Origin of the sequence: Halospina denitrificans, from assembly GCF_004364635.1 — a bacterium.
GTDB classification, from domain to species: Bacteria; Pseudomonadota; Gammaproteobacteria; order Pseudomonadales; family Oleiphilaceae; genus Halospina; species Halospina denitrificans.
The window spans coordinates 338,866-561,269 of sequence record NZ_SOAX01000001.1 but is presented as its reverse complement, the minus strand read 5'-3'; the positions used below and the strand labels follow the sequence as shown (position 1 = coordinate 561,269).

Genomic DNA, 222,404 nt, shown 5'->3' with positions numbered 1-222,404 from the left:
GGTCGAAGGCGACCGTGGCCTCGGGGCGCGGGAACTGGATGCCGGGGAGGTGGACGATGTCCGTCCAGATCAGGATCCGGTCCTCGCCGGAGACGATGCGGTAGCCGGAATGGTCCGGCGTGTGGCCCGGTAGCGGCACGCGGGTGATGCCCGGCAGGACCTCGGGCGCGCCCTCCGGGATGTCGCCGCGCCAGTAGTCGAGCTCGCCGGACGGAACCAGCACCCTCGCCTTCGGGAAGACCGGCTGATCGCCGGCATCGACCAACCCGCCGACATGATCGGGATGCATGTGGGTGATGAGGACCGTGTCGATGGCGTTGGCGACGAGGCCAATGGCATTCAAGTTATCTCTCTGGCCGACACGAAATGGACCAAATTCCTAGATGTTTCCTGGGCTCCAGAGAGAAAAAGCTGTTCAGCCTTTCCTGTTGGTGCCGGCCCGATAATGCGCCCAAATCAGCCGATAGTGTTCAACGCCTGCACGGTACGACCTCGAGTTGTACAAGTACCGCGCCAAACCTACAAAGAGGATCCCCACCAAGCCAATTGAAACGAGTCCATATTTACCTTGCAGGAAGAAAAAGCCGACGCCGACCATGAAAGCAAACAGATACAGGGCATTCAGCCAAAGTAGGAATGTGTGACACCTAGCCCAACCACGGGACAGTAGAAAGGTGGGAGTGGAAAGGATCAGAGCCATAACCACAGCCCCTCCAAAGCTCAGGATAGCAAGCGTCTCAATCTCCACCAAGGGAGCCACTATCCTAGAGAACAGAATAACTATGCCGCCCGCGCTGAAGACCATGAGCATAACTGCTCCCAGCATGTGCCACATACCCTCGGGGAACATCTCGTACTCTGGCATCTCTTGTTCTGGCGGGTTTTCCGGCTTGTTTCCTTTCATTTTTCTTCCCTTGAAACAGCGATTGCCACCTTACTGATTACTCCTCCCAAAGCGCTGCCACCAACCGACATACCCGCACCAAGTGCATCCTTCATTTGCCGGATTGTTGTAGTTCGGATTGCCTCATTCGAATAACGCTTCTGAATTTTTCCCACACGCTCCATGAATTTCAAGGTTCCATTTGAAATTCCAGCTGCGTTGGAGCGAGCAATTTCCCTGGAGAGTCGCCTGCGTTGTTGTCTGTTCAGACCATTTAGCGTCTGCCTCAAAGTGACTCCGCTCGAGTTTAAAAGCTTGATGCCCCGCATGGTGATTAGACCAGTCGCCGTTGCACCACCGAGAGAAATAGCATCAAGGGCCAAGGTTGCGTGCTGATACCATTCTTCACTATCCAGCTTGTCATTTACTTCCGGTGCGTACACCTCGCTCGCTGTCCGGCCCATACCGTTCATACATTGAACGGAGCTGGCTGTCGCCGCGCTATAGGCCATAACGGTAAAAATTGAGGATCCGCCGCCACTGAACGGAATCGCGGCACCAGAGGTCCAGACAACGACCCAGCCCAATACGGCAGCGCCACAGGAGAGTGTCATACCCGCCGCTTCAGCAACCAAGTTGCTCTCAGTCGATTTTGTCTTAACTTCTGAGACATAGTCCAACCCAGACATTTCTCGTGGCGGCTCGCGCAGAATGACACGCACGGGTCTGGTAAAACACAAGGGCTCGAATTCCCGGAGAGTCACAGCAACCCCACGGTTATCGATAAACACCACTCCAGCCCCAATTAGGGCAGGATCACTATCAATCGCTTTGAAGAGCTTGTCTTTGTTTAGAGCAAATTCCAGCCGCTCTTTCAGCCGTTTCTTAGTCGTGGGATTCGATTCAGACAGGAAGGTAAGTTGGGAAAGCTGCATATTAACGTCCTTGATTCGGTTACTTCATCCATGGGCCTCACTGAAAAGGCGTGGTGATTTTAGCCGAAGAGATTAGCAAACGACAACGCCGACTATCACGGATGCGGCAAAAACCGAAACCCATCCCCATCCTCAGCCACATACCCGATCCCCGGAAAATCCAGATGATGCCCGGCGACCAGTTCCCGGGATTCGGCCAGTTCGGTCATGATGCGGCGGCGGGTGGTGGCGGCCTGGGGCGGGTCGACGTCGAAGGCGACCGTGGCCTCGGGGCGCGGGAACTGGATGCCGGGGAGGTGGACGATGTCCGTCCAGATCAGGATCCGGTCCTCGCCGGAGACGATGCGGTAGCCGGAGTGGTCCGGCGTGTGGCCCGGTAGCGGCACGCGGGTGATGCCCGGCAGGACCTCGGTGCCCTCCAGGCGCTGCATGCGCGACCCGACGGCGGCGATGACGCGGTGCGCGGCCTGGAATTGTTTTGTCAGGACCTCGGGCGCGCCCTCCGGGATGTCGCCGCGCCAGTAGTCGAGTTCGCCGGACGGTACCAGCACCCTCGCCTTCGGGAAGACCGGCTGATCGTCGGCATCGATCAACCCGCCGACATGGTCGGGATGCATGTGGGTGATGAGGACCGTGTCGATGGCGCTGGCGTCGAGGCCGATGGCGTTGAGGTTGGCCATCAGACCGGCACCGCCCTCGCCGGCGAAGGCGCCGATGCCAGTGTCGATCAGGATCCGGTGATCGCCGGTATCCAGCAGAAAGGCGTTAAGGGTGATGCGCGGCGGTGTGGGCCGGCGGTTTTCGGCGTGCAGACGCCTGGCCTCTTCTTCTGGGATCGATTGGACCAGGCCGAAGCTGGCTTCCATCTGGGCATCGAGCAGGGTTGCGAATAGAAGGTCTGTGAATTACAGAGGTGGCGGGGGCCCGCTAATGGAAATCATGCATCGCCGTAGAAAGAGCAATGAGCAGATTTGTACCTATAGGTACATACATCGTTCAGGGCAGCTCACATCGGACAAAAATATGTACGATAGCTCACAGACAGTTGGTAAACGATGGGAAATACAATGAACGGGGAAAACGCACTCACAGCGGGAGTTCAGCTCACCCGGCAATGCATCGGGTTGGTTTTGATTGGAGCATTCGTTCAAACCGCATGGATTAGTGTGCTGGGTGGGGTCCTGGTTGCAATATGTGTGGGAACGGTTGCCCGGAGTATCACTCGGACAGTAGGCAAACCTCACAAAGGGCGGAAATCATGATAAAGCGGTCTGATCTGCATCGCCAATAGTGGACACACGGTTAAGCACTGGTTTTGAGCTCGTAGGGCGGCCTCTGGTCTAAAAAGCACAGTTTACAGAAGCCCTTTGAGACGTTCAGGTCCTAGCTTAACTGCTTCCAGAACGATGTCTTCCTTAATCCCTGTCAGCTCTCCCCAGGAGCAGATTCTTGACCGCCTTAGCTCTGGCGGCATGAAAACCAGTCCATCAGAATGGTAAATCGCTAGAGACAATAGGAAGAGGATTGATGCAACCTCTTCCTTCTCTGAGCTTGTGTTCAGGAAGGCAGACCCAACATCGCAACTTCCTGAATCACCCGGATAATTCTTCTCTGAAAGGCCTGCAACCCTTTGCAAAACACGCTTGAGGCCTTCTCTTTGATCAACACTCATTGTTTGACTGAGTTTTTCAGCGCGCTCATACCCATCGGGGGATTGCCAGACCTCATCAATCAGAGCTTTCAGGTTGTCACTCATCAAAACTCTCCTTTCCAAAACGGCGTCCCGCGAGAGCATATATGGTCGCTATCCTTTCTTGGTTAATGACTTAATTCACCCAGTACTTGCCATATCAGTCCGTGGAGTTTATCGATACTTTTTCGTATGCCCCACTCATCCTCGATCGCAATCTTTTTACGGTTCACCGCCTCCGGTAACTCCCTGAAATAGCTGTTAACTTTTAGCTGTAGACTCGAAGATCCTTCATGGATATCTGCAGCGCCGGAGATATAATCCCTTTTCGGATCATCTGTACGCAACAGATGACTCCCTTCTTGATAATACGCGTCGGTCGCTGTCAGCACAATTTCGAGATCCGGCCTGGGTAAGGCGAACTCTCCATACTCGAGCCAAATAAGGAGATTCTCCAACTCCTTGCCACGCTCAAAATCGTCAAGTTTGGCAGTCTGAAACGCTATGTTCGACAGAACGTAACGGTCGCAGACAACGATCGCGCCTTTTTCCAAATCATCCTTGATATGCTTGCGTTGAGAGAATCGATCTGTAGCGAAAGCTAATGCCAAAAATTCAGGTGACGTGTCTCCAAATTTCCCCATTAAGAAATCACCAATCAATCTCCCAATTGGAGTTCCTGATTTTGAAGGGAAATCATATTCTTTGACTATCTTCCCTTCCGACTCCAACCTGTCTTTGAGGGCGCGAGCTTGGGTGGACTTCCCTAGGCCATCGCCTCCCTCAATAACTATAAGACGACCAATCTCATTCGAAGAGGAGAAATTCATTGAGTAATACTCCCGATAGACTCGCTCATGCTAACGCGAGGTACGTTTTCTTCCGTTCACGCGGCACCCTAGTCACAGTTTTCTCCCTGATTCTCATCATGGGCATCGTTGCCATAAATTCCAACAGCCAAGTCTGGATCTCTCTGGGAACGTCCTTGGTTGCAGGCGCAACCATTGCGCTATTAACTCTCTGGATAGATCAGCTTCGTAACGCCGAGCAGGTCAGGATGGCTGAACTGATTGATTCGGGCCTGCACTCTGCCTTTGAACGCAGGAATCTAGCAGAGTATGAATCTCTTGTGCCAGAGGCAGATGCCATCGACGTTGCAGGCTACACCCTCAAGTCCTTTACTGAACAGAACGAGACCCACCTTCGAACCAGAGCCGAAAGAGGAAAGCCTATCACCGTTAGGGTGCTTCTGGTTGACCCTTCAACTGAAGCAGCGAAAGTTATGGAGAGCTCTGAGGGCATGCAGCCCAAAACCTATGAAAGTCTGTGTAAGTCTGTAGTCACACGGCTTGGTGATATAGAAGGAGTAGAGATCAGATTTTTAGCCCGTCCCCTTTCAATGATGATCTATCGAATTGACAAATTTGTGTATACAGGACCCTTCCCGGCATCCGGGAAGAGCAGTACCGCCTTTACGCTTAAACTAGAGGAACCCGGGTGGTTATATGAGCACCAACTCAAAGAATTCAACGAACTATGGGATGAAGCATATACCAAAGCATAAAGAACTACTCATCAACCTCATACGCACCTTCAAAGGCTAGGTGGGAGACAGACGCCTCTCGATAAACCTTTGCTATAGTTTCTCCAGAAGAGACCCTAGAACGGTGTGGAGCTACAATTTCTAATCCGCCTTTCACGATAGAGCCCGGATTACCGGACTGCGCGTTTTCCTGACCTTGTGGGCTATTCACCCTTTTGTTCACAATATCTGCAGTCAGAACTGGATTCCAATTAATTGTCCCGCTTGAATCTGCTTTGATCTCTCTGCAACATAAACCTCCAAGAAAAGCCTCTCTTATATCGTGCTCTACGCGCGACAGGAATTCTGGGTTGGCTCCGTGGAAACGCCATATCTCAAGCATCGAACGGAAAGCATCACCACTATCAATAGCTGTCTCTACGAGGTCGGCTAGTTTGCTTGCATCCAAGCCAAGCTCCTTTGCAAATTGGAAGATGAACCGTTTGGCAGTGGCAAGCTCTTTTGAATTCCCACCAGACCTTAGAAGTTCGGCAGCCTCTACAACCTCGGTGCTGGAGCCAACTGAATGACCCAAAAAAGTATCTGCATTGCGAAACATCGGAGTTACATTAAGACCTGCTGAAACACCGATCGTAGCGCATAGCTTACCAAACTTATCAGCATCCTCTAGAGTGCCCAAAAACGCAGTTTGGCCGTACAAAATGTCGATAATTACGGAATCTGCAGGCAGGGCTGCCTGCTTTGCCATGATACTCGAAGCCATGAGCCCCATTTCGGCAACTGTCCCGGTTTCTCCGCGGATGCGATACATTTCAGCATCTCGTAAGCAAAACCCTGAACCGGCAGAAAAATAGCTAACTGGAAAGCGCCTACAATCCCAAGAATCATACGCAGTGATATCAGTAACCGAAAATCCAGGGACAACTGCTAATTTATCCCGTGTACCCCCGGTATGGGCAAGCTTTCGAGCAACAAGAAATGGTGAACACCAATCAGTTTCCTTTGCCAAACTCATCAGTAGCGGAGGTAATATCAATGCCTGTTTTTCTGATATCCCTCCTGTCGGATACCTCCTGACTGCCTTAGCCCTTGCTTTCTTCTTCTGAGTGCTTCCAGAGCGCAAAAAGTCAGTCAGCTCTGCAACCTCATCCGGATCTAGGCCCCGATGAAAAACAGATGCCAACCAATACCCGGCAGCGACTTCGGTCGCAGCACTAGATTTGAAGGGGTCAAACCAAGTGCCTGCCACCTGCTCAAGAGCTTCTCGCGTTATAGGTCTTGCAATAACCCGGTCAATTTCATTGTAATGAGTAACCATTCGCTTTGACTGCTCTACTGCATATGCAGCTTCCCCGAAAAGCTCAATTCCGCCACGTTTGTGCAGCCAAAGGGCAGTGCCAGATTGAGCCGGGGTTAAGCCTTGATCCAAATCAGTAGAGGTCGCGGTCGCCTTGAATTGCTTATTAGCTTCTGCGAGCGCAAGTGCTGCTGATTTACTCATGCAAACTCCTCTAACCGATCCCGAACCCGCAGTGCAGTGTCTTCTGGAGAACCAGAGCGCTGTTCAATTACTAGGAGCTTCGTATGGTGTTCTGTAGCTGCGCGCCTGGATGCCTGTAGCATCAACTCCTGCATCTCGAAGTGGGATTCTAATTGGGCAGACCGATCAAAATCCCTATCACGCTTTTTCATAAAGTCCATCCACGTGTCTTCGTCTAAATAAAGGAAGACCAAAACGTCTGCCTTTGGTAGTCGATTCCAGTCCTCCCGAACCATCGCTGAAGCTGCATCGAAGTAAGGATCATTAGTGGGCATGAGCCAGTTAAAAGCGGGTTTACCTAGATAGTCCCCTATAAGGACATCATAATAACTATCCACTATAACTGAGCCACCCTGCGTGCGTTTATCTTCTGCCCTGAATAGTTTCGGAACACGCACTGTTCGGAACCAGGTTAAAGCCGTAAATGCCCCCATGACCGCCCTCTCCTGAACTAGCAAAGGCCAATCAGACTCCTCTGGCTCCAAAAGAGTTTCGGCTTCCATAATTCGTCCAAGGGCCCGAGCGGTTGAAGATTTTCCGGAACTAGGCAAGCCTGCGAAAGCTATAAACATTAATCCTCCAACTCCCTAAGAGCACAATTTCCCAAAGGCAGGGGCTTGGACCTCAACAAATGAAGTTTGGTTGCGAATTAGGATCATAAGTTATATGACTCTAGCCCCAGTGAATTCAGATATGACACCAGAGCTCAGACCCTCTCCCTGTGACGCTTTTGATCCTTAAAACATCAGCCTAGCCGATGGTCAGGGCGCGGTCTACGTACTCGTTTGAATGCCCGTTTTCGGGCAACCATGAATGATGGGGTCGAATTCGAATGCCAAACGGTATTGGGTCAGTCCCGAGAAAGTAGAACCACAGTAATGTTATCCGTCAAGGTATCAGCCAGCCGGTCCAGCTCAGTCAATCTGTGTTGCTGATAATCAGCTGTTTTTTGGTCGTTTTGTAGGCCGGCCCATATCAGCAGGGTTTGGCAGGCCTCTGCGTCATCAAACACCCCATGGATGTAGCAACCCGCCACGGCCTGATCCTGGCTAACTGCCCCATCCAACCGCGCATCCAGTGAAACCAACGGCCGCTCCAACGCACTCCCCGTCGTCACCCCGTTATGAATCTCATACCCACTCATCGGCGTCCCGCTTTCCGCGAACACCCCGGTCACCCGCCGCAGCGGTTTCCCTTCCACCAGCCGCGCCTCAAGATCCAGCAGGTTCAGCCCTTTGGTTTCGCCGGGCTCGCCTTCGATGGCGTCCGGATCGGCGATGGTTCTGCCCAGCATCTGGAATCCACCAGAGATCCCGAGCACCTTGCCGCCGTAGCGCAGGTGGCGCTGGATGTGCTCGCCCCAGCCCTGGGCCTTGAGTCATTCGCGGTCGGCTCGGGCGCTCTTGCTGCCGGGGTGGATGATGAGGTCGGTGCCGGGTTTGTGTTCTTCGGGGCCGATAAACGCTGCCAACACGGGCAGCTTTGGAGTGGAGGCGAAGCCGCAACGGAAAAGCTGTCCGCGTGCTTGGCCTAGTTAGCGATCACAGTAAGCCTGAAAGCGCTGGTATAAAAGGCCCAATTACAGCCATGTGATTGGCTGAGGCTGCCACAAATTTTTTGTAAGCGTCAGAAAAGCCCGATGAACCTCGTGCTTCTTGCATTTCAACAACGGTCTCTTTTAATGCTTCTTTTTCCTCAATATCTGCCTCATCAATAGCCGCTATTAGATCTGCAAAGATTGCATCTGTACCCTCAATATTCTGGTTAACATTCTCCGAGCCAACAGATATATTACTGCCACTAACGTTATTAATAGTAACGCTAGACTTTTCTTTATTAACAGGCATACCATTTTCCAACTTATAAAGATCTGTTTCCATTAATAGATTGAGAGTGCTTTTAACTATTTTAGCCAGTTTCTGCTGATCACGGAAAGTTGACACCATTTGCTGGAAAGCCCAACAATTAAGGCCGAACTCGTCATAAACTTGGGTAGCTTCATCAACTACATGGTTAAGATCTGAATCAATCCACGTTCCTTCAAATCTTTCAATAATACTTGAAAGCGTAGGGTAGGTTGTTATGTCGTAATTAATAGAAAGCAGAGCATCTGACATAAACAACGCCATATCTCGGCCATCAGAATAAATTTGTTCTAAAGTTGCACGCTTCCTGCCATACTCGATTTTATATACGTTGCGCTCCCAATCCTCCTTATTTCTATAGTGAGACCAATCCCTATCCTTATTTTGGAACTCATGGCCGATGGACAGCAGTCGTCCAATTAGTCCTTCGACTTGCTTTAGATCAGCTCGAACATCCGTCGTCATTCGTACTCCTAGTTTGGGTCAAACAACCGCTAACACTGTCAACACGGGCAGCTTTTGAGTGAAGGCGAAGCCGCAACCGAAAAGCTGTCCTTGTGCTTGGCACTTGTTAAGTGTTGCTCCTCACGCGCCCTTTTGGAAGCTCATGAAGAATAATAAGCTGATTGATGAAAGTTCTTGCCCTTCTATGGCTTGTGCTGTTGAGGCCATCAAACCATTCAAACCCCATACTAATAGAGGCTGCGATCATCAAAAACATATACCAAAGAACAAGATAGCCAAGCATTAAAAACAAAGAAATGACTGCCACGATAATGGCCATAGATCCAATCGATTCCCCCTCAACAAAAGAGAAAACATCCTCTAATGAGGCTCCCGCTGATATAGAAAGACCGATAATAGCAGCACACACACCCATAAACATCGCCAAAATCCTGTTTCTGGATTCCGGAGCAAAAATATAACCGGCAAGTTTTTTTCCATCCAAAGAAAGGGGAGACCTATTCCTTTCCTTTAAATCCAACATTTGATCTATCTCTATTGCCAGATCAAAAAACTCGCGACTAGTCACTCCCAGTGTTTCTTCAAGCCATAACTTTTTCAGACTTGAAATATCTTCTTCATCTGTGCTCAACAGCTCCTTAGCGCTCTCCACTACCAGCTTATCCCGTTTACTTTGGAGCTTAAACCAGAAGAAGAGCACAAGGATTTCAAGCCCCATTACGAAGAAAATTCTAACATTGTGGTCGATCGTTGATTTTGGCCACAACTGGTTGTTGAAAAGCCAAAATAATGAATAGACGAACGCCACTACCGATAGCATCGAGAGCCAGAAAGTAAGAGATTCAAGTGTAACCACTCTCTTATAGGACTCGAACTGGTCATGATACCTGTTGATGGTTCTAAATGTATGATTCATATACTTAACAGAGATTACACCGCGTTCTGTATGATTGAATATACAAACTTTCTGAATAACACCATAGTTGCGAGTCTCGCCCTCTGACGCTTTTGATCTACAAAACAATAGCCTAGCCGATGGCTGGGATTCGGTCTATGTAATCGTTTGAATTCCCGTTTTCGGGTAGGCAACGGTAGGGTCGAACTCGAGATGCCAGCGGTATGGAGTCAGTCCTGTTAAAGCAGGTCCACGCTGATATGCTCCGTCACGGCATCAGCCAACCGGTCCAGCTCTGCCAACCTGTGTTGCTGATAATCAGTGATGGCCTGGCCGTTTTGTAGACCGGCCCATACCAGCAGGATGTCGCAGGCCTCTGCGTCATCAAACACCCCATGGATGTAGCAGCCAGCCACGGCCTGATCCTGGCTGATCGCCCCATCCGGTCGCCCATCCAATGAAACCAACGGCCGCTCCAACGCCCTCCCAGTCGTCACCCCGTTATGAATCTCATACCCACTCATCGGCGTCCCGCTTTCCGCAAACACCCCGGTCACCCTTCGCAGCTGCTTCCCTTCCACCAGCCGCGTCTCCAGATCCAGCAGGTTCAACCCTTCGGTTCCGCCGGGCTCGCCTTCGATACCGTCCGGGTCGGCGATGGTTTTGCCCAGCATCTGGAATCCGCCACAGATCCCGAGCACCTTGCCGCCGTAGCGCAGGTGGCGCTGGATATGGTCGTCCCAGCCCTGGGCCTTGAGCCATTCGCGGTCGGCTCGGGTGCTCTTGCTGCCGGGGAGGAGGATGAGGTCGGCGCCGGGTTTGGGTTGGTCGGGGCCGATGAACTGGAGGTCCACTTTGGGGTGGAGGCGCAGCGGGTCGAAGTCGTTGTGGTTGCTCATTCTGGGGAGCGCGGGGACGACGACTTTGAGGGCGTCTTCGTCGGCCTCGGTGCCGGTGAGGCCGACGCTGTCTTCGGCGTCCAGGATGAGGCCCTGGAGGTAGGGGAAGACGCCGACGACGGGTTTGCCGGTGTAGTCTTCGAGCCACTTGAGGCCGTCTTCGAGCAGGGCCGGGTCGCCCCGGAAGCGGTTGATGAGCAGGCCGGTGATGCGGTCGCGTTCGGACTGGGACAGGAGCTGGAGGGTGCCGACGAGCTGGGCGAAGACGCCGCCGCGGTCGATGTCGCCAACGAGCAGTACGGGGAGGTCGGCGGCTTCGGCGAAGCCCATGTTGGCGATGTCGTTTTCGCGCAGGTTGATTTCGGCGGGGCTGCCGGCGCCTTCGACGATGATCACATCATAGCGAGCCTTGAGCGCTTCCCAGGCGGCCATGACGCTCTTGCGGGCTTCTTTTTTGAAGCCGTGGTAGTCGACGGCGTCCATGTTGCCGTAGACCTGCCCTCTCAGGATGACCTGGGCGCCGCGGTCGGTCTGGGGCTTGAGAAGCACGGGGTTCATGTCGCTGTGCGGCTCAATGCCGCAGGCCAGGGCCTGGAGGGCGGTGGAGCGGCCGATCTCGCCGCCGTCTTCGGTGACGGCGCTGTTCAGGGCCATGTTCTGGGGCTTGAACGGGGCCACGGAGACGCCCTGGCGGTGGAGCCAGCGGCAGAGGGCGGCGACGATGGTGCTCTTGCCGGAGTCCGAGGTGGTGCCCATGACCATCAGCGATTGCATGTTACAGCTCCACTCCTTTCTGGGCGCGGACGCCGAGGTCTTTGAAGGCGTGCTTGACGATCTGCATGTCGGTGACGGTGTCGGCCAGGTCGATGAGTTCTTTGGGGGCGTTGCGGCCGGTGATGACGACGTGTTGCATGTCGGGGCGGTTCTGGAGGTCGTCGAGGACCTGGTCGAGGTCTAGGTATTCGTAGCGCAGGGCGATGTTGAGTTCGTCGAGTAGAACGAGGCCGTAGCTGTCGTCCTGGAGCATGCGTTGGACTTCTTTCCAGGCGTTTTCGGCGGCTTCGACGTCTTTTTCTCGGTCCTGGGTGTCCCAGGTGTAGCCCTGACCCATGACGTGGTAGTCGACGTTGGGTTGGTCGCGGAAGAAGCGTTCTTCGCCGGTTTGCATTTTGCCTTTGATGAATTGGACGATGCCGACTTTCATGCCGTGGCCTAGGGCTCTTGCGGCCATGCCGAAGCCGGAGGAGCTTTTGCCTTTGCCGTTGCCGGTGGTTACTAGTAGGACGCCCTGGTCTTTTTGGGCTTTGGCCATGCGGTCTTCCATGACCTGTTTCTTTCTGGCCATTCGTTTGGCGTGACGTTCCGGATCTTTTGCATTCTCTCTCATTGTAGATCTCCTGGTTTGGTGCCTGGGGGGTATGGCCGGGGCGTCGTCTCCGGGAACCGCCAACAAGTACGTCCGTGTAGGCTGCCCTCCGCCATCCATGGCTCCGGAGCTTCCCGGAGACGACGCCCCGGCCATACCCCCTTCTGATATCGAGTTAGGTTAGGGTTTGAAAAGGTTCGCTACCAGTTTTGGGGCTGTTGGGAAGTAGCCGTGGAAGTAGCTTGCGGTTAGGGAGCCTTGTTTGAAGACTCGTTCGCCTTCGCTGCCGTTCTTTTTCGTGGTTCGCATCCAGGGTTCCAGTTCCGTTTCGAGTTCGGAGTGGTGGAAGGTGTGGCCTCTGAGTTCGCCGTTTTCGGTGTTGAGGGATTGGATGCCCAGGGCTTTGAGTTTGGGGGCCATGGATACTTTGCCGGGCATTAGGGCGTAGAGGCTGTGTTCGGTGCCGTCTTCGGGGTCGGTCATGGTTTCGGTGCAGGCCATTAGGCCGCCGCATTCGGCGTAAATCGGCTTTCCGGCCTGGTGGTGGGCCTGGATGGCGGCTTTCATTGCTTCGTTGTCGGCGATGGCCTGGCCGTGGAGTTCGGGGTAGCCGCCGGGGAGCCAGAGGGCGTCGGCTTCGGGGAGTTCTTTGTCCGCTAGGGGGGAGAAGAACTTTAGGTTGGCGCCCATGGCTTCTAGGAGCTCTGTGTTGGCTCGGTAGATGAAGGCGAAGGCGGGGTCTTTGGCTATGGCGATGGTGGTGCCTTCTAGGAGTTTTGGGGGTTGTTCCGGGATTGTGGCTTCCAGGGGGACCTGGGCTGGGAGTTGGTCGAGGCCGGCTTCTTTGAGCACTTCCGCTGCCGCGTCGAGCTGGGTATCCAGGTCGGTGATTTCATCGGCTTGGACGATTCCCAGGTGGCGGTCGGGGATGTCGAAAGCTTCGTTTCTTGGGATGGCGCCGAGGAGGCTGATGTCGTCTGGCAAGCTCTCTTTGCACAGGTGGGCGTGGTAGCCGCTGCCGGTGCGGTTGGCGATGACTTCCTTTACCTCCAGATCGTCGCGGTATCTTGCGAGGCCGAGGGCGATGGCGCCGAAGGTTTGGCCCATGGCGTTGGCGCCGATGACGGGGAGTGCGGGGATGCCGCAGGCTACGGCCATGTCGGCGGTGCTGGGGTCGCCGTCGAAGAGGCCCATGGAGCCTTCGACCAGTATTAGGTCGGCGGTTTGGGCGGCTTCGGCCAGGCGCCAGCGGACTTCTTCCAGGCCGGTCATCCAGCCGTGGATCTGGTAGACGGGGTTGCCGGAGGCTTTTTCGAGGACCATGGGGTCGAGGTAGTCGGGGCCGTGTTTGAAGACTCTTACGGTGCGGCCTTCGTTTTTGTGGAGGCGTGCCAGGGCGGCGGTGACCATGGATTTGCCGTGGCCGCTTCCTGGGGCTGTGATCATGGCGGCGGCTGTTGTGCCTTTTATCGTCTGATCTGAATTGGTCATCTTTCAAGACTCCGTGCGTTGTGAGGGAGCGGGGACCTGCTTCCGGAAATCGCCACAAGTACGTCCATGTAGGCTGCCCTCCGCCATCCATGGCTCCGGAGCTTCCCGGAAGCAGGTCCCCGCTCCCTCACGCTTTGAATTTGGTGCTGGCTGCTGGTTGTTTGCATGGTCTGGCTCCGCTTCTCTTCCACGCTTCCACCGCTACTTGTAGGACGGGACGAAGACGGGGGCGCCGTCGACTTCGGCTTTCGCCAGGGGCTGGCCGTATAGGTTTTCGAGGGCGCCGGGTTGGAGCATGCTTTCGGATTCGCCCCAGCAGGCTTCGCCGTTGGGGTACAGGAGCAGGAGGTGGTCGCACCATCTGGCGGCGAGGTTGAGGTCGTGGAGGCACATGACGACGGTGCTGCCTGCCTTGGCCTGCTCGGAGAGGAGTTCCATGACGGCGACCTGGTGGCGAAGGTCGAGGTGGTTTGTGGGTTCGTCGGCGAGCCAGATGTTGGGGTTCTGGGTTAGTGCTGTGGCCAGGGCGACTCGTTGGCGTTCGCCGCCGGATAGGGTGCTTACTGGGCGGTTTTCGAGGGCTCTGAGTTCGAGGCGGTCGAGGGCTTTTTCGGCCATGGCGAGGTCGTCGCCGCCTTCGAGTTGCCATGGCGAGAGGAACGGGTGGCGGCCAATTAGGGCGGTTTCGAGGACGGTGGCGGGGAAGCCGTCCTGGCGTTCCTGGAAGACGTAGCCGAGTTGTTGGGCGATGGTGCTGCGGCGGAGTTTCTGGATGGAGGTGCCGTCGATGTGCACTTCGCCGGATCTGGGTTGGTTGAGGCCGCCCAGGGTGTGCAGGAGTGTGCTTTTGCCGGCGCCGTTGGGGCCGAGGATGCCCCAGGTCTGGCCGGGTTCCATGCGGAAGCTGAGCGGGCGGCCGTCGGCTCGTTCGGGGATGTCGATGATGAGTTCGCGGGTCTCGAGGACGGTCATCAGCGGCTCCGGTACAGCAGTACGAGGAATGTGGGCACGCCGAGCAGTGCGGTGATGACGCCGACCGGCAGCTGTTCCGGGGCGATGACGATGCGGGCGAGTGTGTCCGCGAGTGTAAGCAGCGCGCCGCCGCCGAGGGCGCAGGCCGGCAGGATCAGGCGTTGGTCGTTGCCGAGGACGAGGCGGAGCATGTGGGGGACAACGAGGCCCACGAAGCCGATGCTTCCGGCGGTGGTGACGGCCAGTGCGGTGAGCAGGCTGGCGAGGATGTAGATGGTCCATTCCAGGGGGCGCACGGCGACGCCCAGGGCGGCGGCCTGCAATGGGCCGCGGGCGAGGACGTTGAGGCTGCGGCCCAGTGGGATGACGAGCAGACAGACGAGCACGAGCAGTACCAGTGCCGGCCAGGGGGTCTGGGCGTAGGTGAGGTCGCCCATGAGCCAGTAGAGCATGCCGGGGAGTTTGTCCTTGGGGCCGACGGCGAGCATCAGGGTGATGACGGCGCCCCAGCCGGAGGCGACGACCACGCCGGTGAGCAGCAGCCTTGCGGGGGTCCAGCTTCCGGTGCCGTGGGCGAGGCCGAAGACCAGGAAGGTGGACAGGAGCGCGCCGGCGAAGGCGGAGCCCGACAGGAGAAAGGCGCCGGTGCCGGCGAGCATGGCGGCGAGTGCGCCCACGGCGGCGCCGCCGGAGACGCCGAGGACGTAGGGGTCGGCCAGCGGGTTGCGCAGCAGGATCTGCATGAGTGCGCCGGCCATGGCAAGCAGGCCGCCGGTGGCGAAGCCGGCGAGTGCGCGTGGGGCGCGGAGTTCCCAGACCAGGGTATTGTGGAGGCTGCTGCCCTCCCCCGTGATCACGGCCCAGAGCTCGGCCGGGGGAATGGCGACACTGCCCACGGCCACGGCCAGCAGGAGTGCTAACACGCCGAAGAGCGCCAGCCAGACCAGGGGCAGGAAGGGACGCCAGGGTGAAACGGCCACGGACACCGGCCGTTTCTGGGCCAGGGTTTCAGCGCCGGTCACGGGCCTGCTCCAGTTTTTTGCACATGGTTTTGCCGCCTTCGAGCAGGCGCGGCGTTGGGCGCTGGATGGTGGACGGGGGCACGAAGAAGAGGTTGTCGCGGCTGGTGGCGGTCAGGCTTTCGTACTCTTCCCAGGCGGTCAGCCAGTCGCGGTTTTCCTCGCCCATGCCGCCGGCGATGATGGCTTCCGGGTCGGCGGCGAGGACGGATTCGCGGTCGATGCGCGGGACGAGGCGGTCCAGGTCCGCAAAGACGTTCTCGCCGCCGCAGAGTTCCACCACTTCATGGATGAAGTGCTCGCCGTTGATGGTCATCAGCGGTTCATCCCAGACCTGGTAGAACACCGGTACCGGGGGTGCGTCGCTGTAGCGTTCGCGCAGTTCGTCAACGCCCGCGCGGAACGTCTGGGCCCGCTCGTTGCCGGCTTTTTCGGTTCCAGCGAGTGTGGCCAGGCGCTCGATGTTGGAGGCGATGGTGTCGAAGTCGCGGGGTTCGGTGAAATAGAGAGTCTGGCCCAGTTCCTGGAGCCGGTCGGTCTGCTCTTTGGGGTTGCCGGTGGCCCAGGCGATGACCAGGTCCGGTTTCAGGGACAGGAGTTTTTCCATGTCCACCCGGGTATGGCTGCCGACGCTGGTAACGGACTTGGCTTCTTCCGGGTAGTCGCTGTAGCTGACCACCCCGACGACGGCATCACCGGCGCCGGCGGCCCAGATGAGCTCCGTAGCGCCCGGCGAGAGCGCGACGATGCGCTCGGCGGACTGGTCGAGGCAGACCTCGCGATCCCTGTCGTCGGTCACGCATACCTCTGCCGTGGCGCTCAGGCTGAACGCGGCCAGGAGGACGGCACTGATGGGGGCCCGCAGCGTCGGTATCATCGGGTTACTGTCCCTTGCCTTTGTCGATCATGATCATGCGGCCCGTTTCCGGGTCTCGGTAGACCTGGCCCATGGGCTGGTAGCCCTCGCCGGTTTCGCCGGCGCCTTCGGGCAGTTCGGGCATTTCGCGGCCGGCTTCCACGTCCACGCCGCTTTCCATGGGGTTGTCGGCCCTTTCGGAGGCGGCGAGTGCGACCATCAGGCCGACGGCGAAGACGAGCATGATGTCGGCCATGTTGGCGAGTGGGCCCATGGGGTCTTCGTCGGTGATGTCGAAGCGGCTGCGGCGGTAGCTGGGGATGCTCATGGCTGGGCTTCCTCCAGTTCGGCCATGGCGCCATCATACCAGCGCCGGCGTGCGCGTCCGAGCATGAAGCCGATGATGCCGGCGAGCAGGCCGAGGACGGTGGTGTTGAAGGCGACGGTGACGGCTTCGGCGAGGATGTCGAGGTCGCCGCGTCCCAGGGCGGCGAGGCCGGGGCCCAGCGGGATCAGGGTGCCCATCAGGCCCATCATGGGGCCGATTCGGGCGATGAGGTCGGCGCGGTCGATGCGGCGTTGGGCTCTTGCGGCGATGGCGTTGGTGTTGCCGGTCTGGATCATGCGGCGGAGGCCGCCGGTGCGTTCGCCGATGGCGAGGCCGGTTTCCCAGAGGGCCAGTGCGATCAGGGCCAGGAGGGCGATGATGACGGGCTCCAGGAGGTAGCTGACCATGGTGTCCATGATGTCTAGCGTTGCTGATGTGAACATTGTTGCCTCTTTCGATCCTGAATCATCTTGGTGTCTGAAACTTCTGGTCCCAGATTTCTGGATTGGGACGGAGGGTGTGGGGATGTTCTCCGGGAATCGCCACGAGTACATCCATGTAGGCTGCGCTTTGGCCATCCATGGCCAAAGAGCTTCCCTCCGAACATCCCCACACCCTCCTTGCCTTATTCGTATTTAACGGGCACGTCTTCCTTGTGCTATGCCGCCTCCGAGAAGGATTAATGCGCCGGCGCCGATTAGCCAGGGGAGAAGAACTTCGCCGCCTTCGGCGGAGGCTTGTTCTTCCTTGGCTTGGTCGGACTTTTTGTCCTGCTTCTTCTTTTGGGTCTGTTGTTTGGCTTTTTCAGCGGCTTCCTGCTGCTGTGGTTTCTGTTTCATGCTGACTTCGCGCATGCTCACCGGCTGCTGGGCCTTGGATTTCGGGGCTTCCATGCGGGCGGCATCCAGGACGGCTTTGAAGTCTTCTTTGAGTTCGGCGTCATCCAGTTGGTCGGCCACCCACTTCATTGTGGGGTGGTCGGGTCTGGTGTGGCCGCTGCCGGGGAGGCCGTTTTCGACGACGAGTTGGGCGAAGTCGTTGCGCAGTTTATCGAGGGTTTCCTCGTCCGGCTTCCAGAATTCGCGCTGGGCGGCGACGAGGGCGATGGCCTGCATGTGGGTTTTGACGTGGACGTTGTGGTCTTTTTCGAGGAACTCGTCCACACCGAGGTTGTGGCGGTCTTCGAAGTAGACGTCGTTGATGTCGTCCCACACGGAGGAGTTGACCACGTCAGGGCTTGTGACCTGCCAGCCCCAGAGGTTGTCCATGAAGTCGGCGGACATGGTGCGCGCGCCGGCGTAGCCCTGTTCCATCAGTGGCTTGATCCACTGCGGGTTGAGGTTCTGGCCGCGGAGTTCGCTCATCAGGGCCTGTTGCAGGGACTCGACCCTGGGGTTGTCCGGGTCGGCGTGCATGAGGACGCGGTTGTCCGGGGTGTCGCCGGTTTCGTGTTCCACGGCCATGGAGAGGCCGCCCTGGAAGTCGAAGCCGTCGTCGTTGTCGAGCAGGCCGTAGACGTGGCTGGCGCGGCCCAGATAAGTGCGGCCGACGTTGGCCAGGCGGTCCTTAAACGCGTCGTGCGCGGGGCGGCCGCCCTGTTTGTCGCCGCCGAAGGCGTAGCCCATGCGGCGGGTGTAGGCGTCGGCGACCTTGCCGCGGTCGTCCCAGGCGCCGGAGCGGTCGGCGAGGCGGTTGACGCCGGCACCGTAGGAGCCGGGGGCGGTGCCGAAGACGCGCAGGGCGGCGTCGGTGCCGGCTTTCTCGGCGTCGGTGCCGTTGGCCATCATGGCCTTGGTGTCGGCGACCCAGCGGGCGGCGACGTCGTTCTCGGACAGGCTTTCATTGCCCGGATCGCGCATGTCTTCGGGCAGCGGTTCCATGGCCGCTTCAAGGGCGCGGTCCAGCTGGGGGTGCTTTTCCATGATGGTCTTGTAGGCGCCATCCAGCGCCAGGCGCGAGGCCTGGTCGAGCAGCACGAGCTGGTCCTCGTAGAGGTCCCGGAACAGGCCGGATGTGGTGAAGAGGGCGTCGCGGCGACGGGCCCGGTCTTCCAGGGGCATGCGTTCAAGGCCTTCGACGATGCCACGGGAGTTCCACTTGGGCTTGATGCCGAGCATGTCCAGGCCGAAGGCAATCATCACGCCCTCATCGCGGACGGTGTCCGAGGCCCAGAGCACAATCGCTTCGCTGCCCTCGGCCTTGGGGTCGCCCTTGTTACGGGCGTCCTTGGCCATGTCGGCGCCGAGGGACCAGGCGACGCGGGTGGGCACGAGGTCGCTGGAGAGCGCGTGGAAGTTGCGGCCGGTGGGCAGCACTTCCGGGGTGCGCACGGGGTCGTTGCCCTGGCCCGGTGGTACGAACTGGCCATCCAGTCCGGCAAGCAGGTTGTTCATTTCCTCGCCGGGGGAGGCCTTGAGTTTCTCGCGCCAGTCGGGCTTGGGCTCTTCGTCGTCGCCGGCCATGGAGCTGAGCATGGTGTCGATGCCTTCCTGGTCCCAATCGCGTCCGAAGACGTGCAGGCCCAGGGGCATGAAGCTTTCCTGCATGGTGGTCAGGTAGTGGCCCACTTCGTGCACCAGGAGTTCGTCGTCCACGTCTTCCAGGTGGACGGTTTCCTCGTCGTGGTGGTGCTCGTGGCCGTGTTCATCACCATCGTCGTGAGCGTGTTCATGCGCGTGCTCGCCGCCCTCTTCCGGGGCTTCGGCATCCTCATGCTCGTGATGGTGCTCGGATTCGGCGTGTTCTTCGCCTTCCTCGTGTTCGCCCTCTTCTTCTCCTTCTTCCTCCTTGTGCTCTTCCTCACCATGGTGGTGTTCGGCCGCGAGCTCCTTCTCAATGTCCTGGACCATGTCCAGTTCCTGGAGACGCTTGCGCAACTCCTTGACGGCACGATCACGAGCTGAGGAGTCCGGATCGTTGGAGGATTCCCAGGTTTCGACGAGCTGGCGCAGTTCCAGCAGGTTGTCGTAAAGCTTGGTGGTTTCCAGCGGCGGCGTGAGGTGGCTGATCATCACGCCCATGGCGCGGCGCTTGGCCTGGATGCCCTCGCCTACCCCGTCGACGATGTAGGGGTAGATCACGGGCAGGTCCTTGGCCAGAAGCTCGGGGTAGTCGTCCTCGGCCAAGCCGGCGCGGCGCCGGGGTAGGAACTCGCGCGTTGAGTGGCGACCGAGGTAGACCAGCGCGTCCGCGTTGAAGTCCTTGCGCAGCCACTGGTAGAAGCCGACGTACTGGTGCGTGGGCGGGAAGGTGGTGTTGGCGTGCAGCAGCTCCTCGCTCACTTCCCAGCCACGCGGGGGCTGCGGGCCGACGAAGACGTTGCCGAAGTGGATGCCGGGGAACAGCATCTCTCCCTCGTGGACCATGGAGCGGCCCGGTGCCTCGCCCCAGCCGGAGAGGCCGGGAATGCCGGTGCGGATCAGGGCATCGCGGATGCCGGTGACCTTGTCGGTGGACTCGGCTTCGTCGCGAAGCACCGCCTGCCAGCCGGCCTGGTACTGATCGAGCAGATCCAGGGCACGCTGGGTGGCGTCGTGCTCGTAGTTGCGCAGCATGTGGCGCAGGTCCTTCACGCCATTCTTCAGCAGGTCGTCACCGAGCTTGGTGTGGCCGTTTTTGGCGGCGTTTTTCAGCTGGGCGTGCAGGTAGCCCACGGGACCGTTCTCCATCTCGGCCTGGACGGCGCTCGGCAGTTCCTTGAACCGTTCCAGGTAGGTTTCCTTGCTGATGGAAGGCACCTTGCCCGCCAGTTCTTTCAGGCCGGATTCCTGGTCGGGCAGGTTCACGCCGCGCTCCTGGATCTGGTCCAGCAGGGCGTCCGCCGATTCGGGCAGCTCGCCGGTGTCATAGCCGGCGGCCTTGAGCTGCTGCAGGATCTCGAACAGGGACTCGGGGACGTTGAGCTTGTCCGCGCCGATGTTCTGCCGGCCCGGGGGGTGGTTGTAGTAGACCAGGGCCACGCGTTTGTCCGAGTTGTCCTTCGTTTGCAGTGTTACCCAGCGATCCATGCGGTTCGCAAGGGCGTTGACGCGCTCTTCCACCGGCGTGGTGAGTGTGAGCTCCACCCCGGTCAGTTCGTCAATGCGCGGCGGTTCGGCCACGGCCAGCACCATGGGCTGGCTGATGCCCTGGAGTTCCGGCATGGCGAGCTGGTAGTGGACGGAGTCCCAGGGCAGGCCTTCGTCGGAGAGCAGCCATTCCGGCTGGGTCATTTTCGAAAGGCGCATACCCTTGATGACGGGCACGTCCAGGTCCTTGAAGGCTTTCGTTACGGCGCGGCGGCCATCACCGCCGCCGACGGTGAAATACTGGAGGCTGACAATGCCGGACAGGGTCGCCGGCTGAATGCGTTCCTCCAATGTCTCCACTGCCTCGACACTGGCTCCACCCCAGCGGGCCAGTATGGTGAAACACTGGATATCGCGTTCTTCCATCTGCTCACAGGCGGCATCGAGCAGGTCCCGGTCGCCGGGGCGGTCGCCGGAGTCCAGGTCCAGCAGGGCCACGGCCGGGCCTTCATCCAGGTTCAGCGAATCCGGATCGGCGCTCGCCTCACCATCGCGGTAATAGCGGATGGGTTCCCGGGGCTTCGGCTCCGGCACGTCGATGTCCTGCCCGGCCTGGGCGAGCAGCCAGCGGAAGAGGCCGTCCATGTGCTCGGGGCTGCGGCCCTGATAGAAGGCGCGACCCTTGAGCCACTCGGACTGCTCGGGCCAGGCCTCCCGCTGTTCGGCCAGATGCACGGATGGGTCTTCCCCGGGCTCGGGGTTGGACACCATCTCGTTGATTTCCTTGTCCGAGAGCGGGTCCATGACCCTTTCACCGTCTAGCCGCGCCAGGCGTGTAATGCCCCGCTTGCTGTTCATGGCCATGATGGGCACGTCGGCGCCCGGCCCCTGGTCGCGCACCAGCCGGCGGATGCGGCCGGACTCCTCGCCAAAAACAGCTGCCAGCACCATGGCGTCCGCCTCCTTCCAGAGGCGGGTGACCTGCTCGTCGGAAAGATCCTTCAGCTGCTTGGGCGTCCGGAGCACGATCTCATGCTCGGGGAAGGCCTCCAGGTGTTCCTCCGCCCCCGCCGCCATCTCGGCGGAGGAGCGGTCGGAGACGATGCCGACGATGGTGGCGGCATTGGCCACCGACGCCATCAGCATCAAGGCGAGCAGACACAATCCCTGTCGCATTACGGGGCTCCGTAGCGGATGCTGGCGAACACGGCCCGGCCGGCAGCGAGGTCATCCTGGGCGGTCTCGTACTGACGGTCGAAGACGTTGTCGATGGTGAAGCGCGCAAGCAGCTTCTCGGTCAGCGACACACCCACCCGCAGGTCAGCCGTGGCGAAGCCGGGGAGCTTGTCGTTGTTTTCCGCATCGTCGTAGCGATCACCCTCAACAATGCCGGTTACGCCAAAGCTCACCGGGCCTTCGGAATAATCCACATCAACACGGGCACTCTGGATGGTACGACGGCGCAGGCGATTATCACGAACAGCCGGGTCATCGGAGCGGTTTCGCGGATCCTGCAGTGTCAGTGCCGACTGCAGCTCCCAGTTGCCACGCATCATGCCGCCGGTCAGTTCCGCGCCACGGATGCGTGCTTCGTCCACGTTGACGGGCCGGGTGACGCCGCTGCCGTCCGCCTGGTTCTGGATGAGGTCCTCAACATTGGTCTCGTAGAGGGCCAGGTCCCAGTAGTAGTTCTGGTACTGGCCACGAACACCCAGTTCAACGGTGTCGGAGGTTTCCGGATCCAGGTCTTCGTTGCCTTCAAACTGGAAGCCGAACCCGAAATCCGTGAAGGGAAAGTAGAGGTCGTTGAAGGTCGGCGCCCGGAAGGCGGTGCCGTAACTGGCCCGAACCCGGTGGCTGGCATCCAGGCGATAGCCCGCGGCGACACTGCCGGTCACTTCCTCTCCAAAGCCCTCGTTGTCATCCCACCGGACACTGAGCTGTGTGTCGAAGCGGTCGTACTGGCTGAGAAGCTGGGTAAACAGGGAGGTGTTGTCGCGGCTGTCTTCGGTGAAGTTCGCCGTGGTATCCACGTCATCCACGTAGTATTCGGCGCCAGCGATCCATTCATGGCGCCCCAGATCCAGGGTGTTTTCCCAGCGTGCCGTGCGGGTTCGGGTATCGAAGATGCTGCCCGAGGCAAATTCCTGCTCGTCGCGGGATTCGCTCATCTGGACACTGGTTGTCCAGTCCTCGGTTACCGGCGTCTCGCCCTTCACGCCAAGGGTCTGTACCACGAACTCGTTGCTGCCGCCGTCGAATTCAGTTTTGCCCTGGCTGCGCAGGCCAAGTACGCCGAGTGTCGCGCCATTATCAAATTCGTGCTCCACGCTGGCGGAGCCGGCGGCGTTGCGGAAGCCCCGATCCTCCCCGCCTTCGCTGATGCGCGTGCCTTCGGTATCCACATGATTGCCCTGGATGCTGTAGCGGGTATTGCCTTCCTTACCGCTGGCACCAGCACCGGCTTCGCGGGTTGAAAAGCTGCCGCCGCCGACTTCAGCCCACTGCCTGTCCTGGTCACCCTCTGGAATCGTAAAGCCCTGCACGACGCCACCAACCGCGTCCGCACCATAGAGCGAGCCCCGGGGCCCACGCACGACTTCCATGCGGTTCACGAGCTGGGGCGGTATGAACTGCCAGGGCGCGCCGCCACTGGTGGCGGAACGGATGCGGATGCCATCCAGAAGGAAGAGGGTTGATTCTGAGCCCGTGCCCCGGGTGTAGACACTGGTGGTCTTGCCATAACTGCCATTGGAGACCAGGTTGATCCCGGGCTGGGCCTGGAGCACATCGGCGATCTCCCGGGGGTTCTGGCGTTCCATCATTTCCGGATCGATCACGGTTACCGATGACAGGCTTTCGTTAACCGTTTCTGAACCCAGGGTGGACGTTACGACGATGGGGTCCAGATCAAAGTCTCCCTCGGTATTCGATTCCTGGGCATTCGTGGCGGTTGCCGCCAGAGAAAGACTGATGGCGAGTGCGAGTGGTGTTTTCAGGTTTGTGTGCATAATCCAGTTCCCTGTTTCTGCCGTACTTCCCCGCACGGCATGAAAAGATGCGCTGCGGAAAACAGGGCTCAGGGACAGGCGGCGGATGGAGAACTGCATTTGCGGGTTATCCGCAGGGGAAGATCCGACCGGCCTGCCGCTGCCCTCCGCAACGTTCGGCGATCCTTCCAGGCCGGTCTACGGGCTGATGAGCGAACCTTTCCGGGTTCTGGACGACCGCCTTCCCATGCTTCTCTGGCACAGTGGCGCGATGGTCGTCTTTGACTCAATCACCGTTGCGGGGGCAGCGCCGGACTCGCCACTTCGGACTCTCAGGAACAATGGCTCACCGGCTTCCCGTTTCATCCCGGCTTATGATTACAGCCGGGAAACCTGAAGGGATGCGAACAGTACCAAGGCGGCGAGCTTCGGTCAATTGGGCCCAATGGCGTCCAGTGCCCTTTCCAGGTGCTGCCACTCCGCCTCGGTGCCCGGCAGGCCGAAGCGCAGCGCGGGAGGGCCATCAAAGACGCGGACCAGAACCGCCTGTTTCGCCAGAGCATCGGCGACTGATTGGGGATTATTGTGGGGACAGTAGACGAACAGTGGCGTGCTTCCCTTCGGAGTCAGCCCAGCTTTGCTGAGCGTCCGGAAGAGGCGTTCAGTGTCCGCGTTCAGGCGGGTGGCCGTGGCGATCTGCCAGTCACTGTCCGTAAACGCCTGCTGCATCACGTAGCGCGCAGGGTGGCTGACGGACCAGGGGCCCAGCATCGCCCCGAGCTGATCGCAGAGAGTAGCAGGCCCGAACACCAGCCCGGCCCTCAGGCCCGCCAGCCCGAAGAACTTGCCCAGTGAACGGTACACCACCAGGCCAGGACGTCCGGTCTCCGGAGCCAAAGTCTGTTCCGGCTCCGCATCCATAAAGGCTTCGTCCACCACAAGCCAGCCGCCCTGCTCTGCCAGGCGCTCGTGGCATTCCATTAGGCGGGCTCTTGTGACCTGCTCGCCGGTGGGATTATTGGGGTTGATCCAGACCAGGGAATCCAGGCCAGTAAGATCCTCGTCCGAAGGCAGATCCGCGAAGGGAATGACCTCATGCCCGGCAGCCCGCCACCATTCGGCGTGCTCGGCGTAGGCAGGAGAGGGTACGCCAATTCGCCCGGGGGTTCTTAAACGGGGCAGTGCCTGTATGGCCGCCTGGGTTCCCGCCACCGGAAGGCATCCAGCCTTCTCCGGCGCACCGGCCCACTGCCGTGCCGTGGCCGCCAGTCCGTCATCATCCTCGGGCAGGCGTTGCCACACCTTAGTCGGGATGGCGGGCACCGGCCACGGCCGGGGATTGATGCCCGTGGACAGATCGAGCCATTCCTCCAGCGGTATGCCCCACTCCCGCGCCGCCTCATTGAGACGACCGCCGTGCTGTACCGACATTTACAGGATCCCCCAGCCCAGTGATTCAACCACCACCATGATAACCACGGCAGCCGCCAACCACAGCAGCAGGCTGCGACGGATCAGCGCTACGGCCTCCGGAATCGTTTCCGCAGTGGCCGACTTGCCGCTGCCCAGAACCGGCCGCTCCCGCCAGCCCTCGTGATAGGGCGCCCCACCACCAAGCTGGACACCCAGCGCACCCGCCCCTGCGGCCATCACCGGGCCCGCATTGGGGCTCTCCCATTCCGGCGCCTGGGTCTTCCAGCACCTGAGTGCCAGGCGTGTACGGCCAGCCAGAGCATACCCCAGCGCGGTAAGCCGGGCTGGAATCCAGTTGAGCGCATCATCCAGCCGGGCCGCCACGCGCCCGAAACGATTGAACCGTTGCGAGCGGTAACCCCACATGGCATCCAGGGTGTTCGCCACCCGATGCAGTATCAGCCCCGGCAACCCTGCCACCAGGAACCAAAACAGGCTTGCGAAGACGGCATCGGCACCGTTCTCCAGCAGGGATTCCGTGGTGGCGGTGGCAATGCCAGTTTCATCCAGTGCCCGGGGATCCCGGCTGACCATCATACCCACCCGTTCACGCGCGCCGGTCAGATCACCCGAGACCAATGGCCGATACACCGCCATGCCGTGCTCCGCCAGGCTGCGGTGGCCGATGCAGAGCCAGAGCACCACCGTGCTGACAATCACCCAGGGGATGGCGGGAAGCAACGAAAGTAAAAATGACACGCCCAGGAACGGGAGCAGCAGGATCACCACGGCCAGCGCCCCGGCCGTAATACCGCCCTTCCCGTTCCGATTGAACCGCGTCTCCAGCTGATCCACGCACCAGCCCAGGCCGACCAGCGGGTGGCACCGGCGCGGCTCACCGACCAGGCGGTCCAGAACAAGGGCTGCAAGGCAGACTATGACAAAAAGAATCATGAACCTGATTCCGACATGACGATACGAGGCCCGCGAGTGTACTTTAATCGGCCCAAAACGTCCCGCTGGCTCCTTCGGCGATTACTGAGCATTGACACCCCAATCGGTAACAACATGGACATAAAACTTCGCACCAAGATAAAATCCATTTATAGGCAGGTCAGGACGGCCAACCAAGAAACTCAAGGAGAGAGAAATGCCAGAAATAGCCTTTTCCCAGTGCCATCAAACACCGCACAGCCTGATCGGAGACGATCCCTATCAGCTTGAGCGTTTTCGCACCATTAATGGTCTTGGGACATACGACAAGATGCGTCCCGGTCGAGTCTATACTTTGGACCTGGATCACCCGCAAGCCAGCAACATAGTCGCCCATCTGAACGCGCTGCCTCTCGAAAAACGCAAGAGCCTTGCGCAGGTCACCAAAGAGGCTGGTGAAGAAACCCATGCGCTTGCCGCTTCATCCAGAATAATCTTGATCGTGAATCCCTTGCTTTGATCAACACAGCTGTCGCTGCTGGCACTCAGGCGGGACGCGAACGACTCAATGGCTTCCAAAAAGCGGTCGCAGATTACCAGAAAGCCCTGCTGGATCTAAGGGACCGGATGAAGACGGATACTGGCCCGGGCCGAGGGGCACGCCTTGCCAAGCTGCGCCAGAATGCCCGCGTGGCTTTTCAGAACCTTAATGAGCAATACGCCACCGAACTAGATCGCTACGCTCCAGAGGCGTTTAGGGCAAAGAACCGGGGAACAGCACTGAGTAACGCCAAACGGGGCATTACTCTTGCAGAAAGAAGCGCAGGGTCTGCAAAAGTGGATCCGCACCTTCAGGTTACCGATATGATTCAGGCTAGCCGTATACGATATCTCGCCGGGGCGCTGAACGTACTCGGTCGCATAGCACCTGTCGCCGATGCCGGATTACGTACCCACAAGGTAACTTCAGTCCGGGAAGAAGGAGGCGAGTGGTTGCGTGAAAGTGTGGCCCAGATGACAGGTTTCGGTTTTGCGGGAGCCCTCGGCGGTATAGCAGGAAAAGCAACCTATGTTGGTGGCACCGCAATCGCTGCTAAAGCAGGCCTGCTACTTGTTGGGCCTGTAGGGTGGGCGGCAGTCGGCACTATTTTATTGGTAACGGCCGTTACAGGTTTTACCGCCGCATACTACTCTGACCAGATCGGTCAATACATCGCTGAAACGCTATGGGATTGGAGCGACTAATGGGGCCTTCTGCAGATATCGGGGTTATTTTTTCGTTTCTCGGGGCCGGCCTGTTCATCATCCTCGCCGTTTCATGGATTGCCTTTGCCAGGCTTTCCATGACAGGCATCGAACGACGGTTGAAGGATTCGGGTATTGCTCGACCTTGCCCTTGGGATGGAATTGGCTATCGCGCCCTCTGGTACGCCTGGGCGATATCCGTGCCCATTGGAATATTCAATCCCCGCAATGATCCCTCTATTGATGTGCCCGTTGTTAGGGAGTTTTCAACCTCATTTGACCGCACGCTTGCGCGAATCTTCATTATATCCGCTGTGGTAGCCACCATTTTCATTCTTGGAGGCGGGTTGCTGCTCGATATCCAGTAGATACGCCCTGACCAGGGATTTAGAAACTGAAAACGCGGACGAACCTGAAGAAACGCCCAAAGCCAATCAGATAAACTGGCGTACCACAGCCGCCGCAACGAACCCCGCCCCAATGGCCGGCAGCGACCGCCCGGTTGCAATCATAATAACAGCCGTCGTGAGAAGCGCCGCTTTTGCACCCAGATCGCCAGCAAAGGCCATGGGCACCACAATGGCAATCAGCACGGAACTGGCCATGGCGCTGATGAAGCTCTCCACCCGGCGGTTCAGCGGGACATGCTCCATCAGGAAGGCGCCGCCGAAGCGGGTTCCGAGAGTCACCAGGGCCATTACCGCGATGATGGCCAGGATCCCGAGCGTGGTTGTCTCAATGCTCATAGCGCGGTTTCTCCAGCCAGAAGAGGCCGACGACGCCGCCCGCCAGGGCCCCGACTACCACGTGCATATGCGGAGGCAACCATAGCCACGCCAGCACGGCAGAGATTCCGGCCACGGTCCAGGCCAGCAGGATGCGGCGGGATTTCGGGCCTCCCAGCGCCATGGCCAGCAGGAAACACCCCAGAACCATGTCCAGGCCGAAAGCCTCCGGATTCTGCAGTAATCCCCCGAAATAGGTGCCGAAGACAGTGCCGGCCACCCAGGCCATCCAGAGTGCCAGCCCGCCGCCCAGAACCGCTTCCAGATTCTGGGTCCCGGCCTGGTACTGCTGGAAGGAACGGGCCCAGTTGGCGTCAGTCAGCACCAGAAGGATGCCATAGCGACGGCCTGGCGGAAGACGGCGCAGCATCGGGAACAGGGCTGCGCCCATCAGGATGTGTCGGGAGTTGATGGCCAGGACAATGGCAATGAGCGGAATCAGCGAGACCTCCTGGCCCCACAACCCCAGAACCGCAAACTGGGCAGCCCCGGCAAACACCGTTGCGCTCATCAGCCCCGCCTGCCAGGACGCAAGTCCGGCCTGTACGGCGGCCAGTCCGAAGGCGACGCCAAAGATGGCCACGAAAACCGCAATGGGCAGCAGCTGGACAAACTCGGCTCTCACCCGCTGAGCCTGAAAAAGATATCGCTCGGTTTCGTTCTCTGCAGCCACGATTCCCGTCAGCCCTGAAGCAGTTGAGGAGGAATCGAGTCTAGGAGGCCGGCTTCATCGCGTAAAGCAATAGCGGCTCCGCCCGATCGCCCTGAAACAATTTGAACCCTATCTAGTATGAACTACCTAGAATCGCTCCCTATCCTTTCTGTGACTTGCTTCACAATCCGAACAGCAATGCGCAACCAAGGGAGTGTCTTATCATGGAATGCAAACACCGCCACGCCTGGCTTCTCGCACTGACGGCCTTTGTCCTCACCGCCTGTGTCGCCACGGTCGAACCCGAATGGGTCGCCACCTACCTGCACAAGCCCAACACCGGCACTGACCAGATCACCTGGTTGAACGATATGACCGTGGACAGCCACGGCAACGTCCTGGCTGCCGGTACCGGCATCAATGTGGATACCAGCGACGGTCTTGATCGCAGCGAGGATGCCCTGCTGGTCACCATCGGCCCGGAGGGCAATGTGCTGCGGGCCACGGATCTTGATCTTGCCGGCGGCGCCCACCGCAGCGACGACAAGGCCCGGCTCATGGCCCTGGACCCGCAGGACAATGTCTACATGGTGGTCCACCAGTATGCGGTGATCGATGACCAGGGCCAGAGCACCTCCTGGCTGGTCAGCTTCGATCGCAACGGCACGCTGCGCTGGAAGGAACAGATCAGTGACGACAGCGACGTGCGAGGCCTGGCTTGGCATCAGGGCCGGATCTACACCACCGGCGACCAGACCCTGGCACACGACGCCAGCGGCAACGAAACCCTGCGCATTCCTCATGAAAGCGCTCGGCGCGCGAGCATCGATTTTGCGGACAACGGCGATATTGTCGTCGCCGGCAGTGGCACCGTGAGCCGCCACGCCCCCAACGGCGATGCCCGCTGGAGCTACACCTCAGACCGCGACCTGATCAACAACGGCACCGTCCTGGTCAGCCAGTCCGGTAACGTGGTCTACGCCGAAGGCACCGAGAACGAACGCGGCGGCGCGGCCGTGATCCAGCTGGATACCCAGGGCAATAAAGTCTGGTCCAGCACCTTCGCCCCTGCCCGCTCGTCCTATGGCGCCGCCGGTCCGGCACTGCTGCAGGAGGATTTCCGGGGCGACCTGTACCTGGTGGCTTCCAACTCCGACGGGCGCCGCATGGCCAAGCTGGATTCCGCCGGCGGAACCTACTGGAACAAAACCAGCGGCGAGGGCATTGTCCAGGACGCGGGCCTGACCGATGGTGGCCTCTTCCTGGTCGGTAACGGCTATGACGAGAAGCGCGATGCGTCCGACGGCAGCCAGATTGCCGAGGCAAAGCTTGGTCGCACCGTCCAGAATACACAGGGTAGCCTGGCCCTGGATGGCAACCGCATCTACAGCGGCTATGCGGCCGTGGACGACGAGAACCGCTTCGAGATGCATGTTCGCCGCTTCGCGGACCAGTAACAGCCCCCTGGCTCCATCCCTGACCAACGCGCTAGAGTAAGCCCTTTACTTGAACCGGAGAGTCAGCGATGGAGTACCTGAACTGTGTGGAGAAAGCCACCGGCGACAACCCTGATGCCAGTGTCATCTGGCTGCACGGCCTGGGTGCCAGTGGGCATGATTTTGAGCCCATCATCCCGCACCTGGGCCTCCCCCAGGACGCCGCCGTACGCTTTGTCTTCCCGCACGCCCCGGAGATTCCGGTAACCCTCAACGGCGGCATGGTCATGCCCGCCTGGTACGATATCCGTTCCCTGGACCGCCAGGGCGATGTGGACGAGGAGGGCATCCTCGCTTCCGTTGGGCGCACCCGGGACCTGATCCACCGCGAGATGGAGCGTGGCGTGCGCAGCGACCGTATCGTAGTTGCCGGCTTCTCCCAGGGCGGTGCCATCGCCTACCACACCGCCCTGACCTTCGAGCAGCCGCTCGCCGGCCTGCTGGCGCTGTCCAGCTACTTCGCCACAGCCCGGATCACCACGCCTTCCGAAGCCAACAGGAAGCTTTCCATCTTCGTGGCCCATGGCACCAATGACCCGATGCTGCCGGAGTTCCTGGGGCGCGAGTCCGTGGACCACCTGAAGAAGCTGGGCTATGACCCGGACTACCGGACCTATCCCATGGAGCACGAGGTGTGCCTGGAAGAGATCCAGGCAATCGGGGAATGGCTAAGATCGGCGCTCTTCCGATAGGGATTACCTATCGGTCTGGTGCGAAAATGCAACTTAAGCACTTGCGCGGTAATTGGTATAGATTGGTGGGATACGACAGGCAGTAACACCCACGCAGCAATCATTGGAGAGCAACATGGGAGCAAATGGATCCGCAGGCAAGTGCCCGGTCATGCACGGTGCCAACACGGAAGCCGGCCAGTCGGTCATGGAGTGGTGGCCGAACAGCCTGAACCTGGACATCCTGCACCAGCACGACCGCAAGACCAACCCGATGGGCGAGGACTTCAACTACCGCGAAGAAGTCCGCAAGCTCGACTTCGACGCCCTCAAACAGGACGTCAAGGACCTGCTGACCAACAGCCAGGACTGGTGGCCCGCCGACTATGGTCATTACGGCGGCCTGATGATACGCATGACCTGGCACGCCGCCGGCAGCTACCGGGTATTTGATGGCCGTGGCGGCGCTGGCACTGGCAACCAGCGCTTCGCCCCGATCAACAGCTGGCCGGACAACGGCAACCTGGACAAGGCGCGTCGCCTGCTCTGGCCGATCAAGAAGAAGTACGGCAACAAACTGAGCTGGGCCGACCTCCTCGCGCTGGCCGGCAACGTTGCCTATGAATCCATGGGCTTCAAGACCTTCGGCTTTTCCTTTGGCCGCGAGGACATCTGGCACCCCGAGAAGGAAGCCTACTGGGGTAGCGAGAAGGAATGGCTCGCCACCAGTGACAACGAAAACAGCCGCTACGACAAGAGCCGCGACCCGGAATCCCTGGAGGATCCCCTTGCGGCGGTCATGATGGGCCTGATCTACGTGAACCCGGAAGGCCCTGACGGCAACCCCGATCCGCTGGAAACCGCCAAGGACCTGCGCGTCACCTTTGGCCGTATGGCGATGGACGATGAAGAGACCGCAGCGCTGACGATTGGCGGCCACACCGTGGGCAAGTGCCACGGTAACGGCAATCCCGACAATGTCGGCCCGGCACCCGAAGGGGCGGACGTTGAAGAGCAGGGTCTTGGTTTCAACAACAAGGTCACCCGTGGCGTTGGTCGCGATGCGGTCACCAGTGGCCTGGAAGGGGCCTGGACCACCAACCCGACCCAGTGGGACCACGGCTACCTCGAGATGCTGTTCAACCACGAGTGGGAGAACGTCAAGAGCCCGGCCGGCGCCAACCAGTGGCAACCGGTGGACATCAAAGAGGAAGACAAGCCGGTCGATCCGGAAGATCCCTCGGTCCGCGTTATGCCCATGATGACCGACGCCGACATGGCGATGAAGGTGGATCCGGGCTTCCGCGAGATTTCCGAGAAGTTCCGCAAGAATCCGGAACTGCTGGATGACGCGTTCGCGCGCGCCTGGTTCAAGCTGATCCACCGTGATCTGGGCCCGAAAGATCGCTACATCGGCCCGGAAGCACCGACCGAGGACCTGATCTGGCAGGATCCGGTTCCCGCCGGCAGCACGGACTACAACGTGGAAGCGGTTAAGGAAAAGATCGCGGACAGCGGCCTCAGCATCGGCGACATGGTCGCCACCGCCTGGGACAGCGCCCGCACCTTCCGCCATTCCGACATGCGCGGCGGCGCCAATGGCGCACGCATCCGCCTGGCACCCCAGAAGGACTGGGTGGCTAACGAGCCGGATCGCCTGACCCGCGTCCTGAAGGTACTGGAACCGATCGCCTCCGAAAGCGGCGCCAGCATTGCGGACGTGATCGTGCTCGCCGGTAATGTGGGCATCGAGAAAGCGGCGAAGGCCGCCGGTCACGACATTGTCGTACCCTTCACGCCGGGTCGCGGTGATGCTTCCGAGGAAATGACCGATGCGGATTCGTTCAAGTGGCTGGAGCCGCTGTCGGATGCGTACCGCAACTTCCTGAAGAAGGACTACGACGTGAAGCCGGAAGAGCTGATGCTCGACCGCACCGAGCTGATGGGGCTCACCGGTCCGGAAATGACCGCGCTGGTCGGCGGCATGCGCGTGCTCGGCACCAACCATGGCGGCACCAAGCATGGCGTGTTCACGGATCGCGAAGGTCAGCTGACCAACGATTTCTTCGTGAACCTGACCGACATGAGCTACAGCTGGGTACCGACCGGCGAGAACCTCTACGAAATCCGCGATCGCAAGACGGACAAGACCAGGTGGACCGCAACGCGCGTCGACCTGGTGTTCGGCTCGAACTCGATCCTGCGGTCCTACGCAGAGGTTTACGCGCAGGACGACAACCAGGAGAAGTTCGTTAAGGACTTCGTCAAGGCGTGGACCAAGATGATGGACGCGGATCGCTTCGACGCAGCGTAAGCCGCGCATAGCGCCTCTCGGGCGCAGCCGTTCGGCTGCGCCCGAACCCCTCTCCTCTCAAGCAGACTGGAACAACCCCTTCCATCGGAGTATCGTGCGCGGATTCGGTAGCACGGGATTCACGATGTCTGAACGATTCTGGCAACAACCTTTACCCACTCCATCCGACACCCATTACCAGAGAGCCCTGGCGCGCCAGAGCACACTGACCAAACCTCCGGGATCGCTTGGGCGACTCGAGACTCTTGCCTGTTCGCTCTCTGCCCAGCAGCACCGGGACCAACCGGCTGTTGACCGGGTTCATATTGCGGTTTTCGCCGGCGACCATGGCATTGCCGCCGATGGCGTCTCGGCGTTTCCCCAGGAAGTGACCGCCCAGATGGTTGCGAACTTTGCCGCCGGGGGCGCTGCCATCAGTGTTCTGGCAAGGCAGCTGGGAGCGACGTTGGAAGTCCTCAACATGGGCGTGGCGCATCCATTGCCGGATTCCAGCGGCGTGACCGATGAATGGATTGCGCCGGGGACCGCCAACATCGCCAACAAACCGGCCATGAGCACGGAACAGCTGGAAAAGGCGCTCCACGCCGGGGACCGATCCGCAGCGCGCGCGGCGGAAGCCGGTGCTGAGCTGTTCGTTGGCGGCGACATGGGCATTGGCAACACCACCAGCGCCGCCGCCCTGGCCACCCTGCTCCTGGACGCCAGCGTTACGGATCTGGTGGGACCGGGAACCGGGCTGGACGCCGACGGCGTCTCACGCAAGGCGCGGTTCATTACCCGCTCCCTTGAGCGCCATGGGTCCAGCCGTGAGCCCTTTGAGGCGCTCGCCTCGCTGGGTGGCTTTGAGGTCGCGGCACTCGCCGGCGCCATGGTCGGCGCGGCACGACGTGGCATTCCCGTTCTGGTCGATGGCTTCATCGTCACGTCCGCCGCCCTGGCTGCCGTGCGATTGCGCCCTGACCTGGCGCCCTGGCTGCACTTCTCCCACCAGTCCCGTGAACCCGGCCACCGTTACCTGCTGGAGGCCTTGCAGGCCACGCCGGTGCTGGACCTGGATATGCGCCTGGGCGAAGGCAGCGGTGCCGCAGTGGCGGTTCCCGTATTACGCTCAGCCTGTGCCCTGCACAACGGCATGGCCACCTTTGATGAAGCAGGAGTCAGTGATGGGGGCGCTTGAAGGCACCCGGTTCGACCTGATCCGCCACGGCGAACCCGAGGGCGGCAAACGCTACCGGGGCACGCTGGACGACCCGCTCAGCGCCACGGGCTGGCAGCAGATGCGGGCGGCGGTGAGCGAGCAGGACCAGTGGGATGCGGTCCTCACCTCTCCCATGGCCCGGTGTCGACCCTTTGCGGAGCTCGTAGCCGAAGAGCGCGGCCTACCCCTGCACGTGGAGCCGGGTCTTCGGGAGATCAATTTCGGCGACTGGGAGGGTTTTACGGCGGCTGAGATCCGTGAAAGAACGCCCGGTGTGCTGGAAGCCTTCTGGAGTAACCCGGTGGCCCATGCGCCGCCCGGTGGCGAGGCGCTTCCGGATTTCCATCAGCGCGTCAGCAGCGCCATTCACCAGTGGCGTGAGTCACTGGAGGGGCAACGGGTACTGGTGGTCTGCCATGGCGGCGTTATCCGCATGGTCATGGCCGATGTGATGGGAACCCCGCTTGAGAAGGCCATGGGAGCGCTGATGGTGCCCTATGCCTGCCGCACCCGACTGCGCATGGACCGGCTCGGCGAGCAGTGGCTGAACTGCCTGGTATCCCACGGGCTCAGCTCGTAACAGCCTCGCCCTTCAACACGGTGGGCAGACCCGCCACGGACAGGATGACGTTGTCGCAGTGGCGGGCCAGGGCCTGGTTGAGCCAGCCCAGTTCGTCGCAGAACTGGCGGGTCATGGCGTCCATGCCGATTATTCCCAGCCCCACCTCGTTACTGACGATAACCACGGATCCCGGATAGCGCGCCAGCGCTTCAAGGAAGGCCTCCCGCTCCCGCGTCAGTGTTTCCTGCCCGGCCCCGAGCAGGTTGCCCAGCCAGAGGCTCATACAATCAATCAACAGGCAGGGCGCCTCGGCGTGATGGCGATCCAGGACACTGGCCAGCGCCAGGGGCTCCTCTTCCAGGCCCCAGTCATCCGGGCGGCGCTGCTGGTGCCGGGCAATGCGTTCCGCCATTTCGCCGTCACCGGCCGTGGCCGTGGCAACATAGAGCACGGGGCCATCGAGCCGACTGACTGTCGATTCCGCGAGGGCACTCTTGCCGGAGCGGATACCGCCCAGCACCAGGGTGTGGCTCATCGGGCACTCCGTTTGCTGTGACCCAGCGGCACCCAGAATGGGGTCTCATCGGAGCCGACCGATTTCAGGGGAACCCCGTAAAGCCGCTCCAGCCGGTCCTCGGTGAGCAGCGACTCAGACGGGCCCGCTTCCCACTCCCCGTCCGGGTACAGAAGCAGCAGACGGTCCGCGTACTGGCTTGCCAGGTTCACGTCATGCAGGGATACCATCACCAGCCTGCCATCCTCCGAGTAGTCATGGAAACGTTCCATCAGCGCCACCTCGTGGCGCACATCCAGGTGGTTCACCGGTTCGTCCAGCAGCAGCGTGTCCGGATCCTGGGCCAGGAGCGTGGCAATGGCAATACGGCGCTGCTCGCCCCCGGAGAGCTGATCGGCACGATGATCCGCCATGGTATCAAGGCCCGTCCAGGCCATGACCTGCTCGACCTTTTTCCGGTCCCGGCGGCGCAGGGAACGCCAGGGCGGGCGGTGGGCATAGCGGCCCGCGCTCACGGTTTCGCGCACCGAGTAGGGAAAGCCCACATCCACCTTCTGGAGCAGGAGCCCGATCCGCCGGGCAAGGACCTTTCGGGGGATGCGCTGCAGGTTCACCCCATCCAGAAAGACCTGCCCCTGGAGTGGCGGCAGCAGGCCGACCAGCGTCGCCATCAGGGTACTCTTGCCGGAACCGTTCTCCCCCAGGATTGCCCAGAACTCGCCGGAGCGGGCTTCCAGGCTCAGGGGCCGGCTCAGCATGCGATTGTTGTGGCCGAAACCGAGATTATCCAGTTGCAGGGATGCCATCAGCCCGAGGCCCTTGGTTGTCGAAGCAGGTACAGAAAGACGGGGACGCCAATGATGGCGGATAATACACCAACCGGCACCGTCCCCTGAAACAGGGGCAGGGCTGTAATGGCATTGAGTCCGATCATGTAGACACCCCCGGCAACAATGGAGGCCGGAATCAGGATGCGGTGTCGCGCGCCCACCACCATCCGCACCATGTGTGGAACCACCAGCCCCACGAAACCGATCGGGCCTGCCAGGGTCACGGCCAGGGCGGTAAGCACGGCGGCCATGATGTAGCACAGCAGCCGGACGCGGTGCACTTCCACGCCCAGCACCGCCGCCTGCTCGTCGCCGCGTACCAGCAGGTCCAGGGCCGGCGCCATGACCCAGCCGCCGCCCAGTGCCAGGACCAGTGCAAGCACACCCCACCAGGCCGAAACGGATCGCTCAAGGTCACCCATGAGCCAGAAGAGCATTTCCCGGACCGAGGAGGTCGGTTCCAGGGCAAGCAGGAAGGTTGTCAATGTACTCCAGCCAGCCGCCAGCACCACCCCCGTGAGCAGCAGGCGCTCCCGGGGAATGTGGTCGCCGCCCCCGACATAGAAAACAATGGCCAGCGACAGCAGGCACAGCAACAACGCCGACCCGGATATCCACCAGCCGCCCAGGCCCAGGAGCATGCAGACCAGTCCCGCCACGGCAGCACCGCCGGAGACGCCCAGCACATAGGGCTCCGCCAGCGGCGTGCGCAGCAGCACCTGCATCAGGACACCGGCCATGGCCAGCATGCCGCCCACGGCAAAACCGGCAAGGCCGTGGCTCAGCAGGGGCTCAGCTATCATCATCCTGGATGGAAAGGCTGTCCACGGAGCTGGAGAGTTCCTCGGCCGAGGACGCGTCGGCCCCGAGCTTGATCATCAGGCGCAGGTCGTTGGCGGAGTCCGCGTGGGCCAGCGCATCCTTGTAGGTGATCTTGCCATCCTCATAGAGGTGGTAGAGCGCCTGGTCGAAGGTCTGCATACCCAGCTCACCCGATTTGGTCATCAGCTCCTTGAGCTTGTCCACCTCGCCCTTGCGGACCATGTCCTGGGCCAGCGGGGTATTGATGAACACCTCGACGGCGGCCGCCCGCCCCTTGCCATCCGGCGTGGGAATCAGCTGCTGGGCAACAAGGGCCTTGAGGTTGAGCGAGAGGTCCATCCAGATCTGGTTGTGCACTTCCGGGTTATAGAAGTTGATGATCCGGTCCAGTGCCTGGTTGGCGTTGTTGGCGTGCAGCGTGGCCAGGCACAGGTGGCCGGTTTCCGCGAAGCTCACGGCGTAGCCCATGGTCTGGGCTGTTCGCACCTCGCCGATGAGGATGACGTCCGGAGCCTGGCGCAGGGTATTCTTCAGGGCGGTCTCGAAGGAGTCCGTGTCCACCCCCACCTCGCGCTGCGTGACGATGCAGCCCTGGTGCTGGTGGATGAATTCGATGGGATCCTCCACCGAGATGATGTGCCCCCGGCTGTTGCGGTTGCGGTGGCCGATCATTGCCGCCAGGGATGTGGACTTACCCGTGCCGGTGCCGCCCACGAAGATGATCAGGCCACGCTTGGTCATGGCCAGCTCACTGATAATATCCGGCAGGTCCAGATCCTCCAGTTTCGGGATCTCCGTCTCGATCCGGCGCAGCACCATGCCGCAGAGGTTGCGCTGGAAAAAGGCGCTGACACGGAAACGCCCGATTCCCCGGGCACTGAGTGCGTAGTTGCACTCGTGGTTCTCGTCGAATTCCCGGGCCTGCTTCTCCGTCATGGAGCCATAGACGAATTCCCGGGCCTGTTCCGGCGTCAGCGCGTTCTTGGTGATCGGGACGATGCGACCGTTGATCTTCACACTGGGCGGCACGCCCGTGGTAATGAACAGATCCGAGCCGTTCTTGTCGACGACAACCTTAAGCAGTTTTTCAAGTTCCATGATGGTTCTCCCACCCTGTCAGAATTTATCCGGCATCTTGGCCTTGGCCTGGGCTTCCTCGCGGCTGATTGAGCCCTTCTGGAGCAGGGTCTTCAGATGCTGGTCCAGGGTCTGCATGCCCAGCTGGCCGCCGGTCTGGATGGCCGAGTACATCTGCGCGACCTTGTCCTCGCGGATCAGGTTCCGGATGGCCGAGTTGCCGATCATGATTTCGTGCGCCGCCACCCGGCCGCCGCCGCTCTTTTTCAACAGCGCCTGAGAGATTACCGCCTGCAGCGACTCCGACAGCATCGAGCGCACCATGGACTTTTCATCCGCGGGGAAGACGTCCACAACCCGGTCGATGGTCTTGGCGGCAGAGGTGGTGTGCAGTGTGCCGAATACCAGGTGGCCGGTCTCGGCGGCGGTCAGGGCAAGGCGGATGGTTTCCAGGTCCCGCAGCTCGCCGACCAGGATGATGTCCGGGTCCTCACGCAGGGCGGAACGCAGGGATTCGTTGAAGCCCAGGGTGTCGCGGTGGATCTCCCGCTGGTTCACCAGGCACTTCTTGGAGTCGTGCACGAATTCGATGGGATCCTCGATGGTGAGGATGTGCTCGTAGCGCGTTTCGTTGATGTAGTCGATCATCGCCGCCAGGGTCGTGGACTTACCGGAACCGGTTGGGCCGGTAACCAGGACCAGGCCGCGCGGGTTGGAGGAGATGTCCTTGAACACCTGCCCCATGCCCAGGTCGTCCATGGTCAGGACCTTGGAGGGGATGGTCCGGAAGACGGCGCCGGAGCCGCGGTTCTGGTTGAAGACGTTGACACGGAAGCGGGCAACGCCGGGGACTTCGAAGGAGAAGTCGGTTTCCAGGAATTCTTCGTAATCCTTGCGCTGCTTGTCATTCATGATGTCATAAATGAGCCCGTGGACTTCCTTGTGCTCCATGGGCGGGAGGTTGATCCGGCGGACGTCGCCGTCGACGCGGATCATGGGGGGGAGGCCGGCCGACAGGTGGAGGTCGGAGGCTCCCTGTTTGGCGGAGAATGCAAGCAGTTCGGTTATATCCATGGCGTCCTCGGGGGTTCTTCTGACTCACAAGATTGTTGCTTTCGTGCGGGGAGGGGTCTGGGTGTTCTATCCGGGAAACGCTATAAACACTTTTCAGCTACGCTATCCTGCTTCGCTGAAAAGTCCAGGGTTTACATCCTTGTAAACCCGTTTGCGCTCCATCGCGCAAACCCATGTGCGCTGCGCTTCGGCCATCCAGGGCCTCAGAGCTTCCCGGATAGAACACCCAGACCCCTCCCTCGGGCTACGAGTTACCTCTACCGGGTTCGGGCTCGTAGGTGTCTATACCTTGGTTTTTGCCGGGGCAGGCGTTACTTTTGTAGGCCGTTTACATCCCCGGTAGGACCAATGATCAGCATAGCAGAGAACCTCGAAAAGACAGCCCGGCGGATTCGGGAAGCGGCGAAAGAAGCCGAGCGGGATCCGGATGGTGTCCAGTTGTTGGCGGTTTCCAAGAAGAAGCCGGCCAGTGCCATTCGTGAGGCGGCCGAGTGTGGGCAGTTGGCGTTTGGGGAGAATTACGTTCAGGAAGCGCTGGAGAAGATGGAGGCGCTTAAGGATCTGCCGGATCTTGAGTGGCATTACATCGGGCCTATCCAGTCGAACAAGACGCGGGTTATTGCGGAGCACTTTGACTGGGTGCACAGCGTGGACCGGCTGAAGGTGGCGCAGCGGTTGAGTGAGCAGCGGCCGGAGGAAATGGGGCCGCTGAATCTGTGTCTGCAGGTGAATATTGACGAGGCACCGACCAAATCCGGGGTTGCGCCCGAGTCGACACTGGAACTGGCCCGGGCGGTAGCAGCACTGCCCCGATGCCGCCTGCGCGGGCTCATGGCCATACCCGATCCGAGCAATGATCCGGAGGTGCAGCGCCGGCGTTTCCGCGAACTGGCTTCCCTGCTGGCGGAGCTGCGCCGGGGAATGGATAATGGGGGGCTCGACACGCTTTCAATGGGGATGTCCGGCGATCTGGAAGCCGCCATCGCCGAAGGTGCGACCATTGTCCGCCTTGGCACCGCCCTCTTCGGGGCACGGGATTAGGAGCTCAGCACCATGCAGAACGACCAGGACCAGCCCGCGATTTGCTTCATCGGCGCCGGCAACATGGCGCGCGCCATACTCGGCGGCCTTGTCGCCAACGGCTACAATCCCGAGAAAATCTGGGCCAGCGCCCCTGAAGACAGCCACCTCCAGGGCCTGCGCGACGATTTCGGCATCTACACCACCACCGACAACCGCCACTGCGCCAGCCAGGCGGATATCCTGGTCCTGGCCGTCAAACCCCAGATCATGGCCGAGGCCTGCAAGGACATCATCAGCGTCGTCCAGAACACCCGCCCGCTCGCTGTCTCCATCGCCGCCGGCCTCGACACCGCCACCATCGCCGAATGGCTCGGCGGCGGAGTCCCCGTGGTGCGCTGCATGCCCAACACCCCGTCCCTCGTCGGCCAGGGCGCCGCCGCCCTCTACGCAACCGATGAAGTAAATGACACCCAGCGCACCGCCGTCACCAACATCTTCGAAAGCATCGGCCTCGCCGTCTGGCTCGAGGACGAAAACCAGATGCACGCCGTAACCGCCCTGTCCGGCAGCGGCCCGGCCTACTGCTTCATGCTCCTGGAATCCCTCGAAAACGCCGCAGTCGAAGCCGGCCTCCCAGCCGAAACCGCCCGCCAACTGGCCATCCAGACCATGGGCGGCGCCGCAAAAATGGCCGCCGACAGCGACGACGACCCGGCCCAACTCCGCCGCAACGTGATGTCCCCCGGCGGCACCACCGAACAGGCCATCGAAACCTTCGAATCCGGCGGCCTGCGCGAACTGGTGAGCAAGGCGTACAATGCGGCGAAAAAGCGCTCGGCGGAACTCTCGGAACAACTGAAAAAGGCGCTATAATTGCGCAGGTTAGACGCAGCACGAAACCAGAGGGGAAGCGGGTAATGCTATACGGGAAGCTCCGGAGCCATGGATGGCGGAGGGCAGCGTACATGGATGTATTCATAGCGGTTCCCGTATAGCATTACCCGCTTCCCCTCGTCCTGGTTGCACCAACACAGACAACTTAAAGCCCCTTTGAGGAGAACCCCGAATTATGGGTACCGAAATCCTGGTCTCCACCCTGCAGATGCTCTCAGCGTTCTACCTCACCATCGTAGTCCTGCGCTTCCTGTTCCAACTCTGCCAGGTGGATTACTTCAACCCCATCAGCCAGTTCATCGCCAAAGCCACCAACCCCGTCACCCAGCCGATCCGAACCGTCGTTCCCCCGGTCCGCCGCTTCGACTTCGCATCGCTGATCTTCGCCGTCCTCTTCCAGGCCCTGATGTACGTCATCATCCTGTCCATCGCCGGCTACGGCTTCACCCCCGCCGTGCTGCTCTGGGGCGTGCTCAAGGTCGCGAGCCTGATCATCAACATCTACTTCTTCGCCATCATCGCCATGATCGTCATCAGCTGGATCGCCCCCGGCAACAGCCACCCCGGCATCCAGCTCATCCACCAGATCACCGAACCTGTCATGGCACCGTTCCGCGGCCTGCTGCCGCCCATGGGCGGCCTCGACCTGTCGCCCATCCTCGTCTTTCTGGTACTGAACATGGTCATGGTGGTCATGCGGCATCTGGAAACTGCCGCCGGGATGCCGTTCTAGCATCAACCCGGTTAAAAACGGATACATAACTGCGCAGGGATGTAACAAGCCCTGCGGCCGCGTGCGGTCTATACTCCCGTAAAATTCCGTCAAACCGTGCCGAGACAGCGCGCCAGGGCACCCGGATACTTGCCATGCCAGATGCAATAACCCTGACCGGACAGGTCGAGGCCTACCACCGCTGGAAGAAGGAACTGGTCCGGAACATTACCCAGTACCGGCGCTGGCTTGAAGTCAACGAACTACTCTCGGACGATGTGGCGCAGCACCTGCAGCGCAGTATCCGGCTGCTGGTCGAGGACGAGCTCACTATTGCCTTCGTGGGTGAGTACTCACGGGGCAAGACGGAATTGATCAACTCGCTGTTCTTTGCCAGCCATGGCCAGCGCCTGCTGCCCTCGGAGGCGGGCCGAACGACCATGTGCCCAACCGAACTCTTCTTTGATCGCCATACCCGCTCCAACTACCTGCGTCTTCTTCCCATTGAAACCCGGGCCGAAAACGCCTCCCTGCAACAGCTGCGTCACCGGCCCGAAGCCTGGGAGGTGGTTGAGCTGAACCCGGAAGACACCGAAAGCACGGCCGCCACGCTGGCCCGGGTCGCGGAAGTAACCAGTGTGACCCGCGAACACGCGTCGGACCTCGGGTTCAACGAGCAGATGCTGGACCCGGACCCCGAGTCCCCGGACCGGGTACTGGTCCCGGCCTGGCGACACGCCATGATCAGCGTGCAGCACCCGACACTTGAACGCGGACTTCGCATCCTGGATACGCCCGGCCTCAACGCCCTGGGGTCCGAGCCGGAACTGACCGTATCCATGCTGCCCTCCTCCCAGGCCGTGCTGTTTCTGCTGAGTGCCGATGCCGGGGTGACTGCCAGCGATATGACCATCTGGAACGAGTACATTGATACCCGTGACGCGGACCATCGCGCGGGCCGATTTGCAGTGCTGAACAAGATCGATGTGCTCTGGGATGACCTCAACGGCGAAGACCATACGGATGCCGCCATCGAACGCATCCGCCAGACCACGGCGCGTCAGCTGTCAATCGCACCCGAGGACGTGATGCCGGTGTCCGCCAAGCAAGGGCTGATGGCGCGCGTGCGCGACGACGAGGAGCTGAGACGGCGCAGCGGCCTGTCCGAACTCGAGGCACTGATCAGTGACCGCATCCTCACCCGCAAGGAGCAGCTGATCAGTGGCGACCTGGTTGCCGACCTCACGCACATGCTCAGGGATAACCAGTCCGCCCTGGAAAACCAGAAGGCATCCCTGGCCGAGGAGATGGACGCGCTCGAAGCTCACAGAACCGACCGCACCGCGCTGGCCGAGCTGGCGGAGCGCACGCGCAGGGACTACGACTACTACACGCGCAAGCTCATCACCCTGCGTTCCAGCCGCCGGCTGATGGAATCCCAGGGGGAGGTGCTCGAGGAGATCATCAACCTTGAGCGGTTCGACGAGCACTGCGCCACCACCCGTGAAAAGCTTGAATCGAGCTGGACCACGGCGGGACTGAACAACACCATGAACGGCTTCTTCCGGGTGCTGGAGAACGATTTCAACAACCTGATGACCGAGGGGCGACGGGCCGAAAAGATGGTCAACTCCATCTACCGGCGTTATAACGAGGAAACCACCGGCCATAATCTGGAGCCGGTCCCCCTGAGGCTGGGCAGGCACCTGATTGCCCTGCGGGACCTGCGCTCGCGCGCCGACCGCTTCCGTCGCAACCCGAGGACGCTGCTCCTGGAACAGCGCCGGCTGATTCACCAGTTTTTCACCACCATCGTGAGCGAAGCGCGCCACATCATGGAAAAGACCCTGGAAGACATTCTCCGCTGGCCCCGTGAGGCCCTGCTGCCAGTACTTCAGCACACCCAGCAGCAGAAACAGCGACTCGAACGACAGTTCAGCCGCCTGCGCGAGATGACAGACGATGAGAAGCAGGTCCGTGAACAGCGTAAACAGCTTCGCCAGGCCCTGGAAACCATGGAGCAACAGCTGCGGATCGCCCACAAGCTGGAACGGCGCATCGGTGAGCCCACTTCCGACCTGCTCAAGGCGGAACAGGCGGCCCGGTGATAGCCGGTTGCAAGTTGCCTTAGGCCGTTCCCCTCGATACACTGCCCTGCCTGACCGGGCCTGCAACGCAACAGGCAGGGCCTCTTGGAAGACTGACACGCAACACCACCCAGGACGTTATTCGCATCAATGGCTGCTGATTATCAAGCCGCCGACTCGGTTGGCATCGTTGAACCCCGGACGCTTCATTTCCAGGAGCCGGTACGCCTTGAAGGCGGCCACACGCTTCCCGAATTTGATCTCGTCGTTGAGACCTATGGGGAACTGAACGCCGAGGCGGACAATGCCGTACTGGTCTGTCACGCCCTGAGCGGCCACCATCATGCGGCCGGCTTCCACTCTGCGGAGGATCGCAAGCCGGGCTGGTGGGATGCCTGCATCGGCCCCGGCAAGCCCATTGATACCAACCGCTTCTTTGTGGTCAGCCTCAACAACATCGGTGGCTGCCACGGCAGCACAGGCCCAGCGTCAACAAACCCCGATACCGGACGCCCCTACGGCCCCGACTTTCCGGTGGTGACCGTGCGCGACTGGGTCAAGACCCAGGCCAGACTGGCGGACCGGCTGGGCATTGAGCAGTGGGCCGCCGTCATCGGTGGCTCTCTCGGGGGGATGCAGGCGCTCGACTGGGCCATCCACTACCCGGAGCGACTGCGCCATGCCGTCGTCATTGCGGCAACGCCGCGCCTCACGGCCCAGAACATCGCGTTCAACGAAGTCTCCCGCAAGGCCATCACCTCGGATCCGGCGTTCCATGACGGCCGTTACCTTGAACACGACACCAGCCCCCAGCGTGGCCTGATGCTGGCCCGGATGGTAGGACACATCACCTATCTGTCGGATGTGTCCATGGGCGAAAAGTTCGGGCGCGAACTGCGGGATCACGCCTACCACTATGGCTTTGATGCGGAGTTCCAGGTGGAGAGCTACCTCCAGTATCAGGGGGAGCGGTTCTCGGAAAACTTCGACGCCAATACCTATCTGCTGATGACCCGGTCGCTGGATTACTTCGACCCGGCCCGCGAGTTCGGCAACGACCTGAGCCGAGCCATGGCCGAGGCCCGGTGCCGCTTCCTGGTACTGTCCTTCAGTTCCGACTGGCGCTTTGCCCCCGAGCATTCGGAAAAAATCGTCAACGCCCTGGTGGATGCCCGACGCGACGTAAGCTACGCGGAGATCCATTCCAACTGGGGCCACGACGCCTTCCTGGTGCCCAACGAGCGCTATCTGCGCCTGTTCCGGGCCTATATGAACCGTGTGGCGGAGGAGCCTCGTCATGCGCGCTGACCTGAAACTGATTGAACCCTGGATTGCCAACGGATCGCGTGTCCTTGACCTGGGCTGTGGTGACGGCACCCTGCTGGACTACCTCCAGCGCGAGAAGGGCGTGACCGGCTATGGCCTGGAGATCAACCCGGAATACATCGAGGAATGTGTGCGCCGGGGCGTGAACGTGGTCGAGCAGGACCTGGACGAGGACCGCCTGGGCAACTTCCGGGACCAGACCTTTGACACCGTGGTCATGACCCAGGCCCTGCAGGCGGTACGCCGCCCCGACCGGGCGCTGACGGAAATGCTGCGCCTGGGCCGCGAAGGCATCGTCACCTTTCCCAACTTCGGCTACTGGCGGCTGCGCCTCTACCAGATGTGGTCCGGACGCATGCCCATGTCCAGTACCCTGCCGCACACGTGGTACAATACGCCCAATATTCACCTGTGTACGGTGCGCGATTTCGAAGCGCTCTGCCAGGAACATCGGATCCGTATCCAGAGCCGTACCGTAGTGGATAATGCACACCGCTCGCGCTGGTACAACCGGCTCTGGCCCAACCTGCTCGGTCAGATAGCCGTATACCGCGTGACCCGTTAACGACCGGAGGTCCCCATGGCGGCCAGACAACAGCTCCAGAAACTGCTGTTCGCATTCCTTTCCCTGCTGGTGGCAACCGGAGCCAGCGCCGAGGGCAAGACGGAATTCGACGACTTCATCGTCTACCACTCCGCAATTCCGTCGACCTTCATCAGCGCCGAGATGGCCGAGGAGTACGACCTGGTGCGCAGCCGCTCCATGGGGCTGCTGAATGTGTCCGTCCACAGGCGGAACGCCAACGGGAAGGCTCAGCCGGACGCGGTTGGCGCCCGCATCGAAGGCCAGATGACCAACAGCGTCCAGCAGACCGAATCACTGTCCTTCCAGCGCGTGCGTGAAGGCGATGCCATCTACTACCTGGCGCAGTTCCAGTACCGGGAGGGCAAGAACCTGGTTTTCGAGATCGACGCCACCCCCCAGGGCAGCGGCGATCCCCTGTCAGTGCGCTTCTCCAGGGAGCTCTACAATGAGTGAGGCGCGCAACTGGGTGCTTGCCAGCAACAACAAGGGCAAGATCGCCGAGTTCAACCGCATGCTCGCCCCCTGGAACATCACTGTCAGCGCCCAGGGTGATCTGGGCGTCGATTCTCCGGAAGAAACCGCCTGCACCTTCGTGGAGAACGCCCTCATCAAGGCGCGTCATGCCAGCCGGATCACCGGGCTGCCGGCGCTGGCGGATGATTCCGGCCTTGCGGTGGACGCGCTCAACGGCGCCCCGGGAGTCTGGTCCGCGCGTTACGCTGGCGTGGACGGGGATGACGAAGCCAACAACCGCAAGCTGCTGGAGGCTCTCGCCGGGATTGCCGACGAGCAGCGAACGGCGCGCTTCCACTGCCTTCTCGTTCTTATGCGCCATCCCCAGGACCCGATCCCGATGATCTGTGACGGCCAGTGGGAAGGACGGATTGCCGCCGCACCCAGCGGTACCCAGGGATTCGGCTACGACCCGCTGTTCTTCGTGCCGTCCGAGAACGCCACTGCGGCTGAGCTGCCGGCGGATCGCAAGGCCGAGCTCAGCCACCGGGGCCGCGCCCTGGCCCAGCTCAAGGCCCGCCTCAGTGACGCACGCCTCTGAAGGCCTTCAGGCGCCACCGCTGGGCCTCTACCTGCACACGCCCTGGTGCGTGCGAAAGTGCCCCTATTGCGACTTCAATTCGCACACCGCCCCGACCACTATTCCAGAGAACGATTATCTCAGTGCGCTGATCGAGGACCTGGATGCGGACCGGGACGAGCTGGATGGCCGCCCCCTCCAGAGCCTTTTTATTGGCGGCGGCACACCTTCCCTGATGAGTGCCTCCTTCTACGAGCGTTTCCTGGATGCCCTGTCCCGGCGGGTGGACCTGAGCCAGCTTGACGAGATCACGCTGGAAGCCAACCCGGGAACCGTTGAAGAGGCCCGCTTCCGGGATTTCCGGCGGGTCGGCATCAATCGCCTGTCGCTGGGGGTGCAGAGTTTTGACCCCGGCCACCTGACCCGCTTGGGGCGCATACACGATGACTCGGACGCCCGGCGCGGCGTGACCACGGCCATGGATGCCGGCTTCGACCGCATCAACCTGGACCTGATGCACGGACTCCCGGGCCAGACCCCGGAGCAGGCCGTCAGCGACCTTGAAACCGCCCTGGCCTTCAACACCGGCCATGTGTCCTGGTACCAGCTGACCATTGAACCCAATACCGCCTTCTATTCAGACCCGCCGCCCCTGCCGGATGACGACACCCTGGCCTCTATCCAGGAACAGGGCGAGGCGGTGCTTTACGGCGCCGGGCTTCAACGGTATGAGATCTCGGCCTGGGGCCGACCGGGCGAAGAGTGCCGGCACAATCTCAATTACTGGCGTTTCGGGGATTACCTGGCCCTCGGTGCCGGGGCTCACGGCAAGGTAACGCGGAGCGGGTCAGGCAGGGTCCGCCGCTACTGGAAAACCCGCCAGCCCGGGGATTACATCAACCGGATCGGGTCGCGCACGGCCGGGCGGAGTGAACTCGAAGCCCAGGACCTGGTGCTGGAATTCATGCTGAATGCCCTTCGCCTGAGCGAGGGGGTGCCCGCCTCTTTCTTCCAGGCACGAACGGGCTTACCCTTGTCACGGATTGAGGATCAACTGCGGCAACTCCGGGCTCACGGCCTGCTTGCGGATACCCCGGACCAACTGGTCGCGACGGAGCGTGGCCGCTGCTACCTGAACGAGGTTCTGGAGGCCTTTGTCCCATGAAACTCTTTGGTGTTGAACACCGGCCCTGGTCACCGGAACTGCGCTGGCTGGCGTTTCTCACCGGCGCGGCGCTGGTTCTGGTCATGCTTATCAACCAGTACCTGGCGATACCGGAAGCCCCCCAGATCATCACCAGTTATGAAATCGCCGATGACCCGGAGGTCGCCGAAGCCATCCACCAGGAATGGGAGCGCCAGGCCGGCATCTGGCCCCAGGTGAGTCTCTGGGTGGACTTCGCATTCATCGGACTCTATGCGCTCTTTCTGGTGAAGCTGGCCAACCATTTCCTGTATGACCGGCCCGGGGTGCGGGAACAGAAAGCGGGGAAGGTGGCGAAGGTACTCCTGGTTATTGGCGCGGCCGGGGACGCGGCTGAAAATGCCTGCCTGCTGATGGCCATTCACCAGCCGGAATCCGAATTCTGGCCGCCCGCTACCGCCATCGCCACTCTGGTCAAGTTCACGGGGCTTCTGCTCGGCGGCGCGTCGCTACTGGTGGTTCGTGCCGCCCGGCGCCATCCGCTTCATCCCCGCGAGGGACATCACTGACGCTCGAAGAGCATATCGGCAACCCGGTGCCCGCGTAGTTCACCGCGCTTTTCAAACTTCGTCAGCGGGCGATCTGACGGGCGCTCCATGGCGCCGCCATCAGGTGCCAGGTTACGGAAGCCCTCGGCCTCTCCCATCACTTCCTGGATGTGCTCCGCATAGGGTTCCCAGTCCGTGGCGATATGCAGTATTCCCCCGGGTCGCAGGTACCCATGCAGTTTGCGGATAAAGTCCGGTTGGATAAGCCGCCGTTTGTGATGCTTCTTCTTGGGCCATGGGTCGGGGAAGAGGATCAGGATGCGGTCCAGGCTACCGGCGGAAATGGCCGTCTCAAGCACGTCGATCGCATCCGCCCGGTAGATGCGGATGTTGTCCAGACCGCGCGCCTCCATCTCCATCAGAAGCGCACCACAACCGGGTTGATGGACCTCGACGCCGATAAAATCCTGATCCGGCGCCTGCTCCGCCATTTCCGCCAGGGATTGGCCCATTCCGAAACCAATCTCAAGGTTCAGGGGCGCGCGACGACCGAAGACCGCCTCCTGGTCCAGCTGTCCCTGATCCAGTGAAAGCCCGAACTGCGGCCAGAGACGATCCCAGGCCCGCTCCTGCCCACGCGTCATGCGCCCGGCACGCAGCACGAAACTGCGTATCGGCCGCTCCTTGCTGCGCGCCAGATCATTGTTGGAATCGCTCATCGGGTCTCCACCGCTGGGTTGCTGGTGGCCGAATTATCCGGATTCAGCGCGCGACTGCAATCGGTAACCCAGCGCCTCCACCAGGTGCGGCTTCTCGACAGAAGCCGCACCGGCCAGATCGGCAATGGTACGCCCTACCCTCAGAACCCGATGGAGGGCCCGTGCGGAGAGGCCCAGTCGGGACATGGCCTGTTCCAGAACCTGCTCCCCGGCTTCATCAATGGCGCAGGCACTGTGCAGCGCTTCCCCGGCCAGGTGTGCATTCAAGGCGCCGCGCTCTGACTGACGCTCACGGATGCGTTGTACCCGCTCGCGCACCGTCTCACTATCCACCTCCCCCCTTTCCGGGCGCAACAGTGCCTTCCCCTCCTGGACAGGCACGCCCACGTGCATGTCGAAACGATCCAGCAGTGGACCCGAGAGCCGGCTCTGATACTTCAGGATCTGGTTGGGCGCGCACTGGCAGGGAATGCTCGGATGCCCCTGGTAGCCGCAGGGGCACGGGTTCATGGCGCCGATGACCTGGAATTGTGCCGGGTAGGTGACACGCCGGGTCGCTCGCGAGATGACAATCTCGCCGGATTCCATGGGCTCGCGCAGCACTTCCAGTACACGGCGGTCGAACTCGGGCAGTTCATCCAGGAACAGGACGCCGTGATGGGCCAGCGAGATCTCGCCCGGTTTGGGGCTGCTGCCCCCACCCACAAGCGCCACCGCCGAGGCCGTATGATGGGGCGCCCGATAGGGTGGCCGGCGCCAGCCATTGGTGGCGCGGAACTGCCCGGCCACGGAATGGACCGAAGCGACCTCAAGGGCGGTCCCGTCCGTCAGCGGAGGCAGTATCCCCGGGAGCCGGCTGGCAAGCATGCTCTTGCCGGTTCCCGGAGGTCCGTGAAAGAGCAGATTGTGGCCCCCGGAGGCGGCAATCTCGAGTGCCCGCTTCGGGATATGCTGCCCCTGGACATCGGCCAGGTCCGGACCAGTTGCCCCGTCCTGATCGCCGGTAGAGGTTGGCGGTACCGGAGCAAGGCGTTGCTCGCCCCGTAAATGGGCACAGACCGCGAGAAGGTGATCCGCCGCAAAGGTATCATCCCGGCTGGCAAGGCCGGCCTCCTCGGCATTCGCCGAAGGCACCAGAATGGTGCGCCCTTCCGAACGCGCTGCCATTACAGCGGGCAGAACCCCCTGAAGCGCCCGCAAACCACCGTCCAGAGCAAGCTCGCCGAGGAATTCCATGGTCGTTACCGTCTCCGCCTCAAGTTGCCCGGACGCGACGAGGATCCCCATGGCAATGGGCAGATCGAAACGACTGCCCTCCTTGGGAAGATCGGCCGGAGCGAGGTTGATGATGATGCGGCGTGCCGGGAACTCAAAGCCACTGTTCAGCAGCGCGCTGCGGACACGGTCCTTGCTTTCACGCACGGCTGTTTCCGGCATGCCGACAATGGACAGCGAAGGCAGGCCTCCGGAGAGGTGGGTCTCCACGGTGACGGATGGGGCTTCAATGCCCACGCGCGCCCGCGTGTGGATAATCGCGAAACTCATGATAACAATCCCTGTTGGCGTAACGTCCTGACTGGCGGCGGATTACTGGTTCAGGCGATTCTCCAGTTCCGTCACCCGCGTCTCAAGGGCCTCCACTTTTTCCCGGGTTTTTGCCAGCACTGCGGCCTGGGTATCGAACTCATCCCGGGTGACCAGGTCCAGTCGGTCCAGCACCGAGGCCACGGCCATGCGTGCATGCTGTTCCAGATCGTCCCGCGCCACCTTTGCCATATCGGGCATGAACTGATCGAACTGGCCGCGCAGCTCCGAGAAAAGATCCTGGGGTTTCTTTGGCATAATCCCGCTCCTTAATGATTCCGGATAAATGCTACCACAGCTGCGGAATCCTCGTATCCCGAGCTAGAGCCCAACACGAATGCCCTTTAATGGATCACTCAGGATCTGAATGCGCTACAATGGGGCAACATAAGCGGCCGCACACTGCTTATTCTTTACTAAGTGACTGTTTTTAAGTGCATTTTTGCGTTGGCACAGGGCGTGCAAAGGCCTGACCAGTGTCCGCACAACCTGGTGCGGGCCAATTATGCACCCCGATCAAGGTCGCCACTCCCAGTACCGCTGGGCCGGCAACGAAAGGAGAAACCCATGAAACTTGTGACAGCGATTATTAAGCCGTTCAAGCTTGATGACGTGCGCGAAGCCCTGTCTGAAATCGGTGTACAGGGTGTCACCGTCACGGAAGTCAAAGGCTTCGGCCGGCAGAAAGGACACACCGAGCTCTACCGCGGTGCGGAATACGTGGTGGATTTCCTGCCCAAGGTGAAGATCGAAATCGCCATCAGCGAAAAGCTGCTGGATCAGGTCATCGAATCCATTTCGAAGGCCGCCAACACCGGCAAGATCGGTGACGGCAAGATTTTCGTGACCGAGCTTGAACAGGCAGTCCGGATTCGGACCGGTGAAACCGGCGAAGAGGCGGTGTAACACTCTCGCCGATGCACTGAACGGTCAACGTAACTCTATTCACTTTACAACAGCCTTGTGCGGAGGGCTGATTTATGGAAAACACAGTTGTTGAACTCCAGTTTGCGCTGGATACGTTTTACTTCCTGATCTGCGGCGCGTTCGTCATGTGGATGGCGGCCGGCTTCACGATGCTGGAGTCCGGTCTCGTACGCGCCAAAAACACCGTTGAAATCCTGACCAAGAACGTTGGTCTGTACTCCATCGCCTGCATCATGTACCTGGTCTGCGGTTACGCGATCATGTACGACGGCGGCATCTTCCTCTCCGGAATCACGGATTCAGGCTTCAAGGAAGGCATGGCCGAGGGCAGCTCCACCTACGCCCCGTCAGCTGACTTCTTCTTCCAGGTCGTGTTCGTGGCCACAGCGATGTCCATCGTCTCCGGTGCCGTTGCTGAGCGCATGAAGCTCTGGTCGTTCTTCGCCTTTGCTGTCGTGCTGACCGGCTTCATCTACCCGCTTGAGGGTTCCTGGACCTGGAACGGCGCCTCTGTATTCGGCATGTACACGCTGGGCGACCTCGGCTTCTCTGACTTTGCCGGTTCCGGCATCGTGCACATGGCAGGCGCAGCAGCGGCTCTCGCCGGTGTCATCCTGCTCGGCCCGCGTAAGGGCAAGTACGGTGCGAATGGCGAAATCCGGGCGATCCCGGGTGCCAATCTGCCGCTGGCCACACTGGGTACCTTCATCCTCTGGATGGGCTGGTTCGGCTTCAACGGTGGTTCGGTTCTCGCCACAGCCACCGTCGATTCGGCAAACTCCGTGGCCATCGTGTTCCTGAACACCAACACGGCCGCTGCCGGTGGTGCCATTGCAGCACTGATCCTCTCACGGATCATGTTCGGCAAGGCCGACCTGACCATGCTTCTGAACGGCGCGCTGGCCGGCCTGGTGGCGATCACAGCCGAGCCTTCCACGCCGACCCCACTGGAGGCAACCATCTTCGGCGCGCTTGGTGGTCTGCTGGTTGTGTTCTCGATCGTTGCCCTGGATAAGCTGCGCATCGACGACCCGGTTGGCGCCATCTCGGTCCACGGTACCGTTGGCCTGCTCGGCCTGCTGCTGGTGCCGATCACCAACGGCGACGTCAGCTTCAGCGGCCAGATCATCGGCGCACTGACCATCTTCGTCTGGGTCTTCGTGGCGAGCCTGGTCGTCTGGGGCATCCTCAAGGCCACTGTCGGCATTCGCGTCAGCGAAGAGCTGGAGTACGAGGGAATGGACCTGGCCGAGTGCGGCATGGAAGCGTATCCCGAGTTCGAAGGCAACGGCTGATTCAAACGGGATTAAAGGAAGAGGCGCCTGCGGGCGCCTCTTTTTTTGCTACCCGATCGCCCCTTCAACAATCCTGACCAGGGTTTGCCTGCGGCTGCGTGGAACCGGGAGCAGCTCATAGTAGTCCGCCGGGTCATGTACCCGGGTTCCGCTGAAACCGAGCCGGCCAAAACAGCTCCGGATTTCCTCGTCGTTGCGGAAATGGAAACTCACCGTGCTGTCACTCAGCCTGCCAAGCAGCAACGCCAGACGTTGGACGGTGGCGCTGAAAACGCCGGATTCGGGAAGGTAGTAGGTTTCCATCAGGTAGCGACTACCGGGAAATCGATCGCCCAGTGCCGCCAGACGCTGCCAGAAGGGTTCCATGTCGGCGAGCGTGAAGTAGCTGGTCAGCCCCTCGGTGATGATTACCAGTGGCTCGCCCTCCCGGAAGTTGTTGGACACGACCGTCTCCAGTGCCCGCTCCCCATCGCTGTGAAAGACATCCAGGGGGAGAACCCGGTGACGATCGCCCAGACAGCCCGCCGCCTCCAGTTCCCTGCGCTTACGCTGCGCCATGCCCGGGATATCGGTCTCCACATAGGTGACTTGCGGGAAACGCTTCCGGAACCGGTAACCCCGGGGCGACATACCACTGGCAATCTCGAGCACCTGGCTGACACCGGCCTCACGAATCAGCTGCTCCAGAAGATGATCCATCAGCAGGTGTCGCTGGACCAGAACCACGCGCAGGTTGTTCCCGCCCAGCCACCGGCTGGCCGATTCGAAGGGCGTCATGGCGTGATAGAGGCCGGCTCCCGAGCGGGTGGACAGGAACCTCGGGGAGAGTCCGTTGCGATACCAGACCTCCCCGGTATAGAGGCCCGTGAAGCTGATGGAGGCGGTGTCCCTGGAATCCGTCAAGCTGGTGCTCCCGGTGATCAGTTCGGGTCAGATATAGCAGCCATTACTCCCTGAAAACAACCTGGCGCCGTAAGGAGGCGGGCAGCTAACCTCTGAGTCGCTGTCGTGCAGAATCTTCCATGATGGGTCTGTTCTCCTCGGGTGGGTCGGCTATCATTACCCCGAGAAACCTCAATATTCCAAGGAACTGATTTGAATGGCACGCATCCACTGGCCCCTGTTGCTGCTTTTGCTGGCGGCCGTCTCAGCCTCTGCGGACATCTATAAGTCGGTCGACGAAGACGGCAACGTCAGCTTTTCCGATTCCGCCACGGATCATTCGAATCCGGAAAAGGTGGAAATGTCAGGGCTTAACAGCATCCAGAGCCCGGAAACCCGCACTGGCGATGAGCTCATCGAGCACCTCTCCCCGGATGACGGGTCCGTGGTCATGTACAGCGCCTCCTGGTGTGGGGTCTGTGATAAAGCCAGGGACTATTTCGTGAACAACGACATCCCGTTCAGGGAATACGATGTTGAGGAAAGGGGGCGGGGGAAGCACGATTACCGCAAGCTGGACGCGGACGGCGTCCCGGTCATCCTCCATGACGACCAGCGGCTGGATGGCTTCTCCGCGGGCTCCTTCGAGGCCATGTACCGGGACTGACGCTCAGCCCTCTCCCCCAAGCGGATGGTCCTCGCCGATCATTTCCTGCAGAAAAGGCGGGAGCGCCATGGCGGCGGCATGCACATCGGCGGTGTAGTAGCGCGTGGGGAACGGCTTTTCCTGGGCATCCGCCTCGCGGAAATATTCCGGGGGCGTGGTCTTGCCCGCCAGGGTGCAGCTCCACCAGCCCGTGGGATAGACCGGCTGGGGAAAGAGCAGCGTCTTGGTGTGCTCATAGCCGGCGCCGCGCATGTCCTCATGGGCCTTGCGGATGATGGATTTCGACTCGTCCATCAGCGGTGACTCGGTCTGCTGCACCAGAAGGCCGCTCTCGCCCAGGGCCATGAAGCAGTCCCGGTAGAAATCCCGGGTAAAGAGACCTTCCGCGGGGCCCACCGGATCAGTGCTGTCCACGATGATGATATCGAAATAACCGGGGTCCGTATCCTGGACCCACTTGATGCCATCCCCGAAGAAGAAGTTCGCGCGCGGATCCGTATTGGCGGTGCAGAGTTCCGGGAACCAGGTTTCGGAAAGGCGCGTGACCCGCTCGTCGATCTCCGCCTGCCAGACCTCCTCGATGTCCGGATGCCGCAGCACCTCCTGCAGTGTTCCACAGTCGCCACCGCCTATGATGGCCACGCGTTTCGGATTGCGGTGCGTAAACAGCACCGGATGTGCCATCATCTCGTGGTAGAGAAAGTTGTCCCGTCCCGAGAGCATCACACAGCCGTCAATGGCCATCAGGTTGCCGAAGGTCTCGGTCTCGTAGATGCTGATGGTCTGGTAGGGCGTGGTCTCCTCATGGAGTTTATTGCGAATCCGCAGGGAAAAGGCGATGGATTCCTCCGCGTAGATCTCGGTAAACCAGTTATCGTCAAGGCCGGTCATCGTGCGCTCCTGGCTGATGGGCAGTGGCCGTATTGTAGGATGAACGGGCATCACACAGAAGGCTGTTCCACATTCTTTCCGGGCCTTACAATTGCCCCGGGAGCCATACCATCGGAGTCATCACATGACGGACCATCCTCGCAGCCGCGCCATGCACACCTGGAACATTCCCCACTGGAGTGATGGCTATGTGGATATCAGCGACGACGGTCACCTGCTGATCCGCCCCCGCGGAGAAGCGGGCGAAACCACCCTGAAGCTTTCCTGGCTGGTCGAGAAGCTGCGTTCCGAGGGCGCCCGGCTGCCGGTCCTGATCCGTTTCAGCGACATCCTTCATGACCGTGTAAACAGCCTTTGTGCCGCCTTCCAGAAACACATTGACGATCACCAGTACCAGGGACACTACACAGCCGTGTATCCCGTGAAGGTCAATCAGCAGCGGCGCGTGGTGGAAGAGATCATCCAGGCCGAACCCGCCGCGGGCAACGGGCAGATCGGGCTGGAGGCCGGCAGTAAGCCGGAACTCTTCGCGGTTCTGGCCATGTCGCGTAAGCCGGGCTCGGTCATTGTCTGTAATGGCTACAAGGACCGGGAATACATCCGTCTGGCGCTACTGGGCCGCGAGCTGGGGCACCGGGTCTTTATCGTGGTGGAGAAACAGTCGGAACTGCCACTGATTCTGGAGGAGGCACGCGAACTCGGTGTCTCGCCGCTTATCGGCGTACGCGCCCGGCTTGCCTCCATCGGTCACGGCAACTGGCAGAACACCGGTGGTGAGAAGTCCAAGTTCGGGCTTTCGGCCAGCCAGATCCTCGAGATGATCGAACACCTTCGCGAAGCGGATGCGCTGGCCAGCCTTCAGCTGCTGCATTTCCACCTGGGCTCCCAGATCGCCAATATCCGCGATATCCAGACCGGACTCCGGGAATGCGCGCGTTTCTATCGGGCACTCCATGAAGCCGGGGCACCAGTGGCCACCATTGATATTGGCGGCGGTCTGGGCGTGGACTACGAGGGCACCCGTTCACGCAGCGCCTGCTCCATGAACTACAGCATGGACGAATACGCCCGGCACGTCGTCCAGACCTTCAGCGAAATCTGCGCGGAGGCGGACCTGCCCCATCCGGATCTGATCAGCGAGTCCGGACGGGCGCTGACGGCGCATCATGCGGTCCTGGTAACCAACATTGTGGACCAGGAGGACCCGGGGACCCGTATTCCGGAGGCACTCCCCGACGATGCCCCCGTTGCGCTGCGGAACCTGTGGAACGACCACGGGATGCTGCAGGAAGCCGACAGCAGTCGCTCTCCCGTCGAGATCTACCACGACGCCGCGCAGGCGCTGGCCGACATCCAGACCGAATTCGCCCATGGCCTGGTCTCGCTCACGGAACGGGCCCAGGCGGAAGAGGTGCACAACAGCATCGGCCTGCTTCTGCAACAGCGCCTGAATCCAGGCAACCGGGTTCATCGCGCCCTGCTGGATGAGCTCAATGAAAAGCTGGCCCGCAAGCTGTTCGTCAACTTTTCCATGTTCCAGTCCCTGCCCGACGTCTGGGGCATTGACCAGATCTTCCCCATACTGCCCCTGGAGGGACTCCTCCGGCCGCCTACCCGGAGAGCGCTGGTGCGGGACATGACCTGCGACTCCGACGGGCGCATCGACCACTACGTGGACGGCGACGGCATTGAGGCCACCCTCCCCCTTCCCGAAGGCGAGGACACAAAACTTCTGGCGTTCTTCCTTACCGGTGCCTACCAGGAAATCCTGGGGGACATGCACAACCTCTTTGGTGATACCGACGCCGTGGACATCCGGATCGATGGTCGGGGCACCCCCCGTGTGACCCACATGGCCCGGGGGCAGACCCTTGCCAACGTCCTGGAGCAGGTCAACTACCGCCCCCAGCGCCTGCTCGAGCAGCTTTCGGCCCAGCTCGATGAGGCCGGCCTGCCCCCGTCAGAGGGCTACCAGCTCCTGGAACGGGTTCGGAAAGGACTGGAAAGCTATACCTATCTCGCCGCGGACTGATCCATTCCGGATGCCCACCCGTAAACCTGAACAATGATCGATTTCAAAAACGATTACGGGCACCTACAATGGAACTCAGGCAGATGAACAAGTCGGTCACCGGCAAGGGTCATAACGTGACACCATTACAGGACAGCAGCCGGCGCAGCGAGCGCAGCAAGGACCAGTGGAGCCAGCTTCTGGAGCAGGTCGGGGCGAGCCAGGACCGGGGCGCCTTCCACCAGCTGTTCGAGCATTTCGGTCCCCAGATCAAGTATTACGCCATCTCCAACGGCATCGCCAATCAGGCCGAAGAACTGGTGCAGGAGGTGATGATCTCGATCTGGCGCCGCGCCTCCACCTACGACTGGCGCAAGGCGGCCGCCTCCACCTGGATCTTCACCATAGCCCGTAACCAGCGTATCGACATGCTGCGCAAGATCCAGCGCGGCAGCGCGGAAATGGCGATCGAGACGGAGGATCTCTGGCAGATCCCGGGCGACGACGAGAAGGATCCAGTGCCCTCCCTTCACCGTATTATTGCCGAACGTCGCATCCGCGACTCCTTCCAGCATCTGCCGGAAGAGCAGGTTGCGGTTCTTGCCAAGGTCTACCTGGAACACAAGTCCCATCAGGAAGTAGCGCAGGAAATGGACATCCCCCTTGGAACCGTTAAGAGCCGTGTGCGTCTGGCACTGGGTAAACTCAAGGTTATTCTTCAGGATCAGGATCTATGAGCGTTCACCACCCTGATGAAATGCTGTTGACCGAATACAGTGCAGGCACCCTCACCGAACCCATGGCTCTGTGCATTCGGATGCACCTCGAACGCTGCGCCCACTGCCGCAGCCAGCTGGACATGCTGAACAGCCTTGGCGCCATCATGCTTGACCACAGCCATCACGCGAGCAAGGTATCCGACGACCTCTTTGACAGCATCCTGACGCGGCTGGACGATCCCGAACAGCCACCGGACAACGAACAACAGGCCACGGAAACAGATAACCGCTCGCCCCTGGAGAAGATGCTTGGCACGGACCTTCAGTCCCTGCCCTGGAAGCGGCAACTGGCGGATGTCAGCGTCTGCGACCTGAGCGACTATTTCCCGGGGGACGAACGCGTCACCCTGCAGAAGCTCTGCGCCGGCGGCCGGGCGCCCTCGCATACCCATGGCGGCAAGGAGGCAACCCTGGTACTCACGGGGGCCTTTGCGGATGGCAACGGGGTGTTCAGCAAGGGAGACTTTGTGATCCTGGATGAACATCACGACCATCAGCCAGTGGCCCTTCATGGCGAGGACTGCATTACGCTGTCGGTCCTGGATGCCCCGGTCAGGCTGACCGGGCGGCTGACGCGCCTGCTCAACCCCTTTATCCGCTGACGCGGTAAACCCGGATGACAACCCTGATCGCGGGTATCAGCGGCGGCATCGGCCTGGCCATGGCTGAGCACGAGCTCATCCGGGCCCCCGAGGCCCGTATCATTGGCCTGAGCCGTCATGCCTCGCACTCAGAAGGGGCATTGGGACTACAGTCTTCCTATCCAGACCGGGCCACATTGATCGACGCGGATGTTGGCGATCCGGATCATCTCAGAACAGCGTTCGAGAGATCTATCCCTGCCGAAACGCGCATCCAGCAGGTAATATTTGCAATCGGTGTACTCCACGGCCCGGAACTCTTCCCAGAGAAACGCCTGGAGGACATCCAGCCCCAGGCCATGATGCACAGCTATGAAACCAACACCCTGGGCTTCCTCCTTCTGGTCCAGGCCCTGATTCCCTGGCTGAGACACAGGGACCCCAAGCTTATCGCCGCCATCTCCGCCAAAGTGGGGTCCATTGGCGATAACGAGTTCGGTGGCTGGTACGCCTACCGGTGCAGCAAGGCCGCCCTGAACATGGCCGTGCGCACCCTCGCCATAGAGACACGCAGGCGCCTCAAGCCCGCCACAGTGGTGGCTCTGCATCCCGGCACCACTGAAACCAACCTGACCGCCCCCTTCCAGCAATCACTCGCCAGGCTCCGGGTTCACAGCCCCGCCGATACCGCCAACAACCTGTGGCAGGTACTCGATGGCCTGACACCTGAGGATTCCGGCTCCTTTCTCAACTGGGACGGGTCGACGCTGCCCTGGTGAGGTTGCGCTTATGCTCCCCGTTGTGGTTCGATCACGCGACCATTGCCGAACCGAAAACGGGGAGCCTGATGAGAGAACGATCCCGCGCCTTTTTTGCGACGGTCAATCCGACCGTTTTCACCACCTCCGCCATTGTTATTGTGCTCTTTGTCCTTTTTGGCGTGGTCTTTTCGGATACCGCGAACACGGTCTTCGGTATCATCCACTCGGGCATTACCCATTATTTCGGTTGGTTCTACATCCTGGCCGTCACCATTTTCCTGGGCTTTCTGATCTGGCTGAGCCTGTCGCGTTACGGCACGATCCGCCTTGGCCAACCCTATGAGAAACCTGAGTTCTCCTTTATCGGCTGGTTCTCCATGCTCTTCAGCGCAGGCATGGGAATTGGACTCGTGTACTGGAGTGTCGCCGAGCCCATACTGCATTACGAGAACCCGCCGGAGGGCGCCGGTACGACTACCGACGCGGCCCGACAGGCCATGGTTTACTCCTTTTTCCACTGGGGACTCCACGCCTGGGCCATCTACGTGGTTCTGGGGATGTCGGTGGCCTATTTCAGCTTCCGCAAACAGTTGCCGTTGACCATTCGATCCATTTTCTACCCCATGCTCGGGGATCGCATCTACGGCAACATCGGCCACCTGATCGATATCCTGGCCGTGTTCGGCACCCTCTTCGGGCTGGCAACCTCGCTCGGTTTCGGGGCCATGCAGCTCAATACCGGCCTGCATATCCTCACGGGTATACCGGTCTCCCAATGGGTTCAGGTGGGCATCATTGCGAGCATTACGGGCGTCGCCGTCATGTCAGTCATCTCCGGGCTCGACCGGGGCCTGAAATGGCTGAGCCTGTTCAACCTGGGGCTCGCGATGCTTCTGATGGTGTTCGTCCTGATCGTCGGCCCCACCCTGTTCAATATCCGCTTTTTCCTTGAGTCCATCGGCAGTTATTTCAACCAGCTCACACAGATCAGCCTGTCCACGGATGCGTTTGGCAACTCGGAATGGCAGAAGGAGTGGACCATCTTCTACTGGGCCTGGTGGATCGCCTGGTCGCCCTTCGTGGGCATCTTCATTGCCCGCATATCCCGTGGCCGGACCATCCGCGAATTCATTGCCGGAGTCCTGCTCCTGCCCAGTCTTTTCGTCTTTGCCTGGCTGACCACCTTTGGCGGCACGGCGCTGCACCTTGAGATGTTCGGTGAGGGCACCGCCATTGGCGCGGCTGTTGCCGAGGACACCACCGTTGCCCTCTACACCACACTCTCGATGCTGCCGTTTCCGACCCTGGCCTCCGGCATCGCGACGCTGCTGATCGCAACCTACTTCGTAACCTCATCCGACTCGGGAACACATGTGGTGGATGCCCTCATCTCCCGCGGCAGCACCCGGTCACCGAAGCGCCAGCGCGTGATCTGGGGCGTCACGGAAGGTGCCATTGCGGCCACGCTTCTGATTGTTGGCGGGGAACAGGCACTCAACAGCCTGCAGACGGGCTCATTGATCGCCGGACTACCCGTTGCCGTCATCCTGCTCGTCGCCTGCGTCAGCCTTTTCAGGGCTCTCAAGCAGGAGGAGCCATTACTTCATAGTGGCAAAGACTGACCCCCTACCCCAAAGGTGGTACTCCCTTCAACAAAAGGGAGTACCTTTCGTAACTATCTGGCTTAAAAGGGGTATTACCCCATCCACCTGATGGGGTAACCGCCATTTCTATTGATAAAGCTCAACGATTGTAGCGACGACAGCATGCGTTAATCGACTCACCATAGATTCAATTCGGGAGTGTCTCATGCTGAGCGAAAAAGATTACGACCCACCCAAGGCCCACAAGGCACTGGCCTTTTCCACCCTGGCCTTCACCGTGTGCTTCGCGGTGTGGACCATCTTCTCTGTTATCGGGGTCAAGATTAAGCAGGACCTGGGGCTCTCGGATACCGAGTTCGGGCTCCTGGTCGCGACACCGGTGCTGACCGGCTCCATCAGCCGGATTTTTCTTGGTATGTGGACGGAACGCTTCGGGGGCCGGCTGGTCTTCACGATCCTGATGCTTGCCACATCCGTAGCGGTATTCCTGCTCTCAACGGTCACCACCTATGGCCTCTTCCTGGTCGCGGCCCTGGGCATCGGGCTTGCCGGCGGCTCCTTCATCGTCGGGATCGCCTACACCTCGGAATGGTATGACAAGAAGCACCAGGGCACGGCACTGGGCATCTTCGGCGCCGGTAACGTGGGCGCCGCTGTCACCAACTTCGGGGCGCCATTCCTGGTGGTCGCCCTTGGCTGGGAAATGACCGCCCAGGTCTACGCTGTTGTTCTGGCTGCCATGGCCGTGATTTTCTGGTTCATGACCGAAAACGATCCACGTCTCCAGCGCCGCGCTTCAGAAGGCAGTGAACCGATGCCGGTCAAAGAGCAGCTGGCTCCCCTGAAGAACCTTCAGGTCTGGCGTTTTTCGCTGTATTACTTCTTCGTTTTCGGCGCTTTCGTGGCACTCGCCTCCTGGCTGCCCAACTACTACGTCAGCGTTTACGACCTCAGCCTTGAGCAGGCAGGCATGCTGGCGGCCATGTATGCCCTTCCGGCCTCAGTATTCAGGGCCCTGGGCGGCTGGATGTCCGACAGGATGGGCGCCCGGGCGGTCATGTACTGGACCTACGGGGTTTCTCTCCTCTGCCTTTTCGTTCTGAGCTATCCGCAGACCCGGTACATCATCGAGGGGATTGAAGGGCCCATTGAGTTCTCCTTCGGGGTGCCCCTGACTCTCTTTGTGGTGCTGACCATCCTCCTCGGGTTCGTGATGTCCCTGGGCAAAGCGGCTGTCTACAAGCACATTCCAGTCTACTACCCCGACCATGTCGGTTCCGTGGGCGGCCTTGTCGGCATGATCGGCGGCCTGGGCGGCTTCTTCCTTCCGATCATGTTTGGTGGCCTCAACGATCTGCTCGGCGTCTGGACAAGCTGCTTCATGCTGCTCTTCCTGCTGGTGCTGGTCTCGATGCTTTGGATGCACGGTGCCATCGTGCGCATGGAACGGCGCCGCTATCCCGAGCGTGGCGAAGAGCAGAGCGCCCGGGACCTCCCTGAAATCCAGCTTGATTACGGGAATGAAGGCAGTACCGCTAAAACCTGATAGAAAGCGGGGAGGCGCCGCCTCCCCCTCAACCCGATTCATTCACATTAATCCGGAGCCTTATTATGGGTGAAATCAATAAGTGGGATGTCGAAGACCCCGACTTCTGGGAGTCGACAGGAAAGAAGGTCGCCAACCGCAACCTGTGGATCTCGATCCCAAGCCTGCTGTGCGGCTTTGCGGTCTGGCTCTATTGGGGCATCATCACGGTCCAGATGCTCAACCTGGGTTTCCCGATTCCCAAGGGAGAGCTGTTCACGCTGACGGCGATCGCCGGCCTGACCGGCGCCACGCTGCGAATTCCCAGCAGTTTCTTCATCCGCATTGCGGGTGGCCGTAACACCATCTTCTTTACCACGGCGCTGCTCATGATTCCGGCCATCGGAACCGGCCTCGCCCTGCAGAGCAAGGAAACACCGCTCTGGGTCTTCCAGATCCTGGCCTTCCTCTCTGGTATTGGGGGCGGTAACTTCGCCTCTTCCATGTCGAACATCAGCTTCTTCTTCCCCAAGAAAAAGCAGGGGCTGGCCCTGGGGCTGAATGCCGGGCTGGGTAACGCCGGTGTTACGACCATGCAGATCCTCGTACCGTTGTTCATGACCATCGGCGTTTTCGGTGGTGCCCCCATGATCCTGGAAAATGGCTCGGGCACCCTGATCGGCAAGATCCCCGCCGGCAGTGAGACCTATATCCACAACGCGGGCTACCTCTGGTTGCTGTTCCTGATTCCGCTGGCCTTTGCCGGCTGGTTCGGCATGGACAATATCCGCACCGAGGCGGTATCGCCGAATATCGGCAGCCCGCTCAGCGCGTTCGGTAAGATCACGGGCATGCTGCTGATCGGCTTCTTCACGGCGGCGATCGGACTCTACATCATCCTTCCCGAGCCGGTTGGACTTGGCACGGCGGACTGGGTGAAGTGGCCTGTCATTGCGGGCATCCTGTTCAGTACCGTGATGCTTCTGAAGCTCATCCCCGGTGAAATCAAGCCGAACCTGCAGCGCCAGTTCAAGATCTTCTCCAATAAGCACACTTGGGTGATGAGCCTGATCTACACCATGACCTTCGGCAGCTTCATCGGGTTCTCCGCGGGCTTTGCGCTGGCGATCAAGGTTATCTTCGGGTATCAGCACATCATGGTTGATGGTGTGATGACCCATGACACCGCCAATCCGGATGGCCCCTCCGCCCTGATGTGGGCCTGGATGGGCCCCTTCATCGGCGCCCTGATCCGCCCTGTTGGCGGCTGGATTGCGGATAAGGTGGGCGGTGCGCTGGTAACAGGTGTTGTCGCGGTGGTCATGATTGGCAGCTCACTGGGTGTTGCCTACTACATGCAGTTGGCTTATGCCTCCCAGACGCCGCAGGAATTCTTCTTCCCCTTCCTGCTGCTCTTCCTGCTGCTTTTCGCCGCCACCGGCATTGGTAACGGTTCCACTTTCCGGACCATTGCCCAGGTGTTCAACAGTGAGCAGGCCGGGCCGGTGCTGGGGTGGACCTCAGCCGTTGCCGCCTACGGCGCCTTCATCATCCCGAAGGTCTTCGGTGAGCAGATCAAGGCGACCACACCGGAGAACGCGCTTTATGCCTTCGCGGTGTTCTACGCAGTCTGCCTGGTGGTGAACTGGTGGTACTACCTTGGCCCGAAGGCCGAATTCAAAAACCCCTGACTGGGATCGCCCCCTACAGGACTCGACCAAACTGATTCAGAAAGCCCCCGACTCCGGGGGCTTTCTGCGTTGAAAGAGAAGGTACGGGCTATCTGGCGTAGATCAACAATTCACGGTTCCGGCATTTGCAACTACACTTGCTGAAACGCCGGAAGATGTCTATGAGCCACAAATACCGATTGCTCGCAATGCTGTGGCTTTGCCTCGCTGTACTGCCGGCATTTGGGGCTGAGCCTGCACACTGGAGAGGAACAGAAGGCAGCCTTGAGCTTGAGGGCTACACCTATTCCTGGGTCGACAGGGGCGGAGATGCCAGCCTCGACGAGGTTATGGGATTGGCCGATGATCAGTGGCGTGCCGAATCCCCACCCGCGATCAGCCACGGATATGTGGATCACCCCTACTGGTTCCGCATCGCCCTGAAGAACCCGACCGAGCAGCGCCTGAGGCCCTACTTCGAAATCGGCTACCCGGTCCTGCGCCATATTGAGTTCTACCGTATCCACGACCACGCGCCGATGGAAAAGCTCCTGCTTGGCAACGAGCGTCCATTCGAAGAGCGCCCACTGGAGCACCGCAACTTCATTGTCCCTCTGGAGCTGGCGCCGGGCGAAACCCTTACCATCTACATGCGGGTCACCACCGGCAGCTCGATGCAGCTGCCATTGACCCTCTGGGCCCCCGAAGCCTTCCAGGTCTACGAGCAGTCCGACCTGCTGTTCCAGGGCATCTACTACGGCATCGCCGTGGCCATGATTCTCTACCACTGTTTCGTATTCATTGCCCTGAGGGAACGCGCCTTCCTCTACTACCTGGGCTATATCACCGCCATGCCACTGTTCCTGGCGACCCTTGGCGGGCTTTCCTACCAGTACCTGTGGCCACAGGCCACCTGGTGGAACAACCAGTTGCTGATGATCTTCCTGCATGCCGTGGTCATCTTCGGATCCTTCTTCACCGTGCGTTTCCTGTCCATAGGGCGGCACAGTCACCCCATCATTCATGGGACCATTCTCACGGTAGCGGGCGTGGCTGCACTCATTGTCCTGGCGGCACTGGTCATTCCCTTTGCCCATATCGTTCTGCCCAGCATTCTGTTGGCCTTCATCGCCTGTTCCCTGATGCTGACTGTGGGTGTGGTCCGGCTTCTGGAGGGGGATTTTGCAGCGCGTTACTACACCCTGGCCTGGTGCTTCATGCTGTTCGGCGGCATTGTACTGGCACTGAACAAGCTCGCCCTCGTCCCCAACAACGTCTTTACCCAGAACGCTGTACAGGTGGGCTCCGCACTGGGCGTTATACTGCTTTCCATCGCCATTGCCGACCGCCTGAACAAGGAAAAACAGACGGCCCTGGAAGCCCAGCAGATGGCGCTGCGCGAGGAAAAGAACGCCCGTCTCGCCCAGGCGGAAACGCTCAAGATACAGGAGGAAGCCAATACAAAGCTGGAAGAGCGGGTTCGCGAGCGCACGGAAGAACTGGAAACCGCCAACGCGAAGCTCAGGGAATTCAGCACAACCGACTCCCTGACCGGACTCAAAACCCGCGGCTACTTCGAGGAGGCCTTCATGACCTACTGCGTGGAAGCCTTCCGCTACCAGCAGTCCCTGTCACTGCTGGTCATGGATATCGACCATTTCAAGTCATTCAATGACACCTACGGACACCTTGTGGGTGACCAGTGCCTCAGGGTGGTAGCCGAGACCATGGCCAGCGTCGTGACCCGCTCGCCGGACCTTCTTGCCCGCTACGGCGGCGAAGAATTTGTGGCCGTGCTCCCGGATACGACAGCGGAGGGTGCGCGGTGCGTTGCCGAACGGATCCGGAAAAAGATGGCCAGCGCCCCCTTCCAGGTTTCCGATGAACGCATCACTGTGACTCTCAGCATCGGAGTAACCAGTCGGATACCGGGAAACGCCGACATGAGCCAGCAACTGTTCGAGGAAGCCGACAGAGCGCTCTATCAGGCAAAAAGAGCAGACCGGAACCAGGTTGTGGTCTTTGACCCCGAGGGCTCCGAGCCCGCCTGACTCAGGCCTTTCCGGAGAGCCTGGCATCCAGCCCCGGAAGCATCTTCTCTGCGAGCGCCCCCATGAACTGGCGCCGCAGGAAGCGCTCCGTCTCCTGCTGGATAGCGCGCTGCTGGCCTTCGCTCTCGATGTAATCCATCCCCCGGAACAGCATGTAACGCACCACGGTCCGGGCTATATCCAGAACGGTCGTACGGTCGACATCCGGGACCAGCGCCCTTTCCGTTACATCGTCCGCCATTTCAATGGCGGCCTGTTCCAGCTGCTCGGAAATCGCCCGACGCAGCACGGAAGAAGGCCCGTGGAGTTCGCGCACTGCCACCATCACCACGGCCGGGTTGGCGCGGAAATACTCATAGACAAAATGCACGGAATCATGGGCCGCCTGGTCGGAGGACGAGGCCGCCTTGCGCAGAAGACGCACCTGGCGTTTGACCTCATCGGCGATGCAGGCAAACACGAAGAGGCCGAAATCGTCCAGATCGGAGAAATGGCGGTAGAAGGTGTTCGGGTTCAGGCCAGCCTCGCGCGCCAGCTCCCGGATCCCGAGCGAGCTCAGGCTACGACTGCTCGTGACCAGGCGCAGGGACGCCTGGAGCAGTTTCATCTTGCCTTCCGGGACGGAAGCGGTGGTGCCGATCATGCTTTTGTCGCCTTGCGTCTGGCCGTAGAATAGTCGATTAATCCGCCCACCCGAGCACACAACGAATCATGCCATCCAGTTACGACGTCATCATTATCGGTGCCGGGGCCGCCGGACTCATGTGCGCCATGACCGCCGGCTACCGGGGTCGGCGTGTGCTGGTGATCGAGCATGCCCGCAGGCCCGGCCGCAAGATCCTGATGTCCGGTGGCGGGCGGTGCAATTTTACCAACCTCAACAGTACCCCGGCGAATTTCATTTCCGACAATCCAGGCTTCTGCATTTCCGCGCTTAAACGCTATACGCCGGAGAACTTCCTGGATCTGGTGGAGCGCCATGGCATTGAGCATGAGGAAAAGGCCGCCGGCCAGCTTTTCTGCCGGGACAGCGCCAAGGATATTGTCGAGCTGCTGCTCACGGAATGTGACTGGGCCGGGGTGGAGCTGATGCTCAGAACCCAGGTTGACGCCGTGGCCCAGAGCAGCGGCGGCTACCAGGTTTCCACCAGTGAAGGCACCTTCCGCAGTGAGTCACTGGTCGTCGCCTGTGGCGGCCTGTCCATTCCCACCATGGGCGCAACGGGATTTGGCTACGAGATTGCCCGCCAGTTCGGGATTCCGGTGCTGCCTACCCGCGCCGCGCTGGTTCCCTTTACGCTGGAACCGACGCTCAAGGAGCAGCTGTCTCCACTGGCCGGCATCAGCTGCCCCGTTGAGGTGCACTGTAACGGTGAGTCCTTTCGCGAACCCATGCTGGTCACCCATCGCGGGCTCAGCGGCCCCGCCATGCTCCAGATCTCCAGTTTCTGGGAACCGGGGGACGAGCTGGTGATTGACCTGTTGCCTTCGGATAACCCTCAGAACAGCCTCAGGCTGCGGCGCCAGGAGCGTCCGAGCACAACACTGACCCAGTACCTGAACGAGCAACTGCCCAAGCGCTTTGCCCGGGCTTTCAGCACGCTCCAGAATTGGGACCAACCGCTGCAGCACTACAGCAACCGTGATATTGATACCATTGCGGACACCCTCAAGCAGTGGACCATCCGCCCCGCCGGCACCGAAGGGTACCGCACGGCAGAAGTCACATTGGGCGGGGTGGATACCCGTGCGCTTTCCTCACAGACCATGGAAGTCAGGGATCAGCCGGGGCTCTTTTTCATCGGGGAGGTGGTGGATGTGACCGGCCACCTTGGCGGCCACAACTTCCAGTGGGCCTGGGCTTCCGGCGTCGCTGCCGGTCAGGCCTGCTGACGCTCTCCGATAAAGACGTAGTAGGCCAACGGCACCACGATCACGGTCAGGATTGTGGAGACCAGCAGGCCAAAGATCAGTGAAATCGCCAACCCATTGAAGATGGGATCAAACAGGATGAAGAAGGCGCCAAGCATGGCGGAGACGGCCGTCAGGAAGATCGGCTTGATCCGCACTGAACTGGCGAGCACGACAGCCTCCTCCAGGGGCCGGCCCTCGCGAAGCAGATCCTGTATGAAAACCACCAGCAGTATGGAATTACGCACGATGATGCCCGCCAGGGCAATCATGCCGATCATGCTGGTTGCCGTGAACTCCCTGCCCAGCAGGGCATGGCCCGGCATGATGCCGATCAGGGTCAGCGGAATCGGCGCCATCACGATCAGCGGGATACCGTAGGAGCCGAACTGGGCCACCAGCAGCAGGAAGATGGCCACGATGCCCACCGCGTAGGCGATCCCCATGTCACGAAAGGTCTCGTAGGTGATCTGCCACTCCCCGTCCCACTTGATCGCGGCGCTGTCCGGCCACTCCGGCTGGCTGATGTAATGCTGGGGCGGCGCATCCTCTTCGTCGCCCAGCTGACCCACCAGGTCAAACATGCCATACAGCGGCGAATCCACTTCGCCTGCCATGTCAGCGGTTACATAGCTCACCGGCATCAGGTCCTTGTGATGGATAACCCCCGGCCACTGACTGGGTTCAATGCTCGCCACCTGACCCAGCCGGATGAGTTCCCCCTGGCGATTCCGCACGGATAATGACAGCAGGGCGGATTTCTGGGCCCGGTCGCCTTCCTCCAGGATCACCCGGATGGGGACGGCATACTTCGCATTCGGATCCCGCAGGTAGGTCACGTTCCGGTTACCCAGGGTGGTCTCGAGTGTCTGGACCACCTGGGCCTGGGAAACACCGAGCGTCGCGGCGCGCTTGCGGTCCACCACCACGCGCCATTCCTCGGTTGGCGCCTCCACGCTGGTATCGATATCCACAAGCCCCTCGACACCCCCCATGCGATCGGCCAACTGTTTCGCCTGCTCAGCACGGCTTTCGGGCGTTGGGCCATAGACCTCCGCGACCAGGGGCGACAGTACCGGCGGCCCCGGCGGCACTTCCACGATCTTGACGGAAGCGTCATAGCGCTCCCCAATCTCCGTGAGAGGCTCGCGCATTGAAAGCGCGATGTCGTGGGACTGGCGCTCCCGGCCCTCGTCACGGAGATTGACCTGGAGATCGCCCTGGTAGGGCTCGCTGCGCAGGTAATACTGGCGCACCAGGCCATTGAAATTGATGGGCGATGCGGTGCCGGCGTAAGCCTGCCAGTTGGTGACCTCCTCCTGCTGTTCCAGGTATTCGCCCATTTCCGTCAGCACACGCTGGGTTTCCTCCATGGGGGTGTTTTCCGGCATGTCGACAACCACCTGCAGCTCGGACTTGTCGTCGAACGGCAGCATCTTGAGAACCACCAACATGAACACCGGCAGCGCAGCGGCGCCCAGGGTCAGCAGGATAAGCCCCGATGCCAGGCTGTGGCGGCGCCAGGAATGATCACCCAGAAAGGGATTCATAATGCGGTGGAAGAAACCGTGCAGCTTGGGATTCACGCCTTCGACAACGCTCTCGCTGTCGATCTCGCCCTGCCCCCGATCCGTCGGCTTGACCAGTCTCAGGGCCAGCCAGGGCGTCAGCACAAAGGCCACGATCTGGGAGAGCACCATGCCCGCCGAGGCATTGATGGGGATGGGACTCATGTAGGGGCCCATGAGGCCGGTCACGAATGCCATGGGAAGCAGCGCCGCCATGATGGTGAGGCTGGCCATGATGGTGGGCGTCCCCACCTCGTCCACCGCCCTGGGAATGACCCGTATGGCCGGATCACTGGAATTCTGGATACGTCGGTTCACGTTCTCCACGATGACGATGGCATCGTCGACCAGGATGCCGATGGCGAAGATGAGCGCGAACAGCGACACCCGGTTCAGGGTGAAGCCCCAGGCCCAGGAGAACACCAGGGTCAGCAGCAGGGTGAGCAGCACGGAAAGCCCCACCACCGCGGCCTGTCGCCACCCCATGGCGGCCAGCACCAGCAGCATGACCGAGATGGTGGCCATGACCAGGTCCGAGATCAGCTTCTGTGCCTTGTCCGAGGCCGTCTCACCGTAGTTGCGGGTGGTGAGTATGCGAGTATTGTCCGGAACCACCCGCCCTTTCAGAAGCTCAAGCCGGTCCTCCACCGCACGTGTCACGTCGATGGCGTTTTCCCCGGACTTCTTGGCGACGGCCATGGTAACGGCCGGATAGATGCGCCCCGGCTCGCCGTCTCCTGCCGGGCCGAAGCCAAGCTGCACACTCTCATCCGGGACTGTGCCGCCGCGCTTGACCGTGGCGACGTCGTTGAGGTGCACGGCCGCGCCCTGGTGATGGCCTACAACCAGGGTTTCCATCGTCTCCACATCAGACAGCAGCGTTCCCGCCTGCAACGGCACGGACAGCCGGTTACGCGTGATGCGCGTCTCCTGTCCACCGGCGTTGGCGGCGTTCAGGGCCTTATGGAGGTCATCCACGGACAGGTTGTAGCCCGTGAGTTTGGCCGGATCCACATGCACATCCACCCGGTCCGGGATTCCCCCCACGGTGTAGATATCACGGGTTCCCGGAACGCGCTTGAGTTCCGCCTCAAGGGTGTGCGCCAGGCGAGTCAGCTCCTCACCGGACTGTTTGCCCTCCGGATCGTAGAGCGTCAGCGTCATCACGGGCACATCGTCTATACCCCGGGGCTTGACGACGGGTTCACCGGCGCCCAGATCCCGCGGGAACCAGTCCTTGTTGGAATGAACCTTGTTGTAGAGCCGGACCAACGCCTCCTGGCGTGGAACGCCCACCTCGAACTGGACGGTGATCACCGCCGCGCCCTGGCGGGACATGGAATAGATGTGATCCACCCCCTGAACCTCGTCCAGGATCTGCTCACCGGGCGTGGCAATCAGGCTCTCCACTTCCCGGGCACTGGCCCCGGGAAAAGGGACCGTGATGTCCGCCATGGTCACATCGATCTGGGGCTCTTCCTCCTTGGGCGTCAGGATCACGACGACGATGCCCGCAAGCACGCCGATCAACGCGAGCAGCGGTGTCAGCCGGGAGTTCTGGAAGGCTCTGGCAATATGGCCGGAAGGGCCGAGGCGGGACGGTTCCGTCATCGGTCTGCGGCCTCCCGCAGTACCTGTTCATCCCCGGAAAGGCCGGAGAGAATCTCCAGCCGGCCATCACGGGAGACGCCCACGCGCACCTGGCGCAGTCGTGGTTCGCCCTCTTCGCCCTTGACGAACACGGCCCTCAGCTCACCCCGTCGGTACAGACTGCTCTGCGGCACCCACAGGGCCTCCCTTGTGTCCAGGGGAATGCCGACACGCACCAGCATCCCCGGGAAAAGCTGACCCTGGGGTTCGTTCAGGCGCAAGCGCAGACGGAAGCTGTGAGTTGCCTCATCAGCGTAGGGATAGAAGGTCATTTCCCCAGTCTCGAGTCGGCGTCCATCATCCAGCGTAACCGTGGCGTTCCGCTCCCGCCGGACCCGGTTCGCATACTGCTGGGGCAGCGAGACCACCACGCGGAGCTGCTCCAGTGACAGTCCCCGCATCAGCGGCTGGCCCATCATCACCGATTCACCCAGCTCCACCATCCGTTCCGTCACGATGCCACTGTAGGGCGCCTTAACCCGCGTGTAGTCAAGCTGCTGCTGGGCCTCGGCCACTTCCGCCTCGGTCCGGTTCACCCGGGCTTCGGCACCGTTCAGCCGGTTCCGCGCCTGATCCAGATCGGACTGGGTGGCCACATCACGTTCATAAAGAGACTGCACACGCTCAAAGTTCTGGCGCGCATCCTCGAGACCGGCTTCTGCCTCCTCCAGCGCCGATTCCGCCTGATTGAGGCGGGAGCGTTGCTCACTGTCCTCCAGCTGGATGATCAGGTCACCGGCATCAACCCGGTCATCCACGTCATAAGGCAGCTTTGTGACGGTGCCCGTGGTCTGTGCCGAAACGGTACTTTCGCGCACCGCCTCTATGACGCCATCAAGGCGCAATGTTTCAGACAGGGCCTCTTTTCTGACCTCTACCCAGTCATCGGCATGGAGCAGGCCTGAAACCAGACAGAGGGCCATCAGGGCGAGTAATTGGCGCATTGTGATTCCCGATACAGGTTTAGATTATTCTAATATTAAGTCTAGCAGCCGAACCTGATGACTGAAAGACAACACGTCCACCACGGGTGCCACGTGCTGCCTCCATAAAGGGGCGTCCATTATCCCTTGACCGCGCTGACGCCCCGATGATCGACGTCATCAATATCCCGTACCGGGAACTGCCTACTGGGCAGACCCATTATCCGACTTGAGCCGGATCGAGAGCTCCTCGAACAACCGGTAGAAAAGCGGCACAAAGAACAGCGCCAGGGTGCTGGCCGCGATCATGCCGCCAACCACCACGGTACCGATCTCTTGGCGGCTTGCCGCGCCGGCGCCGGTGGCGATCACCAGGGGCACGGAGCCGATGATGAAGGTCAGGGCCGTCATCATGATCGCCCGGAAGCGCTGGCGAGCAGCGGCGACCGCGGCCTCCTTGGGCGACATGCCCTCGCTGCGGTTCTGGGCGGCGAACTCCACGATCAGGATGGCGTTCTTGGCCGCCAGCCCGATCAGCACCAGCAGCCCCACCTGGAAGTAGATGTCGTTGGGGAAACCACGCAGCAACGAGGACAGCGCCGCGCCAAAGACCCCGAACGGAATGGCCGTAGCCACCGCCAGAGGTAACGTCAGACGCTCATACTGGGCCGCCAGGATCAGGAAGACCATGAGCAGGCCCAGGCCAAACGCAATTCCACCCGCCGAGCCGGCTACTTCCAGCTGGAAGGCCTCGCCGATCCAGCCGATGGGGTTGTTGGGCCCGAGGTTGGCATCGGCCACGGCCTTCATGGCGTTCATGGCGTCACCCGTGGTGTAGCCCGGCGCCGGGTCCGCCGTGATATTCGCGGAGGGATAGACGTTGAAGCGGTCCACGATATCGGCGCCCGTTTCCCGCGTCAGGTCCACCAATGAGCTGACGGGCAGCATCACGCCCTTGTCCGAACGCACGAACACGCGCCGCAGATCCTCCGGCTTGCTGCGGAACTCTCCTTCCGCCTGCATATTCACCTGCCAGTTCCGGCCCATCATGGTGAAGTCATTCACGTAGAAGCTGCCGAAGGTGCTCTGCAGGGCGGCAAAGACCTCGCTGACGGGCACGCCGAGCGCGCGTGATTTCTCACGGTCCACTTCCGCCTTGTAGCGTGGCGTTCCAACGGTGAGCTTGGTACGCGCGTTGGTCAGTTCGGGACGCTCATTGGCGGCGGCCACCACCTGCTGGGCCGTGTCATGGAGCTCCTCAATACTCATGTCCCCCTGGGACTGGATGTAACCCTCCACGCCGCCGGTAAGGGAAAGCCCCTGTATGGGCGGCGGTGAGAAGGACATGACATTGGCTTCCTGAAGGCCCTGCCCAAGGCCCATGATCTTACCGGCAACCGCTTGGGCGTTTTCCCCCTGCCCCTCGCGTTCGCTCCAGTCCTCAAGGATGACAAAGCCCGCAGCGGCATTGGGGCGACGGGCGCTGGCAAGCAGGTCATATCCGGCAAAGGCGACAACCTCCTCCACCTGCTCGATATCCATAACCTGGTCCACCAGCTTGTCGCGCATCGCCTCGGTGCGACCCATGGCCGATGCCGGCGGCAGGGAAGGCGCCATGATCACGAAGCCCTGATCCTCCTGGGGCACGAGCCCGGATGGCATCTTGTTCATCATCCACAGGGAAGTCCCGATGAAGGCCAGAAAGAGAATCACACCGATAACGGCATGATTGAGCAGCCAGCTGACACCGGCCACGAATCCGTTGGTAATCCGGTCAAAGGCGGCGTTGAACCACTGGAAGGGCTTGGATACATCCGCCGGTTCGCCTTCCAGCAGGCGGGCACACATGGCCGGGGTCAGGGTCAGCGCCACTACCCCGGAGATCACGATGGACACGGCGATGGTGACCGCGAACTGGCGGTAGAGTTCCCCGGTCAGCCCGCCCATGAAGGAGACAGGCGCAAACACCGCCACCAGCACCAGGGTGGAGGAGACAACCGCACCGGAGACCTGCTTCATGGTCTCAATCGAGGCGTCGCGGGCGGACATGCCTTCCTCGTGCATGAGCCGCTCCACGTTTTCCATAACGATAATGGCATTATCCACCACGATCCCGATGGCGAGAATGAGTCCGAACAGGGTCAGCAGGTTCACGGAAAACCCGAACAGCGTCATGCCCGCGAAGGTGCCCACCAGCGCCACGGGAATGGCCGCCAGTGGGATCAGGGTCGCGCGCAGGTGCTGCAGGAACACGAAGGTAACGATGGACACCAGCAACAGGGCAATCGCCAGCGTGATCAGCACCTCCTTGATGGACACCTCGATGAACTCGGTGGTGTCGTAGGGAATGTTGTACTCAAGGTCTTCCGGGAACCGCTCCTCCAGGTCCGCCAGGGCCTCACGCACGTTTGAGGCGGTTTCCAGGGCGTTGGCATCCGGCTGCTGGTAAACACCCACCGGTACCGTGGGCTGGCCGTTATAGGTGGCCGAGAAATCATAGTTCTGGGCACCCAGCTCCACGCTGGCCACATCCCCCAGCCTCAGCGACGCACCGTCCGAGGTGGTGCGGAGCATGATCTGCTCGAATTCCGAGGGATCGGTCATCTGGGAGGGCGTCGAAACGGTGTACGAGAATGCCTGGTCCTCGGGCGCCGGCTCACCGCCGAGGCGCCCGGCGGCAAACTGCGCATTCTGCTCGCGCAGGGCGTTGGCAATGTCCATGGGCGCAATGTTGTATTCCGCCATCTTGTCCGGCTGCAGCCAGATGCGCATGGAATAGTCCTGCGCACCGAACAGCGAGGCATTGCCCACGCCCGGCGTGCGCACCAGTTCGTCGATGACGTTCATCAGCGCATAGTTGCTGATATCGAGGGTGCCCATGTCACCGCTTTTCGAGGACAGGGCCACGACCTGCAGGATGGAGGTGGAACGGGCTTCAACATTCACGCCCTGGTTCCGGACCGCCTGCGGCAGGCTGGACATGGCACTCTGGACGCGGTTGTTCACGTTGATGGTCGCCTGGTCCGGGTCCGTGCCCTGCTGAAAGGAGACGGTGATCTGGACGGTGCCGGCATCCGTGCTGCTGGACTCCATGTAGATCATGTCGTCCACGCCGTTGATTTCCTGCTCCAGCGGGGCCGCCACGGAGTCGGCAAGCACCTCGGCGTTGGCGCCGGGGTAGGCGGCCTCGACCACGACTTCCGGCGGGACAACGTTCGGATACTGTTCCACCGGCATGGTCATCAGGGAAGCGCCGCCGGCAATCAGTATGATGATGGAGATGACCGACGCAAAAATGGGCCGGTCGATGAAAAAGCGCAGCATCAGCCAGCCTCCCCGTCAGTGTTGCCGTCGTCGTTCTGCACCTTCACTTTCGTGCCGGGCTGACGGATGCCGGCCATACCGTTGATAACGACCCGGTCGCCGGCTTCGAGGCCCTCCATGATTATGCGCTTCTCGCCGATGGTGCGCCCGGCCTCCACTGGACGTGCCTGGGCCTTGCCGTCACTGTCCACCACAAATACCTGAAGCCCCTCCTGGCCGTCCGAAACCGCCTTCGCCGGGATGGTGACAACATCCTCAAGCGTCTCCAGTTTCACGCGCACACGGGCAAACTGGCCGGGCACAACCTGGTGGTCATCATTGGGAAAGACCGCGCGGGCGGTAACAGTACCCGTTTCCGGATCAATGGTGCTGGCGGTGAAGTCAATCCGGCCGGTCTGTGCATACTCACTCCCGTCGGGCAGGATCAGGGCCGCCTCCCGGCTGTGCCCCTCCTTACCACCCTTCTGCATGGCTTCCCGGGCCTGGCGCCGGGCCATCGCATCGTCTTCCGGGAGGGAAAAACGAACATGCACCGGATTGAGCTGGGTAATGCGGGTCAGTTCCGCACCGCGGTCAATCAGGTTGCCCTCGGACTGCGTCTCCAGGCCGGTGATTCCGGTCACGGGTGCCTCCACCCTGGTGTAACCAAGCTCCAGTTCGGCCCGTTCCACCTCGGCCTCGGCAACCGCAACTGCGGCTCGAGCGGATTCAAACGCGGATTGCGCCCTGTCCCGCTCCCGCTCACTCACGGCATCCTGTTCGTAAAGACTCGCAATCCGGTTCCATTCCCGTTCCGCCTGGTTGAGTTCCGCGCGGGCCGTTTCCCGTTCCGCGCGCGCCGCCTGGAGCGCCACCTCAAAGGGCCTTGGGTCAATACGGAACAGGTTGTCGCCCTGGTCCACCAGGCTGCCCTCCTCGTAAAGCCGCTCCTCGAGCACTCCCTCAACCCGGGCGCGCACAACCACCTCCCGGGCGCCCCGAACACGGCCGGCATAATCTTCCTCAATGGTCACATCCGTGGTCTCGAGCTCAGTGACCGTTACCGGAGGGGGCGGCGTATCCTGCCCCTGCTGACCCTGCTGTTCACCACCACCGCAGGCGGCGAGCCCGAGGAGCGCGAGAACCACGATAAGGGCGTTCTGATGTTTCATTGCAGTTTCTCCAGTAACGGATTGGTCCGGCCATGAATGCGGCCGGACGGAATCAGGATTCGGTTGTCTCAGGTGCAAGGATGCCGTGGAAAAGAATGTCCACAATCTGGTCAGTCTGGTCGGAGCGGGAAGGACGATCGCCCGAAAGCCGCTGCGAGAAAACGGCGCCGTAGAGGAAATCACTGAACAGCTCCTGCGCCAGCTCCGGCGATATATCACGCATGCGCCCCTGACGTACAAGCGCCCGGAAGCGTTCCCGCCAGGCTTCGCCATGGATGTCCTGGTACACGAAATACATGGGCTTGGACTCGCGACGGAACTCGGAGCGCTCCTGGATGAACAGTTCCACGGTGCCCGGATTACGCTCGAAAAACGCCAGGTACCGGGAAATCCCCAGTCGAAGCTGCTCCAGCGGGTCCTCCAATGGATCCACGGCGCTGTTCACGTACTCGCTCAGGTCATCAACCGCCTTCTCCACGGTCGCCATGAACAGGGTTTCCTTGTTCGTAAAAAAGCGATAGACCGTGCCCTTGCCCACCCCGGCCTGCTCCGCGATCCGGTCCATATCCGTGCAGCGGTAACCAAGATCCGCAAAGACCACCGCCGCGGCGGCCAGGATCTCGCGGCGGCGTTCTTCGGGGGCTTTATGGCATCGCGTTGCCTGTTGGGTGTGATCAGTCACCCTGTGTACTCCCATCAAAATCAAAATGGACTGACGAGTCCGTCCGGATTCTAAAGGTGCCCCGGCCCCATTACAAGCTATCAATCAACCCTCGGACCATCACCGCTCTGGTAGAATCCGCCAACACGTAACCACTACCGGACTTCCAGGACGCCTCGGGCCCATGACCACCGACACCTTTTCTCAGCGCTTCAGCGGTATCGAACGCCTATACGGGGAATCGACAGCCCGCTCGATGGCGAACCAGCATGTGGCCGTTGCCGGTCTCGGCGGCGTTGGTTCCTGGGCGGCCGAGGCACTGGCGCGCAGCGGCATTGGTGCCCTGACCCTGATCGACCTGGACGAGGTCTGCATCTCCAACACCAACCGCCAGCTGCATGCCCTGGACGGCACCTTCGGGCAGCCCAAGATCGAGGTCATGGCCGAACGGCTGCGCGCCATCAATCCCGACTGCCGGGTAGAGACCCGGATGCAGTTCGTGACCGCCACCAATGTGGAATCCGTCATTGGCAAGCAGTTCGACGCCGTAGTGGACGCCATCGACAGCGTGAAACACAAGGCGGCACTGCTGGCCCACTGCCGCCGCCACAAGGTTTGGGTTATCTGCGCCGGAGGTGCTGGCGGCCAGACCGACCCGACGCAGATCCGGGTGGCGGACCTCAGTCGCACCACCCAGGACCCGCTGCTGGCCAAAGTCCGTAACCTACTCCGGCGTGAATACGGTTTCTCCCGAAATCCCAAGCGGCGTTTCGACATTCCGGCCATCTATTCGCTGGAGCAGCTCACCTACCCCGCTGCGGAAGGCGGAATCAGCCACGAGAAGCCCGGAGACGGTCCGGCCCGTCTGGACTGCAGCACCGGCTTCGGCGCGGCCAGCTTCGTGACCGGCACCTTCGGGTTTGTCGCCGCCTCAAAAGTTATGGAACGATTGGCCAAGCGCCACATTGCGGAGACCCGGGAGGACTGAATGGAACCGTTGATTGCACGCCTGGATGAACAGCTCCCCGCCCCCATCAGGGAGCGACGCCCCGTGGGTGGCGGCAGCATCAACGATGCCTGGCGGCTTGAACTGGAGGACGGCCAGCGCCTGTTCCTCAAGACCCATGGAAGACCGCCTGCCGGCTTCTTCGAGGCCGAAGCCGCTGGACTCCGGGCAATGGCCGATACCGGCTCAATACGGGTACCGGAAGTGATCGCCGTGGATGACGAATTCCTGGTCCTGGAGTGGCTGGAAGGGTCCCCGGGCGCGGACTACTGGACAACCTTCGGTGAACAGCTTGCCGCCCTCCACAGCCATACCAACAACCGCTTCGGGTTCGAGCGCGACAACTTCTGCGGGCTGACCCCGCAACCCAATCCCTGGACGGAAGACGGCTTCCGTTTCTTCGCCGAGTCCCGCCTCATCCACCAGGGCCGCCTGGCCCGGGATTCCGGACGCCTTGAGCCGGCGGATCTCCGCCGGCTTGAAACACTGGCCGCCCGACTGGACCGCTGGATTCCCGAACAACCGGCCAGCCTGATCCATGGGGATCTCTGGGGCGGCAACGCCCATACCGGCCCCAACGGCGAACCCGTGCTCATCGACCCGGCCACCCATTACGGCTGGCCCGAAGCCGACCTCGCCATGACCACCATGTTCGGCCGCTTCCACCGGGATTTCTACGAGGCCTACCTGGCCAACAGCTCCGTAGAGCGTGGCTGGGAAGAGCGTATCCCTCTGTACAACCTCTATCACGAACTGAACCACCTGAACCTCTTCGGTGGCCCCTATGTTCAGGCGGTAAGGCGGACGCTTGAGCGATATGTGTGAGGCGTCCTTGACGCCGGAATCGGGCTTCGAGTAGATTTACGCCGGTTTCGGCGTATCACGACAGACAGGATGTCACGGTCGCTCCCGCTGCCCTGAAACAAGGAAGACTCAAATGACCAGACCACACTCCTATATTGCCCACCCGCTCGTGAGCTCCAGCTGGCCTACGCTGCCATGATGATCACCCCGAAACTGCGCAAGCCAGCCCTGGCAATGGTTTTCACTGCGCTGGCGCTAACACTGATCCCACTAACATCCAGTCAGGTAATGGCCGATATGTTTGGATTCTTTAAACGCTATGACGTGCATTTATCCCCGGAAGTTCATGGACGAATAACGCTTAACGGGACCCCCCTGGAGGAAGTCCAAGTGAGTCGAGAACTTACCTACGGAAAAGAATACCTGGATAGAACGACGACAGACGTCAACGGACGTTTTTACTTCGCGGAAAAGAATATCCGCTCCGGGATCCCGGGAAAACTATTTAATGAGACTCGAAACAGACAAGTCATCGTTGCGGATTATGAAGGCGAGAAATATCTTCTGTGGCACACGGTTACTGACAGTATCGAGCCTCATGAAACGCTAACCCAGTTGCTGAAAAGCATGGATTGCGAGCTCTCCAATCCGGAAAAGCTTCAACACTTTGAAAGACACGAAAACCCCTCATTCACTCACAACATCCACAGCATCTGTCGCTGGAGCGAAGACGAACACTGAAATCCCAATACGTGTAAAAGGAGTTGCACATGGCAGCGCTACCACCCACTCTTGCCGCTGAACTGGCAGAGTCCGTTTACGGCATCATGACCCCCGGTTCAACTGGAACATACCGATTCGATCGATCACCGGCACTGGACAAGCGTTTTCAATTTGATCTCTCAAGCGGTCCGATAAAAGCCGAAACCGGCGGTTTTCTGGGTTTTTACCAGAAAACAACAGGTTTCGCCCTGATAGGACATGGTAAAGATCGCCATAAAGGGGAGCATGTAGTTGCCGTTCGAGGCACCAAGCTTGGACAGGACTGGCTCACCAACGGCAACGTCGGCCTTGCCACAAGCCACAACAACTCACCGGTGCATTCAGGATTCAATCAGACATTCAGCAGCATGAAACCGACCCTGGAAAAACGCCTGGGACGACAGGTCACGGGTGGCGGAACGGTCCACTGTGTGGGGCACAGCCTTGGTGGCGCCATGGCCTCGTTGATTGCGGACTGGGTTAAGGCGCGTTTCAACTGCACCGTTAACCTCTATACGTTCGGGGCGCCCAGAGTTGGACTTGATGGTTACGCGACTAAATCAACCTTTGCCATCGATGCCCACTACCGTTGTACGCACGGTGCTGATCCGGTGCCGATGGTTCCACTCTGGCCGTTTATTCACGCGCCCAATCAGGGAGGCGGTGAGTACCGTCTGGATGGCGGTCAGGGGATCAGCGTGGGCGCGCACATGATGGGTGTGGATGCTGCTCCGGGCTATCGCAATACAGCGCAGGGCGATGACTGGGGCGCTTTGAAGCGTCGCTCCACCAATTTCCTCAACCAGCCCGTTCGCCTCAAGTACGAACAGCGGCATCAGGCATCATTCACCACCTATTGGGCAGAAAAAATCAATGCGGCGCTGATTACCCTGCTTAAGGATGCAGGCTATTACAATGCTGTGGTCGCTCAGGCAGCGATTGGAACGACACTGACCTTTTATGACATGCTTTCCCGTGCCCTTGAGAAGGTAGCCAAGGCCTCTGAACAGTTTGCCAGCCAGACCGCTGGATTACTCGGTCATATGCTGGTGTTTGCAGGCCATGCCGCCAAGGCCGTTGTCGATCTCAGTTACCAGTTTATTCGCTGGGTATTTGACAAGGTATTATCCGCCCTTTACCGCAAGGTAAGACAGGCCATCGAAGTCATCTGACCTCTCAGGGCTGCAGAATCAGCTTCCCGCGAACATGCCCCTCTTCCTGACGCCTATGGGCGGCGGCGGCATCGGCCAGGGGGTAGGCGGCGGAGACATGGAGGTTGACGTCGCCACGGCCGAGCAGCGCCAGGATTTCCTCGAGCTGTTCCGTGTCCGGCTCAACCACATAGCCCGCCGCCTGCAGGCCGCGCTCGTCGGCGGCTTTCCTGATGGCATCGGCGGTGACAGTGGGTGCGGTAACCAGCTTGCCGTGGTCGCCCAGGGTGCTCAGCGCGGCCTTACCCGCTTCGCCGCCCACCAGATCCAGAACCGCGTCCAGACCATAGCAGACATCATGGACGTCCTCGGCTTCGTAGTTGATGACGTCGTCGGCACCGAGCTGGTGGAGGAAATCCTCGTTGGCGCCAGAGCCGGTGGTCATCACATGGGCGCCGTGCTGGGCTGCGAACTGGACGGCGAAATGGCCGACGCCACCGGCGCCGCCCAGGATCAGCACCTTCTGGTCCGGCTGCAGGGCCAGGTGGGTGAACAGGCCCTGCCATGCGGTCAGAGCAGCCAGGGGAACTCCGCCAACCTCCTCCAAAGCCAGCCCGTCGGGCACGCGGCAGAGCTCGTCGGCCCGGACCAGTGCCTTGTCGGCATATCCCCCGCCAGCGCGGGGGAAACCGATCATGCCAACAACCGGGTCGCCCACTTGCCAGCCGTTCACCCCGTCGCCGAGTGCTTCTATGGTCCCCGCCACTTCGAAACCCGGCACCCAGGGCAGGCGATCCCCAATCACGCTGGCAACGAATCCCTGCCCGGAACGGGTCTTGTAGTCGATGGGATTAACGCCGGCACTGTGCACCGTCACAAGGACCTCCCCTGCCCCCGGTTGGGGGGCGGGAGCTTCCACCAGTTCCAGAACACTGGGATCTCCAAACTCGGTGATGACGACCTGGCGCATGGCATTTCCCTCGTTTATTGGTCGTGACTGGCCCGCTTGAGAAGGTCAGCCATGGGTTCGGGTATGCGTGATGGCCTATGGGTGGCCGTATCGATGCATACATGGCGCGATTCAGCTTCAATCAGGGTACGTCCGTCCCTCGGTCGAACCAACTGAAAACGCCGCCGGGAATGCAGGCGGCCATCGAATTCCACCAGCCAGGTGCCCAGCACCAGCTCATCACCGGCGAAAGCCGCGGCCTTGTAATCAATCTCAGTGTGCACAATGGCCATGGCCTTGCCCAGATCTTCCTGCAGGGTCCAGGTGAGCCCTACGGAATCGATGTGCTGCCAGCTGATCTCCTCCATCCACTGGAGGTAGATGACGTTGTTCGCATGCCCAAGCCGATCCACGCTCTCCGCGGAGACATGAATATCCATGGTGAAAGGATCCGGCATCTGCCATTGCCAGTCGGTCACGGTACCTCTCCTTCCAGCGCCTCAAGTGCTCGTTCACGATCCAGCTTCCCAATGCGGTCATTGTAGAGGGAGCCGAAATAAAGCGCACCCTGGCGCGGCTTCACGGAGGTTACCATTTGCAACCTGTCGCCATCGGTATCATGGAGGCTGCCGAGCAGCTCGCCTTCACCATCAAAGGCAAGAACAAGACCGTAGGGTTCCGGGTTGGGCTGGACCCACTTGGGCAGTTTGGCCACCTGGTTCTTGAGCCAGGGATGGGGGTGCAGCCCATCCATCTGGGCGTTGCGTCGCGTCGGCAGCGCCACCCAGAAAATACCCTCTTCGTCCCGGGCCAGGTTGTCCGGGAATCCCGGCAGGTTCTCGGCAAAGACCTCGGAGGTGCCCGCTTTATCACCTTCCAGCCAGTAGCGCTGGATGCGGTAGCGGCCGGTCTCATTGACCAGCAGGGAGGCCTCGTCTTCGGCCAGGGCAACCCCGTTGGCGAAGTGGAGGCCGTCCATCAGGGTCTCGGTTTCATCGGTCTCCGGGTCGTAACGGATCAGGCGGCCATAGCCTCTGGCGGACATCAGGTCCAGCCGGTAATCCGGCTGGTTGAAGCGGTGGGAGGCGTCGGAAAAGTAGATGCTGCCATCGTCCGCAATATCCAGGTCGTCCGTGAAGGCAAAGGGCACGCCGTTGGATTCGCGGGTCAGCACCTCGACATTGCCCTCCGGATCAACTGAGAGCAGCCCCTTCCAGGCATCCGCCACGATCAGGTTGCCATCGGCATCGAACTCCATCCCCAGGGGGCGTCCGCCCGTATCGGCGAAGGTCTCAACCTGTCCATCCGATCCAATCCTGACAATGGTGCCATCATCCAGCCCGCCGTAGACCCGGCCCTGATCGTCAACTTCCGTATCCTCGGGTCCCACGACCTGACCCTTTGCAAGCAGCTCGGCCTCATCCAGCACCTCATTGGGGGCAAGGCGGCCATCCAGAGCCGGCGGTTCAGGCGGTTCCCAGGCCACCGAATCCAGCGGTGACGGCCAGAGAAGGAACACGCCCACCCCTGCGATAAGAATGACGGCAAGAGTTATCAGTCCCTTTTTCATTGTTTTAATCCCAGTTTCCGGGGTAATTGTGATCGTGGTATTCCGGCTATTCCGAAGCAAGGAAGCGCTGGCAGATCCGCGCGAACAGTTCAGGCTTCTCCGCGTGCAGCCAGTGCCCCACCTCCGGGATGACCTTGAGTTCCGCATTCGGAAAATAGCCGCTAACCGCGTCGCGGTGTTCTGGCTGAATATAATCAGACTCGCCACCACGAATAAAGAGGGTGGGCCCCTCGTAGACACCACTATTGTGAGGTCCGGCCATGATCTGGTCATAACAGGCCAGAATGCCGGGCACGTTCATGCGCCAACGGAAGCCGCCATTGGACGGGACCAGGTTGGTCAACAGGAACTGGCGCACGCCCCGCTCCTCGATCGACTCCGCCAGCACCGAGTCCGCTTCCCGCCGCGAACGGACCTTGCTTGGATCCAGGCTGCGCAGGGCTTTCTCAATGTTGTCGTGGTGGGGTTCATAGGCCACCGGCGCGATGTCCGCGACAATCAAGCGTTCAACCCGCTCCGGTGCCATCAGGGCCATTTCCATGGCCACCTTCCCGCCCATGGAATGCCCCAGAAGATTCGCTGTCTCCAGCCCTGCACGGTCCATGTACGCCAAGACGTCCATAGCCATTTCCGGGTAGCTCATGGTGTCGGTGTGGGGTGAATCACCGTGGTTCCTGAGGTCCAGACTGTGGACCTGGTACTCCGAATCCATGCGCCGGCGAATGCCTCCCAGGGTGTCGCCCGCCCCGAAAAGTCCGTGCAGGAGGAGAAGAGGAGGGCCCTCACCCTTGACGCTGGCTGCCAATTCCACGCTTGATGTCAAACCTGTGCCCTTTGCCGGATTGCGTTTATTGCCAATACGCTTAAACTCAGACGGGAGTGGGGACAAGAAGTCCCATCCAGACTGAAGCAATAGCGTAAACGGAACTGACACCTATGGCCACAGCATCACCCCTGCAGGCGGAACGCCGTCATCTTTGCCGTTTTCCGGCAGCCGAACTGGAAGTCCGTCTGCGTCCGGGCCGCTCCCGGTTCCGCAAGGGCGAAGTCGTGGAGGCCGCCGATTTCACGCGCGAGGGCATTGCCATTTTTACCACCCGCTCACTGAAAAGTGGGCGGAAGGTTCTGGTAGACCTGACGTTACGGCTGGATCGCGGTGAAATACACCAGAATCGCCTGGTCGCGGTTGTCAGCAACCAGCGTCCGGAAGGCAAGCAGACCCGTTACGGGCTCAGGTTCGATTTCAGGGCCAATGGCACCATGCGCGCGCTGGACACCCAGGCCCGGCTCGGGCGCATGGAGGGGGTTCTGGAGCGCATTGAAAAACTCAAAACCCGTACTTGCGGTGACGACTAGCTCATCAACCCGCAACAGTACGGCGGGGGTAACCGTGGGGAATCAGTTGCAGAAGTAGATACCGTTAAGGTACTCGGACAGTGCCCTGAGATTGGCCTGTTCTTCTTCGGTGCGTGGAACGCAGATCTCAAAATTCATTTCCGTATCCATAAGCAAGGCTCCTTGGTTATCTATCAAATTCACGTATTATCCTACGCGGCATTCCTGATAATTGCTTGACGCAAGGAACCAACCTTTTGACAGGTGGTAACAACCGATGACAACCAGTCCCACCGTCAACGCCTCCAGCACCCTGGCCCTCGTGCATCACCTGCTGAGCCGCGGCCATGCCACCGAATCCATGATCCAGTCGAAGCTCGGCTTCCCCTCCCGTGAGCTGGAGGATCCGGATTGCCGGGTCCCGGTCGCCGACCATAATGCGCTCTGGCGGCTGGCGATCACGTTGACGGAAGACCCTGCCCTGGGGCTGCGCCTCGGGGAAGTTGTTGATCCCGATCGCATGGGCCTGATGAGTCACATCGTGTTCAACAGCGACACCGTGGGGCACGCGCTGGATGAATACCTGCGCCTCCACAGGCTTGTGAATGAAGCAGTGCATCTCTACAAGGTGCGCGAGGGGGACCGCATCCGGGTGATCTGGCACGTTCCCGATGAAAGCCTCTACTGCGTACCGGACATGGACAGAACCCTCTCCGCCGCCGTTACCCGTGCCCGTCATTTCATCCATCCCAGGCTGGCGATCGAGCAGTTGAGCCTGGGCCATGAAGACCCGGGCTATCGGGCTCACTACGAACGTATCTTCCAGTGCCCGCTGACTTTCGGCGCCGGAGAAACCAGCCTGTGTTTTCCCGCCGATTACCTGGAGGCACCACTACCGCACCGCAACCCCTATGTGCACTCCGCCCTGACCACCCATGTAAACCGGCTTCTCAAGCAGCTTCGGCCGCGGAAAACCGTTGCGGAACGGGTCCGGCGCATCGTCAGCCGTCAGCTGCCACGCACACCGGACGTGGATCGCGTGGCTTCGGCGCTCAACATGAGTCGCCAGACCCTCTACCGGAAGCTGAAAAAGGAAGGCGAAAGCTTCCAGAACCTGGCGGAAAACGTCCGCCGTGAGCGCGCTTTGCGCTACGTGGTGGAGGGTGAATACGGGTTGAGCGAAGTCGCTTTCCTGCTGGGCTTTTCAGAGCTGAGCGCCTTCAGCCGGGCCTTCAAGCGCTGGACGGGCGAAACCCCCGGCCAGTACCGGACCCGCCACCGCTAGTCGTTATCGACTTCCAGAACGAGTTGATTAACCAGGCGCTGCAGTCGCGCGCGCACGCGACGACCCGCTGCCGAGACCCGCTGCGCGGACTCCTTTGAGGTCAGTTCCTCAAAACCCAGCTCCGGCTCCAGGAGTTCGCAGGACAGACCCAGACGGGGGATCCGCCCTCCGATAAGCCAGGGGACGCTGACCACGCCACTCTGGCTGATGGCGCGACGCATGTGCTCCGGAAGACGCCCGACCAGGGCCCCGGCTGCCGATGGCACATGGACCGGTTGCCCGAGTCGCTCAGTCCCCGTATGGGCCAGCAGGAGGATGGGGATTCCCGCCCGAACCGCCACCTCGACAAAGCGGTGACTGCGGAACGGCTGCACATCCACGCCATTGCCCGCATTGCACAGCTCACCCTCGGGCATCAGGCCACAATCGTTAAAGGGGCCGCTCGTCAGACGCTCAACGACCTCATCCACGCCCAGGTCCCCGGATGCCTGGGTGAAGCGTGAAGCCAGCTGGCTAAGCCCGGGAACCTGGTAGAAACCACGCCAGGCGACGCCGAAAGGCACCCTCTGCCCGCCGCCGTTGTGGGCCATTACCCGCACCAGTGCCGCCAGTGCGGGGGCCGGGCCCAGCATGGGTCCATGGTTCATGATGACCAGCAGCTTAGGGTGCTTCTCGAGGATCGCCGGCAGCGTTTCCATACCGGGACCATAGACTTCCTCGCGATACAGAAGGCGGGCAAGCCGGTCGGCCGCCGGCAGGAAATCGTTGTAGCAACGCGGCATGGGCTCAACTCTTCTCTTCAAGACGCTCCCGGATGGATTCCAGTCGCTTGCGGTTGGTGCCAAAGTCGGAATAGCCAAGGCGCGAGGCGGAACGCATGTGAATCACGTTCTCTTCCGGGCTGTACTGGAATTCCAGGTCATCCACAAACCGCAATAGGGGCGTTCGTGCCTCGGCGCGGAGATAATCCGCCTCCCGCGCCACGATCCGGATGCCGGGAAATTCGCCCAGCACGGTAGGCAAACGCTGCCACTGGGTTTCACCATTGGCGAGGGGATCAATCCGTTGGCGACCCGTTGCCCTGCTCGATACACAGTTGGGTTTTTTCGGGCAGGGCGTCAGCTTATCAGCGCCGTTGTCTTCGCTCATATCATCTCCTTTGCAGTCAATCGCCTCGGCATAGGCACTAGTACCGATATCCGTTGAATGGGCAGTTGTACCGCATCTATGCTTCACTGGAACAGGCATTCCACACTACCAGAGGCTCTCCATGGATCACACCGCTTATCTTGAAGCCCTGAAAACGACCAGCAAAGGCAGTGAGCGCAGCTTCCCGGACGAGGAATTCCACCAGCGCCGCCAACGCGTAAGCCGGGCCATGGACGAAGCGGGCCTGGATGCCCTGCTGATCACCAATCCGGCCGAGATCAATTACCTGACCGGCTACCGCACCTTTGAAGTGTCGGTGCACGCAGCGCTCGTATTCCAGCCCGACTTCTGCTTCCTGCAGGTGCCGTCCATCGAAACCGGCCCGGCAACCGCCACCGCCCTTGCCGATACGATCAGTGGATACCGCTGGGAAGCCATCCATACCGTGGTTGAACCTCTCTGCGAGGCATTACAGGGATGCCGGGCCATCGGCATCAACCCCTGGAGCAATGGTTTCCGCCCGGGCCTGCTGCGCGAACTCGAGCAGCGGCTGGGCGCCGAACGCCTCAAGGACTCGGCAGGCCTGCTGGATACCGTCCGTCTGGTCAAAACCGACGCGGAACTGGAGCGACTCAGGGAAAGTGCCCGGATGACCGAGATAGGCCTGGCGGCGGCAACGGAGGTCATCAAGCCCGGCGTCGATGAGAACACCATTGCCGCCGAAGGCGCCCGGGCCCTGCTCGCGGCGGGCAGTGAGTTCATGAGCCTGCAGCCCATCGTCGTCAGCGGGCCGCGCAGCAGTGTCATCCACCTCAATCATCAGCAGCGTATTGTTGAGGAAGGCGACCCGGTATTTCTCGAATTCGGCGCGGTTCGCCACCGCTACACGGCACCCATGATGCGCACGGCCGTAGCGGGTACGCCCACATCGGAAATGCAACGGATTAACGACACCTGCCATCAGCTCCACGATGTGCTGGCACGGACAATGACGCCGGGGAACCGTTTTGACGACGCGGCGGCGGCCGCCGATGAGGTTCTGGCGCCCGTGGCCGACAGGGCCTTCTTCTCCGGGGTCTACGGATACAGCGTGGGTGCCCAGTTCCCACCGAGCTGGGTGGAGGGAACCGGCTTTATCGCCCGGGGCGAAAAGCGCCTCTTCCGGCCGGGCATGGTCTTCCACCTGCCCCTCTGCCTGCGGCTGCCGGGCCAGTGGGGCATCGGGATGAGCAATACCCTGGTTATCGGGGAGAATGGAGCCGTCCCCATTACACACAATGACTGGAAACTCGCGGAGCGCGGTTGATGAAAACGCTCGTAATAGGCGCAGGTGTGGCCGGTGTCACCACGGCCTGGACACTCAGCCAGCGCGGTTATGATGTGACGGTCATCGATGCCCTCGACGGGGCCGCCATGGAGACCAGCTACGCCAATGCGGGCCAGCGCTCCTACGGCCATGTGTCGCCCTGGGCGGCACCGGACGTGATCGGCGTGGGCCTGCGCGGCCTTTTCAGCCGCCAGGGGCCGCTCAAGGTTCACTTTCCGCCCCACCCGAGCACCATCAGCTTCCTCATGAGGACGCTGCGTTATGCCACCACGCCCAGGCTCTATGAATCCAATAATACGGCCATGCTGAAACTCGGCATGGTCAGCCGTGAAGCCTTCCTGGCACTGGAAGACGAGCTTTCACTGAACTTTGACGGGGACCACCAGGGACTTCTGGAGGTCACCAGTGACCCACAGGAAGCCAGCGGCCTGCACAACAAGGCCCATGCCCTGACGCAGCTTGGCATTCACCATGAATGGCTGGAATCCGATGCGGTTAACCGCCAGGAACCCGGCCTCCAGTGCCCGAAACCATTGCAGTCCTCATTGCTGATCAATGGCGATGGCACTGGGGACTGTCACCGCTTCACCCGAGAGATGATGGCCCACTGCGAATCTGCCGGAGTGCGCTTTCAGTTCAACACCCAGCTTGTCGGCTGGCAGCGCAGTGGTAACAGGGTGACCGGTGCGGAACTTGCCTCGAGCGATCCCGAAACGGCCGGCACCTGGACGGAAACAGCGGATAACGTTGTTCTCTGCGCCGGCTGCGGCTCCCGGAAAATCGCGCGCAAGCTTGGCCTTTCATTGCCGGTCTATCCGGTCAAGGGTTACTCGCTTACCGCAGAACTGAAGGATGCCGATCGCGCGCCCCGATCAACCGTCGTGGACCTGGACCGGAAAGTTGCCATTACCCGCCTCGGAGACCGCATGCGGGTCACGGGCTTTGCCGAACTGGCCGCCTTTGACCGACGCATTCCCCAGACCCGCCTGGACGTCATTCGGGAAGCGGTTGAATCCCGGTTTTCCGGTGCCGCCGACTTCCACAATGCGGAAGCCTGGACCGGTTTCCGCCCCATGCTCCCGGATGGCCCCCCTGCCCTGGGCAAGGGGCCGCTCGAGAACCTTTACGTCAATACCGGCCATGGCACCTTTGGGTGGACGCTATCGGCGGGCAGTGCGCGGATTCTGGGGCAGGTCATGGACGGCGAGACGCCGCCCATCGCCCTGGATGCCTTTAACCCTATGCGGTTTTCGAAGCGCCCACCACACCCTCGATAACGGGGCGCACCAGTGGCAGGGGGATGTCCGGATGATGGTGAACCCGGGTCTCGCTCATATCAAAGCCCGCGCGCTCAAACACCGAGCGCGTATCCCGGTTGAGGTTGCAGCCACACGCAATTGGCTGCCAGCAGGGGTTCAGCCGGTTCTGCCAACGCGCCAGGCGGTCTTCCGGCGCCTGCACATGCTCGAAAAAAATGAGCCGTCCGCCGGGCTTGAGTACCCGGCGCATTTCGCGCGCCGCGGATTCCGGATCCGGAATGGTGCAGAAGACGAGAAAGGCAACCACCGTATCAAAGCTGTTGTCCGGCCAGGGCATGTTCTCCGCGCCACCCTCGACCAGCTCCGTCGGCTCAGCGCCGGCGCGCTCTGCCAGACGCTTGCGGCATTGCTGAAGCAGCTCCGCAGAAGGCTCCAGGCCAACGAGCTCCTGCACGTCCCCGCCGTAGTAGTCTAGACTCAGCCCTGAGCCAATGCCGATTTCCAGTACCCGCCCCCTGGCCTGATCGAGCAGCCCGGCCCGAGCGCCGGAAAGCGCCCTGTCGGCCATGGCGAGGACGGGAGAGAACACGAAGCGCTCATACAAGGTTCCAATTCGGCTCATTAAAGACTCCTGCTAACATCCGTTCAGGGCGAGCATAACGCAAATTGAAGGAATCAAGGCCATCCTATGCAGACTCGTACACTCAAACGCCCGGAAACCGAACTTTACGTGGTTGAGGCCGGCGACCCGTCCAAACCAGCCATCCTGTTTCTGCATGGTTTTCCGGACTGCCATGACCTCTGGTTGCCGCACATGGAATCACTCAGTGATCAGTTCCATGTCATCAGCTTTGACATGCGCGGCGCCGGGAAAAGCACTGCACCCGCGAAGGCGCACGGCTACCGTATTCCGCGCCTTCTGGACGACATTGACCAGGTCCTCACCCTGACGCGCGGTCCCACCGGGAAGGCGCACCTGGTCGGTCACGACTGGGGCTCAATGATTGGTTGGGATTTTGTCAGCGATCCTGCCTACAGCCGCCGCGTGCAGTCCTGGACCTCTCTGTCAGGCCCGCAACTCGGCGTGGCCAGGCAATGGGCGCTGGATAACCTGAACCTGCGGGCAGAACAGCGCAATGCGGCCCTGAACCAGGTCATTCACTCCTGGTACATGCTGGCTCTGAACATCCCGGGTGCTGGGCGTGCAGTCTTTGGGACCGCAAGCACGCCCATCTGGAAACTGGCCCACCAGTTGGGCGGCGTTCCCCGGGGAGATCCCCACCTGAAACGCTCGAGACGCGAAATCGCCACGCTCACGCGGAACACCTTCCGTCTCTATGAACAGAATGTCCTGACACCTCCGGAGCCTCCCAGCATTGATGGAATCCGGGTGCCAACCCAACTGGTCATCCTGGAGAACGATGTTTTCCTGCGCCCCGAAGTCTGCGAAGCGATGACGCCCTTTTGCTGCAATCTATTGAGGGTTCGTCTACCCGCCAATCACTGGGCACCCGTGTCGCATCCGGAACTGGTTACTGAAGCCATTCGAGGGTTTGTGGGGAGTTATTCCTGAGGGAGGGAGGCGGATCAGGGCCGCCTGGGGCAGCCCTGATTGCCGAACGGCGGCTTACGCCTTGTTCAGCAGTTCCTCGGCGTACTCATAGTTCGCGAGGTTGTTGAGGAAGTTCATGACATAGTCCGGGCGACGGTTGCGGAAGTCCAGGTAGTAACTGTGCTCCCAGACGTCCAGACCCAGGATCGCCTTGCCTTCACCGGTTGCCAGCGGGTTCACGGCGTTCGGCGTCTTGGTGACCTTGAGCTTGCCGTCACTGCCGACGATCAGCCATGCCCAGCCGGAACCGAACTGGCCGGTAGCAGCGGTCTTGAACTCTTCCTTGAAGGTATCAACGGAACCGAAGTCCTCATTGATCTTCTGCTCAAGCTTGCCGGGGATACCACCGCCCTTGGGGGACAGGTTTTCCCAGAACAGGTTGTGGTTCCAGTGCTGCCCGGCCTGGTTGAACACCTTCTGCAGGTCATCACGGCCGTAGGAGAGCTTGACGATTTCCTCCAGCGACTTGCCCTGAAGGTTGCTGTCCTGCTCGACCAGCGTGTTCAGGGTGGTGACATAGGCATTGTGGTGCTTGCCGTGGTGGAGCTCCAGCGTTTCCTGGCACATCCCCTTTTCCGCGAGTGCATTCTCAGAGAAGGGAAGTTTGGGGAGTTCGAAAGCCATAATGTTTCCTCCTTTAACGGCCTTTGGTGTTCTTGGTGTCTGGCGTACTACGTTTCCATATTGGGATCGGTTTGACAAAAATCAAGGGGTTGCTTCCATTACGACGTGGAAACATGCGGGGCCACTGATTTCCGTAAAGAACCCATGATAGTATTCCGCCACCATTAAACGCATCCAGAGCGAGCGAATGCAAGCATTCAAACCCCGGGAAACCCTGAGCGAACAGGTTGCCCGCCACCTGGAAAACATGATCGCTTTCGAGCAGCTCAAATCCGGTGAGCGCATCCACGAGAGCAACATGGCACGGCAGCTGGACGTCAGTCATGGCGCCGTCCGGGAAGCGCTGCTGGTACTTGAGAAACGGCACCTGGTCCGCAACGTGCCCCGCAAGGGTGCCTTTGTCACCACACTGGATGCGGATTTCGTGCGCAGCCTCTACGAGGCCATGACCCTGTTCCTGAGCCACACCGGCCGCAAACTGCTCCACAACTACCAGCCCGAGGATCTGCAGCGGCTTGAATCGCTGTACGAACGCATGAAGGAATACTATCGCTCCGGTCAGGTCATGGCGTTTCTGGATACCGGCACGGAATACATCCAGGCCTCGCTTGTCTATGCGGACAACTACTTCATTACCGCAGCGATCAACGACCTCTGGCCCTCCGCCAAGCGATGCGGCTTTGTCGCGCTGCGCCAGGGGAACCAGGTCCTCGAGGATAACCTCTACCACATCGAGGAATCCCTGAACCGCCTCAGGGAGCGCGATGAGGAGGGATTGATCCGCAACTTCGAGGCTTACGCCAACAAGCAGTGCGAGCAGGTCATCGCCGCGCTGTCACCACAACAATAACCCGAGGACGGACACCACGAATGAGCGTCTCCCGCTTTCTGCTGATGATACTGATCATTGTCGCGATAGGCGGCTGTGGCTCCTTTCCGGAGCCGGATCCAGAAACGGATGCAGGGACGCATTCTGAGCCGGTAACCGCCGAGCCGGAACCAACCACAGAAGATTGTAACTGGAGCCAGAAGCGCGGCATTGCGGAGTTGATGGAAGTGCGGAACGGCACCGGCCTGTTCCATTTCCACCCTGACAGCATCCCCGTAACACAGGGCATTGACCCGGACTGGAGCGTGGGGGATGAGTTCAAGGCCGTCCTTGAAACCCCGGAACCCCCAGGCTGCGCCGACAAACGTCTTACCCGGATCCGGCCTCTGGCCCCGACCGACTGAACCAGGAGTAGACGCGTTGGCATTTTCGCGCCTGAACCCAATCCTATCCGCCGTTGCCAGCCTGGCCCTTATCGGCGCCATTGGCGCAAGCCTTACCGTGGACAGCGCACTTTCCAGCCTCACGTTCGTACTGGCACTGGCCGGGCTCACGGTGATTGCAGTGGCGCGACTCAGAGGCAGGACGGCGCTTGCTCCCGCAGACCGGGAAATCAAGCTGATTGGCTTTGCCATGGCGTTCTTTGCCATCGCCAGCCTCGCCACCTGGGCGCTCAACGGCTTCAGTTACGAAGGATTCAAGGGGCTGGGCAAGCATGGGCGGCTATTACTGTTCTGGCCACTTTTTGTTGTCCTGGCGCGTGCCCTGGTGCGTGAATCCACTGCCTTTATTGCCATACTCGCGTGCGCGGGCCTGGCGGGCGGGACCGCACTCGCGCCACTGATTGAAAACGGCGCCGTTGCACGCGTTGACGGGGCCACCAATGCCATTCCCTTCGGCAACCTTTCACTGCTCAGTGCGATGCTTCTGCTTGTAGCGGCAGCCTATGGCTATCAAACCGGCCGCAAGGCCCTGCTTGGGCTGGCATTGATCGGCGTCGCGCTCGGTTTGAGCGCCGCCTACCTCTCCCAGACGCGCAATAATCTGCTTGTCCTGCCTGCGCTGCTGCTGTTTCTGGTGATTGCAGCCCCGCCGCGCCAACGTATCGTCCTGGTGGGCTTGGGAGGCCTGATCCTTGCTCTATTCACAGGTCTGGAATCACGAATCGGAGAAGGCCTTAGTGCACTCTGGAGCGGCCGATATGACAGTGGGATCACCTATCGGTTTGAGATCTGGCAAAAAGCACTCGCACTGTTTCTTGAAGCCCCGATATCCGGCGTCGGCTCCCAGCAATACGCACAGGCCGTGCTCAACGGCGTCGAATCCGGGGAGCTCTCCCGGGGCCTGAAACGCTGTTGCCTGGACCATGCCCACAATGACCTCGTCCAGATACTGGCCACCCGGGGCTTGATCGGCGCCCTGTCCTGGCTGCTCCTGCTGGCCATCCCCTTCGCGCAGTTCCTGAAACTGATTCGCCACGAAAGCCCCCGCGTTGCCCACCTGGCCACGGCCGGCGCGCTGGTGCCAGTGGCCTACCTGATGTTTGGCCTCACCGAGGCGGCGCTGGAACGCGGGATCTATGTGACCTTCTACCTGGTGACGGTGACAACACTGACCTACCTGACCTGGAAAGCCGTGGATGAGAGCCTCCATCGCCACCGGCGCCAGAAGCTGAGCGCCACCATTATCACTTACAATGAAGCGGACAATATTGGCGCCTGCCTGGAATCACTGGTACCTGTTGCCGACGAGATCATTGTGCTGGACAGTGGAAGCACCGACGATACCGTGGCCATCGCCAGACGCTACACGGAGCATGTCACGGTCACCGACTGGCCCGGCTTCGGCATCCAGAAACAACGGGCCCTTGAGCGCGCCACCGGCGACTGGGTTCTCTCCATTGATGCCGATGAACGGGTCACACCCTACCTGGCCCGGGAGATTAACCACACGCTGGCGGCTTCTCCGAGCGCGGAGGCATATAAGCTCCCCTGGGCCGTTACCATCTACGGCAAACGCCTGGACTTCGGCCGCAGTGGCCGGGCTCCGCTGCGCCTCTTCCAGCGCGAAGGGGTACGCTTTTCCGAGGCGCAGGTGCATGAAAAGATACTGCTGCCGGATGGGTACCGCATAAAAACGCTGCGTGGGCGCCTGACCCATTACACCCACCGCGATTACGGTCATGCGCTTGAGAAGAGCGCCCAATACGCCTGGCTGGGCGCAAAACAGAAAGCCGAGAAGGGGCAGAAGACACGCACCCTGCTCTACCCGAGCCTCAGGGCCCTTACAACCTTTATTCATGTCTATATACTAAGGCTTGGGTTTCTGGATGGCCCCGTGGGTTACCTGATGGCGGTGACCTATGCGCAGAGCAGTTTCAATACCTATGCGGGGCTCTGGACGCTGCAACGCAAGGTCCTTCGGGATGATGACCAATGAGAGTGTTTGTTTTAACAGCTGGCCGAACCGCGTCCCAGACGGTGGCCCTGGCCTGTGAGCATATTAATGGCATGACAGCCGCCCATGAATCACGACGGCGCATGATCGAGAACCGGCTGGACTATCCGGATAATCACGTGGAAGTAGACAATCGTCTCGCCTGGTTCCTGGGGTCGTTGGAGCGGTTGTACAGCGATGACGAGACCTTTTACGTCTTCCTCCGGCGCGATCCGGAGCGTGTTGCCGCCAGCTACATCAAACGCTGGCACATCACCGTTTCCATCGTCCGCGCCTTTTATCACGGCATCCTGATGTGCCGTAACAAGAAACCCACGGAAGACGATAAGATGGCCAGTGCCCGGCTTTTTGTCCAGACCGTGGAGGATAACATCACTGCTTTCCTAAGTTCGCGTACCAACTACGCCGTCATCAATACGGAGAATCTGGAGGCGGACTTCCTGGAATTCATGGACAAGGCTGGACTGGAAGGCGACAGGGACGCCATCAGTGAAGCCCTGAACACCACGCACAACCTGAACAAAGCAAAAAAAACGATACCAGAAAAACTCAAGGCAGCACGTTTCCCAACACCGGCGAGGAACAAGACAGAATAATCCCATGGCGAATATCCTTAGAAACCGATTCACTATCCCCTGGACACCGTTCTATCGCCGATATCCTTATCGGAACGGGATTTCCATCAATAGTGCGGATGCGCGAGGACTTATCGACTTCGATCTCGGCATCTTTTGTAATCGAATCCCCAAGGCGGCCAATTCCTCGATCATCGTCAATCTGGCCTACTGTAAATATGGCCGGGAAATACCATCCAAACAGGCCAAGAAGTTGTTCCGCACACCTTCCGGCCTCAGCAAATCCGAGGTCGGGCAACTGGATCAGCTTTTCCGCTTTACCTTTGTCCGCAACCCGTACACTCGGGTTCTGTCGGCATTTCTCGACAAGGTTGACCGTCGTGCCAAGCGCAGAAACCAGGAAACGTCGTTTCTGGAATTCCTTCAGTATCTGGAGAAAGAGGGCCTGTACAGCAATGCGCACTGGGCCCCCCAAACGTCACTATTGCTGATGCCGTTAGAAAACTTCGACTTTATTGGTAAAACCGAAAACCTGACGTCGGATCTGGGGAGTGTTCTTTCCCGCATAGGTCATGATAGCGCGGCACAGGAGCTCCAGTCCGTCCTGTCGAATGCAACCGGTGCCGGATCCAAAATTGCGCATTATTACAACAACCAGGAACGCGAAATCGTCGAACGCCTTTACAGGGGTGATTTCGAGCGCCTCGGTTACTCCAAAGCATTGCCAGAGAGCCCCTGATGTCTGACTCCAAACCTTTATCCAACGACTCGTTTGGCAGCAGCCCCCCGTCACCACTGGCCAGGGCCTGCATCAGGCTCGCACAGACCATGCCGCCTAACAAAGCCGGCTTCCACGTTGCAAACCTGATGCGGTCGTGGGTAACGCGCTTTGCCTCGGTTCCGATGGATGTGCAAGCGGAAGATCTGCGCCTGCGCTGTTTCTTCCGTGACAACTACTCGGAGAAAAAGTTCGTTTTCACACCATGGCGCTTCGACGCGCAGGAACGCCGCTACATCCGGGATAACCTACCCGCCGACGGCGTGTTTCTCGACATCGGCGCCAATGTCGGCATCTACTCACTGACCGCACTCAAAGCGCTTGATACCAGAGGCACCCTGGTTTCCATTGAGCCCAACCCGGCCGTCCACAAGCGTCTGGTCTTTAACCTGAATGCCAATATGGATGCCAATCCGAACCAGGCCCCCACACTGCATACTGTCCAGGCGGGCATATCGGACCGGAACCACACTCTGGAGCTCCACATCAACCATTCCAACCTGGGACAGAGTTCGGTTAATGAGCACGGCCGCTCAAGGCACCAGGCCACTCAATCCAACGCCGGTGACACTGAATCGATACCCTGCCGGCCATTGCTTGAACTGCTAGAGGAACTATCGATACAACGCGTCGACGGTCTTAAAATCGACATTGAAGGTGCGGAAGACCGCGCCTTGGTCCCTTATCTCGAAGATTCACCGGAACACCTTCTTGCTCGCTTCATTCTTATTGAAAACTCGGAAGACGCCTGGGACCTCCCCCTTCTGGCAACCATGCAACAACGCGGGTACCAGCGGGTCCAACAGTTTTCCATGAACAGCCTGTATCGACTCGAATCCGCGGAAGGGAGTGGTCACCCTGAAGAAGCCCCGGGAGCCCCTTAACAATGAAAGTGTCCGTCATCATGACAACCTACAACTCTCCGCGGTGGTTGGAAAAGGTTCTCTGGGGCTACAGTGTCCAGACGCATACGGATTTCGAAATCATCATCGGCGATGACGGCTCGACCAGCGAAACTGCCGAGCTGATTGAGCGCATGCGGCGTGAAACCAGTCTGACAATCCGCCACCTTTGGCAGGAAGACAACGGTTTCCGTAAATGCCGCATTCTGAACAAAGCCATCCTGGCCGCCTCGTCGGACTACCTGGTATTCACTGATGGCGACTGTATTCCGCGCAACGACTTCCTGGCCGTGCACGTGCAAGAAGCGGCACCGGCTACCTTCCTCTCCGGCGGTTATCATAAACTCCCCATGAGCACGAGCGAGGCCATCACCCGGGACGATATCCTTTCCGGCCGCTGTTTTGATCTGCACTGGCTCAAAGCCCACGGTCTTAAAGCGAGTTACAAGAACAGCAAGCTGACCGCCAGCTACGGCAAGGCCCGCATCCTGAACCGGATCACCCCCACAAACTGCAACTTCAAGGGCTCCAACGCGTCGGCTTGGCGCGATGATATGCTACGGGTAAATGGTTTCGACGAACGCATGGCCTGGGGTGGCCTGGACAGAGAAGTTGGTGTGCGTTTGGAAAATGCCGGCATCAGGCCAAAACACGTGCGTTACAACGCGATCGTGATTCACTTGGATCATAAAAGGGGCTATAAAAACCCGGAAATGGTTGAGGAAAACAAAGCGTTACGCATTTCACGACAAAAAGCCGGAACGATTCGCACCGATCAAGGCATCGAACAGCTTTCCGAAGACGCTGTTGAACCTGACTAAGCGGAAAAAAGCCGACGAAGGCTTACTTCAATCTGGTTCAGGGTCTTGAGCCAACCGGTTCCGGTAAGAGGGTTATACGCCCAGGGTCGTGGCGGATCGTTTGGCTCACAATTAAGAAAGTCCTCAGCGTAAGGCAACACTTCCGGATCCCGTGCCTTAAGAGACCTTACCTGCGCTTCATCCATAATGCGAAACGGATAGTAGCCACAGTTACGCTTTTTCTCCGCCAACCTTAACCCTAAGGTTTTCCGTTTCCCTCGATACGCAGGGACTTCCGGCAACCACATAGCAAAGGGAGCAAACAGGTACCCCATTGGAGAGAACACTTCCTTCGCCTGCCGCTCGTTTTCCGGTTCTGAACGCCCAAAGTGCCATTCGACTTCCAGCAGGCGGGCCGGCTTCATAATGAGTAATGCGGAGAAGAACCGCCCGGCACTGTTGGAAGACTCAGATCGAAAGTAAAGACCAGAATCACCATCGTAGGTATACGCCAGTCCGCGGTTTCGATTAATACCCCTTATAAAACAGGGACTGATAAAACCAAGAGCAGGATTATTATCAAAACGGGTTTCCAACTCCCCAATTTCGGAAGAATCCAGATGGCGCACAACCTGTGTATCATCCTGCAGAAAGCAGACAAGACTTTCGTCCCGGCAATAGTCCAGAGCAGCCTGCATGTTATCGTACAGACCTCCAAGCCGGTGACTGGACACAGAACCTGGCTTGAGCACCGTGTGACGCTCCTCAAGGCTGGCAAGGAACGTACAGGTTTCCGGATCGGTACTGTCATCATCAAAAATGACGACATGAGCATCCGGTACACACTGCTCAATCGATTCAACGCAGTTCTCGAGAAACCGTCCGCGGTTGAAGGAGAAAACACAGAAAATCATGCGAAGTCAGCCCTGATAGGTGTTCCAGTCTATTTGCGTCGATCCAGACGGCCTTCCCGGTACCAGGACTGCAACAGACGCAACCAGGTACGGAAACGGGTTTTGGTGCCACTGCCCGAATAACGGCCCTTTTGAACGTGTCGAATCCGGTAAACGCCCGGGATATCAATTGGAGCACCCTGGCTCCTGACCAACCAACGAAAAGCCCTGTCCTCATGGGCCTTGCGCCATTGCTCAGCCGGAGTCTGGTACAGGCGCAGGGAACGGCAATACCCCACAGCCCTGCATACATCCCCGTGAGCAATCTGAAGGGGACCGGTTGCCCGGGACGGATGACGGGCCGTGAACTCGCTATCATCAACGTCCACAAGTGCTGGCTCGCCCGCGCCCTGCTGAAGCATGGGGTTGTCTTCCCGGAGCAGTTCCGTACACCGTTCCTCAGAAGGATAGACGAGCGCGTCGCGCCGGCCCTGCAGCTTTTCCGCCAGCGCATCCAGACACCCCTTCCGGAACATGAGGTCGCAGTCAGTAAACCAGACCCAGTGCGCGTTGGTGTTCAGTGCCGCCTGGTTTCTGCCGATGCCGCGCCGAAAGAGCGATTCCTTCTCGAAGGGCATCCAGTTCCAGGTTACGTTGGGCACTTCCATGCCCTCAAAAAAAGCGAGTAGGCGTGCGGTCTTTTCATCTTCCGGGCTGTAACAGACCGTCATCGTCAGATGCAGTTTCTCGGGCGGGAAATGGACCAGCGAGCTCAGCTGGTACGCCAGGAAATGCGCGTACTGCCAGCAGTGGCTGACCACTTCAACTTCAAGCTTTCCCGTAAAGGCACGACATTCCTCCTCCGACGGAAGGGCAGGCTCAAACCACCGTGGCGGCACCCAGCCCTTGGCCGCCAGTCGATAGAACCAGAGGACGAAGTAGGCATATACGGATTTGAGTAATCCGGCTCGCATAGAATTCCCGGAACCTTGTTTCGAAGGCCGTTTCACTAAGGCGTAGATGGTAGCATGCTGCTCAGGAAGGGGACAGCGCGTGCGGAGAACCAGACGAGGCGGTATCGCAGGGGTGTACTGCAAACTGCTATGATCCAGCGTCAACCAGTTTACACAAGGTCAAAAAGCGCCTGTCCCATGATTATTTCCCATAAATATGGTTTTATATTTCTTAAAACAAGCAAGACGGCTGGCACCTCGGTTGAAATAGCCCTGTCCCGCTTCTGTGGCCCGGACGATATCATCACACCGGTTTCCGCTGACGACGAGTTAAAGCGCCAGGCAGCCGGCGGTGTTGCACCCCAGAATTATCTGGTTTCTCCGTTGCGATACACCCCTTTTGAATGGTGGAAAAAACTCACCCGAGGTAAGCCGGCATTACGCTTCTACAACCATATCCCAGCGCGTAAGGTTAAGCGTCGTATCGGCTCGGACATCTGGGACCGCTATTACAAGTTCTGTATTGAGCGTAATCCATGGGACCGCGTCATATCCCAGTATTACTGGCGCCAACGGAATCTTGGGGCCGACCAGATGCCCTCAATTGTGGAATTCCTGGACTCCGACGATACCCGCTCCCTCAAAAGAAAAGGATTCCAGCTTTACACCCTGAAGGGCCAGGTCGCAGTTGATAAAATCTGCCGCTACGAATCCCTGGAAGAAGACCTGGAAGAAGTCCGGCAACACCTTGGCCTCCCGGAACCACTGGAGCTCCCCAGCGCCAAATCCGGAATCCGCAAGGACAAGCGCCACTACAGCGAGGTCCTTTCCGAAACCGAGAAAGACCGGATTGCGGAACTCTTCAAGGACGAAATCGAACTGATGGGATACAAATTCTAGTCAGCATTACGATCAAACGTTGACTGCCCATGCAGGGCCCGGCGCAACCTCAGCCACACCCTGAGCTTGCGCCACAAATTCAGCGGCTTCGGTTTCAGTCGATCCTTCTCCTCTTCAAGGAACCGCTCCACCGCCTCCAGTACACGCTCACTGGAGTGCCCATCGGTATAGCTGTGCAGCTCATGACAGACGCTCCGCATGGCGCTCAGCAACGACTCCGGTCGCTCCAGCGCCCTGCTCAGAGCACTTTCCACAGCCTCGGGCCTTTCCACATCAATCAACCACGGCCCCGGCATCCGGGTATTCAGGGTCACCACCGGCCGATCCAGGAACATGAACTCGAACATGATGGAGGAGGTATCACAGAGCATCACGTCCGCTTCCGGTAACCGGGGAATCAGGTCTTCATCACTCTCGACAAACTCAAGGTTCTCCCCGGCCAGCGCCCGATACCGACCCACCAGGGCCGGGTCCATCTTGGGATGCAGCGTCACGATAAAACGCCACTGACCGGATGCCGCCATCCGCTCAATCTGAGGAAGCAGTTGCGGTGCGGCTGTCACGCTCTTGCTGAAGGTAGAGGCAAAGAAAACGGTTGGAACGCCATTACCGGCGTCCGTTGTACTCGCCGAGGTCGCTTCGGAACGAGCCTGAAAGAGCGGGTCCAGCTTGGGCCACCCGGTATGGGCAACAGAAAAATGCCCGTATTCCCGTGCCAGGGACTGGAATTTCCTGGTATCGGTCTCGGCATGGGTGCAATACAGGTCGAACCAGCCGCGAATCCGGTAATGGTCGCTTTCGTCCTCTGAGGCGTGGCCGCGCTTATTGCGGGCCAGCCCATGAAACACCTCGACCTTGATGCCCGGGAAAAACCAGGGTACCCAGTCCCCCGGAACGAAGGTGGCCGTTGCCCCGTACGCCATCACCTCGCGCACCGTCCGAAGCCGGTGCTCGTCATCCTTCAGGGGCCTTGCCGTGCATCCGGCGACGAACCAGGCCACCTCATCACCCCGGGCGCGGATGGCATACTGCAACGGGCGGAGAATTGAATAGGCATAGGGCTGGTTCACGAAAAACAGGTAGCGCGCCATCAGTAGGACACCCCTTCAATTCCCTTTGTTTGCGGCGTCGATAGACGGAAATACCGCTCCATGACCAGCAATGAGATCAACAGCTCCCGCTCCGGGTCCATGAATTGCGCAACATGGCGATTGGCATTGCGGATGATGGTTTCCGCCTCGTCCGGGTTGTCGTTGTAGTAACGGATTGTCTCTTCCAGATCGGAGTGGTCGTCTGCGAGCTGGGCATAATGAATGCCAGGCTCCAGGGTGCCTTCCATGAACCAGGTTTCGTATCGCGGCTTCCGCATCAGGCAGAGGGAGTTGGAGGCGAGTATCCATTTGAGGTTCGTGGCCACATCGTTACCTTCGATGCTGATGATATACCGATAAGCCAGCTGCTCGCTGGCGGGCATAAACCCGGTATGCCAGGGTTCGCCCTCGGATTCCGGGTGGTTGCACCCTACGTCGCAAAGTGGGTGACCGTGATAGCGCTTCACGAACTCCCGCCGCTGGGGCTGGCTGGCCTTGCCCCGCCAAATCGCCTTCGGGTGCTTGTCGCGGAACGCCTGTCCGTCGCTCACCATGAAGTAATGGCGCACCTGGTTAAGCTTGAGCAGTACTGAATTGGCATTTTCCGCAGCGCTCCCGATGGGGCGGCTTTTCACAAAGCTGGGGGTATCGGGAACCGTGGTCAGGTCACCAAACCGGTAGCTGAAGCGCACATCGTCCGGGAAGCAACGGATCAGGCGCTTGAAATCCAGGTAATAGGCGGAGCGCTGGCCCCGGCGTGAAAAATCCCGTTTCCGTATAGCCTCATCCCCCGGATCAAAGGGCTGAGAGAGGCGATTGTAATAGGTGACCCGTTGCTCGATGGCCGCTTTACTCGCCTCATCCAGTTGCCTGAATCCGGCCATCAGCCTTGCGCGTTTTCGCCGCCAGACCCAATCGGGAACAAGCAGGTCGGCGAGGGCCCGAGTGTAGAACCGGAGTTTGTGAAGATTGCGCTCGTACCTGCCTCCCGAGATCATAACCACCTATCCCGAGCGGTAGCCCTGGAGCAGCTGCGCCCAGGCCTCTTCCAGGCTGATGCCGCTCTCCGGCCAGGCCAGCTTTTCCAGCGAACGATGGAGCCGCTGAAGGTTCCGGTCCCGCCAGCCGTAACCCTTGCCTCTCAGCTGCCCCTTATCAAAATCAATGAGGTAGACCCCCTCATCCGAGAGCAGAATGTTGAAGCAGTTCAGGTCCGCGTGACAGATGGCCGCCTCGTGAAAGTCATGGATCGTCCGCCCCACGGCCCGCCACGCATCGTTGCCAAGGGTACCGACGATGCTTCCCAGCGCCCTGGTCCCGTAAAGACGTTCGACCAGTATCGCCGCCTGGTAGCCCACTGGGCCGGTCCGCCAGGCGGCCGCCGCAATGGGAGCCGGAACAGGAAGCTCAAGGGCTTTCATGTACTCCAGAAGGCGGAACTCGGAAAAAGAACGGGTCCGTTCCCGGCCCAGGTAAAGGTAGGTGGACCGGGACAGCCGGGCCATAAGCCCGCCACGCTGGTAGCGACGCAGCACCATGGGCGGCTGCGAATCGATGAACCAGGCGCTGCCGCGACCGCCGTCGTCCACGGCCCGGGCTTTCTGCCCCCACCATTCAGGCTCAAACCAGCCCCACTCAAAGGAAGCATCCCAGGCCCCTGCAACCAGTGCTTGCGCTCGCCCGTCTCCGACACTGGTTGCTGGTTCTGTCATGGGGGTATCGCGACCTCACTGCGGAAAACCGAAATTTCCCGGTCTTAAACGGGACGAAAAAAACAGATTACGTTAAGATGGCAGCCTTATTCGCGGGCAGACTGGCAATTATTACGCCGGATTCTATCAATCTATTACCGAACGACTCCAACTCAAGTTGATTCAGTTTACGCATGTCGAACGAATCGCCTGTCACTTCCATCAAGTCTGTCTGCATCCTGCGCCTTTCGGCGATTGGCGACGTCACCCACGTCCTGCCTGTTGTGCACAGCCTGAGAGAGCAGCTTCCGGGGGTCTCCATTTCCTGGATTGTCGGCAAGACCGAGGCTCATCTTCTGGAGGGCCTGCCCGGCGTTGAACTGATTGTTTTCGACAAGAGCGCGGGCCTGAAAGGTTATGTCGACCTGTGGCGACAGCTCAGGAAACGCCGGTTCGACGTGCTTTTCCACATGCAGGTGGCGATACGCGCCAACATCGCGGCTGCCCTGGTCCCCGCCAGCATCAAGATTGGCTACGACAGGGCACGGAGCAAGGACCTGCACGGCCTCTTCATCAACCGCCGCATTCACAGCTGTGACAGGCAGCATGTGCTGGACTGCCTCGCCAGTTTCCCCACGGCACTGGGTCTTGATCCGGCGCCGCCGCGCTGGAACCTGCCCCTGTCCCCGGACGATTACCGGTTCTCCGATGACTACATTGACCCCTCGCGGCTCAACATCGTCATCAGCCCCAGCGCCAGCCACGAACTCAGGAACTGGCCAGCCGCCCGCTATGCGGCCCTGGCGGACCATGCCGTAAAGCAGCACGGGGCAAACATCATCCTGGCCGGCGGCCCAGCCAGGACGGACAAGGCCTACTGCAGCGCCATCCAGGAACAGATGACCACCCATGCAACCAATATCTGCGGAGAGGACACCCTCAAGCAGCTGGCGGCGCTTCTGGAAAGGGCGGATCTGCTGATCGCGCCGGATACCGGCCCGGCCCATATTGCCAATGCCATGGGAACGGACGTCCTCGGCCTCTTCGCCAGCTCAAATCCCCACCGCTCGGGCCCCTACTATTCCCTGCAATGGTGCGTGAACCGCTACCCGCAAGCCCTGGAACGCTTCACGGGCCAGCGGGTCGAGCGTGCCCGATGGGGCACCAAGGCGGAATTCAACGGTGCGATGGAGTTGATTAGCGTTGCGGATGCAACGGCGATGCTGGACCAGTGGGTGGCGCAGCACTACCCCGAACGGCAGTAGTTCCGGTACGACTTTTCCTCGACAAAACGTGACCCCAGGGCCAGGTTTACCTTTTTCTTGATGGCAGCACGTTCATCGTTCGTGAAATAGACCTGTCTTGCCAGTTCAACGAAACGTTCCCCGAAGTCCCCGGCTGATTCCTGTTCCCGGATGGCGTCCTCTATGTCCCAGAGCTTTTCATTCACCGCCTTCAGTTCCTGGCGCTCCTGGTTCACGCTCGCGGGGTGCTCAAGAGTCCGGGCCCAGATGCCGTTGAGTTCATCCAGCTCGAGCCTGACATTCGCAAGCTTGGCGGGGTCATGCATTCGTTCGGACTTGATTTCGAGAATGGTAATCTTATCAAGAACCTCACCGAACGAGGCCGGTATCATCATGGTTTCAGCCATTTTTTTCCGAACTGCTCCTGCCCTGTTGAACATCGCAGTGCGGATTCTATCAGCTTCTGCCCTCCGACGATTCATCCGCCAGTGAAAGATGGGAAATATCCGGAGCTGGCGGTTCCGGCTTGTCTTCATTCTCCACCAGTTCCTCTCCAGGAGGCGCAACGGTCCAATCATCCAGGTGTTCGAACTCCGGAGGGGTTTCCTCGTGGATGGTGCCCAGCTGCTCACCCGGCTTCCCGAGCGAGAGCCCACTATCGGCAAGAATGGTGTCGACTTTTTCACCCGCCACCGGGAGACGGTCACCAGGCTCCTTTTCCACGGGAGCCGCGGCGGCGCCCGGTGAAGCGGCAGCCTCCGGCGAAGCTGCCGCCGAACCCTGAGACTGCGGCGCCTCTGCGTTCCCGGCATCAGTATCCGATGCCCCCCGGGACTCCCCGGCTTCAGGCGCCTGGGCGCCCTCCATGGCCTCAATGTAGGCGACCATTCCATTCTTCTTCAGCGCCGCCTGGTATTTCTGTGCCGTCTGGCCGTCCAGGTTGTTGCGTATCACCACGCGGCCACCGGAAAACATTTTCTCGACCTGGGCGTCAGTGGCCTTGAACAGCGCCTTGGCCTGCTGGCGCGCGGCATTTTCATCCACGCCACTGACGCATTCGCCCTTGAAAACCAGCTGATACATCTTGATCCGCTCCCGGCCTTTCCGCCTTCGTCATGCAATACCTACAGCATAGCGCAATTCGCTATTACTGCTCAGCCCTCCGGGTTTGTGAATCACGCCTCAGCGACCGGGCAAAAGTATGTAAAAACCGGTAGGAAGAAATCCCGAAATGCAGGATAATTGCGTTACCAAAGCACTACGTTCTGTTACAGAGCAGGGTTCACATGATCAGAAAACTCACATTGACTGTCCTGGTGCTGATGTTTACCGCCGCCCCATCGGCTGGCGCGGGCGAAATGCAAACCGGGCAACTCGAAAGTCGCCTGAAAACCGCGCTGGGAGAAGTCGGCAGCGAGTACCTGGGGCATGAGTCAGTGGCGGTTCCCGAGGACGGACACCCCAAAAAGTACCTTCTGCTGGATTTTGAGGGCCAGCAATCGGCTCGGAAGCAGGACCGCCAGCAGCGGATTCACAGCATCTGCATGCAGATCCTGAGAAACCGGGACCTCGTACGCGATCTTTCCCGAAATGGTTTCCACATGGTCTCGGTGGCGTTCAATAAGCAGTTCCAGTACGACTGCCTCTAGGGCAGAACTGAATCCTCCGTAAGCAGGCCCAACAGGTACTGGACGCGGTCCAGATCAAACCCTTCTATCGCCGCCAGAAGCTGGCGTGCGTAGTCCATCAGCTCCTCCACGCCCCTGGACCGCGCCAGCGCCAGAACATCCTGCCCGAACGCCTGGAGCGCCTCCGGGTCACCACTGTCCTTGAGTGAGGTAGCCCTGGGAACCAGGGTGCGCTGGATATCATGCCGCACCGACTGCTGCTCATCCGGCCCCAAGTCAGCCCAGGGAGTCAGCGTTGGCGGTTCACTGGATTCCGTCATCTCTTCGGGAGAGACTTCCTCATAATCCAGGTAATGGGCCAGTTCCGCCAGCAGGTCCTGGCGGCTGACGGGTTTGCGCAGATAGCCATGGAACCCGGCTTCCCGGATGCGTGCGGACTCGGTGGTCATGACCGAGGCGGTAAGCGCCACCAGGGGAATCCGGGCCAGGTCGGGGTCATCCATGAACGCCGCAAGCGCCTCAAAACCGTCCATGACCGGCATCCGGATATCCATGAGCACAAGGTCCGGGTGCCAGTCACGGGCACGCTCCAGGGCCTTGACGCCATCCTCGGCCTCCTCCACCAGCAGCCCCTCCGGTTCGAGAACATCCCGCACCAGCTGGCGGTTGACCGGGTTGTCATCAACAATCAGCACCCGCGCTTCACGGAAGCGATAGATCACGGGCACTGTTTCTTCCTGGATATCCGGCGATGCCAGCGCCGTCTCGACATCGTACAGCTGAACCCGGAACCGGGTCCCTTGGCCGGGCGTACTGACCACACTGAGGGTTCCATTCATCATCTCGACCAGCTTGCGGCTGATGGCAAGGCCGAGCCCGGTCCCCCCGTATTGACGACTGCTCTGGTCAGCCTGCTGTTCAAAGGCATCAAAGATCCGCGCCTGCTGCTCCTCGGGAATACCGATACCGGTATCAATCACCTCGATGCCCAGCACAGGCTCCTCTGCTTCCTGCCACTGGGTCCGGACGCGAACTTCGCCCTTGTCGGTAAACTTGATGGCATTGCCCACCAGATTGAACAGCACCTGCCGGAGCCGGGTTTCATCCAGAACCATTACGGGCGGGAGGTTGTCATCGAGCTCAAACACCAGGTCCAGGCCCTTTTCCCTGGCCCGGATCTCGAAGATATGACGAACGTCCTCCAACAGGCGCCCGAGATCCAGGGGGCCGTACTCAAGCCGCATCTTGCCGGCCTCGACCCGGGACAGGTCCAGGATGTCGTTGATCAGGGTCAGCAGGCTCCGGCTTCCCGCCTTGATTGAGGCCAGATAACCCTGTTGGCGCTCATCGGTAATGGTGCGCTCCAGCAGTTCCGTGTAACCGATGACCGCGTTCATTGGCGTGCGGATTTCGTGGGACATGTTGGCCAGGAATTCACTCTTGGCCCGGTTCGCTTCCTCCGCCTCATCGGCGAGATCCTCGGCGCGCTGCTTGGCGCTCAGGAGTTCATCCTCGCTGCGCCGCAAGGCCTGCTCGGATCGCAGCCGTTCATTGACCTCCCGGGAGAGCTTGCGATTCCAGTACAGGAACGCAGCCAGCACCAGAATGGCGATAAAGGCGACGCGGCGGACCACCGTATAGTCGGCACGCTTTTCCACGTCCAGCTTGATCCACTCGTTGTAGACCTTATCCAGTGCTTGTCGATCCAGGCTTGCGAGGGCCTTGTTCAGAATGCCCACAAGCTCCGGATTTTCGGGATCCACGGCCAGTCTCAGGTCGTACTGAAACGGCGTGATACTGGTAATGCGAAGATTCTGGAGCCCGAGGCGGGAGACGTTATAGCTGACCCCGGGAATCTGGGTCACCATGATGTCCAGTTCACTCTCGGAGACCTGCCTCAGGCCCTGCTCAATGGACGCAACAGGCTCCAGACGCAGGCTTGGATAGTAACGCCTGAGGTACTGTTGCGTGGCCATGTCCCGAACGACGCCGACACGCTCGTCCTCGAGCTCGGAGAGATCCCCGACGAACCGGTGATTCTCCCGCACCACAATAGCCACGGGAAAACTCACGTAGCTGCGGGTGAAGAGAAACCGGTCCTGGCGTTCGGGGGTTCTTGCAAGCGCCGGAAGAAGGTCGACCTGACCGTCCTTGAGGAGGTCTTCCGGATCTGTATCCGTATCCACCGGCACGCGCTCGAACTCATAACCAAGCTTCGCCTCAATCAGATCCAGAAGGTCCGGAATCACACCCCGGATGTCCCCCTCATCCTCGAACTCTGCCGGTGGCCAGCCGGTACGCAGGCCTACCTTCAGACCCGGATGCTCGTCGAGCCATTCAAGCTCACCCGCCGTCAGCACCAACTCCCGCTGCTGCTGTTCACTCACCGCATTGTTCCGCACCCAGGCACCCTGGATATTACGATGCTCCATGTTGGTCATGGAGGCGATGGCCGCATCCAGTGCGCCACGCAGCAAGCCCTTTTCAAAGGGCACTGCATAGGACAGGGACATGGGGTGTTCATCCAGTGCCTGGACGCGCTCGATGGCCGTGATGTCGTTGCTCTCAAGGTGCTGGTCGCCCACGGGAATGGGCGCCAGAAAGGCGTCAGCCTCTTCATCCAGCAAACGGTTCATGGCGCCACCCATGGTCCGGGCGGCTACGGGCGTGAATGAGGCGACGGGGTCGAGCAGTTCGAAGGTGTAGTGATCGCCGTCGAGGAAAACAATGCGATGACCGTCCAGGCTGCCGAGGCTTGTGATCTGGGCGTTGTCACGCCTGGCGTAGAGTCCGTAACTGACCTGCATGTAAGGGCGGGTAAAGCGGTACTGGCGGCTGGACCAGGTGTCTGAGCTGACCATGCTGACGGCATCGATCTCGCCCCGTTCCAGGGCCTCTTCCAGCATCATGGGCGTGCCGCCCACCATGGTCACGGGAACGCCGAGCTTGCGCTCAAGAAGCCGGGCGTAGCCGGATTCGGTGCCCAGCACCCGGCCAAAATCGTTCTGGTAGGCCAGCGGTGGCCGGCCTATCGGAATACCCAGACGCAGCTCCCCCTTGTCCTCGAGCCAGACCCGCTGGTCAAAACTGAGCTCGGGCAGGTTTTCCGTCGCCTGGAACGGGGTCGCGCCGGCCAGTGCGGGCGCCAGGACCAGCAAAAGAAACAACAGTGTTCTCGTCTTCGGCGTCATTGGGAATCACCCTCGCCCTGATCTGGCTGCCTGGTGCGGGCGGCACCGCGACGACGCGACCTCGCCCTGGGATGCGCCTGATCGTAGACGTTTGCCAAGTGCTGGAAATCCAGATGGGTATAGATCTGCGTGGTGGCGATATCCGCATGGCCGAGCAGTTCCTGAACGGCCCGAAGATCACCACTGGATTCGAGGATGTGGCTGGCGAAGGAGTGGCGCATCAGGTGCGGATGAATGCCCTGCTCGGAGTCATAGTGCTGCCCCCAGCGTCGGAGCCGCGCCTGGACCGTGCGTCGGTGGATTCGTGTGCCATGCCGGCTCACGAAAACCGCCGGCTCGTCGGCGCTCACCAGCTGGGTACGGATCCGGCACCAGTCAGCCAGAGCCTTGAGGGCCGAGCTACCGACCGGAACGATACGGGTCTTGTTGCCCTTGCCGGTCACCCGGATTGTGGCGCCCTCCGGGTCAACGTCATAGCGGTCAAGAGACACCAGTTCCGCCAAGCGCAGCCCGGATGAATACATCAGCTCCATCATGGCATGATCACGGACCTCCAGCGGGTCCTCGGGCGTCTGTTCAAGCAGGCGACTCATCTGATCCACATCCATGACGCCAGGGAGTGGCCGCTGGTTGCGGGGAGGCCGCACATCCAGAGCTGGATTATCCGCCTGGCGGCCTTCGCGGATCAGGAAGGTGAAAAAGCGGCGAATCGAGGAGAGGTGGCGCGCGATGGTCCGGGCGGCGCAGCCCCGCCGGGCCTGAATTGCGGCGTAGCGCCGGATATGATGCTGGGACAGCTGCGACCAGCTTTCGATGCCCTGCTCGCGGCACCACTCGGCCAGACGATCCAGATCCCGTCCGTAATGCTCACAGGTGTTCCCCGAGCTGCGCTTCTCGGAGGCGAGGTAGCCCAGAAAACGCCTGATATCAGCATCCCGCTCAGCACTGCTGGCGTCCCGGGGCGAAACAGGCTCTGACGCCATAACGGGCTCCGTGCTCAGGCTTCGGGTTGCTGGGTGTCGCTTCCAAGGGGTTCGATCAGCGGCGGCAGCAGGCGGCCCAGCGTGTCACTGATGTAGGTCATGAAGAGGGACCCCATACTGCTGTCGAAATAGTCTTCCTGCTCACTGCTGACGGCGATCAGCCCAAGGCAGTAATTGCGACGCACGGGGATCACCGCCGCCGACCCCACCTGGTCCGGCTGTGAAAACAACGCCTCCCTGTATTCCTGGCGCAGGCGCCCGAAGAGCGGTTTTTCCTCATCCAGGGCCTCGCCGAAAATCGCTCGTGCGCTGTCAGCGTCAAGATAACGCAGGGCCCCGCACTGGGAGGACGCCTCTTCGTTGGTCAGAACCGTCAGGGTGGCACTCTGCAGGTTGAAGTCGCCGCGGATCCGCTCATCCAGGACATTGGCGATCTCCTCAAGGGAACCGGCATCGAGCAACTGCATCAGGAGCCGCTTGCTGCGCGCGAAAAGCTGGTCGTTCTGGCGGGCGATGCCGATCAGGCCGGACAACTCCTCGCGCAGTGCATCCCGCTGTTCCCGAAACAGGTGGACCTGGCGCTCCACCAGCGAGATGGCCCTGCCACTGTCATGGGGAAGGCTCAGTTTCTGCAGGAGCTGTTCATGGCGCTCAAAAAAATCGGGATGACGTTCCAGGTAAGCCTCAACATCGGCTTCCGTGATCGCCGGAGTCACCTGCTCCGCGGTCTGATCTGTCATCAACTACCTCCAGTAAGCTCAGGCGGATGCCTTATCCCTGCCCTTCTTTTTTCGGTTATTGTCGGGTCGGCCACCACGACGCGGGCGGCGTGCCTCTCCAGGCGGCCGGATCCTGCCTTCAAAGACCCGTGTCGCAGGGCCCTCCATCGTAACAGGGGATCCATCCCCCGGCCACGCAACCGTCAGCTCACCACCGGCGAGCTCAACCTTCACCCGCTCATCAAGCAGGCCCCTCAATCGACCGGCGACAACAGCGGCACAGGCGCCGCTGCCACAGGCCCGGGTCTCGCCGACACCGCGCTCGTAGACGCGCAACCGCACGTGATCCGGGGCAAGCACCTGCATGAAGCCCGCGTTCGCCCGTGCCGGAAATCGCGGATGGGCCTCGATCAGGGGGCCCAGCGTTGCCACCAGCTCATCGGTGATGCTCTCCACCACCATGACGCCGTGGGGGTTGCCCATGGATACCGCGGAAAGATCCAGCATCTGCCCGTCCACTTCGACAGGATAGACCACCGCCTGCTCATCTGCCGCAAACGGGATTGCGGCCGGCGCCAGTTCAGGAATCCCCATGTCGACCCGCACCTGGTTCCTGCCAGTCACCTCGAGCGTCATGACCCCGGCGGCGGTCTGCACATGGATCAGGTTCTTTCGCGTCAGTCTCTGGTCATGGACGAAGCGGGCGAAACAGCGCGCGCCATTGCCGCACTGTTCCACTTCACCGCCATCGGCGTTGAAGATCCGGTAACGGAAATCCACATCCGGGCGCTCCGGAGGCTCCACCAGCAGCAGCTGGTCAAACCCCACTCCCAGGTGGCGATCACCCATGCGCCGTATCTGGTCGGCGCTCAACTGTACCGGCTGGGTAATGGCATCGATCACCATGAAGTCGTTGCCCAGACCGTGCATCTTGGTGAACCGCAGCCAGCCGCCACGACCCTTGCGGTTATCCGATGTCATGAGTCGAGCTCCGGCAGCGGCAGTTCCGGCGCCATCTGCTCTTCCAGCGTTTCCCGCCGGCGAGCGAGGTACACATGATCGCCGTCAACCAGGATTTCCGGTGGCCGGTTTCGTGCGTTGTAATTTGAACTCATGACAAAACCGTAGGCGCCCGCCGAGCGAACAGCAAGGAGATCGCCCGGCTGGATGGCCAGTTCCCGGTCCTTGCCAAGAAAATCGCCGGTTTCACAGACAGGCCCGACTACGTCGTAAACAGCGGTTTCCGCCAAAGAGTTGTCCACAACAGACTCGATGCCCTGCCAGGCGTCGTACAGCGACGGCCGGATGAGGTCATTCATCGCCGCGTCCACAATGGCAAAGCTGCGCGCTTCTCCGGGCTTCAGGCTCTGAACCCGGGTCACCATGATCCCGGCATTGGCCGCGATTGACCGACCCGGCTCAAGGATCAGTTCCAGATTCCGCGCCCCCAGCCGTTCACGCAGGGCTTCTCCGTAGGCCTGTGGGCTTGGCGGTGTTTCATCCCGGTAGGGCACGCCCAGGCCGCCGCCCATGTCCAGGTGGTGCAGCGTAATGCCGTCCTCCGCCAGTGAATCCACCAGCACGAGAACCCGCTCCAGGGCATCCAGGAAAGGCTCTGTTTCGGTAAGTTGGGAGCCGATGTGGCAGTCCACCCCGATAATGTCCAGATGTGCCAGGGAAGCGGCATGACCGTAAACATCCCGCGCGCGGTTGATATCAATCCCGAACTTGTTGTCCCTGAGACCGGTGGAAATATAGGGATGTGTGCCCGCATCAACGTCCGGGTTAACCCGCAGTGACACCGGCGCCCTGCGCCCCTGCTCACCCGCCACGGTGTTGAGCAGCTCAAGCTCCGCTTCCGACTCCACGTTGAAGCAGTACACCCCTGCTTCCAGCGCTCTCTCAAGCTCCCAGCGCTGCTTCCCGACGCCGGAGAAAACGGTGTTTCCAGGGTCACCCCCGGCGCGGATCACGCGCTCAAGCTCACCACCGGAGACAATGTCAAAGCCCGCGCCCAGCCGGGCCAGTACGTTGAGTACGGCCAGGTTGCCGTTTGCCTTTACGGCATAGCAGATGCGGTGGGGCAAGTCCCCGAGTGCCTGATCATAGGCACGGAAATGGCGTTCCAGGGTTGCCCGGGAATAGATGTAACAGGGACTGTCATACTGCGCCACAATCCGGGAAACCGGCACCTCTTCCGCGTAGAGTTCACCATCGCGCCTGTTGAAAAAATCCATTGATTGCCTGCTTGCCGGTTACTGTCATGAATACACTGGGCATGGAGTCGCCCGCTCACCCTTCCTCGTCTTCCTCGGCGGTTTCAGGGGTTGCGCTGTTGTCGCGGTAGAGATCGCCCTTCTGGCCACACCCGCCCATTACCAGCACACCGGCTAGAACCAGGGCTGTCACAGTTATCGCGAAGCACCGCATAGGATCGCCTCCAGTCCAAACGTCGCATTGTAACGCCGCTGTATCCCGAAACCCACCCGGTTTGTGCTAGCCTCACTCCGAGCAACTCGTGAAACGAAAAAGGCATTCCGCCGGTGAAAGAGTTTCTGATCAAACGCGTCCGTACCGAGCCTTCCTCCAACCCCCGGGCCAGCACCGGCAGCCTGCAGGTGGACGAGGAAGGCATCATCCGGGCGGCGGACGACACCGCCGAGGCGCTGTTCGGTTATGGCATTCTCCAGATGCAGGGCCTGCCCATGGTGGACCTGGTGGCGAGCCGTGAGGACAACCCGTTGGCGCCGCCGCTCAATGACCGCCTGGAGACAGGCGAGAGCGCCCTCATTACCGCTCTCCATGCCACGGGCTACTTTTTCACCATCAATATCAGACGTTCCCTGACGGAAACCGACACCGCCACCAGCCAGACCGCCCAGATCCGGCCGCGACAGGGCACGCCGCTGGACACCCGCATCCTGAGACTGGCGGAAGACAGCGCCGGGCTGGGCATCTGGGAGATGGACCCGGACAGCAATCGAATATACTGGTCCGAGGGCGTTTTCCATCTATTGGACCTGCCGCCTGGCAATCAGCTTGATCCCGAACACGTTCTGTTCTATTTCCAGGAACACCAGGCACGGGTGCGCCGGGCCTTCCTGAGCTGCCTGCGCCGGGGCGAAGCCTTTTCGATGGAAGTTCCCGTACTCACGGCCCGGCAGAACCAGCGCTGGCTGCGCCTTACCGGCCACAGCCTCAATGATGGCCAGCGCAGCCGTGTCATCTGCGGCACCGCCGTGGATATAACCGCCCGTCGCGCCGATGCCCACTCCGCCCAGACCTGGAAGTACCGGACCCAGAGCGTGCTTGCCGCCTCCGATGATCTCATTGTGATCATGAATCCGGAGCTTGAGATTGTTGCAGTGAATCGCGCCTATTCAGACGCCTTTGAAGCCGTTTTCGGAATTACTCCCAATGTTGGGGATCAACTGCAGGACCTGCTGGAAGATCACCCGGATGAGCGCCGCCTCTACAACCGCCTGTGGGAACGAGCCATGGGTCAGGAAGGCTTCTGCGTGGAAATGCCGCTCATCCAGTCCGATGAAAAACTGCCCGTCTACGAAATCCAGTTCAACCGGATCTTCTCGCCCGACGGCGAACTTCTCGGCGCCGCCCATGTTGGCCGCAGCAAGAGTGCCCCGCACTCGGAGGCCCAGGAACACGTGCACTACCTCAACAGCCATGACCCGCTCACGGGCCTGTTGAACCGGCGCGAACTCCTCCAGCGCCTGAGCCGCGCCCTTAATGTTGTCCGTGAATCGGGTACGCCTCACAGTCTGGCCTATATGGATCTGGATGGCTTCAGTACACTCAACGCCCGGTTTGGCTCCGGTGGCTGTGACCGCTACCTGCGCGCGCTCAGCAGCATGCTTATTAACCGCCTGCGCCAGCGTGACACCATTGCCAGGGTCGCCAGCGACCAGTTCGTCATCATCCTGGACAATTGCGGCACGGACGAGGCGACCAAGGTCTGCCACAGCCTGAGGGATGCCGTGGCCGAGTTCGAGTTTGACTGGCGCGGGGCCACCGTCCAGACAACCATCAGCGGCGGCCTGCTGCCGCTGCATCTTGAGCAGGATGCCTCCCCCGAGCACTGCCTGAGCCTGGCGGCGGATCTGTGCGAGACCGCCAAGACCACCGGCCCCGCCAGCCTCAGCCTCTACCGCCCGCGCGCCGGCATCGACGATGAGACCGCGACGCGGGAGGAACTCGCCCAGTTAATGCATGCCATTACCACGGATGCCATTGAGCTCCACTTCCAGGCGCTGCGCCCGATTGCCAGCGCGACCTGGGGGGATCACGTGGAAGTCCTGTCGCGGTTGCATCGGGAACCTCGGGATGACGGCGGCAGTTATAGCGAGCTCTGGCGACCGGCCGCGTTCATGCCCCTGGCGGAGCGCTATGACCTGGGTTACGCCCTGGATCGGCGCGTGATTGCCCGGGCCATTGAATGGCTCGAAGCCAATCCGCTGATGCAGCCGCGCCTGAAAATGATCAGCTTCAATCTCTCCGCCAGCAGCATGCTTGATGAGGGCTTTGCCCGGGAGATTGCGAGCCAGATCCAGTCATCCTCGTTCGACGCCTCCAGCTACTGTTTCGAGATCCGCGAGGCCCACGCCTGCGACTACCCGGAAGCCGCAAAGCACTGCTGCAATGTCCTCCGCGAGATTGGCTGTCGTATTGCGCTTGATGGCGCCGGAGTACGCGGGCAATCCCACAGGCTGATCGGCGAACTGGGGGCGAGCATTGTCAAGATTGACGAAACACTCATGCAGGGGCTCGCTTCGAACCCGTTACAGGTGGTTATGGTGGAAGCACTGCACCGCATGGCGACACTGTCCGACGCGGTGACGGTCGCCCCCTTTATTGAGGACGAGGCCACCCTGAAAAAAGTCCGTGAGCTGGGGCTCCACTTCGGACAGGGTTACCGACTGACCCAGCCCGAGCTGCTCAACGAGCTGGCCCCCCCGGAAAAGACGGCCACTGGAAGAACCGGGGTCGCCGGACGTTAATCCTGAGTCGTCGTGCCCCGGCGCCGGGCCAGCGCTTCCCGCGCCTGTGCCACGGCGCCACGAACCTGTTCCGGGGCCGTGCCGCCAATGTGGTTCCTCGCCTGCACGGAGCCGTCCAGGGTCAGAACCTGGTAGACATCCTCCCCGATATCGGCACAGAACTGCTGGAGCTCATCCAGCCCCAGGTCCTCGAGATCACACTGGTTCTCGTCGGCGTGAGCCACTGCCTGACCCACCACCTCGTGGGCATCCCGGAACGCCAGCCCTTTCCGGACCAGATAGTCCGCCAGGTCGGTAGCCGTGGCGAATCCCTGGCGAGCGGCTGAACGGGTCCTGTTCCGATTCACGCCAACCGAGGGCATCATGTCCGCATAGGCCTTGAGACAACCCTTAACGGTATCGACAACATCGAAGACCGGTTCCTTGTCTTCCTGGTTATCCTTGTTGTACGCCAGCGGCTGACCCTTCATCAGCGTCAGCAGTGACATGAGGTGGCCGTAGACGCGCCCGGTCTTGCCGCGCACCAGTTCCGGCACATCCGGGTTCTTCTTCTGGGGCATGATGGACGAACCGGTACAGAACCGGTCCGGCAGGTCCACGAAGCTGAACTGGGCGGAGGTCCAGAGCACCAACTCTTCGCTGAACCGCGACAGGTGGGTGAGCAACAGCGAGGCAAAGCTGAGGAACTCGATGGCGAAATCCCGGTCACTGACCGAATCCAGTGAGTTGGCGGTGGGCGCATCAAAACCCAGCAACTGCGCCGTGTACTCGCGGTCAATCGGATAGCTGGTCCCGGCCAGGGCCGCCGCGCCCAGCGGCATGCGGTTCATGCGCCCACGGCAGTCCATCAATCGGCCGTAATCCCGGTCCAGCATCTCGTACCAGGCCAGCATGTGGTGGCCGAAGGTCACCGGCTGGGCGCTCTGCAGGTGGGTGAAGCCTGGCATAATGGTATCCGCCTCCTGCTCCGCCAGTTCCACCAGCCCCTCCTGCAGGCGATTCAGTTCTGCGGCGATGGTGTCGATCTCATCGCGCAGGTAGAGGCGGATATCGGTGGCGATCTGGTCGTTGCGCGAGCGCCCGGTGTGGAGCTTCTTGCCGGTAACACCGATGCGCTCGGTCAGTGCCGCCTCGATGTTCATGTGCACATCCTCGAGCGATACCGACCACTGGAAACGCCCTGCCTCGATGTCCTGGCGCACCGCTTCGAGCCCCTCGATGATGCTGTCCCGTTCCGCCTCGGCCAGAACCCCGACCTTCGCCAGCATGCGCGCGTGGGCGATCGACCCCTGGATGTCGTGATGGTAGAGGCGCTGGTCAAAACCCACCGACGCCGTGAAGCGCTCCACGAACGCATCCGTGGGTTCACTGAACCGGCCGCCCCAGAGTTTGTCCGCCGCTTTATGATCGTCGCTCATGGTCTATCCTGTGTTCATGGAGTAAAAGGAGCTCAGGCGGCGCATTATAACAGCTCTCCAAACCAGCGCCCCATGGCGGATTCCCTATGACCCAGTCCGACCCCTCACCACAAGCCCCGGAAGGCGACACCTTCATTCCCGACCTCTGCCGGATGAAGGCCGTTTTCTTTCTTGTACTGATCACCGAGCTGGTGCTGGTGCTTTTCGCGCTCGCCCGGGCCGGAACCGGCTGGATCGACTGGAATTACCTGGGCCTGGCCTCGCTGCTCACGCAGTGGGTCACCCTCACCAGCGCGGGGCTGATCTGCGTGTTAAGGCGTTTTTTTGTTCGCCATACCGTCATCACGGCCTCCGTACTGTGCACCCTGGTGGTGCTGGCGGATGCCGCACTGTTCACCCTCCTGGGCCAGTGGCTGCTTTCCCCGGGCACCCTGCCCGGCATCCCCGACCCGTCAGGCCTGGCCCGCAACCTGCTCATGGCAGCCATCATCACCCTGATGATGCTGCGCTACTTCTACCTCCAGTACCAGCATCGCCAGCAGGAACAGGCCCAGCTCGAAGCCCGGGTCGCGGCGCTCCAGGCCCGCATCCAGCCGCACTTCCTGTTCAACAGCATGAACACCATCGCCAGCCTGATCGGCTCCGACCCCAAGCGGGCGGAAGAAGTGGTCCTGGACCTCTCGGAACTCTTCCGCGCCAGCCTCAACACCGCCGGAGACCGGCTGATCCCGCTGCGGGATGAAATCCGCCTGTGTGAACGCTACCTTGCCATTGAAACCACACGGCTTGGCGAACGGCTGCAGGTGGAATGGTCACTGGCACCGGAGGCGGATGACATTCCAGTACCGCCACTGACGCTCCAGCCACTACTGGAAAACGCCGTCTACCACGGCATCCAGCCACTGACCGAGGGGGGCACCATCACCATCGAGACAGAACTGAGTCGCGATCGCCTCTACCTGCTGATCCGCAACCCGTTGCCATCGGACACGGAACGAGCCAGCCAGGGCCACCGCATGGCACTGGACAACATCGCCTCCCGGCTGGCTGCCGTGTACGGCACCCAGGGAGCGCTCAAGACCAGCCAGGACGGCGAACACTTCACCGTAACACTGAGACTGCCCCGCTGAGGGCCAACAGGACCACCATGAAGGAACGCCGCGTACTCATCGTCGACGACGAAGCCCCCGCCCGCCAGCGCCTCGCCCGCCTGGTGGACGAACTCCCCGGTTACTGCGTCTGCGGCGAAGCCAGCAACGGCGAAGAGGCCCTGAGCGAAGCCGACCGCACCGAGCCCGACATCGTCCTGATGGACGTACGCATGCCCGGCATGGACGGCATCGCCGCCGCCTCCCACCTCAGCCGCCTGGCCACGCCCCCCGCGCTCATCTTCTGTACCGCCTACGACGAATACGCCCTGGAAGCCTTCCGCGTCGAAGCCACCGACTACCTCGTCAAACCCGTCCGCACCGACGCCCTGACCGCCGCCCTCGAACGCGCCGCCCGAACCAACCGCCTCCAACAGGATGCCCTTTCGCCCGAAACCGGCAGCGACGAAGCCATCGTCGTCCGCAGCCAACGCGGCGTCGAACGCATCGACCTCGACCGGCTCTACTACGCCATGGCCGACAACAAATACGTCACCCTCATCCACAGCCAGGGCGAAACCCTCTGCGACTACAGCCTCAAGGAACTCGAAACCGCCCACCCCGACCGCCTCATGCGCATCCACCGCAACACCCTGGTCAACACCAGCTACGTCTCCGCCCTACTCAAACCGGGCAACAGCGGCCACAAAGTAAGACTTTCCGATCCCAGGCAGACACTGCTGGACGTAAGCCGAAGACATGCCACAACAGTCAGAAACTGGTTGGAAGAAAACAACTCGTAACCAGAAGAAGCAGGCGGGGGCACGCTTTCCGGGAAGCCCCAAACCCAGTGAAAATAACTCGTAGCCGAAAGGAGGGAATCGGGGCGTCCTTTCCGGGAAGCTCCGGAGCCATGGATGGCGGAGGCGCAGCGTCCATGGATGGATTCATAGCGATTCCCGGAAAGGACGCCCCGATTCCCTCCGCCCCATACCCAGAAAAGATGGGGCCAAGGCCCAGGAAGACAAAAACCGAGCAAACCGGTACCCTAACCCTCACCAAACCCAGCAAAGAGCCAGACCACAAATGCCCCGTGAAACCCTGCGAATCGCCACCCGCCGCAGCAACCTCGCCCTCTGGCAGGCCGAACACATCAAGGCCGAACTGGAACGCCACCACCCCGGCCTGACCGTCGAACTCGTCGGCATCAAAACCCGGGGCGACAAAATCCTCGACGTCCCCCTGGCCAAGATCGGCGGCAAAGCCCTGTTCGTGAAGGAACTCGAGGAAGCCATGCTCGACGGCCGCGCGGATCTGGCCGTACACTCCATGAAGGACGTCCCCATGGCCTTCCCCGAAGGCCTCGGCCTGGTCGCCATCTGCGAACGCGGCGCGCCCACCGACGCCTTCGTCAGCAACCATTACAGCAGCGTCGACGACCTGCCCGAGGGCGCCGTGGTCGGGACCTCCAGCCTGCGCCGCCAGGCCCAGCTCAGTGCCTACCGCCCGGATTTCCGGATCCAGACCCTGCGCGGTAACGTCAACACCCGCCTCGCCAAGCTCGACGACAACCAGTACGACGCCATCGTCCTGGCCACCTCCGGGCTCCAGCGCCTGGGCTTTGACGAGCGCATCCGCTACCAGATTCCTCCCGAGGTCTGCCTGCCCGCCGTAGGCCAGGGCGCATTGGGCATAGAATGCCGCACGGACGACCACGAACTCGTCTCTCTTATCGAACCCCTGATCCACAAAGACTCCAGCGACCGGGTCATGGCCGAACGCGCCCTTAATACCCGTCTTGAAGGCGGCTGTCAGGTGCCGATTGGCGCCTACGCCGAACTCGAGGGCGATCAACTCCACCTGCGCGGCCTTGTGGCGTCCCCGGATGGCCAGAGCGTCTTTCAGGTCAGTGGAAGCACCCACCGCGAAGACGGCCAGAACCTGGGCCGGCAACTTGCCGAGGAGCTGCTGGACAAGGGTGCCGGCGCAATTCTTGCGGACGTCTATGGCTACCGCCCCGAATAAGCCGCTCAGGGGGCGGCGCATCCTCGTCTGCCGCCCCCAGCCCAAGGCCGACCAGACCTGCGCCGCCCTGCGCGAGGCCGGCGCCGATGCACGTCCCCTACCCATGATCGAGATCCAGCCCCGCGAACTCGACGGCCGGGATCGCAGCGTTCTCCAGGACCTGGATCAGTACCAGGCCGTCATCGCCGTCAGCCCCAACGCGGCGCAGCTGCTGCTCGAACACCTGGATCAGTGGTGGCCCCAATGGCCCATCGGCATTGAATGGTGGGGCCCCGGGCCGGGAACCGCCCGCGTTTTCGAGCAGGCGGGGCTGGAAGCGCAGAGTCCCTCAGAGGGGCATGACAGCGAGGCCCTTCTGAACGAGGCATCCTTTGACAGCGCCACCATCACGGGCAAACGGATCCTGCTTGCCAAGGGCGAAGGGGGGCGCGAAGCCCTGATCGAGGGTCTACAGAACAGGGGAGCTCGAATCGACACCCTGAGCCTTTATTCGCGGCGCGTCCCGGAGTGGCCGACAGAAACCGTGGAGAGCACCTTCCGCGACTTCAATCCAGACACCATCCTTGCCCTCTCGGGCGAAACATTGAAGAATCTACTGGACCTGGTCCAGAATACCGGAGCAAAACCGGCTGAATGCACGCTCGTGGTCCCGGTCGAACGGGTTGCCGCCCAAGCCAGGGATGCCGGATTCAGCGATGTGCGCGTCCCGACAACCCTGTCATCCGCCGGCCTGGTTCAGACCTGCGCAGCCGGCACCCAACCATCAGGAGTAACGGACACTCGTGAGTGATAACAACCAACAGCTCCCGGCGATCTCGGAAACGGGCGGAGCGATGCCCAAAAAACCCCGCCTCTGGCCAGTCTGGCTGGTTCTCATCCTTGTGGTTCTGCTCATCGGGGCCCTTGCATTTGGCCTGTGGGAACAGTACCGCCAGCAGCAGGCACTGCAGGACCGGTTCCAGCAGCTGAGCCAGCAGACCAGCGAGGTCCGCGAAAGCCAGTCTTCGCTTGTCGAATCCCGCCAGGAACGCCTCAACCAGTTTGCCAGCCGGCTGGAGAAGCAGCGCGAGACCATCGAACAGCAGCGCGAAAAGCTCAATACCCAGGAGCGGCAGATTGAACACAATGCGCGCTCGCTGCTGGGCCTGGGTAAACGCACGCGCACGGACTGGCTGCTGGCCGAGGCCGAATACCTGCTGAGGCTGGCCAACCAGCGCCTGCAGATGGAGAGGGACCACCGTGGCGCCCTGCGGATACTTGAAAGCACAGACGAGATCCTTGCAGAAACCGACGACGCCGGGGTCTACCCGGTGCGCCAGCAGCTTGCCAGGGAAATCCTGGCGCTCCGCACCCTGGAGCCGGTCGACCGCACCGGCCTCTACCTACAGCTTGAAGCCGCCATGGAGATGGCCTCCGAGCTGGGCTCCGAGCAACTGTTCACGGCGGACCAGACCGACAGCCAAAGCGCAGCCGAAGCCGGGGACCCGCAAACGACCGCGGAGGGCTGGCGCGGAGCCTGGCAGCGCGTGCTGAACACACTGAACCAGATGGTGGTCATCCGCCGCCTCGACGAGCCTGCCCAAGCCATGCTCTCGCCGCAACAGAGCGCACAGGCCAGACTGCATCTGCAGCTGATGTTTGAACAGGCCGCCGTAGCACTTCTCCAGGAGGATCAGAGTACCTACCGGCGGGCGCTGCGTCGCGCCGATAACTGGCTCGACCAATGGTATGACGCCAATGACAAGCGCGTTGAGACCCTGCAACAAATCATTGACGAGGCAGCGGAACAGCACATCCAGGTGACGCTGCCGGATATCAGCGAGTCCCTGTCCCTGCTCAAGGCGCGCGTCGAAGGGCGCCTTGAGGGGGAAGAAGAACCGGCGCAGGAAGACGCTGAGGACGGGAACGGAACCAGTGACGGGGAGCCTCAATCATGAAGGCACTCCTGCCCCTGATCATCCTGGCCCTGCTGGCGGGAACACTCATCAGCCTCGGCATTGGCCAGGACACCGGCTACATCCGTATCACCATTGGCCACTACCTGGTGGAGACCAATTTCTGGGTCGGGGCTGGTTTTTTTGTCCTGGCGGCACTGGCGCTGCACTGGATACTCAACCTCTCCCATCGGCTGCGGGTCACTCCCGGCGCACTCACCAGCTGGATGCGCCACAGCGGGCAGCGTCGGGCCCGTCGCCAGACCACGCGGGGCCTGCTGGAGCTCGCCGAAGGCAACTGGGGGCGCGCCCGCAAACTGCTGGAAGCCGGCGCCAGCAAGGCCGAGACCCCACTGATCAATTATCTCTCGGCAGCGGAAGCCGCGCACGAACAGGGTGACGATGAAGAAGCCGAGGTCCTGCTGCGCAAGGCCTGGGAAAGTACAGCCGGTTCGGATCTGGCGGTTGGCCTGACGCAGGCGAAACTGCAACTGTCCGCTGGCAAGCTGGAACAGGCTCTGGCAACACTGCTGAGGCTTCGCCGCAAATCGCCGAATCACCCCTTCGTGCTCAAGCAGCTGAGCAACGCCTATATGGCCCTTGAGGACTGGCAGGCCCTGAGCGAGCTGCTCCCCGAGCTGCGCCGCCAAGCCGTTATGGACGACGAGAGCCTGAACCAGCTTGAAAAAAAGGTCTGGCTCAACGTGATCGACCAGGCCGCCGAGCGCCTTGAGCGACAGCCCGCGGAACACCGCAATCTGGATCACCTCGACCGGATCTGGGACCAGCTTCCTCCAGCCCGGCGCGAGGACGATGCCGTCATCCTCCACTACGCCCAGCATCTCGCTGAACTTGGCTACGAAACCCGTGCCGAGGCGCTGCTCCGCAAAGTGCTGCGGCGGAACTGGAGCGATGAACTGATCAATCTCTATGGCCGCCTGAAGGGCAACCGTGCGGATGAACAGCTGCTTATGGCCGAGGGCTGGCTCCAGGAGCGGCCAAATAACCCGGAGCTTCTCCTGGCCCTGGGGCGCCTCAGCCTGCGCAATCAGCTATGGGGTAAAGCCAGGGAGTACTTCGAGACCAGCATCAACGTTAAGCGCAAGCAGGAAACGGCCGCAGAGCTTTGCCGCCTTTACGCCCATCTCGGGCAGTACGAACAGAGTGTGCGTCTGCTGCGCCAGGGTATCCTGGAACACCATGGCCTGCCGGAGCTGCCCATGCCGGAACCACGCCGGGCCCGGGAGCGCCAGTCACACTGAGTTTCAGTTCCGCGGGGCGTTTCAGTCCCGCGGCGCGTACTGCAGGACATCGGAGAAGAAGGCACTGGTGTCCAGACCCCGCTCGGCCAGCCCATCCAGGGTCGAGTACACCATCGCCGGGGAACCGCAGGCCATCACCGTGACCTCATCGAGACCGTGACCGTCTGCAAGAATGGCTTCCACAAGTCGTTCATGGTGGCAGTCACTCAGGTTATCCGCCTCACAGGTCACTGGCCTGAACCGGAACTGCGACCACTCAGCCTCCCAGCGCTCCGCAAGCTCCCGGAGGTACATATCACGCTCGTTGCGAGCCCCCCAGTAGAGATACACGGGCTGCGCCATCCGACTGCTTCTCAGGAAATCCACCAGGCTCTTGGCCTGGGCGAACCCGGTTCCCGCAACCACCAGCAGCAGCGGTTGCTCCGGCGGCGTACGCAGGCAGGCTTCGCCATACGGCATGCTGACCCGGATACTGCCATGCTTTCTCAGGTAATCGATGATCTCACGGGCGGTTTCCCACTCCTGTGGCGCCTGGATGTGCAACGTCAGCTGCTCGGCTCCGGGGGCACTGGCAATGGAAAACCAGGACGGGTCGCGATGCGGTAGATGGACGGCAAGGTACTGCCCCGCCAGGAAGTGAACGGGCCGCTCGTGGGGCCACTCCAGGCGAACCTGGTAGATGTCCTCCCCGATGAGGCCCAGCTCATTCAGGTGACAGGTGAAATAGGCGGGCTGTTGCGGCTTGGCGTCCATAGACTCCTCATTAAAACGGACGACGGTACATCGGTAATCAACCAGAGGAAGTACGTCCGGCTATGCGCCCGGGTTCAGTCGAGTCCCAGCGATGGCCAGAGCTCATCAACGCGCTGACGGACCTCGTCACTCATACGGATGGGTCTGCCCCACTCGCGCTCGGTCTCGCCCGGCCACTTGGCGGTCGCGTCCAGCCCCATCTTGGATCCCAGCCCCGAAACGGGCGACGCAAAATCCAGGTAGTCGATGGGGGTGTTATCAACCAGGGTCGTGTCGCGGGTTGGATCCATGCGGGTGGTCATCGCCCAGATCACGTCCTTCCAGTCCCGGGCGTTCACATCATCATCCGTAACGATTACGAACTTGGTGTACATGAACTGTCTCAGAAAGGACCATACGCCCATCATCACCCGCTTGGCATGGCCGGGATACTGCTTCTTCATCGTCACCACGGCCATCCGGTAGGAGCAGCCCTCTGGAGGCAGATAGAAATCCACAATCTCCGGAAACTGCTTGCGCAGTATGGGCACGAAAACCTCATTCAGCGCCACACCCAGAATCGCGGGCTCGTCCGGTGGCCGGCCGGTATAGGTGCTGTGATAGAGCGGGTTTTTGCGGTGGGTCATCCGCTCCACGGTAAACACCGGGAACTCCTCAACCTCGTTGTAGTAACCGGTGTGATCGCCGAAAGGCCCCTCGGGAGCCGTATCACCCGGGTAGATATAGCCCTCCAGAACGATTTCGGCGCTCGCGGGCACCTGAAGATCGCCGACCTGGGTGCGCACCAGCTCGGTCCGCTCGCCACGGAGCAGTCCGGCAAACGCGTACTCGGAGAGGGTATCGGGAACCGGCGTGACCGCCGCCAGGATGGTCGCGGGATCGGCGCCCAGAGCCACGGCAATGGGGAATGGCTCGCCCGGGTGCTGCTCCTGCCACTGCCGGAAGTCCTGGGCCCCGCCCCGATGGGCCAGCCAGCGCATGATCAGCCGGTTGCGACCGATCACCTGCTGGCGATAGATGCCCATGTTCTGGCGCTCTTTTTCCGGCCCACGGGTCACCACCAGTGGCCAGGTGATCAGGGGCCCGGCGTCGCCCGGCCAGCAGGTCTGGACCGGCAGCTGGTTGAGGTCCACATCCTCACCCTCACGGACCACCTGCTGACAGGGCGCGGAGCGGCGGATTTTCGGGCCCATTTTCATGACCTGCCGAAAGATGGGCATCTTATCGAAAGCGTCGCGGAAGCCCTTGGGCGGCTCCGGCTCCTTCAGGAAAGCCAGAAGCTCACCAATCTCTCTCAGGCTTTCAACGCTCTCGCAGCCCATTCCCAGCGCCACGCGCCGAGGCGTGCCGAACAGGTTGGCCAGCACCGGCATGTCATGCCCCACGGGGTTCTCGAACAACAGGGCCGGGCCTTCGGCCTTCAGGGTCCGGTCCGCGATCTCGGTCATCTCCAGGTTCGGATCGACGGCCGTGCGGATCCGCTTCAGTTCACCCTGCTGCTCCAGCTGCTCGACAAAGTCTCTCAGGTCCCGGTATTTCATGGACACTCCGGCGCGGTGACTGGCCCTCCAGGCTAGCGCTTCTTCATCGCCTGGAAGAATTCCTCATTGGTCTTGGTGTCACGGAGCTTATCGATCAGGAACTCCACGGCCGCCACGTCATCATCCATTGAGTGGAGCAGCTTGCGCAGGATCCACACGCGCTGGAGTTCGTCCTCGCTCACCAGCAGGTCCTCTCGCCGGGTACCGGAGCGGCGGACATTGATGGCCGGATAGGTGCGGCGTTCGGCGATACGACGGTCCAGATGGACCTCCATGTTGCCCGTACCCTTGAATTCCTCGTAGATGACCTCGTCCATCTTGGACCCGGTATCCACCAGCGCCGTGGCCATGATGGTCAGGCTGCCGCCTTCCTCAACGTTCCGGGCGGCGCCAAAGAAACGCTTGGGCTTTTCCAGGGCGTGGGCGTCCACACCACCAGTCAGCACCTTGCCGGAGGACGGGATGACGGTGTTGTAGGCACGGGCAAGACGGGTTATGGAGTCCAGCAGAATGACCACGTCCTTCTTGTGCTCAACCAGCCGCTTGGCCTTCTCGATCACCATCTCGGCAACCTGGACGTGGCGTGCCGGCGGTTCGTCAAAGGTTGATGCCACCACTTCACCGCGGACCGTACGCTGCATCTCGGTCACCTCTTCCGGGCGCTCGTCGATCAGCAGCACCATCAGGTGAACATCCGGGGAATTGCGCACAATCGACTGGGCCATGGTCTGCATCAGCAGCGTCTTACCGGCCTTGGGCGGCGAAACGATCAGGCCTCGTTGCCCCTTACCGATGGGCGACACCAGATCCAGAATCCGCGCCGAGAGATCCTCGGTACTGCCGTTGCCGGCCTCCAGACGCAGCCGCTCTTCCGGGAACAGCGGCGTAAGGTTCTCGAAAAGAATCTTGTGGCGCGTGCTGTCGGCTTTGCCGAAGTTGATCTCATTGACCTTCAGAAGCGCGAAATAACGCTCGCCATCCTTGGGGGGGCGGATCTTGCCGGAAATGCTGTCGCCGGTCCTGAGATTGAAGCGGCGAATCTGGCTGGGCGAGACATAGATGTCATCGGGACCCGCAAGGTAGGACGCGTCTGCCGAGCGCAGAAACCCGAAGCCATCCTGAAGGATTTCCAGTACGCCGTCGCCGTGAATATCTTCACCGCTTTTAGCGTGTTTTTTGAGAATCGCGAAGATCACATCCTGCTTGCGCGAACGGGCCATGTTGTCAAGGCCCATTTCCTGCGCAACTTCAAGCAGTTGAGGTACGGACTTTTTCTTGAGTTCAGTCAGGTTCATAGATTATCTGGGTACGGTCTGGATAGGATGAAATGGGTTTGTTATTCAGGTGTCCGGCGAAAGCGGATTTCCGGATTGCCCGGGACCTGCCGATCGGGGGCCGTTTCAGTACAAGGGAAAACTCTGCACCTTAGTGACAATCAACGGAACCAGGGTCAGAACGGTATTACCGGGGCTCATGACAGCTGACAGCCAGTGGACACCGGGCTGCCTGCATCAGGAATCTAAAAAATACACCATTTATCGGATGAGTGCAAAATTCCGCGATCACGCTCTGGCGGCGCCTGGCGCAATTCCTGTCAGCCTACCTCAACCGAGGCATTGGTGCCATCCCCGATGCTTACGTATTATAGCCATAATAGTCTAAATAATCCTGCCGTGGAGAAAATGACCCGATGACATCGGCCAGCGAATTCAAGCCCCTCAACCTTGCGGTTCTGACCATATCCGACACACGGGGACCAACCGAAGACAGTTCCGGTCAGTTCCTGGTCGATGCGTCACTGGAAGCCGGCCACCAGGTGGTTGCGCGACGCATCCTGCAGGACGACATCCCCCTGATGCGGGCGCTGGTCAGTCGCTGGATTGCGGATCCGGCCATTAACGCGGTACTTATCACCGGCGGCACTGGCTTTCACGAGCGCGACAGCACCCCTGAGGCCCTGGGCCCGCTATTCGAGAAAACCATCGAAGGATTTGGCGAGGAGTTCCGCCGCCTGTCCGCCGACGAAATCGGCAACAGCACGATCCAGTCCCGTGCCCTGGCCGGCCTGGCCAACTATACCGTCGTCTTCTGCATGCCCGGCTCCACCGGTGCGTGCCGCACAGCCTGGAACGGCATTGTGCGCGACCAGCTCAACAGCGGCCACAAACCCTGCAACTTCTCGGCACTGCTGCATAAGAAGCCGGAGCGCGACCTTCGCTGCCTTGATGAACCCGTAGCACTCGACGCGGCACGTCAGGGAGGCTCCTGATCATGGCGGATTCACTGATGAACGTGGATGACGCGCTGGGACAATTGCTCAAGGCGGCCCGGGTTCTGCCCGAAGCCACAGCCCGCCCTCTGGGTAAGGCCCTTGGCAACATCCTGGCGGAAACCCCGGTCGCCGCCGTTACCGTTCCACCTGCGGACAACAGCGCCGTGGACGGCTATGCCCTGAACAGCCGCGATGCGTCACAACCATCGTTGCCGGTTTCCCAGAGAATTGCCGCCGGACAGGATCCGCTGCCACTGGAGCCCGGAACCGCTGCCCGCATCTTTACCGGAGCCGCCGTTCCCGAGGGTGCGGACACCGTCATGATGCAGGAGAACGCCACCCTGGAGGGGGAGGAGGTCGTCTTTTCCCGCACCCCGGAAGCCAACCAGAACATCCGGCCCGCCGGACAGGATATCCAGGCGGGCGAAACGCTCATTGAGGCCGGTACTCGGCTGGAACCCTGGCACCTTGGGCTCCTTGCCTCGGCCGGGCTGCCCCAGGTGCGAGTCTACCGCCCCCTGCGCATCGCCGTTCTGAGCAGCGGTGACGAGCTGGTGACTCCGGGCCAGCCCCTGGCACCGGGGCAGATCTACAACTCCAACCAGACGATGCTCCAGTCCCTGGTCAGCGCGGCGGGCTGGGAACCTGTCCCCTTCGAAACGGTGGCGGACACCTTTGACGCCACCCGGAACGCCCTCCAAAGGGCCAGCGAGGAGGCGGACGTGATCATCACCACAGGCGGCGTGTCGGTGGGCGAAGAGGATCACATCCGTGATGCGATCCAGTCACTGGGGCAGCTCAACCTGTGGCGCATGGCCATCAAGCCGGGCAAGCCACTGGCCTTCGGCCATATCGGCGACACCCCCATCCTCGGTTTACCCGGGAATCCCGCCGCCGTTCTTGTGACCTTCCTCATGCTCGGTCGTCCCTTTCTACGCTGCTGCCAGGGTGAAAGTGGACTGACGACTCCGGCCGCCTATGCACTGCCATTGGGCTTTGCAGTGCCCCGCGCCCAGTCGCGCCGGGAATACCAGCGTGTGCGCTGTCGCCAGCTTGAGGGACGCCAGTGGCTTGAGGCAGCCAGCAACCAGAGTTCCGGCGTTCTCAGCACGGCCTGCTGGTCGGATGGGCTCGCGGTGATTCCTGAAAATGAAACACTGGCGGTGGGTGACACGGTGCTTTATTACCCGTTCTCCAGCCTGCTTTACGGTTAAGGAGAGGATGTCATGATCCGTGTTCTGTTTTTCGCCAGCCTCCGGGAACGGCTGGGTCTGGACCAGCTCGAGCTGCCGGCTGACGATACGGCCTGCGTTTCGGATTTGCGCCAGGTGCTCAGGGAACGTGGCGAGGACTGGGCCGACCTGCTCGATGGGGAGTGGGCCCTGGTAGCGGTCAATCAGACCATGGCACGGGACCAGACACCGGTCTCGGATGGTGATGAAGTGGCCTTTTTCCCGCCGGTAACCGGGGGTTGAGATGATCCGCATCGATGAGGCGCCCTTTGATCCCGCCGACTGTACGACCTGGCTGGAAGCCGATGCGCCGCAAATAGGAGCTGTCTGTACGTTTACCGGGCTTGCCCGGGACTACGGAGACCGGGAATCGGTCAACGGGCTGTACCTTGAGCATTATCCGGGGATGACGGAGAACGCCATTCAAGGGGTGATTGACGAGGCGCGGGCGCGTTGGCCCATTCAGGCGGTGGAGGTTCGGCATCGGGTGGGACAGATTATGCCGGGGGAGCGGATCGTGTTTGTGGGGGTGAGTAGTAGCCATCGGCGGGAGGCGTTTGAGGCCTGTGAGTTTATTATGGATTTTCTGAAGACTCGGGCGCCGTTCTGGAAGAAGGAGCTGACGAAGGATGGCGAAATCTGGGTTGAGCAGAAAGAGAGTGACCGGTTATCGGCGGCGCGATGGCAGGGTTCGGGGGAAGATGGGGTCGGGTAGGCCTGTCCGGGAACCGCTTTGAATACGTCCATGTACGCTGCGCCTCCGCCATCCATGGCTCCGGAGCTTCCCGGACAGGCCTACCCGACCCCATCCCCTGAGTGTTCAGCGGCCTGCGAGTTCTTCCTGGTCTGATTTTGTGTTCACGTTGATGAATCCTGATGCCATGGCTTCGCAGTCCAGCCAGAGGGCTTGTGTGCGTTCTGCCAGGCGCCAGGCGCGGTTTTCGCCGGCGGTCAGGGAATCGTGCAGTGTTGGTAGTACCGAGACCGGGTAATAGCCGTGGAGGTAATGGCGTTGGTCGGGGGTTTCGGACAGGCAGGGGGTGTCCGGGTTGAGTCGGGCGGTTTCGAGCATCTGGACTGCCCAGGCGGGGGGCAGTGCCGGGGTGTCGCAGGTGACTACGAGCAGGCCGGGGAGTGATTGGGTCTGGGCCCAGGACAATCCTTCGTAGAGGCCGGCCAGGGGGCCCTGGCCCGGGAATTGGCGGTCGGGGAGGATGGTGTTGGCCCATTGGCGGTAGTCAGTGGCATGGTCGTTGGCGCTGACCGCCACTGCGGCCGTTACCGGTTCAAGGCAACGGGCGAGATGGGCCACGTAGGGCTCTCCATCATGGAGCAGGAGGCCTTTGTCCTGGCCTCCGAGTCGTTCACCACGTCCGCCAGCCAGTATCAGTCCGCCTGGAATCATGGCGCCCCTTCGATCGCTGGATGGCCCGGCGAGGCTTCACCGGGCACGGGTTCCGTTTACAGGTTGCTGTCGAGGAATGCCGTCAGCTGGGACTTGGACAGTGCGCCCACCTTGGTGGAGTCCACGTCGCCGTTCTTGAACAGCATCAGCGTCGGGATACCACGGATGTTGAATCGCGGCGGCGTCTGTTGGTTCTCGTCGATGTTCAGCTTGGCAATCTTGAGTTTGCCTTCGTATTCATCGGCAATCTCTTCCAGAACCGGGGCGATCATCTTGCAGGGACCGCACCATTCCGCCCAATAATCCACCAGTACCGGCACATCCGACTTGAGGACTTCGTCTTCAAAGGTGCTGTCTGTTACATAAACAATGTTGTCGCTCATCGCCCTACTTCCAATTTTCAGCTGAATGAATAGGCCAGCCAGGGGCCTTTGATTAACCGGTTAAGGGACACGTCGATTCCCCCTCTGTTACAGGGGGTGCCCGGCGGGTTACTATCCCGCTCACTGATTTCCGTCTACTCTTCAGTTTACGGTTATTCAGGATATATGGGCTTTCAACAGGATTTCAAGACAAGTGACCGACCCCCAGCAGACTCCGGATCCGAAACAGCTCCTCGCCGCCATCGATCTGGGCTCCAACAGCTTTCACATGGTGGTGGCCCAGCGGGTCCAGGGCGAGATCCGGACGATTGAGAAAATGGGGGAAAAAGTCCAGCTTGGCGCCGGTCTGGACAGGGATAACTATCTGTCCCTGGAAGCCCAGGAGCGGGGCCTGGAATGCCTGAAGCGCTTTGCCCAGCGCGTCGCAAGCATGCAGGCGGAGTCCGTGCGCGTGGTCGGCACCAATGCCCTGCGGGCCGCGCGCAACGCCAGCACCTTCATTCATGCGGCGGAGGAGATCCTGGGCACCGAGGTGGAGGTGGTTGCCGGCCGCGAGGAGGCGCGACTGATCTACCTGGGCGTATCCCATACCCTGTCCGATGACCTGGGGCCGCGCCTGGTGATTGATATTGGCGGGGGCAGCACGGAATTCATCATCGGGGAACGCTTCGAGACCCGCGAGACGGAAAGCCTCCACATGGGCTGCGTTTCCTTCCGCAACCACTATTTCCCTGACGGCAAGATTTCACGCAAAAAGATGGATAATGCGATCACCCATGCCCGCCAGGAGCTGCTCAACATCCAGCAGCGCTTCCGGGCTCGCGGCTGGGAAAACTGTGTGGGCTCCTCCGGCTCCATCAAGGCGATCGAGAGTGTGGTGCGCGACCTCAACCTGGAACGCGAGGGCATCAGCCGTCAGTCAATGAAGGACCTGAGGAAACGACTGATCGACATGGGGCGGGTGGAGAAGCTTGAGGCGCTGGGCGTCCGGGAAGACCGGCGGAGCATCTTTCCGGCCGGGTTTGCCATCCTGTACGCGGCTTTCGAATCCCTGGAAATCGAGTTCATGAGCTTCGCGGATGGGGCCCTGCGTGAGGGCCTGCTCTACGACATGGCCGGACGGGATACCCACGAGGATGTCCGCGAGCGCACCATACAGGCACTGCAGGTCCGCTACAGCGTCGATACGGCGCACGCGGAGGCGGTGGAGCAAACCGCCGACCGGGCCAGGGTCCAGGTTGCTTCTGCCTGGGGGCTGAGTTCCCCCTACTACTCCAACCTGCTCCGCTGGGCCTGTCGAATCCATGAAATCGGTCTGGCCATCAGCCATACCCAGTACCATAAGCACGGCGCCTACCTGATGACCTACTCGGACCTTCCGGGCTTTTCCCAGGACGTCCAGCGGTCCCTGGCAACACTGGTCCGGGCGCACCGGCGCAAGTTCAACAATAAAATCTTCGAATCACACAGCCCCGAGGATATACCGCCGATCAAGCGGCTCGCGCTGATCCTGAGACTCGGGGTTCTCCTGCAGCACGCGCGCACCAATGAATCGCCCCCGCCCTTCACCCTTGAAGCAAAGGGCAGCCGGCTCAGCATTCATTTACCCGGAGACTGGCTGGACAATCACCCCCTCACACTGGCGGACCTGCAGAGCGAACAGGCCTACGTGAAGCAGGCGGATATGGAGCTGGTCATCACAAAGGGGGACTGAGCCGAAGCCCACTCAGTCATCCCCGGCTTCGATGGCTTCTATAGCCTCATTGGCCTCCAGCCAGGCCTCCTCAAGGGATTCCTCCTTCTGCTCCAGCTCCGCCTGCCGCGCAAGGAGCTTTTTCAGTTCATCCTTGCGGGCTTCTTCATAAAGCGAGGTGTCGCCAAGGGCTTCCTCGACTTCCGCCTTCTCCGCGTTGATACGCTCAAGTGCCTGCTCATGGCGCTTAGCCTCCTTGCGGTAGGGCGCAACTTTCTGGCGGCGTTCGGCCCCCGCCTTTTTGCGGCTCTGGCGACCCTGCTGGTCCTGGCCGCCGTCTCCGGACACCGCTTTCGCGTCCTGGGCCGGTGCCGCAGCCTCCTTGCGGCGGGGCTCGGACAGCCAACGCTCGTATTCGTCCAGGTCGCCATCAAACTCGGTAACGGTACCATCCGCCACCCGCCAGAACGTATCCACGGTATTGCGCAACAGGTGCCGATCGTGGGAGACGAGCACCATGGCCCCCTCGAAGGATTGCAGGGCCATGGTCAGCGCCTGGCGCATTTCCAGGTCCAGGTGGTTGGTGGGCTCGTCCAGAAAGAGCACATTGGGCTTCTGCCAGGCGATGATGGCCAGCGCCAGGCGCGCCTTCTCGCCGCCGGAGCAGTTGCGGATGCTGGCCATGGCATCATCGCCGCGGAAACCGAAGCCCCCCAGGAAGTTCCGGATCACCTGGTCGCTGGCGCCCGGCGTCAGTCGGCGCAGGTGCAGGAATGGGCTGGCGTCCACGTCCAGCTCATCCAGCTGGTGCTGGGCAAAATAGCCCGGGCGGAAATGCTCGCCGGTGACCCGTTCACCACTGAGAAGCGGCGTGGCGCCGCGAAGCATCGCAATAAGTGTGGACTTGCCCGCCCCATTGACGCCCAGAAGCCCCACGCGGCTGCCCGGCATCAGGTTGAGGTGGATGTTCGACAGCAACGGCTCGCCATCATAGCCCACGGCTCCATCGCGAACCGTGAGCAGTGGGTTGGAGACCTTGTCCGCCTCCGGAAAGCGGAACTCGAACTGCGAATCCACATGGGCCGGTGCAATGGTCTCCATGCGCTCCAGCGCCTTGATCCGGCTCTGGGCCTGCTTGGCCTTGTTGGCCTGGGCGCGGAACCGGTCGATGAAGCCCTGGATCTCGGCAACCCGCTTCTGCTGCTTCTCGTACTCGGACTGCTGGCGAGCCAACCGCTCGGCACGCTGGCGCTCGAACGAGTGGTAGTTGCCCGTGTAGTAATACAGCTTGCGGTGCTCGAAATGGACCACATGGGTGGCCACGCGATCCATGAAATCCCGGTCGTGGGAGATGAACAGGAGGGTGCCCTGGTACTGCTTGAGCCAGCCCTCGAGCCAGTAGCAGGCCTCGATGTCCAGGTGGTTGGTGGGCTCGTCCAGCAGCAGCAGGTCCGAGGGCACCATCAACGCCTGGGCCAGGTTGAGGCGGATGCGCCAGCCGCCGGAGAAGTCGCTCACGGGGCGGTCCATATCCTCATCGCCGAAGGCCAGTCCACGCAGCAGCGCTTCCGCCTCGCGTGGCGCATCCCAGGCGCGGATGTTGTCGAGCTCGCCATGGACACGGACCAGTTCGTTGTCGTCACCCGAGGCCTCGGCACGGGCAAGTTCGTCTTCAAGACGACGCAGTTCGGTGTGGCCATCAAGCACGAAGTCACGGGCACTGCGGTCGCTGCCGGCGACTTCCTGGGCCATGTGCGCCAGCCGGGACCCACCCGGGAGCCGGATATGGCCCTGCTCGGCGGAAAGCTCGCCGAGGATCATCTGGAAGAGGCTGGATTTGCCCGTGCCATTGCCCCCCACCAGGGCAACACGCTGACCGGGCTGGATAGTGACGGAGCAGTCGTCTAGCAACCACTGGCCGCCGCGCTGTAAACTGAGGTTCTCGATTGAAAGCATATCCGCATTCTACAGGAAAGCCCCCATGGAATGGCATGCCCCACCCGAGGATCTGAACCTCTCCAACCCACTCTGGGATCTGGCCCTGGCGCTCTGGAACCGGCCCGGCTTCGCCGAGACCTGTCTTGAAGCTCAGAACGCGGGCATCGCGGTCACCCACATCCTCGCAGCCGTTTACAGTGCCCAGAGCGGTTTTGCCTGGGATGGCAAAGAGCCGAAAGCAATCGGCGCCTGGCGCCGGGAGGCGACTGAATCCCTGCGTCGCTTTCGCCAGTCACTCAGCAAGGAAAACCCGGCAGTGGCGCCTCTGCGCCAACAGATCGCCGAAAGCGAGCTGGCATCGGAACAGGTTGAACTTGCGTGGTGGTGGCATCATCTGGGCACCATGGACAGCGGGTCGGCACACGCCGATCTTCACCCCGTGGACCGAGCCCGGCATAATCTGGTCCTGATTGGACTGGACGGGGAACTCGCTCCGCTCCAGGATCGGATCATAGACGCCTGGAAACAGACACCGGAACAGGACCAACCAACAGGGAAACCAGAATGAAACAGAACCTGACCAACGCACTGAAATCCAGCGGCCTGGCGGCAGCCATGCTGATCCTGGCCAGTGGGTGCAGCGCCGAGAACGAAGCATCACTGGATACGGAAGAGAAGAAGCTCAGCTACAGCATGGGCACCATCTTCGCTGAACGGATCGGCGAGGACATGCAGGACCTGGACACCGACGCCTTTGTCGCCGGCATTATTGATGGCCTGGAAGGTAACGAGAAACAGCTTTCCGATGAGGAGATCCAGGCCAGCATCCAGGATTACCAGAAGCGGATGCAGCAGGAGATGGCCGATGCCCAGAACCAGGGCGGACAGGAGCAGCAGCAGGGCAACGCCACCGAGAACCTGGAACAGTCCGAGGCGTTCCTGGAGGAAAATGCAGAACGGGATGAGGTGAAAACCACCGAGTCAGGCCTGCAGTACGAGGTTCTGGAGGAAGGAGATGGCCAGTCACCGGAGGCGGACGACAGGGTCACCGTCCACTACACGGGAATGCTCACTGATGAGACCGTTTTCGACAGTTCCCGGGAACGGGGCGAACCCACGACTTTCGGGTTGCAGCAGGTTATCCCCGGCTGGACTGAAGGGCTGCAGCTTATGCAGGAAGGTGGTCGCTACAAGTTCTACATCCCGCCGGAGCTGGCCTACGGTGAGAATGCCCCGTCCAGCATTGGTCCCAACCAGGCCCTGATCTTTGACGTGGAACTGATTGAGGTGAAATAACCCTCAGTCCGGATCAGGCTACCTGACTGGCATGCGCGGTATGGAGGTTCTCGATCAGGAGATCCTCCAGTTCAAAGCGCTCTTCCATGATCTCCCCCAGGTGCGAGACGCGGGCGTACATGGCGCGCATGTCATCCTCGGTCTTTTCACTTACCTCAAGCAGGTCATTGAAGGCCAGCATTTCCTGGGTGGTCTTGCTGATCCTGGGATAGGCCTTGGCGGCCACTTCCACACCACCGTCGTTGAACTCGCGCGCTTCATCCATGAGTTTCTCATAGATCTCAAAGTGGCCCGCCGAAACGTAGTCAAGGAGCAGCTCACAGAACCTGGAGAGTCGAGCGTAGAGTTCATCCGGTTTTTCCGGCTCTGGGTTGGCGCCCAGGTCGCAGTAATGGACGATCAGTTCCTGGCGTTCCCGCAACCAGCGGTCGATCAGCTCACTGACCCCACCCCAGCGGTCCCTGGCAGTCTCGCAGTTCTCGAGCATAACCCCTCCCACAAGGCTCTTATAGTTTTACTTTATTCGATCTTCTTATGAGCATGTCACCTGCAAGTTACCCCAACAGACTCAGCGCAGCAACCCAGTATCCGCCCTGCCGGGACCTCGGTACAGCAAAAAGAGGCCGGTAACGCCCACGGCTACAAAAAACACCAATGTCCAGCCCGGGATACTGAGTCCGAGGAAGGTCCATTGAACTTCCGCGCAATCACCGGAGCCCTGAAATGCCATGCGGATCACCTCCGTCAGGGGAAAAGTCTCGCGCAGGTAATCGTAGCCGGGCCCGCACGGCGGCACCGCGTCTTCGGGAAGACTCTGGAGCCAGAGTTGGCGACCCGCCAGGGTCGCCCCCACGACTGAAGCCAGCGCCACGCCGATACCGCCAAGCCGTATGCCCCACCCCCGGGGCCCAATGGCGGCGGCAGCCAGCGCGATAACCCCGGTGCCTGTAACAGCGCCCCGCTGCAGCATGCACAGCGGGCAGGGCTCAAGGCCCATCATGTGTTCCATATAAAGCGCCACGCTCATGAGCACGGCACAGATTCCACCAATGGCCAGAAACAGTAAGCGACTCAGGGACATCATCTCCTCCAGCAGGGTTGGGTGGGGGCAGCCCATGCGCAGTATGCCGGCACGCCACCTTCAATGCATGGTATACCACTCATTGATCGCAGACGACGGTTATCCCGGCATCCGGGAAAAGCAGGGTACAGCGAAACTGAAACGGAGGGTAATTGAGGGAAACGGGAGATGATCCGGGCACGGCAGTGCCAGATCAGGCAATGTTGGCGGTTGAGCCTTGCTCGGCATGCATTTCCGCGCCGTCTTCCCAGCCGGCTTCCCAGGCAGCCTTGACCACGTCGCTTTCATAGGGGCATCGGTTCTGCTCCATCTGGATGCGACCCGCCATGCAGCCCTGGCGGTACGCCTTGTTCAGCGACTCCAGATCCCACCCAAGCTCTCTACCATACGACATGACCCTTTTCTCCCCGGTTAACGGCCTTGGTCCCTGGCGATTTGCAACATCTGTTTACTTTCGCTAACAAACAGTAACAACCGGGGGAGTGGTGAACAAATGAACATCCGGAGAATGTGCGGTAATCCGTAGGCCTACCCGTGCGGCCGTCACAAAACGGGCTCAATCATTGAGATACCGGGCCAGAAATGCTTCGAAATCCTCCGTTTCAGAAGCTTCGATCTCGACCTGCTCCTGGAGGGAACGACGGCTCACAGCCTCCAGCTCATCTCGCCATTCAGGGTGGGGCGCTGCAGCCCGGAAGCTCTCCTGTTGCTCCCGCGCCTGACGCATTCCCCAGGTCACAAGGTCCGTATCCTCCTCTCTCAATGCGGATAACAGCCGGCCCGACGGCGTCAGACCCGGATCCTGGAGTCGGGCCTTCTGCTGGTCCAGGCAGGCGCGATAGTCGTCACCGCCCGGCAGCATCCCGGCCAGGTTTTCCAGACGTTCCAGAATCCGCATACCCGCCTGCCGGAGCTCGACCGTCTCCGCTTCGAGGCTCAGACGGCAGCCTGGTGCCCGGCCCTGCCGGACCACATCCTGGAAGGCGTTATCCAGGCCGTCACATTCCGAGTCATCGATCAGTGGGCTGTCCGAGATCAGGCAATCGAGCAGGAAGAGATCCAGGAAATCCACCTGCTCCCGGGTAACCCCCTGAGGCGCAAATGGATCAAGATCCAGGCAGCGCACTTCCACATACTCAACACCACGACTCTGCAATGCATGCAGCGGCTTCTCACCGGATTGGGTGGTTCGCTTGGGCCGGATAGCGCTGTAGTACTCGTTCTCGATCTGCAGCACGCTGTCGTTGATCTGGATGCGTTCGCCATCGCGGAACAGGCCAATGTCCCGGTAGGGGGGCCAGGTTGTGTGAATGGCATGATCCAGGGTCTGCGTGTAGGTCTCAAGCCGGTTGAAACAGATATCCAGGGACGACTGGGCCTGGTTGTTGTAGCCCAGGTCGCTCATGCGCAGCGAGGTGGCATGGGGCTCATACAGTGTCTGGCTATCCAGTGTGTCCAGCCGGTGACGGCGGCCCTCGACAAAGCTCCGGTCCAGCGCGGGCGACGCGCCGAAGAGGTACATCAGCAACCAGCTGCGCCGCCGGAAGTTGCGGATCAGCCAGAAATACTGCTGGGTCCGGAACTCGGAGAGTGGTCCGGTATCGCCCAGCTGCTTCTGCCAGTTCTCCCAGAAGCTGTCCGGCATGGAAAAGTTGTAGTGGGTCCCGGCAATGCTCTGCATCACCCGCCCGTAGCGTTCCGCCAGGCCGCGGCGATAGACCGTTTTGAGGGTGCCAATATTGGAGGTGCCGTAATGGGCGATCGGAATACTGGCATCCCCGTCGAGCCGGCACGGCATGCTCAGGGGCCAGAGAACCTCGTCGCCCAGGTGCTGATGCACATAGCTGTGGATGCCATCGAGGGCGCGAAGCAGCTCCTCGGTGCTTTCACAGACCGGCGTCACCAGCTCCAGCAGCGACTCGGAGTAATCCGTGGTGATCGCTGGATTGGTCAGGGCGGAGCCGAGTGCTTCCGGATGCGGTGTCTGGGCGATGAAACCATCAGCATCAACACGGAGCCCTTCTTTTTCCAGGCCCTTGCGGAAGCCACTCCAGTGCTCAGCGACCACTGCCTCAAACGCCTGCTGACGCCGTTCCCCCATCTATCACTCCCTCACTGGTTACTGTTGGAACCGCGCGCCCTGGCGAACGCGTCCGCCATGGCACCGCCACCTGTTTTCTCGTTCTCACGCTTTTCCGACCTGCCGGCGCCCGATTTGTTACGACCGGGCTTGCCGCCGGGTTCATTCGAGGAGGCTTTGCCCGACGCTTTCGGCTTCTCGCCGCTCGTCGCAACGTCATCATCGAGACGCATGCTGAGCTCAATGCGTCGACGCTCACGGTCAACGGACATCACCTTCACGGTCACCACATCCCCGGCTTTCACAACTTCCCGGGGATCCTTAACAAAGGAATGGGACAGCGCCGATATGTGCACCAGCCCGTCCTGGTGGACCCCGACATCCACAAAGGCACCGAAGTTGGTGACATTGGTGACATTGCCCTCAAGCTTCATCCCGGCCTCAAGGTCTTCAAGCTTCTCCACCCCCTCTCGGAAACTGGCGAAGGTGAACTCAGGGCGAGGATCCCGACCGGGTTTCTCCAGTTCCGCCAGTATGTCACGGATGGTGGGCTCACCGAATTGGTCGTCCACAAGTTCGGCGGGCTTGAGCGAGCGGACAAAATCGGTATCGCCGATGATCTGCCCCAGTGGCTTACCCGCACGCCGGGCAAGGCCCTCCACAAAGGAATAGGCCTCAGGGTGGACCGCGGATGCGTCCAGCGGGTTCTCGCCATCGATGATGCGGAGGAAACCGGCCGCCTGCTCGAAGGTTTTCTCACCCAGGCGGCTCACCCGCTTCAGGTCGCGCCGGCTCCGGAAGACCCCCTGCTCCTCACGATGGCGGATAATGTTCTCGGCAGTCGTGGTATTGAGGCCGGAAACACGCGTCAGCAAAGGTACCGAGGCGGTATTCAGGTCCACGCCAACGGCATTGACGCAGTCCTCAACCACGGCATCAAGCGCCCGCGCCAACTTCACCTGGGAGACATCGTGCTGGTACTGCCCGACGCCGATGGACTTGGGATCAATCTTGACCAGCTCGGCCAGCGGATCCTGGAGCCGCCGGGCAATGGAGACGGCGCCCCGGATGGTGACATCCAGGTTGGGCAGCTCCCGCGACGCGTATTCGGACGCCGAATAGACGGAGGCCCCGGCCTCGTTGACCATGACACGGGTCAACCCGAGATCCGGGTAACGGTTAATCAGTTCCGCCGCGAGCTTATCGGTCTCCCGGGATGCGGTGCCGTTACCAATGGCGATGAGACCGACACTGTGCTTTCGACACCACTCGGCAAGCTGCTCGATGGCCCTATCCCATTGCTTCTGGGGCGGGTGGGGATAGATGGCACCCTCGTCCAGGAAACGTCCGGTGCCGTCCACCACGGCCACCTTCACACCGGTTCGCAGCCCCGGATCCAGGCCGATGGTCGCACGCTGACCGGCCGGCGCGGCCATCAGCAGATCCTTGAGATTGGTGGCAAAGACCTGGATGGCTTCGGACTCCGCCCGGTCGCGCAGGTCGCCCATCAGATCGGTCTCCAGGTGAGTGCCGAGCTTGACCCGCCAGGTCCAGCGCACCACCTCACCCAGCCAGGCATCGGCGGGGCGCTGCCGGTTGCTGATGCCCCAGTGCGAGGCGATCATACCCTCGGCAGGATGGGGCGCCTTCGGGTCGGCTTCCGGATCCCCCACCTCAATACGATACTGAAGCACGCCTTCATTGCGGCCCCGGAAGATGGCAAGCGCACGGTGGGAGGGGACCTTTTTGAGGGGCTCGCGGTGATCAAAATAATCCCGGAAACGCGCCCCCTCCTGTTCCTTGCCTGAAACAACCTCGACCCGAAGCTGGCCATCACGCCACAGGAAGCTGCGCAGGCGCGACAGCAGATCCGCATCCTCAGCAAAACGTTCCATCAGGATGTACTTGGCGCCGTCCAGGGCTGCCTTGGTATCGGCAACGCCGGCATCAGCGTCCACATAGCCCGCGGCCAGGGTCTCGGGGTCGTTCTGCGGGTCCTCAAAAAGTGCATCCGCCAGCGGCTCAAGCCCTGCCTCGCGGGCGATCTGCCCCTTGGTCCGGCGCTTGGGCTTGTACGGAAGGTAAAGATCTTCAAGCCGCCCTTTTGTCTCGGCCCCCTGGAGGGACGCCAGCAGCTCGTCGGTCAGCTTGTCCTGTTCGCGGATGCTGTCGATGATGGTCTGGCGCCGATCCTCCATTTCCCGCCGGTACCGCAGGCGTTCCTCAAGGGACCGAAGCTGGCTGTCATCCAGCGACCCTGTTACTTCCTTACGGTACCGGGAGATAAAGGGAACTGTTGCGCCTTCATCCAGCAGAGCCACCGCGGCATTCACCTGGCGCTCACTGACGGCAAGTTCCTTCGCTATGGCTTGATTGATGGCGGTCATTAGGGGGGCACATCCGGTTGTTTCAGTGACTGAGGCGCCATTATAGCGATACGCACACTCAGGTACAGGTCTCACACAGCCCCTATGGAAAGGGATGAATTTCTTTCCTCGATGTCACGAAAATGTCATACCCTCTCCATAAACTCATCATCAGACGGTCGCGGCAAGCCCCGCCGACACAAACTGACTTCCATCAACAATTATTGATGGGCGCCAATGACAGACTTATAGACCTGGATCACACTTAACCCGGCACAACACAACCCAAGGAGAATGCCATGACCAGAAAACAACTTCTCTCCGCCGCCATCGCCGCTACCCTGACCGCACCCAGCGTGCAGGCCCTGGAGTTCACGGCGGATGAAGGGCTCAGCCTGGCGGAAAACACCACCTTCAACCTGTACGGAACGGTTGAACCCAAGGTGATCTCTGAAAAGAACGCAGCCGGGGACGCCTCCACAGAGCTTGGGGATGAGGACTCGACCCTCGGCTTTGCCTTCGAGACCCGGGTCAGTAACGCTGTTACCGCCTTTGGCCAGGTCGAGCTTGAATACGACAGTGACGACAACAGCAATGGGCTCGACAACCAGGACAGCGCTTTTCTGGGCGTCAAGGGCGACTTCGGCAAGGTCCAGGCCGGCAACTTCGACAGCGTCTATGAGGATCTGATCATCGACGCGACCGAAGTGGCGGAAGATGCCGAGATCACGGATGAGGCCTTCGCCGGCGAGAACAACCAGATCGCCTACTACAGCCCGGACTGGAACGGCTTCAGTTTCCGGACCCAGGCACGGGTCATTGGACGTGACGAAGGCCCCGAAGACAGTAACGAGGTTGGACTTTCGATTGCCGGTGGTTACACCGGGGAAAACTGGGGTCTGTATGCGGGTTATGATGACCGCAAGGCTGACTCCACCGATGAATACAGCGATGGTACTCCCATCCCGGGCGCTGACATCTATGTCGGCGAAAACACCTACGGCGTCTCCGGCATCTACGGCATTGGCCAGCTCGAATTCGGCGCCAAGTACTCCATCCAGGACAACCTTGATGGTGACCCCGCCGGCGAAGACACTACCTTCACCGCCCTCCGCGGCACCTTCTTCCAGGGCCGCACTGAATACTACGGCGCCGTCCAGCGCGTTTCCCCGGATGATGAGACCGTTATCGAAGAACGCGATGAGATCACCCTGGGTGTTTCACACCAGCTCTACCAGCCACTGAGCATCTGGGCGGAAGCCGGTCAGTACGACCGTCCAGAGGATGAGGGCGACCAGGTCATGGTCGGCGCCATCTTCAGCTTCTGAGCCTGCCCTCCGGAAGCCGCTTGGGTTCCCCGCCGGGGCGGTTTCCAGACCCGGGTCCGATCCGGACCCTGGATTTCACTGTTGTCATAAAACTGTCACACAACACCCATAGACTCGTTACTGTAACGATGAGATGGGTCAACCTGAGGAGTGTATCCATGCAGACCTGGAAAAAATCCGCCATTGCACTGGCCGCAATCATGACCGCAAGCCCGGTCTCCGTGGCCCAGGAACGCGATCAGATCCGAATTGTCGGCTCCAGCACCGTCTATCCGTTCGCCAGCTATGTGACGGAAGAGTTCGGTGCCATCACGGAGCACCCCACTCCGACCCTCGAATCCACTGGTTCCGGAGGCGGCATTCGACTCTTCTGCGAGGGCGTTGGCGCAGGAACGCCGGATATTACAAACGCGTCCCGACGGATGAAGACCAGCGAGTTTGACCGTTGCCAGGAAAATGGTGTTGAAAAGATCACCGAGGCAATGATCGGCTCTGACGGCATCGTCCTGGCACAAAGCATCGACAACGAGGATTTGAACCTGTCACGGGAGCAGATCCTGCTCGCGGTCGCGGACAAGGTGCCCCATGATGGCGAGCTGGTGGACAACCCCTACGACAACTGGAACCAGATCGACTCAAGCCTTCCGGACCGCGAGATTGAAATCCTTGGCCCGCCCACGACCTCGGGCACCCGGGACGCTTTCGAAGAGCTGGCCCTTGAAGCCGTCAGTGAATCTGCGGGCTACCCCGAGGAGTACAGCGATATCCGTTCTGATGGCGCTTACGTGGATTCCGGGGAGAATGACAACCTGATCGTGCAGCGGATCCGTGAAAACAAGGCGGCGATTGGCGTGTTCGGGTACAGCTTCCTTGAGGAAAGCCGAAATACCGTCAAGGCGGTTTCCGTCGACGGTGTTGAACCCACCACGGATACCATTTCCTCGGAGGAATACCCCGTGGCCCGCAGCCTGTGGTTCTATATCAAGAAAGCTCACGAAGGTGATGTCGCTCCGGGTATCGGCGAGTACGTGGGCCTGTTCATGGATGACCTGATGATCGGCCCGGACGGGCTGCTGGTCGAACAGGGCCTGATTCCGCTGGCCGACGAACCACGGAAGAAGTGGCAGCAGCGGGTCGCGGATCGCGTCGAGCTCAAGCGTAGCGATCTCAAATAATCTGTGGTAGCGTTGCCGCGCAACTCCGCGCCGACCGTCATCGGTCGGCGCATGCTCGTCAGAAACCAATCAAAAAGTGGCAACTCATGCGGTCTGGTGATGGGAGGCTCAATTGGGCATAGGTGAAACCACCCTTCTGCTGCTTGCGGGATTGATCCCCCTCGGCTACGCCGGCTTCTACCTGGGACGCCGCAAGGCGCTTACCACCGTGGCGGACGGCGTCCGGATGCACTCCCGGCCCCAGCAGTATGGCTGGTATTCCGTGGTCTCCATGGGCATTCCGGCAATCGGTGTAGCAATAGCCGCATCACTGCTGAACCTGCTCGGCTGGATCACCCTGCCGGCGGAGCTGGTGCTGCTCATGAGCCTGGTAACCGCAGCCGCCGGCCTCGGTTATGGCCTCAAGGCGGTTCGCCCTACCCTGAGAGCCCGTAACGCCCTCGATAATATCATTCGCTGGCTTCTGCTCGGCGCCGCGCTGATCTCGATTATGACGACCATTGCCATCGTGCTTTCCGTCATCTTCGAGGCCATGCGCTTTTTCCGTGAGGTCAGCGTCTGGGAGTTCATTACGGGCACGGTCTGGTCGCCCGGGGACTCGTTCCTGGAGGCCGCCGGTCGAGGAGACGAGATTTCTGAGGGCGGTGGCGCGGTGTTCGGTTCCGTGCCCCTGTTTGCCGGCACCTTCATGGTAACCGCCATCGCCATGATAGTGGCGCTGCCCATCGGCCTTCTCTCGGCCATTTTCATGTCCGAGTACGCGTCCCCGAAGATCCGTGGCATCGCCAAGCCAATGCTGGAAGTGCTGGCCGGCATTCCCACCGTGGTCTATGGCTTCTTTGCCGCCATTACGGTAACGCCCGTGATCGTGGATCTCGCCGGGTTCTTCGGCCTGGATGCGTCCTACAGCAACATCCTGTCACCCGGGATTGTCATGGGCATCATGATCATCCCCTTTATCTCGTCGCTCTCGGATGACGTCATCAACAGCATTCCACAGAGCCTGCGCGAGGGCGCCTTTGCGCTGGGCACAACACGCTCGGAAACCATCCGCAGCATTGTGGTGCCCGCCGCGCTTCCCGGCGTCATCTCGGCATTCCTGCTGGGTGTCTCACGGGCTCTGGGTGAGACTATGATCGTGGTGATGGCCGCGGGGGTCCGCCCGAACCTGACCTGGAATCCGCTCGAGGACATGACGACGGTTACCGTCAACATTGTCATGGCACTGACCGGAGACCAGTCCTTTGACAGCCCGCAGACGCTGTCCGCTTTTGCTCTCGGCCTGGTGCTGTTCATTGTCACCCTGACCCTGAACATCATCTCCACTATCCTGGTACGGCGATTCAAGCAGGAATATGACTGATCAATCTGAGAACAACACACCGCGACTGACCGGCTCCGTCAACGATCCGCGCATGCGTCGCCGCTACCGCGCGGAGCGCCGCTTCCACGCATACTGCATTTCCGCCGTGCTGGTGGCGCTTGCCATCATTGTGACGTTCTTCAGTGACATTATCGGTCAGGGCTATACTGCCTTCTGGCACCATGAAGTCCAGGTCACACTGGATTACAACGAGCGTTCGGAGCGTATCGGACAGTTCGCCCTGGACAGTGACCTGCGCGATGTGGCCTCGCGGGGTGCAACCCGATCCATCCCCCGAGCCATTGACCGCAACCCGGATCTGCTTGGCACCACGGAAACAACCTGGGTACCGGTCAAGGGCGACATCGACCAGCACTTCAAGAACGACAAGGCCCTGTCTGACTCGCTCGAGGAGAAGGTGAACCGACTGCTGGCGGACGGCCAGATCCGCAATGCCTTCAACTCGCGCTTCTTCACCGCCGGCGACTCCAAGTTGCCGGAGCTCGCTGGCATTTTCTCGGCCGCCGTCGGCACCCTGTATGTCCTGGGGATCACCCTGCTGTTCGCCTTTCCGATCGGTGTCATGTCGGCCGTCTACCTGGAAGAGTTCGCGCCGGACAACAAGCTGACCCAGACCATCGAGGTCAACATCAACAACCTGGCGGCCGTGCCCTCCATCATCTTCGGTCTGTTGGGCCTGGCCCTGTTCATCAACTTCTTTGGGGTACCGCGGTCCTCGGCACTGGCCGGCGGCCTGACACTGGGCCTGATGACGCTGCCGATCATTATCATCAGTACGCGGGCGGCGCTGCGCGCGGTGCCCGACCCCATTCGCCTGGGCGCCTTCGCCATGGGCTGTTCGCGCTGGCAGGTCGTGCGGGACCATGTGCTGCCGGCCTCGCTGCCCGGCATCCTCACCGGCACCATCATCGGGCTGGCCCAGGCCATGGGTGAAACGGCCCCGTTGATCATCATCGGTATGATCGCCTATATCCCCGAGGCGCCCACCGGCATATTCCAGTCCGCGACAGTCCTGCCAGCCCAGATCTTCACCTGGGCCAGTGAACCGGAAAGCGCCTACGTTGAAAAGACGGCAGCCGGCATCATGGTCCTGCTCGCTGTCCTGCTCACCCTGAATGCCGCCGCTGTCCTGCTGCGGCGCAAGTTTGAACGTCGCTGGTAGCGACATTCGAGGTGCCCATGTATTCTGATGCTGCAACACAAACCACTGCGACCACGGAATCCGAGACCACTATGCAGGCCGACAACGAACCCGAAATGTCCCGGCAGAACCACGCTCCAGAGCCGGATGTGAAGGTCAGGGCCGAAAACGTCCGTCTCTGGTACGGCCAGACCCAGGCCCTGCACAACGTGAACCTGGATATCCACGCACGCAAAGTGACCGCGTTGATCGGCCCATCCGGCTGTGGCAAGAGCTCTTTCCTGCGCTGTATCAACCGGATGAACGACCTGATCCCCAGCGTCCATATTGAAGGCAGGATCACCCTTGAGGACGAGGACATCTACGATCCGAGCGTGGATGTAGTCCAGCTGCGCAGCCATGTGGGAATGGTCTTCCAGAAGCCGAATCCCTTCCCCAAGAGCATCTACGAGAACATCGCCTACGCCCCGCGCCTGCACGGCACGGTCAACTCGCGCCGTGACCTGGATGAGCTGGTGGAAAACTCGCTGAAGCGGGCCGGGCTGTGGCGTGAAGTGGCAGACCGTCTGCATACACCCGGCACCGAGCTCTCAGGCGGCCAGCAGCAACGCCTGTGCATTGCCCGGGCCATCGCGGTGAACCCCGAAGTCATCCTGATGGATGAACCGGCCTCGGCCCTGGACCCGCTGGCGACGGCCACCATCGAGGAGCTGATCGACGAGCTCAAGGACCGCTACACCATCGTGATCGTGACCCATAACCTGCAGCAGGCGGCCCGTGTCGCCAACTACACGGCCTTCTTCCACATGGGTGAGATCATCGAGTTCAATGACACGGACACGCTCTTTACCAACCCGCGAGAGCAGAAGACCGAGGATTACATTACCGGACGCTACGGCTGAGTGTATGATGGGCGACAAGCCATGAACACCACACTACCGGGCAGCGCCATTGTCACAACTCAATCCCCGTCAACGCGAAGCGGTTAAATACCTGGATGGCCCACTGCTGGTGCTTGCCGGCGCCGGCAGTGGCAAGACCAGCGTGATTACCCGCAAGATCGCCCACCTGATCGAGTACGCCGGCTTCCCCGGGCGCCACATCGCCGCGGTGACCTTCACCAACAAGGCGGCGCGGGAGATGAAGGAACGGGTGGGCCGGCTGGTGGACCGCAGGGCCGCCCGGGGCCTGATCGTGGCGACCTTTCACAACCTGGGCCTGACCATCCTGCGCGAAGAACACGATGCCGTGGGCTACCACCCGGGCTTCTCCATCTTCGACGCCGAGGACGCACGCGCCCTGCTGCGCGACCTTCTGGCACAGCATGCGCCGGATACGGGACTGGAGGTCGGCGACCTGCAGATGACCCTGTCCAACTGGAAAAACGCCATGCTGCTGCCGGACCAGGCCCTGAGCCGGGCCCGGGATGCGCGGGAAGAGCGTTTCGCGGTCATCTACCAGCACTATGCCGATTACCTGAAAGCCTATAATGCGCTGGATTTTGATGACCTGATCCTGCTGCCGGTCCTGTTGTTCCGCAACAACACTGAGATTCTTGAGAAGTGGCAGCGTCGTATCCGCTACCTGCTGGTGGACGAGTACCAGGATACCAACCTGAGCCAGTACGAGATGGTCCGCCTCCTGGTGGGCCATCGCCAGTGCCTGACCGTGGTCGGTGACGATGACCAGTCCATCTACGCCTGGCGCGGCGCACGCCCCGAGAACCTGGCCCAGCTCAAGGAAGACTTTCCGGGGTTGAAGATCGTAAAACTGGAGCAGAACTACCGCTCCATGCGCCGCATACTGAGTACCGCCAACGCCCTGATCGCCAACAACCCGCACGTCTTTGAGAAAGCACTCTGGAGTGAACTTGGGGTGGGAGATCCCATCCGTATCCTGCGCACCCGGAACGAGGAGGCGGAGGCCGAGCGCATCGCCTCGGAGATCCTCGACCACAAGCTCAAGAGCCACGCCGAGTTCCGGGACTTTGCGGTGCTCTACCGGGGCAACCACCAGGCCCGGCTGCTGGAGATCAAGCTCCAGGCCTACCAGATTCCCTACCGCATCTCGGGCGGCACCTCCTTTTTCGCCAAGAACGAGATCAAGGACGCCATGGCCTACCTGCGCCTGCTGACCAACCCGGATGACGACACCGCCTTCCTGCGGGTGGTGAATGTGCCACGCCGGGAGATCGGCCCGCGTACCCTGGAGCAGCTCACGGGCTATGCCCGCCAGCGTGGTCTCAGCCTGACCCGCGCCCTGAACGAGATGGGAGCGGATGCTCATATCCAGGCCCGGAGCCTGGAGAAGCTGCGCCGCTTCGCGGATTTCCTGAACCGGACCTGCGAACGCCTGGAACGCGAAGACACCCTCCCGGTCATCCGCCAGATGTTCACGGACATCGAGTACCAGGAATGGCTGCAGCAGAATGCCTCCAGCACCAAGCAGGCCCAGCGCCAGATGGACAACGTCTGGTACCTGCTGGATTCTCTGGAACAGATGAACCGCAACGAGGACGACGAGGGCGAACAGACCCTGGAGGATGCGGTCAGCCGTCTGGTGCTGCGCGACATCATGGAGCGCCAGGAAGAGGAGGACGACAGCGACAAGGTCCAGCTGATGACGCTGCACGCCTCCAAGGGGCTGGAATTTCCCCATGTGTTCGTAATGGGCCTTGAGGAAGAGTTGCTGCCACACCGCAGCAGTATCGAACAGGACAGCATCGAGGAGGAGCGCCGGCTGATGTACGTGGGCATCACCCGCGCGCAGCGCACCCTGACCCTGACCTATGCCGCCCAACGCAAGCAGTACGGCGATGTGATCGAGACGATTCCAAGCCGGTTCATTGATGAAATGCCGGATGACCACGTCAAGCACGAGGGCATCGGAAAGGCCGATAAGGAAACCAACCAACGCCGGGGCAAGGCTACCCTCTCGGCGCTGCTCGATGACCTGTCATGAGGACTCGGCGTAGCCCTCCTGAACGGCCCAGACAGCGGCCTCAACCCGCGAGCGCAGGCCGAGTTTCTTGAGCAGATGCTTCACGTGCACCTTCACGGTGCCCTCACTGATGTCCAGGCGGCGGGCCACCATCTTGTTGGACAGCCCCTGGGCGATATGGCGCAGGATATCCCGCTCCCGGGGGGTAAGGCTGGCAAAGTCGGGTTGACCTTTTTCAGGGGTCTGCTGGTGACGCAGGGCATCCGCAAGGAGTGCGGTCAGCCGCTCACTGATCACCATCTTGCCCACCGCAGCCTGATGCAGCTGATCAACCAAGTCCTCCGGTTCCATATCCTTGAGCAGGTAACCATCCGCACCCGCCCGTAACGCCGAGACCACATCATCTTCGTGATCGGATACCGTGAAGATTACGACGCGGGACGCCACGCCACCGTCGCGCAGCTGCCTGAGCGTTTCCAGCCCATTGACGCCGGGCATATTCAGGTCGAGCAGGATCAGATCCGGCTCCAGTTCGGTCGCCAGACGAATGCCATCCTCTGAATTACTGGCTTCCCCCGCCAGCACCATATCCTCCTCCATCTCCAGGAGTTGGGTAATCCCCCGGCGCAGCAGTGGATGATCATCAATCAGAAGAATGCTCGCTGGCGACTCTTTGTTGTCAGCGTTTTTTTCCATAGTCTCAACCCGATCAGTTATTGGCGGATTCCGGATCCCGATTCATGAGGCCTGTGTAATAATGGACGACGCCTGCTGCGGTATCGCGAGACGAACAACAGTGCCACCCCCCTCGGCATTGGCAACGCTCAGTTCACCCCCCAGAGTCAGGCTTCGATCCCGCATAATAACCAGCCCATAATGGCTCGGTGGCGCGCCATTGGCCGGCAATCCGACGCCATTGTCGCGTACCTCCACCATCAGCGTCCCACTCAGCTGATAGACACTGACCTGCGCATGGCTGGCCTGGGCATGCTTGTGCACATTCGCCAGCGCCTCCCGAACGATCTGCAGGATATGAATCTCTTCATTGGGAGAAAACATGCGTGGCGGCACGTGATAATCCAGATCTACATGGAACCCCAGTCGTTCACTGAATTCCTCCGAGGTCTGCCTCAGGGCCTCCTCAAGCCCCGGCGAATCAAACTGTAGCCGGAAGGTGGTGAGCAACTCACGCAGTTGGCGGTAACCGTTGTTCAAGCCGTCACGGAGGTCCTGCACCACTTCGGCCTCGCGCGGATCGGGTTCGGTGTCACCTTCACCCTGGAGCCGCTGCAGCCGCGCCACCTGCATCTTCAGGTAGGACAGTGACTGGGCCAGCGAGTCATGGAGCTCACGGGCAATTACCGTGCGTTCCTCCATAAGCGTGAGACGATTCTGCTCCGTCATGCGTCGATTAAGGTAAACCGCCGTGGCAAGCTGATCCGCCAGGGTTTCCAGAAGCTGGCGTTCGTGGTGCTGCAGGATGCGGTCCCGGGCGTACCAGACCTCAAGGGTGCCCAGTAATTCCTCACCCGTGCGCACCGGCAGCATCAGCCGATTACGATGCGCCTCGGGCTGGTCTTCCAGGACGTGACAGCCCGTCAGACAGGCATCGCAGGACAGGGAGCGGCAATGTTCGGGGCGGGTCCGGGCAAAGGTGGTTACCGCCTCGAAGGCACCTTCATTCTCTCTTTCGTGCAGGTAGAGGCTGACGGGCCCGATATCAAGCAGTGACTCGAGTTGCTGCAGCAGTGGAACAGAGCCTTCACAGAGGTCCGCGCTGCCATAGAGCGATCGACTGGCTTTATGCAGGAGTTGCAGTGCCCTGTGGCTGCGTTCCAGCTCTTTCGTCTTGCTTTCCGCACGGGCTTCGAGGTTTGCATACCGGACGGAAAGTTCATCCGCCATGCGATCAAATGTCTGCCCCAGAAGACTCAACTCGTCCCGTCCCGAGGCCTGGGTACGAAGGCTGAAATCCTGCTTGGCAACAGCCTGCGCCATCGCGACCAGGCGCCCCAGCGGGTGCAATACGTTGCGGCGGAAATCCAGGAAAAGGACCGCAACCACAGCCAGGGTCAGCAGCAGGGACAACCCCTGAATCACACCAAGAAGGGTGATCCTGGACTCTGTACGGGATTCCAGCCCCTCAACCATGGCATCCACCTCCTCGATGAAGGTTCTTGCCATCACCGGGGCATGTCCCAATGGTGCGCCGGTCTCCAGAAGTGCTTCAAAACGGGGCTTAAGGAATTCACTCCAGGTGAGCCTGAGCCGGTGATAGCGGTTACCAACCGGATGATCCAGTCCGGGAATGGCGTTAACCAGCCTGGGATGGATCAGTCGTCCCGAGATAGTATCGATCTGCCGCTCAAGGAATTGACGGTTCTCAGCGGAGGGTGAATTTTCGAACCGTTCAGCCCGGGTAATCAGGCGCTGTGTTTCCATGCGTATCAGGCCTGACTGGTTAATCGCGGCCGCGTCACCCCGGGCGCTTGCTGAGACATACAGAGACACGGCAATGTTGACCAGTGCCAGAAAAATCACCGCACCCAGGGCAACGCCAATGCGGGTGATAAGGGAATCCCTGAGCGAACGCATTACTGCTCCGTTGAGAAGGAGGGGTTAGGCCCGAGAGCCGGACTACCCAGAAAGTAATAGACATTTCCCACCATTTCAATATACCTCTTTTGACCTTTTGAAAACCCCTGCGAAGGCGAGGAAACTGAATCCATTCTTCCATCAGCATCTTTGCTGGACCATCATGATATCAGAGCCATTCGACGAAAGCCTTCCGGCAACCATTCCTCTCGCTGCCCTGGCTCTGGCTGTCGCCTTTGCCAGTTGGGGAATGTTCGCCGTGATGGCCGTTTCCATTCAGCAAGCGCTGGCGCTGAGTCACAGTCAGTTCGGACTTCTTCTGGCCTCCCCCATGCTGACGGGCAGCGCCCTGAGCTTTCCGGTCGGCTACCTGGCGGATACCAGGGGGGCAAAAATGGTGCTGATTGTCAGCCTCCTGGCCCTGGTCCCGGCACTCGTCGGGTTGAGTATTGCCCAGGGATACAATCAGTTCCTGCTCACGGGAGCCGGCCTTGGGATCGCCTGCGGTGTTTTCAGTGCCGGACTCTCCTACACAGCCGCCAGTGCGCCACGCCGCCACGCGGGCTTTGCCCTGGGGCTCTTCGGGGCGGGCATTTTTGGCGCGGGCATCAGCTATTACACGGCGCCGCTGGTTGCCGATGCGTTCGGATGGCGTGCCACGCCCCTGTGGAGCCTGATGCCGGTGCTGTTCGCGGCCCTTTTTCTGGGCCTGATGGGCGACTCGAGCGCACGGGTCCATACCGTTTCCGCCCGCGGTTTCCACCGCTTCCTGAAACGGACCCGATTGTGGCGCTTTGCGCTTTATTTCAGTTTCCTGTTTGGCAGTTATATTGCTCTCGTATTCTGGCTCCCTGGATTCCTTCAGGGAAGCTACGACCTGAACCTGCACCAGGCCGCCATGGTCGCAACGCTTTTTGCGTTACCGGGCTCGCTGATGGCGTTTTTCGGTGGCTGGCTCGCGGATCACAGCGGCGCCAAACAGGTGAGCTGGACCGTCTTCTGGATCTGTTTCGTCTGCCTGTTCCTGCTGTCCTACCCGCCCACGACATTAATCATCCAGGGCATCGACCACCCCATTCATATCAGGATCAACCTGCCCCTGCCGGCCTTCATCCTGCTGACTCTGGTTACCGGCACCGCCATGGGCCTGGGCAAAGGCAGCGTCATGCGCCTGGCCTACAACCATTACCCACGACACATGGGGACGGTGGGGGGGCTGATGCTGGCTTTTGGCAGCCTCACCGCGGCCGTGCTGCCCCTGCTTTTCGGGGTCGCCAACGACATCACCGGCATCCGCAGCGCGGCTTTCATGCTCGTATTCGGGCTGCTGGCCCTGTGTATGGTGAGCCTGTTTTTTGCCGAAAGACATTCGCGGGATCAGCAACTTAACCCCAGGTATGACAGGCATCTAACCATTTAGGAGTAGGAACCGGTTATGTCGAGGTATCCATGCAGATTTGATGCCGCAATTTGGCCAGAATGTCCCCATCATCATCCCGAAACCGGGTTGGGCAACGCGGATGGGATCCGTCCCGCGAGGCACTCCTGAGGAGAACCGCAATGAGCAACTTTCTCGACCGACTGACCTTCTTCAAGCGCCACAAGGAATCCTTTTCCAACGAGCATGGCGTGACCGTGGACGAGGACCGCCGTTGGGAAGACGGCTACCGCTCGCGCTGGCAGCACGACAAGGTGGTGCGCTCCACCCACGGTGTTAACTGCACCGGCTCGTGCTCCTGGAAGATCTACGTGAAGAACGGCCTGGTCACCTGGGAAACCCAGCAGACCGACTACCCACGCACCCGCCCGGGGCTGCCCAACCATGAGCCGCGCGGCTGCGCCCGGGGCGCCAGTTTCTCCTGGTACATCTACTCCGCCAATCGCCTGAAGTACCCCATGGTGCGCCGTCACTTGGTGGAACTCTGGCGGGATGCTAAGAAGCAGCACAGTGACCCGGTGGAGGCCTGGGCCTCCATCGTCCAGGATCCGAAGAAGGCCCAGTCCTACAAGTCCCGTCGCGGGCTGGGTGGTTTCGTGCGCGCCGACTGGCAGGAGGTGCAGGAGATCATCGCCGCCGCCAACGTCTACACCGCGCGCGACTACGGCCCGGACCGGATCATCGGCTTCTCCCCGATCCCGGCCATGTCCATGGTCTCCTACGCCGCCGGCACCCGCTACCTGTCACTGATCGGCGGTGTCTGCATGAGCTTCTACGACTGGTACTGCGACCTGCCGCCCGCCTCGCCCCAGACCTGGGGCGAGCAGACGGACGTGCCGGAGTCCGCGGACTGGTTCAACTCCACCTTCCTGATGATGTGGGGCTCCAACGTGCCGCAGACGCGCACACCGGACGCCCACTACATGACCGAGGCCCGCTACCGGGGCACCAAGACCGTCACCGTGACCCCGGACTACTCGGAAGCGTCCAAGTTCGGCGACATCTGGCTCAACCCCAAGCAGGGCACCGACTCCGCCCTCGCCATGGCCATGGGCCACGTAATCCTGAAGGAGTGGCACGTCGAGGGTAAGAGCGATTACTTCGACGACTACGTGCGCCGCTACACCGACCTGCCCTACCTGGTCCTGCTGGACGAGGAGAACGGCAACACCGTCCCCGGTCGCTTCCTGCGCGCCTCAGACCTGGCGGATGATCTGGGCGAGCAGGACAACGCGGACTGGAAGACCATCTCCTGGGACGAGAACAGCGGTAGCCTGGTCGCCCCCACCGGCTCCATCGGCTTCCGCTGGACCGAGACCAAGGGCAAGTGGAACCTGGAGCAGAAGACCGGCGACGGCAGGGACATTCATCTGCGCCTGAGCCATATCGATAATTCCGACGAGGTCACCGAGGTGGCCTTCCCCTACTTCGGCGGCGGCGGCAACCCGCACTTCTCCCATACCAGCCATGATCCGGTTCAGAAGCGTCGGGTACCCATCCGCACCATCACCCTGGCCGATGGCAGCAGCGCCCGGGTGGCCAGCGTCTTCGACCTTATGGTGGCCAACTACGGCATCGACCGGGGCCTGGGCGGCGACCACGTTGCCAGCTCCTACGATGACGACGTGCCCTACACCCCGGCCTGGCAGGAAGCCATCACCGGCGTACCGCGCGAGAAGGTCATCACCGTGGCCCAGCAGTTCGCGGAGAACGCCCACAAGACCCACGGCAAGTCCATGATCATCATCGGTGCCGCCATGAACCACTGGTACCACATGGACATGAACTACCGTGGCGTCATCAAGATGCTGATGATGTGCGGCTGTGTCGGTGTTTCCGGCGGCGGTTGGGCGCACTACGTGGGCCAGGAAAAGCTGCGCCCGCAGACCGGCTGGGCGCCGGTGGCGTTCGCGATGGACTGGCACCGTCCGCCACGGCACATGAACTCCACCTCCTTCTTCTACAACCACACCAGCCAGTGGCGCCACGAGACGGTGAAGATGGATGAAATCCTGTCACCGCTGGTCAACGCGGATGACTGGAACGGCTCCATGATCGACTACAACGTGCGCGCCGAACGCATGGGCTGGCTGCCCTCCGCGCCCCAGCTCTCGCGCAACCCGCTTCAGGTCGCACGCGAGGCCAAGCAGGCCGGCATGGAGATCAAGGACTACATCGTGCAGTCCCTGCGCGACGGCAGCCTGCAGTTCGCCAGCGAGGACCCGGACAACCCGGCCAACTTCCCGCGCAACATGTTCGTCTGGCGCTCCAACCTGCTGGGCTCCTCGGGCAAGGGCCACGAGTACTTCCTGAAGTACCTGCTCGGCACCGAGAACGGCCTCCAGGGCAAGGACCTGGACAGCATCCCGAACGCGGAGAAGCCGGAAGAGGTCAAGTGGCGCGATGCGGCCACCGGCAAGCTGGACCTGCTGACCACCCTGGACTTCCGCATGTCCACCACCTGCATGTACTCGGACATCGTGCTGCCGACGGCCACCTGGTACGAGAAGCACGACATGAACACCTCCGACATGCATCCCTTCATCCACCCGCTCACCGCGGCCGTGGATCCGGCCTGGGAGTCACGCTCGGACTGGGACATCTACAAGGGCATCGCGAAGAAGTTCTCGGAGCTGTGCCAGGGCCACCTCGGCGAGGAAACCGACGTGACCACCCTGCCGCACATCCACGACACCCCGGCGGAAATGGCCCAGCCCAAGGACGTGAAGGACTGGAAGAAGGGCGAATGCGAGCCCATCCCCGGCAAGACCATGCCCAACATGGTGCCGGTGGAGCGCAACTACCCCGAGACCTACAACCGCTTCACGGCCCTGGGCCCGCTCATGGACAACGTGGGCAACGGCGGCAAGGGCATCACCTGGAAGACCAATGACGAGGTGGAGTTCCTGGGCGATCTCAATGGCCGCGTGACCGAGGACGTCAGCACCAAGGGGCGCCCGAAGATCCGCACCGCCATCAACGCCTGCGAGACCATCCTGAGCCTGGCTCCGGAGACCAATGGCCATGTAGCGGTGCGCGCCTGGGACGCCCTGAGCGTGCAGACCGGTCGCGAACACGCGCACCTGGCGAATTCCCATGAGGGCGAGACCATCCGCTTCAACGACATCGTGGCCCAGCCGCGCAAGATCATCTCCTCGCCCACCTGGTCCGGCATCGAGTCCGAGAAGGTGAGCTACAACGCCGGCTGGACCAACATCAACGAGCTGATCCCCTGGCGGACCATCACGGGGCGCCAGCAGTTCTACCAGGATCATCTGTGGATGCGCGCCTTCGGCGAGACCCTGTGCGTGTACAAGCCACCGATCGACATGAAGACGATCGACCCGATCATGAACAAGAAGGGCAACGGCAACACCGAGATCGTGCTCAACTTCATCACACCGCACCAGAAGTGGGGCATCCACAGCACCTACACAGACAACCTGCTGATGCTCACGCTCTCGCGTGGCGGGCCCATCGTGTGGATGAGTGAGAAGGACGCGGCCAAGGCCGGACTTGAGGACAACGACTGGATCGAGGTCTTCAACGTCAACGGCGCCATCACGGCGCGGGCGGTGGTCAGCCAGCGGGTGCCCGAAGGCATGTCGATGATGTACCACGCCCAGGAGAAGATCGTGAACACGCCCGGATCCGAGATCACCGGCAACCGGGGCGGCATTCACAACTCCGTGACCCGGGCCGTGCTCAAGCCGACGCACATGATCGGCGGCTACGCCCAGCAGAGCTACTTCTTCAATTATCACGGAACCGTGGGTTCCAACCGCGACGAGTTCATCGTCGTCCGGAAGATGAAAAACGTCGACTGGATGGACGAGGAATCGGGCGATGCCATGCGAACAGAGGGGGCATGACATGAGGATACGCGCACAGATCGGCAAGGTGCTGAACCTGGACAAGTGCATCGGGTGCCACACCTGCTCGGTAACCTGCAAGAACGTCTGGACCTCCCGCGAGGGCATGGAATACGCCTGGTTCAACAACGTCGAGACCAAGCCCGGCGTCGGCTACCCCAAGGAGTGGGAGAACCAGGAACGCTGGAAGGGCGGCTGGAAGCGTCTCGACGACGGCCAGATCCAGCCCCGCATTGGCGGACGCTGGCGGGTACTGGCGAACATCTTCGCCAACCCGGACATGCCGGCGATCGATGACTATTACGAGCCCTTCGACTTCGACTACGCGCACCTGCAGAAGGCCGGCGACTCGAAGACCATGCCTACCGCCCGGCCGCGCTCGCTGCTGACCGGCAAGCGCATGGAAAAGATCGAATGGGGCCCGAACTGGGAGGAGATCCTGGGCACGGAATTCAAGCACCGCTCCAAGGACTACAACTTCGAGGGCGTGCAGAAGGAGATCTACGGCCAGTTCGAGAACACCTTCATGATGTACCTGCCCCGGCTTTGCGAGCACTGCCTCAACCCGACCTGCGTGGCCTCCTGCCCGAGCGGCGCCATCTACAAGCGGGAAGAGGACGGCATCGTACTGATCGACCAGGACAAGTGCCGCGGCTGGCGCATGTGCGTCTCCGGCTGCCCGTACAAGAAGATCTACTACAACTGGAAGTCCGGCAAGTCCGAGAAGTGCACCTTCTGCTACCCACGTATCGAGGTGGGCCAGCCGACCGTGTGCTCCGAGACCTGCGTCGGCCGGATCCGCTATCTGGGTGTAATGCTCTACGACGCCGACCGCATTGAAGAGGCCGCGAGCACCCCCAACGAGCAGGATCTGTACGAAGCGCAGCTGAACGTCTTCCTGGACCCAAACGATCCGGAGATCATCGCCGAGGCACGTCGCCAGGGCATCCCGGACGACTGGCTGGAAGCCGCGCAGCAATCGCCGGTCTACAAGATGGCCATGGAATGGAAGGTCGCCTTCCCGCTGCACCCGGAATACCGCACGCTCCCGATGGTGTGGTACGCCCCGCCGCTGTCGCCCATCCAGTCCGCCGCCGAGTCCGGCCGGATCGGCTACAACGGCGCCATCCCGGATGTGGACCAGCTGCGCATCCCGGTGCGCTACCTGGCCAACCTGCTGACCGCCGGTGAAGAGGAGCCCATCACCCACGCCCTGGAACGGATGCTGGCCATGCGCGCCTTCATGCGCGGGCGCAACGTGGACGGGGTCGAGAACACCGAGGTGCTTGAGCGCGTCGGCCTGACCGTGGAGATGGTCGAGGAGATGTTCCGCTACATGGCCATCGCCGACTACGAGGACCGCTTCGTGATCCCGACCAACAAGCGCGAGTACGCCCACTCCATGTACGACGGCCAGACCGAGCGCGGCGGCTGCGGCTTCAGCTTCGGCAGCGGCTGCAACGCCGGTGGCGGCGACGACGCGGACGTCTTCGGCGGCAAGCCCAACAACAAACGCCAGTTCTTCGCCGTGCGCGTGGACAAGGTCGGTAACTGAGGAGATCGAGATGCTGACATTAAGAGCACTGGCGCACCTGATGGCCTACCCGAACGCACCCATGCAGGAAGCCCTGCCGGAGCTGGCCGAGGTTATCCGCAATGAAGAGCGGCTGGCGGAAGGCCCCAAACAGGCGGTTATCAACCTGATCACGGAACTCCAGGACCAGCCCCTGGGCGAGATCCAGGAGCAGTACGTGAGCCTGTTCGATCGCGGGCGCCACCTCTCCCTGCACCTGTTCGAGCATGTGCACGGCGAGTCCCGGGACCGCGGCCAGGCCATGGTGGACCTGATGGAACACTACCGCCTCAACGGCTACGAGCTGGACGCCAAGGAGCTGCCGGACCACATTCCGCTCTTCCTGGAATACCTGTCCACACAGGACGAAACCGAAATTACCGACATGCTCGGTGACGCCATGCCCGTGATGGTGCTGCTCGGCGCCCGGCTGGAGGAGAAGGAATCCGCCTATGCGGCCCTGTTCCATGCCCTGGAAGCCATCGGCGGCAGCTGTGAACAGGCGCGGGACATGCGTGAGCTGGCCTCGACCGAGGGCCCGGACGAGACCATCACCAAGATGGACGAGATCTGGGAGGAAGAGCAGGTCACCTTCCTCGGCAACAATGATCCGGCCGGGGGTGGCTGTGGCAATACCAGCCCCGGCGCCGCCACCACACCAACGGACGAGATCCCTGTGCGCTGGGTGGACAACCCCGGCGCCCAGGCTGCCGGCCAACGCTGATTCAGGGGAGAGCACCATGGAAACCTACATCAATCAATTGATCTTCGGCGTCGGCCCCTACCTGGCCGGCACCATCTTCCTGCTCGGCAGCTTCCTGCGCTACGAGCGTGGCCAGTACACCTGGCGGGCCATGTCCAGCCAGACACTGAGCAACCCGCCAGCCTTTCGCTGGGCGAGTATCGCCTTCCACGTGGGCATCCTGCTGCTGTTCTTCGGTCACCTCTTCGGCCTGCTTACACCCACCGTGGTCTACACGTCGGTCGGGCTTAGCCCGGGCGCCAAGCAGATCATGGCCATGGTCGCCGGCGGCCTCTTCGGACTGCTGTGCTTCGTCGGCCTCACCTACCTGGTGTTCCGACGCCTGTTCAACGCCCGCGTGCGGGCTAACAGCAGCTCCATGGATACGTTCATCATCTGCCTGATCTACCTGCAGCTGATTACCGGGCTCAGTACCCTGTTCGTGTCCATGGACCACCTGGACGGTGCGGTGATGCTCGATCTGGCCCACTGGGCCCAGGGGATCGTTACCTTCCAGGCCGGCGCCTGGCAGTACATCGTGGACGTGCACTGGATCTATAAGCTGCATATCTTCCTGGGTCTGCTGATGTTCACTGCCTTCCCGTTCAGCCGTCTGGTCCACATCTGGAGCTGGCCGGTGGAGTATGTGGCTCGGCGGTATCAGATTGTTCGGCCCCAGTAGGTTGGGTTCGTGCAGTGGTGCAGCAGGCGCTGGGGGTGTTTTCCGGGAACCGCCACGAGTACGTCCCTGTAGGCTACGCGGTGGCCATCCATGGCCACCGAGTTTCCCTACAAACACCCCCAGCGCCTGCTGCACCCATCCGAATTTGGGGGTAACGATGCACAGAATTATGGGGCGGAAGGAGCCGGTGATGCTTGGAGGGAAGCTCTTTCGCCATGGATGGCGAAAGCGCAGCCTACATGGACGTACTTGTGGCGATTCCCGGAAAGCATCACCGGCTCCTTCCGACCAGCACGAAACCATGAGGGCATAACGATGCAAGCCATCCCCATTCAACAAGTCGCCGGTGGCGAAATTCTGGTTAACGGTCGTACGATTACCGAAGATGCCATCGACCAGGAAGTTCAGTATCACCCCGCTTCATCGCTTCAGGAAGCCCGGAAAGAAGCCGCGCGCGCGCTTTCCATCCGCGCCATGCTCATAACCGAAGCCGAACGTCAGGGCATCACCGGTGAAGACCGACAGACCGCGGAAACCCAGGAAGAAGCACAGATCCGTCAACTTCTGGATCGGGAACTCGACAATCCGGAGCCGGACGAAGCGGCGTGCCGCCAGTACTTCGAAAGCAACCGCGAACGCTTCCGTACGCCCAGCGAATACCGCGTCTCCCACATATTCCGCCCGGCCCCGGCCGACGACGCCGACGCACGTGTCGCCGCCCGCGAACGCTGCCGCCGCATCATCCGCGTCAGCCTGGCCGAGCCCAGCCGCTTCACCCGACTCGCATTCCAGCACTCGAAGTGCCCGTCCGCCGAGTCCGGTGGCGACATGGGCGTCGTCGGTCCCGGAGACACATCCCATGACTTCGAACAGGCCCTGGACCGACTCCCCGAAGGCGAAATCTCGCCCTACCCCCTGGAAACACGTTACGGTTTCCATGTGGTCTGGCTCCACGAACGCCGCCGGGGCGAGCTTCTTCCCTACGAAGCGGTGCGGGAAAAAATCGCAACGTACCTGAAAGAATCCGTATGGCGCCGCTCCGTGAGCCAGTACCTGCAGATTCTGGCTGGGCGGTCACGGATTGAGGGAATTGATCTGAATGGGGCCGAAAACCCACTGGTGCAGTAAACCAGAAGTGTACGGATTAGGGATGCCGGTCTGTGGTCTCGGACGAGCATAAGAACCGGGGGCCTTGGTGCAGGGGAACCCTTTCAGGGAGGCTCGATGACAGGATGTCATCGCGCCAGCGCCCATGGATGGGTTCACAGCGGTCCCTGAAAGGGTTCCCCTGCAGCAAGGCCAGCACCAATTCATCAGGCTAGGGCCAAGCTTCGAACCACACACAGAAGAGTCCAGAAATGACGGTAGACACCTTCACCCCGGAACCAAGAATCAGCACCTTCGAAGACCTGGTCCGAATGGCCGAAATGGACGGCCCCGGCACCAAGCTCCTGGTCGTGTTAGTCAAAGTCCAACGCCACCAGCAGAAAACCGCCAACGGCGACTACGAAACCAAGGACGGCGAAGGCACCCTCATGCCCCTGATGGTCCGCGACTTCATCTTGACACCCCAGACAACCCTGAACGACATTGTCCGGGAAGCCGACGAAGTCAGCACCGACTGGGAATTCCTCATGACCGCCGTCATGCCCGGCCAGAACGGACAGCCCGCGCCAGAAGACGAAACCGAACCGCACCTTACCCGCATGGCACAGAGCCTGACCACGGGTGAAAGCCTCGAGAGCTTCGCATTCTTCACGCGCAGCGGCGAACCTGTCAGAGTACAGGCCGAAGGCTGACGACGCACAGGCAGTAGACGCAGGAGAGCCACCCATGGCAGACACACAACCAGCCCTTGTCGACAAGTTCGGCCGCACCATCACCTATGTGCGCCTCTCAGTCACGGACCGGTGCGACTTCCGGTGCGTCTACTGCATGAGCGAGGACATGGAATTTCTGCCCCGCGACGAAATCCTCTCGCTCGAGGAAATCGGCCGTCTGGCCCGCATCTTCCAGGGCCTTGGCGTCAAAAAGATCCGGCTGACCGGCGGCGAGCCCCTGGTGCGCAAGGACATCCTCACGCTGATCCAGGATATCGGCAGCCTGGGCCTTGATGACTTCACCATGACCACCAACGGCAGCCAGCTCCCCAAGCTTGCCCACGAGCTCAAGGCCGCGGGCATGGACCGCCTGAACATCAGCCTGGATTCACTGGACGCGGAGAAATTCCGGCGCATCACCCGCACCGGAGACCTGACCCGGGTCATCAAGGGCATCGATACGGCGGTTGAGGCCGGCTTAAAGGGCATCAAGCTCAACAGCGTCATCATGAAGAACAGCAACGACCACGAGGTTCTGGATCTGGTCGACTTCGCCCGGGAACGGGGCATCGACATCAGCTTTATCGAGGAAATGCCATTGGGCGAGATCTCGGACCACAGCCGGGACCAGACCTTCTGCTCCAGCGACGAAGTGCGGGAAATCATCGAACAGCGCTACGAACTCATCCCGAGCACTGTGGACACCGGTGGCCCATCCCGCTATTTCCGGATGCCGGACTCGCAAAGCAGAATCGGCTTTATTTCCCCGCACAGCCACAACTTCTGCGGCGACTGCAATCGCGTACGCATGACAGTGGAAGGACGCTTACTGCTGTGCCTGGGGAACGAACATTCAAAAGACCTGAGGGATCTGCTCCGGGAACATCCTGAAGATGACGAACCGATCCGTCAGGCCATCATCAGCGCCATGGACCTCAAGCCGAGGGAGCACCACTTTACAACGGACGGGGACGTCCAGATCGTACGCTTTATGAATATGACGGGCGGTTAGCCCGGCGCAGCATCTTCCGTGGGGATGTTCAGCAGGCGAATCAATTGGGGGATATCGCTTGAGGGCGTGATATCCGCCAGGGTGTACTGGTCGAGAGTCGCAAGGAATGCCTGCAACGCCTCATTCAGAACCCCTTTGAGGGAACAGATGGGCGTGATAACGCAGGTATTATCAGGACCGAAACACTCAACAAGATGCAGGTCGGGCTCCATCTCCCGGACCAGTATCCCCAGGTTAATATCTGACGGGTTCGGCTTTAGACGGATCCCGCCTTTCTTGCCGCGCACGCTTTCCAGATAGCCCTTTCGGGTGAGTTGGTGCACGACCTTCATCAGGTGGTTCTTGGAGATGCCGTACCGGTCAGCAATTTCCTGGATGGTTGCCAACCGGTTACCCTGAGCCGTGACATACATCAGCACTCGAAGGGAATAGTCGGTGTAGCCCGTAATGCGCATATACTGCCCCGCGCCCCCGGCATTGCCCGGGGGAAATAAGTGCGATCAACGCCGTTTACTGAGTCTCAGAGACTATGTAATCAACGGCGTTTTTCACTTCCTGGTCGGAACAACCGGAGCAGCCACCTTTGGCTGGCATGGCGTTAAAGCCATTGATCGCGTGGTCGTACAGCGTTTCCGTATCCTGTTCGAAGCGCGACGCCCAGTCACCGGAACTGCCGATTTTCGGTGCGCCTGCTGCGCCGGAATCATGGCAGGCCGAACATGCAGAGGCGTAAACGTCGCTCCCGGAACGATCAGCAGGTGCCTCAGCCGCCTGTGCCTCTTCCGCGGACTCCCCTGCAATGCTCACATTGCCTTCAGGCTTGATGCGCTCACGGATTTCATCTTCCACGGCCGCCAGAGTAAGTGCGGAGCCCGCAAGCGTCACAATCAGGCCCGCAGAGGCCAGAAATTTCGTCCACTTTCTCATTACCATACCTCTCTGATGAACAACGCGCCGCATTGTACCCGTTGTTCGCCTGAGACACGAGTCTAACGAGTCGATCCAGCGGGTCGCGCCGTTTTACTCGCCGGCTTCTTCACCACCCGTGGACTGAAGCTGGCAGTAGTTTTCAAGACCCATGCGATCAATCATATCGAGCTGCGTTTCGAGAAAGTCCACGTGCCCTTCCTCGTCCGCGAGCAGTGACGCGAAAAGATCCCTTGTGCCGTAATCCTGCACTGATTCCGCATGCTGGATGCCGGCTTTGTAGATCGCGATGCCGTCATGCTCTGCTTTCAGGTCACATTCGAGGATTTCCCGGACGTTTTCCCCGATCAGCAGCTTGTTGAGATCCTGGAGGTTGGGCAGCCCGCCCAGGAAGAGGACCCGCTCGATCAGCTTGTCGGCATGCTTCATTTCATCAATGGACTCGTCGTATTCAACCTGGCCGAGCCGATCGATACCCCAGTCCTTGAGCATGCGGGCGTGCAGGAAATACTGGTTGATGGCAGTCAGCTCTGCCGCAAGTGCCTGGTTCAGATACTGGATGACCTGTTTGTCGCCCTTCATTTTAAGCTCCCTGAGAGAATCATTCTTGGTGGATCATACGGCAATTTAGCATAACCGGTTTGCCAAGGACCATACGGAACGGCGGAAAGGCATTGCAGGGAGAGACCGGAAGTGGTCTCTCAGGCGGGGCGTGCGAGGGCGCTCAGCAGGTCCAGGTCGACGGACTGACGGTGCTCCCGCAGGATATCGCGTGCCATGCAGGTACACCGGCCACACTGCTGCCCCACGCCAAGCTCCTTGCCGAGCTGACGCATACTGTGACAACCGTCCTCGGCGGCCCGGCGGATCTCATGATCAGTTATACGATTACAGACGCAGACGTACATGGCCTCTCCTGCATTGGTAACGAGCACCTTAATGCTAATTATTCTTATTCACGCCAAAGAATGCAAGTCTTTTTGTGTAAAAATCGTTCTGTTTGCCCCTCACTAGTCTGCCAGTCCCGTCTTTACTGGTTTGCTTCCAGGGGATGGACTTCCACGGCTGTGATCCTTATCATGTCGCCCTGTTTCGGCGGCATTGCTCACAAGGCCGTACCCGCCGAATCGACACCGGAACCATCCTTTCCGGTGTCACCCACCGCCCGTAGCTCAGCTGGATAGAGCGCTGCCCTCCGGAGGCAGAGGTCATAGGTTCGAATCCTATCGGGCGGGCCAAACATAAAAAGGGCCTGCAGGAGACTGCAGGCCCTTTTCTTTTCAGCACCGCACCGCCACCTTCAAAACACGCCAGAATCTGACAGCCCCCAACAATTTGATCCCGGTCAATCAGCCGTTTGCAGCGGCGTGCCATGCTTACAGTAACGGCAGCCAGGGGACAGGGAGGATACTGCCCGTGAAAGCGATTCCGATGATACTCGCTGTTCTGGGACTAGTGGCCCAGCCAGGCTTTGCCCAGCCCGCACCTGAAGGAAATGCCGAACGCGGTGCTGAAGTCGCAGCCCAGTGCACGGCCTGCCATCAGGCAGACGGCAGCGGCAAACACATCGAAGACGGCGAATCCTGGCCACGGCTTGCCGGAATGAACGCGGCCTACCTCGCCAAACAGCTGCACGACTTTCAGGAGGGAACCCGCCAGAACGCGGCCATGGCACCCTTCGCGAATATGCTCGACGATCAGCAGATTGCGGATGTTGCGGCCTACTACAGCCAGATGGAAGCGACAACCGGCCAGGGCGGAGCCGACGCGGATAAGGCAACCCTTGAACGCGGGCAGAAGCTTGCTGAACGCGGCGACTGGTCCGAGTACATTGTCGGCTGCGCCAGCTGTCACGGCCCGGGCAACCGTGGCGCTGGCGACGTAGCCCCGGGCATTGCCGGCCAGCACGCCGGCTATATCGAGGCCCAACTCCAGGCCTGGAAAGCCGGCTCCCGTAATAATGATCCCCAGGACCTGATGGGCTCCATCGCCCGCCGCATGAGCGATGACGACATTCACGCGGTGGCCGTCTGGCTCGCCAACCAGAACGCCGCAACCGAATAGGGGAGTGGTCACCATGATCCGCAGATTCTTCTGTATCGCCCTGATCGGCGCCATTCTGTTCTCTTCAGGCCTGTTGTCGGCGGACGAGAAAACCGAGAAATACATCAATACGCTGACCGAACTGGGATACCCGGCTCCAGAAGAGAACCAACTGGTGCATATCCCCCCCACCATGGAAGATCTGGAAGAGGCGGATGTACACCCGGAACTCAAACGGGTGATCCGCCGGGGCTATGATCTTTTCACGAACACGCAGCAACTGCGCGGCGAAAACGTGTTCAATAATATGGACTGCTCCAGCTGCCATACAGGTGCCGGACGCATGCCGTTCAGCGCGCCGATCTGGCCTGCCGCCGTCACGCTTCCGGATTTCCGGGGCAAGAATGGCCACGTGAACAGCCTCGAAGAGCGGATTGCTGGCTGCTTCACCTACTCAATGAACGGCAAGCCACCTGAGTATGGCAGTGACAAGATGGTTGCCCTGACGGCCTACCATAGCTGGTTGGCAACCGGTGTTGAGATGTACCCGGACAAGCCCATCTACGGGCGTGGTTTCCCTGCCCCTGACCGCCCGGAGGAGCTGAGCTATTCCCGCGGCGAGCAGGGCTACAATGAAAAGTGCGCCGTCTGCCACAGCGAGGATGGCTCTGGCCTGCAGGTGGGCAACCAGACTGTATTCCCGGCTCCCTGGGGTGATGGCTCCAACAACTGGGGCGCGGGCATCGTGCGTCTGTTCACTGCGGCTGGGTTCATCAAGAACAATATGCCCCTGGGGCAGCCGAATTCCCTCTCGGATCAGCAAGCCTGGGACATCGCGTACTACATAAGCAGTCAGGAACGGCCCCAGGACCCACGCTATACCGGCGATGTTGAGGAAACCCGGGAAAAGTACGGGCCCACCTTCCACAAACATTCCCGTTACGGGCAGATCCGTGAGGTGGACGGCAAGCGCCTGGGAGATCACGAAAACACAGGTGAGAAGGACTTCCTGAAACCGGATACGGTCCGGTCACGGACCTTCGAGTAACCGGATTCCCAGAACCAGAACCGGCTTCCCATCAGGGCGATTATCCGCCAAGCATACTGGTAATGGCCTCTTTCGTTGGAACGGAGCCGCTGTGTTGGACCTTGCCGTCCACGGCCACGGCCGGGGTCGACATGACCTGATACTGCATGATGAGCGACGGGTCCGTTACTTTCTCAACCTCGGCCTCGATACCCAGTTCCCGGGCAACCTCGCGTATCGCGGTCGCTGTGTTATCGCACTTCCTGCAGCCTGTTCCGAGCACTTCAATCCGCATGGCTGTGTTCTCCTCTTTCCAGTTTGAGTGATGGTTGGATCAGGCCCCGCTGAACAGCCAGGGGCTGACCCCATTCATGATCCAGCCGACGATCATGAAATTGATCAGCAGGATCACAAAGATAAGGCCAAGCAGGCGGTACTGCATGACCTGCTTGAGCATGATGAATTCCGGGAAACTGGCGGCGACCGTACTCATGCAGAACGCCAGGGTTGTGCCCACGGGCAGCCCTTTCACAATCAGGCTTTCCATGACCGGGATAACCGCCGTGGCGTTCGAGTACAGTGGCAGCCCGGCTAATACAGCAGCTGGGACGCTCCACCACTGCCCGGACCCCAGGTTCTCCGCGAACCAGCCCTCCGGGACAAAACCGTGCAGCGCCGATCCCAGTGCGACACCGAGGATGACCCATTTCCAGATACGCCCGACTATTTCCTTAACTTCCTCAACGGCGAATTCATGCCGGTCCGAAAGCGTCAGCTTCTGCCCGCTTTCAGTCGGGTCAGCCTCGCTATGGGGTGACGTAGCAGCCTGCTGGTATGCCTTGGCGGCAAACGACTGAAGCCAACGCTCGCCGCGCAGGAGATCCAGAACCACACCACCAGTGATGCCCACAAGGACACCGATGACGACATACGCAAGAGTGAACTGCCAGCCAAGCAGGCTCCAGAGCATGATGACAGCCACCTCGTTGATGATCGGGGAAGTGAACAGGAATGCCATCGTTACACCCAGCGGGATACCGGCACTGGTAAAGCCCAGGAACAGTGGAATGCTGGAGCAGGAACAGAAAGGCGTAATCGCGCCAAATCCCGAGCCCAGAAAATAGCCCGTCACCCGGTGACGATGCTGGATGTAATGACGCACCTTCTCCAGGTTCAGGGATGCCCTGGCGAGCGCGATGACGTAGATCATCACCACAAGCAACACGAGGATCTTGGTGGTATCCTCAACAAAGAAGTGGATCGAATCCGCCAATCGGGTCCCTTCCTGGAACCCCATGAGCGTGTAGACAATCCCGTCAGCAAGCCAGGTGAAAATTGCGAGCATTGGAATCCTCGTTGGATGAATGGTCAATGTCACCCCTGAAGACGAACGAATCCGGAAAAGGATGCTCACTTTTTCAGGGTCAGCGATAAACAGGTGGGCCATGGCGTACGAATGCGTTCTGAACGCTTGGAATGAACACAGTGACGAACTGGAAGGATTCCTGACCCAGCGGGCCGACTCCTCCGAAGAGGCTGAGGATCTGCTTCAGGAGGTCTTCACGCGGGCCATGCAGGAAGGGGGCGCTTTCTGTGAGTTGAGCAACGCCAGATCATGGCTGTTCCGGGTCGCCAGAAACCAGCTGATTGATGCGCAGCGGCTGCGAAAAAATTACGCGCAGCTGCACGAAAGCGACATCAAGGCGCCCTCCAAAGCGGACGCACCGATATCCCAACTCCAGGAATGCATCACCCGGAATCTCCCGGACCTTGAGGCCGCTGACCAGCACATCCTGGAGGCCTGTGATCTCGAAGGCATGACGCAGAACGACTACGCTGCGGAACAGGGCTTGTCATTACCAGCCACCAAGGCGCGACTGCGTCGCGCCAGACAACGCCTTCGCACCCAACTCGTCAGCAACTGCCAGGTGGTTCTGGATGAGCAGGGGAAAGTCTGCTGCCACCGTGCGCTGCCAGTAAGCAACACTTGAGGGCTATTCAGCCTGAGCCTGAACCGCCAGCAGCACCTTCCCTGTATTGTCGTTGGCCTGGAGGTAACCCATGGCCTCGTCGGCCTGGGTGATGGCAAAGGTGCAATCAATGACGGGCCGTATCTCGCCACTGGATAGACGCGGCCAGACATGCTCGCGCAGCGCCGCCATCACCTCCCCTTTCACGGAGACGGGCTGGGAGCGGAGCGTGGAACCGATCAGCCTCTGGCGCTTCACCAACAGATACCCCAGGTCCATGTCAGCCTCACGGCCACCCATGAGCCCGATCACCACGATGCGCCCGTCGGCGTTCAGAACGGACTGATCCTGCCGGATGTAGTCACCCCCGACCGGATCCAGGACCATGTCCGCACCACCCCAGTTCCGGACAGCCTCGACGAAACTGCCCTTATGACGGTTCCACCCGTCGTCGGCACCCAGAGCCCGGCAAGCCTCGATCTTGTCGTCGCTGCCGACGGTCACGAACACCGGATTGCCCATCACCCTCGCCAGTTGGATAACCGCCGTGCCCAGCCCGCTGGCGCCAGCGTGAAGCAGGATCCGTTCGCCCGGCGCCAGGACAGCCTCCCGGTAGAGGTTCAGCCAGGCGGTGGCGAAGACCTCCGGCAGACCCGCTGCATCACGCAGTGACACCCCCTCGGGAATGGGCAACACCTGGGACGCAGGCACCCGCACCCGTTCGGCATAGCCGCCACCGGTCAGCAGCGCACAGACCTCATCCCCCGGGGTCAACCCGGTTACTTCGGCACCCAGTTCGCGAACCACGCCGCTGACCTCCAACCCCAATATAGGCGAAGCACCTTCCGGGGGTGGATAGGCGCCGGCGCGCTGCATCAGGTCGGCGCGGTTCATGCCGGCCCAGGCCACATCAATGAGCACTTCGCCCGCTCCGGGGGTTCCGGGATCGTCCTGCTCAACCCATTCCAGGCCGTTATCGCTTACCGCAATCGCCTTCATGGAAGCATCCTTAAACGTTGAAAACGACTGGAAGGATAACACTGCACCTTGAATTCACGGGCAAGGGCTTCAGGTTTGAATTGGCGCCAGTATTTCAGCGCAATTCCGCCCCTTGGCCTTTGCCCTGTACATCGCATGATCCGCATGCCGGAGCAGTTCAAACAGATCCTCAGTTGAATCAGACAGTGATGCGATGCCGCAGCTTGCGGTCACGCCCACTGCCAGACTGGTGTCCCGCGTGGACTCCTCCTCGAGGGCCCTGAGCAGGCGCTCGGCGCACCGCATTGCCTGCCCTGCATCTGTATCCGCAAGCAGAACCACAAATTCTTCACCGCCCAGACGTGCGGCAACATCCGCGGCACGCAGCTCACGTTCGAGAATACCGGCAACAGACCGCAGAACCTCGTCACCCGCCTTGTGCCCATACTCATCGTTGATTTGCTTGAAATGATCGAGGTCAATCATCATCAACGACATGGGATTGCCGTTGCGTCTGAATTGCGCGAGGAATTTATCGCCCAGTTCGAAAAAGGCGCGGCGATTGGGCATACCGGTCAACTCATCACGTCTTGCCTGGGCTTCAGCCCGCTGATGAGCATCCTCCAGCTCCTGCTCCATCTCCTTGCGCCGTGTAATGTCGGTGGCGACCTCCAGGCGCACAAGCCGGCCGTCCGTCCAATAGATGGCCTGATCCCTGCATTGGTACCAACGACCGTCCAGGGAATTCCGGAACTCCCAGACATCGGGTTCCAGGGGATTGCCCGCCTCGTCTCTGAGCCGATAATTGTTACAGAAGGCGCAGGGACCATCACCGCCCTGAAGCACTTCCCAGCACTTTCGCCCTGCGGGCTCCCCCCAGACTCTTCGACCATAAGCGTTCATATAGAGAACGTCGAAGGTGTCGAAATCGGAGACGTAGACCAGGGCATCCAGATTATCGAGGACGGTTCGCAGTGCGGACACCTCGCTCATTGACTCGCCACTTTTCAGATCCTGCATCAATCCTCTTCCAGACCCGGTTGGCAACGACAAACCACTCCTTACAGGGGACCGGACACAGCTGGAGCGGTTTTTACGTGTGCGGAATTTACCAGTTCCAACACCAATTTTGGTTAGCTATTCAAATTTTTTTACATCCAGCAACATAGCCACAACGTTTTGTCGAATGTGAACATCAGTGGCGCGGGCACTGCTCTGGTTGGCCTGGTATTGGTGTGGACGTCCTTCCACCTCTCAGGCACGGTGCAGGAAGACGTCAGGCAGCCGGTTCCATCCCTGAACCCGGCGACAGTTCCGGTCGTATCCCTGAACGGGATAAACCCGTAACCGAAAAAGGAGCAGAACATGGCACAGGTAACATTGGGCGGTAATCCGGTGGAAGTCGCGGGGGCCCTGCCTCAGAAGGGCGAAAGCGCTCCCGACTTCACACTCACCAACGGCGACATGGAGGATGTGTCCCTTTCCCAGTGGCAGGGCAAGCGCAAGGTACTCAACATTATCCCCAGCATCGACACCGGTGTCTGTGCTGCGTCCACGCGGACCTTCAATGAAAAGGCAGGCAACCTGGATAATACCGTGGTCCTCGTCATCTCCGCGGACCTGCCATTTGCCACCGCCCGTTTCTGCGGGGCGGAAGGATTGGATAACGTGGTCACGCTCTCGTGTTTCCGTAACGACCGTTTCCGCCATGACTATGGGGTAGCGCTCGAAGGCGGGCCCTTCAGTGGCCTCTGTGCACGGGCGGTTGTCGTACTGGATGAGAACAACCAGGTCCTGCACAGCCAGCTGGTTCCGGAAATCGGCGAGGAGCCGGACTATCAGGCCGCGATAAACGCGCTGTAACCCCTACACCGGGTGTTCATTGCGGGTCAGGCGGTAGGCCGTCTCGATCAGGTAATGGACCCCGGCCTCCCTCAGATGGTCATAAACCTCAATCACATCCTCACGCTCGAGCGTCTCCACCGAGAACCAGGGCTGGCCCTGGACCTCATCCCGGGGAATACTGAACGGAGGGCCGTTCATGCAGTCTTCCGGATACTCGAAAGTGATCAGCAGGCCTTGCCCACCCTCCACGATCAACGAGGCCAGAAATCGCAGGTAGTTCCGGCGCATCGCTTCTGGCAGGGCCACCAACGCCGCTCGGTCGTAAAAAAGCTCGAAGGGCTCTTCGGGGCGGAAGCGGAAAAAATCGCCCACCACGATACTGACGCCATCCGCATGACGCTCTTCCAGACCGTCTGTCCGGGTCTGCTCGGACGGGGTTGTCTGACGCTCCTGGAAATACTCGCTGACCGCGCGCTCATCGAGTTCCACCCCCACCACCCTGTGGCCCTGCTCCGCAAGCCAGGCCATGTCCAGGGTCTTGCCGCAGAGTGGGACAAGGACAGCAGCAGAGGACCGGGCAATCCCCGACCAGTGTCGGGTCAGCATCGGGTGTACATCACTGCGGTGGAAGCCGATCTTTCTCTCGGTCCAGATATTGTGCCAGAACTGGTGATCCATGGGCGTTACCCTCAATCATTGAACAAAGGTTCTCAACGCGGCTCGGGCGCCTGGAAACCAAGCATCTCAAGAAGCGCAGCAGGGTCATCAGCCACCTTGAGAAACGCGCGATGGTCGGGGTGAATAAACCCCTCCGAGACAGCGTTATCCAGGAACGCAACCAGGGAGTCATAGTAGCCGTTGACGTTCAGAAGGCCACAGGGCTTGGCGTGGAAACGCAGCTGGGCCCAGGTCAGTATCTCAAACAGTTCTTCCAGTGTTCCCAGGCCGCCCGGCATGGCAATGAACCCATCGGCCCTATCCGCCATCACCTTTTTACGCTCGTGCATATCCGGCGTGACAATCAGCTCACTCAATCCCTGATGCGCCACCTCCTGACTCACCAGCGACTCCGGGATAACGCCAATGGCCTCGCCGCCGCGCGCAAGCACGCCATCCGCAACTGTCCCCATCATCCCGACCGAGGCGCCGCCATAAACCAGCCCCAGATCCCGGTTGCAAAGCGCATCCGAAAGCGCTGCGGCTGCCTCCGTATAGCCGGCTCCGCGCCCCGATCGTGAACCACAGTAGACACAGATCCGCTTCACTCACGCCTCCTCGCTGCGGGGAAAAGGCAACCATACCCCAAGGCGGCCATATGCTTCCACAGCAGAGCCTGATCACCGGACTTGTAGATCCACCAGACTATTCATGAAAAAGGGCCCCTGGAGGGGCCCTGTAACGGAGTGCGGGTGAGGCGGTTAGGTCGACTTCTTACGGGTGCTGCCCGAAGACGACTTCGAGCCTCCGCCACGCCAGTTCTCAAGCTCGCGCGCCGCCAGATCCCGGCCACCCAGGCCAAAGGCAATGGCCGCGGCAACCGCAACGGAACCCAGAACGAGACCGAAGGCCAGGTTGATGATCTCCTCGCCAAAGCCCATCTGGTTCAGGCCCATGGCGATTGCAAGGGCGATGATCGCGACGCGGGCAATCAGCGCCAGGCGCTCGGCGTACTGCGAGGCGTTGGCGCGAATGGTGTTGCCCGCCAGGTTGGCCAGGAAGAAGCCGAGGCCAATGACGATCAGACCCACCAGAACCTGGCCGAAGAACATCAGCATATCGGCAATCAGAACCGCGACGTGCTCGAACTGCAGCAGTGACAGCGCTTCCATGGCAGCGAACAGCATGATCGCGATCAGGGTGAGGGAGCCAACCAGCTGTGACGGCGTCCGGCCGCCGGTCTCTTCAACCTGTTCGGTTCTGACGCCAAGCTTCTGCATCTGGCGATCGAAACTTGTGGCGCCCAGCAGCTCCGCGATCAATCCCGATACAAACCGGCCCACGAAATACGCCAGCGTCACCAGTACGGCGGCGGCGAAGATTGCGGGAATGGCGTCGAGTATGATCGCCAGCACGTTCTGGACCGGGTTTGTCAGTGCATCCAGCTGCAGGGCATGGAGCCCGGCAACCACCACCGGCAGGAGAATCAGAATGTAGACGATGGTGCCCACGGCCTGGGCGGCGGAATAGTTGTCTCCCAGCGCGCGTGTCATGCCGTAGCGTTCCGCCAGGGTGTTGACGCGTCCGGCCTCAAGAAACTGGGTCACAATGCGTCGCACAAAGCGCGCCGCCAGCCAGCCAATAACGAAGATCAGTGCGGCAACCGCGATGTTGGGCAGATAATTCAGGATCTTCTGGAGCATGGTCTCAACCGGGGCAAGCAACCCCTGGAGTTCAAGCGCGCCCAGCACGGCAGGCAGAAACAGCAGAAAGACGAGCCAGTAAACCGTATTGGATATTGTCTGCGCCAGGGTAGGGCCCTGGTGGGTGATTTCAGTCGTTTCGTTCAAGCGCTCGTCCAGGCGCATGGCGCCAATGCTTCGGCTCAATACGGCACGTAACAGGGTGGCCAGTCCCCATGCCAGAAGGATCAATACCAACGCGCCGGCAATACGGGGGATGTAATCCAGCACCACAGTCAGCATTTCGCTGAGGGGCCCGGTAACCGACTGAAGCAGAAGGGCTTCGAATACAGCGATCAGAACGAAAAGCATCAGAACGGCGAAAACCAGCCGTTTCGTCCAGTTTTCGATCTGCACCGCGCCGGTTTCATCTCCGGCAACATGTTCTGCTATACGCTCGTGAATGGATGTGTGCTTAAGGCCACGCCCAACAAGCGCGGATAGCACCCAGGCAATGATCCAACCGACTACGAGAATGACAATAGCCGCCAGGACGTTCAGCCCATATTGGGCAATGAACTGCCCAAAATCCGACCAAGTTTCCATACTTGCCTCCGAAGATATACTTCTTTTGAGAAAAATGAGCCCTTCCAGGGCGCTGGAGATCGGACGGCCTACTCGACCCAACTACTGAGCATATACCGATGATCCACAGCAGACCAATGATGCCGGTCAACAGTTCAACCCAGGCAGATAACTGTAAGACCCTCTGAACACTCAGGACTGTTAGCATGGATGACACTGGGAACACGACTGACAAGGAGCATCTGATGGCACCGCTGGAACGTACACTCACGGATCTTGATGGCAAGGGCTACAAGGCCTACAAGGGCCTTCTGGGTGAGTACGCGTTTGAGGGCTGGTTACTGGTTGTCGATCATGTCCAGGCGGACCCCTTCGCGGCGCCCTCCCGGATACGGGCCATTGTCGACAGCAGGACAGCGGAGCTCCCGCAGACTGTCTTCAGTTCGCCCGCACGGGAGCGGGCCGCCCGGGATTTCATTGCGAGGGCCTTTCGCGATGCGGTCAGGGACGAAAAAGCCCTGGGCATCGATGCCGGACAACAGACCGTTCTTGATCGGACCGCCGTTCTGTTCACGGACCATGGTGTTGAGCTTCGACTGACCCTTAACCTCCCGGCCCGGGGTCGCACCATCCTGGGTCATCAGGCACGCAAGCTGATCTGTGACCTTCTGCCGGAGGCCGTGCTTGAAGCAGCAACCGCCCAGCGTCTGGATCTGGAAGCCCTGGAGCGGCACATGGCAGCCGTGGAAGACCAGGAAGCACTGCGCCGGGCTCTGCCGGCCCGTAACCTGGTGGCCTTTGTTGGCAATGACGCCATCCTCGCACGCCAGTCAGGCATTGATGACCATCCGCTTAAGGACGCCATCCCTTTCCAGTCACCGGAATCACTGACCGTCCGGATCGATACCCCCAACAGCGGCACCGTGGTCGGCATGGGGGTACCGCGAGGCATTACGCTGGTGGTCGGTGGCGGCTTTCACGGTAAATCCACGCTGCTTTCCGCGATCAGTGTGGGCGTCTACGACCATATCCCCGGGGATGGCCGGGAACAGGTGGTAACGGAGCCATCCGCCGTCAAGATCCGGGCCGAGGATGGCCGTGCGGTTCACAACATGGACCTGTCCCCCTACATCAACCGCCTGCCTTTCGGAAAGACCACGGTGGATTTCTCCACGGAAATGGCGTCCGGGTCGACGAGCCAGGCGGCGGCGCTGCAGGAAAGCCTGGAGGCCGGGGCTGAGACGCTGCTGGTGGACGAGGACACATCCGCCACCAACTTCATGATCCGGGACCGGCGCATGCAGGCGCTGGTGGCCCGGGAACACGAGCCCATCACCCCCTTTGTCGACCGCATCCGCCAGCTTCGCGATGAAGTGGACGTGGCCACCATTCTGGTGATGGGCGGCTCCGGGGACTACTTCGACTGCGCCGATACGGTCATCCAGATGCAGGATTATGGCGCCTACGATGTCACCTCCGAGGCACACGGGATCGCCGCCGAGTACACCACAGGCCGCCAACAGGAAGCCACGGAACCCCTGGCCCGTCCGCACCCCAGGCGTCTGGCCTGCCAGCGGCTCAACCCGGAAACCAAGCCGGGCAAACAGAAGGTACAGGCCCGCGGCATGGACACCCTGGTTTTCGGGCGCGACGACGTGGACCTCAGGGCGGTGGAACAGATTGCCGACAGCTCCCAGGTCCGGGCCATCGGGCTGCTGCTGGCGCGGCTTGCCTCGGAAGGGAAAACGCTGGAGCAACCGGGAACGACCATTGAGGAACGGCTTGAGGCGGGCCTCCGGACCATCAGTGCCCGGCCGGATGGCGATCTGGCCCTGCCCCGTGTCTTTGAGGTCATGGCGGCCCTGAACCGGCTGCGTCAGACCGGGTTTCAGCCCACCGGCCAGTGACAGCCCGGGGCTGAACCACCCTGTAATAACGGTTTCCGGATCATTATCATGGCGCCCTCTGCCATGATCCGGAGTTCATTGTGTCCGTCTATCTGCCACGCTTCATCCGCACCAACCCTGCACTGGCGCTGTTTGCGTTCCTGGCGACCGCCTTTTCAGGGTTCGGACAGACCTTTTTCATTTCCGTTTTCGGCAGCGGTATTCGCGCGGATTTCAATCTCAGCAATGCGGACTACGGGACGGTCTACAGTCTTGCGACCCTCGGTTCCGCGCTGATGCTCCTGAAGATCGGCACCATCGTCGATCGCTGGTCCCTGTCTTCCTGCGCCACACTGGCTTTTGCGCTTCTGACTGCAAGCTGTCTGGTTCTGGGCTTTGCCAGCCACTGGCTCTTCCTCATCCCGGGCTTTTTCCTGGGTCGTCTCGGCGGTCAGGGGATGATGAGCCACATCGGTTTCACTGCGGCGAGCCGCTATTTCGAGAAGGATCGGGGGAAGGTCATGGCATTGACCGTCTCGGGGATGCCGCTGGCCGAGGCCGTTCTGCCCGCCGCTGGCGGTCTGATCCTGGCGGCCTATGGCTGGCGCACACCCTGGCTGGCGGCGGCAGCTTTTTTGCTGCTCATTGCCCTGCCGGGCATGCGGTGGCTGTCACGGGGAGCACCTCTACCCAGCGAAGTCGGCGCCCAGCAGACGGACGGCACGGCCGATAAGGGAATGACACGCGCCCAGGCAGTGCGCGATCCCGGCCTTTACATGGTGCTGCCGGGGGCGCTGACCGTTCCCTTCACGGTGACCGCTATTCTCTTCCACCAGACGGCGATTGCCGAAGTCCGGGACTGGTCACTGGAACGGATCTCCCTGGCATTCTCCGGCTATGCGCTGGGCCACTTCCTGACGCTCTTCCTGGCCGGCCCCCTGGTGGACCGTGTCGGTGCGGGCAAGGCGCTGGCGGTTGGTCTCTACCCGATGATCACGGGGCTGGTAATCATGGCCACCACCAATTCCCCCTGGACGCCCTTTATCTACCTCGGTCTCACCGGTATGAGTCAGGGCTTTGCCGGTACAGCCGGCAATGCGCTCTGGCCGGAGCGTTACGGCGTCCGCCATATCGGCGCTATCCGCTCCCTAGCCCACGCGGCCATGGTGCTGTCTACCGCCACCTCGCCAATTCTGGCCGGCCTGGCCCTGGATGCCGGCATTACGCCTTCCGGGCTTGGTCTCATCTTCGCGGGCATCGCCGTAACGACCTCGATACTGGTGCTGGCCGCCCCCCATGGCCCCGCACAGCCCGAGCATTGACAGTGGACACCCCCTGTGCTGCAGTTCCGTTAGCTTCTGCATCTTGAGAGCCGGCTCAGGGAGGCAGCATGGAAACGCTCGAATCCGTGTTCAAGGCAATGTCGGACTTCCTGTGGGGGCCGCCACTGATCATCCTGATGGTGGGTGGCGGACTCTTCTTCCTGGTGCTTTCGCGAGCACTGCCCTACCGCCACTTCGGGCACGCCATCGCCATTCTGCGAGGCCGTTACGACGACCCCAGTGATCCCGGCGACATCAGCCATTTCCAGGCGCTCTGCGCCGCACTCTCCGGCACCCTGGGTCTGGGTAACATCGCAGGGGTGGCCTTTGCGGTGAGTTACGGCGGACCCAGCGCGGTCTTCTGGATGTGGATCACGGCCCTGGTGGGCGTCGCCACCAAGTTCTTCACCTGCACCCTGTCCATCATGTACCGCGGAAAGGACAGCCTGGGGCAGGTCCAGGGCGGCCCCATGTACATGATCCGTGAGGGGCTGGGGAGTAAGTGGCTGCCGCTGGCGTTCTTTTTCTGCATCGCGGCGCTGGTGGGCACACTGCCGATTTTCCAGATCAACCAGTTGACAGAGGCTGTGCGCGAGGCGGTGCTGATTCCCGAAGGCGTCATCAACGAGCAGCAGGCCGGCACCTTCAACCTCTGGTTCGGCATTCTGATTGCCGCGATTGTCGGGGTGGTTATCTTCGGTGGCATCCAGCGCGTCGGGGCAACCGCCGCGAAGCTGGTGCCCGGCATGGTGATCGTCTACCTGGCCTGCGCCGTGCTGATTCTTGTGATTAATGCGCCAGCCGTCCCCGGTGCCATCGCCTCAATTTTCACCCACGCCTTCGAGACCGACCTCTCGGGCATGGCTGCAGGCAGCTTCATGGGTGTGGTGATTACCGGGGTCCGTCAGGGGGCCTTCTCCAATGAAGCGGGGATCGGCACCGAGGTCATGGCGCACGGTGCGGCCCAGACCCGGGAGCCTGTCCGCGAGGGACTGGTCGCCATGATGGGCCCCGTGATCGATACCCTCATCGTGTGCACCCTGACCGCGCTGGTGCTTCTGGCCACCGGCACCTGGGAGGCCGGATCCGATGTGGCCGGCGCCGCCCTCACGGCCCGGGCCTTCGGGGATGCCCTGGGTATCTTCGGGCCCTGGATCATCATGGTGCTGATCGTGATCTTCAGCATGAGCACCATGTTCACCTTCTGGTATTACGGTGCCAAGGCGCTGGGCTTCATGATCGGCGCGGAACACCAGGACTGGTACAAGTACTTCTATGTGGCGCTGATCGTGGTGGGTGCCGTGGCCTCCATCGAAGCGGTTATCTTCCTGATCACGACCGGCTACGCCCTGATGGCCATACCCACAATGATCGCCACACTGGTTATGTCCCCTCGGGTTATGGAAGCAACGCGAGACTACATGAAACGGCATGCGGACGAATTGTGATTAGTGGTTCCTGATCACACCTGCGGTAAAACAGAATACGCCGGCGAATAGAAGCCCGTAGCTGAGCAAGGATTGCCAGAGTTCTGGGTCGATGGTCCCCACGACCATCGCCATCAGCATGGCCAGGGCGGATAGCATCAACAGAAGGCCCAGGGTGCGCATGCTCAGCCTCGATGCGCCTCGTCATGGAGCCAGCAGGCCGAGAAGTGGCCGGTCTGGGGCTCGAAGAAGGGCGGATCCTTGACGTCGCAGGTCCCTGCGATCGCTTTCGGGCACCGCGGGTGGAACCGGCAGCCCTGAGGCGGCTTAAGCAGGCTCGGTGGCTCCCCACTGGGCACGTCACGCTCCTCCAGGGCATTGTCCGCATCCACATCCGCGATCGCCGCGAGCAGTGACTGGGTATAGGGATGTTGCGGGCTGTCCAGAAGCTTTTCCACCGGTGCCTGCTCCACGATACGACCCGCGTACATCACAAAGATGCGATCGGCGTAATGGCGAACGGTGGAAAGGTCGTGGGTAATAAAGGCCAGGGTCAGGCTCCGCTGCTTCTGGATATTACGCAGCAGGTTCAGGATTTCCACGCGCACCGAGGCGTCCAGCATGGAGACCGGTTCGTCGGCAATCAGCATGGAAGGTTCCAGAAGCAGGGCCCGGGCAATAACAACGCGCTGCTGTTGCCCGCCACTGAGCATGTGCGGGAACTTGGGCAGGATCTCGTCCACCTGGGTCAGCCGCACTTCCTCAAGCACCTGGCGAATCCGCTTTTCCCGGGTATCGCGGTCCTTCACGCCGTGGATGATGAGCGGTTCGGACAGCAGCCGGCGCACGTCCATAAACGGCGGCAGGGCACCAAAGGGGTCCTGCTGGACATAACCCACGCTGGCCAGGTACTGCTGGCGGGCCTCGCCCTTGAGGGTGCTCAGCTCCTGACCATCAAAGGTCACATCGCCACTGGTGGGCCGGTGCAGCCCGAGCAGCGTGCGCGCCAGGGTACTCTTGCCACAGCCGCTCTCCCCCACGAATGCCACGGCTTCGCCCCGGGCCAGTTCGAAATCCACACCGTCCACGGCACGCACGGACCCGATGCGCAGGAAGCCCCACTGGCGCAGGTCGAACCAAGTGTGGAGGTTATTGGCTTTGAGCAGAATGTCGTTCTGTTGTTCAGCTTCCACGGGCCACCTCGTCTTCATGCAGCCAGCAACGCACCCGGCGACGCTCATCGGGGCTGAACGCGGGCGGGTCCTGGGAACACTTGCTGAAGCGCGACGGGCAGCGGTCCGCAAAACGGCATCCCGTCGGCGGGTCGATCAGGTCCGGCGGCTCGCCGGGGATGTAGCCCGGCGCCTCGGCCTGATGGAGACGGGGCACGCTGTCCATGAGCATCTGTGAGTAGGGATGGGCCGGATAATGGAAGAAGTCCCGCGCATCGCTGATCTCGACGATCTGCCCCGCGTACATCAGCGCCACCCGGTCGGCCAGCTCGCTGGAGGTGGCCACATCGTGGGTGATCAGGATGAAACTGGTGCCTTCCTCGCGCTTGATGCGCTTGAGCACGTTCATGATGCTGGCCTGGGTCAGCACGTCCAGCGCCGAGGTGGGCTCGTCCAGGATGACCACATCCGGCTCTGTCACCAGCGCCATAGCCAGGACCACCCGCTGGCGCATGCCACCGGAAAGCTCGAACGGGTAGCGCTGGAGGAAGTCTGTGGAGACACCTACCTTTCTGAAGGTCTCGGCCACCCGCTCCATGGCCCTGTCCTTCGACCACCCCCGGTGCACCCGCAGGGGCTCGGCCACCTGTTCACCCACGCGAACCACCGGATTGAGGGCGTTCATGGCCGCCTGCATCACCAACGCCATGCGGTTCCACTGGACCTGTTTGCGGAAAGCCTCGTCACCCAGTTGCATGATGTCCATATCGCCCAGCATAACCTGACCGCTGAACCGCTCGATGTTACGCGGCAGCAGCCGCATCAGGGCCTTGGCCAGGGAGCTCTTACCCGAACCCGACTCGCCCAGCACCACCAGGGCCTCATTGCGCCGCAGATCAAAGCTGACGCCATCCACGGCCCGGGCAGTGCCCCGGCGGGTACGGTAATGCAGGGTCAGGTCCGAGACCTGGAGCAGTGTGTCCGCGCTCTGTGTCATTGCGTCCTCAGCCTCGGGTTGAATACACGGTCAAGAGCGAAGCCGAACATGGCGAAACCCAGCCCCGTCAGCATCAGCAGTACCGCCGGCGAGATCACCCAGTAGTAGAAGCCGTTATAGAGGGCGCTCTGCTCCTGGGCATCGTTCAGCACCTTGCCCCAGGTGGGCAACTCGGGATCACCCAGCCCCAGTACCGCCAGCGACGCCTCCAGGAAGACGAAGGTCGGAATCAGGGTGACGAAGGTGGGGATCAGCACCGGCAGGATGCGCGGGATCATGTAGCGCATGATGATGCGCCCGCTGCCAGCGCCATAGGCCCGGGCCGCCTCAATGTATGGGGCCTCGCGGATGGGCAGCAGCATGGCCCGGTAGGTCTTGATGCCGGCGCTGAAGATGCCCAGGGCAATCACCACCCCGAGCATCAGCCAGATGCTGGTGGAGTAGAGCGTACCCACCATCACCAGTATCGGCAGCATGGGCAGGATCATGTTCACTTCGGTCAGCCGCTGGATAATGGCGTCCACCCAGCCGCCGAACCAGACGCCGGTGGCCGCGATGATCAGTGTAGTGACCGTCGTGCCCACGGCGGCCAGAAGGCCAAAGGCCAGGGCCACCGGGGTGCCCCACATCAGCGCCAGCATCAGGTCCCGGCGCTGGTAATCCGTGCCTGCCAGTCCATGGACGCGGCCGTAAACAGCCAGGTCCGCTTCCAGCTCGGCGTTCTCGTCAAACAGGATGGCATCAAGGGTCAGCCGGTACTGCCCCTGCCGTGCCTGCGGTGATTCCGGATCACTGTCTCCCGCGAACAGCCCTACGTGGGGAACCATGCCCAGCCGACCTTCCAGGCTGGAATTCTGGGAGATGGAGACGCGCTCCTTCTCGCCAATCCGCTGGCCGCCCAGGTTGATGGTCTCACCATCCGGCCGGTGCCAGGTCAGCCTGACAAAGCCTTCCTGACCGCTATGGCGCTGTTCGAGGAAGAGGTTGAGTTCACTGGGGAAGCCATCGTTGTTGTAGCTGAAGTCCAGTGGGATGCGGACCTGTTTACCGCCTTCAAAGCTCGTTTCCCGAATCTCGGAGGCATCACTCTCGATCACCTGTGTTTGAGGTTTGTCGCCACCCGTCAGCCGGTCCGTCCAGAGCGGCGAGGCATTGACCGGGTGCATTCGCCAGTGATCCCCGCCGCGCCACTGCTCCAGGGCCTCCGAATAGGGAATCGTGATCACGGTGTAGAAGGACAGCGCGATCAGGAACAGGATAATGGCCATGCCACCCAGTGCGGAGGGATAGCGCTTGAGCTCCCGGAATCCCTGCGTCCAGCGATTCATTACTGGCCTCCTTCAATGCGCACACGCGGATCCAGGATCGCGTAGAGGAAATCGAGCATAAACACGGTAACCGCCAGCAGGTAGGCAAAGATCACCACGCCGCCGATGATCACGGGCGTATCCCGGTACCCGATGGCCTGGAACAGCAGCGTTCCCAGCCCCGGCCAGTTGAACACCTGCTCCAGGATGATGGCACCGCTCCAGAGACCGATCAGCATCAGCAGGAAGTTGGTGATGATGGGTGCCAGCGTGGGCCGCAGTATGTAGCGGCTCTGGATCAGGTTGGCGGGCAGGCCCTTGGCCCGGGCCATTTCCACATAGTCCTCGCTGGAATGGATCAGGAAGAAGGTCCGCCAGGAGTAGATGGAAATGAAGATGGACGAGATGAACATGGCGATCACCGGCAGCACCATGTGGCTCAGCACGCTGCGGGCATAGGCCCAGTCGTTCTCCGGCGGCGGGATGTCCACCATGCCGCCGGCCGGCAGTATGGGAATGATAAACGCGAAAATCAGGATCAGGAAGATGCCGTAGAACCAGCCAGGCGCCGCCGAGCTGGGTGCCAGTCCGATAACCAGCCTGTCCAGGCGGCTGCCGTAGTGTCGTGACAGGTACAGGGCCGCGTAGACGGAGACGAAGAACACCAGAAGGTTGGCGGTGCCGAACAGCAGCAGTGTCGCCGGCAGCCGTTCAACGATGATGTCGTAAACATCCCGGGAGCCGGCATCACTGTGCATCTCCTCGGCCCGGCCCAGGTCGAGCTGTATGGCCTGGGCGAGGTAGTCGAAACTGCGCCAGATAAAGGGCTCGTCCAGGTTGCGGCGCTCAATCTCCATCTGCACCTGCTCCTGGATCAGCGCGTTGCGTTCCTCTGAGTCCATTTGCTGGTAGGACGGATCCGCGCGGACGGCCTCGGAGATGGTCGAGCGGATCTGGAGCTCGCGGAGCTCGTCCACCTTGCCGCCCATGTTGGCGATGATGATGGTGAGATAGACGCCAACCAGTATGGTCACGAACAGCGCCAGGACCCGGCGGAGCGTAAAGAAGGCCAGGCGCCGGAGATCACGCAGTGGACCGGCACCCCTGCCGGCGGGCAGATTGGCATCACTCATCGACAGCCTCCATGACCGTTGTGCCCTCGGGAACCGTGGCAAAGGCGTGGGAGGCAAAGGCGGGCAGTGCCACCCGGGACGAGGTTACCGCCACTTCCAGGCTGTTCGCTCCGTCGCCCAATGATTCAAGAGTGGATTCAGAGAGCTCAACCTGCCAGCGCCCCCCATCGGTGTAGGTCGCCTTACCCTTTTTCTCCATGGTCCCGTCACCACCGAAAAGCAGGAACTCCACGTTTTCAATGGCCTCCCTGGGGTAGGGCTCGCCGCCGAAGGTGATGTCCAGCGAGAAACGGGCGGACTCGCCATGGCGCACCATCATGGGGCCATTGAGGGCCAGCTCCGGGATTTCCGGCTCACTGAAGTCCAGCCACTTGGTGGCCGGGTCCGGAAAATCCTCGTTGCGGCGCAGCACCACGGTCTTCTCCACCGGATGCACGGAGTGCAGGTAGAAGGGCCCGTCCCCGACCCAGAAATGATTGTACTGCTCGTACCAGTCGGCAAGCGCCCGATAACGGGAAGGAATCTCTTCCTCCGACTCGATCATATCCCCCAGGACGGAGGCATAGGGAAGGTACTCCCTGTCTCTCGCACGCCCCAGGTGGCGTTTAAGCACATCAAGGCTGGGCCCTGAGACGAAGCTCAGCCAGTCGATCCGCTCAGCGTCCGCCTTATTGGAGGAAAACGCCAGGTCCCCCGCCTCCTCGGCCATCATCCCCAGCGCCAGGGTGTGCCAGGCCTGGGGCGAGAGCGCCTGCTGGGCCACGATGGTCTCGGCATCCGGCATGACCTGGTCACTGTAGACCTCAATCACCAGCGGGTCCCGATCGAGGATCCGCCAGCCTTTGAAGTACTGCTCAAACACCCGGAAGCGCGGCACATGGGCGGGATCAAAGAAGGGGCTGTTCTCGTCGGCGCGGGCAAACATCAGGATCCAGGGCAGCACCAGGTCCGCCAGGGACATTTCCGTCCCATCATGCCATTGCCGGTCCAGGAAGCCTTCCTCATAGGTGATGCGGGTCCGGGAACGGGCGGTGGTCCCTTCCGGATGGGCATCCGCCACCGTCTTGAAGTCACTGCGCTTGGCGTCCCACCCGATCCAGGCCCCCGGCGGCACCGTGATTTTTTCGCTGGTTTCCAGGCTCACCCAGTCAAGGGTACGCTTGACCGTGGTGTTCTCGTTCACGGTGACCTCGGCGCTTTCAACGCGCTGGGGCCGATAAAGGCCGGTGTAGGGGTCGGGCACCAGCGGTGGGTCATTGAGTGCGCGCGTAATCATGGTGTCGAACAGCCAGTTGCTGCCCGCCACCGGATTCCAGGGCTCGGTCAGGATACTGGGCGCGGCGAAGGTCATGCTGCCGCCCACTTTGTCTTTGTACCGCAGCGTATAGGGCCAAAGTCGCGAGCCGGCGATACCACCGGCCAGGTCCGCCGCCAGTGAAACGTTGGCCGCGCGCGGAATGACGCTGAGCTGGTCCACCAGCCAGATCCGGTAGGACTCCTTCATGGCCAGTTCCATGCCCCGGGCCATAAGATCGCGCCGTTCCTCCAGGCTGCTGTAGTCCCGCCGCTCCAGCCGCTTGGCAATGCTGTTCAGCTCTTCACTTGGGTCATAGGCCTGCCAGAGCGGATCCGGGCGCCCCCGGTTGGTGTAGTAGTAGCTCAGGTTGCTGGAAACATCCCGATTGATGGCCGTTGAAACCCAGCTCCCGGTGTACACATGCCACTCGCCCGCAGCCGGGTCCGTGGCAATCCAGATGCGCGAGGCTTCCTCCGCCGTGCGATACTGGCGGCGAACCTCGAAGCCCAGGTCGACCATCAGGTTGGCAAAGTAATCCCCTACCTGGTTGCGTGCATCCTCGGTGCGGATCAGGATCCGGAGCGTGACCGGTTCGCCGTCGTAGTACCATTTCCCCCCACGACGCTCTGCCCCCAACTTTTCCATCTCCTCGCCGACGATCTCCCGGGCTCGTTCAGGGTTGTACCCATATTTGAGCTCCAGGGACCGCGCGGTTTCCGCGAGCCGTGCGTAGTCCGGGAAGGCCGTGTTCATGGGCAGAAAACGGGGAACCGCCATGCCGCCGTAGATCTCCTCGGCCACGTGGCGGCGATTCACCAGCCAGTTCATGGCCTCGCGGATACGGCGGTTGCTGAAGGGGTTGATGCCCGACTCGAATTCGGCCGGATTCAGGGTCAGTTCCGTATTGGAGCCGTAGGCGGTTTCATAGTCGCCCTTGGTGGAATCCTGCAGGCGATGGAAGGTGGTGGTGTTGGTCACCCCCTGGGCGAAAACCTGGTGGCTACCCCGCTCGATCAGGCCGGCAACCTTGCCCACATCCGTTTCCTGGGTGAAAACGACCTCGTCCACCAGGGCGCCACGGCGGTCGGACACATCGACCTCAGAGGCATCCCTGGTGTCATCCGCAGTATCACTGGTGTCTTCCTGGCCCATCAGCACAACAAGGACAATCCCACCAAGGATCAGCCCTGCCAGCAGCCAGGCGATTCTTTTTATCACGGGCCCGGCACTCCAACGTCATGATCTGTTGACGCGTCAGGTTATACGAACTGCATGGCGCCGTAAAAGCGCACACGCACGGTTAATGTCTCACTTCTGGCAAAAGGGCCAGAACTGGTAGAAGCGACGACAGCGGAATTCCGACTCGCACTGCTTGAGCTGGTTGTCATAGGCGTAAGCTCTCCTTTGCACACTGGCCGCATACCGCTTCAGGGCGGGCTTGCCCTTGTAAGTCCCACGCCGATACCCCGTCGGTCCCTGATGATAGGCGAAATACAGATGTTCTGGATTGGACAGCGCGATTCCCAGCCGCTCGTGAGTACGCCGGTTGTACCAGCCGATGAAGTCCGTGGCGTGCTTCATGTGGGTGCGGCGCGCAAAAAGACCACCCGCGTCCTCCTCATACTCGCCCCAGACCGGATCCTGTGCCTGGGCATACCCATAGGCGGAGGAGGACCGGAACCAGGGGATGATGCCCCAGATCCAGGGCCTGGGCGGGCGTACATGACTGCGGAACGAGGACTCCCGCTGCACGAAGGCCATCTGGGTGGCAATGGGCGTACCCCACCTCTCTTCGGAGGCTCGGGCGTAGTCATACCACTGCGGCTCTTCGCGGAAGATCTCGCAGATATTGCTCTGATCCCGGGGCGGCGAAGGCGTGAACAGGGAACAGCCAGCAACCATCAACATCAGCCCCACCAACAGGGCCCACAGCCATCGCCGGCCAGCAGTGCCTCCACCAAGGCAGTGGAACAGATTCAATAAAAGCTCCTTGAATGACTCAGCGCGCCCAGAAAGCGCGGATACAGTTTTGTTACTGAACGGGAACGTTTCGTTACACTGCCCCGTTTACGGGGGACAACCACATAACACAACAACGAGGTGCTTCATGCTCCCCCTCAACAAGGCCCTGATTGTCCTCCTTATGGTACCCGCCCTGAGTGCCTGCCTCAGTGGCTCCGGCTCCGAGAACAGCAACAACGTGGAAACCGCCACCAGGTCCACCGAAAGTGCCCGGGATTCCGCGGCACAGCCCGAGTCGTCCGGCAATTCATCCGGCATGCTGCCGGTCAAGCATGACGGCCTCGAACGCAGGGACGTTGACGGTACCGTTGTCTCCGACGATGGCACCGTTATTCACTATACCGTCTTTCTGCCCGATCTCGAGCCCAACGAAGCAGCGCCGGTGGTGGTCCATTCCCACGGCTATGGTGGCAGCCGCCTGACCAGCCTGTCTCCCGATGAAGGTGACGGTGAGTTCATCGGCGATGCCCCGGCGGAAGCGGCCTTCCTGGCACGGGAGAACGGCGCCATCGTGGTGAGCTATGACCAGCGCGGCTTTGGCGAGTCCGGCGGCCAGGTGGAACTGATGAACCCCCAGAAGGAAGGGCGCGACTTCATCAATCTGCTGGACCGGATTACGCGCGAATTCGAGGGCTTCATCCTGCGCTCCGCCGATGATCGCAGCCCCCGTGTCGGCACCCTCGGCCTGAGCTACGGGGGTGGTTACCAGTGGATGGCCGGCAGCATCGATGACCGGGTCGACGCCATGGTACCCCTCACCACCTGGTATGACCTGCGCTTCAGCCTGCAGCCCAGCGACACCTCCAAGAACCTCTGGCTGTTCCTGCTGCAGGCCATTGGCATCCCCGGCAGCGAGGGAGACCAGTCCGAGGACATCTACACCAACTTCATCCGTACCGTGATTCCCGGCGTGGATACGGAAGAAGAATTTTCCAACGCCCTGACACAACATAGCCTGCAGGCGTACTGCGAAGGCTCCAACGAGAACCCCGGGGGCATTCCGCAGGCCGACACCCTGATCATCCAGGGCGTAGCGGATACCCTGTTCAACATGAACGAGAGCCTGGATGCCTACGAATGCATGCGCGACGCCGGCCGCAACACCAACCTGATCGTGCAGCGCCTTGGGCACATTGTGCCGGTTGCAGAGCGTACGCCCGGGCCTTCTGACGGCTTTGCAACGGAGCGTTTTCTGCAGTGCGGCGATGAGGAATATGAAACCTCCAACCTGATCCACAACTTCCTCGACACCCGCCTGCGCGGCAAGAGCAACGAACTGTCCCTGCCCGATACCTGCATGACCCTTGCAGGTCGTGACGGTATAACCGGGGAAGAGATCGTGCGCGGCGGGGAGCTTTTCACCCCCGGGGACCGGATTCTGCAGCCGGAGGATGCCACAGACCTGCTCGAGCCGCCGAATCTCGACGATTCCGGCAACCTGCCTGCGGATTATCTGGAGCGCGCCTCGCCAAGCATGTCCATTGAACTGTTCACGGCGGAAAACGACCTAAACATGGCCGGCGTACCGGAGATTTCACTGGATATCGGGACGATTTCTCCGGAGGAGCCAACCCTCTTCATGGGACTGAAGGTAAGCCCGGAGGGCGGGGAAGGCTCGACCCTGATCCACAACCAGGTCGTCCCCGTGGTGGGCAAGGGCGCCATCAGCCAGGAGCTGGCAGGGGTGACCTTCCCGCTGGAAGCCGGTGACACCGTTTCCCTTGTGGTCTACACGGCCCACCCGCTGTTCGTGAACCATAACGAGGAAGCGCAGACCATCCTTAATCCGATTACGTTGAGCAATATGATGATCCGGATGCCGCTGTTGGACTGAAGGCTTGCAGGAGATAGATGGAGCGGGCGACGAGGTTCGAACTCGCGACTTTCAGCTTGGGAAGCTGATGCTCTACCAGCTGAGCTACGCCCGCTTAATGGAGGACTTCCACCTCCAACCGAGTTCGCAAAGTAGCACCTTTCAGGCACGGCGCTCAAGGAGTGTTAGGATGCGCCATTGTGCTTCAGCTCCGAGGGAACATGGATGGATATGGACAAAACCGTTACATGGCGAGCGCTGGTACTCACCGCCATCGCGTCGGTTCTGGTAACGCTCGCCATTGTCGCCATCGTGCTCATGCTGTTGCCGATGATCCTGCTGGGCCTGGTTACCGATGACGAGGGACGGACAACATCAATAAACCTTCCGGAAAAGCTCCCCTTCCGCATCACCATGCCGGAGGGCATGACCGCGAACGTGACCAATCCGGTAGAGATCAGCGTCCCGCTCAAGGAAAAGGTCTCGGTGCCCATCAGGAACCAGTTCTCCACCGAGGCCAATATCGACACCCGGGTACCCCTCGACATGACCGTGCATATAGACCAGCGCATCCCGGTGAACACAACGCTGGAACTCGATACCGACATCCAGGCAAAGGTCTTTGGGGTCTGGATGAAGATGCCGATAAAGGGAAGTCTGCCCATCAACCTCGATGTGCCGGTAACGGCTGATATCCCGATCCAGCAGAGCATCCCCCTCAAGATGAATGCCCCGGTCTCCGTCCAGCTTGATGAAGTCTTTACGGTGCCGGTTGATACCACCTTCACCAGTAAGACCCGATTGCTGACGCCTCTCATGATCCAACCCGAACCCATGGTCATCGGGGTCGAGAACGGCACACTGCAATGGCCCGCCCCGACCCGTTCGGGTAATGACTAGCCGCGGAAGTAACGCCAAATCCTCCGGAACCCTGAGCATCACTTGTGGAGATCCAGGGCGATCCCTCCCACAAGCCCCACAAATACAAAGAGCAGCCCGGCAACCATGAAAAACAAACCAAGCTTGCGGTCAAACGGCGTTGCATACCGCCGTACAGCAGGCACATCGATTGTCGGATCATTTGACGGATTCCACGGCCCCACTGGTAGCACAATGGCATAGGCATACCACAAAGCCCGATAACCGATCCCATCCCAGGAACAGGGGCGAGGCAAGCCATCCCGCTGCATCTCGCTCTCAATCCTTGCCATTGAGAGGCGTGCAAACGCAATCCATGAAATGGCCATAGCAAATACGCAAACGCCAAAGACAGGAAAGAACACGTCCTTTGAAAGCTCAATCACCGTTCTCTCCTATAACTCCCACAACCAAGAAGCAAAATCTTGTCCCAGTTGATCCAGATAATAGCCAACTCCAAGTCCCACTGCGGCACTGACACAAAACACAACACCAAGTGCGGCCCATCCGACCGGCCCTGCCATCATCAATCCAGCACTTGCTGCTATGGCAGAACCTCCAACAAATACCGCCTTACCGGCTATACCTGCGCCTGCACCGGCAAGACCAAACCCCGTCATCTGCACAGAGCTTTCGCGCAACCAATCACCCCCTTCTTCCCGGGTCTGAGTTACTCCATAGATCCGCGCACCGCCATCCAGTGTCACCGCTGCACGACCAAGATTGTTCAGGACTTTTGAAATTGAAGCCATCCTGCTCGCCTGGGTGACATCGGCAACCTTGATCCTGGGATCAACCTTTCCAGAGCTGGCATCACGACTCGCCAGCGTTATCCCTCGCTCAGCGTTACTCAGGGCGTTACCTCGATTCTTTGCGCGCAAAGCTTCGGGGGCAAAACGGCTCAACTCCAGCTGGTACTGGCTTTCCAGTTTCTGGAAAGCGAGGCGGGCGTTCTGCTTCATTTTATGGATTCTTGCTCCCCTACCGGGCCCGTGCGCAGTTTTTGCTCCTTCCCTCAACTCCAGGAGCGCCCTCTGATACTCGGCTACCACTTTCTGAAAATTATTCAGGCGGGCTGCAGCTATCCCGCTGCCAGCATCCACAAAATTGTTGATCAGCTGCAGCTTATCGGAACTGAGGTTCTCCTCGGCAAAGGCAGACAGAGCGTGCAGATCCTCCCCCATATCGCCCGCGCCACGCGCCAGCGTATTACGCTTATCCTGGGGAAGGCTGTTCAGGTGAGCTACGATACTTTTCGTCTGGGGATCGTGCACATCCAGCGAATAGACGCGACCGGGTCGTATCCGGTCATGCTTTCCAATGCCATTGACGTGACAGAACATGTCAACGGTTCGCGGATCATCACCGATAAGCTCGTTGATGGTGGTCTGTCTACGGGAAAAGCGGATCTCGGGCATGAACTCTCTCCTTAAGTCTGAATCAGGTTCCGTCCTGTGAAGCAAATGCAGTAGTGTGAAGGCTACCGCCACCGATTGCATCTGTCCAGAGACGAGAAGATGGAGCGCATTAACACGCAGACGCGTTTCGACGAGCTGATGCGGCGCGTTCGGGCCTGCCGGATCTGTCGTGACTGCCCGCGGTACGGCGGTCCGCTGCCCCATGAACCCAGACCGGTCCTGCAGGCCGGCCGGGGAGCCCGGATCTGCATTGCCAGCCAGGCTCCGGGTAACAAGGCGCACCAGAAAGGCCTGCCCTTCTATGACCCCTCGGGCGTACGGCTAAGGGAATGGCTGGATGTGACTGAAACAGAGTTCTATGATCCCGAGCGTTTTGCCATTATCCCCATGGGCTTCTGTTTCCCCGGCTATGATGCCAAGGGTGGCGACCTTCCACCACGACGGGAGTGCGCCGAAACCTGGCACGAGGAGCTCTTCGCCGCCTTGCCAGACCTGGAGCTGATTCTGGTGATTGGGCAGTATTCCCAGCGCTACCACCTGCCGGAACGTCACCGCAGAAAAACGCTGACGGCGACAGTGGCAAACTGGCGGGATATTCTGGAGGAAGATCGGCATCCGGCCGTGCTGCCCATGCCTCACCCCTCCTGGCGCAACAACGCCTGGCTGCGCCGCAATCCCTGGTTTGGCGAGGAGCTTCTGCCGGAACTGCAGCGCCGGGTTCGTCGCCTGATCAGTTAGCAACCACCGGGTAGCAGGGATCCCCCCAATCCGCCTCCGGATGGGCCATGAGAATGGCAATGATCACCGGCACAAGCTGGCCCAGGATATTGGCGCCATCGCGCACCTGTTCCCGGTTGATGGAGCTGTTCCAGGTGGAGCCGCCATGCATGATCTGGTTGCGCAGAGTGTAAAGTCTTGAGAAAACCTCCCCCAGAACCCGGGTCGTATCGTTGGAACCCAGGGCCCGGGATGCCGTTACCTTGGCGCGCTCAAACAGCCCGTGCCACTCGCCCCTTGGCCTGACACCGTTCTGGCAGTCCCAATAGGGCTGGAAGACATACTGGTTATTGAGCAGAAGGCGAATGGCGTTGGGAAACTCGGTCCAGACCACCGCGGAGAGCTGCCCATCGCGATCCAGCTGGACGAGCTTCTCGAGAAAATCACGCAGGACCCGCTGTTCCGGCATGGGCGTCTCAGCCCTCATTTCCTGGGCATAGACGGCATTGAAGGCAATCCACAGGAAGACGAAGCGACCGTCATCATCCGCACACTGCTCCGAGCGGTTCAGCCAGCTCAACGCACGATGAACCCGCAGATCCAGGGAGTCCGGGAGCTGCTCCCGTATCGTTCTGTGCCGGGCCTTGAGGACCTCGAAGTCATCTGGCATTTATTCCTCTCCCTAGCTTTACCCGCCGGCGTTCCGGGCCCTTTATAGCATTGGACACAAGCCGTGTCAGCGCACTGAAAGTCCTTTGGCACTCAGGATGTTGTTTGACCTGCGCCAGGAATGATTATAGGTTCGTATACCGGAGACGAGGCATTACCGGCGTTTAATCCGGTCCCTGATGGCGTCATGATCGAATAACCGATGGAGTGTTATTGCAGTGATACGGGCTGAAGGCGTTACCAAGATATTTGGACCCGACCCGGATTCGGTGCCGCCCTTATTGAAACAGGGCAAGACCAAAGACGAAATCCAGGCCGAAACCGGCCACGTGGTGGGCGTCAACAATGCCAGTTTTCAGGTAGGGGCAGGCGAAGTCTTCGTCATAATGGGCCTTTCGGGAAGTGGCAAGTCCACTCTGATTCGCTGCATCAACCGCCTGATTGAACCCACCTACGGCAAGATCATCCTGGATGACCCGGAGTTCGGTGACCAGGATATCGCATCGATGGACGAGCAGACGCTCCGACAGATGCGTTCGTCGCGCATGAGCATGGTTTTCCAGCATTTTGCCCTCTTTCCCCACCGGACCGTTCTATCGAACGTGGTCTACGGCCTTGAAGTGCAGGGCCGGGATAAGGCCGAGCGCGAAGAACTTGGTAAGAAATACCTGGAGATGGTGGGTCTGGGCGGCTGGGGCGACCATTACCCCAACGAGCTTTCCGGCGGCATGCAGCAGCGGGTCGGTCTTGCGCGGGCCGTGGCCACCGAGGCCAAAATCCTGTTAATGGACGAACCCTTCTCCGCACTCGATCCGCTGATCAAGGTCCAGATGCAGGATGAGCTCATCAAGATCCAGCGCGAACTGGACCGCACCATCCTCTTTATCACCCACGACCTCGATGAAGCCATGCGCATTGGCGATCACATTGCCATCATGGAGGCGGGTGAGATCGTTCAGATCGGTAACCCGGAAGAGATTCTGGTCAATCCGAAGACGGAGTATGTCGCAAATTTCGTGGAACACGCCGACCCAACCGGCGTCATCACGGCGAGCACCGTAGCCCTGCCATTCAAGGACAGGCACTTTGAGGCGAGCGGCGAAGAGCAGGACGTCACATACTGGCACCGCAAGGGCTACCCGGAAATCCGGTTTGGCGTTGATAAGGACGGCAAGCTGAAGCGGATGACCTTTGAGGGCAACAACGTGTCAATCCACGCACTCGAGACCTGCATCAATGAGGCGGACAACGCCCCGGCACGCCATACCGATGCCGCGGTCTACTGCCAGGAGGACACGATCCTGAAGCAGGTCATGAGAGGGCGCGCCTATTCCGAACTGCCTGTCGTAGTGAACGACAGCGAAGGCCGCATGACGGGCGTGATTGACGAGCCCGAACTGATCAACGGAATTCTCGAGAAGCGCGGTTACGCGCAGGACGACTGAGGGCCCCTATCATGAATGATCTGATTCCAATGCTTGGCGGTTTTCTCAGCGATCCGTTCGAGCTGTTCAACATCCCTATCGAGGAATGGGTCACCCAGTTTGTGAACTGGCTGGTTGATACCTTCCGCAGCTTCTTCAGGACCTATGTGAGTCCACCCGTTAAGGCGGTCATGGAGTCGGTTCAGTGGCTTCTGACGTCCACGCCTCCATTGATCTTCCTGGCGGTGCTCTTCGTCATTGGCTGGCGCTCCGCCTCCTGGAAAGTGGGTCTTTTCGCGATCATCGCCTTTACGATTATCGGCTTCATGGGCCTGTGGGACGGCCTGATGGTGACTCTGTCACTGGTCATCACCGCCGTGCTCTTCTGCCTGGTGATCGGCATCCCCATTGGCATCCTGTGCTCGCGCAAGGATCTCACCTATACAATCCTGCGCCCCATACTCGACATCATGCAGACAACACCACCCTTCGTGTACCTGGTACCGGCGGTGATGCTGTTCAGCATCGGCAATGTGCCCGGGCTGATTGCAACCATTATTTTCGCAATGCCACCGACCATCCGCCTGACCAACCTGGGTATTCGACAGGTTCCGGGCCAGTACACGGAGGCGGCGACCGCATTCGGTTCAACGCCCCGGCAGATTCTGTGGAAGGTGCAGGTGCCCCTGGCCCTGCCCACCATCATGGCGGGGCTTAACCAGACGATTATGCTGGCCCTGTCCATGGTTGTGATCGCCGCCATTATCGGGGCCGGCGGTCTGGGCCTGGAGGTCTTCCAGGGTCTCAACCGACTGGATATCGGGCAGGCCTTTGTCGGTGGTCTCGGCATTGTTCTGCTGGCCATGGTTCTCGACCGTATCACCCAGGGCCTGGGTGATAAGGCACCGGGAAACCGGGCAGGCGGCGACGAATAAAAACCATCTGTGTAGGGATAACGGCCCCTTTCGGGGTCGTCTATTGGCACAGTCACAAGCCGGCATGAGCCGGCGCCTGAAAAACGGAGGAAAATGTCATGACTAGCCTGAAACTCAAGGGTAACGGGGCTTCCCTGAAGACCCTGGCCCTCGCGTTCATTGCGGCACTCGCTGTCGGCAGTGCCCATGCGGACAACCACAAGCCCGGCAAGGGCGTTACCGTCCAGCCGGCTGTAGCAACCTGGACATCGGCCATCCCGGTAAGCTGGGTCTACATCGAGCTGCTGAGCGATCTCGGCTACGAGGTGGAAGACCCGATGTCACTGCAGAACCCGGTGGCCTACCTGGCCATGTCCGAGGGCGATGTGGACTACTGGCCCAACGGCTGGTTCCCTCTGCATGATCCCCAGCTTCCGGACAATGCGGATGACACCATCACCATCTTTGATCCGCTGTGCAGCGGCTGTGGCCTCCAGGGCTATCTGGTAAACAACGAGGCCATCGAGAAATATGACATCGAAGGCATCATGGACATCGCGGATCGCGAGGAAGTCCGCAATGCCTTTGACCACGATGATGATGGCAAGGCCGAGCTCTATGGGTGCCCGCCCGGATGGGGTTGCCACGAAGGCATCAATGCCATGATCGACAAGTTTGAGCTTGGCGATCGCATTGATCACGTGGACGCGGGCTATTCCGCCAACTTCACAGAGGCACTGTCGCAGATCGAGGAAGGCAACCCGACACTCTATATGACCTGGGGCCCCAGCGCGTGGATCCTGAAGCTGGTACCGGGTGAGGACGTTAGCTGGATCAATGCGCCCGGCATTGTCGAGGACGAGAACGAGAAGGCTTCCGGCATTGACGGCGCTGTCACCGATCCCATCGAGATGGGCTTTGTTGCGGCTGACATCCAGGTTGCTGCGAACAACAAGTTCCTGGAGGAGAATCCGGCTGCCAAGGAGCTGTTCAAGCAGGCTGAGATTCCGCTGAAGTGGATCAGCCAGGTCGATGGCAAGATGAGCGATGAGGATCTGGATGACAGCGAGGTCCAGCCGCTTGCTCGTAAGTGGATTGAGGAAAACCAGGATAAGGTGGACAAGTGGCTGAAGGCGGCTCGCGAGGCGGCCAAGTAAGCGACGATTTCACTGATGTATGAAAAGGGGCTCTTCGGAGCCCCTTTTTTTGCGTTCGTATTTACAGCATCCGCCCGGTTGAAAGAGGCATGGGGGGAGCGCTTTCCGGGAACCGCTGTGAATACATCCCTGTACGCTTGCCTCCGCCATCCATGGCTCCGGACATTCCCGGAAAGCGCTCCCCCCATGCCTCTTTCAACCTACCTGGCAGCTACTGCACCTCTCCTTTCTTACCTTCTGCACAAAGTAGCCTGTACGCCGCTGGCGTCACCACTAGGGCGATTACCGTGGCCAGGAGGAGGCCGAAGCCGAAGGTCTGGGCGAATGGGGGCCAGAGGGTGCCGCCGGCGATCATGAGGGGGATCAGGCCGCCGAAGGTGGTGAGGGTGGTGGAGCCGATGTGGCGGAAGGTCGGGCCGGTGATCACATCGACCATGGCGCCGATACTGCCGCTACGGGCCTGATCATCTTCATCCAGGGCGGCGAGCATGATGATGGTGGCGTTGATGGCGACGCCGACCAGGCCCATGATGCCGACGATGATGATGAAGCCGAAGGCCTGGCCTGTTATTGCCAGGGCCAACAGTCCCAGCCCGAACGCCTGGGCGCCGCTGAAGAAGACGATGAAGGCGCGGCGGAAGGAGTTGAACGTCAGGGCGACGGTGGCGAACATCAGCAGGATCAGGATCGCCACGAAACTGAGCAGACGCGTGACGGCCTCGTTGCGTTCCTCGGCCTCGCCTCCGGTCTCCAGCCGGTACCCCGGAGGCAGCGAGAGCTCTTCTTCCAGGGTTGCGTCCAGGTTGCGCATGACATCCGGCGCCAGCTCTCCCACTTCAAGGTAGCCGCGGATCACCTGTACACGTTCGCCCTGCCGGCGGCGAATGGACCGCCAGGAGGGTATGAGCGCCTGGCTGGCGATGGCTCCGACGGGCACGCCGCCCACGCCGGTATCGCCCTGGATCAGGGCCCCGGCCAGTGTGCCCGGGTCCTGGCGCCACGACTCGGGATACCGGATCTGTACCGGCATCTGTTCGGTTTCCTCAAGCATGAAACCCCCTTGCCGGCCACTGACCAGGGCATCCAGCTGTCCAGCCACCTGTTCGCCGCTCAGCCCGAGTGCAGCAATCTCTTCCTGGTCCGGCTCCAGGCGCAGTTTTGGGCGATCCCTGGCGACGAGGGTCTGTACGTGGGTCACTTCAGGCAATCCATGCATGAGGGCGGCAATCCGATTGCCCAGATCCGCCAGCACGGGGAGGTCCGGCCCGTAGAGCCTGAGCTCCAGTGGAGCGGCAACCGGCGGCCCCTGTTCGTAGCGGCGGACAATAGTCTGGGCACCGGGAAACTCTCGATCCAGTCGGTCCTGGAGCCGTTCGATCACCGAGGTGGTCACCGAGGCGGAGCGGGTATCGACAATGGCCTGGGCAAAGGCCGGGTTGTTGTCATCACGGGGGATCAGGTTGTAGTAGACCATGGGTGCGTTGTTCCCCGCGACAAACCACACGTTCTCCACATCGTCGTCAGCGCGGATGACCCTCGTCATCGTCCGAGCCACCTCGTGCGTGCGCTCAACCGACGCCCCGGGAGGCAATCGAACCTGCACCTGGAACTGGTCCCGGTCCGCGGCGGGGAAGAAGCTGATTGGCATTGTCGGCAGCAGGCCAGCGCCGAGGATCGGCAGCAACACGGTCAGCAGAATCGCGGTCACCGGTCGGCGCAGAGCCAGACTCACCAGCGATTGGAGTCTCCGAATCACCCGGCCGGGTCCCGGCGTTCGTGAGGGCGTTGGCCGCGTGAGCATCAGGGGGCTGATGGCCGGGATCATGAGCATGGCTACCAGGTAGGAACTGATCAGCGCCAGTATGACGGCAATGGCCAGAGGCCCCACGAATTCCCCGGCACTCCCAGGCATCAGCACAATTGGCATGAAAGCAAGAATGGTGGTCAGGGTGCTGGCAAGCAATGGAGCGGCGAAATGGCGCAGGGTGTGACGGACCGCCTCGACATGGGATTCCCCCATACCCAGGCGCTCACGCAGGGCGTTGGTAATGACAATGGCGTTGTCCACAATCAGGCCGATGGCGACGATAATGCCGGTAATGCTGATCTGGTGAACGTTGACACCAACAATGCGGAACAGGCTCATGACCAGGAGCATGGTTGCCGGAATGGCCACGCCAACCGCCAGCGCGCCGCGCCACCCCAGGGTCAGGAACAGCAGGCTCACGACGATGACCAGGCCGAGGAGCAGATTGCCCACCACGCTCTCGAGGCGCTGCTGTGTATAGCCGCTCTGGTCAAAAACCACCCGGGCGTCCAGATCCCGGGGCATGGTGGCCTCGAATTCCTCCAGGACCTGGCGTGCCTGTTCGGACCAGGCGTCAATTCGTCCCCCGCCGGCCATGCGCACCCCGAGCAGGATGGTCTCTTCCCCATTGAGAAGCGCTCGCTGATCCGGCGGGTCGGCCACACTGCGACGCACTTCGGCAATGTCACCAACCCGAACGCGCTGCCCGTTGCCGATCCTGATGGTAACGTCACGCACCCGCTCAAGGTCCCCGAAGGCCCCGGCGATTTCCACGGCCCTTCGGGAGCCCCCGTTATCGAGCACACCCGCGGGCCGCCTTGCATCGGCGCCCTGAACGCGCCTGGCCAGATCCGCGGCGGAAAGTCCCATCTGCGCCAGCTCAGCCGGTTCCACGTCCAGCTGGATAACCTCCTCGGCACGCCCGAACTGGTTGGTGTAATCCGTTCCCGGCATGGCGCGGTAGCGCTCCTCCAGGCGATCCGCGTAGCGGGCCAGCACATTGTGGCTGCTGCCTTCATCGGTACGGGTCAGGGCAATAACCATGGAGAACGCATAGAAGCGATCATCGATCAGGCGAGGCCGGGAAACCTCGTCCGGCAGATCCGAACGCGCCTCGGAGATCCTGTCACGGACCCGGCTCCAGACCGGCTCAACCCGGGTCACACTGTCCTGGAGCTCGATGGCGATGCTGGAGATGCCTTCCCGGGAGGTTGAAGAGACCACCTTCACTTCCGGCAGGGTGCGGATTTCATCCTCCAGGATACGGCTGACCAGGGCTTCGACCTGCTGCGGATCCGCCCCCGGATAGACCGTCAGAACCCGGGCATTACGGGCCACGATCCGGGGGTCCTCGAGCCTTGGCAGGGTTTCAATGGCAGCCAGACCCGATACGATCAGCAGGCCAACAACCATGATCAGCAGACGGCGATTGAACAGGAAGCGCTCAATCACCGCGTTTCGTCCTCGGCCTGATCCACGATGGTGACCGCCTGACCCGGAACCACCCGGTGCGCGCCGTCGGCGATGACCTTCATCTCGGGGTCGAGCGGGCCACGGACCAGGGCACGGCCATTCTCACTGTTGAGCCACTCAACGTTGACACGCCGAACCCGGTAACGGTCATCCGCCACTGGCTCGGCCACCAGCAGCGCCCAGAGGCCCGAGCGCGCGCCGGTCAGGGCCGTTTCCGGGACCACGAACCCTTCCTCGCTGACGCTGCCCTGATGATGCAGGTGGGCCATCTGTCCGGGCACCAGGGTTCCGCCATCATCCACCAGGGCAACGCGCAGGGTCATGGTCCGGCGGGCGCGATCAATTTCGGGGAGGGCGTCCAGGATGTGGCCCTGGACCCTGGTTTCGTCGATGGTCAGGCGCACGGCGTCCCCCACCTCATAGTGGCGGGCCTGGGTCGCCGGCATCCCGATCCGGGCTTCAAGATTGTCCGGTTGAAGAATGCGGAACGCGGACGTACCGGCGGCGACAAGATCGCCCTGTTCAACCCGGCGTTCGGCAATGACGCCGTCGAACGGGGCCGTGAGAACGGCATCGTCCAGGTTTGCCTGGATACGGTCCCTGCGACCCGCCAGACTGTTGAGCTGCCCCTGGCGCTGGCGTCGTTCCGCCACCGCCCGGTCCACATCACGACGGGTGCTGGCGCCGTCGCTTCTGAGGTTGCGCTGGCGCTCCTCTTCCTCCCTCGCCAGAGTCAACGCCGCCTCTGTCGCCTCGATTTCACCCTCAACCTCGCGCAGCGAGGCCTCAAGACGACGGGTATCAAGCGCCGCCAGAGCCTGCCCCTGGGTCACGGTTTCCCCCGCCTCGACGGCAATGCGAGCGACACGCCCCTCGGGCTCAAACGCGAGGGTGGCAGCGCGCCTCGACTGGACCAGCCCGGTATAACGCGTCGTTACGGGGAATTGGTCCACCTGCTCCGGGCTGAACGTTGCCACCGGGAGCAATCGGTCCCTCTCTGGTGTTGGACCCGGCTCGCTTTCAGCATGCGCATAGAGCAGTATTGTGCTCACAAGTGCAAGCGCCAGTGCGATCGTGGCCAGCGGCATGACTGCCGTCTTCTTTTTTATCAGTTGCCTCATGAATTGTTTCCATGGTGTTCATTGCAGACGCAAGGGTAGCAGCATACTGAAGTCAGCGGGAGCGTATGTGGCCCACTTCCGGTTTTGTGAGGACAACACCGGGATGACCGGGATGACCGGGATGACAGGGGCCAGTGATTGTCCAGCCAATGCACCCATAACTGTAAAAGGTAATCATGCGGATAACCTGAAACCCTGCTTTCAGGCCTTTCATGATCGTTTTGGCCCGGCCACCCGGCCGGGCGTTTTCCCCACCGCCCTTGGCATACCAGCCCGAATCCGCCACTATTAGGCCTTGAATCACGCAACGCCTGCAGGACAGCTCCGACAGAATGAGCAGCATGTCGAACCCATGGATCAGCCACCGCGGACTGGATGAACGGTATACCGAGAATACCGAGGCTGCCTTTGACGCCGCACTGGACGCGGGGTTCGAACACCTGGAAACCGACCTTCGGTCCACCGTGGATGGCGGACTGGTTCTGCATCATGACGCCAGATTGAGCCGCACGGCCGGCAAGTCCGGGCGCATCGAGACCCTCAGCTTTAACGACTTCCGCCAGATCCGCTACCACTGCGGCCAACCCGGCCTGACCCTCGAGCGGTTCATGGAGCGTTTTGACCGGGCGCGCTGGGTACTGGACATCAAGCCCGAGCATGCTCTGCGGACCCTGCGGTCACTGTCGCACTGGGCGCGGGAAACCGGAAAACTCGACTGGATTGTCCGCAATGCGCGCTTTCTGATGTGGCGACCCCAGGACGAGGTGGCCCTGAAGATGCTTATGCCCGGCGCGCAAACACTGGCTGGTGCGAAAGAGTGCCGGCGTGCCGGGGCGTCAATCCTGCTCGGTCTGCCACTGCTTGGCCGTATCCGCGAGGCCCGGACCTACTCCCTGCCCCCGCGCTTTATGGGGAGAAACCTCTACGACTCGCGCATCACCGGCCACTACCATGGTCGCAAGGCGCACCTGCTCGCCTATCTCCCGGAGCAGGTCCGGGATATGGAAAACGCGCTCATGGCCGGTGCCGACGAGATCCTGATCAACGGCAGACCCCCGGCACTTTAGGCCCCGTTTCCTCGCCATCTTTGCAGTACCTCTCAAATCACATCTTGTAAAGATGGTAATCTCCGGCTGTGTATTTACTCGGCAGGGATTTCGTAATGCGGACAAAGGCGCCGGCTCTAACCCTTATCCTCCTTTCAATGCTGCTGCTCAACGGTTGCGGCATGAAAATCTATCAGTCCCTGGGTAAGGATATGGGCGCGTACGTCCGCCCAGTGACGGGCCCCGAGTTTTCTCCCGTTCCCAGCTATAAGTGGAACGGCAAGAAACAGGCGCTTGTCTACTTCTACCGCCCGGAATCCCAGTGGGGCAATGACGAGATTATGGCGCCCAGCTTCTACGTGGATGACAACCATTACTTCAACCTTCGCGCCAATGGCTACACCTGGCTTGTGATCCTGGCCGGCCAACGCGAGTTCGATATCCGTCGCCCCTTCAACGGCATTGAGGGCGTGGAGCACATGGGGCCCATTACCCTGATCTTTGACCACATTCTGGATACCGAATTCAAGGTTGAAGCGGGTGAAACCTATTACCTGCGTTATTCGGAAGTGGATGATCCGGAATCCACCTATAAAGGGCTGCCGGAGGGGCACCCACTGAGCAAGGGCCCAGCCCGCCTGGTGCCCGAGGAAACCGCCCTGCCTGAAATCCGGGAGACCCGCCTGCTGCTGGACAAAGTGGCGGTTCACAACAGTGCGGCGCAGTCCATTGTCGAGGACAACCTTGAGACGGACTACCAGCGCCGGCGTGCTGAGCTCCTGGAGCAGCGGAAGGAGGAGATCCAGGCCCTCAAGGAAAGTGGTGATTATGAATCGGCCTCCTGGTACTGGCCCTGGGGCGGGGGACCCACCAAACGCCTTGAAACCGACCGCAAACTGCGTCAGCTGGAACGCGAGCGCGAAGAGCGTCTGGCGCAGGAAAGCGACGGACACTGGTGGTGGCCCTTCGGGTAATCGTTATTCTCAGTAACATTTCGTAAACGACGCCGGGCGCCGTAATCCGTAACCTGTTGTTAATCTCCGGAACAGAAGCGCCATGTCAGCCAATACCATCGAACGTAACCAAAGTGCCAATCTCCTTCCCGAAGACGGCCAGCCGGTCTGGCTTTTTGGTTACGGCTCGCTGATCTATAAAGTCGGCTTTGAATTTCTCGAGGCGCGCCAGGCTACTCTTGATGGCTGGAAGCGTCGGTTCTGGCAGGGCTCTCACGACCACCGGGGGACCCCTGAACGTCCCGGTCGCGTGGTTACCCTCATGCCCGATTCCCAGGCGCGCTGCACCGGGATTGCCTATCGCGTGAGCCCCGATGTGTTCAGCCATCTCGATGTCCGCGAGAAAAACGGCTACCTGCGACTGTTCAAGCCCTTGACGCTGAACGACGGGGATAGCGTGGACGCCCTTGTGTATATCGCCACTGAAGACAACCCGGCTTTCGCCGGCCCCGCGCCTGAATACGATATTGCAGCCAGGATTCTCCAGTGCCAGGGCCCGAGCGGCCCCAATGCGGACTATGCGCTAGCGCTTGCAGGCGCACTCAGGCATATGCAAGTGGAAGATCCGCATGTTTTCGAAATTGAACGCCAGCTGCGGGCCATGCTTGCGGCGGATAATAAACCCCATTACAGTTCAGAAGCCGGATGATGGAATACACCATTCCAACCAATGGCCATAATCATAACAATAAAGCCAGAATGAGACGCTCATGGCCACAATGAAGCTGAAGGTAATGACGGAGCGGCTCCGTACCGATTTCCAGCTTTCCATCATTACACTGCTCGGTGCGGCTGCCATCTTCGGTATTGTGCCTTTTGCGTTCTATCGCTTCCTGGAGCATAACTACCTCGCCGGTTTTACTGACGCCATCATATCGCTGGGGATCGTGATCAATGTTGTCTATGCCTGGTATACCGGAGAAACGGAGCGAAGCGGCTTTGTTCTTGCGGTCTTCTGCTGCATTGCGGCCGTCGTTATTTCCAGCCTGCTGGTGAATGTTGGCCATATGTGGGTCTATCCCGTCCTGGTCGCCACCTTCTTCCTGACACGGCCAACGGCAGCCATTCTTCTGAATACGGCCACCATTGTGTCGATCGTGATTTACACGACATCCCTGCAGAGCACCGAAAGCCTGTTTGCGTTTTTCACCACCTGCGTCGTCGTCAGCGCCTGCGCCTTCATCTTTGCGTTGCGCAATGAACACCAGCGCGAGGAAATGGCGAACCTGGCGCGACTCGACCCGCTCACCGGTGCCCGCAACCGGCGATCCATGGACGACGCGCTCAAGCTGGCGGTTTCCACGGCCGAACGCGTGGGTACGACCTACGCCCTGGTGATTCTGGATCTGGATTACTTCAAACGGATCAACGACAAGCACGGCCACAGTCTCGGGGATGACATCCTGATTCACCTCACCAGACTGGTGGATGACAGCACCCGTCAGACCGACCAGCTTTTCCGTTTCGGTGGCGAGGAATTCGTGCTGCTGATGCCCGGCGTTGACCTGCAGGGTATGAAAGCCGTGGTCTACAGCCTGCGCCAGAAAATCCGCTATAAGCTGCGCAGTCCGGACAGCCCGGTTACCGCCTCATTCGGGGCGGCGCTACTCCATGAGGGTGAAACCTGGGAATCCTGGTTAAAGCGCGCCGACGATGCGCTTTACCGTGCCAAGGACGCCGGCAGGGACTGCATCATCATCGATGACGAGGACTAGTTCCCCTCAATCCGCAAGGATCCAGCCATCGCCGGACCGACAAACCCGTCCTTCCCGTTCAAGTTTCAGCAGATGCGCCTTCAGTGAGCGGGCGGCCACGGGATGGATGCGGCTGTCCACATCACTGTAGACACGCCCGAGCAGGGTCTGCTCATCCGCCGGAGCCAGCGCCCGCAGCGCGCCGATGAGTTTGCGCTCACGCACATGGCGGTGTGTGATCAGGTAATCGAACACTGCATTGGGGTCATCCATCAGCTGTCCATGCCCCGGCAGCAGCCAGGAGACCGGCTCTGCCAGCAACCGTGTCAGTGAGGCCATATAATCCGCCATATCCCCATCAGGGGGACTGATGACCACGGTGGAATCCTGCATCAGAAGGTCGCCCGCAAACAGCAGCCCCTCGGATTCCATCAGGAATGCCAGATGGTTCGAGGCATGCCCCGGTGTGTGCAGCACCCGCAACCGTCCCGGCCCATCCCCGAGACAGGCGCCATCCTCCGGGACCAGGTCAGGGGCAGGCTCCGGGTGATGCTCCGGCAGCTCCGGTGCCGGCAACCCGACCACGGTTGCCCCGGTGCGTTCCCGCAGCAATGCAGCGCCCGGTGAATGGTCCGGATGGGTGTGTGTCAGCAGAATGTGGTGCACCTGTCCAGCAGTCGCGGAGAGTACCTGTTCCAGATGCCCTTCATCCGAAGGGCCGGGATCCACCACCATAAAGCCCCTGGCGTCACGGACCAGGTAGGTGTTGGTGCCAGGACCCGTCATGATACCGGCATTGGGGGCAGTGATCCGTGTAACCCTGTCCGTCAGGGGCACGGCTTCAGCTACCTGGATGCTGACCGATGACGCCCCCTTACGCTGGGGATCCAGAAAGCGGACCTCATCATAGCCGCTCTCGCCGGGCAGCACCTGGACAGCTTCACCCTGCCTGACAGCAGGCCAGGGCTCAGAGGGGACCTCCTCCGGCATTTCTCCGGCGATGGCGTTCAACAGCTCATCACTCTGACGGTAACTGCAGAGACGTCGCAGGGTGCTCAGCGTCGGGGGAACAAAAAGCCGCTTTCCCGAGAGATGTTCATCCAGGGCCTGCTCCGGAGTGATCCAGACGTGGTCCACGGTCTCCGCCCCATCCGGGAACGCTTCCTGCCCAGCCGGAACCCGCGCCAGGAAGAAGTGCGTATCAAAGCGGCGCGGCGGACCCGGCGGCGTGATCCAGCGGCCCAGGTAGATCAGCGAGTCCGTCGCGGGTTCCAGGCCCCGCTCGGTGCAGTAGTCGCTCAGGCTCAGGGTGCCCGCATCGATCCGGCTTCTGTGGGTGGTTTCCGGCTGCAGGTGCACATCCGCCTCCTCCCCGCTGTTGCGCACCAGAAGAATGCCCGCCTCCTCGAAACACTCCCGCAGCGCCGCCATGGTGAAGGGGGTATCTCCGTCTTCGCCACTCAGGGCACCACCGGGGAATACGTGAAAGCCAGGCAGGAAAACCGCATTGCGGGTGCGCTGGAGCAGAAGGACCTCTATCCCTTCGGAACCATCACGAACCAGAACCAGGGTGGAGGCTGGCCGAATGTCAGTCACACCGCCACTCCGCGCTAACAGGTTGCTTCCAGAACCACCTTGCCGCGGGTATGACGGGTCTCAATATGCCGGTGAGCGTCTTCCACATGGTAGATGGGGTACACCTTATCGATATGAGCCCTGAGCTTGCCCTCATTCACCCACTGGCGCAAGACTTCAAGATCCGCCAGATTGGAATGCACAAGCACGAGCCGGCTGCGTTTCTGCAGGCCGATACGGGCCAACCCTTCAGCTGGAAGGGTAGCGCGGCTGGGAATGGTGTTCACGTAGATACCACCGGGCGCAAGGCTGTCACGGAAGTCATGGGCGCGGTAATTACCAAAAGCGTCAAAAACGCAGTCGAAGGGCCCGTTGATGGCCGGCGCGGGGGTCTGCTGGTAATCGACCGTGTGGTTGGCGCCCAGTTCCGTGACAAAATGCAGGTTCCGCTCACTGCATACAGCTGTCACTGTTGCGCCGAGGTTACGCGCAATCTGAATGGCAAAGTGGCCAACGCCGCCGCTGGCACCATTGATGAGCACGTTCTGGCCCGGTTTGACGTTGGCGCAGTCGCGCAGCGCCTGGAGAGCCGTCAGTCCCGCCAGGGGAATCGCAGCCGCCTCGCTCCAGCTCACGCCGGTCGGACACAGCGCCACCTCATCAGCCTTGAGCAGGGCGAATTCAGCGTGTACACCACCGTGAAAGCGGTTACTCATGCCCGCCACAGCATCACCAATGGCAAAATCGGTCACATCATCGCCCTTTTCCACAAGCTCTCCGGCCATCTCCAGGCCACTGACCCGGGGCAGAGGCTCGCGGTCCAGAAATCCGAGAAAAGGGTGGAAAGCGCCCTTGCGAAGCAGGATATCCTTGGGATTGAGGCCACCGGCGCGAACCTTCACCAGGACCTCGCCCTTACCGGGCGACGGTTTGGGCCAGTCGTCCACCCACTCCAGTACACCTGGACTTCCGAACGCCCTGTAAATGATGGCCTTCATGGCGGGACTCCCTGTTTTGGTCGCGGCTACGACTCAGTGTAGACGCTATCCAGCTGATTTTCCTAGTGCATGACAGGGCATTATTGGTGGGCACGATATGACCGCATCCACAATCCGGCATTACCGCTTCCGTCAGAATCCGGGTTTCGTGACCGCCAGGAGGAAGATCAGCAAAAGCTGGAACAGGGCAACAAGCGCGGCAACACCCCTGACAGCGCCGGACCTTTTCAGGTCCAGCGCCCACTTTCCGGCCACAATATAACCGAGCAGCAGAATGATCTTGGCGGTAAGCCAATGGTGGACCAGGGGCATCCAGGCGGTTACGACAACCAGCACCAGGGCCGCAGCCAACAGGATGGTGTCATTCAGGTGCGGAATCCACCTCAGCGGTGTCTTCCTCCAGCCTGTCTTTCCGGCGAGATCCAGTCCAAGCCGCAGTAACATCAGCCCCGCCGTCAGGTAGGCGGTCAGCATGTGCACGCCCTTGAGAATCGGGTAATACTCCATGATTCATCCCACTTAGAAGATGTATTTCCTGTAAATCTTATATCAGGTACACTGTGGCTGTCATGCGGTATGACAGCCTTTTAGCGGACCCCGACCATGATACGCAAGGCATTATGGCGATTACTGGCCTCAGCAGCGGTTCTCCTCGGCGCCATTGGTGTGGCCCTCCCGGGGCTGCCCACAGTGCCCTTCCTCCTGGTCGCAGCCTGGGCGGGCAGTCATGGATGGCCGGAGCTCGAACAGCGCCTGCTGGAACACCCGACCTATGGCCCTCCGATCCGTCGGTGGCGGGAAAATCGCTCGGTTCCCCGAAAGGCGAAATGGCTGGCCTCAGCACTGATCGCCACCAGCATCGTCCTGGTCCTGCTCTCACCGGTACCCGAGCTGCTTCAATGGTTGTTACCGCCTTTTCTGGTCTGTGTGACCGTCTGGCTCTGGAGTCGACCCGATGCCTGAAGCGCAACCCCCAACGGATCGCCTGAGCGCCTCTCAGCTGTTCAGCTATCCGTTCCGCATATTCTTCCTCTCGCTGGCCGTTCAGGCGGTCCTGATCGTACCTCTCTGGGTTGGCGCCATAACCGGGCGACTTGATCTTCCCCTGGCTTTGCCGGCGCTGCAGTGGCATCAGCACGAAATGCTCTTTGCCTGGCTTTCGGCCGCCATTGCGGGTTTTCTCCTGACAGCCGTCTGTGTCTGGACCGGGACCGAGCGCACCCGGGGATGGCAGTTGGCCGGTCTCTGGGGAGTCTGGCTGGCGGGGCGACTGCTCATCACCCTGGGCGCCCCTCTGCCCTACGCCCTGGTTGCGGCCGTTAACCTGCTGTTCCTGCCACTTGTCGTGCTGGATGCGGGGCTTCGCATCTGGCGGGCAGGTCAGCGCCGCCAGATTGTCGTGTTGCTGGTACTTGCCGGGCTCTGGCTCATGCAGCTGGGATTCCTCGCAATGCCGGGTGCCTCGTTTGAACTGGGCGCCCTGATCATGGCCATGACGTTGATGCTGGTCATCGGCGGGCGTATAACGCCCAATTTCTCCATGGGCTGGCTTCGGGGTCGTGGCCTTCCCACGGAGGGCATCCTGATTCTTCCCTGGCTTGAATGGGCCGTCCTTGCCGCCATGGCGGTAACCTTCCTCAGCGTCCTGCTGGCGCCCCCGTTGGTTATTGCGGCCACCTCCGCGATTGCGGGCGCGCTCTCTCTCGTCCGTATACTGCTGTGGCGGGGCTGGCGCATCCGGCACGAGCCATTGCTCTGGATCCTGCATCTGTCCCTGCTTTGGATTCCCGCCGGGCTGGTATTGCTCAGCGGCAGCGAGCTGGGATGGTGGCCCGCAACGGTATGGGTCCACGCCATTGGGCTTGGGGCCATGGGCGGGCTGATCCTTGGGGTCATCAGCCGTGTTGCCCTGGGCCATACCGGGCGCACCCTGACGCTGCCCAGCGGCATGACCACGGCATTCATCCTTATTCACCTGGGTGCGCTGATACGGGTGATTACGGGCATGGGCGGCCTTGGCTGGCAGCTGGGCGTCTCCGCCAGCGGCGCCCTCTGGACGGTCGCCTTCGCCATCTACCTCTACAACTACGCCGGCATTCTCTGCCGGCCACGAGCGGACGGGAAGCCGGGCTGATGCGACTGACACTCTATACCGATTATGCCGTGCGCATGCTGATGTTCGTGGCACTGCGGGACGGACAGCGGGGCACCATCAGGGAGATTGCGGCGGCTTACGGCATCTCCCGGAACCACCTGATGAAAGTCGCCCATAACCTGCAGCGCGAAGGTTACCTGACGACAACCCGTGGCAAGGGTGGCGGCCTTCAGCTGGCCCTGCCATCGGATGAGATCCACCTTGGAACACTGGTAAGGACCATGGAGCCGGACCTGATACTGGCCGAGTGTTTCGGGCCCTGCAACCAGTGCGTCATCACGCCAAGCTGCCAGCTCAAGTTCATACTGGACGACGCCCTTAAGGCCTTCCTGGCCAAACTGGATGAGTACACTCTGGACGATGTGACCTCTCCCAGGGCCCAGAAACTTCGCCAGCACCTGGGTCTGACCCTGGACGGGGAACTGGAATGATAAAAGCCTGCCGTACGGAGTGTTAGAACGCACCAAGCTGAAGATGCGCACGCTCAGGGCCCACGAGCTGCTCCAGGAAATCCACATCCAGTAAGCCGATGGGACTCCGGTGGGAGGCCAGAACGCCTTCACGACGGAAGTCGTTGAGAACCCGGGAAACCGTCTCCTCCCGGACGCCGAGCAACAGTGCCACCTGTTTCTGTCGACATGGCAGCCGGACTTCCTGGCTGTTCTGCTGGGAGCGGAGCTGAAGCAGGAAGGCCGCCACACGCTGCTCGGCGGAACTGTCCGTAAAGAAATCCACCTGATTCAGCGAAGCCTGGAGACGGCAGCTGGTGTGCTCAAGCATGCCGGCCGCAAAGCGTCCGTTGGACTCGGCTATGGCGCGCAGGCAATTGCGGGGCAGGCCGAAGACCCGGGCCGGCTCCAGGGCTCGGTAGCTCATCAGATAGCGGCCCTCCGGCAAAAACATGGCGGTGAGACCGGCTATATCGCCCACATGGAAGGTACGGAAGAATTTTTCATCGCCGCCGGCCGTGTATCGGACGCCGGCGACCACCCCCTCGGCGATCAGCATGCAGTAACGGGCAGGGCGCTCTTCACTGAACATGACCTCGCCGGCCCGCGCCTCAAGACTGACAACGGAGCCAAGCAGGCTTCTGCACTCGGATTCGCTCATGGCACTCAACACAGTATGCTGTGTCAGCACCGACTCAACCCGTTGCCGTTCATGATCGTTAATCAGTCGTTCACGCATACAGACCCCTCTTTGCGTGGCCATGGGCTGATGTCGCCCATATAAGATTCATTATGTGTGCATCTTATATCATGGCATGGGGCCCTGCAATCCAGTCGGGATTAATACGATCAGCTCGCCAGGGACGCGAGCGTCTTCCTGTCGTGAACCCTGACCCGGCGCTGCTCCACGTCCACCAGCCCCTTGCGGCGCAGGTCGGCGAGGATGCGGGAGAGCGTCTCCGGCTGCATCGCCAGTAGCGAGGCCGTCAGCCCCTTCGGCAGGGGAAATTCCATTTCCTGGGGAGCGCTCCGATTCTCCGGCAGTCGCTGGAGGATATAATTCACAAGCCGATCGCGCGCGTTCTGGCTGCTTAGAATCTCACGGGCATTCACATCCTCTCGCGACGCATCCGACATGTAGCTCATGATGTTCATCATGTAATCCGTGCGCTGGCCGACCATATCCCGGAGAAGACTGCCGCTGAAGGAGCGGACCTCGGTGTTCTCGAGGCACTGGGCATACCAGGGATAGGTTCCCTCAGGCGCGCAGGCCGGCATTTCACCGAGGACTTCCCCCGGGCCCGCACTGCCGAGAATGCGTTCCGAACCCTGGTCGCTCACCCGGTAAAGTTTGAGCTGGCCGGACAGCACAATAAAGAACCGCTGCGCCGGCTCACCCTCGCGGCACAACATCTGCCGCGCCTCCAGACGGTGCAGCCTGCTGCGCTGGCAGAGTGTCGCCAGGTCCTCGTCCGAGAGGTTATGAAAGAACGAATGCCGGTGGATGGCACAGTTGTCGAGGCGTGGACACCGGATCGGCTCGGCCAGACGGATATTGGTGGCGTCTACAAGTTTCAGCGCGTCGCAGGATGTCATGCTTGCCCCCTGTGCGAATGTAAAAGGTCATCGACTACGAATTGATATTTTACAGGGTAGGAGAGAGAAATGCTGCTCCCCGAAAGGGGTATTACCAGTCGGTTCGCTCAGGGTCAATTCCGGCGGGCGGCAAGATCCACAGTAAGGAGCGCATGCTCCAGGCTGGCAACATCCGGCGGGCGCGGCACCCTGACGCGATGCCCGCTTCCCGGAGCTACCTCAATCGGCTCACCCTTGTGGGTTTCCAGGGCCATCAGGCGAAAGGGTAGATTACCACCGGGCGTCATCAGTTCCAGGACATCCCCCAGCTGGAAGCGGTTCTTGACTTCAATATCCAGCCAATGCGCGTCGCCCCCCAGAACCTCACCAACCCATTGCCGGGTTCCCTGAAGGGAGGTGCCCGCCTCATAGCGCTGGTACTCAGCCGGAGGATGACGCCGGAAGAAGCCTTCCGTGTAACCACGATTGGAAAGCGCCTCCAGCTCATCCATCAGGCCCCTGTCAAAAGGCCGCCCGGCAACCGCATCATCAATGGCTCGACGATAGGCCTGGACTGTCCGGGCCACGTAGTAGGGACTCTTGGTGCGCCCTTCGATTTTCAGCGAGTCCACGCCCATGCGGCAGAGGGACTCCACATGCTGGACCGCCCTCAGGTCCTTCGAGTTCATGATATAGGTCCCGTGCTCATCCTCATGCATGGGGACTGTCTCCCCGGGGCGCCCGGCCTCCTCGACCAGGACCTGTTTCTCGCCATCCTCCTGCGACACTGGAATCAGGTCGCCAGTGTCGTCCTGAGTTGAAGAAACGGGCTGATAGGACCAGCGGCAGGCATTGGTGCAGGCGCCCTGGTTGGCGTCGCGGTGGTTCATGTAGCCGGAGAGAAGGCAGCGGCCTGAGTAGGCCATGCAGAGGGCACCATGGACGAACACCTCCAGCTCCACACCGGCAACCTGCTCGCGGATAACCTCGATTTCTCGCAGTGAGAGTTCACGGGAGAGGATGATCCGGCTGATCCCCTGGCGCTTCCAGAACTCGACCGTGGCCCAGTTCACCGCGTTGGCCTGCACGGACAGATGTATCGGCAGATCCGGCCAGCGCTCGCGCACCAGCATGATCAACCCGGGGTCGGACATGATCAGCGCATCGGGGCCCAGCGCCACCAGGGGCTCAATGTCGCGCAGGGCCGAGCGGACCTTGTCGTTGTGGGGGGCGATATTGATGACCAGATAGAAGCGCGCACCCCGCTGGTGGGCCGTGCGAATGCCTTCGGCCAGCGCTGTTTCATCCCGGAAGCTGTTGTTGCGCACACGCAGCGAATAACGCGGCGGCCCGGCATAGACCGCGTCTGCGCCGTAGGCCAGGGCCATTTCAAGGTGTCGCTGGGTGCCTGCGGGGGCCAGCAGTTCGGGTGCTTTCATGGGAATCCGTCCGGGTGCCTGATCGTCGCCCATGATAGGGGTCATGGGCGACTGGCGAATTGACGAAAATCAGGCACTGGAAGTATCCAGCTCCGACGGTTCACTAGTCCTTGACGGTAAGTGTATTGCCTGGAACCGACTCAGTCCGGATCCCGAGCTTGCCACCATTATCGCCTTCAACAGACAGGGACTGCAATTCCAGGCTGTAGGTCCCAGGCACCGCCTCCTCCACCTCATCCGTCTCCACGGTTTCCTCATCCCCTCCTCCGCCACCACCGCTGCAGCCAGCCAGTGCAACCACGGCCAGGAGGAGCAACAACCGCTGGCGGCGAAAAGGGGCGAATGCCGCGAGTACAAAGAGGCTCATAAGCCCCGGGCTGGCGTACTGCGCTGCCGTGCGGGTGGTACCAATCCCATTGGTGGCCAGGGACTCGGAAAAGCGGTAGGTCACGATCAACTGCAACTCACCGCCACTGGGGATTGCAGATTCGCTGCCGCTGAATTCAAACCGGAGTTCACCGTCATCATCCAGGGCAGTGACGGAATCCACCAGCGTATCGTTATCGTCCAGAGCCCCATCTGCATTGGTATCGATATACAGGTTGGCCGCCTCGATACCCCTGGCCTCATCACCGGTTCCGTAAGCTCTCAACGTCAGGACGCGTCCATCCAGGGGCTCGCCTGCCTCGTTGGCGAGTGTGAACTGGGCCATTACGACTTCCCCCGAAGGCGAGGTCATCTCCCGATCGCCGGGGCTGTTGTCCCCGAGGCTTACCGCAACGCTCTGACGCTCGGCGGCGCCTATATCGCAACTGTAGCTTCCGTCACCACGCGCGTTGCCAAAGCCGGCTCCATCCTGCGGACGAGTGCCGTTAAACACGACCGGAGGCAGAATATAGCCCGTTGCCGTCTGGCAGCTTCCGGTGCCCACGGCATGGCTGCCCTGGAGTGGCGTCCGCAACGGAACGTCAGCGCCCGATGATGAGAGCGATGCGAGATCCGCTGTCGCATTGGAGCGGTCGGACGGCTCAGACAGAGCGCAGTCGCTGGTTTCATCCAGGTTGTGACCCAGGCTGGTGAGACTGCCAGAGCCAGTAAAGTGGCAGGGGTTAGTGCCGCCCGCACCGATGATGGAATTATGCACGGAAGCCGTGGCGTTACCGCCCAGTGCCGTTCTGAAGCCCTCATTATCCGCAATGGTGACCCGCTCCAGATGTGCATGGGCGCCGCCGAATATCCCAACGGCATCCCCGGTGCCCGCCCGATTTCCGGAGATTGTCGTGCTCTGGATCCAGCCACGGGCTCCCCCGCTTAAACCAATAGCACTTCCGAAACGTTCCGCCTCATTGGCATCAATGGTACTGGCCTGTAGACGCAGAATCCCGAAATCCACGGCGAGGGCACCGCCATCACTACTTGTACCAACGGCCTGATTACCCGTGAAACGCACGCGCTCAGCCAGCAACTCGTTCCGCTCGCTGGTTAGCCCATTGACGTACACGGCGCCACCGGAGGCATCATCGGGCGCATTATCGGGAGCTCCACTGTTGCCGTTTCGGATCGTCAGGTCCGCCAGGGCGAGCGTCCTTTGCCGACCACTTCCTTTTCTTGGAACGTGAAAGGCTCGACTGATCCCACCCGCGTCTACCACAGTACTCCGGGCACCCTGACCACGAATAATCACGCTGTCGCTGACATCCAGATCACCATCAAGATTGCCGTCCTCGTAGGTGCTTGTCTGGGTCAGGACATAGTCCTCCGCGCCCAGAAGGACCTCGTCCAGTCCAGTCAGGGCATTGGCTTCATCAATTGCGGCCCGCAGGGTGCAGCGCCCCTCGGCATCCGCACAGGATTCGTCGCCCGGCGAGGCGTCATCGGTATCCGCTGTGGATTCAGCGTGGAAGGCCTGCCGTTGGCGCTCGATGGACCCGATATCGCAGGCTGCGGTCCCATCGCCGTTGCCATCCGCGTTACGCGTTGCACTGGCATTGCGCTGGTCCCTATTACCGCTGATGTCGCCACCGCTCGAGTCCGTACAGCTTCCCCCATCAATGGCCGGACTGCTGGTCAACGGTGGCCGGGCGATGCTGGTGCCATCGTAGTAGCCGCCCATGGCAAGGCCGGATTCCTCCGTTTCAACCGAATGGCTGCCCAGACTATCAAAGCAGCTGCCATCGATTGTCCACAGATTGTAATCACGGCTTCCAGTAAGCGTCAGACCATCCGTCAGCGCACACTCAGGGCCTGAGCCACCCACATGGTTGCCGCTGATAATGGAATTGCGAATGTCCAGACTGCTGTCAGCCGCAATGTGCAGTCCTCCACCATCGTTTGAGGCGGAATTGCCAACCATGGTGACATTGTCCATCGAGAGGCTGTGACCGGGCGCATTGATCGCAATCGCGCCACCGTTACCCGCTGCATGGTTCCGCAGGAAGGTCACGTTCTCGAGCTGGATCTCATTGCTGTTGAAACCCAGGGCGCCGCCGCCAAAACTGCTGTTGGTGGCGACGTTATCAACCAGCGCGGAGTCGCGGATGATGATGGTATCCGACCCGGACGAGCCGATGGCGCCACTGGCATTACCCTGGTTCCCCGACAGCACCACGCGCTCAAGCACCAGCGTCTGGCCAGTAACCTTGAAGGCACCACCGCTGGCCCCTGCACCGGTATCGAACCCTCTGACAGTAATATCCTGCACGGTCAGCGTCGAGCCGCTTCCAGCGACTTCAAAAGCACGCCCGGTATAACCCTCAGCGGGCTCGATGCGCGTGTCCGTGGCATCACCGTTCCTGGAACGGATGACGGTGTCCTCCGTTACGTCAAGATCATTGAGGTTGTCATCAGGTAGCGAGGCGGACTCACTGCCCGATACAGAAATCGTGTAAGTCCCTGCAGGCAGCTCGATGGTGTCGACGCCATCGCCCACAGTGCACGCATCCACAACAAAATCATTGTTGGCGGAGTTAACAGCTTCGCGAAGGCTGCAGTCACCGTCGCTGTTGAACTCATCCTCAAAGGTATTGACGACAATGGTGGCTCCGATGGCAAGGGGAGCCATCGCCATCATTACGGCGATGCAGATCATGGCGTTCAGGTAACGAAACATAGGGGTACTCCCTGGCTGGAATCGCGGGAACGCAGCCCCTCTGGAGGGGCTGCTGGAGCGGGCTTCGGTCAGTTTTCGTTGACCTTGAGATCGAATTCAACGGTGCCGGTGGTGGGCGGCGAATTGATCTCGCGGCGATAATCAGAAAACTGGTTGGTAATCAGTATGAAGTGGGGTTTGCCGGCTGCCAGGTCGACCGTGAGTTCGTTGCTCGAGCTCCCGCTGCCGTTTACGAAATCAATCTGTGGCAGGGCGCCGATATTGTTGACCGTCTCCTGGCCTTCATCACCCTCATAGACGTCGATCCTGAGCCCACCGGAACCAGAGTCCGCCATATATCCAGAGGTCCGTATGGTGTGAGTGCCGCTGACACCGTCCAGCCGATACCAGCTGGTGGCGGCACCATAGTCGGGAAAGCTGCCGCTGGAAGCATAACCAACCCGGGCTGCAAAGGCAGTCCCTACCTCCAGCTCCACAGGATCGGAGGCCCTGCCGTCAGAGACACGGGCCTCTGTAAGAGCAAAGCTGTCCCCGGCTTGCTCCAGTCCCGATAGATTAAGCAAAAAGGCGTATTGATCGCCCGCATTAAGGGAGGAGGTCGTGGTATCCCCATCCGCCGGTCCAGTGTCCAGCTCCGTACCACTCAATGTATCCTTGTAGCGGGTCCAGCCAGCGAAAGAGTCGAGTTCGGTTCCATTCATCGCGAACGCATAGAATCCGCTCTCCTCTGGAAAGAACAGTATCGGCTCCCCCTCATCATCTCCCTTGGTGCCGGAAAACTCCTCATCACTACAGAACACGCGGGGCTCGGTAAGCTTGGCTGCGTCACACGCGGACAGCTTCCAGCCAAAGCCACCACTGCTGCTGGGGGGTTCGGTGCTGTACTGGTTCTGAAGCTGCATACGAGCGTCAGACAGGAGCTGGTCGGTGCCTTTCTCCTGGATGGTGCTGAGCTCATCCGCGCCATCCCCATTGATCTGCCCGTCGTCAGCAAAATCCGCGGCCAGCGCATCAAGGCCATCCTGGCCAATATTGCCCTCCTGGACAGCGGCCGAAAACAGCAGCAGGTTCGCACTGTCGTCGGCGACACCATCGATGGCCTCGAGCAGGTTCAGCTCCGAGGGAGCGCTGCTGATGCCAAGGACTGACTGCAGTTCGGAGTGCGCTGTGCTGAGCGCGTCGGCGAAGGCCTCCCCATTATCCATCAGGCTGCGGGCACGCTCGGCAGCAAAATAGGTGTACAGGTTCACATTGACGTCCGGTGAGTTTCCGGATTCGATGTCGGTGACTGCTGTCAGCGTCCGGGAATCACTGGAGAAGTTGCCTGCAACCTCATCGTAGAAATCGCCTTCCATCCGGATTAGGGTCGGACCGGTCCAGTCGATCCCGCTGAGCTGATAGGCGCCACGTTCACTGATACTGCCGGTGACCTGCTCATTGCTGAGGCTTCCGTCCGCATTGAGGCGAATCGCCGTTGAGGTCCCTCCGCTGCGGAAGGGGCCCTTCTGGGAGGCGCCGGACGCCGAGACTGTATCACCGGACTCTCCGGATCCACTGCCACCCCCACCACCACAGGCGGCAACCAAAAGAAACAGACCCAAACTGACGGCAAGAACACTCCATGACCGATAACGTCGCATCACTACAACCTCCCTATGCACTACTGATCGGATAATTCACATCGAGTTGCCAGACTACCCATGGGCGGCATCCGGCACTTCCCGATACATAGGGAAACCAACCGTTCGTAAAACGAATTAGGTGCGCGGGTTCACAGTTTCGCTGTCAAACAACGTCAAATCAGTCCTGGTCGAGTCCTGATGCCCACACATAGCGGTTCATCAACTGGTCCTTGTTGGCGACGCCGAGCTTGCCATAGAGGTGATTGGCATGGGTGATGACCGAGTGCCGGGAGATCTGCCAGTCACTGGCCATCTGGTGGAAGGAGCTGCTTTCCGCAAGGGCACAGGCCACCTGCAACTGTCGATCCGAGAGCGGGCGAGCATGGAGACTGCGGAACATCTGAAGGTTGATGGGGACCATGCGGATCGACACCAGTGAGCAGTGGGCCTCCCCGTCAACGGGTTCCAGATAGAGCTGAAAGCGACCCCAGGCATTGCTGCAGACCACGGTCTGGGGCAAGTTCTGCAGCTGTCGAGCGCGCGCGGCTATCGCATCGGGAAGCGACGCCTCGAAACGCGTCGCACCGCTGCCGCCCGGCGCGTTCTGGTTAAGCATGGCCAGGTGCTGCCGGAACCAGGGTGAACAGTGACGCATCGTGCCATCGGAATCAAAAACCGCATGGGTTGGACGACCTGCCGCGATGACCGGCACCTCGGGGTCTTCCGTATCCCGCAGCAGGGCGCCGATAAGCGGCGCAACCTCGTTCAGGAGGTCCAGCTCGCGCTGCCCGAATTCAGCCTCACCGGGGCCACGAAACACCACCAACCCACCGCGCGGAAGACCCTCATCCATAACGACGACGCGGGCCAGATCCTCGATGCCGTAAGGCGCCATCATGATCCGGTACCCATCAGTCTTCCGGAATTCCGTCTTCGGAATCTGAAGCACATCAGAAAGCCGCTCTGCAGGAACGCCGTTCCGGAGTTCTTCCTCGAAGGTGGTGCCGCCGAAATCCCGCTCTCGCTGGGTGTTGCTGAACTGGGTGGCGTAGTGCGCCAGCCCATCCTCCATACCGATAAGCGAAGAATAGCCTCCAGCAACATCGCCTGATGCATTGCTCCACAGCAAAAGGCTGCCCTTCGCCCCGATCAACGACTCAACCAACGCCAGCGCATCCGGCACCGCTGCGGCCGGGGGCAGGCGGAGGGTGCTGAGCAGTTTCAGCTTCTGGAGGGCGGTCTGTTTCATTCAGGCTCCGCGTGGAAGGCGATCAACGCGACCGTTCTCCAAAGAATAGCGGAAATCAACGCAATGCTGCGCACAATAAACTAATCCCTGTCGATCACGGAGGATGCATCAGGCCTGGCACGCCCTGACCCTTACAGGAGTCATCAGGGAGCGATCTGCACGGTATTATCGTCGGACACTGCCTCACCCCCTAACCCAATGATGGCGGAACGCTCACCAGAGACGGAGTTCTGAAAACCACCGAGCAGGACCGAGTACCGGCCAGATACGGAATTACCATAGCCCGCCAATACACCGGCACTTTCACGGGTAGCGCTGTTGGCCGAACCACCAAGAACGACCGCCTTGGCTGCGTTCGTTTCATTGTTCTTGCCGCCGATAACACTGCTCCAATCACCCGCCGCCAGGCCACCGCGGCCACCAATCACCACAGATCCTCGATCAAGCGCATCAGCATCCCATGCGCCAAAGATGCTGCCTCCTTCGTTGTTGATGGTGTTGCTTTTCCCTCCAACAATGGCGGAACTTTCTCCAACGAAGGCCTGACTGTCAGAGGTGCCCACCATAGCGGCACCACTAAAGGCCCTGTTTCCAACCCCACCAATAATCAGACTCCCGCCGGAGTAGGCATTGTTGTTCCTGCCCGTGGCGATTTCTCCGTAAACCGCCACGTTCTGTCTCCCGGCAACCAGTGCGTGCTCACCACCCCAGGCATTGTTTTCGCCAATTGCAATATTGTGTGATCCGGATTTGGGATCTTTCGTCCAGTTCCCGTCTGCGGAGATGCATGCGGATTCAGTGAGCGCAAAGGTGCCCTCACAGACGGGTTGTATATCGTAGTTACCGCTATTGAGACCGACGCCGCGCTCCCCCCCGAAGCCAATGATGAGATTCCCGAGCCCATTGGTTCGCACCGTCTCATCACCATTATGGATCTGGACATTCACGCCCTTGAACACAACGCGCGTGCCACCCTCAACATTGGGATCATCCATCACCTCAATGTGCTTGTTCAGCGCGCGGAGATTGGCCGTCTGCTCCTGAAGCTCCTCGACGGCCGCTTTCAGGGCCTGGAAGTTCGCATTGACCTCAGAGGCCTTGGCCGTCTGGCCCGCCTGGAAGTTATTGGGGATTGTCACCTCTGCCATCACCGGCACACTGGCGACCAACATCAGTAGAGGCGCAATGCGCCGAAACATCGTCTTCATCATGACCACTGCTCCACTCCAGTCTCCTTTGAAGATACGCCTATCGGCGCACCGGGGTCGCGGGCCGGCTTACTGCCACTTTCCCTCATCCCACTGCATTTCGTCCCACTCTTCACCGCCACCATCGCTGCTGCCACCGCCGCAACCACTGACGGCACCGAGGACCAACGCGACAATGACACTGGCCAACCACCGCTTAGCGACAGGCTTCCCTATGATGCGCTCCAACATGGCAACTTCCTCCCGACAACATCCAATACAATTCCTCATGAGTAGGAATCGCATATGGTTTAAAAAACCTTACCGGACCCATAGCCATATCGCTTCCCTACATATAGGGAAAACACACACCTTCAGAAGACGCCCTGTGACGATGTTCCCACCCCATTGTCAATCCTTGTCACAGGCAGTTCGAAAGCCATGGCTTCCTCCAGAAAGACCCAGCTTATTGCTTCAATATGAATATGCACCTTGTTGCACAGGAACCCAGTCTGTGCTTTTATTGTATGCAACCATGTGCATATGCTGCTTCACGGTTAATGACGGAGAACACGATGTCGCTGAGAGCGGTACTGCTGATTACCCTGAAGGACGAGCCCGCTACCGGCTACGACGTACTCAAGCGGTTCCAGAAAGGGCTGGCCCACGTGTGGAATGCCAGCCACCAGCAGATTTACCGGGAGCTGGAGCGGATGTATCAGCTGGGTCTGGTGGAGCGCGAGACCGTCCCACAGGACGGACGGCCCAACCGCAAGGTATATCGCATCACCTCCGAGGGGGAGACCGAACTGCAGC

208 protein-coding genes, 2 tRNA genes, 1 pseudogene and 1 riboswitch (1 of these 212 running past the window's edge) are annotated in these 222,404 nt (G+C 60.8%); of the genes and pseudogenes, 100 read left to right on the top strand and 111 right to left on the bottom strand.

Going from position 1 to position 222,404, the window contains the following annotated elements; genetic code table 11:
* The 6 genes from DES49_RS02670 to DES49_RS02645 form a co-directional block, all read right to left on the bottom strand.
* Positions 1 to 343: MBL fold metallo-hydrolase (locus DES49_RS02670; protein ID WP_133735034.1), on the bottom strand; the 343-nt coding region annotated here is incomplete at its 3' end.
* 72 nt (positions 344 to 415) lie between these two features.
* Positions 416 to 904, bottom strand: a complete 489-nt coding sequence (locus DES49_RS02665; RefSeq protein WP_133734820.1) for a hypothetical protein — start codon at positions 902 to 904, stop codon at positions 416 to 418.
* The gene (locus DES49_RS02660; RefSeq protein WP_133734819.1) at positions 901 to 1,818 is read right to left on the bottom strand and encodes an Ssp4 family T6SS effector; all 918 of its coding nucleotides are present in this window, start codon (positions 1,816 to 1,818) and stop codon (positions 901 to 903) included. The genes DES49_RS02665 and DES49_RS02660 overlap by 4 nt, the downstream gene beginning before the upstream one ends.
* Before the next feature lie 95 nt (positions 1,819 to 1,913).
* Positions 1,914 to 2,684: an MBL fold metallo-hydrolase gene (locus tag DES49_RS02655; protein WP_133734818.1), complete on the bottom strand. Its 771-nt coding sequence runs from the start codon at positions 2,682 to 2,684 to the stop codon at positions 1,914 to 1,916.
* Between the two features lie 488 nt (positions 2,685 to 3,172).
* Positions 3,173 to 3,574 (bottom strand): hypothetical protein, encoded by a 402-nt coding sequence (locus tag DES49_RS02650; protein WP_133734817.1) that lies wholly within the window; start codon positions 3,572 to 3,574, stop codon positions 3,173 to 3,175.
* A 62-nt stretch (positions 3,575 to 3,636) separates the two neighbouring features.
* Positions 3,637 to 4,338: a dTMP kinase gene (locus DES49_RS02645; protein WP_133734816.1), complete on the bottom strand. Its 702-nt coding sequence runs from the start codon at positions 4,336 to 4,338 to the stop codon at positions 3,637 to 3,639.
* Between DES49_RS02645 and DES49_RS02640 the strand changes: the two genes are divergently transcribed.
* Positions 4,338 to 5,072 (top strand): hypothetical protein, encoded by a 735-nt coding sequence (locus DES49_RS02640; protein ID WP_133734815.1) that lies wholly within the window; start codon positions 4,338 to 4,340, stop codon positions 5,070 to 5,072. The genes DES49_RS02645 and DES49_RS02640 overlap by 1 nt on opposite strands.
* A gap of 4 nt (positions 5,073 to 5,076) precedes the next feature.
* On the opposite strand, the gene DES49_RS02635 is transcribed toward DES49_RS02640, so the two are convergent.
* The 17 genes and pseudogenes from DES49_RS02635 to cbiB all read right to left on the bottom strand — a co-directional run bounded on the left by DES49_RS02635 (position 5,077) and on the right by cbiB (position 26,111).
* Complete coding sequence (locus tag DES49_RS02635) at positions 5,077 to 6,552, bottom strand: hypothetical protein (protein ID WP_133734814.1); 1,476 nt, start codon at positions 6,550 to 6,552, stop codon at positions 5,077 to 5,079.
* Entirely contained in the window at positions 6,549 to 7,094 is a 546-nt protein-coding gene (locus tag DES49_RS02630) for a hypothetical protein (RefSeq protein WP_133734813.1), read from the bottom strand. The genes DES49_RS02635 and DES49_RS02630 overlap by 4 nt, the downstream gene beginning before the upstream one ends.
* 347 nt (positions 7,095 to 7,441) lie before the next feature.
* A pseudogene (locus tag DES49_RS02625) lies at positions 7,442 to 7,954 on the bottom strand (cobyric acid synthase); the annotation flags it as partial.
* Between the two features lie 178 nt (positions 7,955 to 8,132).
* Positions 8,133 to 8,921, bottom strand: a complete 789-nt coding sequence (locus DES49_RS02615; RefSeq protein ID WP_133734811.1) for a hypothetical protein — start codon at positions 8,919 to 8,921, stop codon at positions 8,133 to 8,135.
* A gap of 106 nt (positions 8,922 to 9,027) precedes the next feature.
* The gene (locus tag DES49_RS02610; protein ID WP_208297005.1) at positions 9,028 to 9,552 is read right to left on the bottom strand and encodes a hypothetical protein; all 525 of its coding nucleotides are present in this window, start codon (positions 9,550 to 9,552) and stop codon (positions 9,028 to 9,030) included.
* A gap of 503 nt (positions 9,553 to 10,055) precedes the next feature.
* Positions 10,056 to 11,489, bottom strand: a complete 1,434-nt coding sequence (locus tag DES49_RS02605; RefSeq protein WP_133734809.1) for a cobyric acid synthase — start codon at positions 11,487 to 11,489, stop codon at positions 10,056 to 10,058.
* 1 nt (position 11,490) lies between these two features.
* Positions 11,491 to 12,102 (bottom strand): cob(I)yrinic acid a,c-diamide adenosyltransferase, encoded by a 612-nt coding sequence (gene cobO / locus DES49_RS02600; RefSeq protein WP_133734808.1) that lies wholly within the window; start codon positions 12,100 to 12,102, stop codon positions 11,491 to 11,493.
* Positions 12,103 to 12,261: 159 nt separating this feature from the next.
* A complete protein-coding gene (locus DES49_RS02595; protein WP_133734807.1) occupies positions 12,262 to 13,572 on the bottom strand; it encodes a cobyrinic acid a,c-diamide synthase CobB in 1,311 nt (436 codons plus the stop codon).
* Positions 13,573 to 13,773: 201 nt separating this feature from the next.
* Positions 13,774 to 14,544, bottom strand: coding sequence for an ABC transporter ATP-binding protein (locus tag DES49_RS02590; protein ID WP_133734806.1), 771 nt, complete (start codon positions 14,542 to 14,544; stop codon positions 13,774 to 13,776).
* Positions 14,544 to 15,497, bottom strand: coding sequence for a FecCD family ABC transporter permease (locus DES49_RS02585; protein WP_133735033.1), 954 nt, complete (start codon positions 15,495 to 15,497; stop codon positions 14,544 to 14,546). Before DES49_RS02585 ends, DES49_RS02590 begins: the two co-directional genes overlap by 1 nt.
* A gap of 55 nt (positions 15,498 to 15,552) precedes the next feature.
* Positions 15,553 to 16,440 (bottom strand): cobalamin-binding protein, encoded by an 888-nt coding sequence (locus DES49_RS02580; RefSeq protein ID WP_133734805.1) that lies wholly within the window; start codon positions 16,438 to 16,440, stop codon positions 15,553 to 15,555.
* A gap of 4 nt (positions 16,441 to 16,444) precedes the next feature.
* Positions 16,445 to 16,747 (bottom strand): DUF2149 domain-containing protein, encoded by a 303-nt coding sequence (locus DES49_RS02575; protein WP_133734804.1) that lies wholly within the window; start codon positions 16,745 to 16,747, stop codon positions 16,445 to 16,447.
* The gene (locus DES49_RS02570) at positions 16,744 to 17,190 is read right to left on the bottom strand and encodes a MotA/TolQ/ExbB proton channel family protein (RefSeq protein ID WP_133734803.1); all 447 of its coding nucleotides are present in this window, start codon (positions 17,188 to 17,190) and stop codon (positions 16,744 to 16,746) included. The genes DES49_RS02575 and DES49_RS02570 overlap by 4 nt, the downstream gene beginning before the upstream one ends.
* A 192-nt stretch (positions 17,191 to 17,382) precedes the next feature.
* Positions 17,383 to 21,930, bottom strand: coding sequence for a cobaltochelatase subunit CobN (locus DES49_RS02565; protein WP_133734802.1), 4,548 nt, complete (start codon positions 21,928 to 21,930; stop codon positions 17,383 to 17,385).
* Positions 21,930 to 23,765: a TonB-dependent receptor domain-containing protein gene (locus tag DES49_RS02560; RefSeq protein ID WP_133734801.1), complete on the bottom strand. Its 1,836-nt coding sequence runs from the start codon at positions 23,763 to 23,765 to the stop codon at positions 21,930 to 21,932. Before DES49_RS02560 ends, DES49_RS02565 begins: the two co-directional genes overlap by 1 nt.
* A 153-nt stretch (positions 23,766 to 23,918) precedes the next feature.
* Positions 23,919 to 24,156, bottom strand: a riboswitch (cobalamin riboswitch).
* A gap of 20 nt (positions 24,157 to 24,176) precedes the next feature.
* Complete coding sequence (gene cobD, locus DES49_RS02555) at positions 24,177 to 25,175, bottom strand: threonine-phosphate decarboxylase CobD (protein ID WP_133734800.1); 999 nt, start codon at positions 25,173 to 25,175, stop codon at positions 24,177 to 24,179.
* Entirely contained in the window at positions 25,176 to 26,111 is a 936-nt protein-coding gene (gene cbiB, locus DES49_RS02550; protein WP_208297004.1) for an adenosylcobinamide-phosphate synthase CbiB, read from the bottom strand.
* A 196-nt stretch (positions 26,112 to 26,307) separates the two neighbouring features.
* Here cbiB and DES49_RS02545 point away from each other — a divergent pair, with 196 nt between their 5' ends.
* The 3 genes from DES49_RS02545 to DES49_RS02535 are packed head-to-tail and all read left to right on the top strand — an operon-like array spanning position 26,308 to position 27,703.
* A complete protein-coding gene (locus tag DES49_RS02545; protein WP_133734799.1) occupies positions 26,308 to 26,610 on the top strand; it encodes a hypothetical protein in 303 nt (100 codons plus the stop codon).
* Positions 26,607 to 27,335 (top strand): hypothetical protein, encoded by a 729-nt coding sequence (locus DES49_RS02540; RefSeq protein ID WP_133734798.1) that lies wholly within the window; start codon positions 26,607 to 26,609, stop codon positions 27,333 to 27,335. Before DES49_RS02545 ends, DES49_RS02540 begins: the two co-directional genes overlap by 4 nt.
* Positions 27,335 to 27,703 (top strand): hypothetical protein, encoded by a 369-nt coding sequence (locus DES49_RS02535; RefSeq protein WP_133734797.1) that lies wholly within the window; start codon positions 27,335 to 27,337, stop codon positions 27,701 to 27,703. The genes DES49_RS02540 and DES49_RS02535 overlap by 1 nt, the downstream gene beginning before the upstream one ends.
* Before the next feature lie 66 nt (positions 27,704 to 27,769).
* Here the strand turns inward: DES49_RS02535 and DES49_RS02530 are convergent, their stop codons facing one another.
* Together DES49_RS02530 and DES49_RS02525 are read right to left on the bottom strand one after the other, a co-directional pair.
* Positions 27,770 to 28,081 carry an AzlD family protein gene (locus tag DES49_RS02530; protein WP_133734796.1) on the bottom strand — a complete coding sequence of 104 codons (312 nt, stop codon included), beginning with the start codon at positions 28,079 to 28,081 and terminating at the stop codon, positions 27,770 to 27,772.
* Positions 28,071 to 28,745: an AzlC family ABC transporter permease gene (locus DES49_RS02525; protein ID WP_243864829.1), complete on the bottom strand. Its 675-nt coding sequence runs from the start codon at positions 28,743 to 28,745 to the stop codon at positions 28,071 to 28,073. The genes DES49_RS02530 and DES49_RS02525 overlap by 11 nt, the downstream gene beginning before the upstream one ends.
* A gap of 251 nt (positions 28,746 to 28,996) precedes the next feature.
* Here DES49_RS02525 and DES49_RS02520 point away from each other — a divergent pair, with 251 nt between their 5' ends.
* The 5 genes from DES49_RS02520 (at position 28,997) to DES49_RS02500 (ending at position 35,031) form a co-directional block, all read left to right on the top strand.
* On the top strand, positions 28,997 to 30,229 hold the full coding sequence (locus DES49_RS02520) for a hypothetical protein (protein ID WP_133734794.1): 1,233 nt from the start codon (positions 28,997 to 28,999) through the stop codon (positions 30,227 to 30,229).
* Between the two features lie 68 nt (positions 30,230 to 30,297).
* Entirely contained in the window at positions 30,298 to 30,960 is a 663-nt protein-coding gene (locus DES49_RS02515; RefSeq protein WP_133734793.1) for an alpha/beta hydrolase, read from the top strand.
* A gap of 115 nt (positions 30,961 to 31,075) precedes the next feature.
* Entirely contained in the window at positions 31,076 to 33,253 is a 2,178-nt protein-coding gene (gene katG, locus DES49_RS02510; RefSeq protein ID WP_133734792.1) for a catalase/peroxidase HPI, read from the top strand.
* A gap of 124 nt (positions 33,254 to 33,377) precedes the next feature.
* Entirely contained in the window at positions 33,378 to 34,430 is a 1,053-nt protein-coding gene (gene cobT, locus DES49_RS02505; protein ID WP_133734791.1) for a nicotinate-nucleotide--dimethylbenzimidazole phosphoribosyltransferase, read from the top strand.
* A complete protein-coding gene (locus DES49_RS02500) occupies positions 34,417 to 35,031 on the top strand; it encodes a histidine phosphatase family protein (protein WP_133734790.1) in 615 nt (204 codons plus the stop codon). Before cobT ends, DES49_RS02500 begins: the two co-directional genes overlap by 14 nt.
* Here DES49_RS02500 and cobU read toward each other — a convergent pair.
* Genes cobU through DES49_RS02475 form a run of 5 tightly spaced genes read right to left on the bottom strand, consistent with a single transcriptional unit; the run spans position 35,021 to position 39,330 of the window.
* Entirely contained in the window at positions 35,021 to 35,548 is a 528-nt protein-coding gene (cobU, locus tag DES49_RS02495) for a bifunctional adenosylcobinamide kinase/adenosylcobinamide-phosphate guanylyltransferase (protein ID WP_133734789.1), read from the bottom strand. The two genes, DES49_RS02500 and cobU, sit on opposite strands and share 11 nt — an antisense overlap.
* Entirely contained in the window at positions 35,545 to 36,333 is a 789-nt protein-coding gene (locus DES49_RS02490) for an ABC transporter ATP-binding protein (protein ID WP_133734788.1), read from the bottom strand. Before DES49_RS02490 ends, cobU begins: the two co-directional genes overlap by 4 nt.
* Positions 36,333 to 37,160, bottom strand: a complete 828-nt coding sequence (locus DES49_RS02485; protein ID WP_166645963.1) for a FecCD family ABC transporter permease — start codon at positions 37,158 to 37,160, stop codon at positions 36,333 to 36,335. Before DES49_RS02485 ends, DES49_RS02490 begins: the two co-directional genes overlap by 1 nt.
* Positions 37,150 to 38,277, bottom strand: coding sequence for a PilT/PilU family type 4a pilus ATPase (locus DES49_RS02480; protein WP_133734786.1), 1,128 nt, complete (start codon positions 38,275 to 38,277; stop codon positions 37,150 to 37,152). Before DES49_RS02480 ends, DES49_RS02485 begins: the two co-directional genes overlap by 11 nt.
* 18 nt (positions 38,278 to 38,295) lie before the next feature.
* Positions 38,296 to 39,330, bottom strand: coding sequence for a type IV pilus twitching motility protein PilT (locus DES49_RS02475; protein ID WP_133734785.1), 1,035 nt, complete (start codon positions 39,328 to 39,330; stop codon positions 38,296 to 38,298).
* 348 nt (positions 39,331 to 39,678) lie between these two features.
* On the opposite strand from DES49_RS02475, the gene DES49_RS02470 reads away from it, so the two are divergent.
* The 10 genes from DES49_RS02470 (at position 39,679) to DES49_RS02425 (ending at position 48,704) form a co-directional block, all read left to right on the top strand.
* Complete coding sequence (locus DES49_RS02470) at positions 39,679 to 40,371, top strand: YggS family pyridoxal phosphate-dependent enzyme (protein ID WP_133734784.1); 693 nt, start codon at positions 39,679 to 39,681, stop codon at positions 40,369 to 40,371.
* A gap of 12 nt (positions 40,372 to 40,383) precedes the next feature.
* The gene (gene proC / locus DES49_RS02465; RefSeq protein WP_133734783.1) at positions 40,384 to 41,226 is read left to right on the top strand and encodes a pyrroline-5-carboxylate reductase; all 843 of its coding nucleotides are present in this window, start codon (positions 40,384 to 40,386) and stop codon (positions 41,224 to 41,226) included.
* Between the two features lie 196 nt (positions 41,227 to 41,422).
* A complete protein-coding gene (locus DES49_RS02460) occupies positions 41,423 to 41,980 on the top strand; it encodes a YggT family protein (RefSeq protein ID WP_133734782.1) in 558 nt (185 codons plus the stop codon).
* Between the two features lie 134 nt (positions 41,981 to 42,114).
* Entirely contained in the window at positions 42,115 to 44,067 is a 1,953-nt protein-coding gene (locus DES49_RS02455) for a dynamin family protein (protein WP_133734781.1), read from the top strand.
* A 129-nt stretch (positions 44,068 to 44,196) separates the two neighbouring features.
* Positions 44,197 to 45,354 (top strand): homoserine O-succinyltransferase MetX, encoded by a 1,158-nt coding sequence (gene metX, locus DES49_RS02450; RefSeq protein ID WP_133734780.1) that lies wholly within the window; start codon positions 44,197 to 44,199, stop codon positions 45,352 to 45,354.
* Positions 45,344 to 45,937, top strand: a complete 594-nt coding sequence (metW, locus tag DES49_RS02445; protein WP_133734779.1) for a methionine biosynthesis protein MetW — start codon at positions 45,344 to 45,346, stop codon at positions 45,935 to 45,937. The genes metX and metW overlap by 11 nt, the downstream gene beginning before the upstream one ends.
* Before the next feature lie 15 nt (positions 45,938 to 45,952).
* Positions 45,953 to 46,411, top strand: a complete 459-nt coding sequence (locus tag DES49_RS02440) for a DUF4426 domain-containing protein (protein ID WP_133734778.1) — start codon at positions 45,953 to 45,955, stop codon at positions 46,409 to 46,411.
* Positions 46,404 to 47,012, top strand: coding sequence for an RdgB/HAM1 family non-canonical purine NTP pyrophosphatase (rdgB, locus tag DES49_RS02435; protein WP_133734777.1), 609 nt, complete (start codon positions 46,404 to 46,406; stop codon positions 47,010 to 47,012). The genes DES49_RS02440 and rdgB overlap by 8 nt, the downstream gene beginning before the upstream one ends.
* The gene (gene hemW, locus DES49_RS02430) at positions 46,996 to 48,156 is read left to right on the top strand and encodes a radical SAM family heme chaperone HemW (protein WP_243864827.1); all 1,161 of its coding nucleotides are present in this window, start codon (positions 46,996 to 46,998) and stop codon (positions 48,154 to 48,156) included. The genes rdgB and hemW overlap by 17 nt, the downstream gene beginning before the upstream one ends.
* Positions 48,153 to 48,704 (top strand): hypothetical protein, encoded by a 552-nt coding sequence (locus DES49_RS02425; RefSeq protein ID WP_133734776.1) that lies wholly within the window; start codon positions 48,153 to 48,155, stop codon positions 48,702 to 48,704. The genes hemW and DES49_RS02425 overlap by 4 nt, the downstream gene beginning before the upstream one ends.
* On the opposite strand, the gene trmB is transcribed toward DES49_RS02425, so the two are convergent.
* From trmB to DES49_RS02410, 3 genes are read right to left on the bottom strand one after another with little or no spacing between them, the layout of a single operon-like run.
* On the bottom strand, positions 48,698 to 49,402 hold the full coding sequence (gene trmB, locus DES49_RS02420; RefSeq protein WP_133734775.1) for a tRNA (guanosine(46)-N7)-methyltransferase TrmB: 705 nt from the start codon (positions 49,400 to 49,402) through the stop codon (positions 48,698 to 48,700). The genes DES49_RS02425 and trmB overlap by 7 nt on opposite strands.
* Before the next feature lie 33 nt (positions 49,403 to 49,435).
* Positions 49,436 to 50,947 carry a YifB family Mg chelatase-like AAA ATPase gene (locus DES49_RS02415; RefSeq protein ID WP_133734774.1) on the bottom strand — a complete coding sequence of 504 codons (1,512 nt, stop codon included), beginning with the start codon at positions 50,945 to 50,947 and terminating at the stop codon, positions 49,436 to 49,438.
* Between the two features lie 42 nt (positions 50,948 to 50,989).
* Positions 50,990 to 51,244: an accessory factor UbiK family protein gene (locus tag DES49_RS02410; protein ID WP_133734773.1), complete on the bottom strand. Its 255-nt coding sequence runs from the start codon at positions 51,242 to 51,244 to the stop codon at positions 50,990 to 50,992.
* A 309-nt stretch (positions 51,245 to 51,553) separates the two neighbouring features.
* On the opposite strand from DES49_RS02410, the gene glnK reads away from it, so the two are divergent.
* Together glnK and DES49_RS02400 are read left to right on the top strand one after the other, a co-directional pair.
* The gene (gene glnK / locus DES49_RS02405) at positions 51,554 to 51,892 is read left to right on the top strand and encodes a P-II family nitrogen regulator (RefSeq protein WP_133734772.1); all 339 of its coding nucleotides are present in this window, start codon (positions 51,554 to 51,556) and stop codon (positions 51,890 to 51,892) included.
* 74 nt (positions 51,893 to 51,966) lie between these two features.
* Positions 51,967 to 53,208, top strand: coding sequence for an ammonium transporter (locus tag DES49_RS02400; RefSeq protein ID WP_133734771.1), 1,242 nt, complete (start codon positions 51,967 to 51,969; stop codon positions 53,206 to 53,208).
* Between the two features lie 48 nt (positions 53,209 to 53,256).
* Here DES49_RS02400 and DES49_RS02395 read toward each other — a convergent pair whose 3' ends face one another.
* The gene (locus DES49_RS02395; RefSeq protein ID WP_133734770.1) at positions 53,257 to 54,111 is read right to left on the bottom strand and encodes a class I SAM-dependent methyltransferase; all 855 of its coding nucleotides are present in this window, start codon (positions 54,109 to 54,111) and stop codon (positions 53,257 to 53,259) included.
* Positions 54,112 to 54,307: 196 nt separating this feature from the next.
* Between DES49_RS02395 and DES49_RS02390 the strand changes: the two genes are divergently transcribed.
* Positions 54,308 to 54,757 carry a DUF4124 domain-containing protein gene (locus DES49_RS02390; protein WP_133734769.1) on the top strand — a complete coding sequence of 150 codons (450 nt, stop codon included), beginning with the start codon at positions 54,308 to 54,310 and terminating at the stop codon, positions 54,755 to 54,757.
* A gap of 3 nt (positions 54,758 to 54,760) precedes the next feature.
* On the opposite strand, the gene speE is transcribed toward DES49_RS02390, so the two are convergent.
* Positions 54,761 to 55,648 carry a polyamine aminopropyltransferase gene (gene speE / locus DES49_RS02385; protein ID WP_133734768.1) on the bottom strand — a complete coding sequence of 296 codons (888 nt, stop codon included), beginning with the start codon at positions 55,646 to 55,648 and terminating at the stop codon, positions 54,761 to 54,763.
* A gap of 124 nt (positions 55,649 to 55,772) precedes the next feature.
* On the opposite strand from speE, the gene speA reads away from it, so the two are divergent.
* The 8 genes from speA (at position 55,773) to DES49_RS02345 (ending at position 66,630) form a co-directional block, all read left to right on the top strand.
* Complete coding sequence (gene speA, locus DES49_RS02380) at positions 55,773 to 57,680, top strand: biosynthetic arginine decarboxylase (protein WP_133734767.1); 1,908 nt, start codon at positions 55,773 to 55,775, stop codon at positions 57,678 to 57,680.
* Positions 57,681 to 57,763: 83 nt separating this feature from the next.
* The gene (locus DES49_RS02375; protein WP_133734766.1) at positions 57,764 to 58,396 is read left to right on the top strand and encodes a sigma-70 family RNA polymerase sigma factor; all 633 of its coding nucleotides are present in this window, start codon (positions 57,764 to 57,766) and stop codon (positions 58,394 to 58,396) included.
* Positions 58,393 to 59,040, top strand: a complete 648-nt coding sequence (locus DES49_RS02370) for a ChrR family anti-sigma-E factor (protein ID WP_133734765.1) — start codon at positions 58,393 to 58,395, stop codon at positions 59,038 to 59,040. Before DES49_RS02375 ends, DES49_RS02370 begins: the two co-directional genes overlap by 4 nt.
* A 14-nt stretch (positions 59,041 to 59,054) precedes the next feature.
* Entirely contained in the window at positions 59,055 to 59,798 is a 744-nt protein-coding gene (locus DES49_RS02365; protein WP_133734764.1) for an SDR family NAD(P)-dependent oxidoreductase, read from the top strand.
* A gap of 68 nt (positions 59,799 to 59,866) precedes the next feature.
* The gene (locus DES49_RS02360) at positions 59,867 to 61,402 is read left to right on the top strand and encodes a BCCT family transporter (protein ID WP_133734763.1); all 1,536 of its coding nucleotides are present in this window, start codon (positions 59,867 to 59,869) and stop codon (positions 61,400 to 61,402) included.
* Between the two features lie 187 nt (positions 61,403 to 61,589).
* Complete coding sequence (locus DES49_RS02355) at positions 61,590 to 62,930, top strand: MFS transporter (protein WP_133734762.1); 1,341 nt, start codon at positions 61,590 to 61,592, stop codon at positions 62,928 to 62,930.
* A gap of 65 nt (positions 62,931 to 62,995) precedes the next feature.
* Entirely contained in the window at positions 62,996 to 64,600 is a 1,605-nt protein-coding gene (locus DES49_RS02350) for an MFS transporter (protein ID WP_133734761.1), read from the top strand.
* Positions 64,601 to 64,761: 161 nt separating this feature from the next.
* Positions 64,762 to 66,630, top strand: a complete 1,869-nt coding sequence (locus DES49_RS02345; protein ID WP_243864825.1) for a sensor domain-containing diguanylate cyclase — start codon at positions 64,762 to 64,764, stop codon at positions 66,628 to 66,630.
* A 1-nt stretch (position 66,631) separates the two neighbouring features.
* Here the strand turns inward: DES49_RS02345 and DES49_RS02340 are convergent, their stop codons facing one another.
* Positions 66,632 to 67,273 (bottom strand): TetR family transcriptional regulator, encoded by a 642-nt coding sequence (locus DES49_RS02340; RefSeq protein WP_133734759.1) that lies wholly within the window; start codon positions 67,271 to 67,273, stop codon positions 66,632 to 66,634.
* A 68-nt stretch (positions 67,274 to 67,341) separates the two neighbouring features.
* Between DES49_RS02340 and DES49_RS02335 the strand changes: the two genes are divergently transcribed.
* Positions 67,342 to 68,523 carry a BaiN/RdsA family NAD(P)/FAD-dependent oxidoreductase gene (locus tag DES49_RS02335; RefSeq protein ID WP_133734758.1) on the top strand — a complete coding sequence of 394 codons (1,182 nt, stop codon included), beginning with the start codon at positions 67,342 to 67,344 and terminating at the stop codon, positions 68,521 to 68,523.
* On the opposite strand, the gene DES49_RS02330 is transcribed toward DES49_RS02335, so the two are convergent.
* The 5 genes from DES49_RS02330 to DES49_RS02310 all read right to left on the bottom strand — a co-directional run bounded on the left by DES49_RS02330 (position 68,511) and on the right by DES49_RS02310 (position 77,839).
* Entirely contained in the window at positions 68,511 to 71,720 is a 3,210-nt protein-coding gene (locus DES49_RS02330) for an efflux RND transporter permease subunit (RefSeq protein ID WP_133734757.1), read from the bottom strand. The two genes, DES49_RS02335 and DES49_RS02330, sit on opposite strands and share 13 nt — an antisense overlap.
* On the bottom strand, positions 71,717 to 72,703 hold the full coding sequence (locus tag DES49_RS02325) for an efflux RND transporter periplasmic adaptor subunit (RefSeq protein WP_133734756.1): 987 nt from the start codon (positions 72,701 to 72,703) through the stop codon (positions 71,717 to 71,719). Before DES49_RS02325 ends, DES49_RS02330 begins: the two co-directional genes overlap by 4 nt.
* Positions 72,704 to 72,886: 183 nt before the next feature.
* Positions 72,887 to 76,006 carry an efflux RND transporter permease subunit gene (locus tag DES49_RS02320; RefSeq protein ID WP_133734755.1) on the bottom strand — a complete coding sequence of 1,040 codons (3,120 nt, stop codon included), beginning with the start codon at positions 76,004 to 76,006 and terminating at the stop codon, positions 72,887 to 72,889.
* Positions 76,006 to 77,157, bottom strand: coding sequence for an efflux RND transporter periplasmic adaptor subunit (locus DES49_RS02315; protein WP_133734754.1), 1,152 nt, complete (start codon positions 77,155 to 77,157; stop codon positions 76,006 to 76,008). The genes DES49_RS02320 and DES49_RS02315 overlap by 1 nt, the downstream gene beginning before the upstream one ends.
* Before the next feature lie 52 nt (positions 77,158 to 77,209).
* Positions 77,210 to 77,839 carry a TetR/AcrR family transcriptional regulator gene (locus DES49_RS02310; protein ID WP_166645962.1) on the bottom strand — a complete coding sequence of 210 codons (630 nt, stop codon included), beginning with the start codon at positions 77,837 to 77,839 and terminating at the stop codon, positions 77,210 to 77,212.
* Positions 77,840 to 78,002: 163 nt separating this feature from the next.
* Here DES49_RS02310 and tcdA point away from each other — a divergent pair, with 163 nt between their 5' ends.
* From tcdA to DES49_RS02290, 4 genes are all read left to right on the top strand, one after another.
* Positions 78,003 to 78,806, top strand: a complete 804-nt coding sequence (gene tcdA, locus DES49_RS02305) for a tRNA cyclic N6-threonylcarbamoyladenosine(37) synthase TcdA (protein WP_133734752.1) — start codon at positions 78,003 to 78,005, stop codon at positions 78,804 to 78,806.
* Positions 78,807 to 79,649, top strand: coding sequence for a fructosamine kinase family protein (locus DES49_RS02300; RefSeq protein WP_133734751.1), 843 nt, complete (start codon positions 78,807 to 78,809; stop codon positions 79,647 to 79,649).
* A gap of 174 nt (positions 79,650 to 79,823) precedes the next feature.
* Positions 79,824 to 80,369, top strand: a complete 546-nt coding sequence (locus tag DES49_RS02295; protein WP_243864823.1) for a DUF6795 domain-containing protein — start codon at positions 79,824 to 79,826, stop codon at positions 80,367 to 80,369.
* A gap of 29 nt (positions 80,370 to 80,398) precedes the next feature.
* A complete protein-coding gene (locus tag DES49_RS02290) occupies positions 80,399 to 81,562 on the top strand; it encodes a lipase family protein (protein ID WP_133734750.1) in 1,164 nt (387 codons plus the stop codon).
* Positions 81,563 to 81,566: 4 nt separating this feature from the next.
* Here DES49_RS02290 and DES49_RS02285 read toward each other — a convergent pair whose 3' ends face one another.
* The 4 genes from DES49_RS02285 to DES49_RS02270 are packed head-to-tail and all read right to left on the bottom strand — an operon-like array spanning position 81,567 to position 84,883.
* Complete coding sequence (locus tag DES49_RS02285; protein ID WP_133734749.1) at positions 81,567 to 82,511, bottom strand: NADP-dependent oxidoreductase; 945 nt, start codon at positions 82,509 to 82,511, stop codon at positions 81,567 to 81,569.
* A 14-nt stretch (positions 82,512 to 82,525) separates the two neighbouring features.
* A complete protein-coding gene (locus DES49_RS02280; protein ID WP_341776772.1) occupies positions 82,526 to 82,969 on the bottom strand; it encodes an acyl-CoA thioesterase in 444 nt (147 codons plus the stop codon).
* On the bottom strand, positions 82,966 to 84,060 hold the full coding sequence (locus tag DES49_RS02275) for an SMP-30/gluconolactonase/LRE family protein (RefSeq protein WP_133734748.1): 1,095 nt from the start codon (positions 84,058 to 84,060) through the stop codon (positions 82,966 to 82,968). Before DES49_RS02275 ends, DES49_RS02280 begins: the two co-directional genes overlap by 4 nt.
* A gap of 46 nt (positions 84,061 to 84,106) precedes the next feature.
* Positions 84,107 to 84,883, bottom strand: coding sequence for an alpha/beta fold hydrolase (locus DES49_RS02270; RefSeq protein ID WP_208297003.1), 777 nt, complete (start codon positions 84,881 to 84,883; stop codon positions 84,107 to 84,109).
* A 113-nt stretch (positions 84,884 to 84,996) separates the two neighbouring features.
* On the opposite strand from DES49_RS02270, the gene DES49_RS02265 reads away from it, so the two are divergent.
* Positions 84,997 to 85,416, top strand: a complete 420-nt coding sequence (locus DES49_RS02265; RefSeq protein ID WP_133734747.1) for a hypothetical protein — start codon at positions 84,997 to 84,999, stop codon at positions 85,414 to 85,416.
* Positions 85,417 to 85,672: 256 nt separating this feature from the next.
* Positions 85,673 to 86,680 (top strand): AraC family transcriptional regulator, encoded by a 1,008-nt coding sequence (locus tag DES49_RS02260; protein WP_133734746.1) that lies wholly within the window; start codon positions 85,673 to 85,675, stop codon positions 86,678 to 86,680.
* Here the strand turns inward: DES49_RS02260 and DES49_RS02255 are convergent.
* Positions 86,677 to 87,483 (bottom strand): lysophospholipid acyltransferase family protein, encoded by an 807-nt coding sequence (locus tag DES49_RS02255; protein ID WP_166645961.1) that lies wholly within the window; start codon positions 87,481 to 87,483, stop codon positions 86,677 to 86,679. The two genes, DES49_RS02260 and DES49_RS02255, sit on opposite strands and share 4 nt — an antisense overlap.
* Positions 87,467 to 87,829: a DUF1499 domain-containing protein gene (locus tag DES49_RS02250; protein ID WP_166645960.1), complete on the bottom strand. Its 363-nt coding sequence runs from the start codon at positions 87,827 to 87,829 to the stop codon at positions 87,467 to 87,469. The genes DES49_RS02255 and DES49_RS02250 overlap by 17 nt, the downstream gene beginning before the upstream one ends.
* A gap of 121 nt (positions 87,830 to 87,950) precedes the next feature.
* Here DES49_RS02250 and DES49_RS02245 point away from each other — a divergent pair, with 121 nt between their 5' ends.
* Both DES49_RS02245 and DES49_RS02240 read left to right on the top strand, forming a co-directional pair.
* On the top strand, positions 87,951 to 89,135 hold the full coding sequence (locus tag DES49_RS02245) for a M24 family metallopeptidase (protein ID WP_133734743.1): 1,185 nt from the start codon (positions 87,951 to 87,953) through the stop codon (positions 89,133 to 89,135).
* A complete protein-coding gene (locus DES49_RS02240; RefSeq protein WP_133734742.1) occupies positions 89,135 to 90,433 on the top strand; it encodes a D-amino acid dehydrogenase in 1,299 nt (432 codons plus the stop codon). Before DES49_RS02245 ends, DES49_RS02240 begins: the two co-directional genes overlap by 1 nt.
* Here the strand turns inward: DES49_RS02240 and DES49_RS02235 are convergent.
* The gene (locus DES49_RS02235; protein ID WP_133734741.1) at positions 90,396 to 91,037 is read right to left on the bottom strand and encodes a class I SAM-dependent methyltransferase; all 642 of its coding nucleotides are present in this window, start codon (positions 91,035 to 91,037) and stop codon (positions 90,396 to 90,398) included. The genes DES49_RS02240 and DES49_RS02235 overlap by 38 nt on opposite strands.
* A gap of 66 nt (positions 91,038 to 91,103) precedes the next feature.
* On the opposite strand from DES49_RS02235, the gene DES49_RS02230 reads away from it, so the two are divergent.
* Positions 91,104 to 91,988 (top strand): alpha/beta fold hydrolase, encoded by an 885-nt coding sequence (locus DES49_RS02230; protein ID WP_133734740.1) that lies wholly within the window; start codon positions 91,104 to 91,106, stop codon positions 91,986 to 91,988.
* Positions 91,989 to 92,042: 54 nt separating this feature from the next.
* On the opposite strand, the gene DES49_RS02225 is transcribed toward DES49_RS02230, so the two are convergent.
* Positions 92,043 to 92,651: a superoxide dismutase gene (locus tag DES49_RS02225; protein WP_133734739.1), complete on the bottom strand. Its 609-nt coding sequence runs from the start codon at positions 92,649 to 92,651 to the stop codon at positions 92,043 to 92,045.
* 187 nt (positions 92,652 to 92,838) lie between these two features.
* On the opposite strand from DES49_RS02225, the gene DES49_RS02220 reads away from it, so the two are divergent.
* From DES49_RS02220 to DES49_RS02190, 7 genes are read left to right on the top strand one after another with little or no spacing between them, the layout of a single operon-like run.
* Positions 92,839 to 93,501 (top strand): GntR family transcriptional regulator, encoded by a 663-nt coding sequence (locus tag DES49_RS02220; protein WP_133734738.1) that lies wholly within the window; start codon positions 92,839 to 92,841, stop codon positions 93,499 to 93,501.
* A 20-nt stretch (positions 93,502 to 93,521) separates the two neighbouring features.
* Positions 93,522 to 93,884 (top strand): hypothetical protein, encoded by a 363-nt coding sequence (locus tag DES49_RS02215; RefSeq protein WP_133734737.1) that lies wholly within the window; start codon positions 93,522 to 93,524, stop codon positions 93,882 to 93,884.
* A gap of 16 nt (positions 93,885 to 93,900) precedes the next feature.
* Positions 93,901 to 95,919 carry a glycosyltransferase gene (locus DES49_RS02210; RefSeq protein WP_243864821.1) on the top strand — a complete coding sequence of 673 codons (2,019 nt, stop codon included), beginning with the start codon at positions 93,901 to 93,903 and terminating at the stop codon, positions 95,917 to 95,919.
* Complete coding sequence (locus tag DES49_RS02205) at positions 95,916 to 96,533, top strand: hypothetical protein (RefSeq protein ID WP_208297002.1); 618 nt, start codon at positions 95,916 to 95,918, stop codon at positions 96,531 to 96,533. The genes DES49_RS02210 and DES49_RS02205 overlap by 4 nt, the downstream gene beginning before the upstream one ends.
* Positions 96,534 to 96,537: 4 nt before the next feature.
* A complete protein-coding gene (locus tag DES49_RS02200; RefSeq protein WP_133734734.1) occupies positions 96,538 to 97,251 on the top strand; it encodes a sulfotransferase family protein in 714 nt (237 codons plus the stop codon).
* On the top strand, positions 97,251 to 98,174 hold the full coding sequence (locus DES49_RS02195; protein ID WP_133734733.1) for an FkbM family methyltransferase: 924 nt from the start codon (positions 97,251 to 97,253) through the stop codon (positions 98,172 to 98,174). Before DES49_RS02200 ends, DES49_RS02195 begins: the two co-directional genes overlap by 1 nt.
* A 2-nt stretch (positions 98,175 to 98,176) precedes the next feature.
* Positions 98,177 to 99,013 carry a glycosyltransferase family 2 protein gene (locus DES49_RS02190; protein ID WP_133734732.1) on the top strand — a complete coding sequence of 279 codons (837 nt, stop codon included), beginning with the start codon at positions 98,177 to 98,179 and terminating at the stop codon, positions 99,011 to 99,013.
* On the opposite strand, the gene DES49_RS02185 is transcribed toward DES49_RS02190, so the two are convergent.
* Positions 99,010 to 99,906 (bottom strand): glycosyltransferase family 2 protein, encoded by an 897-nt coding sequence (locus tag DES49_RS02185; RefSeq protein ID WP_133734731.1) that lies wholly within the window; start codon positions 99,904 to 99,906, stop codon positions 99,010 to 99,012. The genes DES49_RS02190 and DES49_RS02185 overlap by 4 nt on opposite strands.
* A 29-nt stretch (positions 99,907 to 99,935) precedes the next feature.
* Positions 99,936 to 100,859, bottom strand: coding sequence for a glycosyltransferase family 2 protein (locus DES49_RS02180; RefSeq protein WP_133734730.1), 924 nt, complete (start codon positions 100,857 to 100,859; stop codon positions 99,936 to 99,938).
* 177 nt (positions 100,860 to 101,036) lie between these two features.
* On the opposite strand from DES49_RS02180, the gene DES49_RS02175 reads away from it, so the two are divergent.
* Positions 101,037 to 101,738, top strand: a complete 702-nt coding sequence (locus DES49_RS02175) for a sulfotransferase family 2 domain-containing protein (protein ID WP_133734729.1) — start codon at positions 101,037 to 101,039, stop codon at positions 101,736 to 101,738.
* Here the strand turns inward: DES49_RS02175 and DES49_RS02170 are convergent.
* From DES49_RS02170 to DES49_RS02160, 3 genes are read right to left on the bottom strand one after another with little or no spacing between them, the layout of a single operon-like run.
* Complete coding sequence (locus DES49_RS02170) at positions 101,735 to 102,829, bottom strand: CDP-glycerol glycerophosphotransferase family protein (RefSeq protein WP_133734728.1); 1,095 nt, start codon at positions 102,827 to 102,829, stop codon at positions 101,735 to 101,737. The two genes, DES49_RS02175 and DES49_RS02170, sit on opposite strands and share 4 nt — an antisense overlap.
* Complete coding sequence (locus tag DES49_RS02165; RefSeq protein WP_133734727.1) at positions 102,829 to 103,827, bottom strand: glycosyl transferase family 90; 999 nt, start codon at positions 103,825 to 103,827, stop codon at positions 102,829 to 102,831. The genes DES49_RS02170 and DES49_RS02165 overlap by 1 nt, the downstream gene beginning before the upstream one ends.
* A 6-nt stretch (positions 103,828 to 103,833) precedes the next feature.
* Complete coding sequence (locus tag DES49_RS02160; protein ID WP_133734726.1) at positions 103,834 to 104,541, bottom strand: 3-deoxy-D-manno-octulosonic acid kinase; 708 nt, start codon at positions 104,539 to 104,541, stop codon at positions 103,834 to 103,836.
* A gap of 173 nt (positions 104,542 to 104,714) precedes the next feature.
* Here DES49_RS02160 and DES49_RS02155 point away from each other — a divergent pair, with 173 nt between their 5' ends.
* Positions 104,715 to 105,785, top strand: a complete 1,071-nt coding sequence (locus DES49_RS02155; RefSeq protein WP_243864819.1) for a glycosyltransferase family 9 protein — start codon at positions 104,715 to 104,717, stop codon at positions 105,783 to 105,785.
* Here DES49_RS02155 and DES49_RS02150 read toward each other — a convergent pair.
* Positions 105,767 to 106,171, bottom strand: a complete 405-nt coding sequence (locus tag DES49_RS02150; RefSeq protein ID WP_133734725.1) for a DUF6165 family protein — start codon at positions 106,169 to 106,171, stop codon at positions 105,767 to 105,769. The genes DES49_RS02155 and DES49_RS02150 overlap by 19 nt on opposite strands.
* A 49-nt stretch (positions 106,172 to 106,220) precedes the next feature.
* On the bottom strand, positions 106,221 to 106,847 hold the full coding sequence (locus DES49_RS02145; RefSeq protein ID WP_133734724.1) for a hypothetical protein: 627 nt from the start codon (positions 106,845 to 106,847) through the stop codon (positions 106,221 to 106,223).
* Positions 106,848 to 107,050: 203 nt separating this feature from the next.
* Here DES49_RS02145 and DES49_RS02140 point away from each other — a divergent pair, with 203 nt between their 5' ends.
* Positions 107,051 to 107,413, top strand: a complete 363-nt coding sequence (locus DES49_RS02140) for a hypothetical protein (protein ID WP_133734723.1) — start codon at positions 107,051 to 107,053, stop codon at positions 107,411 to 107,413.
* On the opposite strand, the gene DES49_RS02135 is transcribed toward DES49_RS02140, so the two are convergent.
* From DES49_RS02135 to lptM, 6 genes are read right to left on the bottom strand one after another with little or no spacing between them, the layout of a single operon-like run.
* Entirely contained in the window at positions 107,410 to 110,583 is a 3,174-nt protein-coding gene (locus DES49_RS02135; RefSeq protein WP_133734722.1) for a transporter substrate-binding domain-containing protein, read from the bottom strand. The two genes, DES49_RS02140 and DES49_RS02135, sit on opposite strands and share 4 nt — an antisense overlap.
* Positions 110,580 to 111,566, bottom strand: coding sequence for a tyrosine recombinase XerC (gene xerC, locus DES49_RS02130; protein ID WP_133734721.1), 987 nt, complete (start codon positions 111,564 to 111,566; stop codon positions 110,580 to 110,582). Before xerC ends, DES49_RS02135 begins: the two co-directional genes overlap by 4 nt.
* A gap of 14 nt (positions 111,567 to 111,580) precedes the next feature.
* Positions 111,581 to 112,306, bottom strand: coding sequence for a DUF484 family protein (locus DES49_RS02125; protein ID WP_133734720.1), 726 nt, complete (start codon positions 112,304 to 112,306; stop codon positions 111,581 to 111,583).
* An 18-nt stretch (positions 112,307 to 112,324) separates the two neighbouring features.
* The gene (gene dapF / locus DES49_RS02120; protein WP_133734719.1) at positions 112,325 to 113,266 is read right to left on the bottom strand and encodes a diaminopimelate epimerase; all 942 of its coding nucleotides are present in this window, start codon (positions 113,264 to 113,266) and stop codon (positions 112,325 to 112,327) included.
* Positions 113,263 to 114,522: a diaminopimelate decarboxylase gene (lysA, locus tag DES49_RS02115; protein ID WP_133734718.1), complete on the bottom strand. Its 1,260-nt coding sequence runs from the start codon at positions 114,520 to 114,522 to the stop codon at positions 113,263 to 113,265. The genes dapF and lysA overlap by 4 nt, the downstream gene beginning before the upstream one ends.
* Before the next feature lie 55 nt (positions 114,523 to 114,577).
* Positions 114,578 to 114,715: an LPS translocon maturation chaperone LptM gene (gene lptM / locus DES49_RS15450; RefSeq protein WP_166645959.1), complete on the bottom strand. Its 138-nt coding sequence runs from the start codon at positions 114,713 to 114,715 to the stop codon at positions 114,578 to 114,580.
* Between the two features lie 113 nt (positions 114,716 to 114,828).
* Between lptM and DES49_RS02110 the strand changes: the two genes are divergently transcribed.
* On the top strand, positions 114,829 to 117,300 hold the full coding sequence (locus DES49_RS02110) for an EAL domain-containing protein (RefSeq protein ID WP_133734717.1): 2,472 nt from the start codon (positions 114,829 to 114,831) through the stop codon (positions 117,298 to 117,300).
* Here the strand turns inward: DES49_RS02110 and argH are convergent.
* Positions 117,297 to 118,718 (bottom strand): argininosuccinate lyase, encoded by a 1,422-nt coding sequence (gene argH, locus DES49_RS02105; protein ID WP_133734716.1) that lies wholly within the window; start codon positions 118,716 to 118,718, stop codon positions 117,297 to 117,299. The genes DES49_RS02110 and argH overlap by 4 nt on opposite strands.
* An 86-nt stretch (positions 118,719 to 118,804) precedes the next feature.
* Here argH and DES49_RS02100 point away from each other — a divergent pair, with 86 nt between their 5' ends.
* The 6 genes from DES49_RS02100 (at position 118,805) to DES49_RS02075 (ending at position 125,027) form a co-directional block, all read left to right on the top strand.
* On the top strand, positions 118,805 to 119,848 hold the full coding sequence (locus DES49_RS02100; protein ID WP_133734715.1) for a sensor histidine kinase: 1,044 nt from the start codon (positions 118,805 to 118,807) through the stop codon (positions 119,846 to 119,848).
* Between the two features lie 17 nt (positions 119,849 to 119,865).
* On the top strand, positions 119,866 to 120,609 hold the full coding sequence (locus tag DES49_RS02095) for a LytR/AlgR family response regulator transcription factor (protein ID WP_133734714.1): 744 nt from the start codon (positions 119,866 to 119,868) through the stop codon (positions 120,607 to 120,609).
* A 283-nt stretch (positions 120,610 to 120,892) separates the two neighbouring features.
* A complete protein-coding gene (gene hemC / locus DES49_RS02090) occupies positions 120,893 to 121,831 on the top strand; it encodes a hydroxymethylbilane synthase (RefSeq protein ID WP_133734713.1) in 939 nt (312 codons plus the stop codon).
* Positions 121,812 to 122,621, top strand: coding sequence for a uroporphyrinogen-III synthase (locus DES49_RS02085; protein WP_133734712.1), 810 nt, complete (start codon positions 121,812 to 121,814; stop codon positions 122,619 to 122,621). Before hemC ends, DES49_RS02085 begins: the two co-directional genes overlap by 20 nt.
* On the top strand, positions 122,614 to 123,768 hold the full coding sequence (locus DES49_RS02080) for a uroporphyrinogen-III C-methyltransferase (RefSeq protein ID WP_243864817.1): 1,155 nt from the start codon (positions 122,614 to 122,616) through the stop codon (positions 123,766 to 123,768). The genes DES49_RS02085 and DES49_RS02080 overlap by 8 nt, the downstream gene beginning before the upstream one ends.
* A complete protein-coding gene (locus DES49_RS02075) occupies positions 123,765 to 125,027 on the top strand; it encodes a heme biosynthesis HemY N-terminal domain-containing protein (RefSeq protein WP_133734711.1) in 1,263 nt (420 codons plus the stop codon). The genes DES49_RS02080 and DES49_RS02075 overlap by 4 nt, the downstream gene beginning before the upstream one ends.
* A gap of 21 nt (positions 125,028 to 125,048) precedes the next feature.
* On the opposite strand, the gene DES49_RS02070 is transcribed toward DES49_RS02075, so the two are convergent.
* From DES49_RS02070 to rho, 3 genes are all read right to left on the bottom strand, one after another.
* Entirely contained in the window at positions 125,049 to 125,780 is a 732-nt protein-coding gene (locus tag DES49_RS02070) for a ferredoxin reductase domain-containing protein (RefSeq protein WP_133734710.1), read from the bottom strand.
* Between the two features lie 74 nt (positions 125,781 to 125,854).
* Positions 125,855 to 127,321, bottom strand: coding sequence for a 4-hydroxy-3-polyprenylbenzoate decarboxylase (gene ubiD / locus DES49_RS02065; RefSeq protein ID WP_133734709.1), 1,467 nt, complete (start codon positions 127,319 to 127,321; stop codon positions 125,855 to 125,857).
* 32 nt (positions 127,322 to 127,353) lie between these two features.
* Positions 127,354 to 128,616, bottom strand: a complete 1,263-nt coding sequence (gene rho, locus DES49_RS02060) for a transcription termination factor Rho (RefSeq protein WP_133734708.1) — start codon at positions 128,614 to 128,616, stop codon at positions 127,354 to 127,356.
* Positions 128,617 to 129,011: 395 nt separating this feature from the next.
* Between rho and moaB the strand changes: the two genes are divergently transcribed.
* Genes moaB through moaE form a run of 4 tightly spaced genes read left to right on the top strand, consistent with a single transcriptional unit; the run spans position 129,012 to position 131,540 of the window.
* Positions 129,012 to 129,590 (top strand): molybdenum cofactor biosynthesis protein B, encoded by a 579-nt coding sequence (gene moaB / locus DES49_RS02055; RefSeq protein ID WP_133734707.1) that lies wholly within the window; start codon positions 129,012 to 129,014, stop codon positions 129,588 to 129,590.
* Positions 129,591 to 129,592: 2 nt separating this feature from the next.
* Positions 129,593 to 130,807 (top strand): molybdopterin molybdotransferase MoeA, encoded by a 1,215-nt coding sequence (locus DES49_RS02050; protein ID WP_208297001.1) that lies wholly within the window; start codon positions 129,593 to 129,595, stop codon positions 130,805 to 130,807.
* A gap of 12 nt (positions 130,808 to 130,819) precedes the next feature.
* Positions 130,820 to 131,068 carry a molybdopterin converting factor subunit 1 gene (gene moaD / locus DES49_RS02045; RefSeq protein ID WP_133734705.1) on the top strand — a complete coding sequence of 83 codons (249 nt, stop codon included), beginning with the start codon at positions 130,820 to 130,822 and terminating at the stop codon, positions 131,066 to 131,068.
* A gap of 1 nt (position 131,069) precedes the next feature.
* The gene (gene moaE, locus DES49_RS02040) at positions 131,070 to 131,540 is read left to right on the top strand and encodes a molybdopterin synthase catalytic subunit MoaE (protein ID WP_133734704.1); all 471 of its coding nucleotides are present in this window, start codon (positions 131,070 to 131,072) and stop codon (positions 131,538 to 131,540) included.
* 105 nt (positions 131,541 to 131,645) lie between these two features.
* Here the strand turns inward: moaE and mobA are convergent, their stop codons facing one another.
* Both mobA and trxA read right to left on the bottom strand, forming a co-directional pair.
* Positions 131,646 to 132,230, bottom strand: a complete 585-nt coding sequence (gene mobA, locus DES49_RS02035; protein WP_133734703.1) for a molybdenum cofactor guanylyltransferase — start codon at positions 132,228 to 132,230, stop codon at positions 131,646 to 131,648.
* A 56-nt stretch (positions 132,231 to 132,286) separates the two neighbouring features.
* Complete coding sequence (trxA, locus tag DES49_RS02030; RefSeq protein WP_133734702.1) at positions 132,287 to 132,613, bottom strand: thioredoxin TrxA; 327 nt, start codon at positions 132,611 to 132,613, stop codon at positions 132,287 to 132,289.
* Positions 132,614 to 132,806: 193 nt separating this feature from the next.
* Here trxA and ppx point away from each other — a divergent pair, with 193 nt between their 5' ends.
* Positions 132,807 to 134,327 (top strand): exopolyphosphatase, encoded by a 1,521-nt coding sequence (ppx, locus tag DES49_RS02025; protein WP_279591366.1) that lies wholly within the window; start codon positions 132,807 to 132,809, stop codon positions 134,325 to 134,327.
* A 12-nt stretch (positions 134,328 to 134,339) separates the two neighbouring features.
* Here ppx and DES49_RS02020 read toward each other — a convergent pair whose 3' ends face one another.
* Positions 134,340 to 136,262 (bottom strand): ATP-binding cassette domain-containing protein, encoded by a 1,923-nt coding sequence (locus DES49_RS02020; protein WP_133734701.1) that lies wholly within the window; start codon positions 136,260 to 136,262, stop codon positions 134,340 to 134,342.
* Positions 136,263 to 136,287: 25 nt separating this feature from the next.
* On the opposite strand from DES49_RS02020, the gene DES49_RS02015 reads away from it, so the two are divergent.
* On the top strand, positions 136,288 to 136,812 hold the full coding sequence (locus DES49_RS02015) for a DUF2390 domain-containing protein (protein WP_133734700.1): 525 nt from the start codon (positions 136,288 to 136,290) through the stop codon (positions 136,810 to 136,812).
* Positions 136,809 to 137,540, top strand: coding sequence for a BamJ family beta-barrel-assembly machinery protein (gene bamJ / locus DES49_RS02010; protein ID WP_133734699.1), 732 nt, complete (start codon positions 136,809 to 136,811; stop codon positions 137,538 to 137,540). The genes DES49_RS02015 and bamJ overlap by 4 nt, the downstream gene beginning before the upstream one ends.
* 13 nt (positions 137,541 to 137,553) lie before the next feature.
* Here bamJ and rsd read toward each other — a convergent pair whose 3' ends face one another.
* The 5 genes from rsd to DES49_RS01985 all read right to left on the bottom strand — a co-directional run bounded on the left by rsd (position 137,554) and on the right by DES49_RS01985 (position 143,088).
* Positions 137,554 to 138,027 carry a sigma D regulator gene (rsd, locus tag DES49_RS02005; protein WP_133734698.1) on the bottom strand — a complete coding sequence of 158 codons (474 nt, stop codon included), beginning with the start codon at positions 138,025 to 138,027 and terminating at the stop codon, positions 137,554 to 137,556.
* 81 nt (positions 138,028 to 138,108) lie between these two features.
* Entirely contained in the window at positions 138,109 to 138,657 is a 549-nt protein-coding gene (locus DES49_RS02000) for a disulfide bond formation protein B (RefSeq protein WP_243864815.1), read from the bottom strand.
* Between the two features lie 157 nt (positions 138,658 to 138,814).
* Positions 138,815 to 139,015: a ribosome modulation factor gene (rmf, locus tag DES49_RS01995; protein WP_133734697.1), complete on the bottom strand. Its 201-nt coding sequence runs from the start codon at positions 139,013 to 139,015 to the stop codon at positions 138,815 to 138,817.
* A gap of 162 nt (positions 139,016 to 139,177) precedes the next feature.
* A complete protein-coding gene (gshA, locus tag DES49_RS01990) occupies positions 139,178 to 140,722 on the bottom strand; it encodes a glutamate--cysteine ligase (protein WP_133734696.1) in 1,545 nt (514 codons plus the stop codon).
* A gap of 11 nt (positions 140,723 to 140,733) precedes the next feature.
* Complete coding sequence (locus tag DES49_RS01985) at positions 140,734 to 143,088, bottom strand: Tex family protein (RefSeq protein WP_133734695.1); 2,355 nt, start codon at positions 143,086 to 143,088, stop codon at positions 140,734 to 140,736.
* Between the two features lie 278 nt (positions 143,089 to 143,366).
* Between DES49_RS01985 and DES49_RS01980 the strand changes: the two genes are divergently transcribed.
* From DES49_RS01980 to rep, 6 genes are all read left to right on the top strand, one after another.
* Positions 143,367 to 144,395, top strand: coding sequence for a porin (locus DES49_RS01980; RefSeq protein ID WP_133734694.1), 1,029 nt, complete (start codon positions 143,367 to 143,369; stop codon positions 144,393 to 144,395).
* 158 nt (positions 144,396 to 144,553) lie between these two features.
* Complete coding sequence (locus DES49_RS01975; RefSeq protein WP_133734693.1) at positions 144,554 to 145,570, top strand: substrate-binding domain-containing protein; 1,017 nt, start codon at positions 144,554 to 144,556, stop codon at positions 145,568 to 145,570.
* Between the two features lie 112 nt (positions 145,571 to 145,682).
* Entirely contained in the window at positions 145,683 to 146,933 is a 1,251-nt protein-coding gene (gene pstC / locus DES49_RS01970) for a phosphate ABC transporter permease subunit PstC (protein ID WP_133734692.1), read from the top strand.
* Positions 146,926 to 148,116, top strand: coding sequence for a phosphate ABC transporter permease PstA (gene pstA, locus DES49_RS01965; protein ID WP_208297000.1), 1,191 nt, complete (start codon positions 146,926 to 146,928; stop codon positions 148,114 to 148,116). Before pstC ends, pstA begins: the two co-directional genes overlap by 8 nt.
* A gap of 95 nt (positions 148,117 to 148,211) precedes the next feature.
* Positions 148,212 to 148,997, top strand: coding sequence for a phosphate ABC transporter ATP-binding protein PstB (pstB, locus tag DES49_RS01960; protein WP_243864862.1), 786 nt, complete (start codon positions 148,212 to 148,214; stop codon positions 148,995 to 148,997).
* A gap of 49 nt (positions 148,998 to 149,046) precedes the next feature.
* Positions 149,047 to 151,056 carry a DNA helicase Rep gene (rep, locus tag DES49_RS01955; protein WP_133734691.1) on the top strand — a complete coding sequence of 670 codons (2,010 nt, stop codon included), beginning with the start codon at positions 149,047 to 149,049 and terminating at the stop codon, positions 151,054 to 151,056.
* Here rep and narL read toward each other — a convergent pair.
* Together narL and DES49_RS01945 are read right to left on the bottom strand one after the other, a co-directional pair.
* Positions 151,051 to 151,731 (bottom strand): two-component system response regulator NarL, encoded by a 681-nt coding sequence (gene narL, locus DES49_RS01950; RefSeq protein ID WP_133734690.1) that lies wholly within the window; start codon positions 151,729 to 151,731, stop codon positions 151,051 to 151,053. The genes rep and narL overlap by 6 nt on opposite strands.
* 42 nt (positions 151,732 to 151,773) lie before the next feature.
* Positions 151,774 to 153,630 carry a histidine kinase gene (locus DES49_RS01945; RefSeq protein ID WP_133734689.1) on the bottom strand — a complete coding sequence of 619 codons (1,857 nt, stop codon included), beginning with the start codon at positions 153,628 to 153,630 and terminating at the stop codon, positions 151,774 to 151,776.
* 163 nt (positions 153,631 to 153,793) lie between these two features.
* Between DES49_RS01945 and DES49_RS01940 the strand changes: the two genes are divergently transcribed.
* The 8 genes from DES49_RS01940 (at position 153,794) to moaA (ending at position 164,769) form a co-directional block, all read left to right on the top strand.
* Positions 153,794 to 155,050, top strand: a complete 1,257-nt coding sequence (locus DES49_RS01940) for an MFS transporter (RefSeq protein WP_133734688.1) — start codon at positions 153,794 to 153,796, stop codon at positions 155,048 to 155,050.
* Between the two features lie 140 nt (positions 155,051 to 155,190).
* Entirely contained in the window at positions 155,191 to 158,940 is a 3,750-nt protein-coding gene (locus tag DES49_RS01935) for a nitrate reductase subunit alpha (protein ID WP_133734687.1), read from the top strand.
* Position 158,941: 1 nt separating this feature from the next.
* Positions 158,942 to 160,495: a nitrate reductase subunit beta gene (gene narH / locus DES49_RS01930; RefSeq protein WP_133734686.1), complete on the top strand. Its 1,554-nt coding sequence runs from the start codon at positions 158,942 to 158,944 to the stop codon at positions 160,493 to 160,495.
* Positions 160,496 to 160,505: 10 nt separating this feature from the next.
* Positions 160,506 to 161,237: a nitrate reductase molybdenum cofactor assembly chaperone gene (narJ, locus tag DES49_RS01925; RefSeq protein ID WP_133734685.1), complete on the top strand. Its 732-nt coding sequence runs from the start codon at positions 160,506 to 160,508 to the stop codon at positions 161,235 to 161,237.
* A 16-nt stretch (positions 161,238 to 161,253) separates the two neighbouring features.
* On the top strand, positions 161,254 to 161,937 hold the full coding sequence (gene narI / locus DES49_RS01920; protein ID WP_133734684.1) for a respiratory nitrate reductase subunit gamma: 684 nt from the start codon (positions 161,254 to 161,256) through the stop codon (positions 161,935 to 161,937).
* Between the two features lie 315 nt (positions 161,938 to 162,252).
* Positions 162,253 to 163,065, top strand: a complete 813-nt coding sequence (locus DES49_RS01915; protein WP_166645958.1) for a peptidylprolyl isomerase — start codon at positions 162,253 to 162,255, stop codon at positions 163,063 to 163,065.
* Positions 163,066 to 163,295: 230 nt separating this feature from the next.
* Positions 163,296 to 163,736 (top strand): hypothetical protein, encoded by a 441-nt coding sequence (locus DES49_RS01910; protein ID WP_133734682.1) that lies wholly within the window; start codon positions 163,296 to 163,298, stop codon positions 163,734 to 163,736.
* Positions 163,737 to 163,770: 34 nt separating this feature from the next.
* Positions 163,771 to 164,769 (top strand): GTP 3',8-cyclase MoaA, encoded by a 999-nt coding sequence (moaA, locus tag DES49_RS01905; RefSeq protein ID WP_133734681.1) that lies wholly within the window; start codon positions 163,771 to 163,773, stop codon positions 164,767 to 164,769.
* On the opposite strand, the gene DES49_RS01900 is transcribed toward moaA, so the two are convergent.
* From DES49_RS01900 to DES49_RS01885, 4 genes are all read right to left on the bottom strand, one after another.
* Positions 164,766 to 165,224: an RrF2 family transcriptional regulator gene (locus tag DES49_RS01900; protein WP_133734680.1), complete on the bottom strand. Its 459-nt coding sequence runs from the start codon at positions 165,222 to 165,224 to the stop codon at positions 164,766 to 164,768. The two genes, moaA and DES49_RS01900, sit on opposite strands and share 4 nt — an antisense overlap.
* A 55-nt stretch (positions 165,225 to 165,279) precedes the next feature.
* Positions 165,280 to 165,696, bottom strand: a complete 417-nt coding sequence (locus tag DES49_RS01895; protein WP_133734679.1) for a c-type cytochrome — start codon at positions 165,694 to 165,696, stop codon at positions 165,280 to 165,282.
* A 93-nt stretch (positions 165,697 to 165,789) separates the two neighbouring features.
* A complete protein-coding gene (bfr, locus tag DES49_RS01890) occupies positions 165,790 to 166,278 on the bottom strand; it encodes a bacterioferritin (protein WP_133734678.1) in 489 nt (162 codons plus the stop codon).
* 119 nt (positions 166,279 to 166,397) lie between these two features.
* Positions 166,398 to 166,604 carry a bacterioferritin-associated ferredoxin gene (locus DES49_RS01885; protein ID WP_133734677.1) on the bottom strand — a complete coding sequence of 69 codons (207 nt, stop codon included), beginning with the start codon at positions 166,602 to 166,604 and terminating at the stop codon, positions 166,398 to 166,400.
* Positions 166,605 to 166,857: 253 nt separating this feature from the next.
* Here DES49_RS01885 and DES49_RS01880 point away from each other — a divergent pair.
* The 3 genes from DES49_RS01880 to DES49_RS01870 all read left to right on the top strand — a co-directional run bounded on the left by DES49_RS01880 (position 166,858) and on the right by DES49_RS01870 (position 168,787).
* Positions 166,858 to 166,934, top strand: a tRNA-Arg gene (locus tag DES49_RS01880).
* 193 nt (positions 166,935 to 167,127) lie between these two features.
* Positions 167,128 to 167,760 (top strand): c-type cytochrome, encoded by a 633-nt coding sequence (locus tag DES49_RS01875; RefSeq protein ID WP_166645976.1) that lies wholly within the window; start codon positions 167,128 to 167,130, stop codon positions 167,758 to 167,760.
* A 13-nt stretch (positions 167,761 to 167,773) separates the two neighbouring features.
* Positions 167,774 to 168,787: a c-type cytochrome gene (locus tag DES49_RS01870; RefSeq protein WP_133734675.1), complete on the top strand. Its 1,014-nt coding sequence runs from the start codon at positions 167,774 to 167,776 to the stop codon at positions 168,785 to 168,787.
* 40 nt (positions 168,788 to 168,827) lie between these two features.
* On the opposite strand, the gene DES49_RS01865 is transcribed toward DES49_RS01870, so the two are convergent.
* Together DES49_RS01865 and DES49_RS01860 are read right to left on the bottom strand one after the other, a co-directional pair.
* A complete protein-coding gene (locus DES49_RS01865) occupies positions 168,828 to 169,061 on the bottom strand; it encodes a thioredoxin family protein (RefSeq protein WP_133734674.1) in 234 nt (77 codons plus the stop codon).
* A gap of 39 nt (positions 169,062 to 169,100) precedes the next feature.
* Positions 169,101 to 170,111: a permease gene (locus DES49_RS01860; RefSeq protein WP_133734673.1), complete on the bottom strand. Its 1,011-nt coding sequence runs from the start codon at positions 170,109 to 170,111 to the stop codon at positions 169,101 to 169,103.
* A gap of 100 nt (positions 170,112 to 170,211) precedes the next feature.
* Here DES49_RS01860 and DES49_RS01855 point away from each other — a divergent pair, with 100 nt between their 5' ends.
* Positions 170,212 to 170,757: a sigma-70 family RNA polymerase sigma factor gene (locus tag DES49_RS01855; protein WP_133734672.1), complete on the top strand. Its 546-nt coding sequence runs from the start codon at positions 170,212 to 170,214 to the stop codon at positions 170,755 to 170,757.
* A gap of 3 nt (positions 170,758 to 170,760) precedes the next feature.
* Here DES49_RS01855 and DES49_RS01850 read toward each other — a convergent pair whose 3' ends face one another.
* Both DES49_RS01850 and DES49_RS01845 read right to left on the bottom strand, forming a co-directional pair.
* A complete protein-coding gene (locus DES49_RS01850) occupies positions 170,761 to 171,735 on the bottom strand; it encodes an NAD(P)H-quinone oxidoreductase (RefSeq protein WP_133734671.1) in 975 nt (324 codons plus the stop codon).
* Between the two features lie 69 nt (positions 171,736 to 171,804).
* On the bottom strand, positions 171,805 to 172,734 hold the full coding sequence (locus DES49_RS01845) for a GGDEF domain-containing protein (RefSeq protein WP_133734670.1): 930 nt from the start codon (positions 172,732 to 172,734) through the stop codon (positions 171,805 to 171,807).
* Between the two features lie 345 nt (positions 172,735 to 173,079).
* On the opposite strand from DES49_RS01845, the gene tpx reads away from it, so the two are divergent.
* Positions 173,080 to 173,577, top strand: a complete 498-nt coding sequence (gene tpx, locus DES49_RS01840) for a thiol peroxidase (protein ID WP_133734669.1) — start codon at positions 173,080 to 173,082, stop codon at positions 173,575 to 173,577.
* A gap of 3 nt (positions 173,578 to 173,580) precedes the next feature.
* Here the strand turns inward: tpx and DES49_RS01835 are convergent, their stop codons facing one another.
* The 3 genes from DES49_RS01835 to DES49_RS01825 form a co-directional block, all read right to left on the bottom strand.
* Positions 173,581 to 174,237: a thiopurine S-methyltransferase gene (locus DES49_RS01835; RefSeq protein WP_133734668.1), complete on the bottom strand. Its 657-nt coding sequence runs from the start codon at positions 174,235 to 174,237 to the stop codon at positions 173,581 to 173,583.
* Between the two features lie 32 nt (positions 174,238 to 174,269).
* Positions 174,270 to 174,824: an LOG family protein gene (locus tag DES49_RS01830; RefSeq protein ID WP_133734667.1), complete on the bottom strand. Its 555-nt coding sequence runs from the start codon at positions 174,822 to 174,824 to the stop codon at positions 174,270 to 174,272.
* 153 nt (positions 174,825 to 174,977) lie between these two features.
* Positions 174,978 to 176,504: a mechanosensitive ion channel gene (locus DES49_RS01825; protein ID WP_133734666.1), complete on the bottom strand. Its 1,527-nt coding sequence runs from the start codon at positions 176,502 to 176,504 to the stop codon at positions 174,978 to 174,980.
* A gap of 224 nt (positions 176,505 to 176,728) precedes the next feature.
* Between DES49_RS01825 and DES49_RS01820 the strand changes: the two genes are divergently transcribed.
* From DES49_RS01820 to DES49_RS01810, 3 genes are all read left to right on the top strand, one after another.
* Positions 176,729 to 178,390: an ABC-ATPase domain-containing protein gene (locus DES49_RS01820; protein WP_133735021.1), complete on the top strand. Its 1,662-nt coding sequence runs from the start codon at positions 176,729 to 176,731 to the stop codon at positions 178,388 to 178,390.
* Positions 178,391 to 178,470: 80 nt separating this feature from the next.
* Positions 178,471 to 179,691, top strand: coding sequence for an MFS transporter (locus tag DES49_RS01815; RefSeq protein WP_166645957.1), 1,221 nt, complete (start codon positions 178,471 to 178,473; stop codon positions 179,689 to 179,691).
* 68 nt (positions 179,692 to 179,759) lie between these two features.
* Positions 179,760 to 181,139: an alanine/glycine:cation symporter family protein gene (locus tag DES49_RS01810; RefSeq protein WP_133734664.1), complete on the top strand. Its 1,380-nt coding sequence runs from the start codon at positions 179,760 to 179,762 to the stop codon at positions 181,137 to 181,139.
* Here the strand turns inward: DES49_RS01810 and DES49_RS15540 are convergent, their stop codons facing one another.
* The 7 genes from DES49_RS15540 to DES49_RS01780 all read right to left on the bottom strand — a co-directional run bounded on the left by DES49_RS15540 (position 181,140) and on the right by DES49_RS01780 (position 189,004).
* Positions 181,140 to 181,301 carry a hypothetical protein gene (locus DES49_RS15540; protein WP_208296999.1) on the bottom strand — a complete coding sequence of 54 codons (162 nt, stop codon included), beginning with the start codon at positions 181,299 to 181,301 and terminating at the stop codon, positions 181,140 to 181,142.
* A 2-nt stretch (positions 181,302 to 181,303) separates the two neighbouring features.
* Positions 181,304 to 182,311, bottom strand: coding sequence for an ABC transporter ATP-binding protein (locus DES49_RS01805; RefSeq protein ID WP_243864814.1), 1,008 nt, complete (start codon positions 182,309 to 182,311; stop codon positions 181,304 to 181,306).
* Positions 182,301 to 183,287: an ABC transporter ATP-binding protein gene (locus DES49_RS01800; RefSeq protein ID WP_133734662.1), complete on the bottom strand. Its 987-nt coding sequence runs from the start codon at positions 183,285 to 183,287 to the stop codon at positions 182,301 to 182,303. Before DES49_RS01800 ends, DES49_RS01805 begins: the two co-directional genes overlap by 11 nt.
* Complete coding sequence (locus DES49_RS01795) at positions 183,284 to 184,615, bottom strand: ABC transporter permease (RefSeq protein ID WP_133734661.1); 1,332 nt, start codon at positions 184,613 to 184,615, stop codon at positions 183,284 to 183,286. The genes DES49_RS01800 and DES49_RS01795 overlap by 4 nt, the downstream gene beginning before the upstream one ends.
* The gene (locus DES49_RS01790; RefSeq protein ID WP_133734660.1) at positions 184,615 to 185,727 is read right to left on the bottom strand and encodes an ABC transporter permease; all 1,113 of its coding nucleotides are present in this window, start codon (positions 185,725 to 185,727) and stop codon (positions 184,615 to 184,617) included. Before DES49_RS01790 ends, DES49_RS01795 begins: the two co-directional genes overlap by 1 nt.
* Positions 185,720 to 188,176: an ABC transporter substrate-binding protein gene (locus DES49_RS01785; RefSeq protein WP_133735020.1), complete on the bottom strand. Its 2,457-nt coding sequence runs from the start codon at positions 188,174 to 188,176 to the stop codon at positions 185,720 to 185,722. Before DES49_RS01785 ends, DES49_RS01790 begins: the two co-directional genes overlap by 8 nt.
* A 156-nt stretch (positions 188,177 to 188,332) precedes the next feature.
* On the bottom strand, positions 188,333 to 189,004 hold the full coding sequence (locus DES49_RS01780; RefSeq protein ID WP_424955215.1) for a transglycosylase SLT domain-containing protein: 672 nt from the start codon (positions 189,002 to 189,004) through the stop codon (positions 188,333 to 188,335).
* 127 nt (positions 189,005 to 189,131) lie between these two features.
* Here DES49_RS01780 and DES49_RS01775 point away from each other — a divergent pair, with 127 nt between their 5' ends.
* Complete coding sequence (locus DES49_RS01775) at positions 189,132 to 190,880, top strand: alpha/beta hydrolase (protein ID WP_133734659.1); 1,749 nt, start codon at positions 189,132 to 189,134, stop codon at positions 190,878 to 190,880.
* A gap of 18 nt (positions 190,881 to 190,898) precedes the next feature.
* Here the strand turns inward: DES49_RS01775 and DES49_RS01770 are convergent.
* Positions 190,899 to 190,974, bottom strand: a tRNA-Gly gene (locus DES49_RS01770).
* A 110-nt stretch (positions 190,975 to 191,084) separates the two neighbouring features.
* Here DES49_RS01770 and DES49_RS01765 point away from each other — a divergent pair.
* A complete protein-coding gene (locus tag DES49_RS01765; protein ID WP_133734658.1) occupies positions 191,085 to 191,759 on the top strand; it encodes a hypothetical protein in 675 nt (224 codons plus the stop codon).
* 38 nt (positions 191,760 to 191,797) lie between these two features.
* Here the strand turns inward: DES49_RS01765 and DES49_RS01760 are convergent, their stop codons facing one another.
* Both DES49_RS01760 and DES49_RS01755 read right to left on the bottom strand, forming a co-directional pair.
* Positions 191,798 to 192,163: a hypothetical protein gene (locus DES49_RS01760; protein ID WP_133734657.1), complete on the bottom strand. Its 366-nt coding sequence runs from the start codon at positions 192,161 to 192,163 to the stop codon at positions 191,798 to 191,800.
* Positions 192,164 to 192,172: 9 nt separating this feature from the next.
* Positions 192,173 to 193,195, bottom strand: coding sequence for a hypothetical protein (locus DES49_RS01755; RefSeq protein ID WP_133734656.1), 1,023 nt, complete (start codon positions 193,193 to 193,195; stop codon positions 192,173 to 192,175).
* 99 nt (positions 193,196 to 193,294) lie between these two features.
* Between DES49_RS01755 and DES49_RS01750 the strand changes: the two genes are divergently transcribed.
* Positions 193,295 to 193,933, top strand: coding sequence for a uracil-DNA glycosylase family protein (locus tag DES49_RS01750; protein ID WP_133735018.1), 639 nt, complete (start codon positions 193,295 to 193,297; stop codon positions 193,931 to 193,933).
* Here DES49_RS01750 and DES49_RS01745 read toward each other — a convergent pair.
* Positions 193,926 to 194,582, bottom strand: a complete 657-nt coding sequence (locus DES49_RS01745) for a HEPN domain-containing protein (RefSeq protein WP_133734655.1) — start codon at positions 194,580 to 194,582, stop codon at positions 193,926 to 193,928. The two genes, DES49_RS01750 and DES49_RS01745, sit on opposite strands and share 8 nt — an antisense overlap.
* Before the next feature lie 211 nt (positions 194,583 to 194,793).
* Here DES49_RS01745 and DES49_RS01740 point away from each other — a divergent pair, with 211 nt between their 5' ends.
* The 3 genes from DES49_RS01740 (at position 194,794) to proX (ending at position 198,076) form a co-directional block, all read left to right on the top strand.
* Positions 194,794 to 196,026, top strand: a complete 1,233-nt coding sequence (locus tag DES49_RS01740; protein WP_133734654.1) for a quaternary amine ABC transporter ATP-binding protein — start codon at positions 194,794 to 194,796, stop codon at positions 196,024 to 196,026.
* Positions 196,027 to 196,037: 11 nt separating this feature from the next.
* Positions 196,038 to 196,940 carry an ABC transporter permease gene (locus DES49_RS01735; RefSeq protein WP_133734653.1) on the top strand — a complete coding sequence of 301 codons (903 nt, stop codon included), beginning with the start codon at positions 196,038 to 196,040 and terminating at the stop codon, positions 196,938 to 196,940.
* Between the two features lie 98 nt (positions 196,941 to 197,038).
* The gene (gene proX, locus DES49_RS01730) at positions 197,039 to 198,076 is read left to right on the top strand and encodes a glycine betaine/L-proline ABC transporter substrate-binding protein ProX (protein WP_133734652.1); all 1,038 of its coding nucleotides are present in this window, start codon (positions 197,039 to 197,041) and stop codon (positions 198,074 to 198,076) included.
* Positions 198,077 to 198,287: 211 nt separating this feature from the next.
* Here the strand turns inward: proX and DES49_RS01725 are convergent, their stop codons facing one another.
* Both DES49_RS01725 and DES49_RS01720 read right to left on the bottom strand, forming a co-directional pair.
* Positions 198,288 to 201,335, bottom strand: coding sequence for an efflux RND transporter permease subunit (locus DES49_RS01725; protein ID WP_243864811.1), 3,048 nt, complete (start codon positions 201,333 to 201,335; stop codon positions 198,288 to 198,290).
* Positions 201,332 to 202,477, bottom strand: coding sequence for an efflux RND transporter periplasmic adaptor subunit (locus DES49_RS01720; protein ID WP_133734651.1), 1,146 nt, complete (start codon positions 202,475 to 202,477; stop codon positions 201,332 to 201,334). Before DES49_RS01720 ends, DES49_RS01725 begins: the two co-directional genes overlap by 4 nt.
* A gap of 332 nt (positions 202,478 to 202,809) precedes the next feature.
* On the opposite strand from DES49_RS01720, the gene DES49_RS01715 reads away from it, so the two are divergent.
* The 4 genes from DES49_RS01715 to DES49_RS01700 all read left to right on the top strand — a co-directional run bounded on the left by DES49_RS01715 (position 202,810) and on the right by DES49_RS01700 (position 206,251).
* Positions 202,810 to 203,544, top strand: a complete 735-nt coding sequence (locus DES49_RS01715; protein WP_133734650.1) for a glycerophosphodiester phosphodiesterase — start codon at positions 202,810 to 202,812, stop codon at positions 203,542 to 203,544.
* Positions 203,545 to 203,639: 95 nt separating this feature from the next.
* A complete protein-coding gene (locus tag DES49_RS01710; protein WP_133734649.1) occupies positions 203,640 to 204,497 on the top strand; it encodes a DUF2846 domain-containing protein in 858 nt (285 codons plus the stop codon).
* A gap of 82 nt (positions 204,498 to 204,579) precedes the next feature.
* A complete protein-coding gene (locus tag DES49_RS01705) occupies positions 204,580 to 205,185 on the top strand; it encodes a gamma-glutamylcyclotransferase (protein WP_133734648.1) in 606 nt (201 codons plus the stop codon).
* Between the two features lie 61 nt (positions 205,186 to 205,246).
* Complete coding sequence (locus DES49_RS01700; RefSeq protein ID WP_243864810.1) at positions 205,247 to 206,251, top strand: GGDEF domain-containing protein; 1,005 nt, start codon at positions 205,247 to 205,249, stop codon at positions 206,249 to 206,251.
* Positions 206,252 to 206,257: 6 nt separating this feature from the next.
* Here the strand turns inward: DES49_RS01700 and DES49_RS01695 are convergent, their stop codons facing one another.
* From DES49_RS01695 to DES49_RS01685, 3 genes are all read right to left on the bottom strand, one after another.
* A complete protein-coding gene (locus DES49_RS01695) occupies positions 206,258 to 207,826 on the bottom strand; it encodes an MBL fold metallo-hydrolase (RefSeq protein ID WP_133734647.1) in 1,569 nt (522 codons plus the stop codon).
* Positions 207,827 to 207,840: 14 nt separating this feature from the next.
* Complete coding sequence (locus DES49_RS01690; RefSeq protein ID WP_133734646.1) at positions 207,841 to 208,803, bottom strand: NAD(P)-dependent alcohol dehydrogenase; 963 nt, start codon at positions 208,801 to 208,803, stop codon at positions 207,841 to 207,843.
* 132 nt (positions 208,804 to 208,935) lie between these two features.
* Positions 208,936 to 209,310: a SirB2 family protein gene (locus tag DES49_RS01685; RefSeq protein ID WP_133734645.1), complete on the bottom strand. Its 375-nt coding sequence runs from the start codon at positions 209,308 to 209,310 to the stop codon at positions 208,936 to 208,938.
* 96 nt (positions 209,311 to 209,406) lie between these two features.
* Between DES49_RS01685 and DES49_RS01680 the strand changes: the two genes are divergently transcribed.
* From DES49_RS01680 to DES49_RS01670, 3 genes are read left to right on the top strand one after another with little or no spacing between them, the layout of a single operon-like run.
* Positions 209,407 to 209,766, top strand: a complete 360-nt coding sequence (locus tag DES49_RS01680; protein ID WP_133734644.1) for a YbaN family protein — start codon at positions 209,407 to 209,409, stop codon at positions 209,764 to 209,766.
* A complete protein-coding gene (locus DES49_RS01675) occupies positions 209,759 to 210,937 on the top strand; it encodes an NnrS family protein (RefSeq protein ID WP_133734643.1) in 1,179 nt (392 codons plus the stop codon). Before DES49_RS01680 ends, DES49_RS01675 begins: the two co-directional genes overlap by 8 nt.
* Positions 210,937 to 211,389, top strand: coding sequence for an RrF2 family transcriptional regulator (locus tag DES49_RS01670; protein WP_133734642.1), 453 nt, complete (start codon positions 210,937 to 210,939; stop codon positions 211,387 to 211,389). Before DES49_RS01675 ends, DES49_RS01670 begins: the two co-directional genes overlap by 1 nt.
* 22 nt (positions 211,390 to 211,411) lie before the next feature.
* Here the strand turns inward: DES49_RS01670 and DES49_RS01665 are convergent, their stop codons facing one another.
* The 8 genes from DES49_RS01665 to DES49_RS15445 all read right to left on the bottom strand — a co-directional run bounded on the left by DES49_RS01665 (position 211,412) and on the right by DES49_RS15445 (position 221,840).
* Entirely contained in the window at positions 211,412 to 212,146 is a 735-nt protein-coding gene (locus DES49_RS01665) for a Crp/Fnr family transcriptional regulator (RefSeq protein WP_166645956.1), read from the bottom strand.
* A gap of 110 nt (positions 212,147 to 212,256) precedes the next feature.
* Positions 212,257 to 213,003 (bottom strand): Crp/Fnr family transcriptional regulator, encoded by a 747-nt coding sequence (locus tag DES49_RS01660; RefSeq protein ID WP_133734640.1) that lies wholly within the window; start codon positions 213,001 to 213,003, stop codon positions 212,257 to 212,259.
* A 113-nt stretch (positions 213,004 to 213,116) separates the two neighbouring features.
* Entirely contained in the window at positions 213,117 to 214,421 is a 1,305-nt protein-coding gene (trhP, locus tag DES49_RS01655; RefSeq protein WP_133734639.1) for a prephenate-dependent tRNA uridine(34) hydroxylase TrhP, read from the bottom strand.
* 103 nt (positions 214,422 to 214,524) lie between these two features.
* Positions 214,525 to 217,530 (bottom strand): CSLREA domain-containing protein, encoded by a 3,006-nt coding sequence (locus DES49_RS01650; RefSeq protein ID WP_133734638.1) that lies wholly within the window; start codon positions 217,528 to 217,530, stop codon positions 214,525 to 214,527.
* A 68-nt stretch (positions 217,531 to 217,598) separates the two neighbouring features.
* Entirely contained in the window at positions 217,599 to 219,170 is a 1,572-nt protein-coding gene (locus DES49_RS01645) for a hypothetical protein (protein ID WP_133734637.1), read from the bottom strand.
* Positions 219,171 to 219,330: 160 nt separating this feature from the next.
* Positions 219,331 to 220,401, bottom strand: a complete 1,071-nt coding sequence (locus tag DES49_RS01640) for a helix-turn-helix transcriptional regulator (protein ID WP_133734636.1) — start codon at positions 220,399 to 220,401, stop codon at positions 219,331 to 219,333.
* 143 nt (positions 220,402 to 220,544) lie between these two features.
* Positions 220,545 to 221,612, bottom strand: coding sequence for a hypothetical protein (locus tag DES49_RS01635; RefSeq protein ID WP_133734635.1), 1,068 nt, complete (start codon positions 221,610 to 221,612; stop codon positions 220,545 to 220,547).
* Positions 221,613 to 221,678: 66 nt separating this feature from the next.
* Positions 221,679 to 221,840 carry a hypothetical protein gene (locus DES49_RS15445; protein WP_166645955.1) on the bottom strand — a complete coding sequence of 54 codons (162 nt, stop codon included), beginning with the start codon at positions 221,838 to 221,840 and terminating at the stop codon, positions 221,679 to 221,681.
* A 323-nt stretch (positions 221,841 to 222,163) separates the two neighbouring features.
* Here DES49_RS15445 and DES49_RS01630 point away from each other — a divergent pair, with 323 nt between their 5' ends.
* A protein-coding gene (locus DES49_RS01630; RefSeq protein WP_133734634.1) for a PadR family transcriptional regulator crosses the window boundary here: on the top strand, positions 222,164 to 222,404 show its start. It continues 299 nt past the right edge of the window; only the first 241 of its 540 coding nucleotides appear in the window; the start codon lies at positions 222,164 to 222,166; the stop codon falls past the right edge of the window.

What these genes read in the sequence shown, in the direction of transcription:
- DES49_RS02645 (WP_133734816.1), bottom strand. Translation starts at nt 4,338, where the DNA reads ATGAATTTCTCCTCTTCGAATGAGATTGGTCGTCTTATAGTTATTGAG.
- moaD (WP_133734705.1), top strand. Translation starts at nt 130,820, where the DNA reads ATGATCCGTGTTCTGTTTTTCGCCAGCCTCCGGGAACGGCTGGGTCTG.
- DES49_RS02635 (WP_133734814.1), bottom strand. Translation starts at nt 6,552, where the DNA reads ATGAGTAAATCAGCAGCACTTGCGCTCGCAGAAGCTAATAAGCAATTC.
- DES49_RS02455 (WP_133734781.1), top strand. Translation starts at nt 42,115, where the DNA reads ATGCCAGATGCAATAACCCTGACCGGACAGGTCGAGGCCTACCACCGC.
- DES49_RS02190 (WP_133734732.1), top strand. Translation starts at nt 98,177, where the DNA reads ATGAAAGTGTCCGTCATCATGACAACCTACAACTCTCCGCGGTGGTTG.
- DES49_RS01640 (WP_133734636.1), bottom strand. Translation starts at nt 220,401, where the DNA reads ATGAAACAGACCGCCCTCCAGAAGCTGAAACTGCTCAGCACCCTCCGC.
- DES49_RS02320 (WP_133734755.1), bottom strand. Translation starts at nt 76,006, where the DNA reads ATGCTGCGCTTTTTCATCGACCGGCCCATTTTTGCGTCGGTCATCTCC.
- DES49_RS01650 (WP_133734638.1), bottom strand. Translation starts at nt 217,530, where the DNA reads ATGTTTCGTTACCTGAACGCCATGATCTGCATCGCCGTAATGATGGCG.
- DES49_RS02020 (WP_133734701.1), bottom strand. Translation starts at nt 136,262, where the DNA reads ATGCTTTCAATCGAGAACCTCAGTTTACAGCGCGGCGGCCAGTGGTTG.
- DES49_RS01810 (WP_133734664.1), top strand. Translation starts at nt 179,760, where the DNA reads ATGGAAACGCTCGAATCCGTGTTCAAGGCAATGTCGGACTTCCTGTGG.
- DES49_RS02605 (WP_133734809.1), bottom strand. Translation starts at nt 11,489, where the DNA reads ATGCAATCGCTGATGGTCATGGGCACCACCTCGGACTCCGGCAAGAGC.
- DES49_RS02245 (WP_133734743.1), top strand. Translation starts at nt 87,951, where the DNA reads ATGGATCACACCGCTTATCTTGAAGCCCTGAAAACGACCAGCAAAGGC.
- DES49_RS02655 (WP_133734818.1), bottom strand. Translation starts at nt 2,684, where the DNA reads ATGGAAGCCAGCTTCGGCCTGGTCCAATCGATCCCAGAAGAAGAGGCC.
- DES49_RS02440 (WP_133734778.1), top strand. Translation starts at nt 45,953, where the DNA reads ATGGCGGCCAGACAACAGCTCCAGAAACTGCTGTTCGCATTCCTTTCC.
- DES49_RS02205 (WP_208297002.1), top strand. Translation starts at nt 95,916, where the DNA reads ATGAGAGTGTTTGTTTTAACAGCTGGCCGAACCGCGTCCCAGACGGTG.
- DES49_RS02485 (WP_166645963.1), bottom strand. Translation starts at nt 37,160, where the DNA reads ATGATAGCTGAGCCCCTGCTGAGCCACGGCCTTGCCGGTTTTGCCGTG.
- xerC (WP_133734721.1), bottom strand. Translation starts at nt 111,566, where the DNA reads ATGGCGTCAGAGCCTGTTTCGCCCCGGGACGCCAGCAGTGCTGAGCGG.
- DES49_RS01885 (WP_133734677.1), bottom strand. Translation starts at nt 166,604, where the DNA reads ATGTACGTCTGCGTCTGTAATCGTATAACTGATCATGAGATCCGCCGG.
- narJ (WP_133734685.1), top strand. Translation starts at nt 160,506, where the DNA reads ATGCTGACATTAAGAGCACTGGCGCACCTGATGGCCTACCCGAACGCA.
- DES49_RS01675 (WP_133734643.1), top strand. Translation starts at nt 209,759, where the DNA reads ATGCCTGAAGCGCAACCCCCAACGGATCGCCTGAGCGCCTCTCAGCTG.
- DES49_RS02140 (WP_133734723.1), top strand. Translation starts at nt 107,051, where the DNA reads ATGATCAGAAAACTCACATTGACTGTCCTGGTGCTGATGTTTACCGCC.
- DES49_RS02475 (WP_133734785.1), bottom strand. Translation starts at nt 39,330, where the DNA reads ATGGATATAACCGAACTGCTTGCATTCTCCGCCAAACAGGGAGCCTCC.
- narH (WP_133734686.1), top strand. Translation starts at nt 158,942, where the DNA reads ATGAGGATACGCGCACAGATCGGCAAGGTGCTGAACCTGGACAAGTGC.
- DES49_RS01745 (WP_133734655.1), bottom strand. Translation starts at nt 194,582, where the DNA reads ATGCCAGATGACTTCGAGGTCCTCAAGGCCCGGCACAGAACGATACGG.
- katG (WP_133734792.1), top strand. Translation starts at nt 31,076, where the DNA reads ATGGGAGCAAATGGATCCGCAGGCAAGTGCCCGGTCATGCACGGTGCC.
- DES49_RS01945 (WP_133734689.1), bottom strand. Translation starts at nt 153,630, where the DNA reads ATGCGTTCGCTCAGGGATTCCCTTATCACCCGCATTGGCGTTGCCCTG.
- DES49_RS02350 (WP_133734761.1), top strand. Translation starts at nt 62,996, where the DNA reads ATGGGTGAAATCAATAAGTGGGATGTCGAAGACCCCGACTTCTGGGAG.
- DES49_RS02185 (WP_133734731.1), bottom strand. Translation starts at nt 99,906, where the DNA reads ATGATTTTCTGTGTTTTCTCCTTCAACCGCGGACGGTTTCTCGAGAAC.
- DES49_RS01850 (WP_133734671.1), bottom strand. Translation starts at nt 171,735, where the DNA reads ATGAAGGCGATTGCGGTAAGCGATAACGGCCTGGAATGGGTTGAGCAG.
- speA (WP_133734767.1), top strand. Translation starts at nt 55,773, where the DNA reads ATGACGGACCATCCTCGCAGCCGCGCCATGCACACCTGGAACATTCCC.
- DES49_RS02410 (WP_133734773.1), bottom strand. Translation starts at nt 51,244, where the DNA reads ATGCCAAAGAAACCCCAGGATCTTTTCTCGGAGCTGCGCGGCCAGTTC.
- DES49_RS02215 (WP_133734737.1), top strand. Translation starts at nt 93,522, where the DNA reads ATGAGCGTCTCCCGCTTTCTGCTGATGATACTGATCATTGTCGCGATA.
- DES49_RS01800 (WP_133734662.1), bottom strand. Translation starts at nt 183,287, where the DNA reads ATGACACAGAGCGCGGACACACTGCTCCAGGTCTCGGACCTGACCCTG.
- DES49_RS02615 (WP_133734811.1), bottom strand. Translation starts at nt 8,921, where the DNA reads ATGACGACGGATGTTCGAGCTGATCTAAAGCAAGTCGAAGGACTAATT.
- DES49_RS01700 (WP_243864810.1), top strand. Translation starts at nt 205,247, where the DNA reads ATGGCCACAATGAAGCTGAAGGTAATGACGGAGCGGCTCCGTACCGAT.
- pstA (WP_208297000.1), top strand. Translation starts at nt 146,926, where the DNA reads ATGACTGATCAATCTGAGAACAACACACCGCGACTGACCGGCTCCGTC.
- DES49_RS02330 (WP_133734757.1), bottom strand. Translation starts at nt 71,720, where the DNA reads ATGACGGAACCGTCCCGCCTCGGCCCTTCCGGCCATATTGCCAGAGCC.
- DES49_RS01860 (WP_133734673.1), bottom strand. Translation starts at nt 170,111, where the DNA reads ATGCTCGCAATTTTCACCTGGCTTGCTGACGGGATTGTCTACACGCTC.
- DES49_RS01935 (WP_133734687.1), top strand. Translation starts at nt 155,191, where the DNA reads ATGAGCAACTTTCTCGACCGACTGACCTTCTTCAAGCGCCACAAGGAA.
- DES49_RS01765 (WP_133734658.1), top strand. Translation starts at nt 191,085, where the DNA reads ATGGATATGGACAAAACCGTTACATGGCGAGCGCTGGTACTCACCGCC.
- DES49_RS02470 (WP_133734784.1), top strand. Translation starts at nt 39,679, where the DNA reads ATGATCAGCATAGCAGAGAACCTCGAAAAGACAGCCCGGCGGATTCGG.
- trxA (WP_133734702.1), bottom strand. Translation starts at nt 132,613, where the DNA reads ATGAGCGACAACATTGTTTATGTAACAGACAGCACCTTTGAAGACGAA.
- DES49_RS01900 (WP_133734680.1), bottom strand. Translation starts at nt 165,224, where the DNA reads ATGCGCATTACGGGCTACACCGACTATTCCCTTCGAGTGCTGATGTAT.
- bfr (WP_133734678.1), bottom strand. Translation starts at nt 166,278, where the DNA reads ATGAAGGGCGACAAACAGGTCATCCAGTATCTGAACCAGGCACTTGCG.
- metW (WP_133734779.1), top strand. Translation starts at nt 45,344, where the DNA reads ATGCGCGCTGACCTGAAACTGATTGAACCCTGGATTGCCAACGGATCG.
- DES49_RS02630 (WP_133734813.1), bottom strand. Translation starts at nt 7,094, where the DNA reads ATGGAAGCCGAAACTCTTTTGGAGCCAGAGGAGTCTGATTGGCCTTTG.
- DES49_RS02175 (WP_133734729.1), top strand. Translation starts at nt 101,037, where the DNA reads ATGATTATTTCCCATAAATATGGTTTTATATTTCTTAAAACAAGCAAG.
- DES49_RS01685 (WP_133734645.1), bottom strand. Translation starts at nt 209,310, where the DNA reads ATGGAGTATTACCCGATTCTCAAGGGCGTGCACATGCTGACCGCCTAC.
- mobA (WP_133734703.1), bottom strand. Translation starts at nt 132,230, where the DNA reads ATGATTCCAGGCGGACTGATACTGGCTGGCGGACGTGGTGAACGACTC.
- DES49_RS01895 (WP_133734679.1), bottom strand. Translation starts at nt 165,696, where the DNA reads ATGAGAAAGTGGACGAAATTTCTGGCCTCTGCGGGCCTGATTGTGACG.
- tcdA (WP_133734752.1), top strand. Translation starts at nt 78,003, where the DNA reads ATGACCACCGACACCTTTTCTCAGCGCTTCAGCGGTATCGAACGCCTA.
- trmB (WP_133734775.1), bottom strand. Translation starts at nt 49,402, where the DNA reads ATGAGCGATTCCAACAATGATCTGGCGCGCAGCAAGGAGCGGCCGATA.
- argH (WP_133734716.1), bottom strand. Translation starts at nt 118,718, where the DNA reads ATGAGCGACGATCATAAAGCGGCGGACAAACTCTGGGGCGGCCGGTTC.
- moaB (WP_133734707.1), top strand. Translation starts at nt 129,012, where the DNA reads ATGACATCGGCCAGCGAATTCAAGCCCCTCAACCTTGCGGTTCTGACC.
- DES49_RS01985 (WP_133734695.1), bottom strand. Translation starts at nt 143,088, where the DNA reads ATGACCGCCATCAATCAAGCCATAGCGAAGGAACTTGCCGTCAGTGAG.
- DES49_RS02050 (WP_208297001.1), top strand. Translation starts at nt 129,593, where the DNA reads ATGGCGGATTCACTGATGAACGTGGATGACGCGCTGGGACAATTGCTC.
- DES49_RS01670 (WP_133734642.1), top strand. Translation starts at nt 210,937, where the DNA reads ATGCGACTGACACTCTATACCGATTATGCCGTGCGCATGCTGATGTTC.
- DES49_RS02240 (WP_133734742.1), top strand. Translation starts at nt 89,135, where the DNA reads ATGAAAACGCTCGTAATAGGCGCAGGTGTGGCCGGTGTCACCACGGCC.
- DES49_RS02415 (WP_133734774.1), bottom strand. Translation starts at nt 50,947, where the DNA reads ATGAGTTTCGCGATTATCCACACGCGGGCGCGCGTGGGCATTGAAGCC.
- proC (WP_133734783.1), top strand. Translation starts at nt 40,384, where the DNA reads ATGCAGAACGACCAGGACCAGCCCGCGATTTGCTTCATCGGCGCCGGC.
- rho (WP_133734708.1), bottom strand. Translation starts at nt 128,616, where the DNA reads ATGAACCTGACTGAACTCAAGAAAAAGTCCGTACCTCAACTGCTTGAA.
- DES49_RS02665 (WP_133734820.1), bottom strand. Translation starts at nt 904, where the DNA reads ATGAAAGGAAACAAGCCGGAAAACCCGCCAGAACAAGAGATGCCAGAG.
- DES49_RS01875 (WP_166645976.1), top strand. Translation starts at nt 167,128, where the DNA reads ATGATACTCGCTGTTCTGGGACTAGTGGCCCAGCCAGGCTTTGCCCAG.
- dapF (WP_133734719.1), bottom strand. Translation starts at nt 113,266, where the DNA reads ATGACATCGGATAACCGCAAGGGTCGTGGCGGCTGGCTGCGGTTCACC.
- moaE (WP_133734704.1), top strand. Translation starts at nt 131,070, where the DNA reads ATGATCCGCATCGATGAGGCGCCCTTTGATCCCGCCGACTGTACGACC.
- DES49_RS02170 (WP_133734728.1), bottom strand. Translation starts at nt 102,829, where the DNA reads ATGGCGCGCTACCTGTTTTTCGTGAACCAGCCCTATGCCTATTCAATT.
- DES49_RS02220 (WP_133734738.1), top strand. Translation starts at nt 92,839, where the DNA reads ATGCAAGCATTCAAACCCCGGGAAACCCTGAGCGAACAGGTTGCCCGC.
- DES49_RS02275 (WP_133734748.1), bottom strand. Translation starts at nt 84,060, where the DNA reads ATGAAAAAGGGACTGATAACTCTTGCCGTCATTCTTATCGCAGGGGTG.
- DES49_RS02335 (WP_133734758.1), top strand. Translation starts at nt 67,342, where the DNA reads ATGCCATCCAGTTACGACGTCATCATTATCGGTGCCGGGGCCGCCGGA.
- lptM (WP_166645959.1), bottom strand. Translation starts at nt 114,715, where the DNA reads ATGCGGTGCTTCGCGATAACTGTGACAGCCCTGGTTCTAGCCGGTGTG.
- glnK (WP_133734772.1), top strand. Translation starts at nt 51,554, where the DNA reads ATGAAACTTGTGACAGCGATTATTAAGCCGTTCAAGCTTGATGACGTG.
- DES49_RS02355 (WP_133734762.1), top strand. Translation starts at nt 61,590, where the DNA reads ATGCTGAGCGAAAAAGATTACGACCCACCCAAGGCCCACAAGGCACTG.
- DES49_RS15540 (WP_208296999.1), bottom strand. Translation starts at nt 181,301, where the DNA reads ATGCGCACCCTGGGCCTTCTGTTGATGCTATCCGCCCTGGCCATGCTG.
- cobO (WP_133734808.1), bottom strand. Translation starts at nt 12,102, where the DNA reads ATGAGAGAGAATGCAAAAGATCCGGAACGTCACGCCAAACGAATGGCC.
- DES49_RS02200 (WP_133734734.1), top strand. Translation starts at nt 96,538, where the DNA reads ATGGCGAATATCCTTAGAAACCGATTCACTATCCCCTGGACACCGTTC.
- DES49_RS02650 (WP_133734817.1), bottom strand. Translation starts at nt 3,574, where the DNA reads ATGAGTGACAACCTGAAAGCTCTGATTGATGAGGTCTGGCAATCCCCC.
- DES49_RS01845 (WP_133734670.1), bottom strand. Translation starts at nt 172,734, where the DNA reads ATGCAGGATCTGAAAAGTGGCGAGTCAATGAGCGAGGTGTCCGCACTG.
- cobU (WP_133734789.1), bottom strand. Translation starts at nt 35,548, where the DNA reads ATGAGCCACACCCTGGTGCTGGGCGGTATCCGCTCCGGCAAGAGTGCC.
- DES49_RS01660 (WP_133734640.1), bottom strand. Translation starts at nt 213,003, where the DNA reads ATGACATCCTGCGACGCGCTGAAACTTGTAGACGCCACCAATATCCGT.
- DES49_RS02565 (WP_133734802.1), bottom strand. Translation starts at nt 21,930, where the DNA reads ATGCGACAGGGATTGTGTCTGCTCGCCTTGATGCTGATGGCGTCGGTG.
- DES49_RS02315 (WP_133734754.1), bottom strand. Translation starts at nt 77,157, where the DNA reads ATGAAACATCAGAACGCCCTTATCGTGGTTCTCGCGCTCCTCGGGCTC.
- DES49_RS02570 (WP_133734803.1), bottom strand. Translation starts at nt 17,190, where the DNA reads ATGTTCACATCAGCAACGCTAGACATCATGGACACCATGGTCAGCTAC.
- DES49_RS01865 (WP_133734674.1), bottom strand. Translation starts at nt 169,061, where the DNA reads ATGCGGATTGAAGTGCTCGGAACAGGCTGCAGGAAGTGCGATAACACA.
- DES49_RS02370 (WP_133734765.1), top strand. Translation starts at nt 58,393, where the DNA reads ATGAGCGTTCACCACCCTGATGAAATGCTGTTGACCGAATACAGTGCA.
- DES49_RS02660 (WP_133734819.1), bottom strand. Translation starts at nt 1,818, where the DNA reads ATGCAGCTTTCCCAACTTACCTTCCTGTCTGAATCGAATCCCACGACT.
- gshA (WP_133734696.1), bottom strand. Translation starts at nt 140,722, where the DNA reads ATGGGGGAACGGCGTCAGCAGGCGTTTGAGGCAGTGGTCGCTGAGCAC.
- DES49_RS02480 (WP_133734786.1), bottom strand. Translation starts at nt 38,277, where the DNA reads ATGGAACTTGAAAAACTGCTTAAGGTTGTCGTCGACAAGAACGGCTCG.
- DES49_RS01690 (WP_133734646.1), bottom strand. Translation starts at nt 208,803, where the DNA reads ATGAAGGCCATCATTTACAGGGCGTTCGGAAGTCCAGGTGTACTGGAG.
- ubiD (WP_133734709.1), bottom strand. Translation starts at nt 127,321, where the DNA reads ATGAAATACCGGGACCTGAGAGACTTTGTCGAGCAGCTGGAGCAGCAG.
- moaA (WP_133734681.1), top strand. Translation starts at nt 163,771, where the DNA reads ATGGCAGACACACAACCAGCCCTTGTCGACAAGTTCGGCCGCACCATC.
- DES49_RS02560 (WP_133734801.1), bottom strand. Translation starts at nt 23,765, where the DNA reads ATGCACACAAACCTGAAAACACCACTCGCACTCGCCATCAGTCTTTCT.
- DES49_RS01665 (WP_166645956.1), bottom strand. Translation starts at nt 212,146, where the DNA reads ATGCGTGAACGACTGATTAACGATCATGAACGGCAACGGGTTGAGTCG.
- DES49_RS01720 (WP_133734651.1), bottom strand. Translation starts at nt 202,477, where the DNA reads ATGAGGCAACTGATAAAAAAGAAGACGGCAGTCATGCCGCTGGCCACG.
- DES49_RS02530 (WP_133734796.1), bottom strand. Translation starts at nt 28,081, where the DNA reads ATGAGCATTGAGACAACCACGCTCGGGATCCTGGCCATCATCGCGGTA.
- rmf (WP_133734697.1), bottom strand. Translation starts at nt 139,015, where the DNA reads ATGTCGTATGGTAGAGAGCTTGGGTGGGATCTGGAGTCGCTGAACAAG.
- DES49_RS01710 (WP_133734649.1), top strand. Translation starts at nt 203,640, where the DNA reads ATGCGGACAAAGGCGCCGGCTCTAACCCTTATCCTCCTTTCAATGCTG.
- DES49_RS02225 (WP_133734739.1), bottom strand. Translation starts at nt 92,651, where the DNA reads ATGGCTTTCGAACTCCCCAAACTTCCCTTCTCTGAGAATGCACTCGCG.
- proX (WP_133734652.1), top strand. Translation starts at nt 197,039, where the DNA reads ATGACTAGCCTGAAACTCAAGGGTAACGGGGCTTCCCTGAAGACCCTG.
- DES49_RS02365 (WP_133734764.1), top strand. Translation starts at nt 59,055, where the DNA reads ATGACAACCCTGATCGCGGGTATCAGCGGCGGCATCGGCCTGGCCATG.
- DES49_RS02515 (WP_133734793.1), top strand. Translation starts at nt 30,298, where the DNA reads ATGGAGTACCTGAACTGTGTGGAGAAAGCCACCGGCGACAACCCTGAT.
- DES49_RS02230 (WP_133734740.1), top strand. Translation starts at nt 91,104, where the DNA reads ATGCAGACTCGTACACTCAAACGCCCGGAAACCGAACTTTACGTGGTT.
- cobT (WP_133734791.1), top strand. Translation starts at nt 33,378, where the DNA reads ATGTCTGAACGATTCTGGCAACAACCTTTACCCACTCCATCCGACACC.
- cbiB (WP_208297004.1), bottom strand. Translation starts at nt 26,111, where the DNA reads ATGATTCTTTTTGTCATAGTCTGCCTTGCAGCCCTTGTTCTGGACCGC.
- DES49_RS02095 (WP_133734714.1), top strand. Translation starts at nt 119,866, where the DNA reads ATGAAGGAACGCCGCGTACTCATCGTCGACGACGAAGCCCCCGCCCGC.
- DES49_RS02375 (WP_133734766.1), top strand. Translation starts at nt 57,764, where the DNA reads ATGAACAAGTCGGTCACCGGCAAGGGTCATAACGTGACACCATTACAG.
- DES49_RS02345 (WP_243864825.1), top strand. Translation starts at nt 64,762, where the DNA reads ATGAGCCACAAATACCGATTGCTCGCAATGCTGTGGCTTTGCCTCGCT.
- tpx (WP_133734669.1), top strand. Translation starts at nt 173,080, where the DNA reads ATGGCACAGGTAACATTGGGCGGTAATCCGGTGGAAGTCGCGGGGGCC.
- DES49_RS02160 (WP_133734726.1), bottom strand. Translation starts at nt 104,541, where the DNA reads ATGACAGAACCAGCAACCAGTGTCGGAGACGGGCGAGCGCAAGCACTG.
- DES49_RS02150 (WP_133734725.1), bottom strand. Translation starts at nt 106,171, where the DNA reads ATGGCTGAAACCATGATGATACCGGCCTCGTTCGGTGAGGTTCTTGAT.
- trhP (WP_133734639.1), bottom strand. Translation starts at nt 214,421, where the DNA reads ATGAAAGCACCCGAACTGCTGGCCCCCGCAGGCACCCAGCGACACCTT.
- DES49_RS02580 (WP_133734805.1), bottom strand. Translation starts at nt 16,440, where the DNA reads ATGATACCGACGCTGCGGGCCCCCATCAGTGCCGTCCTCCTGGCCGCG.
- DES49_RS01870 (WP_133734675.1), top strand. Translation starts at nt 167,774, where the DNA reads ATGATCCGCAGATTCTTCTGTATCGCCCTGATCGGCGCCATTCTGTTC.
- DES49_RS01855 (WP_133734672.1), top strand. Translation starts at nt 170,212, where the DNA reads ATGGCGTACGAATGCGTTCTGAACGCTTGGAATGAACACAGTGACGAA.
- cobD (WP_133734800.1), bottom strand. Translation starts at nt 25,175, where the DNA reads ATGTCGGTACAGCACGGCGGTCGTCTCAATGAGGCGGCGCGGGAGTGG.
- DES49_RS02000 (WP_243864815.1), bottom strand. Translation starts at nt 138,657, where the DNA reads ATGGGCTGCCCCCACCCAACCCTGCTGGAGGAGATGATGTCCCTGAGT.
- DES49_RS02125 (WP_133734720.1), bottom strand. Translation starts at nt 112,306, where the DNA reads ATGACAGATCAGACCGCGGAGCAGGTGACTCCGGCGATCACGGAAGCC.
- DES49_RS02180 (WP_133734730.1), bottom strand. Translation starts at nt 100,859, where the DNA reads ATGCGAGCCGGATTACTCAAATCCGTATATGCCTACTTCGTCCTCTGG.
- DES49_RS01835 (WP_133734668.1), bottom strand. Translation starts at nt 174,237, where the DNA reads ATGGATCACCAGTTCTGGCACAATATCTGGACCGAGAGAAAGATCGGC.
- DES49_RS02145 (WP_133734724.1), bottom strand. Translation starts at nt 106,847, where the DNA reads ATGTATCAGCTGGTTTTCAAGGGCGAATGCGTCAGTGGCGTGGATGAA.
- DES49_RS02015 (WP_133734700.1), top strand. Translation starts at nt 136,288, where the DNA reads ATGGAATGGCATGCCCCACCCGAGGATCTGAACCTCTCCAACCCACTC.
- DES49_RS02300 (WP_133734751.1), top strand. Translation starts at nt 78,807, where the DNA reads ATGGAACCGTTGATTGCACGCCTGGATGAACAGCTCCCCGCCCCCATC.
- DES49_RS01790 (WP_133734660.1), bottom strand. Translation starts at nt 185,727, where the DNA reads ATGAGTGATGCCAATCTGCCCGCCGGCAGGGGTGCCGGTCCACTGCGT.
- DES49_RS02085 (WP_133734712.1), top strand. Translation starts at nt 121,812, where the DNA reads ATGGCTACCGCCCCGAATAAGCCGCTCAGGGGGCGGCGCATCCTCGTC.
- DES49_RS02545 (WP_133734799.1), top strand. Translation starts at nt 26,308, where the DNA reads ATGCCAGAAATAGCCTTTTCCCAGTGCCATCAAACACCGCACAGCCTG.
- pstB (WP_243864862.1), top strand. Translation starts at nt 148,212, where the DNA reads ATGTCCCGGCAGAACCACGCTCCAGAGCCGGATGTGAAGGTCAGGGCC.
- DES49_RS02400 (WP_133734771.1), top strand. Translation starts at nt 51,967, where the DNA reads ATGGAAAACACAGTTGTTGAACTCCAGTTTGCGCTGGATACGTTTTAC.
- DES49_RS02070 (WP_133734710.1), bottom strand. Translation starts at nt 125,780, where the DNA reads ATGGACGCCAAGCCGCAACAGCCCGCCTATTTCACCTGTCACCTGAAT.
- hemC (WP_133734713.1), top strand. Translation starts at nt 120,893, where the DNA reads ATGCCCCGTGAAACCCTGCGAATCGCCACCCGCCGCAGCAACCTCGCC.
- DES49_RS02360 (WP_133734763.1), top strand. Translation starts at nt 59,867, where the DNA reads ATGAGAGAACGATCCCGCGCCTTTTTTGCGACGGTCAATCCGACCGTT.
- DES49_RS01715 (WP_133734650.1), top strand. Translation starts at nt 202,810, where the DNA reads ATGAGCAGCATGTCGAACCCATGGATCAGCCACCGCGGACTGGATGAA.
- DES49_RS01820 (WP_133735021.1), top strand. Translation starts at nt 176,729, where the DNA reads ATGGCACCGCTGGAACGTACACTCACGGATCTTGATGGCAAGGGCTAC.
- DES49_RS15445 (WP_166645955.1), bottom strand. Translation starts at nt 221,840, where the DNA reads ATGTTGGAGCGCATCATAGGGAAGCCTGTCGCTAAGCGGTGGTTGGCC.
- DES49_RS01915 (WP_166645958.1), top strand. Translation starts at nt 162,253, where the DNA reads ATGCAAGCCATCCCCATTCAACAAGTCGCCGGTGGCGAAATTCTGGTT.
- DES49_RS02285 (WP_133734749.1), bottom strand. Translation starts at nt 82,511, where the DNA reads ATGCGCCAGGTCGTCATCACCGAGTTTGGAGATCCCAGTGTTCTGGAA.
- DES49_RS01975 (WP_133734693.1), top strand. Translation starts at nt 144,554, where the DNA reads ATGCAGACCTGGAAAAAATCCGCCATTGCACTGGCCGCAATCATGACC.
- lysA (WP_133734718.1), bottom strand. Translation starts at nt 114,522, where the DNA reads ATGGATTTTTTCAACAGGCGCGATGGTGAACTCTACGCGGAAGAGGTG.
- DES49_RS02325 (WP_133734756.1), bottom strand. Translation starts at nt 72,703, where the DNA reads ATGCGCCAATTACTCGCCCTGATGGCCCTCTGTCTGGTTTCAGGCCTG.
- DES49_RS02390 (WP_133734769.1), top strand. Translation starts at nt 54,308, where the DNA reads ATGGCACGCATCCACTGGCCCCTGTTGCTGCTTTTGCTGGCGGCCGTC.
- DES49_RS02500 (WP_133734790.1), top strand. Translation starts at nt 34,417, where the DNA reads ATGGGGGCGCTTGAAGGCACCCGGTTCGACCTGATCCGCCACGGCGAA.
- DES49_RS02535 (WP_133734797.1), top strand. Translation starts at nt 27,335, where the DNA reads ATGGGGCCTTCTGCAGATATCGGGGTTATTTTTTCGTTTCTCGGGGCC.
- DES49_RS01825 (WP_133734666.1), bottom strand. Translation starts at nt 176,504, where the DNA reads ATGGAAACTTGGTCGGATTTTGGGCAGTTCATTGCCCAATATGGGCTG.
- DES49_RS02100 (WP_133734715.1), top strand. Translation starts at nt 118,805, where the DNA reads ATGACCCAGTCCGACCCCTCACCACAAGCCCCGGAAGGCGACACCTTC.
- DES49_RS02155 (WP_243864819.1), top strand. Translation starts at nt 104,715, where the DNA reads ATGTCGAACGAATCGCCTGTCACTTCCATCAAGTCTGTCTGCATCCTG.
- DES49_RS02290 (WP_133734750.1), top strand. Translation starts at nt 80,399, where the DNA reads ATGGCAGCGCTACCACCCACTCTTGCCGCTGAACTGGCAGAGTCCGTT.
- metX (WP_133734780.1), top strand. Translation starts at nt 44,197, where the DNA reads ATGGCTGCTGATTATCAAGCCGCCGACTCGGTTGGCATCGTTGAACCC.
- DES49_RS02590 (WP_133734806.1), bottom strand. Translation starts at nt 14,544, where the DNA reads ATGACCGTCCTCGAGACCCGCGAACTCATCATCGACATCCCCGAACGA.
- DES49_RS02460 (WP_133734782.1), top strand. Translation starts at nt 41,423, where the DNA reads ATGGGTACCGAAATCCTGGTCTCCACCCTGCAGATGCTCTCAGCGTTC.
- DES49_RS02135 (WP_133734722.1), bottom strand. Translation starts at nt 110,583, where the DNA reads ATGACGCCGAAGACGAGAACACTGTTGTTTCTTTTGCTGGTCCTGGCG.
- narI (WP_133734684.1), top strand. Translation starts at nt 161,254, where the DNA reads ATGGAAACCTACATCAATCAATTGATCTTCGGCGTCGGCCCCTACCTG.
- DES49_RS02075 (WP_133734711.1), top strand. Translation starts at nt 123,765, where the DNA reads ATGAAGGCACTCCTGCCCCTGATCATCCTGGCCCTGCTGGCGGGAACA.
- DES49_RS02235 (WP_133734741.1), bottom strand. Translation starts at nt 91,037, where the DNA reads ATGAGCCGAATTGGAACCTTGTATGAGCGCTTCGTGTTCTCTCCCGTC.
- DES49_RS02520 (WP_133734794.1), top strand. Translation starts at nt 28,997, where the DNA reads ATGGAATGCAAACACCGCCACGCCTGGCTTCTCGCACTGACGGCCTTT.
- DES49_RS02575 (WP_133734804.1), bottom strand. Translation starts at nt 16,747, where the DNA reads ATGAGCATCCCCAGCTACCGCCGCAGCCGCTTCGACATCACCGACGAA.
- rdgB (WP_133734777.1), top strand. Translation starts at nt 46,404, where the DNA reads ATGAGTGAGGCGCGCAACTGGGTGCTTGCCAGCAACAACAAGGGCAAG.
- DES49_RS01775 (WP_133734659.1), top strand. Translation starts at nt 189,132, where the DNA reads ATGCTCCCCCTCAACAAGGCCCTGATTGTCCTCCTTATGGTACCCGCC.
- DES49_RS01750 (WP_133735018.1), top strand. Translation starts at nt 193,295, where the DNA reads ATGGAGCGCATTAACACGCAGACGCGTTTCGACGAGCTGATGCGGCGC.
- DES49_RS01735 (WP_133734653.1), top strand. Translation starts at nt 196,038, where the DNA reads ATGAATGATCTGATTCCAATGCTTGGCGGTTTTCTCAGCGATCCGTTC.
- DES49_RS02295 (WP_243864823.1), top strand. Translation starts at nt 79,824, where the DNA reads ATGATGATCACCCCGAAACTGCGCAAGCCAGCCCTGGCAATGGTTTTC.
- DES49_RS02250 (WP_166645960.1), bottom strand. Translation starts at nt 87,829, where the DNA reads ATGAGCGAAGACAACGGCGCTGATAAGCTGACGCCCTGCCCGAAAAAA.
- DES49_RS02195 (WP_133734733.1), top strand. Translation starts at nt 97,251, where the DNA reads ATGTCTGACTCCAAACCTTTATCCAACGACTCGTTTGGCAGCAGCCCC.
- DES49_RS01635 (WP_133734635.1), bottom strand. Translation starts at nt 221,612, where the DNA reads ATGATGAAGACGATGTTTCGGCGCATTGCGCCTCTACTGATGTTGGTC.
- DES49_RS01645 (WP_133734637.1), bottom strand. Translation starts at nt 219,170, where the DNA reads ATGCGACGTTATCGGTCATGGAGTGTTCTTGCCGTCAGTTTGGGTCTG.
- narL (WP_133734690.1), bottom strand. Translation starts at nt 151,731, where the DNA reads ATGGAAAAAAACGCTGACAACAAAGAGTCGCCAGCGAGCATTCTTCTG.
- DES49_RS01785 (WP_133735020.1), bottom strand. Translation starts at nt 188,176, where the DNA reads ATGGGCCAGGAAGACACCAGTGATACTGCGGATGACACCAGGGATGCC.
- rsd (WP_133734698.1), bottom strand. Translation starts at nt 138,027, where the DNA reads ATGCTCGAGAACTGCGAGACTGCCAGGGACCGCTGGGGTGGGGTCAGT.
- DES49_RS02425 (WP_133734776.1), top strand. Translation starts at nt 48,153, where the DNA reads ATGAAACTCTTTGGTGTTGAACACCGGCCCTGGTCACCGGAACTGCGC.
- DES49_RS02265 (WP_133734747.1), top strand. Translation starts at nt 84,997, where the DNA reads ATGGCCACAGCATCACCCCTGCAGGCGGAACGCCGTCATCTTTGCCGT.
- DES49_RS01940 (WP_133734688.1), top strand. Translation starts at nt 153,794, where the DNA reads ATGATATCAGAGCCATTCGACGAAAGCCTTCCGGCAACCATTCCTCTC.
- bamJ (WP_133734699.1), top strand. Translation starts at nt 136,809, where the DNA reads ATGAAACAGAACCTGACCAACGCACTGAAATCCAGCGGCCTGGCGGCA.
- DES49_RS02490 (WP_133734788.1), bottom strand. Translation starts at nt 36,333, where the DNA reads ATGGCATCCCTGCAACTGGATAATCTCGGTTTCGGCCACAACAATCGC.
- DES49_RS01980 (WP_133734694.1), top strand. Translation starts at nt 143,367, where the DNA reads ATGACCAGAAAACAACTTCTCTCCGCCGCCATCGCCGCTACCCTGACC.
- DES49_RS01795 (WP_133734661.1), bottom strand. Translation starts at nt 184,615, where the DNA reads ATGAATCGCTGGACGCAGGGATTCCGGGAGCTCAAGCGCTATCCCTCC.
- DES49_RS01705 (WP_133734648.1), top strand. Translation starts at nt 204,580, where the DNA reads ATGTCAGCCAATACCATCGAACGTAACCAAAGTGCCAATCTCCTTCCC.
- DES49_RS02340 (WP_133734759.1), bottom strand. Translation starts at nt 67,273, where the DNA reads ATGATCGGCACCACCGCTTCCGTCCCGGAAGGCAAGATGAAACTGCTC.
- DES49_RS02260 (WP_133734746.1), top strand. Translation starts at nt 85,673, where the DNA reads ATGACAACCAGTCCCACCGTCAACGCCTCCAGCACCCTGGCCCTCGTG.
- DES49_RS02595 (WP_133734807.1), bottom strand. Translation starts at nt 13,572, where the DNA reads ATGACCAATTCAGATCAGACGATAAAAGGCACAACAGCCGCCGCCATG.
- DES49_RS01680 (WP_133734644.1), top strand. Translation starts at nt 209,407, where the DNA reads ATGATACGCAAGGCATTATGGCGATTACTGGCCTCAGCAGCGGTTCTC.
- DES49_RS01755 (WP_133734656.1), bottom strand. Translation starts at nt 193,195, where the DNA reads ATGCCCGAGATCCGCTTTTCCCGTAGACAGACCACCATCAACGAGCTT.
- DES49_RS01910 (WP_133734682.1), top strand. Translation starts at nt 163,296, where the DNA reads ATGACGGTAGACACCTTCACCCCGGAACCAAGAATCAGCACCTTCGAA.
- DES49_RS02165 (WP_133734727.1), bottom strand. Translation starts at nt 103,827, where the DNA reads ATGATCTCGGGAGGCAGGTACGAGCGCAATCTTCACAAACTCCGGTTC.
- speE (WP_133734768.1), bottom strand. Translation starts at nt 55,648, where the DNA reads ATGACCGGCCTTGACGATAACTGGTTTACCGAGATCTACGCGGAGGAA.